The sequence below is a fragment of the Afipia felis ATCC 53690 genome (genome assembly GCF_000314735.2).
GTDB lineage: Bacteria > Pseudomonadota > Alphaproteobacteria > Rhizobiales > Xanthobacteraceae > Afipia > Afipia felis.
Map to the genome: position 1 here is coordinate 834,438 of NZ_KB375270.1, position 230,686 is coordinate 1,065,123.

Sequence of the window (230,686 nt, forward strand, 5' to 3'; positions counted from 1 at the left end):
GCGGATTGGCCGTTCTTCATTCCTGTGGCGATGTCACGTCATCAGATCAACGGCCGGATGATGATGACCGTGCATGGCACGGAGATCAACGAAACCCAGACGCCGCTCAAGCGCCTCGCCATTCGCGGTGCCGGCGTGTTCGGCCCCCGCATGGAAATTGTCGCCAACAGTAGCTTTACCCGCGATCTGTTCTGCGACAGGTTTCCGATCAGCCAGGAACAGATTAATGCCGTGCCACTTGGCGTTTCCGATTTCTGGTTTGGTCCGCGCACGCGTCGCTCCCGCGCACGCTGGCAATATGGAATTGAATCGACGCGCATCGCAATGGTGACGGTTGCCCGGATCACCCGGCGCAAGGGACACCACCTGACCTTGGCGGCGCTCGAACGTCTGCCCGAAACCATCCGAGAATCCATTACATGGCTGGTGGTCGGGCCGCCGGGCGAATCCGATTACGTTCAGGAATTCCGCGAGATGGTCGAGCAGTCGTCTTGCGATGTTCGTCTTCTGGGTGCTTTGCAGGATGAGGAAATCCGTGACCTTTATTCCGGCGCCGACTTCTTCTGCCTGACCGGGGTTCCGGATTCATCTGGCCGTGTCGAGGGATTCGGTCTTGTTTATCTCGAGGCGGCAGCCTGCGGCTTGCCAAGTGTGGCGTCGGCTATCGGCGGCGTTCCCGATGCGGTGATGAATGGTACGACTGGCCTGTTGACTGAAGCTGCGCCGGACGCCGTGGCCGATGCCATCTCGCAAATGGTTGTAAATGCTGATCGGCGGATCACTCTCGCAAACGCGGCAAAAGTTCACGCTCACGAGATGTCATGGCGTCGTTGCGCAGGTGACACCTATGGCATGCCCCATACCTCGCCCTCTCATCCTGTGCCCGGCACCGGACAGATCAGATTGGTTCCCATGTTCGAAGGTGCGACGGACATACGGCATCCTGCGGTACATTGAGCCATGCGGAGGCTACTGTTTGTCTGCGTTGCGTTTTGTATCGGATGTCAATCAGCATTCGCAGCCGACGGCTGCATGAGAAGCCGCGAGTATCTGCTGGGCGGCATGGCGGGCGATCTTGTGATGCCGATTGCGGCTTATAAAGACCTATTCAAGATTTGCTCTGCCACGGCGATCATGCCGAATGTGAAGAATGCTTATATCCTCAAGGATGGCGGCATCGCCGTCACGCCGAAACAGGATACGATTGCGGCAACGGCTGCCACCTTGTCGCAATTCTGCGAATCCAACCCGCGTGCCACGCTGCGCTTTCTCACGAAGCGGGATCTGAAGCTCAGCCGTTCGATCCTCGATATCGTCAGAATGTCCTCGACGTCCTCGACGCCCTGCAAGAAGCTCAAGGGCCTGAACTAGCGGCTGTCCCATTCAGAACCACATTGGAATCTTTGCGTTGACTGGGTCGGTTGCTCTTTGAGGCGCGACCTACGTCGAGATACTGCTTGAGGTTTGATGGTCCACGTCAATCGTCTGTTGTGTTGTCCGCGTTGTCATTCGAAGCTCCATCTCAACGAGACGCCTATTCGTTGTTCCGGAATAGCTTGCGTCTATTCAAAAACAGGATTCCCACGCGCGGCAGGCCAACCCGTCCTCATTGATTTTGAGCGCAGTATTTTTGAACGAACGGCCTATAAAGACGATCGTGGCTCAGTCTTTGAGCGGGATGACAGTGGCCGAGGATACGCGCTCCGCCTGAGGCGGATGCTGACCGGTTCCAACCCCGTCACGCCGGAAAAATCGAAGGAGATGATTCAACTCCTTGGTTGCGAGACACATAGGCCTGTCGTGCTTGTGATCGGCGGCGGAGCGATCGGCGCTGGCGCTGATCCGCTTTATACCGCGCAGGGCATCGAAATCGTCGGTACAGATGTCTATGCATCAACGAACACGGATGTCGTGGCTGATGGGCATTTCCTGCCGTTTCAGAACGAGACGTTCGATGCCGTCTGGATTCAAGCGGTCCTTGAACATGTGCTCGATCCACCCGCCGTCGTCGAGGAAATTCACCGTGTGCTGAAGCCCGGCGGCATCGTCTATGCTGACACACCGTTCATCCAGCAGGTACACGAACAGGCTTATGACTTCACACGGTTCACATTGAGCGGTCATCGCTGGCTGTTCAGGCGTTTTGAGGAAATCGATTCGGGCCCGGTTGGTGGCGCGGGTAAGGCACTGGTCTGGTCGATCCGCTATGTTGCGTTGTCACTCGGGCTGAACACCCGCCTTGCTACGCTCGCCGCGCTACCGTTCTTCTGGCTACGGTTCATCGATTATTTTGCGAAGCCGGGTCCGAAATCCGACGCCGCAAGCGGAGTCTTTTTCTTCGGCCGTCGTTCCGACAGAGCCCTGAGTGCCAAGGATATGCTGCGCTATTACGCAGCCAAGCGTGTCCGCTGAAGCGCCGATATCAAGCAGCCTTGTACTTAGCCCAGCCCGCCGCTCGCAATCGGCACGCCGGGCATTCGCCGCAGCCATATCCCCAGTCGTGAAGCGCACCACGCTCGCCGAGATAGCATGTATGCGAGTGTTGAATGATCAGGTCGACGAGCGCCTCGCCACCAAGTTCATCCGCCAATTCCCATGTCTGTGCTTTGTCGCGCCACATCAGCGGCGTATGCAATTCAAACTCTCGACCCATGCCCTGATTGATCGCGGCGTTGAGCGACTTAATCGTCTCGTCGCGGCAATCGGGGTAGCCGGAGTAATCCGTCTCGCACATCCCACCGACGATATGGCGGATCCCGCGCCGGTAGCCGAGCGCGGCCGCGAAGGTGAGAAATAGAAGGTTGCGTCCAGGCACAAAGGTATTAGGCAGGCCGTCCTCTTTCATCTCGATGGCGATGTCGCGCGTTAGCGCCGTATCCGAAATCTCGGCCAGAGTCGGGATAGCGAGCGTATGCGCTTCGCCGAGCCGCGCCCTCCACTCCGTCTTGATGCTTTTGAAACCGTCAATCAGGGCCGCGCGACACTCCAATTCGATGGCGTGCCGCTGGCCGTAATCGAAGCCGACAGTTTCGACGCGCTCGAAGCGCGACAGTGCCCATGCGAGGCATGTCGCGGAATCCTGACCGCCGGAAAACAGCACCAGCGCGGCATTTTCGGGTGTTTTGTCCATGGCTCGATCTACCATTCGGGATGGGTGCCGCCAACCTGGGAATATCCGGCTTAAGCGGATTTGAGGCTGGGCGAATGCGGGCCGATACGGCATAGAAGAGTATCCCACAATCCTGGTGCTGCATGAAACCGCCGTCGAATCCGACCGACATCTCCGCCCTTCTCCAGATCATGGCCGCTCTGCGAACGCCCGGCAGCGGCTGTCCGTGGGATCTGGAGCAGACGTTCGAGACGATCGTGCCCTACACCATCGAGGAAGCCTACGAGGTGGCAGATGCAATCACGCGACGCGATCTAGGTGATCTGAGGGAGGAATTGGGCGATCTACTGCTGCAGGTCGTTTTTCATGCGCGCATGGCAGAAGAGCAAGGTGCTTTTGCTTTCGGGGACGTGGTTGCTGCCATTGTCGCAAAGATGATCCGCCGGCATCCGCATGTATTCGGCGAGAAGGCCGGACGGATGTCTCCGGCCGAAGTGAAAGATAGCTGGAGCCGCATCAAGGCTGAGGAAAAGGCAGAACGCGCCGCGCATCGTGGTGAAGCGCCCGCCTCGCTGCTTGCCTCGGTGAAATCCGGACAGCCTGTGCTAGCCCATGCGCTTGCACTTCAGGAGAAGGCATCAACCGTTGGATTCGACTGGAACGATCCGCGCGCGGTGCTCGCCAAGATCCGGGAGGAAGCTGACGAGATCGAAGCGGCCCTCGATGGCGGCGACGTGAAGGAAATCGCTGCGGAAGCCGGCGATTTGCTGTTCGCCGTCGTCAACCTTGCGCGTCATGCCAAAGTCGATCCGGACATGGCGCTACGTGCCACTAGCGCGAAATTCGAGCGGCGCTTTGCCTATATCGAACAGACATTGACGAAGCGTGGCCAGGCGCTCGATCAGGCCACACTCGATGAGATGGAAGCGCTCTGGTGCGAAGCCAAAGCGCACGAGAGTAGCGATGCTGGATAAGTCTCAGTCGTCCTGATCGCGCGGCACTGCGCCAAACCGCGCAATGGCAATATCGCGCTTGGTCTCGTCGACGCGGATCACCATGTCGAAACGGTCGCCGTCGAGATGCTTGTCGAGCACTTCGGCATTGCGGTGAATCCAGCTGATGCCCGCGCCATCAGTCGCATCGATGCGAAGGTCAAGCGTGATCCGCGTGGCGGCGAGCCGTTCCTCGATCGCCGCAAGCAGCGCGTCGATGCCCTCGCCGGTTTCCGCCGACACCAGAAAGCACGGACGCTCTGGCGGTCGCCGCGCAGCGATGCGGGCAAGGTTTTCGCGCTCCTCCGGCGAAAAGCGGTCGATCTTGTTCCAGACCTCGATGAGGCGATGGCCGGCATCGGTATCGATGCTCAATTGCCGCAGCACCTGATCGACATCGCGCTCCTGTGCTTCCGCATCCTCGTGAGAGATATCGCGGACGTGCAGGATGACGTCTGCCTCGATCACCTCTTCCAACGTGGCGCGGAACGCTGCCACCAGCATCGTCGGAAGATCCGAGATGAATCCGACGGTATCGGAGATCATTGCCTTGCCGCCGTGCGGCAGCTTGAGCGCGCGCAGGGTCGGATCCAGCGTAGCGAACAGCATGTCGGCCGCCTGCACCTCCGCACGCGTGAGGCGGTTGAACAGCGTCGATTTGCCGGCATTGGTGTAGCCGACGAGAGCGACGACGCGATACGGCACGCGTTGGCGTCCGGCGCGATGCAACCGCCGCGTTGCCTGCACTTTCTTGAGATCGTTCTCGATGCGGGTGATGCGCTCGCCGATCATGCGGCGGTCGGCTTCGATTTGGGTTTCACCCGGGCCGCCCATGAAGCCAAAGCCACCGCGCTGACGCTCAAGATGCGTCCATGAGCGTACCAGACGGCTGCGCTGATAGATCAGATGCGCGAGTTCGACCTGCAGCGTGCCTTCGCGAGTCTTGGCGCGGCGGCCGAAGATTTCGAGAATCAGCCCGGTGCGGTCGAGCACCTTGACGTTCCACTCCTTCTCGAGATTGCGCTGCTGGATCGGTGACAACGCGCAATCCATCACCACGAGCTCGACCTCGTGTGACTTGATGAGACCTAGGATTTCCTCGACCTTGCCCGTGCCGAGATAGGTCGCTGGACGAATCTCGGACAGTGGCGCGATCAGCGCCTCGACGACGACAAGATCGATTGCCCGCGCAAGACCGGCCGCCTCGTCGAGGCGGGCTTCGGGATCGCGCACGGCGTCTGTCTGGGATGCGATATCGGCACTGCCTCGGCGCAAACGCCGATACGGGCCGACAACGAGCACCCGGCCCGCCGTTCGTCCCTGTGCCGGTTGCCCCCCCGGCCGGTCGGCTGCCCCGCCGAAACTATGCGGGTCCAATCAAAACCCTCAAGCTGGTGCGTCCTCGCCGCCCTCGAACAGCGAGATCGGTGCGCCCGGCATAATGGTCGAGATCGCGTGCTTGTAGACAAGCTGCGAATGACCGTCGCGCCGCAGCAGCAGGCAGAAATTGTCGAACCAAGTGACAATGCCCTGCAGTTTGACACCGTTGACGAGGAAGATCGTCAGCGGGGTCTTCGATTTGCGAACGTGATTGAGAAAAGTGTCTTGCAGATTCTGTGCGCGATCGGCTGCCATTGTTATTTTTTCCGCAGTCGTAGCTGTTTCTTGTTATCTCCGCCTGCATTCTTGCTGACGGATGCCACCCCCTGAGATCCCCCTCCGGGTGTTGCGTCGCAATTAAACGGCAGGCCCAAAGGTTAGGCAAGGCCACATCCTAAGCACAACGGATTAAATCGGCCAAAAATCTCAAGAAAAGGTCGAAAAACCATGGAAATGGTCCCGCAGTTTGAGGGTAATCGGCCCAGGAGCGCCCGTCCCGACCGGCTTTCCATCGATTTTGACCACCGGCATCACGATCTGGGTGGAGGCGGTCACGAACGCCTCGGCGGCGTCATGGGCCTCTTCGGGCGTGAAAGGCCGCTCCTCAAGCCGGATCTGAAGGGCCGCCAGCACCTCCATCAGCACCGCACGGGTGATGCCCGGCAGAATGCCGCTCTCAGCCGAGCGCGTGACCACGGTGCCAGATTTGGTGACGATCCAGGCATTGCTGGATGAGCCCTCGGTGACCATGCCGTCGCGGTCGACGAACCACGCCTCGTAAGCACCCCGCTCCTTGGCCTCCTGCTTGGCGAGCACGTTCGGCAGCAGCGACACCGATTTGATATCGACGCGTGGCCAGCGGTTTTCCGGCACGGTGACGACAGCGATGCCCTTCGCTGCCATCGCCTGGTTCTTTGCGAAGTTGAGGCTTTTTGCGGTGACGGTCAGGCTTGGTTTCACCGCCGGTGACGGAAAGGCGTGGTCGCGATGCGCAACGCCGCGCGTGATCTGAAGATAGATCAGCCCGTAGTGAACGCGGTTGCGCCTGACGACTTCATGCAGGACGGCTGCAAGCGCGCCCTCGCCCATCGGCGTCGCGATCCGGATTTCGCTGAGCGAACGCTTCAGCCGCGCCATGTGGCGAGGCCAATCGACCAGCGATCCGTTTCGGATTTCGCAGACCTCGTAGACTCCATCGGAGAACTGATAACCGCGGTCCTCGATATTGACGGCCGCGTCGCGCAGGTCGAGGTAGCGGCCGTTGACGTAAGCAATGCGCGCCATCGGTCAGCCGACTCCCAGCGCCTTGAGCTTGCGGTGAAGCGCAGAGCGCTCCATGCCGACAAACTCCGCAGTCCGCGAAATGTTGCCGGAGAAGCGGCTGATCTGAGCGATCAGATAATCTCGCTCGAATACCTCGCGGGCCTCGCGTAGCGGCAGGCCCATGATGTGCTCGCCGTTCACGCCGGTCGGCATCGCCGGGATCATCGAGCCGACGTCCTGCGGCAGCATATCGGCAGTAATCGTTGCCTCCGGCTCGCCACCCGCCAAGATCATCACGCGTTCGATGTTGTTGCGTAGCTGACGGACGTTGCCCGGCCAGACGTGGGATTGCAGCACCGCCATCGCGTCCTCGCCAATCTTGCGCTTCGGCAAGCCGGTGGTGCTCGAAATCTGGTCCATGAAGTAGTCCACGAGTTCGGGGATGTCCTCACGGCGCTCAGAGAGCGGCGGCACCCGGATGGGTACCACTGAAAGGCGGTGATACAGGTCCTCACGGAAGCGTCCCTCCGAGATCTCAGCTTCGAGATTGCGCGACGTGGACGAAATGATGCGGACGTCAACATTGACCTTGGTCGTGCCACCCGCGCGCTGGAAGGTCTGATCGACCAGCACGCGCAGGATCTTATTCTGCGTCTCGCGCGGCATGTCGGCGATCTCGTCGATGAACAGCGTACCACCGTGCGCTTCCTCAAGTGCGCCCGCCTTGCGCCCGGTCTCGCCGTCGGCAAGCTCGACGCCGAACAGTTCGACCTCCATCCGCTCCGGCGTGATCGCAGCTGCGTTGATGACGACGAACGGCCCCGCTGCGCGGCTCGACAGATTGTGCAGCGTGCGCGCGACCAATTCCTTGCCTGCGCCCGACGGGCCGACGATCATGATGCGGCTGTTGGCTTTGCCAGCGCGGTCGATGGTCTGCCTCAACTGATTCATGCAGGGCGACTTGCCGACCAGCGAACCGGAGGACGGCGCCAGCTGTTTCAGTTCGCGAACCTCACGCTTCAGCCGTGAATTCTCCAGCGCGCGCGTCGCAACCAGCACCAGACGGTCGGCCTTGAAGGGCTTTTCGATAAAGTCATACGCGCCGCGTTTGATCGCGGCGACGGCGGTTTCGATGTTGCCGTGGCCGGAGATCATGACGATCGGAACATCGGCATGATCCTTCTTGATCTGTTCGAGCAGTTGCAGCCCATCGAGCTTGCTGCCCTGCATCCAGATGTCGAGGAAGATCAGGTTGGGACGGCGCGACGCGATTTCCGCAAGCGCCGTATCGCTGTCGCGCGCCGTGCGGGTTTTGTATCCCTCATCGTCGAGAATGCCGGCGACGAGGTCGCGGATATCTGCTTCGTCGTCAACGATCAGAATGTCATTCGCCATGGGTTGCTTCCGCTGTTTCCGTCTTCTGTGGCGTATCGCCGGTCTTCAGGTCGGCGTCTTTCGGGCGGCCTGAGACGGCGAAGCGTAGTCTCACCCACGCCCCTCTCTGCCCCGGCCTGATGTTCGAGGCGTCGTTGAGTTCGATCTTGCCGCCGTGATCCTCGAGCACGCGCCCAACGATGGCGAGGCCGAGACCGGTGCCCTTCTCGCGGGTGGTGACGTAAGGCTCGAGCAGACGCGCGCGGCTCTCTTTGGGCAGGCCGACGCCGTTGTCGACGACGTCGATGATGATGTCGTCGTCCTCCTGCGCAGCCGTCACATCGATCCGCCCCTTGCCGAGTTCGTCCGGCGGCACTGCGCCGATCGCCTCCGTGGCGTTCTTGATGATGTTGGTGAGCGCCTGCGAGATCAGCCGGCGGTCGAAATTGGCCCGCATCGGATCCTGCTTGATGTCGGCTTCGATATCGATGTCCGGATGGCCGACGCGCATCAGGAACACTGCCTGCCGCACGGTGTCCGCAACATCCTCGCCTTCGATCACGGGTTTCGGCATCCGCGCGAACCTGGAGAACTCGTCCACCATGCGGCGGATATCGTCGACCTGTCGCACGATGGTGTCGGTGCACTGGTCGAATATCGCGCGGTCCTCAACGATGGTCTTGCCGAACTTGCGGCGGATACGCTCGGCCGACAACTGGATCGGCGTCAGCGGGTTTTTAATTTCGTGGGCGATACGACGCGCCACATCGGCCCATGCTGATGTGCGCTGCGCGGACACCAGTTCGGTGATGTCGTCGAGCGTGATGATGTAGCCTTCCTGTGCCTGCCCCGACTGCTCGGCCGTGATGCGGACGGAAAGATTGCGCGCGATACCGGCGCGGTTGATTTCGATCTCGCCCTGCAGCAGGCGGTGCGAACCGCTCTTAGCGTTGGCCATCAGTTCGTCGAGTTCGGGGACGACTTCCGAGAGCGGATGGTTCAGCGCCTCGGTTTCCACCAGCCCGATCAGCTTTTCCGCGGAGCGATTGAGAATGCCGATGATGCCGTTGTTATCGATGCCGATGATGCCCGCGCTCGCCGACAGCAGAACAGCCTCGATGAAACGGCGGCGGCTGTCGATCATGTTGCTGGCGCTCACAAGCTCATCGCGCTGGGTGCGCAACTCCTGCGTCATCTTGTTGAATGTCTCGCCGAGGCTTGCGAGGTCGCCCTCGGATTTGATGACCGGCACCTGAACGTGAAGATCTCCGGTGGAAACCAGATTGGCCGCGCTCATCAATCGCCGGATCGGCGCCACCAGACGATTGGAGAAATTCAAACCGATCAGCACCGCCGACATCAGCACCGTCAACGCGATCACTGTAAACATCAGTGCGAAGGCGACCTGGATGCCGAGCCTGCGCGATTCTAGCTGACTGTATTCGGCGACGCTCGCTTGCGTCTGCCGCAACTGTGCGACGACGCGCGGATCGAGCAGCCGCGCCACATACAGGAACGTATCCTGAAACGCACGCAGCCGGATCACCGCCGCGACATAGTTCTGCTGGATGAAGACGCCGATCTGCGGGTCGTCCTCGGTGACGTTCTTGAGAAAATCCGGCGCGGGCGTCGTGAAGCTCTGGGTGATGCCATTGGCGGCGGTCTCGAGGACATTGCTGTCCTTGTCGATGATCATCGCGCCCGGCAGGTCGCGCGCCTTGGCATTTTGAGTCAGCACATCGCGGAAGCTCTGGCGATCCTGGTCCCACAGTGGCCGTGCATTGGCGAGGTCGTTGGCCATGCCGAGCACGTCGCCCCGGATCAACTGGGCGTGTTCGTAAAGGTAGGCGTTGGCGATGGTCAGCGAATTCTCGATCACCGCCTTGGTGGGGCCCGAGAATAGGCGATCCAGTCCGCGATCGAGTGTGACGTTGGCGACAATCGACACCAGCACGGCGGGCAGCACCGCGATCACCGAAAACAACGCGACGATCTGGACGTGCAATCGCGCGGCTGCCCGGCCTCGCCGCCTGGCCTGGATTACCAGCCAGATTTCGCGCCCGATGATCAGCAGCAGCAGGAGAATGGAGGCTGCGTTGATCAGCAGGAAACCGATCACCACCTGGTGGGTCGGCACGATCGGCGTCAGGCCGGTCAGAACCACGAAGGTCAGAAACGCCGAGATCAGCGCCAGCGCGACCGCAACCGGCATGAACAGCCGGCGCAGCCGACGGCCTTGCGGCTCGGCAATGCGAGGTTCGATCGAGGCCGAAGTCTCCGAAGCGGTCATGCCCGAGGGTGCAAGGGTGAGAGAACGGATGCGGCATTACCGCATCAGTGATGCATTCATATCACAATGTTGCCGAATTGCGACAATTCCTAGGCGTGCCTAGAAGCGATTTTGCCCTATCCCACGGCAAAACGCCCCAGCCGCGAACACACCTAGCCTGTGCGGTAAACTTGGATATCGAGGTCGCGGATTTTCTTGCGCAAGGTGTTCCGGTTCAACCCCAGCAGGTCTGCAGCCCTGATCTGGTTGCCACGGGTTGCCACAAGGGCGGCAGTGAGGAGCGGAACCTCCATCTCGCGCAGAATCCGATGGTAGAGACCGGGCGGCGGAAGCGCATTTGGAAAGCCCGCGAAGTGCGCCGCCAGATAGCTCTCGACGGCGGAGCCGAGATTTTCGACCTTCTGCGGCCCGCCTCCGTTCACGGCCCCGGCGGCTGCGGCCGGCGCAAGCTCGCCCTCGATAACCGAGGCGGTCATGACGTCCTGCGGGTAAAGCGCGGCCAGACGGCGCGCGAGATTTTCAAGCTCGCGTACGTTGCCGGGCCAGCGGTGCTGTTTCATCCGCTCCATCGCCTGCGTATCGAGTTTCTTCAGCGGCAGGCCGTCCTTCTCCGCCAGCGCAAAAAAGTGCCGTACCAGATCGGGAAGGTCCTCAATGCGTTCACGCAAAGGTGGAAGTCTGAGTGGCACGACATTGAGACGGAAGAACAAATCTTCACGGAACAAGCCCTGCTGGATCAGGATGCGCAGGTCCTTGTTGGATGCTGCCACGATCCGCACGTCGGTCTTGATCGCGGTACGGCCGCCGACGGTGGTGTACTCGCCCTGCTGCAGCACGCGCAGCAGTCGCGTCTGTGCCTCCATCGGCATGTCGCCGATCTCGTCGAGGAACAACGTGCCACCTTCCGCCTGTTCGAAGCGGCCGGTCGCGCGTGTGTTGGCGCCGGTGAAGGCGCCGCGCTCATGGCCGAACAGTTCGGATTCGATCAGGTCGCGCGGGATCGCCGCCATGTTGATGGCAACGAATGGCCCGTTCCGCCGCTTGCCGTAATCATGCAGCGCGCGCGCGACCAGTTCCTTGCCGGTGCCGGATTCGCCGGTGATCATCACGGTGAGATCGGTCTGCATCAGCCGCGCCAGGACGCGGTAGATTTCCTGCATCGCGGCCGAGCGACCGACCAGAGGAATGGAATCGAACTCACCCTCGTCCGCAGCGCCGGCCGGACGCTCCTTCGGCTCGGCCAGAGCGCGGCCGACGATCGCGATCAATTCCTTCAGGTCGAACGGCTTCGGCAGATATTCGTAAGCGCCCCGCTCGGAGGCGCGGATCGCAGTCATGAACGTGTTCTGCGCACTCATGACGATGACTGGCAGGTTCGGGCGCAGTTTTTTGATCCGTGGCAGCAGATCGAAGGCGTTTTCGTCTGGCATCACCACGTCGGTGATGACGAGGTCACCCTCGCCCTGATTGACCCAACGCCACAGCGTGGCGGCGTTGCTGGTTAATCGTACTTCGTATCCGGCGCGGATCAGCGCCTGATTGAGCACGGTGCGGATCGCGGTATCGTCGTCGGCGACTAGAATGCTACCTGCTGGCATGGATCTTCCTCATGTGGCGCTGTCGCGTCTGGAGGCCGTTCCCGCGGCTTCCCCGTCGCTGTGGGGCTGGGTTGGATTGAACATTGGCAGCAGCACGCGGAAGATCGTCTTTCGCGGCTGAGATTCGCATTCGATGATGCCGCCGTGATCGCCGATGATTTTCGCGACCAGCGCGAGGCCAAGCCCGCTGCCGGTGGGCTTGGTCGTTACGAACGGATCAAACAGGTTGGGCAGCAGATCGTCCGGTACGCCATGGCCGTTGTCCCGGACGCAGAACTCCAGAGGCAGCGACACCCGCGTCGCCTTGCCGGGGATCGACAGGCGCACACCCGGGCGGAAGGCGGTGGTGAGCGCGATTTCCGGCTCGTCGATATCGGCGACCGCTTCGGCAGCATTCTTCACCAGATTGAGAAAGACCTGAATGAGCTGGTCCTGATTGGCGAGCACCGGCGGCAGCGAGGGATCGTAGTCCTCGATGAAGCGGATGTGGCGGGCGAAGCCGGACTGCGCGAGCCGCTTCACATGATCAAGCACCGAATGGATGTTAACTGGCCCGCGCGCGACCGGGCGTTCGTCGCCGAACACTTCCATGCGGTCGACAAGCGTCACGATGCGGTCGGCCTCATCGCAGATCAGCCGCGTCAACGAACGATCCTCGGGTGTTGCAGCCTGCTCCAGAAGTTGCGCCGCGCCACGGATGCCCGAGAGCGGATTCTTGATCTCGTGCGCGAGCATCGCCGCGAGCGCCGTCACCGAACGCGCGGCACTGCGATGGGTCAGTTGACGGTCCATCTTGTCGGCGATGGTGCGCCCCTGCAGCATCACTACGATGTGTCCCGGCCTCTCCGGCAGCGGCGCGACGTGAATGTCGACCTGACGGTCGGAGCCGATGCGCGGCGTCGAGAGGTCGACCTTGTATTCGTTGACGGCGTTACCATCGCGGCGGACCTGCTCGATCAGTCCGAGTAACGGACTGCCGAAGGGGATGAAGTCTTTCAACGACAGTCGCTTGAGATGCTGGATCGATGTCTCGAAGAAGGCTTCCGCCGCCATGTTGGCATCGGCCACCCGTCCGTCAGGCGCGATCAGCATTACCGGATTGGGCAGCGCGTTCAGCATTGCTTCGCTGATACCATTGGCCGCTCGCGTATCCGGTGCGACACTCATGCAGCCGCACTCCCTGCGAATGCATCGAAAGCCGCATTGAGCAAGGCATGAACCTCGTCCGGCCGCTCGCTGGTGAGGATCTTCCCGCGCCATTCCTTCAGGGCTTCAGTGCCTGCGTCAGCGCCCTTCTCCGCAACCTCAAGACCCCAACCGAGATGCTTGCGAGCATGACGCAGCCCGATGCGCGCGCCGTAATGCGAAAGAATATCGTCGTAGAGCGTGCGCAGATAACCGAGTTGCACGTCGAGCGCCGGATCGGATTCCGCCGCACCGCCTGCGAGCCGCCGCGCGATCTGTCCCGGTAGCCAGGGCCGCCCCTGCGCGCCGCGGCCGATCATCACCGCATCTGCGCCCGATGCATCGAGCGCCGCCACGGCGTCGCCATAACTGGTGATATCGCCGTTGACGACGAGCGGAATGGTAAGAGCCTCACGCACGGCCCGGACCGCGTTCCAGTCCGCCTCGCCCTTGTAGAACTGGCAGCGTGTGCGGCCATGCACCGTCACCATTTGTATGCCGGCAGCCTCAGCACGTCGCGCCAGTTCTGGCGCGTTGAGCGAGGCATGATCCCAGCCGAGCCGCATCTTCAGCGTCACGGGAATCTTCACCGCTGCGATGGTCGCATCAATCAGCGTCATCGCATGATCGAGGTCGCGCATCAGCGCTGAGCCGGACTGTCCGCCGGTGACGTGCCGCGCCGGGCAACCCATGTTGATGTCGATAATGTCAGCGCCGCCGCTCTCCGCGATGCGCGCGCCTTCCGCCATCCATTTCGCCTCGCAGCCTGCAAGCTGCACGACGTGCGGTCCGATCCCGGTCGCCTCGCAGCGCAGGACCGACATCGCCCGTCCGCGCGCGAGATCGTCACTCGCCGTCATCTCCGAGACAACAAGACCCGCGCCGAGCCGGGCTGCGACACGGCGCAGCGGCGCATCGGTAATGCCGGACATCGGCGCCAACAGCACCCGATTGGCGATGTCGATACCGCCAATTCGAAGGCCTTCTGCGATGGGGGCCGGATGGACGGGCACCGTGGTCTCTCTATTGGCAAAGGGATCGATGGTCGAGCGCATATTAAATAAGCAAATCACCTTGTTGCCTAGAGATTAGACAAAACCATTCAAAACACAAGTGCGGCGCAGCATTTTCTGCAAACGATTGAAAGGACATAGGTTCAGAAAGGGAACAGAACCCTCCGAATCCGGGCCAGCCTGTGCTAAGGAGCGCCCCAATCCTCATTTCTGTTGTGAGTTCAATGCCATCTTCCAAACGAGCAGCCGCCATTATCGTTGCCGGCGGACGCGGCCTTCGCGCCGGAGCCGGCGGACCCAAGCAATACCGGACTCTGGGTGGCCAGAGCGTGCTGGCTCGCGCCATGAGCCCGTTCTGCAGCCATCCCGGCATTTCTGCTGTCCAACCAGTGCGTCATGCGGATGACGCGGCGCTGTTCGCGGAAGCCGTGCAGGGCCTGACCTATCGACCGGCGGTCGCCGGCGGTGCGACGCGGCAACAATCGGTGCGCGCGGGGCTTGAGGCACTGGCGCAGGACGCACCCGACATCGTCCTGATCCATGACGCCGCACGGGCTTTCGTGACGCGGGATGTGATCTCCCGTGCGATCGACGCAGCGCTTGCAACCGGTGCGGCCATTCCCGTGGTCCCCGTCAACGATACCGTGAAGCGCGTCGGCGACACCGGCCTCGTGGAAGACACGCCGAGCCGTGCAGCATTGCGCATCGCGCAGACGCCGCAGGCTTTCGCGTTCAAGACGATCCTCGAAGCGCACCGCCGCGCCGCTGCCGAGGGTCGAGACGATTTCACTGACGATTCCGCGCTTGCCGAATGGGCAGGATTGACGGTCGCAACCTTTCAAGGCGATGCTGCCAACATGAAACTGACGACACCTGAAGACTTCTCCCGCGAGGAAATCCGCCTCGCCGCGGCGCTCGGCGATGTCCGCACCGGTACCGGTTACGACGTGCATGCCTTCGGCGATGGTGACCACCTCTGGCTGTGCGGCGTGAAGGTGCCGTTTAATCGCGGATTCCTCGCCCATTCCGATGGCGACGTCGGGCTGCACGCGCTTGTCGACGCCATTCTCGGTGCGCTTGCGGACGGCGATATCGGCTCGCACTTCCCGCCGAGCGATCCGAAATGGAAGGGTGCCGCCTCCGACCAGTTCCTGATCTATGCGGTCGATCTTGTGAAGCAGCGCGGTGGGCGTATTGCACATCTCGAAGTCACGCTGATCTGCGAGGCGCCGAAGGTCGGCCCGTTGCGCGAGACCATGCGCGCGAAGATTGCCGAGATCACTGGCCTGCCGGTATCGCGCGTCGCGGTGAAGGCGACGACCAGTGAGCGGCTTGGTTTCACCGGCCGTCAGGAAGGCATTGCCGCAACGGCAGCCGCCACCATCCGCCTGCCTTGGGCGGATGAATCGAATATGGTCGGGAGCAACTGACATGAGCGACAGCGCCACACGGGCGTTGTCCCGCTCCCTCCTCGATCTCTGCCGGATGCGTAAATTCAAGATCGCAACCGCCGAGTCCTGTACTGGCGGTCTTGTCGCCGCCGCGCTGACCGAAGTGCCCGGCTCGTCCGATGTCGTCGATCGTGGCTTCGTCACCTACTCCAATGAAGCCAAGCACGCGATGCTCGGCGTTGAGACGGCGAAGCTCGAGACCTTCGGCGCGGTGAGCAAGGAAGTCGCCATCGCTATGGCGTTCGGCGCACTCGAACATGCCGATGTCGATCTCGCGGTCGCTATCACCGGCATCGCCGGACCGGGTGGCGCGACACCGGGCAAGCCGGTCGGTCTCGTGCATTTCGCCGTCGCCGCACGAGACGGCCGCATCGCCCATCACGAGCAACGCTTCGGCGCGATCGGGCGCAGCAGCGTCCGGCATCAGTCAGTCATCGAAGCTTTGAAGATGTTGATTGAAATGGCACGCGGGCCGAAACCGCCGGTCAAGCGTTCGCGCGCGGCAGCCCATAGACTGCGTCCGCGCGCTTCTCGAACGCCGACGCGAACTTCTGGAAAGCGGCGTCGAACATCGCGCCCATCAACACCGCGAGCATCCGACTCTTAAATTCATAGGCGATGAAGAAATTCACATCGCAGGCAACGTCGCCCTTCGGCTCAAAACTCCAGCGGTTCTGCAGCTTCGAGAACGGTCCTTTCAGGTATTCGACCGTGATTTTTAAATTCGGCCGGTCGAGTGTCACACGGCTGGTGAAGTTTTCACGCACGAGCTGAAACGCTACGCCCATGTCCGCGATGATGGTCTCGGTCCCATCCGGATTCGTCGTCTGCTGGCGCACTTTCAGCGAGTGGCAGAGCGGCACGAATTGCGGATAGCGCTCGACATCCGCGACAAGATCGAACATTTGCGATGCGCTATGTCGGACGCGGCGCTTGTTGGCGAATTGTGGCATCAGCTCGCGGATGACGTCTTCGCTTCGCGCGCGGCTTTCAGCCTGGCGAAATCCTCACCAGCATGGTGCGAGGAGCGTGTCAGCGGACTTGCCGATGCCATGAGGAAGCCCTTGGTGAAGGCGACCTGCTCGTAACCCTTGAACTCATCCGGCGTGACGTAACGCATCACCGCGTGATGCTTCAGCGTCGGCTGCAGATATTGTCCGATGGTAAGGAAGTCGACATCGGCCGAACGCAGGTCATCCATTACCTGCAGCACTTCGTGGCGCTCTTCACCAAGCCCGACCATGATGCCGGATTTGGTGAAGATGGTCGGGTCGATTTCCTTCACGCGCTGCAACAGTCGCACCGAGTGGAAGTAACGCGCGCCGGGCCGCACCGTCTGGTAGCGCGAGGGCACGGTTTCGAGGTTGTGGTTGAACACGTCGGGCTTGGCGGCCACGACGACTTCGAGCGCGCCATCCTTGCGGAGGAAATCCGGTGTCAGGATTTCGATAGTTGTGGTCGGGCAGCTTTCGCGGATCGCACGGATGGTTTGCGCGAAATGCTCGGCTCCGCCGTCAGCGAGATCGTCACGATCGACAGAGGTGATGACGACATGCGCGAGGCCGAGCTTCTTCACCGCGAGTGCGACATGCGCAGGCTCGCCGGCATCGAGCGCGTTCGGCATGCCAGTGCGGACGTTGCAGAATGAGCAGGCGCGCGTACAGGTGTCTCCCATGATCATGAAGGTGGCGTGCTTCTTGTCCCAGCACTCACCGATGTTCGGACAGCCCGCCTCCTCGCAGACGGTGACGAGACCGTTTTCCTTCACGATGTTGCGTGTATTGGCATAGCCACGCGAGGTCGGCGCACGGACGCGGATCCAGTCGGGCTTGGGCGGGGAAACCGAGTCGGGGCGATGAGCCTTTTCCGGGTGGCGCGGCCTGACCTGCCGCTCCGAAATCGTATCGATCAAGGTGACCATCAAAGACCCGTCTGCGCTGTTTTGCGGCGCTTTACGCGCCTTCCTGAAGGTAGGATCACATGCCGATTGCGGCAACCCGCACCGACGATGTAACGTCCTTACCTAGCATATTTCCATACGCCGCGCATGCCCGCCGATTCACAGCTTCGCTGGTCCGATGTCCACAACTGACCGCCGTCCAGCGCTCGGCAAGCAATTAAAGCGCAGTTTCTTTGCCCGCAGCGTTCATGAAATTGCGCCGGAGCTGATCGGCGCGACACTGCTGGTGGACGGCGTCGGCGGACCCATCATCGAGGTCGAGGCCTATCATCACACAGAACCCGCGGCACACTCGTATCGTGGGCCGACGCCGCGCAACATGGTGATGTTTGGCCCGCCGGGCTATCTCTATGTCTACCGTTCATACGGCATCCACTGGTGCATGAATTTTGTCTGCGAGGCGGAAGGCTCGGCGGCGGCGGTACTAATCCGGGCGGTCGAGCCCATCCGCGGCTTGGCCGTGATGCGGCGGCGGCGCGGATTACATGATGAGCGCGCGCTCTGCTCGGGACCGGGCAAGGTCTGCGAGGCACTCGCGGTCAGCATCAAGTACAACGGCTGTGCGCTCGATACCTCGCCGATCGCCATCCACGCTCGCACCGAGGTGCCGGAGATTGCCTCAGGCGTTCGCATCGGCATCACCAAGGCGGCAGAACTGCCGTGGCGTTACGGCGCGAAAGGTTCGCGCTTCCTGAGCAAGCCGTTCCCGAAGGACTAGGTAAAACCCGCCCTAGCCTGCCGCCTTCAGCCGCTCCAGCGCGTCGAGAATCTTGGTGCGACGGCCGTCAGCCTCCTCACGCTTCTCGCGCTGCTCGTCGATCACCTCTTCCGGCGCGTTAGCTACGAACTTCTCGTTGCCAAGCTTGGCGTCGACGCGGGCGATGTCGGCTTCGGCCTTGGCCAGCTCCTTCTCGAGGCGTGTCTTCTCCGCGCCGAGATCGATCACGCCCCTGAGCGGAATCGCGGCCGTCTCGCCACGCACGAGCAACTGCAGTGAGCCCTGCGGCGCGCTCGCGTCGAACGACATCTCGGCCACGCGCGCCATCCGCTTGATGACGTCGCTCCAGCGCGCGGCACGGGCCTGTAGCTCCTTCGACGCGCCGACCAGGATCAGCGGGAACAGGGTCGCAGGCGCAATATTCATTTCCGCACGAACCGAGCGGATCGTGGTGACAAGATCGATCAGCCAGCCGATTTCCGCCTCGGCTTTCGGGTCGGAGAACGTTTCAGCCTTGGTCGCGGATGATGTGATCACCGGAACAGCAAGCGGATCTCCGGCCATCGCGGCCTGCATTGAGGCTTCCAGTGCGATCTCATCGTCGGGATGGATCGGCCAGTCCGCAAGCGCGAGCACGTTGTTGCGCTTGGCCGTCACCGCCCACAATTCCTCGGTGATGTAGGGCATGAACGGATGCAGCAGTTTGAGGATTTCGTCGCGTGCCCATGCGACCGCAGCCTGCGTCTCACGCTTCGCCTCGCTGTCCGGCCCGATCAATACCGGCTTTGCGAGTTCGAGGTACCAGTCGCAATATACGTTCCAGACGAAGCGATAGATCGCGCCTGCCGCGTCATTGAAACGATAGGCGCGGATCGCCTCGGTCACTTCATGGGTTGCGCGAGAGGTCTCATGCGCGATCCAGCGATTGAGCGTCTCCTTGCATTGGGTGGCATCGAAGCCCTTAGGCAGCGCGCAGCCGTTCATTTCCGCGAAGCGCGATGCGTTCCACAGCTTGGTTGCGAAGTTGCGATACCCTTCCACGCGCTGAGTCGAGAGCTTGATGTCGCGGCCCTGCGCCGCCAGCGCCGCCAGCGTGAAGCGCAATGCGTCCGCGCCGTAATCATCCATGATGTGCAGCGGATCGATGACGTTGCCTTTCGACTTCGACATCTTGGCGCCCTTCTCGTCGCGGACGAGCGCGTGCATGTAGACGGTCGGGAACGGCACATCCTTCATGAAGTGCAGCCCCATCATCATCATGCGGGCAACCCAGAAGAAGATGATGTCGAAGCCGGTGACGAGTACGCTGGTCGGATAATAACGTTTCACGTCTTTTTCGTCGTCCGGCCAGCCGAGCGTCGAGAACGGCCACAGCGCCGAAGAGAACCATGTATCGAGCACGTCCTCGTCGCGGGTGATGAACTCCTCGCGCCTGGCGGGATCGCTCGCCATCTCCTCCGCCTGCTCCGCAGTAATCACGCCCTCTTCGGCGTAATAACCGAGCGCCTTGCCGACGGCCTCTTCTTCCGTCTCTGCAACGAACACCTTGCCGTCGGGGCCGTACCACGCCGGAATCTGATGTCCCCACCAGAGCTGGCGCGAGATGCACCAAGGTTGAATGTTCTCCATCCACTCGAAGTAAGTCTTTTCCCAGTTCTTCGGCACGAACGTCGTCGCGCCGCCGCGCACCGCAGCGATGGCGGGCGCCGCCATCGTCTTGGCGTCGACGTACCACTGGTCGGTCAGGTACGGCTCGATCACGACATTGGAGCGGTCGCCGTGCGGCACCATGTGGGTGTGAGGCTCGATCTTCTCGAGATAGCCATGCTGTTCAAGGCGCGCGACGATCTCGCGGCGTGCGGCAAAGCGTTCCATGCCGTGCATCTCGGCAATCAGGTCGAGGCCGTTCTGGGCGATGTTCTTGCGGTAGTCGTCATTGTCCGCGAGCGCGAGACGGCCTTCGATATCGAGGATGTTGATCTGCGGCAGCTTGTGCCGCTTGCCGACTTCGAAGTCGTTGAAGTCATGCGCAGGCGTGATCTTCACCGCGCCCGAGCCCTTCTCGGGATCGGAGTAATCGTCAGCAACAATCGGAATCTTGCGACCGACCAGCGGCAGAACGACATTCTTGCCGACGACGCTGCGATAGCGGTCATCAGCCGGATTCACCGCCACCGCACTGTCGCCGAGCATCGTCTCCGGGCGCGTTGTCGCGACCACGATGAAAGTCGAGGAATCTTCGGGGTTGAAGGTCTTGCCTTCATAAGGGTAGCGCAGGTGCCAAAGGTTGCCCTTGACCTCGACCTGTTGAACTTCGATGTCCGAGATGGCGGTGAGAAGTTTCGGGTCCCAGTTGACGAGGCGCTTGTCCCTGTAGATCAGCCCGTCGCGATGCAACGCGACGAACACCTTCGCGACCGCGCGCGATAGTCCCTCGTCCATCGTGAAGCGTTCGCGCGACCAGTCGCAGGACGCGCCAAGCCGCTTCAATTGGTTGACGATGATCCCGCCGGATTCCGCTTTCCATTCCCAGACGCGTTCGAGAAACTTCTCGCGCCCCATGTCGCGGCGCGACGGCTCCTTGCGCTCGGCGAGCTGGCGTTCGACCACCATCTGCGTGGCGATGCCGGCATGATCGGTGCCCGGCTGCCATAATACGTCGCGTCCGCGCATGCGCTCGAAGCGGCACAGGATGTCCTGCAGCGTGTTGTTGAGCGCGTGGCCCATGTGTAGCGAGCCGGTGACGTTTGGCGGTGGAATGACGATCGTGAAAGGCTCTGCCTCACGCCGCTCGGGGCGACCGGCCTTGAAGGCTCCCGCGGCGTCCCATGCGGCGCGGATGCGCGGTTCGATCTCTGCGGGCTGGTAATTTTTCTCGATCATCACAATGCAATCACGGGGTCGCGGACGCGTCCGCCTGTCGGAAGAAGGGTGAAATGCGATTATAGCGCAGATGAGGCTTTAGCGGCCTGCCTGTGTGCGTCAAGTCCCGGAATGATCGAGGTTTTGGCGCGAAATCAGCGGCCGCGCGCCACGCGTTCGATTTCTGCCTTGACGATGCGCTCGACGAGGGTCGGCAGATTGTCGTCGAGCCAGGCCTTCAGCATCGGCCGCAGCATCTCCTTGACGAGATCTTCCAGCGTGCGCGCGTTGTTGGTGAGAACCGTGGTGGCGAGCGAGTTGAATGCCGACTCCACCGCTTTCGCGGTCGTCCCGCTCAGAACCGGCGGTTCCTCGATCTTGGGCGCCGGCGGAGGGGTTTCGGTGATTTCGAGATCGTCGTGCGGCTCGACCTTCTGGAAGCCATCGGCCGCAGCAGCAGGCATCGCCATCTGTTCGGTCAACTCGAAGACATCCTCGTCCTCGGCCTCCTCCTCGACAGGAAGCACTGCGGGAGCAGCAGCGACGGGTGCCGGCGCATCGAAACTCGCGAGCATCGCGTCGATGTCTTCCTGGCTGTTCTTCGCAGGAGCCGGTGCAGGCGCAGGAGGTGCAGGCGGCGGTGCCGCAGGCTTGGCTGCTGCGGGCTTGGGCGTCGCGGGGGCCGGAGCAGTCTCTGCCGGAGCCGCAGCGGCCGGCTTGGCGTCGTCATCGGAAATGATGCGCCTGATCGACGCAAGAATCTCCTCCATTGAGGGCTCTTGCGCCTTTGCCGGTTGGTTCATTTCCAACTCCACGTCATCGGCTTTCCAGTCCCCGCAAAGCCGCACTCCACTGCCGCGAATCGTCACGCAGCTCCCCGAAAAGGTACGTCAGGGCTGCAAATGATTGCAAGCAAAGGGCCGAGATCCCTCCCGGCACTTCCACAGCGGAGTGTGACGTCAGCGGCCGTCAGGCGTGCGGACGCCGAACCAACTATCGCGGACCTGATGATAATGGACCGACGGATCATAAACCGACGTCTTGAGCTTCAGCGTCACCGGCGACAACCGTCCTACCGCGTTGAGCACGGTGTACGACGCGACGACCCGGTCATGCTGCGCGGTGACGAGCGCAATGCGTGCATTCACAAGCGCCTGCTGCGCGTTCAACACGTCGAGTGTGGTGCGCTGGCCGACGCGGGCTTCTTCCCGCACGCCGTTCAGCGCGATCTCGGAGGCCGTCACCTGAGCCTGCGCGGATGCGACCTGTGACTTGGTTGCGATCAACTGGCCCCAGCCCTGCGCAACGGTCGCACGGGTCTGGTCGCGTACCTGATCGAGATTCAGACGCTGCTGCGCCAGCGATTCCTTCGACTGGCGGATCAAGGCGTATTCCGCGCCACCCTGATAGATAGGGATCGAGATGTTCGCGGTCGCCGAGGCACTGAACGCCTTGTACGTCGACAGGGTCTGCTCGTTGGCCTGCTGTATGTTGCCCTGCAACGTTACCGTGGGAAACAGCGCGCCCTCGTTTACCTTGACCTGAAGGTAGCTCACGTCGATGCCGTACATCGCGGCGGTGACGTTCGGATTCTCCACGAGACCGGTATCGACGGCCTGCGCCAGAGACTTCGGCAGATAGCGGTCAACCGGCGAGCCCGGCTGCGGATTCTGCGGATCACTGCCGATGATGCGGCGGTAGTTCGCGCGCGTGGTGGTGAGGGTCGATTCGGCGGCCAGCAGTTGCGTACGGCCAGCAGCGAGTTGGGCCTGCGATTGCGCCACATCGGTGCGTGTCACTTCGCCAACATTGAAGCGATCCTGGGTTTGCTTCAAGGTCTGCTCAAGCACGTTGACGTTGCTGCGCTGGACCTCGACGATCGCGGAATCGCGGAGGTAGTCCATGTAGATCGTAGAGGCGGCGAGCAGCACGCTCTGCTCGAGCACCCGCAATCCTTCGCGCGCGGCTGAAACCTGACTCTCTGCTGCGCGGGTCCGGTTCGCAGTCCGCCCACCGTTATAGAGGGTTTGCGTGATCGTCGCGCCGGCGCTCCACGGGCCGTTGATGCCATGCTGCTGCTGACGGATCACGCCGCCAAGGCCATCCGGCGTCTTGAGGACCGTATCGGTGTACTGCGATCCGCCACTCGCGGTCACCGCGACCTGTGGACGATAACCTGAAAGCGCCTGCGGCACGTTTTCGTCGGTAGACCGGACGGAGGCGCGCTGGGCGTTGAGCTGCGGATTGTCCTGATAGGCCCGCACAAGTGCGGATTCGATAGTCTCTGCCATCACCGGTGTGGTGGCCAAAAACAACATAGGGGCCGTGCTTGCGGCTAGCGCCAGGCGCCAGGCTTTCCCTGAAAACGGCATTACGATCCTTCCAATATCATCTTACGTAATTGGATTCACGCAAGAAAACCGGAGTACCGACTCACGCCGACTCCAGCTCAATCTGAAACATATTCGTCTCGCGAGCGCTGCGTAAGGACTTGTGAGTGTTTACTAACATTTAGCTCGCCGGATGGGGCTTCTCGGCCACACCCCGAAAGACTAACCCCCGTCAAACATGCCATCCGTTCAGAATGTGAAGGCTGGTAATCGCTTAAGGCCGCGCAGAACCGGCGCGGCCGCATCGAACAGGGTCCGGGCGCCGAAATCGGCCGCCGAGCGCGTCACGATGGTCGCGCGCGACGGCACCGAATGCGCGAACACGCCGACCAGACGGCCGCCGGACTTGAGTTGTTCATAGAGTGTCTGAGGAACCACTTCGGTTGCACCGTCGAGAACGATGACGTCGTAAGGACCCGCCGCGGAGTTTCCTTTCCCCGCCTCGCCCGCCGTCACGGTGACGTTGGACAGGCCGCAATCCGAAAGTGCCGTCCGGCTGGCGGCAGCCACTTTGTCGTTGGCGCAGACCGCAACCACCTCGGCTGCGAGATGGCCTGCGATCGCGGCGGCATAACCCGCGGCCCCTCCGGTCACGAGCACCCGGTCCGTCAGCCCGATTTCAGCGGCCTGCAGGAGCCGCGCCAGCACCACCGGCTTGATGAGATAGACACCGTCCTCGCCGTCGAGGGCGATGTCGCGGTCGAGATAGGCCAGCGCCTTCTGGCTTTCCGGCAGGAAGGCCTCTCGTGGGGTCGCCCGCATGGCATCAATCAGGCGCAGATCCGTCACGTCGGCAGTGCGCACCTGCGAATCGACCATATTGAAACGGGTGGTCAGGGCATCGGGCATCGGCGTCCTCGGAAAATGACGGCGGCCTTGGTCAAGGCCGCATTGTAGCTACTTTGACGCATCTTTGAGGCAAGCAAAAAGGAAACGCAAGCGTCCTCCGCAACACCGTGAAGCTTGCGAAATCGGCCAAAATCCTCAACAACCGCGCCCGGCCCGATTGGGCGGCGGAACAAGGAAAAGGCGATGAACGAGGCTTGGACCAAGGACGAGAAAGGCAACATCGTGGTGTTCCCGCTGGCCGGGTACGAGACGATGGTAGTGGAGAATCGGGCGCTGGCGCTCCGCCTGCCCTTCATGTTTCCGGGCGACCAGCAGACAAGCCCGAGCGGTTCGCTGCAACTCATCATCACCAATGCCGCCGATGTGCGCGATTTCGGCCAGGCCTTGATCGATGCAGCGGACCGAATCGAAAAAGCCGCGAAAAACGCCTGAACACACGACAAATCCGATGGTTGCCCCGCCGCGTGATTGGCTGTAACAGTCGCAGCCCTTGGGGCCACGTGGCGGAGTGGTTACGCAACGGTCTGCAAAACCGTGTACACCAGTTCAATTCTGGTCGTGGCCTCCAAGCGTTCTTTCAGGTCTTTCCTGCGCGTTTACGGGATAAAATCGTTCCCGATGATGGCGTTGGGGCGATTTGGTCGTGCAAGACATTAAGTCTGCACGACTTTTAGCTTGCAGAAGCTGGAGCCTTTGTTATATCGGCCCCCGACTGCATGGCAGCATTCCTCGGTAGCTCAGCGGTAGAGCATTCGACTGTTAATCGAATGGTCGCTGGTTCGAATCCAGCCCGGGGAGCCAACGCTTCGGCGATGGCTTACATACGCGGTCCACTCCCTGAATTTCAGATTGATCCTATCGCCGCAGGCGCGGGCTTACGCCTCTTGTGCCAGTCGCTTTGCTCTTCGCTCTATTGAAAGACCTGACTCAATAAGCCCGCTCTGTGCACAGCGGGTGCGCCCGGCTAAAATGAATGCTTCAAGCAAACAGGAAGTGTTTTTACATGAGCCTTGCAGATGTGTTCGCCAACATTCCGTCACTCGGCATCAACGCCGGAATACGGAAGGGCCGTGTCCCATGCGACGGCTACAAGCGGGGTTGGGGACTGCAATTCGGTGAATTGGCACAGGCTGTTGAGTCAGATCGCCTTTTCCAGAAGTGCATGTCCACGTCGACAATCGGCTCCATCGTCGATCAGCGAAAACGCTACAACCTTCATTTGCTGCTCACCCAGTTTCTTCCCCGCCTGCAACACCGGAACGTCATCGAATTCGGTTCGTTCAAAGGCGGCAACGCCATCTTCATGGCACTTGTGATGCGCGAAATATGCCCGGACGCAAAGGTGTTCGCCCTCGACACCTATGAGGGCATGCCAACGACTGACAAATCAATTGATGCTCACAACACAAATGATTTTTCGGAAGCGCACCTGCCCGCTCTCAAGCGCGAAATAGACCGTTTGAAACTGACCAATCTCGTCCCCCTCAAGGGGCTATTTCAGGACACCTTTCCGACTATCGATATCGGCGTGAAGTTCGGTCTGGCCCATATCGATGCCGACATCTACTCATCCGTGAAGTACGCGCAGGATGCCGTCTGGCCGAGGATGACGGCCGGCGGATATGTCGCCTATGACGATGCGGACGTATCCTCGTGCATCGGTGCGACCGAGGCCGTGGAGGATCTCATCATTGAGCGTCAGGCTCACGCTGAACAGGTTTGGCCCCATTTCGTTTTTCGGGTTGGCCTGTAATTCCCTCCCGGCTTCGAGGTGAACACCCTCGCGATAGGTCGAGCTGGGCTGATTGTAAAAAGAAGCCCCGAAAACTCGGGGCTTCTTGATTGATTGCAGATCAAGTTTGCTCTCAGCGACGATGGCCGCCGCCGTGACCACCACCGCGGCCACCCATGTGGCCTCCGCCACCACGGCCTCCGATCGCGCCGCGATTCATGCCTCCGCCGCGCGGCCCGACACCCATGTTGCCACGAGGACGATTGCCATGTCCGTTCCAATGGCGGCCGCCACCTCCTCGGTGGCCCCAGTGTCCGCCACCGCCGCGATGCCAGCCGTGCCAGCCCGCGCCGCCACCCCAACCGAAACCTCTGCGCCAGCTATATCCGCACCAGTAGAAGCCCGGGCCGTGCCAACCGGCGTCGTACCAGCAGTAATTTCTTCCGCCGAAGAAGAACTGAACCTGCTCGGTCACCGACGGCAAGGGTGCTGAAGGTCCTCCGGTACCGGGAAGCGCCATGGCAGGGGTTGCGAGAAGCGATGCCCCTAAAACGATCGAGGCTGCAATCTTTGGAATTTTCATCGGTATCTCCCTTGCTTGAACAATAAGTCCACTCGGAGCGGTGGGTTCCGCTTATTTTCAGTCGAGGCTCGAACGCTTTTGAAGACAAGGACGCGGATGATGCCTGCATCCAAGCTCATGATCAGAATCTAAAAAGTTATCTCGAGAAGAGAAGCGCGTATTGATCGAGCCTATTGCCGCCGCGATCTCCGTCCCTTGCGCCAGTCGCGCTTCGGTTTCGGCTTCGGCAGCAAGTCCGGATGCGTCTTTATTGCCTCTCGATACTTCGCCAGCATCCGCTCGAACGCACCAAAGAGCGACTCCGCGATCTCCGGTCTTTTTTCCAGCCTCGACAGCAACAGCGCCGTCGCCTCGATGGTCGAGAGGCCATCGCTGCGCGGCTCGCGCCGCAGTTTGCCGTAAAGCGACAATTGCTTCGGCCCGAGGATCACGCGCTGGCATTTCAACATCCACGGGTTGCGCCACCATAGCGCCTTGGCCTGGCTCCACGTGCCATCAAGCACCACCACGCCCTCGATGCCGTTGAGGATCGCATTCTGCGCGTGCTCCAAGCCGCCCTTCCGATCAATCGCGACGACGTCGCGGTCGGTCTCCAGTTCCGCGACCTTGGCAGAGCCGAGATACAGGATCGCCCAGTATGCCGGATCAACCTCGCGGCCGAGCGCCTTGGACAGACTTGACCACGACAGCCCGATTTTCAATGTCGCCTTTGTCAACTGCAACGCGGTGAGCCGCGCGGTGCCGAGGAGTCGGTCCTGCTCCTGCGGATGCTGGAGAATCAGCACCTCGATGCGGTTCCCGACAGGCGCGAGAGAGTCGCAGACGCACAGTGGCTCCGGCTTGCCGCAATCCGGGCATTCAGGAGTTTCTTCGGCGGGGGCTATAGGGGAGATGTCAGACATCATCCCGCTATACGCGTCCCGCCCGCTTCCAGCAACTTGGCTCCGAGGCCCCTATTCCGCCGGCAGCGCTCCCGGCCCGAGTGCGGATCTGCCCTGAACCCACATGCGGGCGCGGTCAATCAGAAGATAGATCACGGGCGTCGTGTACAGAGTCAAAATCTGTGACACGATCAGGCCGCCGATGATGGTGACGCCGAGCGGCCGCCGCAGTTCGGTGCCTGGCCCGGTCGCGACCACAAGCGGCACGGCCGCGAGTAAGGCTGCCATCGTCGTCATCAGGATCGGACGGAAGCGCGCGATACTGGCCGCAAAAATTGCGTCGTGCGAATTCATACCGTGTTGCCGCTCACCCTCGAGCGCGAAGTCCACGATCATGATGCCGTTTTTCTTGACGATACCGATCAGCAGGATGATGCCGACGAAGGCGATCACGGTAAGCGGCAGGCCGGTCACCAGCAGTGCCAACAGCGCGCCAAGCCCTGCGGGTGGCAGCGTCGAGATAATCGTGAGCGGATGCGCAAGGCTCTCGTAGAGCACGCCAAGCACGATGTAGACCGCAATGAGAGCGCCGAGGATCAGCAGCGGCTGGTGGCTCGCGGTCTTCTGGCTATCGGCAGCGTTGCCTTCGAACGTGCCGCGAATGCCTTCCGGCATGTGCAGTTCGGCGACGGCCCGACGGATATTCTCAGTGGCTGTTTCGAGCGGCACGTTGGGCAGTGTGTTGAACGAAATCGTGGTCGAAGGGAACGAACCGGAATGGCGCACGGCGAGCGGCGCAAGTCCACGGCTGTAATGCACGAGTGCTGAGAGCGGAATCTGCGTGTTATTGGCGCCCGCGACATAGATGTGTGCAAGATTGGCGGGGTCTTCCTGGAATTGCGGATCGACCTCCAGCACGATCTGATACTGGTTGCGCTGGGTGTAGATGTAGGAAATCTGGCGTTGGGCGAAGGCATTGTTCAACGCGTTGTCGATGTCCTGAATGTCCGCGCCGACGCTCGCCGCCATCTTGCGGTCGATCGAGAGGTTGAGCTGCAACCCACCCGGATCGGAATCGCTGGAGATGTCGGTGATGCCTTCCACCGTTTCCATCCGTTTGGCAACCAGCGGTCCCCATTTCTGCAGCAGGTCGAGATCGGCGCTGGAGAGCGTGTACTGGAAGTCGGAGTCGCTTTGCCGCCCGCCGGAGCGAATATCCTGCGCGGCTACCATGAACAGGCGGATGCCCGGTATTTTGGAGAGTTCGCGCCGCAGCCTGTCGATCACCAGCGCCGTGCTGAGGCCGCCACGCTCTTCCGGCGATTTCAGTGAGATGAACATCACGCCGCGGTTTGATCCGCCAGCGAACGAACTGCCGCCGAGCGTCGAGCCGATACTGGCGACGGCGGGATCTGCCATCACGGTATCGGCGACGCGTTGCTGCAGGCCGAGCATCGCCTGGAACGAAATATCGGCGGACGCGCGCGTCGAGCCAAAGATAAATCCACTGTCGTCGGTCGGGAAATAGCCCTTCGGCAGTTTCGCGAACAGTACCACCGTCAGCGCGATGGTGGCGAAGAACACCAGAATGGTCACGACCGGCACCCGCAGCACGATCTTCAGTGTGCGCTCATAGAACGACAGCACACGCGACAGCACGCCCTCGACGAGCCTGTCGAAGCGGGTTTCCTTATCCGTGTGCGCATATTTGATGTATTGCGCACAGATCATCGGTGTCACTGTCAGCGACACCACTGTCGAAACGGCAATGGCGAACACCAGCGTGAGCGAAAATTCGCGCAACAACCGCCCGACGATGCCGTCCATGAAAATCAGCGGCGTGAAAGCCGCGACCAGTGAAAGGCTGATCGACAGGACCGTGAACCCGATCTGCTTGGCACCTTCCAGCGCCGCGCGCGGGGGCGACATGCCCTGCTCTAGATTGCGGTACATGTTCTCGATCATCACGATGGCGTCGTCGACCACGAAACCGATCGAAATCGCGAGCGCCATCAGCGACAGGTTGTCGATCGAAAATCCTGCCGCCCACATCCCCGCGCAGGTCCCCGCGAGCGCCAGCGGCACCGAAATCCCCGCCGCGATTGTCGGGACACCGCGTCGCAGGAAGATGAAGACGACCGCCATCACCAGAAGCGCGGTCGCGCCCAGAGTCCACTGCATATCATCGACGCTGGCGCGGATAGTGCCGGTGCGGTCGGTCAGCGTCGAGATTTCGACGCCCGCCGGAATCCATTGCTTGAGTTGCGGCAGCAGCGCCTTGATCCGATCCACCGTCTCGATCACGTTGGCGTCGCTCTGCTTGGTGATCTGCAGCAGCACCGCGGGCTGCTTGTTGAACCATGCGATGGAACGACTGGAGCGCGTCGCATCGATCACGTTGGCAACGTCCGACAGGCGGATAAAATTGCCGTTCGAGGATTTGATGACGATGTTCTTCAGTTCCGCAGCGGTGCGCATCTGCGGATTGAGGCCAAGCGACTCGCCTTGGCGCTGGCCGTTGAACATTCCGATGGGGCCAAACGCATTGGCGTTGACGATGGCGGTGCGCACGTCGTCGGTCGCGATCCCGGCGTTGGCGAGCAGCACCGGATTCATCTGCACCCGGACCGCGGGCTGGTCGGCGCCGCTGACCGTCACCTCGCCGACGCCCTGCACCTGCGCGAGCCGCTGCGCTACCACGGTGTCGGCGACGTCATAGATCGCGCTCGACGACATGGTCTTCGAGGTCAGCGCGATGATGAAGACCGGCGCTGCGGAGGGGTTGGCCTTGCGGAAGTTCGGCAACGACGGCAGATCGGTCGGCAGGTCCGCGAGCGAGGCGTTGATCGCCGCCTGCACATCGCGCGCCGCCTTGTCGATGCTGCGGCCGATGGCGAACTGCATCTGAATGCTGGTGGTGCCGAGCGAACTGGACGACGTGATCTGATCGACGCCCGCGATTTCGCCCAGCCTGCGTTCAAGCGGCGCAGCGACGGTCGACGCCATTACCGACGGATCGGCGCCGGGCCGCGAGGCCGAAACCCGGATCATTGGAAAATCGACGTTCGGCACGCTCGCGACCGGCAGGTTCACATAGGCCACCGCACCGACCAGAAACAATCCGATCGCCAGCAGCGTGGTGGCGACCGGCCTGCGGATGAATGGTTCGGAGAGTGACATTACTGCATGCCCTCCGTCGCGCCCGCGACCGGTGGCGACGGATAATCACCCGCGGGCGGCACCGCGCTCTCGAGACGGCGGTTGATGCGGTCGAGCGCAAGGTAGATCACCGGCGTGGTGTAGAGCGTGAGGATTTGGCTGACGATCAGGCCACCGATGATCGACACGCCGAGCGGAAAGCGCAATTCCGAGCCCGTGCCGGTTTCAAGTGCCAGCGGCAATGCACCGAACAGCGCCGCCAGCGTCGTCATCATGATGGGCCGGAAACGCAGCAGGCAGGCCTGCACGATGGCGTCGTAAGGCGTGCGCCCCTCATGCCGCTCCGCTTCCAGCGCGAAGTCGATCATCATGATCGCGTTCTTCTTGACGATGCCCATCAGGAGGATGATGCCGATCAGGCCGATCACGGACAGATCCTGCCCCGTCAGCATCAGCGCGAGGATGGCGCCGACGCCTGCGGACGGCAGCGTCGAGAGAATGGTGATCGGGTGGATGTAGCTTTCGTACAGCACGCCGAGCACGATATAGATAGTCACGATGGCGGCGAGGATCAGCCACGGCTGGCCCGACAATGAGCGCGCGAATTCGGCAGCGTCACCCGAATAAAGGCCGGTGATGTTGCCCGGCATGCCGATCTGCTTCTCGATCCTGTGCAGGGCATCGACCGCATCACCGAGCGCTTCGCCGGGTGCGAGATTGAAGCTCAGCGACACGGCGGGGAATTGTGCTTGATGCGAGATCGCGAGCGGCGCGGTCGTCCGTGTCAAAGTCGCGATCGCCGAGATCGGCACCTGCGATGTGCCGGCGCCGGTCGTGCTCGCCGCCCCCGGCACATAGAGCTTCGACAGGATGTTCGGATCGCGCTGATCCTCCGGCATCGCCTCCAACACCACGCGATATTGGTTCGCCTGGCCGTAAATGGTGGAAATCTGTCGCTGGCTGAAGGCGTCGTTCAGCGTGTCGTTGACCGCCTGCAGCGAGACGCCGAGTTGTCCCGCGCGCTGGCGGTCCACGTTCAGCGCGGCGCGCAGTCCACCCTCCTGCGCTTCCGACGACACGTCGCGGAAGATCGAATTGCGTCGCATCTCGCGCACCAGGGCGTTGGACCATTTCACCACTTCGTCGCGGTCGGTGCCGGTCAGCGTGTACTGATACTGCGAGCGGCTCGACTTGGTGCTGATCTGGATGTCCTGCACCGGCTGGAAATACACCGAAATGCCCGGCACCGCCGTGATGCGCTGCTTCAGCCGTTCGATGACGCCGCTGACGTCGGCCTTGCGCTCGTCGCGCGGCTTCAGATTGATCGTGATACGGCCGACATTGGGCGTCGGGTTCACCGAGCCCGCGCCGATGGTGGAGACGAGGCCGGTCACGTCCGGATCGGATTCGATAACGCTTGCGACCGCTGTCTGGCGGTTCTGCATCTCGGCGAAGGAGACGTCCTGCCCCGCCTCGGTCACCGCGACGATGGACGCAGTGTCCTGCAGCGGCAGGAAGCCCTTTGGCGCGACGATGTAAAGGACGGTCGTCGCCACCACGGTCAACAGCGTCACGAGCAGCGTCAGCCGCTGATGGCGCAGCACAACCAGCAAGGTGCGATGATAGAACTCCACCGTGCGGTCGATGAAGTCGCTGACCGCGCGCAGCCCCGGAATTTCCCATTCCTCGCCGTGGCGCTTCAATAGCCGCGAACACATCATCGGCGTCAGCGTCAGCGAGACGATGGCCGAGGTCACAACCGCAATTGTCAGCGTTAGCGCGAACTCGCGGAACATGCGTCCGACAAGGCCGGACATGAACAATAACGGAATGAACACCGCGATCAGCGACACCGTCAGCGAGATCACGGTGAAGCCGATCTCTCGCGCACCGCGCAGTGCGGCTTCCATCGCGGTTTCGCCGTCCTCCATGTGACGGACGATATTCTCGATCATGACAATGGCGTCGTCGACCACGAAGCCCGTGCCGATGGTCAGCGCCATCAGTGACAGGTTGTCGAGGCTGAAGCCCGCGAACCACATGATGCCGAAGCTCGTGATCAGTGACAGTGGCAGCGCCACGCCCGCGATGATGGTTGCGCGAATCGAGCGGAGGAACAGCAGCACCACGAGCGTCACCAGAATAACGCTGAGGACCAGCGTGAACTGCACGTCATGAACCGAGGCGCGGATGGTCACGGTGCGGTCGCTGACGATGGTAAGCTTCGCCCCGGCCGGGATCGCCTGCTGCAGTTTCGGAATCTCGGCGCGGATCTGCTGCACCACGTCGATGACGTTGGCGCCAGGCTGGCGCTGGATGTCGATGATGACGGCGGGTTTGCTCTTGTACCAGCCGCCGGTCTTGTCGTTTTCCAGCCCGTCGATGAGTTGCGATACGTCGCCGACCGTTACCGGCGCATTGTTGCGATAGGCGATGACGACGTCGCGGTAGGCTGCCGCAGTGGCCAACTGGTCGTTGGCCGCGATGGTGTAAGATTGCTGCTTGCCGTCGAGCGAGCCTTTCGGACCGGAAACGTTCGCGCCCGCGATGGCGGCGCGTAGATCCTCCATACCGAGACCATAAGCGGCAAGTCGCGCGAGATCAGCCTGCACACGCACGGCTGGCTTCAGACCGCCGAGGATTGAGACGCGGCCGACGCCGGTGATCTGCGCCAGCCGCTGTGCCATCAGCGAATCCGCGAGGTCGCTCATCGCACGAACGGAAATAGTATCGGAGGTCAGCGCGAGCGTCATCACCGGCGCGTCGGCCGGATTGACCTTGGCGTAGGTCGGCGGATACGGCAGGTTTTTAGGCAGCACGCCTGCCGCTGCATTGATCGCCGCCTGAACGTCCTGCGTCGCGCCGTCGATATCGCGGTTGAGATCAAACTGCAGTGAGATCTGGCTGACGCCGAACGAACTCGTCGAGGTCATCGACGACAGCGACGGAATTTGTCCGAGTTGGCGCTCCAGCGGTGCGGTGATCAACGATGCGGCGACGTCGGGGCTTGCGCCCGGCAGTTGCGTGGTCACCTGCACGGTCGGGAAATCGACCTGCGGCAGCGAGGAGACCGGCAGCGACCAGTAACCGAGCGCGCCACCGATCAGGAGCGCGAGCCCGAGCAGCGAGGTCGCAATCGGCCTGCGGATGAATGGTTCGGAAACGCTCATGCGTCCACCCTCAAGGTGGCCCTCGCCGGCCCCGTTGTTGTTTACGCGGCGCAAGATCCTGCGTCGGCGTATTGTCGTTGCTGCCGATCACCACCTTCGAGCCGTCCGAGAGATTGGCGAAGCCGGTCGTGACCACCTTGTCGGTCGGCGACAAGCCGCTGGCGATCACCGCGGTGTTCTCGTCCTGCTGGGTCACGATGACGGCCTTGGCGGTGACGGTGTTGTTCTCACCGATGACATAGCTGAACGTGCCCGACGGGCCGCGCTGTACGGCGGAGGTCGGCACCGTCAGCGCCTGCGGCAGGGTTTCGACCTTGAGACGGACGTTGACGAACTGTCCCGGCCAAAGCTGGTGGTTCGGGTTCGGGAATTCCGCCTTCACCTTGACGGTGCCGGTTGTCGGATCGACCTGATTGTCGATGGTGCGCATCACGCCGGTATCGACGACCGTGCGCCCGTTATTGCCGAACACATCGACGGCGAGCGTGCCCTTGGCAGCGGCCGCGTTGACGCGGTTGATCTCCTGCTGCGGCAGGCTGAACTGAACCGCGATCGGCTGCAACTGTGTGAGTACCACGACCCCCGTCGTGTCTGAGGCATGCACGATGTTGCCCGGGTCGACCTGACGCAGGCCGGTGCGGCCCGCGAGCGGCGCCACGATCTTGGTGTAACCGAGGGTCGCCTGTGCGTTGTCGATGGCCGCCTGATCGGACTGCACCAACGCTTCGAGTTGGGCGACGGTCGCCTTCTGGGTATCTGCCTGCTGCGCCGAACCAGCCTTCGAGGCGGCGAGTTGCTCGTAGCGTTTCAGGTCGATCCGCGCGTTCGCAAGCTGCGCCGAGTCCTGCGCCTTCTTGGCGACGGCCTGATCGTATTGCGCCTGATAGATGACCGGATCGATCTCGGCGAGTATGTCACCTGCCGCGACGTCCTGCCCTTCGATGAAATTGACCTTCAGCAGTTTGCCGTCCACCTGTGCGCGCACGGTCACGGTGTTCAGTGCCCGCACCATGCCGACGCCATTGAGATAAACCGGCACGTCCTCGACCTTGGGAGTAGCGGCGAGCACTGGGACCGCCAGATCCGGCCGCGTACGCGCTACATCCTTCCCGCCGAAGAAATGCGACCAGGCGAGCCAGCCGAGCCCGGCTACGATCACGAGACCGATGAACAGTGACACCGTGCGACGCCGCGCACCGGCAGCGATCCTCGTGACGCCCTCGCCCACCTTACTGTCCTCGCCTGGCTTAAAGAGCATTTGTCGGCCCCGTTGTGGTCAACACTGTCTGTGGCTCCCATCCGCCCCCGAGGGCTGAAAACAGGCTGACATAGGATTGCAGCCACGCCAGTTGCACTTGCTGCAAGGTGTCTTCCGCCTGGAATAAGGTCTGCTGCGTATTTAGCACGGTGACGATGTCGGCGGTGCCCGCCTGCAACTGCTTTTCGGACAGTTCGAACGCCCGCCGGGACGACGCTACCACGATGCGCTGCAGCCGCAGCCGGTCCGCGGTCTGCTTGACGGCATCGAGCGCCGTATCAACATCGGAAAACGCCGAGATCACTGTCTTTCGATAGGTCTGTAACAACTCGTCCTGCTGCGCCTTGGTCAGATCGAAGTTGGCCTGGATACGGCCGGCATCGAAAATCGGCTGTGTCAGGCCTGCAGCCAAGTTGAAGAAGGCCGATTGCGGCATGAACAGGGCCGACAGCGCGGCACTTTGGTAGCCGCCTTGTCCGGTCAACTGGATACTCGGAAAGAATTGCGCCCGTGCACTGCCGACATTCGCCGTCGCAGAAGCAAGCTGCGCTTCCTGGCGGCGGATGTCCGGCCGCTGGATGAGAAGCTCGGACGGCAGTCCGGGCGTGATGCGCGGCGCCGAGATGCGGCTGAGCGATCCACCCTTGACGCGTATCCGCTCAGGCGGCCGCGCCACCAGCGTCGCCAGAATGTTGATGTTCTGCGTCAGCGTCTGGCGCAGTGGCGGCACTGCGGCGCGCTGGTTGGCGAGCAGGCTTTCCTGCTGGGCCAGGTCGAGGTCAGAACTCGTGCCTGCATTCACGCGAGCCTTGATGGCATCGTAAATGCGCTGGGCGCTGGCGATGTTGCGGTGCGCGGTGGCGATACGATCCTGCGCGGCCAGCACCTGGAAATAGGCGTTCGCGACGCTCGCCAGCGACGTCAGCACCACGGTGTCGCGATCGAACCGGTTGGCGTCGGCGGTTTTTTCTGCTGCGAGCAGCGCGTCGCGGTTCTTGCCCCACAGATCGATCTCGTAGCTCGCGCTGAGCGAGGTCGAATAGGTGTTGATTGTTCCGCGAGCGGCGGCGGTGCCGTTGTTGAGAAAACCAGACGACGATTTCGAGCGGGTCGCGGACGCATTCGCATCAAGCGTCGGCAGTAGAGCAGCACCGGCGGTGCGCGCCAGCGCGTCTGCTTGCAGGATACGCGCGGTCGCGGCTGCGATGTCGAGGTTGACCTGTTGAGTCTCCTCCATCAGCACGGTGAGTTCCTGCGAACGAAAGCCCCGCCACCAGTCGAGCGACGGCGGCGCGTCCTGTTTGCGAGGAGTGGCATCTTTCTGATAGGCAGCGGGAATGTCGAATGCAGGATCCGGCAGGTCCTGCTTCAGGATGCAGCCGGGCAGCAGCGCAACCGTCGCGAGGATCGCGCAGGCTCGCACCGCACGCGCCGACAGCGCGTCGCCCCAAGGCTGAAATCTGAGAACTGGCGCCAGTTGTCGCATCCCCTGCACGGCCGTTTCGGCCAACGAATTGCCAGTCCCGATCTGAGCCGGGCTGGGGCACGCTACGTTATGCCCGGAAATGGCATGGAGGTCTGCTCTTGCGGGGTACAGAATCGCCGATTCCCGCAAGATTTCATTGGATTGTGACCGGCAACCCACGCGGAAATCCTCTTTCGCCGCGCAAGATTACGAGCCGGAAAGCTTTCCAGTTTTCACCGCCTCGAAAGCCGCGAACGGGATGGGCGGGACGATACAATTCTACCTGCGGAGCACGCTGATTCGCCCGGAAGGTCTTGCATCCCGTGCTCAAAGAAGCGAGGCTAACATCGCGATGAAGTGATCGCCGGGATCGTCTGCGTGTTCAGATGCTTCGCTCCTGACCGCGGTTCCCGCCACGACGAATCCATTCCCTAAAGATGGAGGCAGCGGGATCGTGAACTGCGCAGTGTCTGAACCGACGGCTCTTACGCCCGCCAATCTCGACACGCTTCTTCAGGACATCCCTCGCATGGCGCGTCTCGCGCTCGGCTTCGCAGCCCGGCTCAGACGCGGCCAACTCGATATCACCCTCCCCGACGGCCGCGTACTGCGCTGCGGCGGGCTCGAGGACGGACCGTCAGCCGCCATGACGATCCATGATTACAAATTCGGCTGGCGCTTCCTGCGCGCCGGCGACATCGGCATCGCCGAAAGTTATCTGCGGCGGGAATGGGACACGCCGAACCTGACTCAGTTTCTCCACGTGTTCTGCGTCAACCACGATCTCAGCGGCATGATGCTGGCAGACAGGCCGATCATGCGTTTTCTCCAGCATGTGCGCCATTGGTTCAACCGCAACACCAGGCGGCAGGCGAAACGCAACATCTTCGCCCATTACGACATCGGCAACGAGTTCTATTCGGCATGGCTCGATCCGACCATGACTTACTCGTCGGCACTGTTCGAGGCCGATACCAAGGACCTCAGCGCCGCCCAGCAGAACAAATATCGCCGGCTGGCCGAAGCCATCGACCTGCGCCCGGGCCATGAGTTGCTTGAAATCGGCTGCGGCTGGGGCGGTTTTGCGGAATATGCCGCCAAGCACTGTGGCGCGAAGGTCGTGGGGCTGACGATCAGCGCCGAACAGCGCGATTTCGCGCGCGCGCGCATTGCCAAGGCCGGGCTCGATGACAGGGTGGAGATCCGCTTTCAGGATTATCGCGACGAACGCGGGTTGTACGATCGCATCGTCTCGATCGAGATGATCGAAGCCGTCGGCGAACAGTTCTGGCCCGAGTATTTCTCGCAACTCCGCGACCGGCTGAAGCCTGGCGGCCTCTGCGGCATTCAGGCGATCACGATTCAGGATCAGTTCTTCCAGACTTATCGCAAGGAAGTAGATTTCATTCAGCGATATGTCTTTCCGGGCGGCATGCTGCCTTCGCCCGGCGTGCTGAAACGGCTCGGCGAGAAATTCGGCGTGCCGGTGATCCGCGAGCGGATTTTCGGGGAAGACTATGCCCGCACGCTCGCCACATGGCGCGACAATTTCCGCGCCGCATGGCCGAAACTGATGCCGCTCGGTTTCGATGAGCGTTTCCGGCGATTATGGGAATACTATCTCGCCTACTGCGAGGCAGGATTCCTGTCCGGCAATATCGACGTGCGGCAGGTCATCCTCGCCAAGGACCAATAGCAAAGATCATTAACCGCGCATGGCGGCATGCCGTCCGCAGGCTTGTCGAGCCGCGCGGCGGCGACTAGGTTGACAGCATCCTTACTCATCCTGTTGCGGTGTCATGCAAATCCGTCAAGACGTCATCGAGGCCATCGGCAACACGCCGCTCATCAAGCTCAAGCATGCATCGGAGCAGACCGGGTGCAACATTCTCGGCAAGGCCGAGTTCATGAATCCCGGCCAGTCGGTGAAGGATCGCGCGGCGCTGTTCATCATCCGCGATGCCATCGCACGTGGCACGTTGAAGCCCGGTGGCGTCATCGTCGAGGGCACGGCGGGTAATACCGGAATCGGGATCGCACTCGTCGCCAACGCACTTGGCTTCCGAACCGTCATCGTCATCCCGGAGACGCAAAGCCAGGAAAAGAAGGACATGCTGCGGTTGTGCGGCGCGGAGCTCGTCGAAGTGCCGGCCGTGCCCTATTCCAATCCGAACAATTATGTCCGCCTCTCCGGCCGCTTGGCCAAACAGATCGCAAAGTCCGAGGCGAACGGCGCGATCTGGGCCAACCAGTTCGACAATGTCGCCAACAGGCTGGCGCATATCGAGACGACAGCGCCCGAAATCTGGGATCAGACGGGCGGAAAGGTCGATGGGTTTGTCTGCTCGGTCGGCAGCGGCGGCACGCTCGCGGGCGTCAGCATGGGCCTGAAGGCCAAGAATCCGCACATCAAAATTGCTCTCGCTGACCCGATGGGATCGGCACTTTACAACTACTATAAAAACGGTGCGCTGAAAGCCGAAGGCTCTTCCATCACCGAGGGCATTGGACAGGGCCGTATCACGGCCAACCTCGAACACGCGATCATCGATACCGCCTATCAAATCCATGATGAGGAAGCCGTGCCCGTCGTGTTCGATCTGCTCGAGCATGAAGGCCTGTGCCTTGGCGGCTCGTCCGGCATCAACGTGGCAGGCGCAATCCGTATGGCAAAGGAAATGGGGCCGGGACACACCGTCGTGACGGTTTTGTGCGATTACGGCACGCGTTATCAGTCGAAGCTGTTCAATCCGGACTTCATGCGCTCGAAGAACCTGCCGGTGCCGGAATGGCTGGAACGCAAGGCTAACATCAGCGTGCCTTACGAGAAGGTGTAACCATCGCTGCCACTGTTAGCGAAGGCCGACGCCCTCACCTCAATATCTGACTCAAAAACAGCTTCGTCCGTTCGTGCTTCGGATGGCCGAAGAATTCCTCCGGCGTGTTGACCTCGATCACCTGCCCCGCATCCATGAACACCACGCGGTTGGCGACCTCGCGCGCGAAACCCATTTCGTGCGTCACCACGATCATTGTCATGCCGTCATTGGCGAGGTCCACAATCGTGTCGAGCACCTCCTTGACCATTTCGGGATCGAGCGCGGAAGTCGGCTCGTCGAACAGCATCACCTTCGGACTCATGGTCAGCGCGCGGGCGATGGCCACGCGCTGTTGCTGACCGCCTGAAATCTGCCCCGGATATTTGGTGGCCAGTTCAGGGATATGCACGCGCTCGAGATATTTCATCGCAAGCGCCTCAGCTTCCTTCTTCGCCATACTGCGGACCCAGATCGGCGCCAGCGTGCAGTTCTCCAGAACCGTGAGATGCGGAAACAGATTGAAGCTCTGGAACACCATGCCTATCTCGCGGCGCACCTCGTCGACTCGCTTGAGATTGGGGCCGAGTTCGATGCCGTCGACGACGATCTTGCCTTCCTGAAATTCCTCCAGCGCATTGATGCAGCGGATCAGCGTCGATTTGCCGGAGCCCGACGGCCCGCAGATCACGATCCGCTCCTGGCGCGCCACGGCAAGATCGACGTCGCGCAGCACATGGAAATCGCCGAACCACTTGTTCAGCGTCTCGATGCGGATGATCGGATCGGCGGTCATACGGTTGTCCATGTCAGGTGCGGCGGTGTGCATTGAGACGGCGTTCGACGAACAGCGAATAGCGCGACATCGCAAAGCAGCCCACCCAGTAGATAATTCCGGTGAAAGCGAACCCTGTGAATAGAGTCGTCGGCGTCGCCCAGGTTGGATCGGCGAAGGCCGCGCGCAACTGGCCGAGCAGATCGAAGATCGCCACGATCAATACCAGCGTGGTGTCTTTGAACAACGCGATGAAACTGTTGACGAGGCTCGGAATGACGTGGCGCAGCGCCTGAGGCAACACGATCAGGCCCGTCGTCTTCCAGTAGGACAGGCCGAGCGCATTCGCCGCCTCGCGCTGTCCCCGCGGGATCGCAAGCAGTCCGCCGCGGATCACCTCGGCGTTGTAGGCACCTGCGAACAACGCGATGCCGACGAGCACGCGCACCAGCGCGTCGATGGTGAAATCGCCCGGCAGGAACAGTGGCAGCATGTAGGTCGCGAAGAACAGCACGGTAATGAGCGGCACGCCGCGCCAGAACTCGATGAAGGCTATCGAGAATATCCGCAGCAGTGGAATGCGCGAGGTGCGCCCCAATGCCAAAGCGATGCCAACCGGCATCGAGGCGACGATACCCGTGATCGAGACAACCAGCGTCACCAGCAAACCGCCCCATTGCCGCGTGTCAACGACCGGCAGCCCGCCGCGGTCGAGTTGCAGCGCTTCGATCACTAAAGCTATTCCGGCAAAGGTGAGCGCCGTCACGATCCCGGCGCGCCGGCCGTTTGGCCACCCGCCCCACAGCCCGACCGCAGCGGCTGTCACCACAGTCGTCGTCAGACTGAAATCGAGCCAGAACCGCGTCAGCGATGGCTTCCACGCGACGCCGATCAGTTCGGCCAGCCAATAGAACGCGAAACCGTCGAGCCCGCCGCCGCGCAGCAGGAAGAATGCAAGGAATGGAAACGCTATGAAGAACAGTCCCGCATTGAGGGTCTTGCCGGGAATTTTCGGCACCAGCAGTGGTGCGAGTAACAAGGCTGCAAGTGCGAACGTCAGGTTGGCGCGCCAGCGCTGGTCCTCGGGATAGAAGCCGTAGATCAGCTGCGTGAACTTGGCCTGGATGAAAGGCCAGCAGGCGCCGACCGGATGCCCCACTTTGTCTGCGAGGCATGCCGTGCGATCGGCACCTTTCCAGACCGCATCGACGAGCAGGAAACGGATCGTCGGCTCCAACACGAACCAAGCGAGCGCCGCGCTTGCAAATGTCAGCACGATGTTGAGCGGCGAGTTGAACAGCCGCGTACGAAGGAATCCGATGATACCCGTGGTGACGACAGGTGCCTTGCGCGCCGGTGCCAGCGTCTCCCGCACGAAGATGGTGTCATCTCCACTCATGCGCGCTGGCTCCGGTCGAGGTGCCAGCCGTAGGCATTCATCAGGGCACTCGTGACCAGCGAGATTGCGAGATAGACCGCCATCGTCATCGCGATGATCTCGACCGCCTGCCCGGTCTGACTCAGCGTTGTTCCGGCAAAGACCGAGAACAGATCGGGATAGCCGATCGCAACCGCGAGCGAAGAATTCTTGGTGAGGTTGAGATACTGATTGGTCAGCGGCGGCAGGATCAGCCGCATCGCCTGCGGAATGATGACGAGACGCAGGATCGCGGGCCGCGACAGGCCGAGCGATGCACCCGCCTCCATCTGTCCTTTCGGCACGGCGAGCAATCCGCCACGCACGATCTCTGCGATGAAGGCGGCGGTGTATGTCGAAAGCGCGATGGTTAGCGCCACCAGCTCCGGCGTCACGCGCGTGCCGCTCGTGAAATTGAAGCCGCGCAGCACCGGCACGTCAAAAAACACCGGTGCGCCGAATAGGACGATCTCGAGCAGCGGTAGGCCAATCAGCAGCGCCAGTGCGAACGGCCACACCCGCAACCGCTCTCCATGTCGATAGAGCCGTCTGCGCGCGTAGGCCATCATAACGAACGACGCGGCAATCGCGGCAAGGATGGCCACCACGAACACGCCCACGCCCTGTTGCGGCTCCATATGCGGTACGACGAAGCCGCGATTGTTCAGGAATGCGACGCCAAAAACCGAGAGGCTCTGGCGAGGATTGGGCAGCGCCGCCAGTACCGCGAGATACCAGAACAGCAACTGGAACAGCAGCGGCAGGTTGCGGATAATCTCGACATAACCACCTGAGAGCCGAGCCAGCAGCCAGTTCGGTGACAACCGTCCAAATGCTACGGCAAAGCCGATCAGCGTGGCGAAGACGATGCCGATGATGGAAACGAGGAGCGTGTTGAGAAGGCCGACTTCGAACACGCGCAGATAAGTGTCGGCTTCCGAATAACGGATCAGCGCCTGATTGACGCTGAAGCCCGCCGTGCCCGACAAGAATCCGAAGCCGGACGCAATGCGCTGCGCCTGCAGATTGGCACGCGCATTGATGACGATGTCCGACGCCAGCCACACCAGCAGCACCGCGAACGCCAACTGCCACGCGATGCCTTTCCAGCCGGTGCCACCTGACAGCACGCGCGACAGGCGCGCGAGAGGATGGAACGGAGGCCGACGCGGCGCTGTTGCCATCGTCCCGCTCGCGATCAGCGGATCGGCGGCGCGTACTGGATACCGCCCTGATTCCAGAGCTTGTTAAGGCCGCGCGAAATGCGCAGCTTGGAGCCGGCTCCGACATTTCGGTCGAACGACTCACCGTAATTGCCGACCGCCTTCACGATCCGCACCACCCAATCGTTGGTAAGGCCGAGCTGTTGACCAAGATTGCCGTCGGTGCCGAGCAGCCTTGCAATCTCCGGCTTGTTCGATTTCAGCATCTCGCCGACGTTCTTCTGCGTGACGTTGAGTTCTTCGGCATTGACCATCGCGAACAAGGTCCACTTCACGATGTCAAACCACTGGTCGTCACCGTGGCGCACTACGGGACCGAGCGGCTCCTTGGAAATGATCTCGGGCAGTACTGCGTGATCGTCTGGCACCGTGAGCTTCAGACGTTCGGCGTAAAGCTGAGACACGTCGGAGGTGAAGACGTCGCAGCGGCCGGATTCGTAGGCCTTGATGGTCTCATCCGCCGTAGCGAACGCCACCACTTCGTACTTCATGTTGTTGGAACGGAAATAGTCGGCGAGGTTCTGTTCGTTGGTCGTGCCGGTCTGCACACAGACAGAGGCGCCGTTCAACTCCAGCGCCGAATTCACCTTCAGCGATTTGCGAACCAAGAAGCCTTGCCCGTCGTAATACATCACTGCCGTGAAGTTCAGGCCGAGCGAGGTATCGCGCGATAGGCTCCACGTGGTATTGCGCGACAGCACGTCGATCTCGCCGGATTGAAGTGCCGTGAAACGGTCCTTGGCGGAGAGCGGAACGAATTTCACCTTGAGCGGATCGTTCAAGGTCACAGCGGCCAACGCGCGACAGAAGTCGACATCGAGGCCGCTCCATTTGCCCGTGTCGTCAGGCGCGGAAAATCCGGGCAGTCCCTGGCTCACGCCGCAACTCAGGACGCCCCGTTCCTGAACGGCCTTGAGCGTGGCTTGCGCGTTCGCGGGCGCAAGGCTGCCGAGGAACACCGAGGTCATCACGATACCGAACCATCCGTATTTCATGAAAAGGCCTCTCCAATTGTGAACGCGCCCGTCCCTGATACACGTCTCCGCACGGCTGGCCAATATCCGGCCCCGGACGGATTGGCTGCGACGTTTTCTCAGGCTCCTGATTGAATAATTCCAGTGCGAGTTGCGGGGGTTGACCTTTGGAGCGGCTGCCTCCTTATTGCATGCAATGAAAACGCCATCCGATCCCCAAAATCCCTCCGCTCCTTCGGCCCGTCACGGCATCGCCACGACGCTTGTGACCGCAGGGCGTAACACCGAGGCGCAGCACGGATTCATCAATCCGCCCGTGGTGCGCGGCTCCACCGTGCTCTATCCGAGCGCCGAAGATCTGCATGCGCACCGCGGAGAATTCCAGTACGGCCGCCACGGTACCCCGACCACCAAAGCGCTGCAGCAAGCCTTGAAGGCGCTCGAAGGCGACAACTGTGCTGGCGTAGGCCTTGCCCCATCTGGCGTCGCCGCGATTACGACCGCCCTCCTCGCGGTCCTGAAATCCGGCGATCACCTGTTGGTGACCGACAACGCCTACCGTCCGACGCGCGGCTTTTGTGACGGCATGCTGGCGCGCTACGGCGTCGAGACCACGTACTTCGATCCCCTGATCGGCGGCGGCATCGCCAAGCTGTTCAAGCCGAACACCCGCGCGGTACTTGTCGAGGCGCCGGGGTCGCAGTCCTTCGAGATGAGCGACATTCCTGCCATCGCAGCCGTCGCCCACGACAGGGGTGCGCTGGTGATCGACGACAATACCTGGGCGACGCCGCTCTATCATCGCTCGCTCGATCAGGGCGTCGATATCAGCATTCAGGCCGCGACCAAATATATCGGCGGCCACTCCGACATCATGTTCGGCACCATCGCGGCCAACGCCAAGACATGGCCCGCGGTGAGGAACGCGATCAACCTCCTCGGCGTTTGCTGCGGACCGGACGACGTATTTCTCGCCTTGCGCGGCCTGCGCACGCTCAAGGTGCGGCTCGCGCATCATCAGGCATCGGCGATTGAGATGGCGCGCTGGTTCGAGGCGCGTCCCGAAGTCGCGCGCGTGCTCTATCCGGCGCTCGAAAGCGATCCAGGCCATGCGATCTGGAAGCGGGACTTCACCGGCGCGAGCGGACTGTTCGGCATCGTACTGAAGCCCGCGCCGCAAAAAGCAGTCGATGCGATGCTCGACACGCTGACGCTGTTCGGCATGGGCTATTCGTGGGGCGGCTTCGAGAGTCTCGTCATTCCGTTCGACTGCAGCGAATATCGCACGGCGACGACATGGGCGCCCGGCGGTCCCACACTGCGTCTGCATATCGGGCTGGAGAACCTCGACGACCTCAAGGCCGATCTGGAAAATGGATTCGCTGCCTTCAACGCCGCGAAGTAACGCTCAGTTTTCCAGCGTCTTCGATCCGCGCCCGTGGTTCTTGATAATCAGCATGATGTTGCGCAGGTAGATCACAGTCGCGAGCGCCTGCCCCAGAATGATGATCGGCTCGCGCTTGGCGATGCCGTAGATGAGCGTCATCACGCCGCCACCCATCGAAAAGAACCAGAACGCCATCGGCACCACGCTCTGTCCGGCGCGTTCGCTGGAAATCCATTGCACCAGGAAGCGCGCAGTGAAGAACAACTGCGCCACGAGACCGAACGCCAGCCAGAAATCGAACTTGGCGACGAAGACATCGTAAATGTAATCGTGAAACGCTTGACCGAACTGGATCAGCATCAACGCACCTCGGTCGCGACCGGCTTCGACTTCTTGCGGCGGATCAGCCACCAGACGCCAGCAAGATCCATCAATCCCACCCACAACCGGTCGAAGAAGCCGTAGTTCGATACGCCAGAACGGCGCGGACGATCGATCACATCCACGTAAACGATCTCGAATCCCTCGCGCCGGACCAGCGCTGGCAGGAAGCGGTGCAGACCGTCGAAGTAAGGCAGAGCCAAAAACACCTCGCGACGGAAACCCTTCAGTCCGCAGCCGGTGTCGCGCGTTCCATCCTTGAGGATTGCATTACGCACGGCATTGGCGATGCGCGACTGCCACTTCTTGAACGCCGTATCCTGTCGTCCAACCCGCTGTCCCGCAGCGAGGCCAACGCGTCCCTCGCCCTGCTCAATCGCAAGAATCAGCGCCGGAAGGAACGCGGGATTATTCTGTCCATCGCCATCCAGCGTCACCACGATGCCGCCGCGTGCCGCGCGCACGCCGGTGCGCACGGCGGCCGACTGGCCGGCGGATTTCTCATGACGGATCTGGCGCAGGTTGCTCTGCGTCTTCATGCGTTCCAGCAAGCGCTCACCGGTCGCATCCGACGAGCCGTCGTTGACGTAGATGATTTCGTAAGACCACTGCTTGCCGAGCGCCGTACTGATCTCGTCGATCAACGGCCCGATATTGTTTTCCTCGTTGCGAACGGGAACGACGACGGACACCGTCGGTTCGACGTTGCTCATGGGAGGCGATGTTTCGATCATTTGGTCCATCGATCTGTGGTCTGACGCTGGGCTTGGCAGGCAGCCCAATGCGTCCCCGGCGCCTTTTATGGGGCGTTCCGCCAGCGGGCAACCCCTTTCAGTCGCCTGCGGAACTGCCCCGCGCCACCCTGATGGCTCCATCCGGGGCAATCGTGAAAATCAGGTGGCGCGCCGCGAACCAGTAACGTACCGCCATTGCGCCGAGAATGCCGACCAGCGCCCCGGCCAGCACATCGCTCGGATGATGCGCAAGCAGGATCAGTCGGGTCATCGCAATGACGGCCGCATAGGCCCAGATCGCGATCCGCCATCTCGGGGCAAGCGACGCTAGCGCGAAGGCGAGCGCGAAGGCTGTGATCGCGTGACCGGAAGGAAAACTCGCATAGGCCTCGGTCCAGGCGAAATGAGAATAATGGAACGCATCCGCCGCGCCGCCAACGAACGGACGTCCTCGTCCGATGACGCCTTTCAGAATTTCTCCGGCTTCGACCGGGATCAGAACCGCGAGAAAGAGGAAGCCCAGCCGGCGGGACAGATCGATCATCCGCGTCCGGACCGTATCCGTCGCGAAGGAGCTCGACAGGAATACGAGCAAAGTGCAGAGGCCGAGCGCCCCCAGCACGTAAATCGATTTGCCGAAATCGGTCATGATCCGGAACGGCCAGAGCGAAGCCGTTCCGCGCGGCGGCATCATGCGAATTTCCGGCGCATCGACGAGATACATCAGCGCGACGATGGCAACGCCGCCGAGCGTTACCGCCCAGAGCCAGTGACGCGCAAGCCTGCGCCGCGCATCGAAGCGGCGCGAGTGCGCGGGCGGCCCGCACAGCCGGGCGGCGCCCTGCCGGGCCAGCATCAAGGTTTGCGAAAGCGCACTCATGCGGGATGACGTGGCTCAGCCACGTCACTCATCATCAATGTCCGACCTGAACACTGCAACCGAGACCTCACGGCCTTGCGAAATGTTGTAGCCCTCGATGCGGGTGACGATGGCATAGCGCAGCCCTATCGCATCGGCACGTTGTGCGAAGGCTTTCTCTTCGCGCCATTCCACCAATGCGAAGCGGCAGCTTCCCTGCTGCAGGAAGTCGGCAGCGCCCGAGCCGTTGGTGAGCAAGGTGCGTGTACCGACCATGAAGACGAGGCTTGGCTCCTGATAACCAGCCGCCGCCGCCAACGGCCCCTTGCATTCGACGCTGCGCAACGCCTTCGCGATTTGCACGCTCGGAAACAACGGGGTCAGCGCGGGCAGCACGACGCCGAACACGCAGACGCTCAGCGCAAGCGACGAAACCACGGAGTTGAGCACCGAGCGTTCCGCATGGGCGTCGTCGTACATCCACCATGCAAACAGCCCGAACACCATGGCGGCGGCTGCAAACGGCCACGCAGCGAACACCGGCTGCTTTAGCACCGAAATGCCGAGCACAATGGCCGCGACCGAGACAATCGCCGGAAACACGAACCACCATGCCGCGCCGCGCACGATCCAGGCCGACCGCGACAGTGCATGGCTTTGCAACGCACCAACGATCAGGATGGCGATCGCCGGATACATCGGCAGCACATAGTGCGGCAACTTGGTGATGATGAGTTCGAACACGATCCAGGACGGCACCAGCCATGCCAGCAGGAACTGCGCGCCGGGTTCACGCCGCGCACGCCAGACCGCAGGCGCAGCGACACCCGCGAGCGTCGAGGCTGGCCAGAACGTCACCCAGAACAGAACGAAGTAAAGTCCGGGCGGCGCGCCGTGCGATTCCTGGGCCGATGCGACCTTGCCCAGCATATCGCCGCCGACCGAGTTGACGAAAAAGCTGTCGCCCGACTTCAAATAGATCGCGATGAACCACGGCAGGATCAGCACCAGCATCCAGATCACGCCGGGCACTGGACGTAGCCGCCGCAGCCATTGCACCGAACGGTCGAGAAAGCCGAGCGCCACGATGGTCAGGCCCGCAATCAGAAAAATTAGCGGACCTTTGACCAGTACGCTCGCGGCCATTGCCGTCCAGAAGATCGCAGGCAGCGCCCAGGCGTCGCGCGCGAACGCTTCCCCGCGCTGCCAGGAGAGGTAGACGCGGGCAAGCGCGCCCATCACCGTCGTCGTCGTCAGCAGCAGCACCGCATCGGTCGTCGCAAGCCGTGCTTCGATGCCAAGCAGCACCGAACTGCACATGATGAGGCCCGCGAGCACCGCGCCGCGCCGCGTCACGAAGGCAAGAGCAGTCCAGTAGGTCAGAAGCACCGCGCCAATCGCGCCGAACAGGGACGGCACGCGATACAGCCAGATCCGGATTTCAGGCCGCGCCAAGCCGAGCTTGCCGGCAGTTTTCACCACCGTGGCCTGCAGCCAGTAAATGCCGACCGGCTTCTTGTACCGGACCTCTTCCTGGAAGCGGATGTCGACCGGATCGCCGGTTTCCACCATCTGCTTGGAGGCCTGCGCGAAGCGGGCCTCGTCGCGATCGATCGGCCCGATATTGAACAGGCCGGGCAGAAAAAACAGAAATCCGCAGACGATGAGGAGCGCCACCGCGCGGATGTGGCTCGTCGATACTGCGTCGAGCAAACGCGTGAGTCCCCGGCCCTCGACTTCCGAAGCCGGAGGCCGGCCAAATCCGCGGCGCTGCACCATATCGATCATGAGTTTCGCATACGATGAAACCACTTAGCCGACAATCGGCCGGGCCGAGCGGCGTTGCACAAATGCCGCAAGTGTTGCCCTACGGTCCCCATTGGGTGGCTTTTGAAGGGTTTGATTGCCCTGTTCCGCAGCAGCCACATCGGGGCGCGGTATCGTTATCCGGCGATCTGGCCGCACCAGCGAACGCCAGCAACACAGACATTCGATTAAAGTTTTAGAAGAGGATCAGCGAATTCAAACTTCAAACTGAAATAACGGAGTTTTTCGTTTCAAACACCAATGGCGATCCCGGCAGGATTCGAACCTGCAACCCGCGGAGTAGAAATCCGCTACTCTATCCAGTTGAGCTACGGGACCGTGCTCGTTTCATATCACCCGAGGGCTGAACCGCCAGTAACCAGCGCCCTGCTTTGAACGATTTTTTGCTGGGCTACGGAGCCAGCCCGACTCCCATCTCGGTCGGCTTCGCCCGTCAACTCCGGGACCGCTCAGCGCCCAATGCTTCAGCGCCAGGTCCGCTTCAGACCGATCCTGCGGAAACGGACACCCGTACCATCCGGCAGACGCGTCGCTTCATATCCACCGTCGCGAATGGCGTTGCGCTGCGGCATCGCATCCTGCGGATTGCGCTCCTTCTCCCACCAGCGCGCACGCTGCGAACTGCGCGACAGGGAAAAGCCGAGAATAGCCTCGATTTCCTCGAAAGACAGAACCAGTTCGGTCTCCGTGCGTGCCTTCAGGTAATCGCGCAGCGCATCATATTTGTCGGCCTGTATCACATCGCTTCCGTTGTTCGAGTCTCGTTCGCGCGTTTCGCGTGCAGGGAGCGCCCGCTTTGGTGCGCTGCCGCGAACATATCGTGCGTTTGCGCAATGCCAACCCCAAGAACCATACCAATGGCTGAATCGAAAGAGCTTCGCGTCGCGCGCCTTCCTGCTAGACTGCATGCAAAATAAGAAAATAGGTTCGACAGCCCAGGGAGAGAGACATGCTTACACGCCATATTCTGGCGTCAGCGACATCCGTGACCGGATGTGCCGCACCGAACGTGCTTCATCATGGGCACCGAATTTTCGCGGATTTGCTCCAGCACGATTAAGCCTGTGGCTGCCCAACCTTGTCTTTGACAAGTGGAACGGGCTGACGTTCCATGACGCCATAAAAATACAAACATACCAGGGAGGAATGTATGAAGTTCTACGCGATTCTCGCGGGCGCGGCCGCTATTGCGATTTCCGGTGCCTGTCATGCCGAAACCGTCCTGAAAGCCTCGCACCAGTTTCCCGGCGGTAAGGGCGACGTGCGCGACGACATGGTTCAGCTCGTCGCGAAGGAAGCGAAGGACGCCAATATCGGCCTCTCCATCCAGGTCTATCCGGGTGCCTCGCTGTTCAAGCCGAACGACCAGTGGAACGCGACGGCGAACGGCCAGCTCGACATCACCCTGCTCCCGCTCGACTACGCGAGCGGCAAGGCGCCGGTGTTCTCGGCGACCCTGATGCCGGGTCTGATCCGCAACCAGGATCGCGCGAAGCGCATCAACGACTCTCAATTCATGAAGGACATGCGCGCCGAGATCGAGAAGCGCGGCGTCATCGTGCTCTCGGACGCCTGGTTCGCGGGTGGCCTCGCTTCCAAGGGCGGCTGCATCCTGAAACCGTCGGAAATGAAGGGCCGCAAGATTCGCGCGGCAGGTCCAACCTTCGCTGCGATGTGGCAGGCCGCGGGCGCGAGCATCGTTTCGCCGCCCTCGAACGAAATCTACAACGCCTTCCAGACCGGCGTCATCGACGGCACCGACACCAGCCTCTCGACCTTCGCCTCGATGCGGCTCTACGAGCAGGCCGACTGCCTGACCGAACCAGGCAAGAACGCGCTGTGGTTCATGTACCAGCCGATGCTGATGTCCAAGAAGAGCTTCAACAAGCTCACCAAGGAACAGCAGGCCGTATTGCTGAAAGCCGGCAAGGACGCACAGAAGCTCTTTGAAGACCGCGCGGACAAGATCAACGACGACGCCGTCAAGGCCTTCAAGGATCACAACGCGAAGGTCGTGACCCTTGACGACGCCGACTATCAGGCGTGGCTCGATATTGCGAAGAAAACCTCGTGGGCCGAATTCGCGAAGCAGGTCCCGAACGGCCAGAAGTTGATCGACGAAGCACTCGCCGTAAAATAAATCCGTGACCGGCGGCCGGCGGTTTCTCCGCCGGCCGCTTTTCCATCTCCTCCTCCATTAACAACGGTCTGCTTATGGACATTTTCATTCGCGCGGTGACATTTCTGTCGCGCGTCACCGGCGTGATCGCGGCATTGATGATCGCGGCGGCCGTGCTCATCATCTGCGACATGGTGATCGAGCGCTATATCTTCAATCTTACGACCATCTGGCAGATCGACGCGGTCACCTACTGCATCGTCGCTGCGACCTTCGTCGGCAGCCCGTATGTGTTGATGACCCGCGGACATGTGAACGTGGACATCCTGCCGCTGCATGTCGGTCCGAAAAAGCGCTTCTGGCTCGCTTTGTTCACGAGCCTCGTCGCATTCGGCTTCTGCGCTGTGATCTTCGTGCTGTGCACGTCCTACTGGTACGACGCCTATAGCGAAGGCTGGTTTTCGAACACGGTCTGGCGCGCACGTCTCTGGATTCCATACCTTTCGATGCCGATCGGCCTCGGACTCCTGACGCTCCAATACGTCGCCGAAATCCTCGCGCTCATCACCGGCCGTACACCGCCCTTCGGCATCGATCCGAAAGCAGACGTGGAAGACGTTGCCCGCGAGCAAGCCAAGGAAGCACTGGAGGGGGCATCGTGAGTCCGGCATTACAGGGCGGGATCGTTCTCGTCGTCACTCTCCTCATGCTCGTTTCGGGCATCCCGGTCGCATTCGGACTGGGCGCGATCGCCCTCACCTTCCTGGTGACCTTCCAGGGTTTCGATGCGCTCCATGTCGTCGCCGAGACCTACTGGTCCGGCCTCGACGAATTCACTCTCGTCGCGATCCCGATGTTCGTGATGATGGGAGCCGCGATCGGCTCCTCGCCCGCAGGTAAGGATCTTTATGAGGCACTCGACCGCTGGCTTTATCGTTTGCCGGGCGGGCTCGTCGTCTCCAACCTTGGGGCTTGCGCGATCTTCGCCGCGCTCACCGGCTCGTCGCCCGCCTGTTGCGCGGCAATCGGCAAAATGGGCATCCCGGAAATGCGCAAGCGCGGTTATCCGGACGAAGTCGCGACCGGGTCGATCTGCGCGGGTGGCACGCTCGGCATTCTGATCCCGCCTTCGGTCACGTTCATTCTGTACGGGATCGCGACGGAAACCTCGATCGGTCGCCTGTTCATCGCCGGTATCGTTCCGGGCCTGATGCTGACCGGATTCTTCATGATCTGGACAGTGTTTGCGATCTCGCGCAGCGGCTTCAAATCGCATGCCGAGGGCTTCCGCTATTCGTGGAAGGAAAAGTTTGAATCCGTCCCGAAGATCGCGCCGTTCCTCCTCATCATCGCGGGCGTGATGTACGCGCTCTATGGCGGCATCGCGACTCCGTCGGAAGCTGCGGGCGTGGGCGCAGCCCTCTGCCTCATCCTCGCGATCGGCATCTATCGGCTGTGGTCGCCCGCACAGATCTGGCACATCCTGCGCGACACGATGCGCGAATCTGTGATGATCCTTACGATCATCGCGGCGGCCGTTCTGTTCGGCTACATGCTGACGTCGCTGTATCTCACACAGACGCTCGCGCAGGGTATCGCCGACCTGCACGTCAACAAGTGGGTGTTGATGTTCCTCATCAACATCTTCCTCCTGGTCTGCGGCTTCTTCATTCCGCCGGCGGCGATCATCCTGATGACAAGCCCGATCCTGCTGCCGATTATCACCGCGGCCGGGTTCGATCCGATCTGGTTCGGCGTCATTCTGACGATCAACATGGAGATCGGCTTGATCCACCCGCCGGTCGGACTCAACATCTACATCGTCAATGCGATCGCGCCGGATGTGCCGCTCGCCAAGGTGATGTGGGGCACGTTGCCTTATGTGCTCTGCATGTTCCTTGCGATCATCGTGCTTTGCTTCTTCCCGGAAATCGCCACGTGGTTGCCGGATCACCTGATGGGCCCGGCAAAGGGCTGAAACAAAAAACGGCCGGGGAAATCCCGGCCGTTTTTTCTGGTTCAAATGAATATCGCTGCGCCGTTCTCAGCGCCTCCGGAGCTTAATGCGTCCAAGGCTCGCTGCGGCGAAACGCAAAATTGTCGGCATAGGCAACCTGGCGCCGGATCGATTCCTTCGGCTCCTGCACCTGATACGGAATGCCATTGGCCTCGCAATACGCCACGGCCTCCTCGCGGGTGTGGAAGTGCAAGGTCAACTGCTGCTTCATGTCGGCGGAGCTCGTCCAGCCCATCAGCGGCTCAACCACGCGCGGCTTTTCCGGTTCGAAGTCGAGCTGCCATTCCTTGGTCTTGGCCTTGCCGGACTGCATGGCGTTCTTGGCGGGTTTGAAGATACGGGCTGTCATGTCGCGGGGCGCCTCGAAAGTCGAAATCACATGAGCTTGTTCATAGGCTTAGTTCCGGGCCTGTTCCGTGAACGACCCGGCATCCTATATAACCGCACTCTTTTCGCGTAACAATCCGCGCTCTGCCACCCCGGCCGTGCGTCTCCCGCCCCTCCTTTTCGCCTCTGTCCGGCTTCGAGACGGAATTTCTGATGAACCTCAAGGCAACCCTTGCCAAAGGCCGCGACCTGCGCCTCGACCTGTTTCGTGGCGTCGCCAACTGGGCGATTTTCCTCGACCATATCCCTAACAATGCCGTGAACTGGATCACCACGCGCAATTACGGGTTCAGCGACGCGGCCGATCTGTTCGTTTTCATCTCGGGCTATACCGCAGCCTTCGTCTACGCGCGGATGATGATCCAGCGCGGCTTCATCATCGGCGTGACGCGGCTGTTCAAGCGGGTCTGGCAACTCTACGTCGCCCACGTCCTCCTGTTCGTGATCTACGTCGCCTCGATCGGATGGGTGGCGTTGCGCTACAGCGACCCCGAGATCATCAACGAGTTCAACATCGCCGGTCTCGTCGACAGCCCGATCCAGACCATTTCCCAAGGGCTGCTGCTGCGCTTCAAGCCGCTCAACCTCGACGTGTTGCCGCTCTACATCGTGCTGATGGCCTGCTTCGGGCCGGTGCTGTGGCTGTTGCTGCGCAAGCCCAATCTCACCATGGCGGGCTCCATCGCGCTCTACCTCGCGGCCCGGCATTTCGGCTGGAATCTGCCAGCCTATCCAAGCGGCGTCTGGTACTTCAATCCATTCTGCTGGCAGGTGCTGTTCGTGCTCGGCGCGTGGGTGGCGGTGGCCGGAATTCGCGAAGTCAGAGTCGCTATCCGCCTTCCGTTTCTGCTGTGGACGGCTGCGCTCTACCTCGTCTTCGCCTTCCTGATGACGCTGGCGGGTCGCTTCCCGGAATTTGGCGCTCTGTTTCCGACCTGGCTCGTGGACACCTTCAATCCGAACGACAAGACCAATCTCGCGCCCTATCGCCTCCTGCATTTTATGGCACTGGCCTTTCTCGTCACGCGCTTCGTGCGCAAGGACTGGCCGGGCCTGCAATGGAAGATCTTCGACCCGCTCATCAAATGCGGCCAACAATCACTGCAGGTGTTCTGTGTCGGCGTATTCCTGTCTTTCGTCGGGCATTTCATCCTGATGATGAGCTACGGTACGCTCTGGAGCCAGATCTGGGTCAGCACGGCCGGGCTCGCGATCATGACCACCGTCGCCTATTACGGAAACTGGTCGAAGCGGCAGGACAAGGCGCCTGCACCGCCGCATCCGAAAAATTGATGGATAGGATGGATCGCGCCGCGCTATAGGAAGCCGGGCTGGAGAGACATCCGATGCGCAAGCAATCGTCGCCGGGGTTGAATGGACTGAGCGGGCGGCCGTGGCTCATGTGCCTCGTCGCTGTCGCGATCGGAGCATGGCTACCGCAGCCAGCCGCCGCACAGACGACGGTTCAGCGCACGGCAAAGGGCGCAAGCGGCAAGGACATCCGGATCGGCGTCTACGTCAACGTTCTGACGAACTGCAGCTCCGGTCCCTTGCCGGCGATCCAGATGATTGTGCCGCCCGAGAACGGCTCCGCAACGGTGAAGCGCGCAAAGGTCTCGCTCACCAATTACAAGAACTGCATGGCGCTCGAAGTACCGGCCTTCATCGGGATCTATCGCTCCAAGCCGAATTTCGCCGGCAGCGACCACCTCACCCTGAGCGTGTCGTATCCGAACGGCCGCACCGAAACGCAGCAGATCACCATCACCGTCGGCACAGGGCAAAATCGCGGCCGGGACATCTAGCTCCGGCTATCCAGACGGCCTTGAGCATGCAGGTTGTGGTATCGGCTCTTACAACCGATTAGTCGGCGGCTGTCACTTCCGAACAACAATTCGCGAGTCCGTTCCGAGATAAATTTTCTCTTATTGAGAGAAATATTCGATATTTAGCGGAAATTATCGAAAATCTTCGAATAATTTTATCCGAAAACGGGAGGACCTAGGTAGCGTCTCACGAAAAAGGTCCGGAACTTGACCTAAGCATTTGATATAAACCATATATTCAAACACGGCGATTTTGCGTCGGCCTTTCACAATAGCGCCATTGTCTGGAAACGGGCCGCAAGTTAATGTCCCGTTACTGGGGACATTTTTTATGAAATTTATTTTATCGGCATCATTGCTTGCGTTGTCACTCGGTGTGTCTCCGAGTCATGCGGAGCCGTTTTCAATCAACGATGCGCTGAAACAGGCGATCCAGACCAACCCCGGCGTTGGCGAGGCATCGGCGAATCGCCGCGCGACCGAAAGCGAGCTGCGTCAGACTCAAGGTACGTTGCTGCCGCAGGTACGCTTGGAGGCCAATGCTGGCCCCGAACGATTTACCCAGAATATCGTCCCCGCTCCTACCGGCAGCGGCACCACGATGCACGGCCGGTACGCGTCCGTCGTTGTGCGCCAGTTGCTGTTCGATGGATTCACGTCGATCAACGAAGTCTGGCGTCAGTCGGCGCGCGTCAACGCTTCCGCCTATCGCGTCCGCGAGCGCACCGAACTGATCGCGCTGGATGCTGCGGAAGCCTATATCGACGTGGTCCGCTATACCCGCCTTGTCGAGCTCGCGCGGCAGAACGTGGCGAACCACGAGGCCATCTTCAGTAACGTCGAGTCCCGCTACAAGGGTGGCCGCTCGGGCGAAGGCGACCTGCAGCAGGCGCTGGAACGTGTCGAAGCGGCGAAGGCAGCGTTGGCCGAATTCGAACGCAGCCTTGAGGACGCACGCGCGAAATATCGTAAGGTCGTCGGTGTCGAGCCCTACAACCTGCGCTTCCCCGGCACGCTAAAGGGCATGCCGACCAGCAAGGACGCTTCGCTTGCTGTCGCCATACACCACAATGCGACGCTTCAGGCATCGCAGGCCGACACAGACGCGGCCCGTCACGCTTTCCATGCAACCGCAGGCTCGTTCGTGCCGACCGTCTCGCTCGAAGGACGAGCCTCACGCGGCATCAATTCGGATACTTATGTCGGCCGCCGTGACGACGTGTCCGGCAAGGTGGTGATGTCGTGGGATATCTTCCGCGGCGGTCAGGACACCTGGCGGCGCACCGAAATGGCGGAGCGTTACAACCAGCAGAATATGGCCCACGCCAGGCTCCAACGGGACGCGCTGGAATCGATCGACAAGGCGTGGTCCGCACGTACGATCACCGTGACCCGCATCGGCGCCCTCACGCGCCAGCTCGCCGCCGACCGCAAGGCGATCGACGCCTACCGCAAGGAATACGAACTCGGCCAGCGCTCCCTGATCGACCTTCTCAACGCCGAGAACCAGTATTTCAATGCCGCCGTTTCACTGACCTCGGCACGCGGCGTCATCGTATTCGCCGACTATCAGTTGCTGGCCGCGATGGGCACGCTCCTCGATTATTTGAAGGCGCCGCCGCCGGTCGAAGCCGCTCCGCTCGATCAGGTCGCATTCGGGCCGTTCCCGACGAAGATTGCGCCGTTCATTTGGAACCTGCCGTCCACCGGCTCGAACCCACTCAACGTCGCGGGCACGCCATCCGCGATTCCGTACACCCCCGCCGCCGGTGCCATCGTGAATTCCGGCGATCGCTGGCAAATCTGGTCTCCGACGCCAACCATCCAGAACGGCCGCAACCCCGCCTGGCTCGAGCAGAGCCGCTCGCCGAAGCCGGTGGACCTGCGCTCTTCGAACCAGAATGCCGGTGACGGCAGTGCGCTGTCCTTTGCGGCGACCGAGTTTACGGACACTCGTTTCTCGGTGCCGTCCTGGTTCAATGCAGCCGCCCAGGGTATTAAGACTAACCCCTGAAAGACTGGTCCGGTTAACCCGCTCGACCTGCTGAAGGGCTAAAAATAGCCTGAATATTGGTGCGGATCGGATCACGGTCTGCATGGCCCCGGGTTTTCGGGTCGAATTTTGAGGCCGAGAAACGATGGCGATCAATTGGGATCGTCAGAAGCTGGCTGGCGGGTCAGCCAAAGGACCAGGACCGTGAATCTTCAGGCGCGTGAAGCGTTTCCGTCGGGGCAGCCGGTCCGCTCGCCATTGCCCGGCCCGAAGCCTGTGCCAGACGAACCCACGCACAAACCTGAATACGATTCCTTTTCCGACGCGCTCCTGTTCGTTGCTGCCCATCACGGCCGGGCAATCACCCGCGATGCGCTGCTGTCCGGCCTTCCGATCGAGAACGACCAGCTGACGCCGAACCTGTTTTCCCGCGCCGCTCTCCGCGCCGGGCTCGAGGTCGAAGCCACCAAGCGCGACCTCGCCGACATTCCCTCGCTGGTTCTGCCTGCCGTCCTGATCTTTCACGACCGCACCACGCGAATTCTGATGGCGACGGACGGCGAAACGATCGAGATCGTCAATCCCTCAACCCGCAAGCGCGAGAGGCTCCTGATCCAGGAAATGGAGCGGGATTATCTCGGCTATGCCTTCCTGTTACGCCCCGTCGCCATGACCACGGACCGCGTCGCGGCCGCGGGCGGCGTGCCCGGCAAGCACTGGTTCTGGTCGGTGGTGCGCCGCTTCGGCGCCAACTATCGGCACGTCGCGGTTGCCGCGCTGATCGTCAACATGCTGGCGCTCGCGGCCCCCCTGTTCGTGATGAACGTCTACGACCGCGTGGTGCCGAACGGCGCCATTCCCTCGCTGGTTGCGCTCGCAATCGGACTCGGCCTTGCGATCGTATTTGATTTCGTTCTGCGCACCGTGCGTGCGCGCATCATCGACGTCACCGGCAAGAAGATCGACGTGGTGCTGGCAGCGGAAATCTTCGAGCACATCCTGTCGATCAAGATGGCGCAACGGCCGCAATCGGTCGGCATCCTCGCCAACCAGATGCGCGACTTCGATTCCGTGCGCGAGTTCTTCACCTCCGGCACGGTGGTGTCCGCGACCGACCTTTTGTTCGCGCTGATCTTCATCGTCGTCCTGTTCATGATAGCAGGCCCACTCGCCTGGATTCCCTTCGCCATGCTGCCGATCATGATTCTGGTCGGCGTGATCCTGCAGCGCCCGCTCAACGATGCGGTCAACCGCCTGCAGGCTGAATCCAGCGCGCGTCACGGCGTGCTGGTCGAAAGCCTGTCCTACATCGAGACCGTCCGCGCCTCCGGCGCCGAGGCCAAGATGCAGAACGCTTGGGAGCGTTCGGTGGCAGCAACCGCGCGTTCCGGCGAGGACGTGCATTTCTGGTCGACGCTGTCGCTGACCGCCGCGAGCACGGCGCAGCAGCTGACCAGCATGATGATGATCGTCGTCGGCGTGTTCCTCATTCTCGATGGCAAGCTGTCGATGGGCGCGCTGATCGCAGCGAACATGCTGGCCGGACGCGTCCTCGCGCCGATCGCCGGCATCGCAGCCGTCATCACCCGCGCGACACAGACCATCGTTTCGATGCGCTCGATCGACAAGCTCATGTCGCTGGAGCGCGAGCGGCCGGTGGGACGCACTTACATCGCTCGCGAGGTGAAGGGCGAGTCCATCACCTTCGACAACGTCCACTTCAAATACCCGAATGCGTCCGTCAACGCGCTGGATGGCGTGTCCTTCAAGATCAATCCGGGCGAGCGCGTCGGAATCATCGGGCGGATTGGTTCGGGCAAGACCACAGTCGGTCGCCTGATTTCCGGTTTCTACCAGCCGGATGAAGGCCGCGTGCTGGTTGACGGCGTCGATCTGCGGCAGTTCGACCCGGCGGACCTGCGCCGCGGCGTCGGTTTCGTATTGCAAGACACCGACCTGTTCTTCGGCAAGCTCCGTGACAACATCGCGCTCGGCTATCCGGCCGCGACCGACGCGGAAATCCTCGAGGCCGCGCGTCTTGCCGGTGTCGAGCAGTTCGCCGCCCACCACCCGCTCGGTTACGACCTGCCGATCGCGGAAGGCGGCCGCAGCCTGTCCGGTGGACAGAAGCAGGCGATCGGTCTTGCGCGCGCGCTGATCCGCAAGCCGCAGGTACTGTTCCTCGACGAACCGACGGCGCATTTCGACACCCGCAGCGAGATGGAATTCCTCGAACGGCTGAAGGCACTGAAGCAGAAGGACATGACGGTCATCGTCTCCACCCATCGGATGTCGCTGCTCGCGCTGGTGGATCGCCTTCTGGTGTTCGAACAGGGCAAGCTCGTTGCCGACGGACCGCGCGACCTCGTGATTGCGCGGCTCCAAAACACGGCAGCCCAGAACACAGCGGCGGCGCAAAATGCCAAGCCTACCGTCAAGCCTCACATTAATCCCACTCCGGCGACCCATGCGAAGCTCTGACTTCTCCTTCGCGAATGACGTGCGGGCTGCTGCCGAACTGAAGACGCCTCGCGCCTCGCTGATCCTGCTTGGAACGACCATCGCGCTTATGGTCGTCGGCATCATCTGGGCGCATTTCGCTGTGCTCGATGAGGTCAAGCGTGGCAACGCCAAGGTCATTCCCTCGCGGCAATTGCAGGTGGTGCAAAGCCTCGAAGGCGGCATCGTGCAGGAAATTCTGGTGCAGGAAGGCGATATCGTCAAACAGGGCCAGGTGTTGATGCGGATCGACGACACCAAGTTTCTCGCCGATCTCGGCGAGGTCCGCGAGCGCCGCTTCGCCAACGCCGCGCGGGTCGCGCGCCTTGAGGCGGAAGTGCAGGGTCTGCCGCACCCTACTTTCTCCGCCGATCTGACGACGCGCGCGCCGCAGGCGGTACAGACCGAACAGAACGTATTCGAAGCGCGAGCCAAGAAACTCGCGCAGGACGTCGATGTTCTCACCCAGCAGGCAACACGACTGTCGGACTCGCTCAAGCTGCTTAGCCGCGAAGTTCAGCTAACGCAGAACCTCTACACCCAGAAAGTGGTCCCCGAGATCGAGATGCTGCGGCTGCAACGGCAAGAGGCCGATATGCGCGGCCAGCTTGCAGAGACGCAATCGCGCATCGCCAACGCCAGGGCCGCGTTCCGCTCGCAGGCAGAAGAAGATCTCGCGAAATCGCGCGCCGACCTCGCCGTGCTGGAGGAAACCACCAAGTCCGCGCAGGACCGCGTGCGGCGCGCCGATCTGAAATCGCCAGTCAACGGCATCATCAACAAGCTCAACGTCACGACAGTCGGCGCCGTGGTGCAACCCGGCGCCAACCTGATGGACATCGTGCCGATGGACGACACATTGCTGGTCGAGGGCCGCATCCGGCCGCAGGATATCGCTTTCATCCGCCCGCAGCAAAACGCGGTGGTGAAGATCACCGCCTACGATTCTTCCGTCTACGGTTCGCTGAAGGGCAAGGTCGAGCGCATCAGTGCCGACTCCATCATCGACGACAAGTCCGAGCAACGCGGCGAGAAGGGCGAGAGCTTCTATCGCGTCATCGTTCGCACTGACAAAAATCATCTTGGGACGACGGAACACCCTCTTCCCATCATTCCCGGCATGGTCGCGACGGTGGAAGTCCAGACCGGCGAGAAGTCCGTGCTTGATTACATGATGAAGCCCGCGCGCATGCTGCGCGACGAAGCGTTGCGTGAGCACTGACGCACGCACCGCGAGCGTATCGTTAATGTTTTATGGATCTGGTTTCCTCAAATCCGAACATTTGCGAAAAGTCCCGATTGACCGCGCTTTCGACAATAGTTCCCGCACTTAAGCGCATTTAACGCTCGCGAAGCGGCCTGCCCCTAACACTGGTCCCGATAACAGACGGGACGTGGCACGGCGCGCAGACGCCGGTTGACGATCCCGCAACACGGGACGTCAACAATGTCGCCTGTCTCAAGGGTGTCCAAACCATTCGCCGCCGGCGTCGCCGCGCTGGGCAGTGTGCTGCTGCTGGCAGGAACGGCCACGGAAGTGGCGGCGCGCGCGCGCGGCAGCGTACACCCCGCCGATCATGTTCTGCGCTTCGACAATGATGCCCCGGCAGCGCCGCAGGCGAAGTTCTTCACCATCAACGGCGTGCTCGCCAAGATCGACGCCGCCAAGCGTAACGCCAATCCGGATGGTACGTCCGGCAATATCGAACTCGCGGCGCTGACGCCCCCCGACGTTGCGACCGACACGCCCGCCATTGAGATCGCGCCGGTGAGCGGGCCTGAGCCGTTCGGCCTGTTCGCGTTCCGCGCACCTGAAGGCGCGCTGTGGCGCAAATGGCGCGGCCTCGAATCCGACATGGCTAAGGACGCAGAAAGCCTGCACCGCTGCCAAAGCGATGCCACCACCTGCTCGTCCGCTGCCGCTCAATTCTCGCGCCTCGTCGCGTCGGCAAAGGCCAAAGGCGGCCGCGCGCAGCTTGAGGATATCAATCAGGGCGTCAATCTTGCCATCCGCTACGTCAGCGACAGCATGCAATACGGCGTCGCCGACCGCTGGAGTTCGGCGCTCTCATCCTTCGCGACCGGTCAGGGCGACTGCGAGGATTATGCCATCGCCAAATACGTCGCGCTGAACGAAATGGGCTTTGCTGCCGAAGACCTGCGTCTCGTGCTGGTGCGCGACCGTGCCGTGCGGGAGGATCACGCGGTGCTCGCCGTGCACCATGAGGGCAAGTGGTTGATCATGGACAACCGCAGCGCGCTGCTGCGGGAAGACAATCAGATCTCGTCCTTTACGCCGCTGTTCGCGATCAACCATCGCGGCGTGCAACTGTTCGCGACGCCTTACGCCAAACGCGATGCGCTTGATGGCGAGACGGATGCCCTGCCCGCTGCCGATGCACTCGGTACTGCCGAATGGACTGGCGCTGACGCCAGCGCATCGCCCGCAGGCGGCGCGATCGGTGAACTTCCGCTGCTGATGTAAGCGGATTCATCCGATAAGAAAAAAAGGCGCCGGATGGCGCCTTTTTGATTCAATATTGAAGCATCACACCTTGTGAATATCGGTAGCCTGGATCGCCGCGTGATTGTCCAGAACGGCAAGCACCACACGGCTTCCACCCGACGCATCGCCGCCGTTGGTGTCGTAGTAAAGCGTGCCGGACGACTGGTCATAGGCAAAGTGCTGCGATGAATCGAGAGTGTGCGTAGCCGCATCATTGCCTGTGTAGATCGCCTCGTTCAGTGAACCGTTGCCCTTCCAGGAAACGCCACCGAACGCAGTCCCCAACAATTCGATAACATCTCCCTGACCGGCGCTTCCGCTAAAGTCGAGGATATGGTCGCCCAATTCGGACAGTGCATTGAACCGGAAGTGATCGCTTCCTGCGCCACCCTGAAGGATGTCGATTCCGTCACCCCCAATCAGCGTATCGTTGCCTCCGCCTCCGCGGAGAATGTCGTTACCGGGGCCTCCATTGAGAGTGTCGTTAGCGCTGGAGCCGATGAGGATGTCGTCGCCGGTGCCTCCCGAGAAATTAACTCCACCATAGCCATCTGCGACAATGAAGAAATCATTCCCTGACGTCGGACTGGTCGAGTTGTCGGTGTGCCTCTCGATCGTGACCTGCTCCTGCACCTGATTTGTGCCGTCGGTCACCGTGTAGGAGAACGTCGTCGTATCGTGATCGTGACCTTTCTCCACGGTGAAGAGAATATTTCCGTTGCCATCGAACGTCGCACCGTTGGTGAGCGAACCAGAAACGATCGATAGCGGATCGTTTTCGGGGTCGTGAAGCGTCGACAGCAGATCGCTGATCGGAATCGATATCTTAAAGTCATGCCCGCCGTCGTGCACGAAATAGTCGATATTTGTATTGTGCACCGCCGGCGGCTGATTGTTGGCGTCGAGGTTGATCGTCAACGTCGAGGATGAAGGATCGCCGTCACCGTCCATTAGCGTATAGGTGAACGTATCCGTGCCCGCGCCGTTGGCGGATGGATCGCGCGTATACGTGTAGTCACCATTCTCGTTGATGACGAGCGTGCCGTACTGACCCGCGACATGGAAATTGTGCGAGCTATCCGTCGTGGTCTCGGTGTCGTTATAGCCGACAACCTGAGCGATCTTGGCGCCATCCGCGCCCAGAACGTCGGCACCATCGGGATGAGTGGTGGAATCGCCGGTGATGACATTGCCCGTGGCCGTTGTGCCGGTTCCGGTCGAGTCAGTATCCAGATGTGCCGTCGGCACGTCGTCGACGATGTCGATCGTCAGCGTGGCTGTGCTGGTTTCGTGATCCGCATCGGTCACGACCACGTTGAAGCTGTCGTGCGTATTGTCGCCCGAGGTATTGGTCGCGAGAGTATAGACGTAGTCGATTTCGGTTGCCGAAATGCTGGTAATTTTCAAAGTACCAAGATGGTCCTGGCTTTCGAAAAGCTGCCCGACCGCAGTGACGGCAACACCGTCAATCGTGACCGTCGTCAGACCATCGCCTGGAGTGATGGCGATGCTGCCTGCATGACTGTTGCTGCCGTCTCCGGCATGAGAGCCCGCAGGCAGACCATCATGAGCCGGCAAGCCAGCCTCACTGACAGAGATTGCTTCTGCCGAAACAGTGGGCAGGTGATCGGTCGAATTGACGTTGATGATAAAGTCGCCATTCGCGAGCGTCAGCGGATCGCCGTCGGAATCCGTCACCGTCACGAACTGGGAGAAGTCGATCGAACGCAGCGTACCACCGTCAATTGGCTTGAACAGGTCGAAGGTCGCATGCCCGTCCGGTGACAGGGTTAGCGTGAATATCAGCTCGCCTCCGGCCATGCCCACGATCGTGTGCCCATCGGGCGATGAAATCGTGATCGGCGTACCGTTATAGGATGCTGGATCGACGGTGATACCTTGGGTGAAATGCACCTCCTGGGTGGCGAACGACGCAATCGACCATGTGCCGGGCGAGTCCGCACCCATGGACACGAGCGGTGTCAGGTCGACAACAGTCTCTACCTCATGCGGCGTGCTGGTGATCGTCGTGGTCGTTTCCGTGACCTGGAGATTGTCGATCACAACCCGCCCGCCAAGAGTCGAAGGCGGAATGATTTCGAGCTTCGAAAGCTGAACACTGCCGAAGTCCGGATCGGCAGCACCGTTGAAGATACTGTTGATGATTGCCGCCGGATTGCCGCCCACATTGTCTGCCGTGAAGGTTGCCGTTGCAATCAAATTTCCGTTCGCATCGTAACCCTTGAGGACAACGTCCGAAGATCCGGAATTGGCTCCGTAGAGTCCCAGAGCAATGCTGTTCAACGTGAACGTCGTGCCGCTGTCTGCGGTGAATACCAAAGTCGTCGCGCCGGGGTTCTGATCCGGACCCTGCAAATTGGAATTACCACCGAACGAGACGACCGCAATGCCCGTGCCGCCACTAGCATGAAGGTGAGATGCGCCCAGTCCCGTCGAACTGAAATCGAGATTCTGGGTCTCGACCGTTTTCAGCACAAACATGTCGGCTTCGTTCACGGACCCTGCCGCGATCTGGCCGGTGAGAACTGGAACGTCGTCATTGACCATCACGCTAAACGTTCCGGCAACATGATCGCCGTCGGAATCGGTCGCGGTGTAGTTGAACGTGAGAATGATGTTGTTCTCGTTGTTGCCGGCTGCCTGGTCGAGTGCGTCATGAAGAATAACGTGGAACGCTCCTGTCCCATCGTCCGACAACGTCACCTCAATCACGGTACGCGGATCGTCCGTGCCGTGCTGCGCGGTGCCGATCAGCTTCGTGCCATCCTGCGACAGCGCAAAGGTAATCGCATCGCCATGCGAGCTCAGAGTCGCGCCGGTCGGATCCGCCGCGCCGAAGATTCCAACGTGATTGTTGGTAAACGTGACACTGCGACCCACGCCATCCTGCGTGAAACCGGACGCGTCGCTGTAACTATCGGCGGTGTCGTAATTGTCGGCACCCCAGTTGATGTTGAGATAACCGGTCGCGGTTGCTTCATTGTGGTCGCCGGTGCCGTCGCGGTGATCGCTGTCCGGCACATTCACATCGCCAGGCTGGCTGTCGTGGTTGCCGGTGACGGCATCGCCAGCCACAACCCTCAGCCCGTCCTCGTCGACGACAGTCATCGGAACCAGGCTGACATTGTCGAGCAATGCCCCCCAGGTGTCCTGCGTACCTTCGCCTTGGAAGGAGAGAGTATCGTGGCCGGTGCCCACCACAAACACAGTGTACTGGTGCCAGACGCCTGCGGTCATTCCCGTCGAGTCGATCTCCTCAACGGGGGCTCCATTCCAGAGAACCTTCATACCGCTGCTGTCGTTGTCCGCAGCACCCGGCCGCACCGCATACCAGAAGGTCAGTTCGTAGGTCTGGCCCGCCTGCGTCGTCACCACCTGTTCGATGGTCGCGTTGGTCGGCGTCTGGCCGTTCACCTGTGCAGCGTCGTTGTAATTGTCGGCGCCATGCACATTCCAGTTGCCTGAGGCATCGGAATCCAGCTCGACCACCGAGTTGCCGTCTTCCGCTGTAATGCCGCTGACATTGCCGGTCTGAATCTCGAACGGAACGGTGCCGTGCGGCTGGCCGGTGCTGGGATCATACGAGGTCCAACCCGGAATCGAATGGTAGATTGACCATTGACCATTGCCGAGATCGTCATGCCCCTGCTCGAAGCTGCCATTGACGATCAGGTTTGCTGGCGTCGGGATAATGGCCGGGCCATCGTCGAGGAAATGGATCTGGCCACCAATCGAGACCGGCGTCGAGGTGACATGATCGCCGTCGCCGTCGGTGAATGTCACCGTGGCCTGCAACGCATCACTGTCCATCGACACGGAATCGTTCGGATCGTTTTTGTCCGGATGATGGATCGCGGTGTATTCTGCGATCGTCACGACGCCCGTGGTGCTGTCGAGCGAAATCGCGAACGCAATCGCGCCGTTGGATTCCGGATTGCCGCTGACACTTTCGCGGCCGATCACAAGGCCGTTTTCTTCATAGAGGAAGATCTTGTTGCCATCGGTCGCGGTGAGACCTGAATCCACGCCGCCGGAAGCGACCAGCAGTGCATAAGCCGGAGGCGTCGATCCCGGACCATCCGCGCCGTAGCTGCCAGACGATGAGACGACAGGCCCGCTGCTGTGGGCAATTTCGATCGGCGTGCCGAGACCCGCGAACGCGGCCGGAAGCGGCGTATTGGCCGCTCCCAGGCTATCGTCGGTGCCGGACTGGTCGCCCGCGCTCTCGTCGATCGTGAGCGTCACGTCCGTGGCCGCGACCACCGGATGCGGAACGTCGTCCTGAACGTCGACGGAGAAGTGGCCAGAGGTCGCGTCGCCGTCGCCATCCTTGGCAGTGAAGTCGAAAGTGAACTTCAAATCGGAGACGCTCGAAGGCAGGTCGTCGAGCGGCTGCTTGAGCGTGAAGTCATATGCGCCGTTCGGATTGTTCGCATCCTGCGACAGTACGACAGAGAACACGACATTTGCGCCATCGACCGCTGTCGGCGCGGTATCGCCGGTGTAGCCGACCAACGTAACCGAATCGAGCAGCGCGTAATGAACCGTCTCGCCATGCGAGGTCAGCGCTGCGGGAGAAACGGTATGTCCGTCGCTGTCCGCAATCGTGACGTTGTTGATCGCAGTCGCGAGATCGGTGAAGGACACATCGCCATGGGTCAGCGGCGCACTGCCGCTGTTCAGAACGATATTGTCAACTGCCACCGAGCCATTCGCGTTGATGTTATTAGGTGTAACGATCTGCAGCGAAGTCAGTTGGACGCCGTCCAGCAATGTTCCGGCAGCGTTGAAGGTGTTAGGCAGTGCCGCTGTGCCACCAAGGTCGGCGTTATTCATCAGGCCGCCGAGCTGCACGACCACCGTAATTTGCTGCCCGTGCGTATCCGTGCCGATCAAGGTCACGTTGTCGAACTGAGGACCGTTCGAGCTGGCATTGAGGCCCAGATCCATGCTGGTCAGCGTGAATGGACCGGCATTGGCAGTGATCGTAACCACCGAGCCGTAGAGTTGCCCGGTGTAGCCGGTCACATTCGCAACACCTTGATTGGACGCGAATGTGAAGTCACCAATGGTGTGCTGGAGCAATCCGTCCTGCTGAACGGTATTAAAATCGAAAGTATGCGGTGTGCCACTGCTTGCCGGAGCCGCGGGAGCTGCCGGTCCGTCGGCACCGAAGTGAATATCCAGCGAGCCATGCGCCGTGGCCGAAGACGAGGCGATGTTCGCTTCGCTCGTCGACTTGTCTTCCGGCGAGAGAATGACCGGGCTGTCGTCGTTGATGCTGACGGTGAAGTTCGCCGTGCCCTGGCTATTGTCGCTATCGGTCACCGTGGCGGTAACGGTAAAGGTCTTGTCGTCCTCATAAGAGGTCAACCCGGAGTTCGACGGATCGTCATGACCCGGGTGCGTGATCGGCTCAAGGAGCGTGACCTTGTAGTCCGCGCCCGTGTGATCCGCGCCCGTGACGGCAATGGTGAACACGACGTCGGTGACGTCGTTGCCACCATACCCGATCAGCATCTGGTGAGTAGAATCCCAGATTGTGTGGATGGCCGTACCGTCGAGCTTGGTGATACCCGAGGTATCAGCGGACAGCACCACCGACTGCAAGGAATCCGGCCCGAGCGTGTAGGAAATATGGCCCGTCGCTACCGTGGTTTCGTCGCCGGGAGCATGATCGTTATTGCCGATCACCGGGATGTCGTCTTCGTCGACGACCGCATTATTGCTGACGGAGACGTTGGTGACACCAACATCGGTCACGCCGAATGTAATTTGCCGGGTCACGGCATCGCCGTCGCCGTCGGTCACCGTATAGCTGAAGGTCTCGGTGACGGTCGTCGCGCTCGTCACATCGGCCGGCGACGTATAGATGAGATGACCGTTGTTATCGATCGATAGCGAACCGCCGTGGTCGCCGGCAGAGAACGTGATGCTCCCCAGACCATCGGCGCCAGCATTGATGTGCAATAAGGTAACCGCGACGCCGACATCGTGCGAACCGCTGCCTTCCGCGAAATTGTCGCCCGTGTAGTTGCTGGCAGACGGGCCGTCATCCTCGAAGCGAATTGCCGTCGAGATATCGGCACCCTTGGTGACATAATCGCCATCGCCATCAACAATGGTGACTTGAGCGGTCAGTGAGCCGCTGTTGAGATAGAGGCCCTCGTCGCTGCTCGTATGATCCGGATGCTGCAGCGAGACATACTGGACTACTGACACCACACCGGTGTGCGGGTCGATGGCGAATGCCACCGCGATGGAATCGAGGCTACCGTTGTTGTCGGAATCATAACGTCCGACTACCACGCCGTTTTCAACCGACAGCGAGATCGCATGGTTGTCCGTGGTGACGAGGCCCGAATTCACGTTACCAACAGTGAGCGAATAGGTCGTCGCTGCTGCAGCCGAGCCGCCCTGCGGGCCGTCGGTGCCGAAATCCGCGACGATATTGACCGCCGAGCCCGTACCCGTTGCGTACTGCGGAGCGCCGAACGCAGCATCGTGACCCGCGTCTGCGAGAGTGCCGCTGAACAGCGCGATCACCGCCGGGTCGGTGGTTTCGTTGGAATCGGAATCGTGCCCTGCCGTCTCGTCGATGACGATGGCATTGCCAACGTGAACGTTGGCAATGTATGTGCCCTGATTATCCGCCGTACCGGTTTCCCGGAATTCGAGAAGATTTGAGTGATCGCCCGATCCACCGATCAGTTCGAGCGAATAGGTCTGCATCGTATTGGTCGGATCGAGGTCGAATATCTTCTGACCGCCGAACCAGACCTCGAGATGCGCACTATCAGGGATCGGCGCGCCTGCCTCGAAAGTGAGCACATAATGGTCGCCCGCTTGCAGGCTGATCGTCTGTGAAATCTTGACGTCGCGCGAGGACGCATCGAGATCCACCATGTATCCGTGGGTCGACGAGTGCATGCCTTGGTAGCCGTCACCGACGCGCTCAAGCTGAACTGTCCCCGAGCCGTCATGACCGGTGCCGCTGGTGGAAACGGTCCAGCTTCCGGCCGTCCCGGACGTGTTGATGCCGCTGCCCGTGCCCCACTCGTTATTGTTCTCGACAAAACCGTCAAAGAAGAAGCTGTTTCCGGCATGATCCGGCGCCGTGACGGTGAGCGTCGGCCCATCATCCTGGAACTGAACCTTCAGCGAGACTCCTGACACGGCGCTGACGGAGTCGCCGTCAGAGTCCGTCAACGTCGCCTTGATGTGAAGATCGGTCGCAACCGTCACGATGTCGTCAAACGCAGCAGCGTCCGAGCCGGCGATCGGATTGTAGATTGGCTGATACTGAGCAATCCAGACATGGCCGTCGTGATCGACGTAGACCTTGAACACTTCGGCGCCATTGGCCGAGCCAACCAACGAGCCGTCAGCGGCGGTCGTCAGCAGGATGTGCGTGTGGTCGAGCGTCGTCAGGCCGGAATCAACGCCGGCGAAAGCCTTGCCGCTCGCGTCGGTGACGGCGAACGACCAGGTGCCGGGCTGGTCGGCACCGGCGTTGCCGGTAAACAGAGCGGTGAAATTCTGGCCGTTATCACTGACGAGAACACTTTCCGTCGACTCGGCATAACCAATCGCGCCAACCTTATAAATGACATTATAAGCGTCGGTGCCCGATGCAGGAGCCGCGACGTCATTCGCGGGATTGGGATCTCCCGCCGTGTTGATTCCGGCGCTCTCGTCCTCACTGATTGTGAAGGTCTCGGGGGTCGTTACGGTGTGTACGACCGGCGCCATGACAGTCGTTTCGACACCGGAGATATGGAATTTGTCGCCCGAGAAACTATTGGTGCCGTCATACTTGACGCCATCATAGTTGCTCACCTGAAGCAGATCGAACGTGTTGCCAGACGTGGCTGCATTCACCGTGATGACAGAGCCGGAATCGACACCGTCCAGAACATAACCGATCGGGTTCCCGCCCTGGAAAACCTCGTGAACATGCGTCGTCGGTTGGCCGTTCACCTCGAAGCTCAGCGCAACGAAGCTGCCGCCGCTCGTCGCATCAATAAAGACAACCGCGTTCTTGTTGCCGTTGACACCAACAGTAAACGAGACTGACGAGTGCGGATCAACGCCGGTGTAGGAGTTGTTGGCCTGCAGACCCGTCACGAAGTTCAGGTTCAGAACCTCAGAACTATTATCGATCCATTGATTGCCAACACCGATGTCATCACTATTCGTGTTGACGGTGTGTCCGGGGGCCGTCAGCAACAGGTTATGACTGTTCTGGTCACCCGTAATGCCGAGTCCAAGCGCGGTGACATTACCGGCCTTGACGTCAAAGTGTTCGGTAACGGACTCAATGGTCGTGGTGGTCGTCGTCGTACTGCCGACGTCGCGCGCCGAGACCACCGGAATGTCGTCCAGAACGCTAACAGTGAAGGTACCCTTGCCAAGGCTCACACTGTCGCCATCGCCATCGGTCGCTGTGATGTAACCGGATAGATCAATACTCAGGCTGTTTTCGCTGTTATCGCCGGGTTTTCCGTCGAGGCTCGGGTGATCCAGCTCCTTCAACAGGGTGAAGGTGTAGGATCCATCTGCACTCAGGGTGAGCGTAAAGACCTGATTTTGCGACGGATCGCTGCCGGTGAAGCCAACCAGAGTGCCGTTCACGACCTCTATGGAAATAGCTTGATGATCGGACGTCAGTCCGGTCGCTTGCGGTGTATCGATGGTTTTGAAACCAAAGCTGCCGAGCCCATCCGCACCGAAATTGATGAGCGTCGCCAGGCTGCCGAAGGCAGCCGAATTTGCGGTCGCCGAACCGGTACCGGTGACTTCGCTCGGAAGCAGAGGGACGTCCTTGTTAGCCCAGGACAGGCCATCCTCGTCGACCGCAGCCGTAATCTTGGCACCAACAATCAGCGTCGGACCGTCATCGTAGAACAGAATATGGCTGCCGATATTGGCCGTATCGGAGGCAACGTCACCGTCGCCATCGGTCACGGTGACAACTGCCTTGATTGCGCCGTCGGCCAGCGAGACTGTTTCGTTGTTGCTGTTGGTGTTGAATTCTTTCAGCGACAGATACTGCGCGATGTCGATATCGCCATTCTGTTCGATCGCGATAGCAAAGGCGATGGTGCCATGATCGTCGGCGCCACCAGCATCGCCAACTCGACCGACGATGAGCCCCGTAGCGGCATCTTCATACAGGTAGATCTTATGCCCGTCGGTGGTCTGGACGCCGGAATATACGCCAGCCGACGCAGCCTGCAACGAATAGACAACGGACGCCACTCCGTCGGCGCCGGCGTTGATCAATGGAATCACAACCGGCAATGAACCATGCGCGTAGGCAATCGCGGGCGAGCCCGCCACCGCATGCGCGATGTCGGTATCATTGCCGAGATCATTCCCGGCATGGGCGGCTTCAAACGCCGCGAAATAACCGCGCACCGTGCTGGAGGTCGTATCGTTCGGCGGCGTGCCGAGGAACCCGTCCTGTGAACCGGCGGACTCGTCGATTCCCACATAGGACAGCGGATTGGCCGACAGCGAGACCTGCGGAACGTCGTCGATGATCGTGACCTTGAACGCGCCATCGAGCGTGACGTGGTCGCCATCGCCGTCGGTGGCCTGAATCAGCGCACCGAAATTGATCGTGTCGTGCGACGAGTTAACGCCGTTATCCTGCAGCGTTGTATTTTCGTCCGCGGTCCCCGTCGGCGGCGTATCGTGATCGATCGCATCGAACAACTGCACGATGTAGTTGCCGTTCGACGACACATGCAGGTCGAGGATCACATGCGTGTTCTGTCCGCTACCGGTCGTCGCGATAAGATCGCCGGCAAATGGGCCACTGGTGGCAATCGCAAAGTGCAGGTCATTTCCGTGCGACGTCAAACCAAGGGCGTTGAGCGACGCCAGCGCGCTCGTAAGCTCGCCACCGGTGACGAACGAGAAACTGCCCTTGCCGTCAGCGCCAAAATTCACCAGGCCCGACAGCGAACCGGTCGTATAGGCCGCGCCCAACAGATCTGTGCCACCTGGAAAATCGGGGCTGGTGCCATGCGTCAGCAGATCGAAAATATTGTCTTCATTGACGGTCGCGGTCTGGGAAGCGTTCACCACCAGCACCGGACCATCGTCGAGGAACGTCACCCTGCTGCCGAGGTCCAGCGTCTGCGAGGTGATGTCGCCGTCGCCATCGGTCACCGAGACCGTCAGCGTCACCAGGTTGCCAGCCAGGTTGATACCTTCGTTGTTGCTGCTGGTATCAAGCTCGTGAACGGCGCGATCCTGCGTAAGCGTCGTGCTGCCGGTGGCAGCATCGACAGACAGCGTGAAGACCAGATAGGTCGAGTCGCCCTCGTGACCGGCTACGTAACCGGACACCGTATTGCCGCTCTGCGTCAGGACAACGGCCGTGTCGGTCGCGCTGTCGATCAGGTTGGATGAACCGGACACAAGGTTCAGCGCATAACTGACAGTCCCGCCATCAGCGCCCTGCACCACCGTGAACGCAGATCCAAAATCCTTCGTGTCGACTGTGTGGCCAAGACCCGGATCCGGCGTGGTGCCATTCGCCAGGAAGCTTTCATCGACCGTCAGCGTCGGCACCGTCTGGTTCACGGTTATCGAGGGCACGTCGTCCTTAATGTCGACAAGGATCGTCGCCGGGTTCGATGCGATATTGCTGTTGTCCGTCACGACAACCGTGAAGGAGTCGCCATTCGCGACTATATCGGCGCCGTTGTTCTGCGCGGGACTTTCAGTCACGGAGGTGTTGAGCGTGTAGGTGTAATGGCCGACGCCGGTGGCGGCGTCATAGTCTGTGATGACCAGCGTGCCGTGGCCGTTGGAGCCGATGATCGGCGACGCAGTTGTCGCCGTGACCAGATCGGCGATCGCGATCACGGTGCCATTGATGGTCAGACTTTTGATGTCGGCAAGTCCATCCACATCCGTCAGCGTGAACGTGCCATGAGCAACAGCGCTGCCATTACCGGCCGAGGTGCCACCCGGCTGCCCGGCATGCGCAACGATGCCCGCCTCATCCACGATATTGTGGCCGTTCAGGTCAACGCCCGCAGGCGTTATCGTGATTTCCGGCGCCGTATCGATGAAGCTGGACTGCGGCCCGAGCGGAAGGTTGACCTGGAAATTACCGAGTTCTTCCGGCCCGAGCAGCGGCAGAGGATTGCCGATCGCCAGCGGATCGACCGTCGGACTGTGGAAGTCGGCGCCGCTCGCCGGGCTGCCGCCTCCGCCTGCCGCCGGAAGCACCGACTGATCCTCTGTGATCGGAAACAGCGAAGCGAACTGATCGCCCGTGACGTCGTGGCCCGCGCCGAGATTGACATCGAGATTGGCGAGTGGCTTGCCCGTTGAATCGAAGAAAGGCTCGATGGTCACCGTCGAGTGGTTGTCGAACAGAACGATCAGTTTGGTGCCGACGTGCACCATCGTCATCTTTTCGTTCGCGACCGAAGAGAGATCGACTTTGGTTTTCTGATCGAAACCGAGATCGATAGTGATCGCCTGTTCACTCCCAGGCTTCACGACCGTTACAACTTTGAGAGGAACAGGGTTTTGAACAGGAGTGGTGTCAGCCTGAGCAATCCAGACGCGCTCGTTCATAAAATCCTCCCGGAAGCCGATGACGGCCCCCCGCAAAAAAATTAAGAAATCATTAAGCTGAATAATCCCTTTCTAATGATCCTGCGTCAAGGAAACGCCCCTTTCCGCCCCACGAATTGTCCAGTTTGGGTTAAGCCGGTCACACAACCTAAGGGCGACCTGGTCGTTAAGGTTCGTTAACTCCAGCTTGTTGTTGGCAGGGACTTCCGTTAGAAATCCCGGCGGGGGATTTCATCATGTTGATTCATCGCCTTTTCATTGCCTCGACCGCATTATTTGCCCTTGTTTTTTCAATCGCTTGCACGACGGCAACACCTGCCAGAGCGAATTGCGCGGACTTCGTCCTGAACTGTGACAATGGTCGCGACTATCCGTTCTGCCCGCGCGCGGTCAGTCCTGAGGGCGATGTCGTCACCGGCACCTTGAGCCTTGCGCCGCACAGCGCGGTCCGGATGCGGCTGATCCCAATGGGTGTCGGCTACCGGTATGCGGGCCGCGGCGTCTGGTTTGACGGCCTTCAGAACGAAGCGTTGCTCTTCCTGCGAAAGAACGCTTCCGTCTCCTGTACAGTGTCGCGCCAGACGCTGGACCCGAGCGCACCGGCCGTGCTCTATACGAAGGGTTGATCCCAGCCTCCGGTTACAGGGCAGGCTTTTCGGCGAGGAAGCGGAGCCAGCCCATCGGATGACGAAGGTTGTAATCGTCAACCCGCGCGCGATGTATTTTGGCGATCGGCACGCAACGTCGATCGACCTCACCGTACGCGACCTGATCCTTCACAGCCGCTTTCGCGACGACGTGACGGTGATTGGCGACCCGATCGACCTTCCCTTTGACGGCATCGCCTATGTCGCGCGGCCGATGGGTCATTCCGACCGCTTCTTTTTCCGCATGCGTCGCCTGCTCGCCACCATTCGCGCCATGGCGCCGGATGTCGTTTCCGTACAGGAGCATCTCGGCACGGCGAGCTACCTCGCCAAACACCTCAAAGCGCCGGTGGTGCTGCATCTGCATAACCCGATACGGCAGCCAAAGAACCCCATCGAGCGACGGTGGCGCGGAAATGCCTTCGTACCGCTTAGCGGGCTGATCTTTGTCAGCCGTGATCATGAGCGATCTTTCCGGGAGACATGGCCACAGGTCGCGGCGCCGCGCCACGTCGTACCCAACGGGCTCGACCTCGAGCAATGGCACCCTGCAGCAAGCCGTCAGAAGGTGGTTCTGGTGGTCGGCCGCGCCGTCCCGGAGAAAGGCATCCTTGAGGCCGCCGAGGCGCTTGCCGCGACCCTGCCCCGGCACCCGGACTGGCGGACCGTGTTCATTCTCAGCGCGGTGACGTCACATCCCGATTACGTGGCAGATATCCGCCGCGTGCTGGCACCGCTCGGGCAACAGGCCGAACTGCTGACCGGCCAGCCTTTCATGGTCGTGAGGGACTGGAGCGAAAAAGCAGCCATCGCCGTGGTCTCGTCCCATATCCGCGAGACCTTTGGGCGCACCGCGCTGGAGGCCCACGCCGGAGGCGCTGCCGTGATCTCGTCGGGCAATGGCGGCCTCCGGGAGGTCAGCGGCGAGCACGCGCTCTATCTGGAGCGCATCGGGGCGCCAGAGATCGCCCGCGCCGTGGAGCGTCTGATCCGCGATGAGGGCGAACGCCAGCACCTCGCAGCGGCAGGACACACCCGCGCGCTGGCTCAGTTCGATATCCGCGCCACAGCGGCGGTTCACGATGCGATGATCAAAAGCCTCATTTCTCAATGAGAAAGGGCGAGATGTTTATATTTGAGATGAACTTTACGGGCTGCTGAGACGTCTTGTTCCCGCATCTTCCGGGGAGGGTACCGAGTCTGTCGCTTCCGCGACGCCCACGGGCTGCGTATCAAGACCAGAGGGCAATGAGGAGTACGCGCCAGAGGGCACAAAAAATCAAAGTATTTTCAATTAGATATATGGTCGGGGCAGGAGGATTCGAACCTCCGACCTGCGGTACCCAAAACCGCCGCGCTACCAGGCTACGCTATACCCCGAGACGCCAGTGGTTACACCGTTCGCATCACCCCAGCAAGGTATCGGACGGGATCTTAATTGCGTCCGAACAGCGGTCCCGCGACCCGGTCGCCTGGCGCGATGCCATCCTTCCGTGCAGTTCCAGCCACCACCTCCAGCACTGCCTTGACCGGCCCCCCAGAGGAGATGATCCGCTCCGACAGCGGCGTGGTGTTTTCCGCGATCCGGAGTATCCGGCCGTCGGCCCGGATGAAGATCATATCGAGAGAGACATAGGTGTTCTTCATCCACATCGAAACGTTTTGCTCCGGCGAAAAGTCGAACAGCATGCCCTGCCCGTCAGGCAGTTCCTTGCGGAACATCAGGCCGCGCTCGCGCTCTTCCGTAGTCTTCGCCACCTCAACGTTGAAAACCTTCACGCCGGACTTAGTGACGATCTCGAACGTCTGCATATCCGCTGCCCGCGCGGAGCCCGCAGCGGCAATGCAGCCAAAAGCGAGCGCCAACAAAGCCACGGCCACCCGCCCCGCTCTCAATCCGGAAATTCCAAACGTCATCGGCCGCCTCGATTTCTACCCCGCGGCCCAATAGCAAATCGCCCGGCGGGCGTCAGCCTTCGCGTCATCACGTTGGCGTGGATGAAGATGCCAGACGGCTGCACAGCGTCTGCTTGCGCGGAGCGCTGGAAATACAATCAACAGGAATGGATGAAGCGGAGGGCCGTTAGTGCGACGACAGTCCGCCCGCGCCGACCTCTGGCTGGATCTCCGCAGCCATCATGCCCTTGGACCCGGGCCCATAGCGTACCAGCACGTATTGGCCGGGACGCAGTTCGGTCATGCCGTAGCGGCGCAGCGTTTCCATATGGACGAAAATGTCCGGCGTTCCCTCGCCACACGACACGAAACCGAAGCCGCGCAGGCGGTTGAACCATTTCACTTGGGCACGCTCCAACCCGCTCGTCGGCGTCACGCTGACATGGGTACGCGGCGGCAGCATCTGCGCCGGATGAATGGCGGTCGATTCATCCATCGAGAGGATGCGGAAAGCCTGATAACCCTTGTGCCGCTGCACGCATTCGCACACCAGGCGCGCGCCTTCATAGGCGGTCTGGAAGCCATCGCGCCGCAAGACGGTGACATGCAGGAGAATATCCGGCCAGCCATTGTCAGGAACGATGAAGCCGTAGCCCTTCGAGGCGTCGAACCATTTGATGACACCGCTCAATTCGACAAGGTTGGCAGCCGCGCCATCCTCCAGTCCCGCGAACGGATCGGCGCTGTTGCGGCCCTGCGGCGCGGCAAACTCCTGCGAGCCAAGCCGCGATGCTGAACCACCTCCGAGCTGTTGCTCGATAAGCCGTTTGGACTCGAAATTGTCCGTCCCCATGACCCCGGGCCCCACGCTGCCAGACCATGTGTTGCAGGCCCGGCTGGATTGCGCTCATCGATGGAAGTTCAACGACGATGCGACGCGATTCGCGTAAGGGAACGATAACATTCCGAGTCAGGCGGAAAAGCCCAAAATCGAATCCGGCAGAAGCTATGAACAGCTTGCCCGCAGCGAATCGATCCGATCTCTCGAAATCCGCCAATCAGGTGCGTCATCGTCGCATTCGTTATCCAATTGACCAACAACGGAATTGGAACCGAAAAACCGCGCGGGCGTTGATGCCGCGGAGGTGGCCATGCCTTATGCACTCTTTACGAACGGCGAGCAGATCAGCAAAGCTTATCGATCGGAGGAAGAAGTCTGGAGGAAAGCCGAGGAAGCAGGCCTTGTCGTCGATCTTCCCTCCGATGAGGAAGAGAAAAAACCCAAGCAGGTGCTCGACGAAGGCTACCACATACAGCCCTGCCAACCCGATCAAGCCGAGGATCAATCGGCCGCCGCACTGGATACGGAGTTCGAGCCGCTCCGGCATAAGCGCTTATCATCCGCCCGGTAACGGCCTGTTGGCGCAGCACACAATTTCATCATTTTAGTTGAACTGGCCTGGAACGAACCTCCAGCACATGCGTTGACTGCATGAAGCTCTCCCCCAAGCTTCATTCCCCAAGCCCTGCCCAGTCCCCGCTGGCAGGGCTTTTTCATGGGGCTCTTCAATTGAAGACTGCCGCGCTATAAAACCGAGCAATCCCTTCAACTGGAATTTTCACATGCGCTATCTCCACACCATGCTTCGGGTCCGTAACCTCGATACCGCGCTCAAATTCTACTGCGATGCGCTGGGATTGAAGGAATCTTACCGCACGGAGAATGAAAAAGGCCGTTTCACTCTGGTGTTTCTCATGGCGCCGGAAGACGAAGCGCTTGTGAAGCAATCGCCGGGGCGTGGTGCACCGTTTGTGGAATTGACCTGGAATTGGGATGAGGAAGCCTACGGCGAAGACCGTTTCTTCGGCCATCTCGCTTATGAGGTCGACGACATCTATGCGACCTGCGAGCGTCTTTCCAAACTCGGCATTGTCATCAACCGCCCGCCACGCGACGGCCAGATGGCCTTCATTCGCTCGCCCGATCTGCACTCGATCGAGCTTCTGCAGAAAGGCAACGCGCTGCCGCCGCAGGAGCCGTGGCTGTCGATGAAGAACACCGGCCACTGGTGAACACCCGCGTTTCAGTTACGGAACTTGCATAACGGCCACCTGTTCTCCTGACATCGAACGATCAATCGAGGAGGACGATAATGGGACGCGGGCTGTTGCTGTGGCTGTTGGGTGTGCCGATTCCGGTAATTATTCTTCTGTGGCTGTTTTTCGGCCGGTAATAAAAAGCCCCGCACACAGGCGGGGCTTTTTTTACATCATAGCTTGCGGCAGTCGGCGGAGCCATCGAGGAATTTCACGAGAGGGCTGGTGTTCGCATGCATCACGCAAAGCTCGGCGTCCTTTCCCGCCGGCACCGGACCGGTGCAGACGATTCGCGGCTTGTCGTCGTAGGTCGCAGTCTCGAACGCACACGTCGCGCGACACGAAGCTTCGCTGTTCAGCGGGTTGGTCACGGAGACGATCGCCGATTTCGCATCGGGCTGGATCAGGCAGCGCACCGTCGCGACTTCCGCCAACGATGGGAGCTGCCCGACAATAAGGAAGGCTGCCGACACGGCCATCACGAGACCGGCGATTTTCAAACGAGGAAGAAACAGCATAGCCCGCTCTATCAAAGCGCGCGCGAGGCCTGCAATCGGCACATCGTGTGGCATTCTGGAAATTTTGGCGCGCCATTCAGAATAAAACTGCGAACTCTTATATTATTGAAATTGCTATATAATTTTTCGCCTCTACCACCCATAGGGAAGTGTTTGTGTCTGCGACGTTCTCCGGTGCACAGGTTGCTGTGGTTGCACTCGCCGGTGCTGCACTTTCCGGGACATCCCGAACATGCCTTGAGCAGCACCGAACATAGTCGGGCGATCGTCCATGAAAGCGCTCATGAACACCATGGCGATAGGCCAGGTATCCCAGGCGCCGGAAAACCAGCATGACGCCATAGCAAGCGCGCCCGCGATGAAGATCGGGGCGCGCTTGTTCATGACCTTGCTCTCGGTCAGTTCGCCGCCGCCGAGTAGCCGGCTTCTTCGAGCACCTGCAAGATCGCCGCCTGTGTCGCGGTCGTTTCGACCTTGACCGCACGCGCGGTGGGGTTGGTCTTGACCTTGGCGTTGGGATCAACCGACTGGATCGCCTTGGTGACCGATCTGACGCAACCGCCGCAGGTATCAGATAGCCTGATCGCTGGTCTTGTATTGGCCCATCATGCCGGCATCCTCGTGCTCAAGCGTGTGACAGTGAAACATGAAGGGCGCGCTTGCGGCCCGCTGCGTAAAGCGCACGAGAATTTCGACAGGCTCCTGTACCAGCACCGTGTCTCGCGGCCCGCTGTCATTTATTGCGGGACGCGAGCCCGCGCGGCTCAGCACCTGAAAATGCACACCATGCATATGGAAGGGATGGATCATCATCTCGCTCGAGACTTGCCAGATCTCGGTGTCGCCGAGACGAACCGTCTGGTCGATTCGATCCATGTCGAAAGCGCGGCCATCAATACCGAACGAACCCATGCCGCCGCCCATCATTCCGCGACCCATGCCGGGACCCATTCCTCCCATCATGCCCCCGCGCCCCATCATGCCGCCCATTCCCATGGTCAGCCGTAGTTCACGGCGGCGAACGGCGCGCGCGGAATCGAGGCGCTCGGGCTCAACGAGGCGCTCGGGAATGGCCCGCTTTGGGGAAGGAGTGCCCGCCTGCGGTTCGAGCCGGACAACCGTAGTCGGGCCATCAAGTGGCTCACCCGCGCCGCCCATCATCCGCATCATGCCTGCGCGCAGGGTCGGATCGAGATCGGTGCGGAGCGCGACCGCGCGCCCATCCGAAAGGTCGACGAGGATCTCGGCCCGCTGTCCCGGTGCAAGCCAGAGCGAGCGCCGCTCGACCGGACGCTCCAGCAGACCACCATCGGTTGCGATCCAGTGAAAGGCGCGGCCATCCGAGAAGGACAGATCATAGACGCGGGCATTGGAGCCGTTGAGAAGGCGCAGCCGCACGAGGCCGGCCGGTACACGCGCAACAGCATTTCTGGTCCCGTTGGCCAGTACGGTGTCGCCGCGCTGGCCGGTCATGATCGTCATCGGAGACTCAGGATAGAGAAGCCGCCCCTCGCTGAAGACCTTGTCCTGCAGGATAACCGGAAGATCGTCGACGCCGTATTCGGAGGGGAGTCCAAGCGCGCGCTCGGCATCATCAGCAAGGATGATCATTCCGGCAAGTCCGCCATAGACCTGCCGCGCCGTCACACCGTGCGGATGCGCGTGATACCAGAGCGTCGCCGCAGGTTGATCGACCGCAAGGCGCGGCCGCCAGGTCGCTCCGGGCTGGATCATCTGATGCGGACCTCCATCGGCTTCCGCCGGGACGAGGAGCCCGTGCCAGTGCACGGCGGTGGCATCGCGCATGTCGTTGGTGACCGAGACTTCGACCTCGTCGCCGCGATGGAGCCGCAACGTCGGGCCAAGATAGCTTCCGTTAAAGCCGCGTGTGGCGGATTCGCGTCCTGTGAAAAAGGGCGTGCGACCCTCCTGGGCTTTCAAGGTAATGCCATTCGCTTGCCGCCGCGCATCGATGATCTCGGGGATGCGGAGTGGATTCGGCTCGGCGGCTTCGAGCCGCTGGAGACGCGAGCCAGCCGCCACAGAAGCGCCGGCGACCGCGCTACCGACGAGGAATGTACGTCGTGTTGTGTTGGCCATTGTTGTCTCCCGCCCGAAAGCCTGCAAGCTCCGAACTGTCGTCACCGCGTCATCTTGACTGCGCTGCTCCTATATCGCCTGAAGCCCGCGCATCACATCGGATACTTACACGCCGAACTGCCCCGTGAGGCGGTGCTCCGCCACGCTACTGCTGCGGCAGCGATCCTCCGGAGCCCTGCATGAAGGACTGCATCTCGTCAAAGGTGAGGCGACCATCCTTGTTGGAGTCCATTGCCTTGAAGATGCGCTCGTGAGCCGCCTGAAACTCTTGCAGTGACACAGTCCCGTCACCATCGGCATCCATCAGAATGAACATGATGCGCATCATGAAAGGGCGGCCCATCATGCCCATCGGCGCCGGCACACCACCTCCTATTCCCCGCTGCCCCATCATGCCCATCATATTGCCTTGCCCCATCATGCCTCGTTGGCCGGCCATGCTCCCCTGACCCGGGACCTGCTGCTGCGTTTGCTCCTGGCTCGGCCGCTGCATCATCGGACTACCGACACTTTGCTGCGCAATTGCGGATGTAGCCGCACCGGCCAGAATAAATGCAGAGGCGGTAAGAACAAGAACATGCGTTCGCATCTCAAATCTCCTTCTGAAACCCCACAGCCTTAATTGCATTTTGGAAGATCAGTTCCGGGCGAGCAAGATTTCTCTCCTGCCCGCTCGCCACGTTCGGACGCCGCTTGCCCTTTCATGGAAAGCTCCTGTTCAGTTGAACTTTGCCTGCGACAGGGGTGATGATCTGCCCGCATCTTTCGGTTCGCTCGGAATGGAGATAACGGATGTGCCGGTCAGCAGCGGCTGGCCGGCGATCCAAAGCGCAACGACGGCTCCGATCAGCGCCAACGGCCCGTTGCCCATGATAATCATAATCAGCGCCAGTGCAGCGGAGCGATACCTGCGCTCATTTTGAGCCTCCTTCCAAGCCTATCGTATTCATCGCCGATCCGCGTCCTGTGAAAAAGGACGTGCGACCCTCCTGGGCTTTCAAGGTAATGCCATTCGCTTGCTGCCGGGCATCGATGAGCTCAGGGATACGAAGCGGGTTCGGTTCGGTGGCTTCGAGCCGCTGGAGACACAAGCCAGCCCCCGCGGCCACGCCGATTGCGGCGGTACCGGCGAGGAAGTCACGTCGTGTCATCTGAGCCATCGTCATCTCCGGTCCAGGAGCTTCTAAGCTCCGAAATGCCGCACCAAGCCGTCGAGATCACACGAGCGCTGCCGATATGTGGCCGATGCCGGCCTCGACGATCAGCGCGGTCACTACATGCCGAGGCCAAAGATGGAGTGCCCAACGAGACTTTTCAGACGTGTTACGTTCGGCTCCGGTGTCCTGGCCCCCGCGATCCCCAGGCCCATGCCTGGCATCATCGCGAAAAAGGGCAGGACGAGCAGCACCAGCACGAGGATCATGGGCGGGGCAAAGCTGGGAGCCTGCAACCAACCAGCGCCCCAGATCGCGACAAGCAGCAGCCCGTACCCGGCGCCGATGACATAGTGAAAGATCCATCCAAGCGCATGTTCGCCAAACACCGGGTCCGCCTGCTTCAGATCGGGCTGGACGAACCGGCCTTCGGGCATATGACCGACCCAGCGGCCCACCATTGCCCAGTTGATCGCCGGCACATCGAAGGCGCGCTGCATGAAGGCGGACCACAGATCCAGAACTACTGTGCCGCCGATACCGACAATCGCTGCCGTCAGAACGATTTCTATTGCCTCAGTCATAAACTCATCCTCTCACAAGAAAAACGGTGTTCCATGGGGGTTCAAATCTCGCGGTCATTGTCGAGACATCGCGCACCCTGTGCTGAAGCAGCCATCACTGCTTAAACCAGATGTGCGCGCCATCGGACCGACTGAGCGCGGAAGTCCTTGCTATGCGGGCGTGTCAGGCCGACTTAACGAGAGACCGGACTAACAGGACGACCAGGGTCAGGATGCCCCCGAAAAACAGGACCATCGCGATCGGCCCGAGCGCCATCAGCCATCCCATTTCAGTCCACATGGCCGTCATGGGATGCGCCCCTTGGAAACCGGAATACATTAGGGACGATTGGGAACCGTAGGTATGGAACGAAATCATTGTCGCGAGGCTGACGAGCAGTGCGACAGTTGCAGCGGTGACGAGTTTTGCGTTCTTGGTCATGGTTTTCTCTTCTCCAAACAGACAGCGGTCATCTCCGCTGTTCGCTGGCCATTTGCTGTGGAGGATGTCACCCAAGTTTGCCGGTGAACGCGCCCAATTGTGACAAAGTGTGCCGGACGCGTCCTTGGACACATTTGGTTTCATCTTTTGCCAGCAAAGGCACCGCGGTTCGGCTATGGCTAATTCATGCAAGGAAACCCGCATATTCTCGTCGTAGACGACCATCGCGAAATCCGCGAACTGGTTTCACGCGCGCTCGTCAGAGAGGGCTTCCGCGTCAGTGTTGCCACCGACGGCAGGGAGATGCGCAAGGTCATGGCCGACGCCCGCATCGACCTCATCATTCTAGACCTGATGCTGCCCGGTGAGGATGGACTCACACTTTGCCGAGCGCTGCGCGCCGAATCGAACATCCCGATCATTATGTTGACCGCGAAGGGGGATGAGATCGATCGGGTTGTCGGTCTCGAGGTGGGAGCCGACGATTATATCCCCAAGCCCTTCGGCAGCCGCGAACTAATCGCCCGGATCAGGGCGGTCCTGCGCCGGACTCGCAACGACGATGCTCCGGATCGCACCAACCGCTCCGCTGGCTATCGTTTCGACCGCTGGTGGCTCGACACCGGGGCGCGTGAATTGCTTCGCGAGGATGGCGTCACGGTGCCTCTCAGCACCGGCGAGTATGATCTTCTCCTAGCGCTGGTCGAGCGTCCTCAGCGTGTCTTGAGTCGCGACCAGCTCCTGGACCTAGCTCGAGGCCGGGCAACGAGCGCATTTGACCGCAGCATCGACACCCAGGTCAGCCGCCTACGCAAGAAGCTGGAGCTAAATCCCAACGAACCGACGATTATCAAAACGGTTTGGGGAGGCGGCTATCTGTTCGCCCCCGAGACAAGCAGACAATGAGGCGCTTCATTCCCCGCGGCCTGTTCGGCCAGACTCTGTTCGTGCTCCTGGCCGGGCTCGTCGTCTCAAACCTGGTCGGCTCGTGGATATACAGCATGGACCGCGGCCAAATCGTGCGTGCGGTCGGCGGGGTCGTGATCACCCAGCGCATCATAAATCTGACTCGCTTGGTGCGGGATGCACCCCACGAATGGCGTGCGCGCATCGTTGCGGCCTCCAGCGATCAGACATTCAATGTTGCACTGGCCACCAAGCCGCCACAGACGTCGGTGACCGAGGCCGATGCGCCGGCGGCCGAGGCGCTAAAGCAGCTTCTGGCCGAGCAATTGTCTGCCGATGGCAGCGTCGCGCCGCTGGTTTCGGTCTCGCAGCCGCGCGGCATGATGGTGGGCCTTGCCCAGCGGATGATGGACCGGAATCCAATGATGCGAGGGGTTGGCGGCCTGGGGCCTCTTGCAGGCTTTCGGGAGTTGCAGGTCGCCGTTCCGATGCAAGATGGACAATGGCTCACCTTTGTGACCGTCCTGCCGGAAAGCGGCAGAGCCTTTTCGCTACGCTTCCTTGTGTCCATGGGGATCATGGCGCTGATCACCCTTCTGGTGACGCTCTGGGTCGTGCGCCGGGTGACGGCGCCGCTGACGGCTCTGGCCCAAGCCGCTCAGCGGCTCGGCGAGGATCTCAATGCACCGCCGATGCCCGAAACAGGGACGGTCGAGACCCAACAGGCGGCACGTGCCTTCAATGTGATGCAGTCGCGCTTGCGCCGCATGATCGACGATCGCACGAAGATGCTGGCTGCCATTTCCCATGATTTCCGTACGCCGCTGACGCTGCTGCGGCTGCGGGTAGAGAGCGTCGAAGATTCGGCCGAACGCGAAAAGATGTTGTCGACCATAGCGGATCTGGACTCCATGGTTGCTGCAACGCTGGAGTTCGCGAGCGGCAGCGCACAACGGGCGCCACGCCGACTTACCGATCTCACAGCCCTCATGGCGAGCATAACGGACGACCTCGCCGATAGCGGCCTCCCGGTGAGCACGGATGCGGCCCAGCCAGTCATCTACGAATGCGATCCAGCGAGCCTCAAGCGCGCGCTAACCAACCTGATCGACAATGCAGTGAAATATGGTGGCAGCGCCACGGCGACGATCCGCGAAACCGCGGAGGGGATCGAGATCACGATCGACGACACCGGCCCTGGAATTCCCGAGGAGGAACTCACGCACGTCTTCGAGCCGCTCTACCGCCTGGAAAGCTCACGCAGCCGGGAAACCGGGGGGATGGGATTGGGGCTTGCGATCGTCCAGTCGATTGTTCGTGCTCATGGGGGTCGGCTCACCCTTTCAAATCGACCCAAAGGGGGGCTCCGCGCCTTGGTAGCTCTCCCCAAGAGGAAAATTGGCACGGGTCACAACAGCCCGGGAAAGTCGTCCGCAGGAACGTGAACTCGCCTTTTGTTGGACCAAACCACCCATTCGAGGGTGGAGTATTCGACGGCCTTGGACGGCACTGTGGGTGAAATATAGACGAGACCTGCTTCCGGCTCTGCCGAAACGAGCCCGCACAATGTTGCCGCAAGTCTGAGAAACGTAAAATGGGGAGCATCGCTCGACCCTCGAAGCCAACCCCTGAGAGGGGTGACGCGCCATTCAGAATAAACCTGCAGAGGGACGCGCCGAACGCAGGTCCTTGGCTGATGTTCTAGAATATTATAGTGGGGTATATTATATTGCGGGCCGAGAGGGAGAACCGCATGTCGCATACGACCCGCGAGAAAACAAAGTTGCTGAACCGCGTGCGCCGCATTCGCGGCCAGATGGAAGCCGTCGAGCGAGCACTCGAAGACGAAACCGGCTGCGCCGAGGTGCTGCAACTGATCGCTGGCGTGCGCGGCGCCATCAACGGCCTGATGGCCGAGGTGGTCGAGGATCACATCCTGCTGCACGTCGCCGACCACGATCTGGACCAGGAGCAACGCAACGAAGGCGCCGCCGAGCTCATCGATGTCGTGCGCGCCTACCTCAAGTAACAACGGAGTTTGTCATCATGGCAGTTCAGGACGCAGCCCATCGTCAGACAGTGAACGATACCATCGAGGCGCGACTGATCGCACCGGCGGCCGGGGCGCATCATCACGATGACCATGATCACCACGACCATGAACATGACCATGATCACGACCATCCCTTCGAATGGCTCGAAGCCCTGCGCATCGCCCTCGTCGCGATTGCAACTGCGGCTGTGTGGTTCAGGGTCTGGGAGCCGTTCTCGGCGGTCAGCATCATCGGCGTCGTTGGCCTGCTGATCGGCGGCTGGCCCATCCTCAAGGAAGCCTTCGAAAACATCGTCGAGCGCCGTATGACAATGGAGCTGTCGATGACGATCGCAATCGCTGCGGCCGCCGCCATCGGCGAGTTCTTCACCGCGCTCGTCATCACCTTGTTCGTTCTGGTCGCTGAGGTTCTGGAGGGCCTGACTGTCGGCCGTGGCCGCAAGGCGATCCGCGATCTTCTCGAGTTCTTGCCACGCGAGGTCTCGGTGCGCCGCGCCGGATCTATCCGGTCAGTCTCGGCGGAGGAATTGTCGGTCGGCGATGCCATCCTAGTCGCGCCCGGCGGCCGCATTCCTGTCGACGGGACCGTGCTCTCAGGTCATTCCTTCGTCGACGAATCCCGCATCACCGGCGAATCCATGCCCGTCGAGAAGACGGCCGGCACTCACGTCTTCGCCGGCTCCATCAACCAGTCAGGTGCGCTGGAGGTTGCCGCCGAACGGATCGGCCGTGACACGAGCTACGGCAAGATCATCGAGGCGGTTGAACGAGCCGAAAAATCCCGCGCCCCGGTCCAGCGTCTCGCGGACCGTCTGGCCGGCTATCTCGTTTATTTTGCGCTCGGCGCCGCTGTCCTGACATTCCTGATCACGCGCGACATCTACTCGACGATCTCGGTCATCATCGTCGCCGGCGCCTGTGGCATCGCCGCCGGCACGCCGCTCGCCATTCTCGGCGGCATCGGCCGCTCAGCCCGGCTTGGCGCTATCATCAAGGGCGGCGCGCATCTGGAGACCCTGGGCCATGTCGATACCGTCGTGCTCGACAAGACCGGTACACTGACCTTCGGGCACCCGGAAGTGCAGCAAGTTGCCCCCGTCGCTGGCACAACTGACGATGAGCTTCTCGACGCTGCAGCCACGGCCGAGCTGCGTTCCGAGCACCCACTCGGCAAGGCGATCGTCGCCTATGCCCGCAGCCAAGGCCGCAACGTGATCGAGCCAACAAGCTTCGCCTACACACTAGGCCGCGGCATCGCGACCAAGGTCGCTGGCGCTACCATCTTGGTCGGTAATCAGATCTGGATGACGGAGAATGGGATCAGCGTGCCCACCGCCCCTGGTCAGGACGTCGCGACGGGCTCCGAGATCCTTGTCGCCCGTGATGGCCGCTTGCTGGGCTCCATAGCGGTCGCTGACACCGTCCGCCCCGAAGCCAAGCGCGCTATCGAGGGCTTGCATCTAATGGGTATCCGGACTGTTTTGCTGACCGGCGATGCGCGCCACGTCGCAATGGCTGTCGGCTCGGCCCTTGGTATTAAGGACATCGAGGCTGAACTGCTGCCCGAGGACAAGCTGGCGCGCGTCAAAGCGCTCGTTGCGCAGAAACGTAAGGTCGCCATGGTCGGCGATGGCGTCAATGACGCGCCTGCGCTCGCCGAAGCCAGCGTCGGCGTTGCCATGGGATCGGGCACCGATGTCGCCCAAGAAAGCGCCGACGTGGTGTTGCTGGGCAACGATCTCGAGCGCTTCGTCGAAACGCTTGCCGTTGCCAGAAGGACAAGGGGCATCATCTGGCAGAACTTCGCCGGCACCATCGGTGTCGACACAATCGGCATTGTGCTCGCCGCCTTCGGCTTCCTCAACCCGCTGCTTGCGGCAGGCATCCATGTCGTCTCGGAGCTGGTGTTCATCCTCAACTCCGCCCGGCTGCTGCCGACGCCCGAGAAGACGGTCGAAGCCCCACCTCGACTCAAGCCTGAAGCCGCAAAGGCTTGAGCTATGGCAATCGAGTCGCCCTGCACCGACGGCTGCAAATTCAACCGCAAGGCCGACATTTCCGAGATTCTTCGCTCGTCGATACGTGCACCAGAAGCTTCGTACCCTATTGTCGATGCATCCTAGAGCACCGTTCGTCGCAGCAGTTGAGCATTGATGGCAACGATGACGGTGCTGACCGACATCAGCACGGCTCCGACAGCGGGCGAAAGTACGATGCCCACTGGTGCCAGCACGCCGGCGGCCAGCGGAATCGCCACGATGTTGTAGCCAGATGCCCACCAAAGATTCTGTACCATCTTCTGGTAGGTCGCCCGGGAGAGAGCAATGATGCGGGGCATGTCACGTGGATCGCTACGAACCAGCACGACATCGCCCGCCTCCACCGCTACTTCAGTCCCTGCGCCGATTGCGATTCCAACGTCAGCCGCCACCAACGCCGGCGCGTCGTTCACGCCGTCGCCGACCATGGCGACGCGTTTATTCTGCTGCTGCAATTCCTGAATCTTGGCGACTTTATCTTGAGGAAGCACTTCGGCGAATACGGTATCGATCCCCAGTTCCCGACCGACAGCATCCGCCACCGCGTGAGCATCGCCGGTCAGCATGACCACCTCGATACCCTGTGCATGCAGCTGGCGTATCGCTTCCGCGGACTCTGGGCGTACTGCATCCGCGACCGCAAAGGCTGCAAGCGCCTGCCTATTCTCAACCAGGTAAACGACGCTCTGCGCGTGTTGGGCTGCCTCGGCGGCGAACGATTCGATCTCGGCGGGCACCGCAATCTGGTCGCGACGTATTAGATTTGGACCACCAACCGTTAGCCGACGCCCGCCAAAGTCCGCCTGCACCCCATGGCCCGGGAGGGCCTCGAAGCCGGTGACGCGCGGGACCGTGAGGCCCCGTTCGGTCGCGCTGGCGACGATGGCTTTGGCGACCGGATGTTCCGCGTCCTGCTCGACGCCAGCGGCGAGGCGCAAAGCTTCATCTTCTTCGAAACCTTTGGCTGCACGCGCCCCGACGACACGGTGTTCCCCAAGTGTGAGCGTGCCCGTCTTGTCGAAAACCACTGTGTCGAGCAAGCGTGCCTCTTCCAGGCCTCGGCGATCTCGAACGAGGAGGCCATTGCGGGCGCCGATCGTCGTGGAGATCGCGATGACCAGCGGGACGGCAAGTCCGAGTGCGTGCGGACAGGCGATGACCAGGACCGTGACGAGTCTCTCCACAGCATATGCCGGCTCGGCCCCGAGAATCAGCCAGACAATGAAAGTCACTGCGCCGACGCCGAGCGCTATGAGAGTGAGCCAGTACGCCGCCCGATCGGCAATAACTTGCGCTCGCGAGCGCGACGTTTGGGCCTGTTCGACCAGCCGCATAATTCCGGCAAGTGTCGTCCGCTCACCGGTGCCGGTCACTACCACGCGTAGCGACCCTTCGCCGTTTACCGTACCGGCAATGACACGATCCCCGGCGGCTTTCAGAACCGGCCGCGACTCGCCGGTGATCATTGACTCGTTGACATTACTGCGGCCTTCGCGCACCTCACCATCAGCGGGAATGCTTGCGCCGGGCCTGACGAGCACCAGATCTCCATCTACTAGCGCCACGAGCGGCACGTCTTCCGTATGCTCCACACCATCCGCACTCCGCGTGATGCGCACGGCATTGCCTGGCAGCAGCTTGGCGAGTTCAGCGAGGGCGCCTTGCGCCTGATTTATTGAGCGCATCTCGATCCAGTGACCGAGGAGCATGATGGTGACGAGCGTCGCCAACTCCTCCCATAGCGGCGTTCCTGGGAAGCCCAACGTCACCGCGATACTGAAGACAAAAGCAACGCTGATCGCCAACGCGATCAGGGTCATCATGCCTGGAAGGCGGGCTCGCAGCTCGCCGATTGCCCCCTGGACGAAGGGCAAGCCGCCGTAGAGAAAGACGGCGGTCCCGAGCGCTGGCGCGATCCAGGGTGAGCCGGGAAATTCGGGCGGAGTATACCCGAATATCCGCGGAAGCATGTGACCCCAGACGAGCGTCGGAATCGTGAGGACGAAAGACAGCCAGAACCTGTCGCGAAACATTGCGATCGAGTGGCCAGCATGCTTGTCGTGTCTGCCACCTCCTTCATGCTCTCCGTGAACGGCGGAACCATTGTGCGCCGCGGGCTCGCGGCTACGCCCTATGTGATGAGCGGAATTGTGTGCATGCTCGTCTTCTGCCACATGGTCCATCTCTCGGCTCCGCTCTCCCTGAGGCGTGGTCGGACGCCCCTATCCCATACCCCAATGCCTCGGTGGTTTAGCCAATCCCAAGAGCGGAAGTGAGGTCTGCAACCCGAACACGGCCAGCATTCGGCTCTTTGGAACACCGCTCCGTCATTACGGCGTAGGTCTCTTCCCAGACTCTTGTGAGGCATGATCAGCGTGAGCATGCCGGCTTCCGTGCCCGTGCCCATGGCCGAACAGGTGAAGCAAGGGGCAGGCAAGCAGTATGACGTACGGCAGTGCGGAAAGCACATGCCCGGTGTGGGACCAGAGAAGATATGCGCCTAGCGCTGCCAGGACCAGGCACACGCCCAAGCCAAGCTTGGAGCCCAGAAATTCACGCAAAGTGCTCATTGAGAAACCTCCTTGTGTCCGGGGATATAGTCCTTCGATCGCTCTCAGCGGGCTGCGATTTGCTGGCCGAACAGCGCTGCAGCGATTGGCGGCCAAAGATTGTAGAAGAAGACGAAAATAATTGCTGCGATCCAACCATAGATCATGCTCGCGATCAGGCCATAGATGAAACTGCCCACCGTCAGCAGGGTGAAGTTCGGAAAAATCGCCGGCAGCATTGCGTGGCCTTTCAAGTCGGGAAACGCAAACCAGAGAAAGACGCACAGCACATAAACGACCTGAAACAACATGCAGGTCGCGAACATCGCTCGTAGATATGGAAGCTTTGTCATGTCAGTGCTCCTTTCGTATTTTTCCTACTCTCAGCAACCTCAGACTTGATGTGGGTCAATAGAATTCCTCCAGGATCGATCAAAGCCAGCAGAGAGCAGCTACTTGCTCCGTGATCGCCTGAGAAAGATCGATACCGTTGGTGTGATGCGGGACCGTGTTCGTGGTGACCACCCGCGCAGCGACTTCAAGTAGCTCCCGCTCGGTGTCAGCTGTGAACAGCCCATGCACTGCGATGCAGACGGGGGCGCCAAATCCTTGTTGTCGCAATTGCCGGGCCGTCTCAATCATGGTGCGGCCGGATGACACGATATCGTCGATGAGGACAGGTGTTTCGTTCCTGAATTCCGTCAGATCGGGGAGTTCTATTTTGACGTTTCGGTCGCCAAAACGCTCCTTGCGCAGGACGCGGTATGGTGAGCGAGCTTGCCCAGCAACGTCACTGACCCACTGTTCGCTTTCGATGTCTGGTCCGATCAGGATCGCAGACTTTTGGTTGTTCAAAAGCCATTCGGCAATTGCCGGCGCCGAATGAACGACGCGCGAGGGAATGGAATAGATTTCGTCCAATGTCCGGTAGCGATGTAGATGCGGGTCTACCGTTACTAAGCCGTCGAAGCTTGACGAGACTCGGCGCGCAAACGAGACCGAAGTAACTGCCTCCCCAGAATGAAAGCGTCGGTCCTGACGCATGTAACAAAGGTACGGCGCCACCAAGACCACCTTTGCAGCACCCAAGTCTCTTGCGGCGTCGGCCGCGAAAACAAGCGGCAGGAATTTTGCGTCCGGCCTATTTAGAGAGCATACGAGGACCACAGTGCGACCGTTCAGCTCATCCTCGAACCGCAGGTACGTCTCCTCATCTGGAAACGATCGCGTTTGCAGGGAGCCCCGCACGACATTGAGGTGTCTGGCGATCGACGTAGCGAGCGCGTCGTTACCCGGCAGCGGTATGACGATTTCCTGGGTCATTCAGCGGTAACCTCGATAATATCAGGATTGGCCGCCGCGTAATCGAGTGCGTAATGGAGCGCCCCAGGCGTTTCTGCATGGAGGATGCAAAGCGGCTCACCCGCGGAAACGCGCGTACCCAGATGGGTTGTGAGGTATACGCCGGCCGCTTTGGATTCCGGGGCGCCTGCGAGTTTCGCCAAGCGGGCAATCTTGCGGTTATCGATGCCCGCCACCAAACCAGAACCCGGGGAAACAAGCGGGTATTGGTGTTTGGCCACAGGCGGCACGCGCATGCCTCCCTGCGCCTCGCATATCCGCTGAAACTTGGCCCAGGCGCGGCCGTCATTCAGCGTAGCCAGCGCGAACGATTGACCGCGCCCCGTCTCGCATACACCGCCGAGTTCGAGGAGCGCGCCGGCCAGAGTGCACGCCCGATCGCGTAACACGAGTGAGGAGTCCGGATTTCCTTGCAGCACCGCGAGGACATCCCGGGCCTCGAGCGCAGGCCCGATGCCCTCTCCAACAGGTTCAGTCCCGTCTGAAACGATTATGCGGGTCTGCACGCCGAATGCGCCGGCTACATCTGAAAGGCGGCTGGCCAATTCCCGCGCGGCGTCCGCGCTCCGGACTTTGGCAGTTGGTCCGACCGGAATATCAAGGACCAAATGAGAGGAACCTGCTGCGATCTTCTTCGAGAGCACTGACGCCACGAGCTGGCCCTCGCTGTCGATGTCGAGTGCGCGCTCGATGCGGATCAGAATATCGTCGGCAGGACTGAGGCGCACCGCGCCGCCCCAGACGATGCAGCCGGCCTCCTTTTCGACGACGCGACGGATGGCCGGCAAGTCGAGGTCGACCGGCGCCAGCGTCTCCATCGTATCGGCTGTCCCGGCAGGGGACGTTATTGCCCGCGACGATGTTTTCGGCATCGTCAACCCATGCGCCGCAACGATCGCAACAACGATCGGAGTGGTGCGATTTCCCGGAAGGCCGCCGACCGAATGCTTGTCGAGAATAGGAGTTTGCGACCAAGTCAGTCTCTCTCCGACATCGACCATGGCTTTCGTGAGCGCAATCGTTTCATCCAGGTCGAGTGGAAACGCGGCACAAGCTGTGATGAACGATGAAAGGTGTACGTCCGAATACGAGCCTTTCACAACGTCGGTTATGATGGCTTGGAGCGACGGCTCGTCGACGCGATTGCCGTAGATGCGGCGACGAACGGCACTCAGAGATTCAACCGGCCTGGGATGGCTGGCATAAACCAAGTCGCCTTCATCCACGCCTAATCGCTCCCAGGCGATCTCCGACAGTCCGGCCTGGTCACTCGCCAGGAGATCTGATTCCACTTGGTGCAGGGTCGCGATGGCCTCGCGCTCACCCGCGCGCAAGAGCACACGCGACTGAGGCGTCAGGCCTTCGGACCGACACACATGACAGTCCGTTCGCATGTAGACCACCGCTTCTTGATGCGTGTGGATGCGGAGCCGGGTGGCCCTGAGTGGGTATGGAGAAGTTCGGTTGACCGAAACCCCTCCTGACAGCGTTTCGATCGCGCTCACAGTTCTGTGCTCTCCAGATGTTTCGGGATGCTGCAAGCCCAGCCCAACTCCTGCTTGATCCTTTGCTTCAGCGCTTCCGCTGCGGTGGGCTCTCCATGGGTGATGAAAGTCATGCGAGGCGCGCGCTCAAATCCTCTGAGCCATCGTACAATTTCGGTCGCATCCGCATGAGCCGAGAACATTGATAGATTTTGCACTTCGGCACGAACTGGAATGTCGCTGCCATGTATGCGGACCGACGATGCGCCGGAAACCATAGCGGCGCCGCGGGTGCCGGCTGCCTGGAACCCCGCGAACAGGATGGTGCTCTTCGGATCGGGCGCGTAGCTCTTGAGGTGATGGAGGACCCTGCCGCCGGTAGCCATCCCGCTTGCTGAAATGATGACCTTCGGAACAGGATTTGCGGTCAGCGCCTTGGAATCTTCCGTGCTGCGGACGTAGGACGCCACATCACAAGAGGTCCGGCATTCGTGCTCGGAAAGCCGATGGTCCTGCAAGTGACGGCAGAGGAGTTCGCTCGCATCCACCGCCATCGGGCTGTCCAGGAACACCGGGACATTCCCCAAGCGCCCGGAATCTTTCAGGCGGCGGAACCAGTACAGAAGGCTCTGAGCGCGGCCGACCGCGAATGCGGGTATGATCACGGTTCCGCCGCGGGTGATCGTGCGCGCCACGATTTCCTCCAAGGCAGCGGCCGGATCGATCCTGTCGTGCAATCTGTCGCCATAGGTGGATTCCACGACGAGGTAATCGGCTCGCCTGACCGGTGTCGGATCGTGGAGGATCGGATCATCGTACCGGCCGAGGTCGCCGGAGAAAACAATCGATAGATCGCTTGAGGCAACCTGAACGGAACAGGCGCCGAGGATGTGGCCGGTACGACGGGGGGTAACCGAGACGTGCGCGCCGAGCGCATGCTCTTCATCAATCGAGAGAGGTTTGAAGTGGCTGAGCGCAGCACGCGCATCACGCTCGGTGTACAGCGGCAACGCAGGCTTGTGCTTCGAATAGCCGTGCCTGTTGGCAAACTCCGCGTCCTTCTCCTGCAGATAACCGGAGTCTGGCAAGAGAATCTCGCACAAATCAGCCGTCGCGGATGAGCAATAGATCGGGCCGCGGAAGCCGTTCCTGACCAGAAGCGGCAAGTAGCCCGAATGATCGATGTGGGCGTGTGTCAGCAGGACCGCGTCGATGGTTTTTGGATCGATCGGGAGGCGTTCCCAGTTGCGGAGCCGCAGCGGCTTTTGTCCTTGAAATAGACCGCAGTCCACGAGCCAGCGCTGCCCTGGGCTCTCCAACAGATACTTGGAGCCGGTGACTGTGCCAGCTGCACCTAAAAAAGTAAGTTTCATGTTCGTACAAGCTCCTCCCCAATTCGTGGGCTGCCCGAAATAAGCCGGGCAGCCCGATTGCGCTTAGCGGGCGTTTTTCTTGAGCCACTCCTGCATCTCGGAGATTTCGCGCTGCTGATCGCGAATGACGTCGCTGGCCCACTTCTTCGTTTGATCGTCTTTCCCGTATTGCAAGACGACCTTGGCCATATCGATCGCGCCCTGGTGATGCGGGATCATCCCGCGGACGAATGCGACATCCGGATCACTCGCCTGCAGACCCTCCGTCATCGGGCCATGCATGCGCTCGGCCGCTTCCATGTAGGCCTTCGTCGCCGCGGACTGAGTGGCAGGCTGCGCTTGCATGCCGGCCATCGCGCCGCCCATATGGCCCCGCATCATCTGCTGCATCATGGACATGCAGTTCTGCCGCATGTTCTGCATCCTGGCCGGATTGAACCATCACCTGACGCCGGCCGATCGATTTCTTTGGACCAACTGCGGTAGTAAGCGACGGCAACCATGATCAAAATCCCGCACGTTCCGACGATGAGCTCGACGATGACCCCGTCGGAGGTTGTGATCAGAACCAGATGTGCGACGAAGGAAAGAAAGATGCCGACGCAAAACACTTCAAGCGACTGCTGACCACACTTGATGAGGGGCCGGAGGAGCGGCCACGTAAGCGCCGGCCAATTGCGAGGAACGAGGTTAACCGCCAGCACCAGTAGCGCCAACAGGTGAACCACACGATAGGGAGCAAGATAAGTCTTCTCGTTGGGCACGAAAAGCACCCTGAGTTCAATCGGAACGAGCGGCTGCAAGGCAGGCAGTGAATCTGACAGGGTCACCAACAAGGCGAAGACGACGAAAGTCACACTGCCTATCATGGCTATTGGCGACGACGCGATTCGCTGAAGCCGCCGACCGCCACTCAGTGCGAGCCATCCCCCCAACATGAACAGAAGCTGCCAGGTGAAGGGATCGAAATACCAGTATCCGCGTGGATACGAAGTGAGATTCCACTGGAAGCGACGTGCGACAAAATAAAGTGCAACAGAACCGAGCATAGTCATGTCCGGCCAGCGCAATAGCAGCCAGAGTGCGAACGGGAAGGCAGACATCAAGACGATGTAGAGAGGGAGAACGTCGAGGTTCAACGGCTTGAATCGAAGCGTCATAGCTTGGACAAGCGTATCGACAGGATCGTCCATCAGGCCTGCGACGTTGAACTGATCCATGAGATGACCGAGATCCCATTGATGGGCGACGTAGTGGATCGTGGCGGTATAGAACAGGAAGAGCAGCATTTGCGCGACATAGAGTTGCCAAGCGCGCTTCCACAGGCGGGTAGCACCAACAACGAACCCGCGTTTGATCATCATTCGGGAATAGACCAGGGTGGCCGTATAGCCCGAGATGAACACAAAAAGATCGGCGCCGTCGCTGAACCCGTAATTCCGACTGGTGAACCACGTCAGCAGGCTGTCCGGAACGTGGCCGAGGAAAATCAGCCAATTCGCCAGCCCTCGGAACAGGTCAAGCCGCAGATCACGCTGCTTTTCACCCAAATCGGAAAATTTCTGCATTGCTTGCCCGGTGCCGTGTGAACCGATGATCACCACCCGCTACTCCTCGGCCGCAACCACGCCCTTGAAACGCATGAACGGCTTGTGGCCCTCCGATCCGAACAGGACCACACTATAAGGCTGCGGATTTGCGGCTTCCATGCCGGGTGATCCAGCCGGCATGCCCAGCACGGCAAGACCTCTCGCTTTCGGACGCTCGGATAGCAGGCGTCGAATCGCCTGTGCCGGCACGTGGCCTTCCAGCAGATATCCGGCAATCTCCGCCGTGTGACACGCCGCCAGCTCCGCGGGGACGCCGAGACGGTTCCTGACCAGCGCGAGCTCCGAGGTCTCTTCCACTCGTATCGAGAACCCCGCGTCGCGAACATGTTGAACCCAGCCCGAGCAGCATCCACAGTTGGGATCCTTATGCACTGTGATGCTGACTTCGTCCGCAACCGCCGCCGCGGGTGCTCCAACCGCAATGGCGAGCATTAGCTTCACAAGTGATCTCCGCGTGATTAAGGGAGCGCCGGGCTTTGCCAGTGTCATGGTCTGTTCTCTTCGGTCCCGATCATTTGTCCTATGCAGCTTTCGAAACATCCTGCGTGTCGCCGACCGATGAGGTCCCTGCGGGCACACTGGCATCGCGGGCAAGCCCACGCCCTTTCACCAGGCCGAAAATTGCCGGGATCACGATGAGCGTGAGCAACGTGGACGAAATCATGCCGCCGATCATCGGCACGGCGATGCGCTGCATGATTTCGGACCCGGTGCCTGTGCTCCACATGATAGGCAACAGGCCCGCCATGATGGCGACCACGGTCATCATCTTGGGACGCACCCGCTCGACGGCGCCTTCCATGATGGCATCGTGGAGGTCCTGCTGTGTGAACGTGCGCCCCTCTCCGGCCCGCTTCGCCTTCATCGCGGTAAGCGCGTGATCCAGGTAGATCAGCATGACGACGCCGGTCTCGGCGGCGACGCCGGCAAGCGCGATGAAACCGACCACGACCGCGACCGACAGGTTGAAGTCGAGCCACCACATCATCCAGAGGCCACCGACCAGTGCGAACGGCAGCGACAGCATCACGATCAGGGTTTCCGTCATCGCCCTGAAATTCAGGTACAGCAGCAGAAAAACGATCGTGAGCGTCACCGGCACGACGGTCCTCAGGCGGGCGGCGGCCCGCTGCAGAGATTCGTACTGGCCGCTCCAGACGACGTAGTAGCCGGCGGGAAACTGGATGCTTTGGCTGACCGCTACTTGCGCGTCGGCGACGTAGCTGCCGATGTCGCGATCCCTGATGTCGACATAGATGTAGGTCGCAAGCTGGCCGTTCTCGGTCCGGATGGAGGTGGGGCCACGCGCCGGCTCGACCTTGGCCACCTCGCCGAGGGGCACGGCACCACCGGCCGGCATCGGCACCAGGATGTCACTGGCGATGGCGTTCGGATTGTCGCGGAGATCCCGCGGGTAGCGCATGTTCACCGTGAACCGCTGCCGCCCCTCCACCGTCGTGGTAACCGTCTGGCCACCGAGGGCAGCGGCGATGGTGTCCTGCACGTCCTGGATCAGGATCCCGTAGCGGGCCAGCGCCTCGCGGTCCGGGACGATCTCAAGATAGTATCCGCCGATGCCGCGTTCGGCGTAGGCCGACGAGGTGCCGGGAACGGTCTTGATCACGCGCTCGATCTGCTTGGCCAACCGGTCGATCTCGGCGAGATCCGTGCCCATCACCTTGACGCCGACCGGGGTACGGATGCCCGTCGACAGCATGTCGGTGCGCGCCTTGATCGGCATGGTCCAGGCATTGGAGACGCCCGGGAATTGAAGCGCCTTGTCCATCTCCGCGATGAGGCTGTCGACGGTGACGCCGGGACGCCACTGCTCCCTAGGCTTCAGGTTCACGACGGTCTCGAACATCTCGGTCGGCGCCGGATCGGTCGCGGTGGCCGCCCGTCCCGCCTTGCCGTAGACGGATGCAACCTCGGGAAAGGACCTGATGATCCTGTCCTGCGTCTGCATCAGTTCGGCAGCCTTGGTGATCGAAATCCCGGGCAGTGTGGTCGGCATGTAGAGCAGCGTCCCCTCGTTCAGTGTCGGCATGAACTCTGTGCCGAGCTGCCGGGCCGGCCAGACGGTGATGGCGAGTACGACCACAGCGGCCAGGATGACGAGTGTCTTGGCGCGCAGCACGCCCTTGATTACCGGGCGGTAGATCCAGATCAGGAAGCGGTTGATGAAGTTCTTGCTCTCCGGGATGATCCTACCGCGGACGAAGATGACCATCAGCGCAGGCACCAGGGTGACGGACAGCAGAGCCGCAGCGGCCATCGAAAAGGTCTTGGTGAACGCCAGCGGACTGAACAATCGGCCCTCCTGCGATTCCAGGGTGAAGATCGGCATGAAGGAAACCGTGATGATCAGCAGACTGAAGAACAGTGCAGGGCCGACTTCCGACGCCGCGTCGATCAGGATCTGGACGCGGGACTGATCCGGCCCAGCCCGCTCGAGATGCTTGTGCGCGTTCTCGATCATGACGATGGCGGCGTCCACCATGGCGCCGATCGCGATCGCGATTCCTCCCAGGCTCATGATGTTCGATCCCAGCCCGAGCAGCTTCATGGCGCCGAACGCCATCAGCACGCCAACCGGCAGCATCAAGATGGCAACGAGGGCGCTGCGGACGTGCAGCAGGAACACGATGCAGACGAGCGCGACCACGACGCTCTCCTCGAGCAGCGTGTGCTTGAGCGTATCGATCGCCGCATAGATCAGATTGGATCGGTCGTAGACGGGGACGATCTCGACCGATTTCGGCACGCTGCTGGCGATCTCCTTGAACCGCTTCTTGACGTTCTCGATGACGTCGAGGGCGTTGACGCCGAAACGCTGGAGCACGATGCCGCTTGCGACTTCGCCCTCGCCGTTCAGCTCGGCGATGCCGCGCCGCTCGTCCGGCCCGAGCTCAACCTTGGCAACGTCCCGCAGCAACACCGGCGTGCCGTTGCTGCTCTTCAGAACGATGTTGCCGAGATCGTTGATGCTCTTGATGTAGCCTTTGCCGCGGATGACGTATTCGAACTCCGAGAGCTCGACGGTCCGTCCACCGACATCGGCATTGCTGGCGCGGATCGCCTCGCGGATCTTCTGCATGCTGATGCCGCGGTCGCGCATCCGTTGCGGGTCGAGGACCACGTTGTACTGCTTGACGAAACCGCCGATGCTGGCGACCTCGGCCACGCCTTCAGCCTTCGCCAACGCGAATTTTAGGTTCCAGTCCTGAAGCGTGCGCGTTTCCGCCAGGTTCAATTCCTTGGACAGGACGGCATACTGGTAGACCCAGCCGACGCCGGTGGCGTCCGGCCCGATTGTCGGGGTAACGCCGGCCGGAAGCCGCGAAGTCGCACTGTTCAGGAACTCCATGACACGCGAGCGGGCCCAGTAGATGTCCGTTCCGTCCTCGAAGATGACGTAAACGAACGACGCGCCGAAGAAGGAGAACCCCCGCACCACCTTCGATTTCGGCACCGTCAGCATCGCCGTCGTCAGCGGATACGTGACCTGGTCCTCGATGACCTGCGGCGCCTGTCCGGGATATTCGGTGTACACGATCACCTGCGTGTCGGAGAGGTCCGGGATAGCATCGAGCGGAAGGTGAACCAGCGCGTAGAGGCCCGCGGCTGTAGCGAAGCCGGTGCCCAACAGCACCAGAAGCAGGTTGCGCGCAGACCAGGCGATGATGCGGGCGATCATTGGTGCTCTCCCATCGCGTGGCCGACATCGGCGGGAGCTTGAGATCCAGCCTCAGCGAAACCCTTCAGCGCCGCCTTCAGATTGCTTTCCGCATCGATCAGGAAGTTCGCGGAGGTGACCACCGCCTCGCCGGCTGCAAGGCCGTCCCGCACCTCGATGTAGCCGCCGCCGCGGCGGCCGAGCTTCACTTCCCGCGGTTCGTAGCGACCGTCGCCTTTGTCGACGAGGACGGCCTGCCGGCTCCCGGTGTCGAGCACCGAACTATCGGCGACCGCCAGAACGGGTGCGGAATCGGCGGTGTCGATCTCGGCGTCAACGTACATGTCCGGCAGAAGCGCGAAGTCCGGGTTGGCCAATTCGACCCGGACGCGCGCCGTGCGCGTGTCCCGATTCACCTGAGGATAGATGACCGCAATCTTTCCGGAAAAGGTGCGGCCGGGGAAGCTTCGCGCACGGATGGTCACCGGCTGACCGACCGAGATGTTGCCGAGATCGCGCTCGGCCACATCGACGAGGGCCCAGACCACCGAGATGTCGGCGATCCGAAACAGCACGTCCCCAGGATTGGCCCTCATGCCTTCGATCGCGTTGCGTTCGAGCACGATGCCGTCGCGTGGTGCCGACCATTGCACCGTGACCGGGGCGACGTGAGACTTTTCTATCGCGGTGATGACCGGTTCCGGAACATCTAGATTCATCAGCCGCTGGCGAGAACCGCGACCGTAAAACTCGATGCCACCCACAATTTTCGAGTTGATGGTGGAAAGATATTCCGCTGCCGCGGAAGCAATTGTGGAACTATAGATCTCCATCAGCGGCTGATCTGCCTTCACGCGGGTGCCGGTGGTCACGTCGGCGACCTTCTGCACGAAGCTCTCGGAACGCATCGCGATCACTGAGACGCGGCGTTCGTCGAGCTGGATCGTACCAGGCGCCTTCACGGCGACGCGGATGCTGTGCCGCTCGACGGGCTCGGATTTCACGCCGGTGCGCTGGATCTTGCCCGGCGAAAGCTTCACCATACCGTCATCGACGTCATCGCCTTCATAGACGGGAACATAGTTCATCCCCATCGGGTCCTTCTTCGGCACCGGCGAGGTGTCGGGCAGGCCCATGGGATTTCGGTAGTAGAGAATCTTGCGCGCGGAATCCGCTTGCTGTTTTGGCTTTGCGGGCTCGGCGGCGGCTTGATCATCCTCGTAGACGGGCAAGTAGTCCCGCCCGTGATCATCCTTCTTCGAGCCTGCGGACCACAGCGGCGCGCCACTCGGATCACGGTAATAGAGCGGAGTCCGGTCCACGGCGACCGCAGCCGTGGTTGCACCGACAAGAGCGGGCCAACGCCCGCCGTTCGAGTACCAATAGGCGCCCAGAGCCAGGCCACCGCCTAGCGCGAGAGTTGTCAGGAGACGCAGCGTTTTCATGGCGTGTATCGCGCGCCGGAGAGCGCGCGTCCTATGAATGGAAAAGGGATATCGGGCACCGTCAGGCGGTGCCCGAACGCTTACTTCGTCGCCTTGACGATCACCCTGCCGGTGACGGTCTCGGACTCGCCCTGCACCTTCGCGGACAGCGTGACCTGGTAGCGGCCAGCCATCGGCAGGTCCGTCTTGAAGGCGTATACGCCCGGCTCCTTCGACGGCAACGGCGCCACCGGCGACTCCATTTCGGCCATCCCGTCAGGGGCCATGTCGACGCGGGTCTTGAAGATCACCGCGTCCGGCACCGGCTTGCCGGTCTGCTTGTTGGTCAACCGAACGCCGAGCGTGACGTCGTCGCCCTTCTTCATCTCCGGATTGACCGTCTCGAACGAATAGTCGCCGGCACCTGCAATGGCTGCGAAAGCGGCAAGCGAAAGGGTGGCGGCTAGAGCCGCGGTACTGAATTTGGAAAACATTGTCCTGTCCTCATGATCTGATCTCGTGGCGCACTGGAGGCGCACGTCGGTTGTCGTCGCGAGCAAGCGTGCTGCGCGTCGGCTGTCGCGAGATCAGACTCGAGGAGGTCGGAAGGGAGGACTGCCGCTGTGGACCGTGACCACCTGGTCGGCGGGAATGGCAATTGTGGTGGCCACGATCGCGAGAGGTTCGAAAGCAACGGCGCGGACGACGCCTAGTGCATTGGTCCCGCCGATGCAGCAGAAGCCCATCCCGCACTTGTAGCCATCCTTGTGTGAGGTCGATCCCTTCACGTCATCCGGACAGCAATCGTCCATCGACATGCCGCCGTGATCCACCATGTGCATGGTGGCCTGCATGTCGTCCGACGACATCCTGCGGCCGGCGGCAGATGCGCCCATCGGCAACAGCGCCAACGAGGCCGCAATGGCGAGTGCCAGGATGGTGCGGAAAAGCCGCATAAGATTTAGCTACCTACCTTGATCTGCACGGCGGCGAAGACGGCCGCCACATAATTGTATTTGATACTATAATTCGCGCCGACGAGGAGTCTTTGACCCAGGTCAAGTATCCGTGACATCACAGCGCGTCGTGCCACAGCGATCGTCGCGGTAGTCACTTTCTTTTGGTTCACGATTGGATCTCCTCTTGAGCGAGTCGCTTAGCTTTTTGCGACGGGTTACGCTAATATCTGGTTTGCTAAGCTACCCATCGGTCATCTGCGCAATCTCACCAACCGCATCGATCCTTCCTATGGAATTTACATTTTCGGCTGGCCAATCACACAAACATTGATGTTGGCGCAACCGAGCATGAATGTCTGGTCGCTGACACTGCTTTCGCCTATATTGGCCATGGCTGTCGCACTTCCATCATGGCTCTCCATCGAGCGACCGGCCATGCGCGCTCGCAAAACCATCTCGATTTTAATCGAATCGCGCATTGACCGTCTTCGTCAGCGACTCAAATCAAAATCCCTGGTGGGGGAGATGGCGCGACATACAAGGTCGATGCAGCCGATTACCGACCAGTAAGCCGGACCAGGTTATTGACTGCGCGTACGCGATCTCTGCCCGTTCGTTCGCTGGTACATTCAACATCAGCGTCATTACGGCGCCCGCGATCACAGAGCATGGCGAGGACGCGCTTGGCGGGCCACGCCTGTGCAGACAGGTTAAAGTTTAAGACAAACGTCCGGCTAAAATCCATACTGCCGAATGCAGGCGAACGGCCATCGAGAACATCGTATTGGCCACTTCAACCGACGGGGCCCATGCCTTCGAATTTCATATAGGTACGTCGACTATTAGGTCCGAAGAGAACCACTGCGTAGCGTTCGGGCTTGCCGCCCTCCATGCCGGGCGACCCCACTGGCATTCCCGGAACCGCCACGCCTGTCGCAACGGGACGCTCCTTCAGCAAGCGCTGAATGGCCGTCGCCGGAACATGTCCCTCGATGACGTATCCGCCCGCTTCGGCCGTATGGCATGCGGCCAGATCGCTCGGGACGCCCCAGCGCTTCCGGATGATCCGGGGGTCGGTGTCTTCCTGAACCGCGACGCCGAACCCCGTAGCTTCCAGATGACGCACCCACCCCGAGCAGCAACCGCAACTCGGATCCTTGTAAACACGGATGATAATGCTCTGTGCCGCCTCAGAAACCGTCGGAGCAATCAAGGCCGCCGCGACAAGTCCGAGCGCGCTCCGTCGCGTTACGTCACCTATATTCATCTTGATCCTCCTTTCAAGCCTATCGCCTTCATCGCAATCATCCCTTTCGTACATCGATCATGACAGTCCTGCAGCCGGCTGCATCGTGCCGAGGATACTTACCGCCAGGAGAACCGCGTATCCCAAAAACTGCTCACCGAGCACGTGACGGCGCAGCCTTGTGGACCAGATGGCCAATTCACCTGCCGTACCCGTTCGGAGCACGCTCATCGACGGCACGAGCCAGAACCGGTTCGCGACCGCGAGCGCGAGCATTCCGCCGAACAGGGCAAGCTTCCCGAGAAGGATTTGGCCGTACGGCGTGTTCAGCAATCCGGACAACGATCCGACCAGAAACCAGCTGTTGACGAGGCCCGACCCGATCAAGGTGGCGACCGCGACATATCCCATGCCGGAGAACCGCATCAGAATTCGATCCATGTCCTTCGGTCCGATGTTCAGGTCCGTCCCGAGATCACGATGCAGGATCAACGCCAACGGAATGAGGCCGCCGAGCCAGGCTCCAGCGGCGAGGAGGTGCGCGGCGTCGGCAACAACGTGCATGACGCCAGCCCACCCGTCCTCGATCTGGGCGTGCCCCGTCCCGGCCAGCGATACAAAAAGAAGCGCGGCGAGGAGTGGCATCATCTAATTCCGGCGATGCGCCGCCGCCTTCGAACGGAGACCCCTTGCCGCGACGCCAACCGTAAGAACCGCGAGAAGCATGCGCAGCGTCCAGACCTGACCGAAAACCGTGTCGTGGACGACCGCCCACACCGCCTCCGCATCGACCAGATCGCTTATGCTGCCGCTCATGTTCGCGGCCGCAAACGCGAACCAGCAAAGGCCGCTGAACAGCGCCGCAACGGCAGTCCACAACAGCCATCTGTGCCGCCAGCGGCCCAAGACGTCCGGTTCGGCTCCCGCGAACGCATAGAGCGGAAACAACGATAGCCCCGCGAGCGTCGTCGTCGCCAGATAATGCAAGAACCGTGCGATGATAAGCCAGGCCTCGATCATCAGCGGGTCACGCTGAACGAATAAGTCCCCCTGACGCGGTGGGTATCGTCCGAGACGGCGTGCCAGTCGACCTTGTACTCGCCGGGAGACAATTCCTCTTTCAGCGGCACCACCAGGCGCTTCTTGTCGGCTGGATCCGTCTGGGATTTACCGGTCGCAATCGCCCGGCCCGCCTTGTCCTTGATCTCGATGCCGGAGAATTTCGGTATCACCACTTCGTTGAAAGTGATCCTGATCTGCTTGGGCGCAGTCGTCGCTGCTCCTACGGCAGGTTCGGAGGTCTCGAGTTGCGGATGAGCAAGGGCAGCTCCGCTTGAAAAGATTGCTGCGAGCAATGCAATGATAGCCGTTGAAGTCTTCGACATTTGTTTTCCTGTTGCGGTGAAGCGGAGGTTCATTTCACGTCGAGAACGAGCATCAGGCCTCCGCCGCCCTGCTGCTCGACATTGTTGTTCGCGGTGTGATGCGGGATGTGGCAATGCACGAACCACTTGCCGGGCTTGCGCGATGACCGGTGGGTGCATCATTCATCCTCCCTTTTCCGGCCGATTGCAGCGCGCGACCGATGCCCTGGGAGAACGCACGTCAAGAGTTCGGGACCACGTCCGATAGAGCGCGACGGCCGTCATCAGTAAAATTCCGCCAATGCTCACTCCAATTTGGGTAAGCAGACGGTCCGAATACATCTCCAGAATGAAATGCCCGACGAACGACAGGAAAATCCCTGTGCAGAATACTTCTAAAGATCTCTGCCCGCACACTATGGCCGGGCGGGCCAATTTCGAATCGAGACCTTTCCAGTTTCGTGGAACGAGGCGAACCACGATCACGGCAAGTGCCAGAAAATGAAGGATTCTATAGGGAGCGAGATTCGTTTTCTCACTGAGAACATCGAACATAGGCAACAACGTCGATAACCCAAGGCGAGCGCCGACCGTCACAACGAACGCGAAGACCACGAAAGCCACGCTCGCGGTCAGGATCATTCGGGAGCGAGCCAACGCCTGTGCCCGAGAGGCGCCGCCCAATGCCGCCCAAGCGCCCATCGTGAACAGAAGCTGCCATGTGAACGGATTGAAGTACCAGCCGCCAGATGGATGCGCAGGGAAATTCCAGCCGAAATGACGCGCCAGCACATAGACCGTGATTGCCGCAGCCAGCGCCGCGTTCGGAGCCCGCATCATCAGCATCAGCAACGGTGCAAATCCAGCCATCAGAACGATGTACAATGGCAGGACGTCCAAGTTGAGTGGCTTGAACCTGAGAAGGAGTCCCTGCGTAAGCGTCGCCACCGGTTGCTCGATCAATCCGGCCACGTTGAATTCATCCAGAAGGTGGGAATGTCCGTAGTCTTGCGCCACATACCCGATGGCCGCGGCGTAGAACACAAACAACAAGATATGCGCCACATAAAGTTGCCAAACGCGGCGGATCAGCAGGGCCGTCCCCGCGAGGTATCCCTGCGCGGCCATCCTGCGTGCATAGATGAACGCGGCGGTATACCCGGAAATGAACACGAAAACGTCCGCCGCATCGCTGAAGCCGTAGTTTCGCGTGGTCACCCAAGCAACCAAGTTGTTCGGAATGTGATCCAGGAAGATCGCCCAGTTCGCCAACCCGCGGAACAGATCCAGCCGGAGGTCACGCTTGGAGGGTGACGTTTCCTTTGCGATCGGTCTCTCCGTTGACATCGATACGGGCGGACGGGGCATGGCAAGGCTCATCGCAATCCTTCCGACCTGTCGCGATCGCGTTCTGTTTCAGTCGTCGCCGCCGCAGAGCGCGCGCCGAACAATGCCGTCTCAATGATCATCGCAGGTTCAATCTGAAAAGGAGGCTTCCGCCGACGTGAGGAAGTTCGGGATGCCACGGTATGTTTGCTCGCCGGACGCTCCGGAACCCGAGCACCCGGTAGAAGGCTATCGCGCGCGTGTTGTCGGCCCAGACGTGAAGCGTGACCGATCGAAAACCTTGCCGCTTCGCCTCCGCGATGACCGCTTCAACTAGACGAACGCCGACGCCTTTCCTGCGCCAAGCCGGATTCACGGCTATGTTGTTGAGCAGATAGCTGCGTGAATCGTTCAATCGGGTCCGCGCCTCCAAATGTTCCTCGCGCGCCGTCAATGTCATGCTTCGGTCATTGTCAATGATACGCGCTGGAAATGCATTCGCGAGTCCGATGACCTTGCCGTTTGATTCAGCTGCGAGGCAGTTTCGGTACGAAAAGAGGCCGGTCTCACTCGCAATCATCTTGCAATAGATCGCCCGGGCATCCGCCGTCGGATCGATCCCCCTTGCAATGAACGCCAGCGTCTCTCCTCCTGCGATATCCGCCAGAACGGCAAGCGCATCACTGTCGGTCGCCATCGCCTTCCGGACTACCAAACTGAAACTGGTAACGTTCCCTGCCCCCCAGGCTCCAACGGTACCGCCTTGGGATGAACCTGCATTCGGTTCGTGCCAGATGTCGCCCTTGGTCATTGGCGACTCCATTGTGCAAACGATCCCGCCATCGTAACTCCTGCTCAACCGCGCCCGACGCCGCCGATCCCGAGGTCGGCGACGTCGAACTGCCGCGGTTTTATTTCTGCTTCTCGATCTTGGTGACGGTGATGCCAGCCGCCGCCCGTTCGGCTTGGAATTGCACTTTGTCGCCGACCTTGACCTGTTTCAGCATCGCTGGGTCCTGGACGCGGAACACCATTGTCATGCCGTCCTCGTCCATATCGAGGTTCTTGATCGGGCCGTGCTTCATGGTGATCTTGCCCGCGGACTCGTCGATCTTTTTGACTTCACCCTTCACCATGTCCGCCTGCGCCATTGCTGCGGTGAACGACAAGGCGAAAGCGATCGCGGCAATTCCCGATATGATGTTGCGTGTTTTCATTTTTTACTCCTCTTCAGTTACTGCACCTTCCCTTGGAAGGCCTTCTTTCACGCTGCCCGCGCTGTACCCTGTTGCGCGCGTCGCGGAGGATGAACAGTTCTCCGACGACCACGCTCTCGGTCACGTTTAGGCAGCAGTGAGCTTTCGGATGGCTCGATCGTTTGTCCTGTTATCCGGAGTCGGAATTTTTCTTTCCTGCATGGCAATCAAGCGGGTTACTTGACGACAACAGTGCCGATCATTCCTGCCTCGCGGTGACCTGGAATCAGGCATGAGTATTCAAACGTGCCACTCTTCGTGAATTTCCAGACGATCTCTCCGGTCTTCTTCGGCGCCAGGCGGATGCCGTTCGGATCATCGTGCTCCATGTCCGGATTCTTCTTCATGGCCTCCGCGTGCTTCAGGTTTTCCGCAGTGGTAGCGAGAATGAACTCGTGCTCCAGCTCGCCATTGTTGCGAAGCATAAACTTGACCTGTTCGCCCTTCTTCACTTCGATCTTGGCTGGGATGAACGTCATCTTGCCGTCGGGTTCACCCATCGTGACCTGAATGATCCGTGCGGGCTTCGTCGTATCTCCGGGTTCACCGGCGGAGTAGGTTTCGTCGTGATGTCCCGCGGGCCCTGGTCCAGCCCATGCCGATGCCGAGAGAAGCATGGTGGCGCACAATACGACGCCGGTTCGATGAAGTGCTTTCATGTCAATCTCCTTTGTTGGTCGCGATTTGTGCTTCGTGCAGTGGCGGTTCACATCCCCTTCATCTTCATGCCTTTCATCTTTGCAGCGCCCGCAGCATCTTTGTCGTTCTGCGGTCGGACCGGCTCCGCAGCCGGAGCATCGACTTCATATGCGACGGTGCCGGGCGGATTCTTGTAGGGGCCGGGATCGCTGTAATCGTCGCGGGCCATGCCTTCGCGGATCTTCATCACCGTAAACATTCCGCCCATCTCGATCGGTCCGAATTGCCCGGAGCCCGTCATCATCGGCAGTGTGTTGTCGGGTGCGGGCATTTCCATCTCGCCCATCGCCATCCCGGTCGAGCCCATCACCATGGCGTCAGGTGCCAGCTTGCCGACCGCCTTGGCCAAATCCTTCTTCGAGACGCCAATCATGTTGCGCATATCGTGTCCCATGGCGTTCATGGTGTGATGCGACTTGTGGCAGTGAAACGCCCAGTCGCCGGGATTGTCGGCGACGACGTCGAACGCGCGAACCGCGCCGACAGGTACGTCGGTCGTCGTCTCCGGCCATTGCGCGCTTTCGGGAACCCAGCCGCCGTCGGTGCAGCTGACGGCAAAGTGGTGTCCGTGGAGATGGATGGGGTGGTTGGTCATCGTGAGATTGCCGATCCGGACACGAACCTTGTCGCCGAGACGGACTGGCAACGGATCGATCCCAGGAAACACGCGGCTATTCCAGGTCCACATGTTGAAATTGGTCATCTCGTTGACCTTCGGCAGATAAGTGCCGGGGTCGATGTCGTAGGTGCTCATGATGAAGACGAAGTCGCGATCGACCGGGCGGAAGGACGGGTCGCGCGGGTGCACGACGAACATCCCCATCATGCCCATCGCCATCTGCACCATTTCGTCGGAGTGCGGGTGATACATGAATGTCCCGCTCTTCTTCAGCTCGAATTCGTAGACGAAGGTTTTGCCCGGTTTGATGTGCGGCTGGGTCAATCCGCCAACGCCATCCATGCCACTCGGCAAAATCATGCCGTGCCAATGGACTGTCGTATGTTCGGGTAGTTTGTTGGTGACGAAGATGCGGACCTTGTCGCCTTCAACCGCTTCGATCGTCGGCCCCGGCGCCTGGCCGTTGTAGCCCCAAAGATACGCCTTCATGCCGTCGGCGAACTCCCGCACCACGGGCTCTGCGACAAGATGGAATTCCTTCCAGTCGCCATTCATCCGCCAAGGCAACGACCAACCGTTGAGGGTGACAACCGGGCGATAGTCCGGACCGCTGGTTGGGTGCAGCGGCGGCTGCATCGTCACCTTGTCCATGTTCGGCGCTTCCGGAATGTTTGCCGCCTGCACGCGGCCACTGACGGCGCTCGCGCTAACCAACGCAGCTGTTCCCAAAAATCCTCTTCGCGATAGCATGTTGATCTCCATCAATGGCTGCCGCCGCCAGCTTGGGCGGTCGTCGTCGAACGGGATTCCGTTGGTGTTTCTCCAGAGCCGCCGCCGTTGACGGCGGTCTGAAGGTCGGACTGTGCGAACCAGAAAGCCCGCTTGGCTTCGATGGCCGCACGTAACGAGGCAATGCGTTGACGCGCTTCCGTCAGCAGCGCGAAAACGTCGACCTGCATACTTGAGAAACGCAGTTGCATCTCTTCCGTGATGATCTTGCGCAGCGGCAGGACCTCGCGCTGATACTGGCTGGCAATTTCAAAGGACGAGCGATAAGTGCGGTACGCATCGCGCGCTTCCGACCGAACATTGACGGCCTTCTCGGTCAGACGGTTGAAAGCCCGGTTGTAGGTCTCCGTGGCCTGCCGGACTCTCACCTCGCCGCCATCGAAGATCGGAATCTGGAACTGGATGTCAAATCCACGCTCACGGAACGGTGCACCTTCCGGATCGCGCGTCTTCCGATCGATACCAGCTATATCCAGCATCGTGACGAATCGGCTGGCTTCGGTGAGGTTCAGGGATTTTGCAAGCGCGCCGAGTTCGATACGGGCGATCTGCAGATCGATCCGGTGTTCAACGGCGTCCACTTCGATGCGCGGTAAGGTCCGCGGGCGCGGCGGCAAAGCCGGTAGGTGGCTCGGCAGTTTGAAATTCAGATCTCCGTCCCACAGGCCCAACAGTCGCGCCAGAACTTCGCGCGAACTGGTTGCCTCCTGACGCAGCGTCGCAAGGTCCGCCGTGGTTTCCGCATAGAAGACCTGCTCGCGTGCCTGATCGAGCTTGTTGAGAGAGCCAGTCTCGCCAAGCTTTTTCGACAGTTGCGCGGTGGCTTCGGCGGTGCTCTTAGCGTCGCTGAGAAGGCCGACCAGTTCGTTTGCGGCAACCGCGCGGTAGTAAGCACGTCTGACATCGGCAGCAAGGCGCAGTGTTTCCAATGCGGCGCGAAGCTGTGCCTGATGGAAACGCTGTTTTGCGATTTCGGATCGGAACGGTAGCGTCGCAAGTGCGAGGATGTCTCCCACGACTTGGCGCTCGATCTCGGTCGCGCCATTGCCCGAAATGCGCGAGACTGAGAACGTCGGATTGGGCGGCAGGCTTTCCTGGACACGATCGGCTTCCGCCAATGCCAATTCATTGTATGCGGCCTGCAAGCCGCGATTGTTGAGCAGCGCGACCTGAACGGCGGTATCAACATTGAGCGTCCGGCGTAGCAAATGCTTGACTCTGTCGCTGGTCTGCTGCGCCTCATCCACCGAGCGGATCGCGATCACATCCTTCTTGATCGTATGATCGGCGACATCGACAACGACGCCCATTCCCCGATCCGGCGAGAAGGTCGCACAACCAGAAAGAAGGAGGGAAACGGCGAGTGCCAACACCGACCGATTGCTTCGGAGGAGGCTCTGATGCGGCAGCACGCCACGGATAATTTTCATGACGCGCTCCTAGTGCTCGTGCCCGGATTTCGGTGACGGGGTGACGCGCTGGTTCTGCTCCGCCCAGCCGGTAGGCGTGGTCGGGCGGAGGCTTGTATAAGGAGCGATGGTCGATCGGTAGCCGACGCCCGCGACTTTTGCCCCAGCATCAGCAGGATCTGCGCCGACGAGCGGCCCAGTCGGTACCGTGCAGCCGCCCAGTGTCATGGCCGCCAAAGCCACGCCTGCGAATGCTCTAAGTGTTCTTCCGAATATTTTGCGCACCACCGAACCAACGGCGGCGACGATCGCCCCAATTTGCGCTGACATAGATGTTTCCTGAACTGACGATGGACCACAGGTGCGCGTACCCCGAACGGGTACGGCGCCGCGTCACGCTGCTGTCAGGTCAGGAATTGGGGGGACGATAAAGCTGTGGGGGCGAATTGTCCGCAAGCTTCCGATGGTTGTCTGAAGCCTGGATGGCCTTCGGCACTGACGGATGTGCCACGGCGAGGAGTGTCGGCGCGGGGAGCGCGGTGACGCAAATTAGGCCACAACACTTTCCATCCGCCGAATGCGGTGCCTTTGTCGAACCGGCATCACTCTTCAATGCGACAAGGCTCGCATTATGATCGGCGGATGAACCCGCGTGGGTCTCGATGCCGGAATGAGGATGAGCATTCCCGCCTTTATGGACGTGAATCGCGCCTTCACTATGCACATGATCGTTGTGCACGTGAACCATGCCCGGCACATGATCCTCGTCGGTCAGACAGTAAGGCGTTGCCTGACTGCCTGGTAAGGCGAAGGACAACGTCGGTGCCAGCGCGCAAAACAGATAAGCCAGGGCGACAAACCACCCTGCTTTCCGCCGTTGCGTCCTGGTAAGTCCGAGCAGCATTAACGCTTAGTACCCTCGATTTGCCGTATCCGAATTTGCAACCATAGTCGCTAAACCTTGTACCGCCAAGATGGAACCTAGAGCTTATCGTTCCGCCCTACCGACCACCGCCATCAACTCCGCAATCTTGCGGCGCTGATCTGCTTTGTCGCCACTCGCGATCGCATGCTCGACGCAATGGGCGACATGATCCTTCAACACCTCTTCCTCAACACGGCGCAGAGCGGCACGAACGGCGGATATCTGCGTTACGATATCGATGCAGTACCGGTTTTCATCCACCATCTTGGCGAGGCCGCGCACCTGCCCTTCAATTCGGCTGAGGCGTTTCTGGCACGAAGTCTTGATGTCTTTGCGCATTCGTCCTATATACCCCCATAGGGTATGAGTTGCAAGTCCCACAGGAGACTTAGATGTCCAATCCGGAAAAGGCTAATTCCAAGGGCGAATGCGGCTGCTCCTCGAAGGCAAGCGCGGCCCCGGGCCCCGACGAAACCAAAGCAGCTTGCTGCGGTGGCGGCCATGATCACGACGCTCATGAGCATCACCACCATCCCGTTTCGGGAGACGGAAAGGTCATGGATCCAGTTTGCGGGATGACCGTCGATCCGACGACGAGCAAGCACCGATTCGATTACCAAGGTCACATTTACCATTTCTGTTCGGCCGGCTGTCGCACGAAGTTCGCCGCCGCCCCCGAAACGTATCTCGATAAGTCCAAGGCCGCACCGAAAGAGCCTGTTCCGGAAGGCACGGTCTACACGTGCCCGATGCATCCCGAGATCCGGCAGATCGGACCCGGCAGCTGCCCGATCTGCGGCATGGCTCTGGAGCCCGAAGTGGCAACTCTGGACGCCGCACCGAATCCCGAGTTAGCGGACATGACCCGGCGGTTCTGGATAGGCTTGGTGTTCGCCCTGCCTGCAGTCATCCTTGAGATGGGCGGGCATTTGGTCGGCGGCCACGGCTGGGTCGACCAAACATTGTCAAACTGGATACAACTCGTCTCGGCGACACCGGTCGTGATCTGGGCGGGTTGGCCGTTCTTCGTGCGCGGCTGGCAGTCACTGCTGACCCGCAACCTCAACATGTTCACCCTGATCGCGATGGGGACTGGGGTCGCTTACGTCTACAGCGTCGTCGCCACGGTCGCCCCGCAGATTTTTCCACTCGCGTTTCGCGGACACGATGGTGCCGTTGCCGTCTATTTCGAAGCGGCGGCAGTGATCACCGTTCTGGTGTTGCTGGGCCAGGTGCTCGAATTGCGTGCCCGCGAGGCAACGTCGGGCGCGATCAAGGCTCTGCTCGACCTCGCCCCGAAGACGGCGCGCCTCGTTGCGGAGGACGGCACCGATCATGAAGTCCCGCTCGACGGCCTGAACGTCGGCGATCGGCTGCGTGTCCGTCCCGGTGAAAAGGTACCGGTCGACGGCATTATTCTTGAGGGGCGCTCATCGCTCGATGAATCCCTGGTGACCGGAGAATCCATGCCCGTCACCAAAGAGACCGACGCTAAGGTCATCGCAGGCACCCTGAATCAATCTGGAAGCTTCGTGATGCGGGCCGAGAAGGTCGGGCGCGATACTATGTTGTCCCAGATCGTGCAGATGGTGGCGCAGGCGCAGCGCTCGCGCGCGCCGATTCAGCGGCTGGCTGATCAAGTTGCCGGATGGTTCGTTCCAACAGTCATCGTCGCAGCGCTTGTCGCCTTCGCCGCCTGGTGGATTTTCGGGCCTGAACCCCGCCTGGCGTTCGGTCTCGTCGCGGCTGTCAGCGTTCTGATCATCGCCTGTCCGTGCGCCCTCGGGCTGGCGACCCCGATGTCGATCATGGTTGGCGTCGGGCGTGGCGCCCATGCTGGCGTGTTGATCAAGAACGCCGAAGCGCTGGAGCGTCTCGAGAAGGTTGACACCCTGGTGGTCGATAAAACGGGCACGCTCACCGAAGGCAAGCCAAAGGTCGTCTCCATCGTTTCCGCCGCGGGATTTCAAGAAGATGAACTCCTGCGATTGGCGGCCAGTGTCGAACGTTCCAGCGAGCATCCGCTGGCCGATGCCGTTGTACGGGCAGCGAAAGAGCGGAATCTGACATTGATCAATGTGGAGGAATTCGACTCGCCGACAGGCAAAGGCGTCACCGGCAGGGTGGATGGCAAATCTGTCTTGCTGGGCAATGCGGCCTATTTGAAATCGTTAGGTATCGAGACACAAACGTTGGAGCCACAAGCCGAAATCCTGCGCGGTGAAGGTGCAACCGTGATCAATATCGCACTCGATGGACAGTTGGCGGGCCTCTTTGCAATCGCCGATCCAGTGAAGCAATCGACGCCCGATGCCTTGAAGGCGCTGGCGGCTGAAGGCATCAAGGTTATTATGCTGACCGGCGACAATAGAACGACGGCAAATGCGGTCGCAAAACGACTCGGCATCCCCGATGTGGAGGCAGAAGTGCTGCCGGATCAGAAGAGTACAGTCGTTAGCAATCTGCAGAAGTCGGGTCGCATTGTCGCAATGGCCGGCGATGGTGTAAATGATGCCCCTGCCCTTGCTGCAGCCGAAGTCGGCATCGCGATGGGCACCGGCACCGACGTCGCGATGGAAAGCGCGGGAGTAACCCTTCTTAAGGGCGACTTGATGGGAATCGTTCGCGCTCGCCGTCTCTCCGAAGCGACGATGAGCAACATCCGGCAGAATCTGTTCTTCGCGTTCATCTACAACGCTGCCGGAATTCCGATCGCAGCCGGCGTCCTCTATCCGACGTTCGGATTGCTGCTGTCCCCCATTATTGCCGCGGCGGCGATGGCGCTATCTTCAGTCAGCGTCGTGGGCAACGCGCTCCGATTGAAGACTGTGAAATTGTGAGTTCTCGGACAAGTCTTCGACGCAGGACCATGGAGACAGTCGATGGGCGCGGAACAATCTACATCCGACCGGGCGACCAACGTGCCGCCGGCCCAGTATCTTGATGCAAGGCACGCCATCGAGGCGATGGCGATGTCTAGCGGACGGCGGATGCTGGATGCACCATTCACTCATGTCTGCGTAATGGCGGCATATGCTGGCGCACTGATCGCCCTGGGAGCGCTGTTCTCGGTGCTTCTCTCCGCAGGGGTGGAGACGCAAGGCCCGCGGCGACTGCTTGAGGGCCTCGGGTTTAGCGCCGGATTCTTTTTCGTGATTCAGTCGCAAGCTGCACTGTTCACGGAAATCAACGTCGTCATGCCCGTGACCTTACTTCACTATTCCAAGGGAGCCCTCCTGGCGAAAGCGGGACGATTCTGGGTATTGGCATTTGTCGCCAATCTGGTCGGCGCGCTGGCAATTGGTTATCTCGTGCCGACAGTGCAGTCCTACCCGCCCGAAATGGCTTCGCGGCTGGCGGAAATTGTCTCGACCAAAATGGCGTATCGCGAAATCGGCGGTATCAATGGATGGATTCAGGCCGTCCTATCCGGGATGCTCGCAAACTGGCTCGTGGGCTTAGCAGCCTTCTTCGCCACCATGGGGCGTACGATCATCGACAAGTTCGTCCCCGTGTTCCTCGCTGTGTCGCTATTCGTCGCTGCGGGATTTCAACACAGCCCGGCAAACATGGCGTATTTTTCGCTCGCTGCCGGGGCGGGAATGGGCCCCGGATGGATCGCGGCATTAGGTTGGAGCATCCTTCCTGCCGCCCTCGGAAATCTCCTCGGCGGAATTGTACTCGTCACCGTGCCGTTATGGATATCCTTCGGCTCCAAGCACAGCTCCATGATCGAAGACGATACATCTGGCGCGGGCCCTTGAGCCGCTGAATTCTCCTTGGCTCGTTGGACTGGGATATCCCGTGTCGGCAGCCAACCCACCGTCAGTCGTACGATGACAACGACTCAGGGCTCCACGTCGGGATCAGCAGTGGTGAAAGTGCCCTAAATCAGGAGGTCGCGATGCCCGAACCAGAACGATACGACGTAGTTGTCATCGGTAGTGGCGAGGGCGGCAAGTACCTCGCATGGCACTTGGCCCAGGCTGGCAAGCGGACGGCGGTGGTCGAACGTCGCTGGATCGGTGGCTCCTGCCCCAACATCAATTGTCTCCCCAGCAAGAACGAAATCTGGAGTGCCGACGTCGCCAAAATCGCCGCCAGCGCAGGAGAGTTCGGCGTCAGAACCGGTCCAATATCGGTCGATATGGCGAAGGTCCTGCAGCGCAAGCGAGCCATGGTCGACGGCCTCGTTGCTTTTCACCTGGAGCGGTATGAAGCAAGCGGCGCTGAGCTCATCATGGGGAGCGCGCGTATCGTTGCACCGAAGACCGTCGAAATTTCTCTAAACGATGGCGGGACGCGGCGGCTTATCGCCGACAAGCTTTTCCTCAACCTCGGAACGCACGCCAGCATTCCAGGAGTGCCTGGCTTGGCCGAGTCTCAACCGCTCACGAACATCGAGGCCCTCGATCTCGACCGAATTCCGGATCGTCTCATCGTTCTCGGCGGCGGATACGTCGGACTCGAGCTCGCGCAGGCATACCGCCGCTTCGGCAGCCGCGTCACTATTGTTGAGCATGGTCCAAGACTGGCGGGCCGCGAAGACCCGGAGGTCTCCGAGGAAATCCGGGGCATCCTGGAGGCGGAAGGAATAGAGGTGCTGCTGTCCACTAAGGTCGAGCAGGTAGAAGGGCAGTCCGGCGAACACGTGCGCGCTCGGGTAGTCGCTTCTGATAGCCAAAGGACTCTCGATGCTTCCGACATCCTGATCGCAGCCGGCCGAACACCCAACACGCGGGGAATCGGTCTTGAAGAGACTGGCATTAAACTGACCGATCGGGGTTACATCCGTGTCAATGAACGCCTTGAGACCACAGCGCCCGATACGTGGGCGATTGGCGAATGCGCCGGGAGTCCGCAGTTCACCCACGTCTCCCTCGACGACTTCCGCGTCATCCGAGATAACTTGGGCGGCGAAAACCGGACGACCGAGGGCAGGCTCGTGCCCTACTGCATGTTCATCGACCCGCCCCTCGCCCGAATAGGGATGAGCGAGCGCGAAGCGCGCGACAATGACGTAAAAGTGCGCGTGGCGAAACTACCAATGCGGGCAGTATTGCGAACCAGGACGACGTCGGAAACGATCGGGTTCATGAAGGCTCTTGTCGATGATGATGACCGCATCGTCGGCTTCGCCATGATCGGCGCGGACGCCGGCGAAGTGATGGCAGCCGTCCAGATCGCGATGATAGCAGACCTTCCCTACACGAGCCTCCGAGACGCCATTCTCACGCATCCGACAATGGCAGAGGGCTTGAACGCATTGTTCGGCAACGTCCCGGACAGATTAATCCAACGAGGCGCAGTGGTCGTTTAAACCTCAAATTCCGAGTCGTGCAGCGCAGATGCATAGGTGTGAAGCCTTCAATCTTCTGCTCTCTTCTGCATTTCTATTCAACAATGGTGCATTATTCTGCAGGGATTTGCAGAAGTCGAAGTGTGTCCCTATATGAAGGACAATGTCACAGGGGTTGTCTGGGTGCTGACAAACAAGCAGATCGAAGCTGGTGCCAAGGCGATTGCCGAGGACATGATGCTGCCCGGCGGCGGTCGAAAGAAGCTGGCGCGGGTTGTTAACGACCATCTTGACTGGTTCGATGCGGTGGAAGCCCGCGGTTTGACGTGGGGCGACATGTCGCGGCTGCTGCTTGCCGCTGGCGCCCACGGCAGTGACGGCCGCGCAATTCCGATCGGGACACTGTCGTCAACCGTATGGCGCAAGCGGTCAGATGCCACGTCGCCGGCCTCCCGGGCGTCCACCAAAACTCACGCAACCGGTTGGGCCTCCCCTCGGATCGGCCAAGCAGAGCGTACCCGCGTCATTCCGAACAAACCGCCGAGCCGCGCCGGCGACCAGAATTCTGTGGCACGAACCAAAAGCAAGTACGCCTCAAAGGCGAAGCAGCCAGCCATTCAACCAACAAAACCGGCATCTCGGACTGCGCCGAGCAATACGACAACCTCGAAAGCTCAGACGCTTGCCTTCATGAAACGAGCCGCATCGATCAGGCGTGGCCGGTCCGATTGAAAACGGTCACTCCGTCGAAGTTCGCCAAATTTAATTTCCGGTAGTCCAGCTGGTGCACGGCGGGGGGCACACATAGCCGGCAATACTGTCAAGGCAGTGTTGTTTAGCGCGCCGTCCGATCAAAGAGGACGGCCAGGTCGACCCCAAGCGCGGATGCCAGGCGGTCCAGCGATTCCAGCGTGGGATTTGCGGTCCCGACCTCGATCGCGCTGATGAGCGCCTGCCGCAAATCCGCCTCGGCCGCGACGTCATCCTGCGATAGCGCCCGTTCGAGCCTCAGCCGCCGCAGATTGCGGGCCAGAATCCGTTTGGCTGATAGAACTTCTCGCTTCGCCATTCATCAGGATGAACCATCCTGATGACAATTTCGCCACACGCTATAGCGTATAATAAACGTTTTGACGTATAGGCGAATGACCGGTTCGGGTTCAAATGGTTTCCGATTGCAAGACATCAGCGCGCTGCTCCATAGCCTATGCGGCCCGAGTCCTCGTCGATCCGTCACGGACGATGGTGAGATCGGGGGTAGATTTGGCGCGTTGACGTGGCTCACCGGAGACCGGTGAGCCAATCGACTGCCTTTTGCGCGAGGGCTGCGGCGGCAAAGATCGCGCGCTTATCTGATTTGAGCACGGTCAGCCAACTGCCAAGGTAGGCCGCGTGGTCGGATCGCGGTTCGAGCGTGATGGAGAGGTCGGCACAGAGAAATGCGGCACCTATCTCGGCGACGAGTTCTTCGCGCGCATATGCGTGGTCGCCAAAGCGCTTGCCAAGATCGCGGTCACAGCGATGCGGTGGCGAGGTCCAGTGGATCAGTTCATGCAGCACCGTCGCGTAATAGCCTTCGGCGGCGCTCGCCGTCGACGTATCGATGAATTGCGCATAGGGCGGCATTTCGATGCGGTCGGCGGACGGAATATAGCAGGCGCGGTTGCCCCTGTGCACGATGGTCGCCCCGGTCGCGGCGATGAAGGCGTCGGCGAGCTCGATCCGAGTGGACACGGATTCTTTGATCGGGGACGGCTGAGCCGGTGTCGGCGCCGGCAGGCCATCGATCTGATCGGTGTTGAAGACAGTGTAGGCACGCAGCATGGGAATGCGCGTCACCGTCGCGTCGCCGGTCACAGCATCATCTTCGGCCCGTTCGATGGTCTTGGCATAGACCACGGTTGCGCCATGCTCGCCTTTGCGAACCTGCGCTCCGAGGGCTTGGGCCTGGCGGTAGGTCATCCATGTCGAGGACGAGTAGCCGTGCTCTATCGCCTCGGACCAGAGAATGAGAACATTGATGCCGCGATAGGGTGTGCCATCGCGGCGAAGCGGTCGGATTGAATCCGAGTCTTTGGACGTTGTGGTCCAGGGTTTGATCCACGAGCGGGTGCCCTGCTCCAGATCACGGATGATGGTGTCGGTGACCCGCTGATAAATGTCGGCGCGCGGGTTCGCACTGAGATGCTTGCTCATCGGTGATGTCTTTCGATGTGAGGTGATGAGGACCGGCGCGGCCGGAAGCGACCGCGCCGGGTGCGGCTCAGTCGGCGCTGCGGCGCGACCAGATCAACTGGTGGCTCGCGTCTTCACCCTCGATCAGGTTGGCAAAGATCGGAGCGGCGAAGCTAGGATCATCAAGACGAACCGAGAGATACTCGCGGCCGTTCTGCGCGGTCTTTTTCCAGGCGGCGCCAAACTCGACGGCTCCGGCGAGGATGCGATAGTCGGGAGCCTTGTCGCTTTCCTTCTCGGTCGGGACGAACTTCGCTTTGACATTGAGGCTGAGCGTCTTGACCGCGCCCGCAAAGCCGTTGTCGCTCTTGGTGAATGTTCCGATGGTCGCCATGATCGTCTCTCCGTTTGCTGTCGGGCTCGCCTGATTGCGGCCTCGATGACGGTCCTTGCGCCGGGCGGCGATCGACCTGCACCGGAGGCCGGAGCGAAGCGGAGGACGGCGAACAGGACGGCTTTTTTGTCTTGCGCGAGGAGACACGCGTAGCGTGGCGGGGAAAAAAGCTGGACTCGCCGTTGCAGGGAAACGATCGGGGCCAAAAGGCCCTTTACCGCTCGGCGATACCGTCCATCGTCAGAGGCCCAACATCTGCGTGACCGCATCAGGCAAACGGACGGCTGATCTCGGCTATCGATTTCACGACAACGGATTCTTTGCAGGCCGGTATTCGAAAGTGGAGACTCTCAAGCAACCCGACCGAGCCGCAAGGGATCAAGGTCATGATGACTTTACCTCGCTGACAATGGCGGTGCGCCGCCGTGATGAACCCATGCAAAATGGACGGCCGGGAATTCAACGTCTGGACGAGCTTGACCGCAACGATGCCACCGCGTCGTGGTGACAGCGCACATCACCCGAGCAGGTGACCCGCGGAATCTTGGCTGTCGCAGCGGCCCGCGGTTGTTTCGCCGTGCGGGACCGTCGTTCACTTTGACATGCACCCATCCGCGGCGATCATGAGCGCAACGCGAGATTCAGCCGGGCAGACGATTGCATCTCAGCTATCGCCAGATCGGGCGGTTCTCGGACACTATCGACCACATTGACAGAAAAGCTTTGGCTGCGACCGCAAGCTGACCACGATCGCGGCGGATCGATAGGTACCGTCATCAAACGGTCGGTACCGTTCTAGCCGCAGAGCGGTCCCGCCGGATGGAGAGACTGCGGAGCGTGGATCATACGTCATAGGCATGGCGGCCTTCCGTTGGCGTATTGAGTCACCCGACGGATTCCGCGCGTGGCATTGTTGCGGATCGGCCAATGTTGCCTGACCGGTGTCCACCTGGGTCTTGCTATCACGCCACGGGCGTGAAGGATGAGCGAAAGTGCATTTCGCTACGGCTCCGTAACGCATGGCGCGGTGGCCGCACCGTCCGACATTCTTTGCGCGATCTCGTTCGCTTGCGGCTGCCGCGCATTGACCGATGCCACACGGCAGGCTCCGGACGGGGCAATTTTGAGGATCATCAATTCTTCAAATTCGTGATCGCGACCGTTCGCGTCGGTCACAAGCCGCCAGATGCGGAGGATCGCCGCATGAGGATGCCCTTCCCTGAGCCGCCACTCGAGCTTCTCACCGAATACCCGCCCAGCACCTCGCCATGACACCGCGTGCGATGACGCGCGCTGTGCATTCGGCCGCCAGATAGCAATGCCGGCGATGTTCCCCTCGTCCATATACTCGGCCACGTAACCAACCGGACCGGGGCAGCGCCATTGATTGAACCCTTCGCGCGATCGATCGTCGCAAGACGGTCCGTGGGTGGGAGCATAGACGTATGTCTCCTGCGCAGCTTGCGCGACAAAGACATACGCTCCCAGCACACCGGCGACCAATCCTGCACGCATAGACTTCAAATACGTACTGCCTGCTGCTGTCGCAAACGCTGGATTTCAGCGGGGTTCGATCCGTAGAATCGCTCTTGCCGGTTCACCCGACCCGACAGAATTGTGATCAGATGGCCAAGACCGGGGAAGAGCCAGAACGACCCGAGGAAGCCAATTGGCATCAACAGCAATCCAAGGATGATATGATGCCACATCACCATTATCCGTACATTGGTGCGATCCATCACGGCCATGTTGTCGGATTTGATGCCCCAGAGCTGGCAATGATACCGCCGCCCATATACGAACATTTTGTCGAAGAAAAACTCACCACTCGTTTCCATCGCCAACAACGCGGCTGTGTCGTTGCAAACCGCCACCTTATCGATCTGAACGCGACGACCAGAAGGCTCGGTAATTTCGATATAGGCGTAAACTGTATGAATGTTATCGAACTGGCTCTGACCGAGAGCCGTCACTGTTCCTGCAATATTGAACAAACCCATCATGGCACCTAATAGTTGTTATCAATGGACGATACACGTTAAAACGTGTCACATACGTTAAAGCGTTTGATCAGATTCTCGGCAACGCTGAGTTCTTCGACCGGCAACGCCACCGAATACGGGACCGGATGCCGCATAACGGCCTCCGGTCCCCCATTCCGCCAGTTCATTCCGCCGCGATCATGCCCTCGGCGTCAGCGGTATGCTCAGCATCAGTCACCCCGTTAGTAGACGCGGGAACGATGGCCGGACCCGCAATGATCCGGGGAAGCCACCCGGTTCCGGCGACAAGCTGTTCGGCGGCTTCCGCCATCGGCGCCTTCTTCATGGCCGCAATGCGATCAGCGGCTTCCGGCCCGACCGCCTCACTAACGGCGGCGATGATGTGGTCCTTGGCGACACGGCCAAAGTAGGATCGCGCCGTCGGCAGCCAATGTTGACTCATATCGAGAGCAAGCACTGTCGCAAGCGTATCCGCTGCCGCCAACGCGCGCTGCCTCTTATCCCATGGCACTCTGACCGCGAACACGGTCAGCGCCGCGCAGTGTGCGAGCAGCGCCATGCGACTGTCGTGATCGAGTTCAACAACGAAGCTCCAGAGATCGGAAGGCGATTCTGGTAGTTGCACTGCCCATCGGTCATGGCGATCCGCCAACGCTGTTGCGGCAACGGTATCCTCAATGCCCTCGGCATGGGTCGCAAGTGCGGCACTTGTGGGCCGGATGTCGAGGCATGACACGGCTTGGTGATAAAACGTCTGCGCGACTATGGCATGGATGACCGCAATCAGCGCCACGTCCGGTTGCTCGCCCAGCGCGATGCGCAGACCAAGCGTGCGGTGCGCGGTCAGATCACGCACCAGCAAATCCGACAATGGCTTGCCGGTTGCTGCCTCATCGTCATGTCCGACCGACAGCCCGCCTTCCTCAAGGCCGTCCATTCCTGAGCGGCCATTGACTTCGTCCGCGCCCGTTGCCGAACTGTCGAAGTGCAGATGCTCGTCCTCACGACGGACAAAGCCGCGCTCGATCCGCAGTATCCCGTCATGATTAAGTATCACGAACGCGCCGCAACGATTGACGACATCGGGAGCATAGGCCTCGCGCTTGGCGTCGATCCGTTCGATCTCGGCCTCAAGCTCGCCAAACCGCTCATCAATGTCGTCGGGCAACTCCTCTACACCCTCGAATTGCACCGTGAGAGCGTCGTAGGCCGCCTGCGCCGCCGCATAGGCCGCCGCGTCCTCCAGCGAGAGGTCAATCGGTGACGGATAGAGCCGCCGCAGGCCATGCGAATGCGGATAATCAAGATGAGCTTCCGTCCATCTCCAACCCTCCCGTTCGCAAAGCTCCGCAGCCGCGCCCTCCAGCTTCTCCTTGGCCAGACGGTGGAGCAATGCGGCGTCCTCCAGGTAGCCACCCTGATCCTCCGAGAACAGATCGCGCAGGATGGTCCCTCCCGCCACCTCATAGGCTTCCAGCCCGACGAAGCGCGCACGGCGATCCCGCGCTGGAACATTAGTCTCGGTCAGCAATCGCCGGATCGCATAAGGCTCGCGGTTGTGGAGTAAACGTTCAAAGGCGTCTTCCTGCCGCACATGATCCTCGGTGAGGGCAAAGGCCATCAACTGATCCAAGGTCAGGTCGCCGTCACGATAGACCTGCATCAGCCTTGGCGAGACCGAACCAAGCCGCAACCGCTGGCGCACGACATGCGCGGTGACGCCGAACCGAGCCGCGATTTCTTCCGCGCCATAACCTTTTTCTTCCGCGAGATACTTGAACACCTCGAATTGATCCGCCGGATGCATGTCGCTCCGCGTGACATTTTCATCGAGAGAGATTTCTTTCGGATCGTTCGCGGTGTCGAGAACGCAGCGGATCGGTTCCGACTTCTTGATCTGCTTGCGCTTGGCACGCAACAATTGCGCCAGCCGCCGTCCTTCGCCGACGGTGACGAGATAAAACCCGGTCTCGGCACCGTCAGTATCGAGCTCGGGCTCGACCACAAGATTTTGCAACATCCCCTTGGCGGCGATGCTGCCCGCCAACGCTTCTATAGCGGCTTCGCCATGCGGCGTCTTGCGGGCGTTCTTCGGGGATTTCTTGAGCTTGCTGAGTGGGACGAAAATTTGCATCCCGCTCTCAACAACGGTTTCTGCTTGCTTGGCCGACATGATTGATCTCCTTTTGGCTTCATGGGCGCAGAGCGCACCTCGCGCCTGCGCCCTGCCGTCGGCGAGACCGGGGTAGCAAGGACAAGGGCGGCGGGGCGGAGGGGGATCACCCGGCCTGCACAAGCGATTTGAAGCGTGAGAATTTTCGCAGCGATCCGCGCGGAAGGTCGGGGAAACCGCGCCGGCCGGTCCCGGATCTTCCGGGACTTCACCCTTGCCCGCGCGAGGGCGGAGCCATTAGCTCTTAAACAGAAAAAATGCCGTCTGTGCCGTAGCGAAGCGAAGGTCAGTCGGCAGTTGCGAGACCGGTCAAAAAGGCACCCGCAGGAAGGTCAGCATAGCGCCGCCGGCGTGCCAACGGCGGCGGGACCCGGGACCGAGTGCCTCCGGCGAGCGGCTCAATGAAGGTTTGTTTCGCCCGCCGCGCGAAGGCCGTATCGCCAACACCTCAGTTGGAGCCTGCTAGACGATGCAGCTTCCGATACTGCGCGAGCATCAGACGTGACGGAGCAATCTTTTCAAGTCACGTTCAGCTTTGCTTTGACGGTTCGGAATAGGCGGGCCCCTTGGAGCCAACTCCGGTTTCTCGCCAACCTTTTTCGTTTCAGGATCAACCTCTACGATTCCAATATTCTGGAGCTCCAGATCTTCGCACATCGTGCGAACGAGCCATATCGGCGACCAAGGCGGCATCAGGATCCAAAAATTTCGAAAGAACGTGGACTCGGTCGCGACGCGGGTCATACGTTTGGCCGTCTCGTCTTGTGCGACATCTCCGTAAATGGAATAACAATCCACCGCATCGACGACGAGTTCATTATTCGAATCTCGAAACGCGATGACGAGATCGGGACTCGCATAGCGAAGACCTCCCGACCACCTGACCACCTTCACCTTCTCGGCTCCGGAAAATTCCGGAAGTATCGCTGCATTCGTTTGAGTGAGCAGTTCAAGGCAAAAACTTTCGAACTGTCGCGCCGCGCGCTGACCAGCAGCGATCGAAGAAGTCTGGGGCGCGCTATCCCGGATCTCGTGGAAGCGTTCTTCTAGTTCACGATAGGTGGGTATTCGGTTTGCCGTCAGACACTGCCGGATCAATTCCACCCCCTTATCCCGATCGACCTTGGAAATGCGCGCCAGTATCTCGATCTGGCTGAACGGCAACGATCGGAGCAGCTTGTCCAAATCAAATGGATAATCGAGGGCCAACTGCTCGATGGCTTTAATCGTTCGCTGCATTTTCCGGAGTTGATTGAGGCCATGACCTGTTTCCGCGGCGACGACCCTGGCCCAGGGGCGACCGTGCTCATCCATGATGCCCGCGGCTTCGAGCGCGGTGAGGGCATGAGTAACGTCGACCCAAGTGACGGCGCTCTGCTTAATGGAACTGAGAATTGAAAAGGCATCTGGCGTACTAACCATTGATTTACCTAGATTTTCTGGAACCGATCCAAACTAGTTGACGAATTGTGTACTTTCCGTATATGAATTATGTACTTTCCGTATATGAAGTCGGAACGAATTCATTTTCTTCTGGTATTCGCCCATCAGCTTCTGCGTACGATAAGTTTATACAGTAAAGGAGTATACAAATGAAGATCAAGGTCGCCGATAAGAGCGTGAAGAAAATCCAGAATGCGCTGGATCACGCTAACGGCGGGGCGCGCAAGCACACGGCGCTCCCCAGCGACATCTTCGCCCTTGCACGTAGGGCGGAAGAGTCGCTCGTCGCGAGCGGCCTGCCCGCCCGCGATCGCTCGGGGTCCGAGGTAGTCTGGCACGCGGAAGGCCCATCGACGAACGCCTACAGCTACAAGATGCTGCGCACGCGCATCACCCTGACGCGCGGCTTCGAGAACTGGTTCTTGACTGGCCTAGAGCGCATCGGTGTGTACCCACGCCAAAGCGAACTCTATCGCATTACGATCTCGTCAGCACAGCGCCACCGCATCGTGGCAGTGGCGCTCGCCATCTTCCAGGTGCGCGACAACATGGACGCCGACACCACGCCGGCCGTGGTGGAGATGGTCTAGCCGGCAACGCATCAGATCCGCGTGCTGCTCAAACTGTAGATCTCAAACTTTGCTGAGCTTCGGAAGGCTGTCATGACATTGCCTACTGCATTTTACGCCCAACCTCGTTTCGACGCATCGAGCCCGGGCTTTGAGAGACTCAAAGCCGCCACCGAACTGGTACCCGGTACGCCAGAGACTTCATTGGCGTTGGCCATCGACTACTATCAGACTGAAGCATTCAGCACGAAGGTTGAGCGGGATGAAGCCTGCGGTCCGACCGGACACGCGGACATTCGATACTTTCCAATCAGCCGCAGCGCACTCCTTCGCGCTGGCGACACTATAAATACCATTGCCTGCGGCCACGGCATCGACCATCCGCGCTTCGAACAAATATTTGCGCCGCTTTTTTCCGCCGCTCTACGCCGTCAAATGAAAGACGTCTCGCAGGCCGGCAGCAAATCGAAGGGTGTCATCGCTACAACTGCGGTGTCGATCGCACGGGTTCGTTACACGATTTCTGTCATTGGCGCCGGCGATTGGCTGAATTTTGATATGAGCGCCCTTTCCGGGTTCGAGGACGCTGAACCAGCCATCATGGACCGCACGATGGAATATCTGGATCACCGATTGAGGCTCGAACTTTCACCATCATTGATCCGCGCAAGACTCAATTGAAGCCGAGATAGCCGAACGGCGACCGATATAGAAGGAGCAGCTCATGTTTACACGGCTAATAAATGTCGCGGGCTTTGGCTTTCAGAACTCCCTCGATCAACGAGAGCTTCAGAGACGATACGATGACATCCTTCGACATCTGGATGTCAGGCGTGCGCGCCTCCAGCTTTCCAGTATCGATAATGCCGGTTTCCAGGAACTGCTGGTGCAGCTTGACGACCTGAGTATTGTCATCGGCGCTGACGCGCTCTTGCCAGTCGACGCTGCCCGAGCTCTTCCGAGATTCGGGCTGACGCTTGTTCTTCCCAAGCGACGACCGCTGATCTGGCTTAACCTATTCAAGCACACGGATGCGATAACGCTTATCGACACCGTCGCGCATGAAGCGATTCACGCAACGGTCAACCTGCTCGGACGCCATCCGCAAACCCCACAGCCGACAAACGAACTCGCCTATCACGCAGAGGAAATCGTGGCCCTGAGCGGCGCGAACTGGATTTTGAACCGGATCGGAGCTCCTGCAAACCACCAGATCGCACAGAACCTTGCCACCATCGATCACCACGCAGAGATATTGATCGGCCTTGGGCGCAGCCCGGCTTTCCTGCAGCAGAAAAGTGCGGAGGGCGTTGCCGCCGCGAAATTTCTGATGGAGCCACATTTGATTGAGGTCGCCGCCCCCACCTTGGCCGACCTAAACGCGTGTCGATAGATCAATCGCCTTCCAGGCTTTTACAGAATTCTTCGTTCCTGAAATTTCAACGGGGAGCTTAGGCCACCATGCGTGGATGAAATGCGAGGCCCTTCATGAACAATTTTCCAACCATCAGACCGGTTACCCTGCAAGCAGCGATCAGGGAGCTTAACTTCCACCCTCGCCCCTTCGTTGTTGTTAACACTGGGTGCCACACGACGGAGCATATCGAGTTCCCATCAGAGATATTTGAAAAACTGCCCGACGGATTTACCGGCGACCTCTTCGTGGCGCCGACGACCCTGGCAGAGCTCAACGGCGCCGGGCTCGCCCTCGGGCGTCGTCGGGAACAGTTTCTCGCAGGCGAATTTGTCCTCATCTTTGTCGACTTGCTGCATGGAATCCTGGAGCGCGCCCACGGCGGCCAGACCGCTGGGGACTTAGAGGAGCGCGCCCGCGATGGCCTGCGGGTAACCATGACGTTGGCGACGGAGAGGATACGGGCATGCGTCGACCTGCGGGAGCATCGCAAACTTAGCACTGAGACGCGTCGTAGTGAGATTTTTACGTGCTTCGAACCGCATCTGGCCGGGTTTAGGGCGATCAACACCTTTCGCGAGGGCCAGGAACTCATCAAGAAATGGTATCCTGGCAAGACGTCGCACCGAACGATGAAATCGGCCTATACGAGTGTTGCAACGTTGCCAGGGGCCAGACTTGGAAAAGTAGATCTTGTCGCCATCGAAAACGAGCAGATGGATCTCGTTCGCACCGCGGGCTCTGTCTATAGCAAAACGCTTGCCTTCCTCGCCGCTCAACATGAAATGTCGGACATGCTGCGCGAACTGAAAGAAAGCGCCGAATTCACGAATGCCACAGACGAAGAGCAACACGCCATGATGGCCGGACTGCTGCGTGAGAAGGGCCCGGCGCAGCACCAGACGCTCGCACATGACGAGCAACACAGCCCCTCACTTGTCCAGTTGATGCGTGCCGCGAATGGCATGAACTTCAATCCGGCATGGGTTTTCCTGAACGTGCGTGCCTACACGACCGAGCTCGATTGCGCCATGTTGCTCGGGCGAGCGGAGCGCGGCATCGGCGCGATGTTCAAGCCGGAGCAGATTGCGAGGCTCAAGCGGTTCATGGCGCTGGGCGAAATCGCCGGTGACGGCGCCAGTGCTAACGAAGAACTTCAAGCGGCAAAGACCTTGCGAGAGCATGCATTACGCGTGAGGTCGCAAGCGGGATGGGACGAGTTCTTTGCGATTGCGTCGGCTGACGGCGGGTCGCTGTGGGTAACAAAAGCGCTGTAACGACGGCCCCGCACGAATAAATCTTCGTTCCTGAAATTTTCAAGGCACCTTCGGCTTATTGAAACGGCTCCGCAGCAATCCCGACACATGCATGGTCGGGATCAAAGGAACCCCGTATGGCAAAATCTGTTCCTCTCGCTTCTGTTTCGCACGCTCCGCTCTTGATGGTGGTCGATGGTGACGTCGGCGGCGTCGGAAAGTCGACCCTCGCCACCCTAATCGCCATGTGCTGCTCGCTGGTCGATGTCGAGCTCGACGTTTTCGAGCTCGATGAGCAGGGTAAGCTTGCGCGCTTCTTAGGGCATGACAATGTTGTCAGTCTTCATGGCGCGATTCTTAATGCCGATGCCGACGGTGAGCGCGACCTGGTGCCGGTCTTTGCACCGCTTCATCGCGCACTTGTTGCCATGCCCGCCACCAAGCGCTCTGCGATCCTCGAAGTCGGAGGCGCTCTGACCGGTGTGTGGAACAGCTTCATTCGCGAGGCAGACCTGGAGGAAGATCTGGTGGCCGTAGCCATCCCCCTCGTCGTCTTTCTGGTGCTGATCGCGGGTGAAGAATCGGCGCGCCAGGTCCTGGGCCAGATCAAAGAGCTGCGCCGCACCTTGCCTTCGGCGAAACTCGTCATCGTCCGTAACGAGCGTGACGGTTGTCCGGTCACCGAGGCCAAGGAGCTGCCGGCGGATTTGCGCAAAGCTCTGGAGCAGACGCTTAAGCTCTATCCGTCGATCCGCATGCCCAGACTGCGCCTGAAATCGCGCCGGATTTATGAAAAGTTGGGATTGCCGCCATCGACTATTATTGCCTGGCACCGCGAGCACTATCGCGAGGCCATCGCCCGGACGGGCCGGCCGCTGCTTGAAGCCAAGCGACTGGTCAAAGACATCGCTGCCTGGTCGGAAAGCGTGCGCTCCGAACTCGTCGGCCTGTTGCCGTTTCTGGGAGGCGGTGACCGTGACGCGTAAGCTCAATGAATTCTTGAAAGACGTGGAAAGCGCGACGGCCAAGGCGAATGCCGCCGATGCCAAGGTGGTCGAGAAGTTGAAGACGCTCTCGGCGGAGGATTTTGCTCGCCTGCCACGGCCACTCCTGAACAATCTCTCCAACCGGCAATATCGGGAGATCGTTCACTCGATCGCGCCTACCGTCACGCTGAAACGAGAGCCGGCGCTGGTCCACTCCAACCGATCAGGCAGGAAACATCATTCGTTCAGCACCTGGTTTCCACGGTCGGCGACCGCGGCGAGCCTTGCAATTGTGGCAGGTCTTCTGGTTCTGATCGTTGGTGTCGGCGCAGGGCCAATGTTGGAATGGTGGTCGTATGGCAAGCCGCTGAACCGCGCTGCCTCAACCGCAGAATGGCCGCGTTGTCCGAGCCTGACGAGATGGACCGACGGCTGCGTCTATCGCGTTGTCAAAGGGCTGGACTGGGCCGAGGCAGCCTACGATCTCGCGCTTCCCGAGAGCTATTTGCGGAAGCTGAACCACCATATTCCATCGCAAGTCATTCCTGCCCAGTCCGACCTGATCGTCTGGCGCGCGCGATTTGCACTGCAAACGGAGCGCGTTCGATGAAGCTGGCAAAATATGAGCGGCGTTCGCCCCTTGAAGCAACACGTATCACGATCGCCGTGAGCATTCTGATCGGAACGATAGCCTGCATAGTCACGATGGAACTCGCTCCTCTTGTGATCTGGGTGGACGATCACACTCAGTTCATGACTGCAACATGGTTGGCGCAGGGGTGGCAGGATTACTTCCGAACCGCCTTCAGCGCGATGTCGAGGTCTGACGACATTGTTGCCACGATGAGCACGACCCTTGTTGCATCTTTAGTCGCCACAGCTCAATGGACCTCAGATAATTTTGTGATGATGGCTTTGGGGCGAGTGCTGGCTGTAGCGCTGACAGCAGTTATCGCTGCTGCATCGATATCGTACGCTATGATGATCTCGAATGCGCCGGTCGTCGATACCAGAGAGCATGTTGACGGTATGCGCCTATTGCGGGGTAAAGAAGGTCTCGGTCATCTGCGTGCTATCACGGGAAACGAATCCGGCAAACAGCCAGCGGGACTTGAGATCGCGCCCGGTGTTTCGTTGGCGAAACTGCGCGAAATCCGTGGCACATTGATCTTGGGTGCGATCGGCAGCGGCAAAACCCGCATCCTCCTTTATATTCTGGATCGTGTCCTCGATGCAATCAAGACCAAACCTCAGCGCCGAATTCGCTTGTTGGTCCACGACACGACAGGCGAGTTGCTGGACGGATTGCCGCTTGAAGACAATCAATTCGCGGCCCTGCATGGCGCACGCCCGGGCGGTTGGGCCTGGGCGATCGGCCGTGATGTTTTGACTGCTTCTGATGCCGAGTCAGTGGCAGATGCGATGGCGCCGAAAACCGGCGACATGTGGGGCGCCGGCGCTTCGATCTTTCTCGCTGCCGCGCAAATCAAATGCCAGCACGAGCACAACACGTCCTGGGGAATAGCGGAGTTCTACGACAATTTGTTGGAAGACCCGATTACGCTGAAACCATTGTACGAAAGGATTTACCCGGTCGCGGCCTCGCTGATCGAAATAGATCCTGTCACCGGCGCACTGTCGAAGACGACGGTATCGTTCTTGCTCACGTTTCGAGCAGCGGTTTTGCGCTACCTGCGGCCACTTGCCGAAAACTGGCGGGACGTTCCAGGCGAAAGACAATTCTCCTTCATTGAATGGCTGGAGGGCTCCAATCCGGCGTATCCCGCAGTGGTCGTGCTACAGCGCGCGGGAAAATATCCGCAAATGTCGGCCGCCTGGATTGGTGCCGTCGTCGACACCATCGCGGGGCACGTCAATGACGCCTCCTTCTCGAACTCACAAGATCGGCGCGTTCTCCTCGCTCTTGAGGAATTGGCGACGCTCGGCAAATTGAAAAATTTCAGCACCCTGCTGGACACCGGCAGGAACAAAGGCATCGGCGTGTTCGCGTCTGTCCAAGAACCCGAGCAGCTCGCGATTCACTACGGTAACGAGGAAGCGAAGACCATTCTTAAACGCTTCCGAACGAAAATCATCTGTCAGCAGGTTCTGGATGCGGACACCGACGATTTTTCGATAGCTCATATCGGCAAGCGAACCGTCATCGAGACGACTGAAACAAAATCCGCCACAACAGTTAAAGGCGTTACGACGACCGCGGTCACGCGCAACGAAACCAATAAGGAAGTTCCGAGCATTCGCGGAGAACGCCTTGCCTACGATCTCGGAGTGCATGGCGACCGGATAAGGGCGATTATCGCAGGCATGGAGGATCCCGTCGAAGCCGAATGGCCGCTGACAATCTGGCCGCGCCGACGCAATCTTCCTGTCGGCAAGCCTGGAAGCGGCTGAACGGGGACGTTCGCAGGGGGATTCTCGCGAAAATCTTCGTTCCTGAAATTTGCAAGCCAGTTCGGACGTAATTGGAAGGCCTCATTATCGAGGTTTTCATGGTCACGCGCCCGAACAAGGTCTTCTCCGCGACGTACTTTACCCAGGAGCTGGAGTCCGCGCGGTATTTTCTCGCGGATTCCAACCTCAGCGCCTTCTGGCTGACGGGCGACGCGCGGTTTGGCGTACAAGCAGGCGCTGCTCTCAATCCCACTCACTTCGAGCGGCTGTTCGAGGGCCGCGACGAGAGCGGTCAGTCGCTGCTGCTGCAAAATACGGGGCTGAGGAAGCGCATCAGCGCCTACGAACTCTCGGTCGGCGTCTCCAAATCGGTTTCAGCCGCGTGGGCATTGGCGTCCCCGCAAGACCGTGCGGCAATCGAGCAGGCCTTTTGCAAATCGCTGAACGCGGTGTCGGATCACGTTTGCCGCAACTCCTTCACGCGGCTTGGCCATAACGGCAAGGTCTTCACGCCGGTGCAGCCGAACATCGCGTGCTTCATTCAACCTGACACGCGCCCGGTTCTGCAAGCCGACGGCGCGGTGGCGATACAGCCTCAGTTGCATGCACATTTAATTTTGCCAAACTTGGTGGCGATCCAGCCCCACGAATTGACTCTATCGGAGCGAAATCGCGCGCCACACGCTCAGGGCGATACGGGCAAGATTCCGTTGCGCTACCTAACTCGCTCGTTGGACGGCCAGCCGCTCTATCACGGCGCCAAGTCATGGGGAGCAATTCAGCACTTGGCCTGCGCGACTGAATTGCAAAAGCTTGGTTACTGCATCGGTGACATCGGGCCCAACGGCACCTTCGAGATCGTGCCACCATCGCACGAACGGGATGCCGACGAGCGCTTACGACACTTCTGGAGTGCACGCCGTAAGGAAATCGAAAACGAGCTCTCCGAAGCAGGTTTGACCACGGCGGAATCGCCTGAGCTCGCCGCAAGGGCCGCCGTTAAAACCCGACGCGCCAAGGTCGCCACCTCGGAAGATACATTCGCTCGCTGGCGTCGCGAAGCGGAAACGCTTGGCGTCAATGTCGAGCGATATACCGAATATCGTCGTGAACTGGAGATGCCGTCACCCACTCTCCATGATTCCGCAATTGCTATCCGAATGGCGGATATCCCACGGCGACTGACGGAATTCGAGGCGACATTCGATCACCACGACCTCATCCGGGAGGTGGCGTCCGCCCTCATCGGCACTGGCGTGGAAGTCTCACGCGTCGACGAAGAAATAGCGAAACTCTCCGAGAGTGGTGCGATTGTTGAGATCGGACGGACCGAACGGGAACGCATCTTCTCCACGCAGGAAATGATCCACTTGGAACGCGAAGTGGTCGAGGCATCCGGCCGCCTTGCGATAAAACCATGGCATCCCATCGATCGCGCTCGGCTGGTGGATTTCTGTTTGTCGGCAAATCTTTCAGACGAGCAGACGGCGGCCGTGCTCGGCGTCGCCAACCGCCGTTCGATCGACTTCATCGAAGGCCGCGCCGGGACCGGCAAGACCACAACCCTGCAGCCACTATGCCGCGCACTTGAGAAAAATTTCCGAATTATCGCAACGGGGGTAAGTTGGCGCACGGCGCGCATGCTTGAAGATGAACTGTCCGGTCCTGACCCACGTTCGCATGTTGAGGCCAGGGCTCTCGATTCCTGGCTGGCGTTAGACAAAGCCGGTGGCCACTTCTGCGATGGACGCACGCTCCTCCTGGTGGACGAAAGTTCGCAGATTGGCGTTCGCGCCATGCACAACCTGCTGACTGAGGTCGAACGCTCGGGAGCTTGCGCTTTATTTTTGGGCGACCGCGCTCAAACATTAGCTGTGTCGGCTGGGTCAGGCATCGAGCTTGTCGCCCGCACCGTTGAGGCTGCGGAAATCTCGAAAGTAGTTCGCCAGAGCGACCCGCAACTGCGCCTGGTAGTCGAACAGCTGGCGAGGGGTGATGTCGTCACCGCGTTGGAAACGATGGCCGACCGCGACTGCATCATCGAGGCAGACGGTCAGGCTGCGACCGTCAAAACAGCGGTCGACAATCTCTTCGCACGGCGCGCCGCCACCCCTGAAAAATCGCACCTGTTAATCTGCAAATCCAACGCCATGCGCCTCGCGCTCGATTCGGAAGTTCGCCGTCGCCTGCGCGCCGAAGGCCTCTTAACCGGAGAAGACGTTAGAATTGATGCCGTAACCCCCTCCGGACGGGCCTACCGCCTGTCGCTGGCCAAAGGTGACCGAATCCGTTTCGGCATCCGTTGCGACATCTCCGATCATCGTGTGATCAACGGCACGATCGGAAAAATCAGCGACATCGTCGCGGAGGAGGACGGCCACGCGCTGATCGCGGCAGACGTCGATGGACACGAATTGCTTTTTTCGTCGCGCGAAGTCGTGGATGACCGCGGGCGGATCCGACTCGCGACCGACTACGCCAGCACCATCTGGTCGTCCCAGGGGCTTACCAGCCATTCCGCGACCATCGTCACCGACGCCGCTTTCGACCGTAGAGACATCTATGTAGCCCTCAGCCGAGCGAAGCAGCAATCGACCCTTTGCGTCGATTCGCGCGCCCTGAATTTTGCCATCCGCGCGGAAACCGGTTTCGATCGGTCTGCAGAGGACATCACGGTCGAAGAACGGCGCGAGCATCTGGTGCGGCAGATGTCACGTTGGCGTACAAAAACGTCGACGCTTGACTTTGTATCAGATCGCTCCGCCTTGGAGAGCAAGGAGCACCTTCGAGACGGACGAGCGGCCACCAGCCGACGCGCACGCGGCCTCCAAGCTGAGGCGGAGGCTGGTCTGTGAGATCCGCTTTACCATCGTCACGGCGCAGCGAGCCAGCTCAACGGAGCTTGGCCGTGGCTAGGGCAGAAAGCGCCCACCAGCTGCGAGGCAAGCCTTGCGCGACCGACCCGGCTCAGCCCGAGTGCGGCCCGATCGCGGGCGGCACAATCGATGAGCCGAGCGTGCTCGACGATCTGCCCGAGGTGATTCCAGTTACCGGGCCGGAGTTGGATGTCATCGAAGCCTACCTCGGCAACCTCATCGACCAGTTTCTTCTGGACGCCGCCTCCGACGCTTCTATCTCCACTGGGGTCCCTGCCCTAGATCGCGACTAGTCACGCCATGTGCCCGCCTGACCGCGCAAACGAAGAACCCGACGAGCGTGACGCCAGCGAAGGATCTGGTAGCAGCACTAACGCTGCCCAAGAGAAGAATAACGTCGTAGGCCCACTGACGGACGAGGAGATGCAGATCGGCGGCATGGATCGCGTCGTAGCCTACATCCGAACGAAACGGTCGAAAGAAGCACTGCGGAAGGAAAAGCAGCGAAAAAAGCAGCACGCCAACGGCACACGCCAAATTAACCTCGACGTTCCTAACAACGACCGTTCGCGCGCCACCATGCGGCGCGCTGCAATCGCGATCAAAGACGAGGTGTCGCACCAGGCTCTCGAAGTGCTGCTGGCAAACGAACGACTCCGCCCGCTGATTGTCGGCCTCGCCGCTCGTCCCGAGCTTCACGAAATAGTCGACCTTATCCAGCAGCGACCGGCAACACCAAATTCGCTGAACGCCGCGAGACTCGTTATCACTGATCCAGCCATTGCCGAACTGGTAGATAGGGCGACTACGACTAGCCGCGTCCGAGAGGCCTTAGAATTGGCCGCCGCCAATCCGGAGTTTGTGTTTTTCGGTCGCAACGCCGCCACTGGGCGTAGCCTCTGCGCACGACTGGCTCGGCTCCTGCTTAGGATTCGCAAAGTTCGCCACGTCGAGAACGCCCCGTAACCCTATGCTGAAACGGTGAAGCCTATTCGGGGCGGAGGCGCGCGCAGCAACGCTCAGGAAGAATCCTCAAGCGACAGCGAAAATCGATTAACCGCCTGGAAAATAAGGCTTTGCGGTGGCGTCCCGAACTGCAAGACTCGTCCCAATTCTTTGAAACTGGAAAGCGTATGAGCAACCGTAAGCGCCAAGCAAAACCTATCCCTGGGGCCAACAGGACCCGCGTCGCTCTGTACCTGCGCGTCTCAACGGATCGACAGCGGCAGCACGACCTGTCGATCCCGGATCAACGCACGCAAATTTTGTCTTGGTGCAAAACCCAGGGCAATGAGGCGGTCGCGGAATTCGTCGAGGCCACGACCGGGACCGACGACAAACGACCGGTATTCCAGCAAATGATCGAACGGGCCTGCGATGGCGACAATGCGTTCGATGTCATCGCCGTGCATAGCTATAGCCGGTTCTTTCGCGACGCGTTCGGCCAGGAGTTTTATCTCCGCAAGCTCGCCAAACAGGGCGTCAAGCTGGTTTCGATTACGCAGCCCCTCGGCGACGAGGATGACCCGGCGCAGGCGATGATGCGGAAGGTCATTGCGCTGTTCGATGAATATCAATCCAAAGAGAACGCAAAACACGTACTGCGCAATATGAAACTCAACGCTCAGCAGGGTTTCTGGAACGGTTCGCCCGTCCCTCTTGGCTATGTCCTCGTCGAGGTCGAGAAGCGCGGCACCAAGATCAAGAAGACCCTGGCCATCGACCCCGTCGATGCCGAAACTATCCAGCTCATTTTCAAGCTCTATCTCCGTGGCGACGGCACGTCGGGCGCGCTTGGCGTCAAAGAAGTCGTGAAATGGCTCAACAGCCGCGGCTATCGCACGCGCAAGAGCAAAACGTTTGGCGTTGGCACCATCTACAAGATCCTCACCAACACGACCTATAAGGGTGAGTGGAAATTCAACCGGATGTCGTCCCGCACCGGCAAATGGAAGCCTGAGGAAGAGGTCGTCACGTCAGCGGTTCCCGCGATCATCGAACCTCATCTGTTTGAGCAGGTCCAACGCCAGCTTCATGCCCGCAGCCCCAAGGTCGCCGCGCCGCGCGCGACAACCGGACCGATCCTGCTCACCGGTCTCGCCGTATGCGCAACCTGCAATGGAGGAATGACGCTGCGGACCGGCACTTCGAAAACCGGTGCCGTCCATCGTTACTATACGTGCTCGACCTGCGCCCGAAAGGGCAAGACGGTCTGCAAAGGCCGGTCGATACCTATGGACAAGCTCGACAATCTCGTCACCACCCACATGACCGAACGACTGTTTCAGCCGGAGCGTCTGGCCGTGATCTTGTCCTCGCTGGCATCACGGCGCTCGGAAAAGGCAGACGCTGTCAATGCCCGTGTCATCGCTTTGCAGCGCGAGGTCGCCGACGCCGACGACAAGCTCAAGCGGCTCTATCGGCTGGTCGAGGACGGCATGACCGAAATGGACGACGTCCTCAAGGATCGCCTGAACACCCTGAAGGCCGATCGGGACCGCGCCAAGGCGGCGCTCGAGCGCGCCAAATCGCATTCGTCGCAAGCCATCCGGATCGACCCCGCATTGCTTGAGCAGTTCGGTCGCACCATGCGGGAGAACATCACCTCCGGATCGATTCCATTCCGCAAGGCCTATCTGCAGTCCCTCATCGACGTGGTCGAGGTCGACGATGCCCAAATCCGGATCAAAGGCAGCAAAGACGTGCTTGAAAGGGCGGTCCTGGCCGGCCGAAATGGGACCGTACCGGGTTCGCAGATGAGTACTGAGTGGCGCTCCCTAGCGGAATCGAACCGCTCTCTCCACCGTGAAAGGGTGGCGTCCTAACCGATAGACGAAGGGAGCGAATCCGGCTGCTTTCGCGCCAGGCGCGCAAGCGGCAGGTGTTCGCGAGGAAATTCGTACAGGATCAACAGGTTAGGAGGTCGATGCCTGCGGCTTTCCCAAGGCCGGAACAGCGCTCCGGCTCAAGGCTGGGAACGTATAATGGCGTTTCGCGGCAGCGGCAAGCACCCATCTCGGTCTTATCGTCAGACCGGTGGATTCCGTCTCAGCAGCCGCGGCAGATGCTCTTGATCTTGCGATCCAGCGCCTTTTCTTCCGGCGTCGCCTGATAGGGCTGCTCGCCAGCCGACAGGTCGCGGCGGGGTTGCAGATGCCCGACCGGCGCTTGCATGGGCGAGCCTGAGCCCAGCGAAGGCGGAACGGTGGGATTGGCGGGGGCGTTGAGGCCGCCCCCTGCTCCGGCACGTCCGCTTTGCGCAAACGCAGCCGGTGCCACCGTCAAAGCCACGGTCATCGCAAGCACCGATATCGATCCGATTGCTTTCACCGATGTCCGCATGACGACTCCTCTTTTGTATGATCCGTACCCAGCGATGCTACGCCAGAGGATAAGAGTGCACATCACCACAATAGTCCACAAGCCGTCTTGGTTGCATCCCCTCGCCGTCACGTTGCTGCGACAGATAGGCTGGTCCCACAGGAATCTTGCCTCAGCCGCCCGGCATATCGGAGGCATTATCCAGGATGCGATGGAAATCGCTATTTCTATTATTGCGCGGCGGATCGTTCGCCACTTTTAGCCGGCATCAACGACCGGATGGGAGGAATGGCCAGATAGGCAAGGCGCTTCATTTCATGACGCCCTGTCGAGCTCATATCGAGAATGAGACCTGAAAAGACGCTCAGCATTCCCATCAGGGCCAATCCCACGATCAAAACGGCCGTAGGCAAACGCGGCACGAATCCTGTTTCAACGTAAGTGTAAAACAGCGGAATACTCAAGACGAAGGCAATGATCTCCAGAACGGCCCCGGCTATTCCAAAAAACATCAACGGCCGTTCGTTGCGTACGAGATTGGCGATGAGACGCAGAATACGCCAGCCGTCCCGATAAGTCCGCAGCTTGCTGAAAGAGCCTACTGGCCGCTCCTGATAAGCGGTCGGCATCTCCGCACACGGCATCCGAAGGCTGAGTGCGTGAACCGTAAGTTCGGTTTCGATTTCGAAACCCCGCGACATCGCAGGAAAGGATTTCACAAACCTTCGAGAAAAGACCTTGTAGCCTGACAGCATGTCGGAAAACTGGCGGCCAAAAAAACACCGTACCAGAGAAGTCAGCATGCGATTGCCAAACCTGTGGCCCGATCGGTAGGCTCCCTGCAATTCGGTAACGCGCGCTCCGTTAAAGAAATCCAGGTTATCAGTGATCATCCGCTCGACCATGGCCGGCGCGGCGCCCGGATCATACGTCGCATCGCCGTCCACCAGGATGTAGACGTCGGCATCGACATCGGCGAACAACCGCCGCATCGCATGCCCTTTCCCCTGCCTGGTTTCCACGATCACGACGGCACCGCTTTCGCTGGCGCATTGGGCCGTCCGATCAGTCGAGTTGTTATCGCAGACATAGAATGCAGCGGCGGGCAATGCTTCCCGGAAACCTGCAACAGTGGAGGCTATCGTCAGTTCTTCATTATAACAGGGAATGATGACTGCGACACGGTACGACGCGCAATGCGACGACTGAATAGCGATGTCCACTGCGCACTCCACGATCGTTCAAGCTCCAGAGCGGTTACTTATGAGCGAGGAGACCTTATCCTCGACAAGACGGCAAGTAATCAACACGCCCATCTTGGTCGGAATCTTCAGGCAATCGTCTGATTCAATCCGTAGGCCAAATTTTTGCAAATGCAAAACAGACCCCTTTGTGTCGTAGTTCAAAGGCGTCAGAGTGCGGATGTCCCCTTTATGCTGCATCAGCTTCGCAGCGATGGCGCGACCAATCCCCGTTGTCGTGGTAATCGGCATATTTCCTTCAATCCTGACAAAAACATCGGATGCAGGAAGATACGGGATGACATAGGCCATCGGATCTCCCGACAGCATCACAAAAAAAGTATTTCCGCCTTTGAGTTCGTCGGCAACGCTGACATCAAACCAGTCGTGCGTGAAGGGCACCCGCCTCCAATTCGCACGAGACGTCGTTAGCGAGATCGCCAGCACCGCCATCGCTGAACAGGCAAGCAATACGCGGCGATTCCGAACGACAAATGACAGCAGCATAATCAAAAGCAGCGGCGCCAGCATCTCCAGCACGACAGCATAACGCTGGATACTGAACGCCCTAAGCCAGACCACAAAGCCGACAAGGCAGAAGACCAGCAGGAAGGCGCGAGGTCGTCGATCGAAAGTCTGCGGTCGTATACTTTCCCCCGAAGCGCGGCGATCCCAAAGCAACATCGCGACCACGGGCAACAGAAACAGGATCAGGGTAAAGCGCAGATCGGCAAACGGCACTTCGGTCGTGGGGTGCAGCCCTAACGGCCATTTCCAGAAATAGCTCAGCGCATCGGCGAATCCATGCGGTTTGAACCGGTCATCGGAAATCGGTTGCAGACCATAGAACGGCGATTTGAAGAGGTGATTGAAAAACGGAAAAACCGGATTGTCATACATGCGGAAAATATAAAAATTCCACACGCCTCCTAACGGGAGGTAGGACAAACAGGCGCCAAGACCTGTCGCAAACATGGCTCGCATCGAGCGCCAACGCTCGACGAACAGCGTTGCGAAGAACCATGCAATCAGGAAGCAGCCATTGGTCAGCTTCAATGCCAGCGCAACACCGATCAGCAAGCCCGATATGAAATAGGCGAGCGTTCCAAAACGACCGAAAAACAGCGTTGCCAGTGCAGCTAAAATAAACGCGGCAATGATCCCGTCCGCCAGCGTGGCCCCAAGTTCGGACAGAAACATCGGGGACATGAAAGCCCCGATAGCTGCAATAGCCGCCATCGCCCAAGCGCTTTTCGTGCTTTGCTCGGAAGACAGAGCCAATCGAGCGATGACAAAAACGAGAACGACGGAAACAGCCGAAAGCGCCGCCAAAATCCCGGAGGCGATTTGGGGCGAAGCCGACGAGATCAATAAATAGACGAGGACCGAGGGGAGCGGGTTGAGCCAGGTTTGAATTTGACTCGCTGCAACGTCGATCGCAAAGCGACCGTGCAGCAGCGCATAACCGCTATAATAGTGGTAATTGAGAAGGTCCCAGTTTGCGTCCTGCCCTTCTTTTAAGCCGACTCCAACGCAAAGTACGACAGCAACAACCGCAACGATCGTAATTTCCAGCCGGCCGACGTGGGTTTTGCTGCGGTTTGTCGTATCGGCGATCACGAAAGCTCTCGTTGGGCGCGTGGGTGCAGTGCAATCATAAAAGATCGAAACGCTATTCCGGCGGATAGACGTGGACTTCACCACAGTAATCCACGAGTCGCCTTCGTTGCATAGGTCCGTCACGCTCGGAGGACAGATAGGTCGGCCCCACAGGAATCTTGCCGTAGCCGCCCGGGATGTCGAGCACGTAGTCAGGCTGACACAAGCCCGAGACGTGCCCGCGCAATCGACGCATCAGTGCCTCGCCCTCCTCCAGAGTGGTCCGCAGATGCGCCGTGCCGGGTGCGAGGTCACCGTGATGCAGGTAATAGGGTTTGATCCGGCATTCGACGAAGGCACGCATCAAGGCCGTCAAGGTCTGCGCATCGTCGTTGACGCCGCGCAACAACACCGACTGGCTGACCATCGGGATGCCGCGATCGATCAGTCGTGCACAGGCTTCCCGCGCAGCAGGCGTCAGTTCGCGCGGATGATTGGCATGCAACGCCACCCATATCGTGACATCGTGGTGACGCAGCGCTTCCGCGACCTCGTCCGTCACCCGCGCCGGATCGGCAACCGGCACGCGGGTGTGGAAGCGTATGATCCTGACATGCGGAATGGCGGCAAGGTCATCCACAATTTCCTTCAGCCGCCGTGCCGATAACATCAAGGGGTCGCCGCCGGTGAGAATGACTTCCCAGATTTCCGGGTGCGCGCGGATGTAATCGATGGCCGTCGCATAGGCCTTTTCCGAAAGCGACGTTTCCTTGCCCGGCCCGACCATCTCGCGGCGGAAACAGAATCGGCAATAGACCGCGCAGACGTGCACGAGCTTGAGCAACACGCGGTCGGGATAGCGATGCACGACCCCCTCGACCGGCGAGCGGGCGTCGTCACCGATCGGATCGGCACGCTCGACGGGCTGCGTTTGCAATTCCTGCGTGCTCGGCACGTACTGCTTCGCAATAGGGTCATTGGGATCGCTGGGGTCGATCAACTCCGCAACGGCGGGGGTGATGGCAATGGCGTAGCGCGCCGCCACAGCTTCCAACGCGGGCACAGCTTCGCGCGAGATCAGATCGTGGTCGGCGAGTTCGGATGGCCGCCGCAGCGTGTTGGCGGGTTTCATGACGGAGCCCATACGACCTGTTCGAGTCGCGTCGCGCCGCTCGCCAGCATCACCAGCCGGTCGAAACCAAGCGCCACGCCGGAGGCAGGCGGCATCTGCGTGAGCGCGGTGAGAAAGTCCTCGTCGAGCGGATAGCGCTCGCCATAACGCCTTTCCTTCTCGTCCATGGCGGACATGAACCGGCGGCGTTGCTCGGCTGCATCGGTCAATTCACCGAAGCCGTTGGCAAGTTCGACCCCGCAGCCGTAAATCTCGAACCGCTCCGCAACGCGCGGGTCGCCAACCTTGGAGCGCGCCAGTGCTGCTTCCGGCGAAGGATACTCGTGCAAAATCGTCAGCGCGCCCTCGCCGAGTCGCGGCTCGACATGCTCGGTCAAGATCTTGCTGAAGATGTCCGACCAGTCGTCATCCGCGCTGATCTGGGTTTTACCGGACGCCTGTGCCGCCAACGCATCGCGATTGCCGTGCGCGCCTTCGATCGTCGCCAGAAGATCGATGCCGGCGAAACGCTCGAACGCCTCCGCAACCGTCAGCCGCTGGGGCGGTTTGAGCGGATCGAGCGTCTTCCCACGGAATGAAAACCGCTTTGTGCCCGCCGCCTCGGCCGCCTGCGCAATGACGGCGATGCAATCCCCCATGACGGCCTCATAAGGCGCGTTCGCCCTGTACCATTCCAGCATGGTGAATTCGGTCAAATGCAGAGAGCTGTCCTCGCGGCCGCGAAACACTTTCGCGAACTCGACGATCTTCGCCTCCCCCGCCGCCAATAGCTTCTTGCAGGCGAATTCCGGTGAGGTGCGCAGATAGCACGCCACATCTCCGTTCCCGCCCGGCAGATCGGCCCGCAGGGCATGTAAATGGGTCTCATTGCCGGGAGAGACCTGTAAAATCCCGGTCTCGACCTCGACAAAGCCCTGTGCCGCGAACCAGCCCCGGACGGCCCGGGTGATTCCCGCGCGCTGGCGCAGGAACGGCTGACGGTCCCTGTGGCGGTCCTTGTCCCACCAGGGCGAGGTTTGAGGGGGAACCGGCATCAGCAAAATCGGCTCTCGGGGCTATCCTTGGGGCTGGCGTCAGCGGGACAAATCAGTATGTTGCGGCCCGAAACCGCCCCAAACGCCGTTTGTGCCCCTTCGCGGGCCCGCAGTCGGCCCCTCAGATTAGGAAATTGATCCGTGAGAGTCATCGCAAGCTCGATCCGCAAAGGCAATATCATCGAACAGGACGGCAAGCTATATGTGGTCCTGAGCGCCGAGAACATCCATCCCGGCAAGGGCACGCCGGTCAGCCAGATCGAAATGCGCCGGATCAGCGACGGGGTAAAGATCTCCGAGCGCTACAAGACCACCGATCAGGTCGAGCGCGCCCATGTTGAGGACCACGATTACAACTTCCTCTACGCGGACGATGACGGCTTCCATTTCATGAACAACGAGAGCTTCGAGCAACTCATGGTGCCGAAGGATGTCGTCGGCTCCTCCGCGCCGTATCTCTCCGAGAACCTCACCGTAAAGCTCGCGATCCATGAAGGCGTCGCGGTGGCGATCACCCTGCCCCAGCGCATCACGCTCGAGGTCGTCGAGACCGAGCCTGTCACCAAGGGACAGACCGCGTCGTCGTCCTATAAGCCCGCCGTGCTGTCGAACGGCGTGCGTTCCGCCGTACCGCCGCACATCGGCATCGGCACCCGCATCGTGGTGATGACGGAAGACGGCTCCTACGTCGAACGCGCGAAGGACTAAACTCGACTTCGACTCGATCCGCTCCGCACGACCTGTGCGGAGCGTGTGGCCTCCCATGACGCCTCAGATTTGCAGGATACTGCCGAAATCGAAATGGACACCGGACGGATTCTCGCCAACCCGGAGCGTGGTGTCATTAACGAAGCGATAAGGCGGGACCGGCAGATTATAGGGCGCAGGTACGCCCCTGAAGACACGGCCCGCCAGATCGTATTTCGATCCATGGCACGGGCAGAAATAGCCTCCCAACCAGCCTTGCACCGGCTCGGATGGATTGGCATCGGGATAGAACAGCGGAATGCATCCCAGATGCGTGCAGATGCCAACGACGACACCATATTCGGGATTGGCCGAACGGTGCCAGTTTTGAGCATAAGGCGGCTGCTGAGCTTCCTCGGACTGCGGATCGGCAAGTTGCGCAATCAGCTTTGGGTCCTGAAGACCCTGCAATAATTTTGGCGGCCGCCGTGTGACGAAAACCGGGTGGTCCTGCCAACGCACCACGACTTGCTGGCCGGGCTCCATCTTGCTGAGATCGAGGTCGACGGGGCCTCCGGCGGCGAGCGTCGATGCGTCCGGATTCATCTGGGACAACATCGGCACGAGAGTAGCAAACCCTCCTACGAGACCAAAAGTCGCGGTGACGACGTAGAGAAAGTCACGCCGCGTCGGCGACGATGCATCTGCGAAATCGATGTGGGAAATCTCGCTGCTCATGACAGGCTCCGGTGACAGTCGCGCTGCCCCTGGCGTCTAATATAACGACCGACGAGCCTACGTTTTGTTCCCACTGCACGCTTGTTCGCTGCGGCAAAGCGTTGTTTGACATTCCAGATAAACTGCATAGCTTTGGCCCACGCAGATGTTCGCGGGGGATTGCGAACCGATGCGCATGGGGCAACGCCGCATCGCTATGTCCGCTTCCCCGAAAACCTACCCGATAGGGCCGATGAGCCCTGCCTTCACAGGCTAGGGTTGAAAAGCAAATGCAGCGCCAGCGCTGCATTGCCATCCTGCGCGGAGGATGCATTGCATCACCTAACTCCGCGCGCCACGCATGGACAGTTGAGGTCCGTTCACCCCTCAAGGAGGTACGAGCCATGTCAGTTCATCCCGGCAAAGATTCTTTGACCGCAAACGCCACCTCGACCGGGAAGGTCCAAAAGGACAACGTCCATCGGTTCGTTCCGCGCGCCTCGCAAACACATCAGACGCCAGCTCCGGCTGCGCCGGAAAGACCGCCGATACGCGGGAGCGAGGATTTCAGTGGCGGCGACGACCCCGGCCCAACCGCTGCCTGACACGGCAAGCTGCTCGCAACCACCGGGGCGAGCAACGACCCCAAGCTGAAATCCCTGCGTTGAAAGACGCGCCCTTTGCGAAGGGCGCGTGCCGTCGCGCGCCCAATTCCTCAAGCTTCTTCGTCGGCGACGCCGCGCTACGCGCGGCGGATCGCCTTATCGCTTATTGCGCCGGCTTGAACCGGCTCTGTTTCTGTCAAACTGGGAGAACTGAATGAAGAAAATCGCCCTGCGCAACTCGGACGCGCGCCGGAACGGCCTCGCTCATGGCCCCCAAGCCCATCCCCGCAACGGATGGACGCACGCGCACGAGTCTCGCGTGGAGCACGAACCCGACGCAGGCAAGAGCGAAGCAAGCGCTGCCGTAAAGACGAGCGTCGCATTCAACGACAATGCGGACTACGACGGCTTCGTCGAGCGCGAGGGTCTGCGCTTTGCAGGTACCCACCTCATTCTCGATCTGTGGCAGGCATCGAACCTCGACAGCCTGGAGATCGTCGAAAGCGCACTGCGTCAAGCAACCGAAGCTGCGGGCGCCACGCTCCTGAGCATCGATCTCCATAGTTTTACCCCGACAGGAGGCATCACCGGCGTTGCGATCCTCGCGGAAAGCCACATCTCGATTCACACCTGGCCTGAGCATTCCTATGCCGCCCTCGATATTTTCATGTGCGGCAAAGCCAGTCCCCATAAGGCTATCGACGTGCTGCGTCTCGCATTCACACCGGGAAAACTGGTTCTGGCCGAGCACAAGCGAGGACTGATGCCATGACCGTTTTTCATGAGACCATGGATCAGGGGCACGCGCAGGCTCTCACTGTCGAAAAGACCTTGTATCAAGGCCGCACTGCCTATCAGGACGTGCTGATTTTCAGGAACGAGACATTCGGCAACGTCATGGCGCTCGATGGCGTCGTGCAATTGACCGATCTCGACAATCACGTCTATCACGAGATGATGGCTCACGTGCCGCTGACCGCGCACGGCATGGTCAAGGACGTGCTGATCGTCGGCGGAGGCGACGGCGGGGTACTGAAGGAGATCCTCAAGCACCCGGTCGATCGCGCCGTGTTGGTCGAAATCGATCCGCAGGTCATCGAGCTTTCGAAGCGCTATTTTCCCACGGTGTCGGCCGGCTCGTTCGAAGATTCGCGCGTGTCGGTACGGCTGGAAGACGGGCTTGAATACGTCGCCAATGCCGATCGTCAGTTCGATGTGGTGATTATCGATTCTACCGATCCGGTGGGGCCCGGCGAGGCGCTGTTTTCGGATGCGTTTTACGCCAGCTGCCGCGCTTTGCTGCGCGCGGGCGGGCTCTTGGTTCTGCAAAGCGGCACGCCATTTTTCAGACCCATCGAACTTGACAGAATCTGTCGACAGCTCGCTACGCATTTCGGCGCGGCCAAACCGTTCCTCGCACCAGTGCCGACCTACGCGCATGGCCAGCTCGCGCTGATCGCCGCAGGTCCATCAGCAATCGCTCTGTACCCGGCGCTCGCGACGCTCGATGAGCGCTTTGCGCCTCTCAGCGACAAGCTGCGATACTATTCGCCACAGATTCATCATGCTGCATTCACTCTTGCGCCGGCGCTCCAGAATAGTGTTGCCGTCGACAACGCCGCACAATGATGAAACCGAGTCCCCCGAACCGAGGAACCAAGGTTCCCGCGCCACATCGTCTCGTCCCAACACGGTTTTGGCTTTGGCGGCGCTCAGCTAGACTGCACCCATGGCTGATGACGATTCCCTGTTGCCCCTTGCATTAACGCGCCGCAGCTTGCTGTTCGGCGTGGGAACGCTAGTACTCGCGTCCACATCGGCTTCTGCCGCCGCTCCGGCGGGTTTCGATGCCTGGCGGGACTCGTTCCGGGCCAAGGCGCTTGCCAAAGGCGTTTCAAACTCAACCTATTCGCGCGTGATGGGCCGGATCGAGCCCGACATGAGCGTGTTCGCGCAGATGGGAAACCAGCCCGAGTTCAAGGAAGAGCTCTGGCAATACATCAACCGCCGTGTCTCCGACTGGCGCATCCGCGCCGGCAAGGACGCGTTGCGCCAGCACGGCGCCCTGTTCACGCGCATCGAGCGCGATTTCGGCGTCGAGCGCGGCACGCTGCTTGCGCTGTGGGGCGTCGAGAGCGCGTTCGGCGATCCGCTGGTCCAGAAGAACCACATGAAGCCAGTGTTTCCCTCGCTCGCCGCTCTGGCGTGGCGTGCGCCGCGCCGCAAGGCCTATTGGGAAACCGAACTCATCAACGCGCTGCGCATTGTCGAGCGCGGCTGGAGCACGCCGGAGGAAATGCGCGGCTCATGGGCAGGCGCGATGGGCCATACCCAATGGATGCCGGAAGTCTGGCTCAATGTAGGCTTTGACTATGACGGCGACGGGCGTGTCTCTCCGTTCGGCAAGCCCGACGACGCATTGGGTTCGACGGCGCGTTATCTCGTCAACCGCGGCAAGTATCACCGCAACGAGCATTGGGGTTACGAAGTCACCGGCAGCAATGGCGGGTCCGGAAAGGAGAACCGAAGCTACGCGCAATGGGCGGCAGCCGGTGTCTCACGCGCGGATGGCAAGGCTTTCCCGCGCCCGCACGACATGGCACGGCTGTGGACCCCGGTCGCCGGCGGTCCCTCGTTCCTGTTGGGACCGAATTTCTTCTCCGTGCGAAGCTACAATCCCTCGATGAACTACGCGCTCGCCATCGTTCATCTTGGCGATCGCATCCTCGGCGATGGACCGTTCAAACATCCCTTCCCCGGCTCGGAGCGCGCGCTGACGCTCGCGGAAATTCAGGAAGTGCAGACACGCCTGACCAGGGCCGGGTTCAACACCGGCGGCACAGATGGGCGCGTCGGCAACGACACCATGAAGGCGGTAAAGAATTTCCAGAGCAAGACGGGATTGCTCGCCGACGGTTACGCCGGTCTTCAGGTTCTGGCGCGATTACGCGCCATGTGATGCGGATCAGCGGATCGAAACCGGCTCACGCTGCGGCACGGCGACGTCGGAAATCCGCAATTGCACCCGCTCCGCGCCCTGCCAGCGATCGATACTCAGTGATCCGGCAACATGCACCATCTGCCCGCGATTATCAGCGAGCGCATTGCCAAGTTTCTGGCCGACCGACCGGAATGCGATGCCGTTGACCATCGCGCCGTCACCGGACTTTAGCCGTACTCGCATATGCGCGCCGCCGACCTCGTCGGCATAAACCAGTTGATGCGAAGGCAGCGCGATCATCGGCTCGGGATTGCCCGTGCCGAACGGTCCGGCGCGATTGAGCGTCCCGACAAAATCGGTGGTGACGGCGCGCGCACTCACCGCACCGTCGATGAACAGTTCATCGACATGCCGCGCCTTGGCGACATCCTGCGCCAGCGTTTGTTCGAGATAGGCGCGAAACTCTGCGAGCCGATCTTTCTTCAGGGTCACGCCTGCCGCCATGGCGTGGCCGCCGCCTTTCATGAGCAAACCTTCCGCGACAGCGCCGCGCACCGCTTTCCCGAGATCGACGCCAGCGATGGAGCGGCCCGAGCCGGTGCCGATCCCACCGGGCTCGAGCGCGACTGCAAACGCCGGTCGCGAGAACTTCTCCTTCAAGCGCGATGCGACGAGACCGACCACGCCCGGGTGCCAGCCCTCGGACGCCGTGACGATCACCGCTCCCTTGTCTTCCAAACCGAGCGAGGCCAGCGCCTCGGCTTCGGCCTGTTGTTCGGCGGCCTGTTCGATCAACCGCCGTTCAACATTGAGACGATCCAGTTCGGCTGCGATCCGCGCCGCTTCGGAGACATCGCCTTCGAGCAACAGCTTGACGCCGAGATCGGCCTGCCCGATGCGGCCGCCCGCATTGATGCGTGGTCCGAGCATGAAGCCGAGATGCCACGCTTCGGGCGGACCATTGAGGCGCGCGACATCCATTAAGGCAGTATGACCGATATGGTCGCGACGCCGCATCGCAATCAGGCCCTTGGCGACGAAGGCGCGATTGAGTCCCAGCAGCGGCGCCACGTCGGCGACCGTGCCGAGCGCCACATGATGCAGCATGTCGAGCAGGTTGGGCTCCGGCCGCTCCGGCGTCCAGAAATTACGCACCCGCAATTCACGGTTCACCGCAACCAGCGTGACGAACACAAGACCGACAGCCGCGAGATGACCAAGTCCCGACAGATCATCCGGCCGGTTGGGATTGACGATGGCGTTGACCACGGGCAACTCGTCACCGCATTGATGATGGTCAATCACCACCACATCCATGCCGAGCTTGCGCGCTTCCGCGAGCGGCTCGATGCTCGTTGTGCCACAATCGACCGTCACCAGCAGCTTTGCGCCACGCGCCGACAGCGAGCGGATCGCCTCGACGTTCGGGCCGTAGCCTTCGAAGATGCGGTCTGGAATGTGGATCAGCGGATCGAGCCCGCAATGGCGCAGATGCCATGCCAACAACGCCGCCGAGGTCGCACCGTCCACGTCGTAATCGCCGAAGATCGCAATTTTCTCGCCGCGCACTGCCGCGTCCGCGATGCGTTTGGCGGCCGCTTCCATCTGCGTCACGGTCGATGGATCGGGCAGCAGTTTGCGGATGGTCGGGTCGAGAAAATCCTCGACGGCATCGATGTCGATGCCGCGGCCCGCTATGATGCGCGCCAACATTTCCGGCAATTGATAGCGCTGCACGATAGCCAGCGCCTGTGCCGCACCCCGTGCATCAAGCCGATCGCGCCACAGTTTGCCCGTGGCCGAGCGCGTCACGCCGAGAAAGGCATGCGGTGTCTCGACAGGCAGTATGGTGACAGGAGGCGTCATGGGATGACCGGAGATAGGGGCCGCGCGCGTAGGTTTCAATGATTCGCGAAAACTGCGCCGTCAGCAACCCAGCCGGGAGGCCAGATCCTCGATATCCGCAACCACGAAGTCCCAGTCACTCGTGGCCTCGAAGTCCTCTTTCTGGTGCGGGCCGTATTCCGCGATGCGCGGCACAAAGCAGGTCTTCAGTCCGCAGGCACGTGCGGCAATGAGATCGTAATTATGCGCCGCGACCAGCATCACCTGCTCCGGTCGCAGCCCGAGCAGTTTGGCCGCACCGAGATAGACCTCGGGGTCCGGCTTGTAGCGCTGGAAGATTTCAGCACACAGGATCACGTCCCACGGCAAACCAGCATATTTGGCCAAATTGGTCATCAGCGCGACATTGCCGTTCGACAGCGGCGAGATGACGAACTTCGTCTTCAGCCGCGTCAGGCCCGGCACGCTGTCCGGCCACGGCTTCAGGCGATGCCAGCCGAGCGTGAGGTGATCGAAATCGTCCCTGCTCAGTCCCGTGATGCCGAGCCGCGCCGCGAGCGGCTCGACTGACTGACGTTGCAATTCATCGAGCGTGAGAAAGCCGCGCTCAGGGTGGCTGCGCACCTCGTCCATCGACGGACGGTACGCACTGCGCCAGGCATCGACCAGCGCGGCCCAGTCGACGGTGAGGCCCCTCGCCTCACCCCATGCAGTGAAATCCGCGATCAGGCTGCCGCGCCAATCCACGATGGTACCGAACGTATCGAACAGCAGAGCCTTGACGTCCGGCATCACCGCAATCCCGCGCCGATCAGTCGAGGTGGAATTTCTCGAGCTGGCGGTGCTCGGCCTTGATGTAGCGCACCGTGCCGGTGACGGAGCGCATTACAACCGTCTCGGTCTCGATGGTGTGCTTGCGGAATTTGACGCCCGACAGCAACGAACCGTCGGTCACGCCAGTGGCCGCGAACAGGCAGTCGCCCTTCACCATGTCCTCGATGCCGTAGATCATGGACGGGTCCTTGATCCCCATCTTGGCAGCGCGTTCGCGCTTCTCATCGGTGTCGAGGATCAGGCGGCACTGCATCTGGCCGCCAATACAACGCAGCGCCGATGCTGCCAGCACGCCTTCCGGCGCGCCGCCAGTGCCGATGTAGATATCGACGCCAGTGTTCTCGGGATCGGCAGTGTGGATCACGCCCGCCACGTCGCCGTCCGTGATTAGGCGCACAGCAGCGCCGGTCGAACGGACGGCGTTGATGATGTCGGCATGACGCGGACGGTCCAGGATCAGTGCCGTGATCGCGGACGGATGCACGTCCTTGGCGCGGGCGAGCCTGCGGATGTTCTCGGCCGGCGGTGCGTCGAGATCAATCACGTTCTTGGCGTAACCGGGACCGACGGCGATCTTCTGCATGTAAACGTCAGGTGCATTGAGAAGCGTGCCGCCTTCCGCCATCGCCATCGTGGCGATCGAGCCCGGCATGTCCTTGGCGCACAAGGTCGTACCTTCCAGCGGATCGACCGCGATGTCGACTTCCGGTCCGACTTCCGCGCCGACCTTCTCGCCGATAAACAGCATCGGCGCTTCGTCGCGCTCGCCCTCGCCGATCACGACCGTGCCCTTGATCGGAATCTTGTTAAGCTCGCGGCGCATTGCGTCAACCGCCGCCTGGTCCGCGCCCTTCTCGTTGCCGTGGCCGCGCAGACGCGCTGCCGACACCGCGGCGCGCTCCGTCACGCGCACGATCTCCAGTGTCAGGATGCGCTCGAGCAAGAGCTGCGGCGGGACGGAAATGGTCGACATCAGTAAAGCTCCTCATCGTATGCCGCGCGAGGCGGCATGTGTCGTGTATTGTCTCAGTTCTTCTCGATCCGGATAACCTGCGGCTTTCCGGTGATGACGCGATCCTGCTGCACGGCATGCAGCGCGCGACGCACGGCATCCTCCGTGGTTGCGTAGGTGATCAGAATCACCGGCACTGGCTGGGACTTGCCGGCTGGCTTATCGACATCAAACGTGCCGTCAGGATGACGCTGCACGATCGACTCGATCGAGATTTTCTGTTCGGCCAGCCGCGTGGCGATGGTCGCCGCCGTGCCAGCGAGGTCACGCGCCATCAGACGAATGTAATAACCACCTTCATGGCGTTTCATTGGCGCTTTCGTCGTCACCTTGAGTTTGGCGACGGGACGACCGAACGGCAGCGCACGCACGCCGCGCGCAATATCGGCGATGTCCGCAACAACGGCCGATGCCGTCGCAGCGCCGCCCGCACCGGGGCCGACCAAGGTGATCGGAGGAATGCCGTCGCCATCAATGGTCACGGCATTGGTCACGTCCATCACCTGCGCGATCGACGAAGTCCGCGGCACCATGGTCGGATGCACGCGCTGCTCGATTCCAGTTTCGGTCTTCACCGCAACGCCGAGCAGCTTGACGCGATAACCAAGCTCCTGCGCCGCGCGCAGGTCTTCGGGCGCAATCGAGGAAATGCCTTCGACGTACACTGCGCTCTGGTTGACCTTGGTGCCGAAAGCGAGGCTCGCAAGGATCGCAAGTTTCTGCGCCGTGTCGTGGCCATCGACGTCGAAGGACGGGTTGGCCTCCGCGTAGCCGAGCCGTTGCGCATCCTTCAGGCATTCTGCGAACGACAGCCCTTCCCGCTCCATCCGCGTCAGGATGTAGTTGCAGGTGCCGTTGAGGATGCCGTAGACGCGATCGATATCAGTCCCGGCAAGACCTTCGCGCAACGTCTTGATGACAGGAATGGCCGCGCCAACGGCGGCCTCGTAGTTGAGCGCACCGCCGTGCTTTTCAGCGAGAGCCGAGAGCCGAGAGCCATGCTTGGCAATCAGCGCCTTGTTCGCGGTCACGACAGACTTGCCGCTGCGCAGCGCCGCCTCAATGGCGGACAGCGCGGGATCGCCCACACCGCCCATCAGTTCAACGAACACATCGATCTTGGGATCGGTCGCAATCGCAAGCGCGTTCTTCGCCCAGGCAATACCTGTGAGATCGACGTTGCGCTTCTTGACCTTGGAGCGGGCCGAGACCGCGACCACGCGTATGCCGCGCCCGCAGCGTAGCGACAACGCTCGCTTCTGTCGTTCTATCAGACCCACGACCTCGGCACCCACGGTGCCGAGCCCCGCAATCCCCACTCTGAGCGGAGCAACCATATTCTATTTAACCTGCCGGATGAGTTAGCGCCGGTTGGCGAGAGGAACCACGTTGTGCAATGTTTCAACGCCCGCTTCAAGGAAACGGCGGATATTTCGGGCAGCCTGACGGATGCGCTGCTCGTTTTCCACCATCGCTATACGAACAAAACCTTCACCGTGCTCGCCGAACCCTGAGCCGGGAGACACCGCAACTCCTGATTTCTCGACCATGAGCGTCGCAAAATCCATGCTGCTGATGTGGCGGAATTTCTCAGGCAACGGCGCCCAGGCGAACATCGAGGCCGCCGGCGGGGGAATGTCCCAGCCCGCCCGGCCAAAGGCCTCCACCATCGCATCGCGGCGCTTGTGATAGGTGTCGCGCATCTCCTGGATGCAGTCCTGCGGACCGTTCAGCGCCGCGACGGCAGCCACCTGAACCGGGGTAAAGGCACCGTAGTCGAGGTAGGACTTCACGCGCGTCAGCGCCGCGATCAGGCGCTCGTTGCCGACCGCAAAACCCATGCGCCAGCCGGCCATGGAATAGGTCTTCGACATCGAGGTGAATTCAACGGCGATATCCATCGCGCCCGGTACCTGCAGCACAGACGGCGGCGGCTCGCCGTTGTAATACAGCTCCGCGTAAGCAAGGTCGGACAGAATGAAGACCTCGTGCTTCTTCGCGAACGCGACGAGATCCTTGTAGAAATCGAGCGACGCGACATAAGAGGTCGGGTTCGACGGATAGCAGACCACCATCGCGATCGGCTTCGGAATCGAATGGATGATCGCGCGCTCCAGGTGAGCAAAGAGCTGCGGCGTCGGCTCCGCCGGGACCGACCGAATCACGCCGCCCGCCATCAGGAAGCCGAATGCATGAATCGGGTAGCTCGGGTTGGGCACCAGCACCACATCGCCCGGCGCGGTGATCGCCTGAGCCATGTTCGCAAAGCCCTCCTTCGAGCCCAGTGTCGCGACGATCTGGGTCTCGGGGTTGAGCTTCACGCCGAAACGGCGCTCGTAATAGGCAGCCTGTGCCCGGCGCAGACCGGGAATGCCTTTGGAGGCCGAATAACGGTCCGTCCGGGGCTTGCCCAGCGTCTCCTTGAGCTTCTCAAGGACGTGTGGCGGGGCAGGCAAATCCGGGTTCCCCATGCCCAGATCGATAATGTCGGCGCCAGCGTTGCGCGCGGCGGCCTTGGCCCGATTCACCTGCTCGAAAACGTAGGGTGGCAAACGGCGAATGCGGTAGAATTCTTCCATGGATTCAAGGCTCCGAGCCCGGCTAAGGGCCCTCAGACGGCAAATCACTGAGGACGCGATAGCATCTTCTAACACGAACCTCGGGCCGCGCCACCAGCCCAAAGGAACGGAATTCAGTTCGCGGGTGGATTTGAGGCCCGGGGCTTCGCGGCCCGCGCCTTCACCCCTTCCTGACGGTCCCGCGCCGCCGTCAGGTCCCGCGTGAGCTGCGCCCGCTGCTCGGGGGTCATGGGGGCTTCGGTGCGCGGTGGCGGGGTATCGTTGACCGGGAGATAAGCCGGCGCGACGGCGGGCCGCTCCGGCGTATTGGCAGGCAGGCCCACCACGGGCATATCGGCGACGTGAGATGCACATGCGCCCAGCATCTGGCCGAGCGTCAGCAAAGCCACTCCCATCCAGACCCGTTTTCCATGGCGACGCAGCGAACGCATCAAGCTCCCGCCCTATTCCATTCCCGTCAAATTCCGCCCCAAGGCGCCCAGCGAACCGATATTCCGGAAAAGCGTTAAATTTCCGACCGCATACGCTGCGGTGGCGCATGCAGGCCGAATATGTCCGAACCAAGACATCTGCTGCAACGCATATAGCTATTGGAAAGGAAGCTCGTTTAACTGAGAAGAGGCAACGTACCCCTTCGGCCCGACACGCGGATATATCGTCTTCATGAGCGCGCTCCCCACCGACCCTCCGACGACAAAACCCTTCGACGCCGATGCGTTCGCACTCAACATCGCCCGCGCCATGGAAAGTGGCGGCAAGGCGCTCTCCGCCTTCCTGCAACCACGCGAGACCGGCGACATCAACAATCGCGCCCCCGGCGAGATGGGCGAGGTCATCAAGACTTTCGCCGAGGTCGCCGAATACTGGCTTGCCGATGCCGATCGTGCCGGCAACGTGCAGACGCGGCTTGGGAAAGCCTACCTTGAATTGTGGGGTCAGTTCTCACGGAAGCTCGCCGGTGCCGAGGACGAGGAACCGACCATCGCACCCGCGCCGAGGGACAAGCGTTTTCTCGACCCCGAGTGGAAATCCAACCACTTCTTCGATTTCATCATGCAGCTCTATCTGCTCACCACGAAATGGGCGCATGAGCTGGTGGAAGAAGCGGAAGGCCTCGATCCGCATACCCGCAAGAAGGCCGAGTTCTACGTTCAGGTACTCACCAACACCTTCGCGCCTTCGAACTTCGTGCTGACCAATCCCGAAGTCCTGCGGGAAACCGTCGCAAGCAGCGGCGACAACCTGTTTCGAGGCATGCAGATGCTGGCCGAGGACATTCAGGCAGGTGGCGGCACGTTGAAGATCAGACAGTCAGGCGGGACGTTCGAGGTCGGCAAGGATCTCGCGCTCACCCCCGGCAAAGTGATCTACCAGAACGACGTCATGCAGCTCATCCAGTATGAGCCGACCACGGAGCATGTGCTGCGCACGCCGCTTTTGATCGTGCCACCTTGGATCAACAAGTACTACATCCTCGACCTCACGCCGCAGAAGTCCTTCATCAAATGGCTGGTGGATCAGGGTCTGACGGTCTTCGTCATTTCGTGGATCAACCCGGACAAAAGCCTCGGGACCAAGACCTTCGAGGATTACATGAAGGAAGGCCCGCTCACGGCGATGGACGTGATCGAGAAGGCGACCGGCGAGATGAAAGTCCACACCATGGGCTATTGCATCGGCGGCACCCTGCTCGCCACGACGCTCGCATGGCTCGCCGACAAGCGCCGCGTGCGCACCACCTCAGCCACCTTCATGGCCGCGCAGGTCGACTTCACCCATGCCGGCGACCTGATGGTCTATATCGACGAGAGCCAGCTCGCAGCGCTCGACCGCGACATGCAGCAGACCGGCGTCCTGCACGGCACGCGCATGGCGATGGCCTTCAACATGCTGCGCTCGAACGACCTGATCTGGCCTTACGTGATCAGCAATTACCTCAAGGGCAAGGAACCTTCGGGCTTCGATCTTCTGTTCTGGAATGCCGATGCCACGCGGATGCCCGGCGCAAACCATTCCTTCTACCTGCGCAACTGCTATCTCGAGAACCGGCTATCGGCGGGCACCATGGTGATCGACAATACCCAACTCGATTTGTCGAAGATCAAGACGCCGATCTACAATCTCGCGACCAAGGACGATCACATCGCTCCTGCGCAGTCGGTGCTGTACGGCTCGCAATTCTTCGGTGGACCAGTCCGTTTCGTGCTGAGCGGTTCGGGCCATATCGCGGGCGTGGTCAACCCTCCTGCCACCGGTAAATACCAGTACTGGACCGGCGGCAATGCTGCAGCTGAGACGGTGCAAGACTGGATGAGCGGCGCGACCGAGCACTCGGGTTCGTGGTGGCCGGACTGGCGGGCCTGGATCGAGGGTCTCGATGCTGAAACCGTTCCAGCTCGTAGCGCCGGCGCGTCCATGACCATTCTGGAGGAAGCGCCGGGCAGCTATGTCCGGATGCGCGCCTGAGCCGTCTTCCTTCCACGTCAAATTCCTGAGAGGCCTGCCGTTCAGTTGGCCTCGTTCCGCAGTTCGACTATGAATGAGAGATCGTCGCCGGTACCCGCCCGGCGAGATTCGATGCAGGCTGCGAGGAAAGGAAAAGGCGATGACGCGAGAATTGTTCTGGCTGACCTTGACCGTGATTTTGACCGGCGTGCTCTGGGTCCCCTACATCCTCAACCGCTGTGCGGTGCGCGGCATCGGCGGCGCAATGGCAAACCCTTCGCGCGGCGACAAGCCACATGCCGAATGGGCGAACCGGATGATGTTCGCGCATGACAACGCGATCGAAAATCTCGCGATCTTCGCACCGCTGGTGCTGATCCTCAACGCCATCGATTATTCGAGCAAATGGACAGTGCTCGCCTGCGCGGTCTATTTCTGGTCGCGGCTTGCTCACGTCATCATCTACGCGCTCGGCGTACCGGTGCTGCGGACGCTCACGTTCGTGATCGGATTCCTCGCGCAGGCCGTGCTGGTGCTCGCGATCTTCCGCCTCTGCTGAGAATAAAAAAGAGCCGCTCCCGCGGCTCTTTTCAGATCACGACGACAGCGCCGGCTGATCGATGCCGAGCGTCTCGGCAAAGCCGAACATGACATTCATGTTCTGCACCGCCTGCCCCGACGCGCCCTTGGTGAGATTATCGAGCGTCGAGACGATGATCGCTCGCCCCGGCTTGCGATCCTCGGCAACACCGATGAACGTCATGTTCGAGCCGCGCACATGGTGCGAGTCCGGCGTCTTGCCGAACGGCAGAACATAGACGAATGCGTCCTTCTCGTACTGCTTGCTCAGGAGCTCGTGCAACTCGCGCGCGGTCTTGCCGCGCCGTCCGCGAACGTAGATCGTCGAATAGATACCCCGATTTGTCGGCAGAAGATGCGGCGTGAACGTCGCCGTCACGTCCTTGCCGGCAGCCTTGGAGAATTCCTGATCGAGTTCGGACATATGCCGATGATGACCTACGCCATAGGCGCGGAATCCTTCGGAGACTTCCGAGAACAGCATTTCCTCTTTCGCCGAGCGCCCCGCTCCGGTCATGCCGGACTTGGCGTCGATCACGATCTCATCACTCTCGATCGCCTTGGCCTTCAGTAGCGGAATGAGTGGCAGTTGCGCGCAGGTGGTGTAGCAGCCGGGATTGGCGACGAGCCGTGCCTTCTTCACATCGCGCCGGTAGATTTCGGTGAGGCCGTACACGGCCTCCTTCTGCAGTTCGAGCGCATGATGCTCGTGCCCGTACCACTTCGCGTAGACGGCGGGATCGGTCAGACGGAAGTCGGCCGACAGATCGACCACCTTCGTCTCCGGTGCTTTCGCCAGCAGATCCTTGAGCACGGTCTGCGTCGTCGCATGCGGGAGCGCGCAGAATACAAGGTCGAGCGCGGCAGCCGCCCAGTCGACGCTCTCGATCGAGACAAGCTGCGGCAGATCGTAAGGCGCGAACTGCGGAAACACGTCGCCGAGCTTCTGCCCGGCGCGACGGTCGGCAGTCAGAAGAACGATCTCGACGCGCGGATGCCGCAGCAACAGGCGTACGAGTTCTGCCCCGGTGTAACCGGAAGCGCCGAGAATGCCGATCTTCTTCTTTTCAGCCATGACAATAGTCCTTATCCGACGGAGCGCGGGACAGGTGATGCGGCGATTTGTTGGAAGAGACAAGGCGCCGCGGACTTATCCTGCGGCATTGGATCGAGCAAACGCGACCTGCCGCTAGATTGCACAGCGGCGGCGACGGAGGGTTCTGTTTGCGGGTTCGATCATGGGGCCGCATATAAAACCCCTCTGGCGCAGGGTCAAGCAGCCCAGCGGCCGCCTCAGCGCCAGTCGGCTGTCAGACCACCGCCCAGAACCAGGTCGCCAGCTTTGAGATCGCGTCGCCGAACAACAGCAGAGTCGCCGACCAGACGAATGCCGACGAGAAATTCGCGATCTGGAAGTGCCAGTACGGCATCTCGAATATACCGGCGACCAACGGCACTGCCGCGCGCAACGGCCCGAAGAAGCGCCCGATGAAAATGCCCGGCACGCCCCATTTGCTAACAAACTTTTCGGCGCGCGGCAGCATTTCGGGGTACCGCGACAGCGGCCACATCCGCGCCACCCGATCCTTGAAGGTGTATCCGAGCCAGTAAGAGAGCCAGTCCCCCAGTGCGGCACCGAGCGCCCCTGCGACCCAGACCGGCCAGAATTTGATATCGCTTGCACCCACCATCGCGCCGATGCCGATCAGCGCGCTCCAGGCCGGGATCAACAGCGAGATGAAGGCAAGCGATTCACCGAATGCGAGAGCGCCGACGATGGGTGCGGCCCAAACCTGATGTTCCCGGACGAATTCGACCACGCCGCGAACCATCTCTTCCAGTGCCATTCACTTCCCTCGTTCTGAGAACCGGCGCGCGATCAGCCGGCCCGGCACTGAAGGCATCCTGCCCTGCAGGCAATGCGACCCTGCCTAGATGAGGGTTGCCCGCCACATTGTCACGTCGTTCATGTCATAGTGAACATCAACGATTCGTGCCCTTTACCAGACCACCAGAACTCAAGTCCATGGCTAAACAACTGAAAGCAAATACAAAATCAACTTCTTCCGCGAAAGCGGCGAACGACCTGTTTGCTTCGGGAGACAAGAAGCCGCGCGGCTCCGCCGCACCCGCCGCCAAGCCTTCGGGCGCGGAGGCCGGCTATACCGCCGCCGACATCGAGGTGCTGGAAGGGCTGGAACCGGTCCGCCGCCGCCCCGGCATGTATATCGGTGGAACCGACGAGAAGGCGCTGCATCATCTGTTCGCCGAGGTTATCGACAACTCGATGGACGAAGCGCTCGCCGGTCACGCGAGTTTCATCGAGGTCGAGCTTGGCGCGGACGGATACCTGACGGTAATCGACAACGGCCGTGGCATCCCGGTCGATCCGCATCCGAAGTTCAAGAACAAGTCGGCGCTCGAAATCATCATGTGTACGCTGCACGCCGGCGGCAAATTCGACTCCAAGGTCTATGAGACCTCGGGTGGTCTGCACGGTGTCGGCGTGTCGGTGGTGAACGCGCTGTCTTCGGAGCTCGTCGTCGAAGTGGCGCGCAACCAGAAGCTCTACCGGATGACGTTCGAGCGCGGCAAACCGAAGGGTAAGCTGGAAGAGCTCGGCAAGGTTCACAACCGCCGCGGCACATTGATCCGTTTCAAGCCGGATGCTGATATCTTCGGCAATAAAGCCGCCTTTAAGCCGCAGCGCCTGTTTCAGATGGCACGCTCGAAAGCGTATCTGTTCGGCGGCGTCGAAATCCGCTGGAAGTGTGCGCCCGAACTCCTGAAGGGCATCGAGAATGTGCCCGCCGAGGACACCTTCCACTTTCCGGGTGGCTTGAAGGATTACTTGGCTGCGGCCATTCATTCCGACACACTGGTGCACCCGGACATCTTCTCCGGCAAAACAGGACGCAACGGCGCGCACGGTGCCTGCGAATGGGCCGTGGCCTGGACCGCCGATGCCGACGGCTTCATGTCCTCCTACACCAACACGGTGCCGACACCTGACGGCGGCACCCATGAAGCCGGCATGCGCAGCGCGTTGCTGCGCGGCATCCGCGATCACGCCGAGCGCACCGGTCAGGGCAAGAAGGCCTCCTCCATCACTTCGGAAGACGTGATGGTCGGCGCGGCCATCATGCTGTCGGTGTTCGTGCGCGAGCCGGAATTCCAGGGACAGACCAAGGACCGTCTCGCGACCGCCGAAGCGCAGCGCATTGTCGAACAAGCCGTAAAGGACCCATTCGACCACTGGCTGTCAGGCAATCCGGCGCAGGCCAACAAGCTTCTCGAATTCATCATTGAGCGTGCCGACGAGCGGTTACGCCGCCGCGCCGAGAAGGAAATCTCGCGCAAGACCGCAGTTAAAAAACTGCGACTGCCCGGCAAGCTCGCGGATTGCACCAACACCGCGACCGAAGGCTCCGAACTGTTCATCGTCGAAGGTGATTCCGCGGGCGGCAGTGCCAAGCAGGCGCGCGATCGCAAGACGCAGGCGATCCTGCCGCTGCGCGGCAAGATCCTCAACGTCGCCTCTGCCACGCGGGACAAGATGGTGGCCAACGCGCAGCTGTCCGATCTCATCCAGGCGATCGGCGCTGGAACCGGGGTCAATTATCGCGAAGACGATCTGCGCTATTCGCGCATCATCATCATGACCGACGCCGACGTGGATGGCGCACACATCGCCTCGCTGCTCATCACCTTCTTCTACCGGCAGATGCCGAAGCTGATCGACGAAGGACATCTCTACCTCGCCGTGCCGCCGCTCTATCGGCTCACTCATGGCAGCAAGACACTGTACGCGCGCAATGAGGCACACCGCGATGAAATGCTGAAAAAGGAATTCCATGCCAACGCCAAGGTCGAGATCGGCCGCTTCAAAGGTCTTGGCGAGATGATGCCCAATCAGCTCAAGGAAACCACGATGGACCCGCGCAAGCGCACGCTGCTGCGTGTCGTGCTGGCAACGGAAGACCGCGACAGCACCGCGACGTCTGTCGAACGGCTGATGGGCAGCAAGGCCGAGGCGCGTTTCGAATTCATCACCGAGAAGGCCGAGTTCGCGCCGGAAGAACTGCTCGACGTTTAATCAGGCCTGTTTCGCCTCCGGCGAATGAACGTGCTCGGGGCGAACCCCGATGCCAATGGTGCGAGCGGTCAAGCCCTGAAGCCAGGGTAAGCTACCGACCAGCCGCATGATAAACGGCGGCGCAAACTGCCGGTCGGTAATTGCGCGATTGATCAAGCGGTTCTGCACGAACACCTGGATGGCCTGCGTCGCCTTTACTGGAAACTCACGCCGCGCCTGCACAAGGCTGAGATCGTCCAGCGATGGAGCGCCTTTTCCGAACTTGTCGCACAACAGGTTCGCCGCCGCGACCGCATCCTGAATCGCCAGATTGACGCCGACGCCGCCGACCGGCGACATCGCGTGCGCCGCGTCGCCGATGCAAAGAAATCCCGGCTTGGCCCATTTCGTCAACCGGTCGATTTGCACCGACAGCAGCTTGACGTCGTCCCAGGTTTTCACATCCGAAATATGGTCGCGCGTGACCGGAGCCAGTTTGACGATGTTGGCGCGGAATTTATCGAGGCCGCCCTCCTTGACTGCCTGATATCCATTCTTGGCGATGACATACGCACACTGCCAATAGTCAGTGCGATCCAGCATCACCATCATTTGCCCAGCCTGGATACGTCCGAAAACACTGTCGGTTGGTCCCTTCGGTTTTCCTACCTTGAACCACAGCACGTCCATCGGCGCGCCGATGTCCTGCACCGCCATTCCGGCTTGCTCACGCATCTGCGAATGACGGCCATCGCAGGCGACAACAAGATCGGCTGAGATATGGAGCTCGCCCTGCTCCGTTTTCGCGACCACACCGGTCACGCGATCATTGGCGCGCAGCAGATCGACTGCCTCAGTCGTCTTGCGAACTTCAAGATGGGGAAACCGTTTGCCTTGGCTGTCGATGAAATTCAGGAAATCCCATTGCGGCATGAAGGCAATAAACGGACACGGCGTATCGAGCCGCGATAGATCCGCGAGGCGGAGCGAGGTATTCCCGATCTCCACATTCAGCCTGCTGATCTCGTCATGCGGCACTTTCAGAAAGTCGTCCAGCAGACCGAGCTCCTGCATCACCTGCATGGTCGAGGGATGTACCGTGTCACCACGAAAATCGCGGAAGAAATCCGCGTGCTTTTCCAACACCACGGTTTTGATGCCGGCCCGGCCGAGCAGATAGCCGAGCATCATTCCGGCAGGACCGCCGCCGACGACACAGCACTGTACCCGAATGGTTTCGGCGGATTGGGATCCCCCCTCCATATCAGCGGTCTCCGGTTCTGGAACCAGGCGCATCTGGTCCCGCAGTGGCCTCAGGATGTCACGAAACCGATAAATATTAAGGGTTTCAGGCAGTTTCCCGCCAAAAATATTGACTTTGGGCGATTCCGTCCTATGTTCCGGGCACGCGGCCAGGGTCGAAACGCGATCATCTGATTAGCCGCTTGCCTGCGATATAATCATCCCCGTGCATGAACTGCATGCCGTTCCGGGGTTGAGCGCGGCAGTATTTCCGAGAAGTCCGAACGGCGATCTCGTGTAGAGGCTCAATGTCCTTTTCCAATCTCGGCTTGTCCGACAAGGTTCTCGCTGCGGTCGCAGCCACCGGTTACACTTCCCCGACGCCCATTCAAGAACAAGCAATTCCCCACGTTCTCGCTCACCGAGACGTGCTCGGCATCGCCCAGACCGGCACCGGCAAAACGGCGGCGTTTGTGCTGCCCATGCTCACGCTGCTGGAAAAGGGCCGCGCGCGAGCCCGGATGCCCCGCACCCTCATCCTTGAGCCGACCCGCGAACTCGCGGCGCAGGTGAAAGAGAACTTCGACCGCTACGGCGTAGGCCAGAAGCTCAATGTCGCCCTTCTGATCGGCGGCGTCTCGTTCGGCGACCAAGATGCCAAACTGATGCGCGGCGTCGATGTCCTGATTGCTACCCCCGGCCGCCTGCTTGACCACACCGAGCGCGGCAAGCTCCTGATGACCGGCGTAGAACTGCTGGTGATCGACGAAGCCGACCGCATGCTGGACATGGGCTTCATTCCCGACATCGAGCGCATCTGCAAGCTGGTGCCGTTCACTCGTCAAACGCTGTTCTTCACCGCAACGATGCCGCCGGAAATCCGCCGCATCACCGAAACATTCCTGCACAATCCAGTGAAGGTCGAAGTCTCAAAACCGGCATCGACCGCCGTCACTGTGACCCAATCCCAGATCAGCACCGGCAAGGAGCCGCACGAGAAGCGCGAACTGCTGCGCCAGCTTCTGCGCAATGCCAAGGATCTGAAGAACGCCATCATCTTCTGCAACCGCAAGCGCGAGGTCGCGATCCTGCACAAATCGCTGCAGAAGCATGGCTTCGGCGCAGCCGCACTGCACGGGGACATGGACCAGAGCGCGCGCATGGCTTCGCTCGAACAGTTCCGCAAAGGCGAGTTGCCGTTGCTGGTCGCCTCCGACGTCGCCGCCCGCGGCCTCGACATCCCTGAAGTGAGCCACGTCTTCAATTTCGACGTGCCGCATCACCCCGATGATTACGTTCATCGCATCGGCCGCACCGGCCGCGCCGGTCGTCTAGGCACCGCGGTCTCGATCGTCTCGCCGGCCGACCAGAAATCCATCATGGCGATCGAGAAGCTGATCGGGCAATCCATCCCACATGCGGAGGGCTATGCGCCGGTGGAAGCCTCCACTGCCGACGCGAACGGTGCCACAGCGGACTCGAGCTCGCGTCCCCGCAAATCCCGCCGCGGCGGTCAGCGGTCGCGAACCCGCGATCATGAAAAGACCACGGCCAAACCAGCCGCCAACAAGGCGGGATCGTTGCCGAAATCGTCAGCCAGAACGCCGCCCGCTCTACCTCCTTCGCTCGGCCGCATCCCGATGGCTGCTGCGGCGCAGGATCATATGGAGCCCGGCGATCATTCACATTTGCCGGCGTTTCTGCTCCGTCCGGTACGCGCCCGCGGATAAGGTGCGTATCTGAACGAAAGTGTTTACCCGTCTTTCACAAACGTCCCCTATCGTCCCGCCATACTTTAGGGATTTGCCGGCGCAGAAGGCTGCCTGGGGACGCCAACGTGATTAATCTTCTTGAAGAGCACGAGCGCACCCTCGCGTTCGCCGAAGTCGCATTGGGTCAGATCAGGTCCCTGCGCCAGAGCGCAATCCCCCGCAATTATGAGATCTGGTACATCTACGCGACTGGATACAACATCGAACTCAACAAGGTCATCAACGAAACGCTGCTGCACAACGGCAAGCTGACCGAAGCAGACCTCGAACAAATTCACGATACATATCTGTCGCAATCGCGCATGACCGATCGGATCGACAAGGTCGGTTCGCGTGTCATCAACGAGATCGACGACGTGATGGGCCTCATCACCGATGCGGTCGGCATGACGAACTCGTTCAGCACCGATCTTGAGGGCGCTACCAATCGACTCCAGAATGCCAAGGACAAGACGCAGATCAATCTCGTGATCCACGCACTGGTTCAGTCCACTCGCGAGATGAACTTGACTAACAAGGCGCTGGAAGCGCGTCTTGCCAGTTCAAAACTCGAAATCGCAAGTCTGCAGGACAGTCTCGAGGCGATCCGCACCGAAAGCCTGACCGATCCGCTGACGTCGCTCGGCAACCGCAAATATTTCGACCGTGCCCTCGATGCCGCCGTCGAATACGCCCAGCAAAACGGCGAGCCGTTGTCGCTCCTGATGATCGACATCGACCATTTCAAGTCGTTCAACGACAATTACGGCCACCTCACCGGCGATCAGGTGCTCCGGCTGGTGGCGCTGGCGATCAAGGCCAACATCAAAGGGCAGGACCTGACGGCACGTTACGGCGGTGAGGAGTTCGCCGTGATCTTACCCAACACCTCAATGCGCCAAGCCCTCGCCGTGGCTGACAATGTCCGCCGCGCCGTGATGTCCAAGCAGTTGAAGAAAAAATCGACAGGCGAAATTCTCGGCCGCGTCACCATCTCCGCCGGAGTTTCTGTTTTCCAGTCCGGCGACGATGCCCCTGCCCTGATCGACCGTGCCGATGCCTGCCTCTACGCCGCCAAGCGGCACGGCCGCAATCGCGTGATTTGCGAAGCGGACCCCGAGTTCACACCCAACGTTCGTATTCAGGTTGCTTGAGAGGCTGCGGCTCTAGCCATCGACCTTCGCAGGCGTCAACTGCACGGACTCGCCGCAGCCGCATGCGCCGGTCTGGTTCGGATTGTTGAAGACGAACTGCGCCGCCATCTTGTCCACCTTGAAATCCATCTCGGTGCCAAGCAGGAACAGAACGGCCTTCGGGTCGACCAAAATCTTCACGCCCTTATCCTCCACGACCTCGTCGGTCGGGCGGATATCGTGCGCGTATTCGACGGTGTATTCCATGCCAGCGCAGCCGCCGTTCTTGATGCCGACGCGCAGGCCCACAATCTCGGAATCCGCGCGCGACGAGAGTTCGCGAACGCGACTGGCAGCAGCATCCGTCAAGCGCATCACTTGAGGACGCGGACGGACCGGCTTGGCGGCAGAGGCAGGAGCGTTAGGGGTCATACCCGTCATTTGGCTACTTCCTTCGGCATTTCAATGCCGGACACAATCACGCCAGAATTCCGCGATTCGTCCAAATCACCACATATTGAGAACAAGACGGGCTTCATCGGACATCCGGTCCGGCGTCCACGGCGGTTCCCAGATTACGTTCACAGTCACCGGGCCAACGCCCGGCACGCTTGCGATGGCGTTCTCGACGAAATTCGGCAGATCGCCGGCGGCGGGACAGTTCGGCGTGGTCAGCGTCATTTGCACGTCCACGGCCCGGTCGTCCTTGATGTCGACCTTATAGATCAAACCGAGTTCGTAGATGTCGGCCGGAATTTCCGGGTCATAGACGGTTTTCAGCGCGGCCACGATGTCCGCCCCAAGCCGTTCGGTTTCCTCCGGCGCCAGCGCCGAGGTGGTGTCCACCCGGTTCGCAGCGTCGGCCGGTTTTTCAGTGGCGGCCTCTGCCGTCTTCTCTGCGGAATCTGCTTCGCTCATGAGAAAAGCTCTCCTGCCTTGACAAGCGCCTGTGCCAGGTGATCGACCTCGGCCCGGGTATTATACATCCCGAACGAGGCCCGGCAGGTCGCCGTCACGTTGAATCGCTCCAGAAGCGGCATCACGCAATGCGTACCTGCCCGCACCGCGATGCCCGCCCGGTCGATGACGGTCGCCACATCGTGCGGATGCGCGCCCTTCATCTCAAACGAAATCACCGGCCCCTTGTTCTTCGCGGTGCCGATCAGCCGCAGCGAATTGATCTCGCGCAGCCGCTCGGTGGCGTAGACGAGCAGATCGTGCTCATGGGCTGCGATGCGCTCCTTGCCGATGGAGTTCACGTAATCGATCGCGGCACCGAGCCCGATCGACTCAACGATCGCCGGCGTGCCCGCCTCGAACTTGTGCGGCGGGTCGCCATAAGTAACCCAGTCCTGCGCTACCTCGCGGATCATCTCGCCGCCGCCGTTGAACGGGCGCATCGCGACCAGATGCTCGTATTTGGCGTACAGCGCGCCGATCCCGGTCGGGCCGTAAATCTTGTGCCCGGTGCAGACGTAGAAGTCGCAATCGATGTCCTGCACATCGATCGTCATATGCACGGCAGCCTGGCTGCCGTCGACCAGCACCGGAATGCCCCGCGCATGCGCGATCCGGACGACCTCCTTCACCGGCACCACGGTGCCGAGTGCGTTCGACATCTGGGTGATGGCAACGAGCTTGGTCTTCGATGTCAGGAGCTTCTCGAATTCCTCGATCAGAAAATTGCCTTCATCGTCCACCGGCGCCCATTTCAGCACCGCACCCTTGCGCTCCCGCAAAAAGTGCCACGGCACGATATTGGAATGATGCTCCATGATCGAGAGAACGATCTCGTCGCCCTCCTTGATATTCGGTTCGCCCCATGACGACGCCACGAGGTTGATCGCCTCGGTCGCGTTGCGGGTGAAAATGATCTCTTCCCTGCGTGCGGCATTGAGGAACGCGGCAACCTTGGTACGGCCGCCCTCATAGGCATCCGTCGCCGCATTGGCGAGATAATGCAAGCCGCGATGTACGTTGGCGTATTCAGAATGATAAGCCTGCGTCATCCGTTCCAGCACAGCGTTCGGCTTCTGCGCCGACGCAGCGTTGTCGAGATACACCAGCGGCTTGCCGTACACCTTCGTCGCCAGCGCGGGAAAATCCGCCCGGATTTTCTCGACGTCATATGAGCCATTGGCGACCGCGGGATGCATCGTCACCCCCGCGCCGCCAGCCATCGCTCGGCTGTCGCAATTGCGATGTCACGCAAATCGTCATCGACGATGGACTCGATCGCTTCGCCGACGAAGGCCGCGATCAGAAGACCCTGCGCTTCCTTCTCCGGCAAACCACGTGCACGGAGATAGAACAGTAACTCCTCGTCGATCGCGCCCGCGGTTGCACCGTGGCCGCAAGCCACGTCGTCCGCGAAAATCTCGAGCTCCGGCTTGTTGTCGGCCTCCGCCTCATCGGACAGAAGAAGCGCGCGCGTCATCATCTTGCCGTCAGTCTTCTGTGCGATCTGACGGACGATGATGCGGCCCTGGAATACCGAGTGGGACTGATCGTCCAGCACCGCGCGGAACACCTCACGGCTGATGCAGTTCGGTACCGTATGGTCGACGATCAGCGTGGTGTCGCCATGACGACGGCTGCCGAGCAGGTTCACGCCGTTAGTCGACAGTTCGCTCCCCTCACCCGCGAAGGTGATGAAGCCCTGATAACGGCTGACCGCAGCACCTTGCGTGAGACCAAACGTATTCAGCTTGACGCGTGCGCCGAGCCGGAACGCTGCCGTAGTGATGTTGGCAGCATCACGCGCGTCTTCCATCAGGCGCACATGCTGCAGCTCGGTGTCATCGCCGACCGACACTTCCACCTGATCGTAAACCTGATAGGCCGACGCGCCCTCGGCACCGACGAAGCTCTCGACCAGCGTCACGCGGGCCTTGTTGCCGATCCGGACATGCGAGCGCGTCACGGCCGAGGCCGACGATGCGGTTGCGATATGCGCGATATGAAGCGGCTGGTTCAGGGTCACACCGTCATCCACGGTCACGACCAAGCCATCGGTCGCCAATGCCGTGTTCAGCGAGATCATCGCGTCAGACGCAACCTTCGTCTTCAGCAGATCGGCGTTGCCCTCGCCCAGCGCATCGCGCAGCGTTTGCACGCGAACACCTTTCTCAAGCGACGACAGATCGGATAACTCGGGCGCGAACACGCCGTCCACCAGCGTCAGGCGGCAGGTATTCTCGATGCCCAGCGCAGCGATGGCCTTTGCGGCCAGTGCCAGCGTTGCCTTTTCCGGTGCCGGAGCAAGCAGATTGACCGTGCGTAAAAGCGCGCGCAGGTCGGTATACTTCCATTCCTCGATCCGCCGATGCGGCAAGCCACGCTCAGCAAAATCATCGAAGGCCGCCTTGCGTGCACTCGCGACCAGGCCATCGCCCGGCAGGCGCGAGCGCGCCTCGGCGAACAAGTCGCCGTATGGCTGCTCCGTCGGTTTGACCAATGCAACGTTCATCGCAATATCCGCCTACGCCGCTTTATCTTCGAACTGCGCATAGCCGGACTTCTCCAGCTCCAGCGCAAGATCCTTGCCACCGCTCTTCACGACGCGCCCCTTCGACATCACGTGGACGAAGTCCGGCACGATGTAGTTGAGCAACCGCTGATAGTGCGTGATGACGATCATCGAACGGCTCGGTGCGCGCAGGGCGTTGACTCCGTCTGCCGCGATGCGCAGCGCGTCGATGTCGAGACCGGAATCCATTTCATCAAGGATGCACAGGCTCGGCTCGAACAGCGCCATCTGCAGCACTTCGTTGCGCTTCTTCTCACCGCCGGAGAACCCGACATTGACGCCGCGCTTGAGCATATCCTGCGGAATGTTCAGCCGGGCCGAAACTTCGCGAACCTTCTTGAGGAAATCCGGCGTCGAGAATTCGCTCTCGCCACGCGCTTTGCGCTGCGCATTCAGCGCAGTGCGCAGGAACGTCATGGTGGCGACGCCCGGAATTTCCATCGGGTACTGGAACGCGAGGAACACACCCTTGGCGGCACGCTCGTCCGGCTCCATCTCCAAAAGGTCTTCACCCTTGAACAGAATTTCGCCGCCGGTGACATCGTAACCGGGCTTGCCCGCGATGACGTGCGACAGCGTCGACTTGCCCGAGCCGTTCGGCCCCATGATCGCGTGAACTTCGCCTTCGTTCACGGTGAGGTCGAGACCATGCAGGATCTCGTTGTCCTCGACTTGAACCTTGAGGCCTTTGACTTCGAGTAACGCGGTCATCATTTTGCCTTTCCAGAATTATCAACACTGCCCCATCGCCAGCGCCAGTCTCCGTCCGTCTTTTGTCGAGTGACGAAAACCATCACACCGGTAGCGACGGCAAGCGCGGCTATCGCAGACAGCCATGAAGTAAACGTTTGATCGTGATGGGTGAGACGTGTCACGACAGCCAGAACCACCGCGACATACACTACGATTAAAGCCCACCCTTCCCAGGTGACAGGCGTCGCGCCGTAGCCATATGCCTTTGGCCTGAACCAGAACCTGCTCACGGCTATCCCACACTTCCTTCCAGCGAAATCGAGATCAGCTTCTGCGCCTCAACTGCGAATTCCATCGGCAGTTGCTGCAGCACGTCACGCACGAACCCGTTGACGACGAGCGCAACCGCCTCCTCCTGCGAAAGACCGCGCTGCACACAATAGAACAGCATGTCTTCGGAAATCTTCGAGGTAGTCGCTTCGTGTTCGAACTGGGTCGATGAGTTCTTGGCCTCAATATACGGCACAGTGTGCGCACCGCATTTGTCACCGATCAAAAGCGAGTCACAGGCGGTAAAGTTGCGCGCGCCGGTCGCCTTGCGGTGCGCGGTGACGAGGCCGCGATAGGTGTTCTGCGACACGCCGGCCGCGATGCCCTTGGAGATGATCCGGCTCGTGGTGTTCTTGCCGAGATGAATCATCTTGGTGCCGGAATCGACCTGCTGGAAGCCGTTCGAGATCGCGATCGAGTAGAACTCGCCGCGCGAGTTGTCGCCGCGCAGGATGCAGCTCGGATATTTCCAGGTGATCGCGGAGCCGGTTTCCACCTGCGTCCACGAAATCTTGGAATTCTTGCCGCGGCAGTCACCACGCTTGGTGACGAAATTATAGATGCCACCCTTGCCTTCCGAATTGCCCGGATACCAGTTCTGCACCGTCGAGTATTTGATCTCGGCGTCGTCGTGAGCAACGAGTTCAACGACGGCGGCGTGCAACTGGTTCTCGTCGCGCTGTGGCGCGGTGCAGCCTTCGAGGTAGCTGACGTAAGCACCCTTGTCGGCGATGATGAGCGTGCGCTCGAACTGGCCGGTGTTGCGCTCGTTGATGCGGAAATAGGTCGACAATTCCATCGGGCAACGCACGCCCGGCGGGATGTAGACGAACGAGCCGTCGGAGAACACGGCCGAGTTCAGCGTGGCGAAGAAGTTGTCCGAAGTCGGCACGACCGAGCCGAGATACTTCTTCACCAGTTCGGGGTGTTCGCGGATCGCTTCCGAGATCGGCATGAAGATCACGCCGGCCTTCTTCAACTCTGCCTGGAATGTAGTGGCGACCGACACGGAATCGAACACGGCGTCGACAGCGACGCGGCGCTCGCTCACATCGTTACCGTCCTCGTCCTTGCGGACGACGCCTTCGAGCACTTCGACTTCGCGCAGCGGGATGCCGAGCTTCTCGTAGGTCTTGAGAATTTCGGGATCGATCTCGTCGAGAGAAGAGATCTCCTTCTTCTTTTTCGGCGCGGCGTAATAGTAGAGATCCTGATAGTCGATCTTCGGATACTCGACGCGCGCCCAGGTCGGCTCCTGCATGGTGAGCCAACGGCGAAACGCCTCCAGACGCCATTCCAGCATCCAGGCGGGCTCGTTCTTCTTGGCGGAAATGAACCGGACGGTGTCTTCAGTCAGGCCGCGGGCGGCCTTTTCCGATTCAATCTGGGTCTCAAACCCATAACGGTATTGATCGACGTCGATCTGGCGAACCCGATCGACCGTCTCCTGGACGGCTGGCATTTGACTTCTCCGCTCGCGGTTTCAAGGACCGCAGTGGGCCAACTTTGGATGTCGGACGTTCTTGTTATCGTCTATTTTTTAGAACGGTTCAAGCGACGGCATCCGACCCTTTAACTAGTACGTTTGAGAGGGATATCCAAGCCTCCAGAAGGTATTGAACCTCCGCCTCTGTGGTGTCCCAGCCCAGACTCAAACGCACGGCTCCCTGAGCCTTAATGGGATCAACTCCCATCGCCGTCAGCACGGGCGAGGCATGGACTTTTCCGGAGGAACAGGCCGAGCCGGATGACACTGCCATCCCTTCCAGATCGAAGGCAATCACGGCGGTTTCCGCCTTCATGCCAGGCGCTGAGAATAAGGTGGTGTTTGGCAGTCGTGGAACATCGCTGGAAAAGATCGTGATTTCAGGCGTTACCGAGCGGAGGCCCGACTCGAGCTTGGCCCGAAGCTTTTGCATTCGCGCTGTTGCAGCCGCACCCGCATCGAGATACGCGGCCACGGCGGCTCCAAACGCAGCAATCCCGGGGAGGTTTTCGGTTCCGCCCCTACGGCCCTTCTCCTGACCTCCGGCGGAGACCAGCGGCTCAAAACCGGCAAGGCGTTCGGTCAGGATCAAAGCACCAGTGCCCTTGGGGCCACCAATCTTGTGCGCAGAAATTGATAGAAGATCAGCGCCCAACAAATTGATATCAATATCAATTTTTCCAAATCCCTGGACTGCATCGACGTGCAGGATGCCGTGGGCGGCATGGACGAGTTCCGCTATTTCCGCGATCGGCTGGATCGCTCCCGTCTCGTTATTGGCGAGCATCACCGAGACCAGTGCCGGTTCACCTTTCTCAAGGAGGGACTGCAACCGCCCAACGTCCACAACGCCGGAGGGTGTCACTGGGGCGGTATGCACATTCTCAACCGGGAAACGGCCGCCGGATCGTACGGAGGAATGCTCGATCGCGGAGACAATCAACCGCGTCGCTACATCGCCGTTACGGCGCAATCCAGGCGTGAGTGCGAGCGCATTGGCCTCGGTTCCACCGGAGGTGAAAACCACATCAGCACTGCGTGCGCCAAGTGCCTTGGCAATGTTGGCGCGGGCATCTTCGATGATTTTCCGCGCGGCCCGGCCTTCCGCGTGAACTGAGGACGGGTTCCCCTGCAGATCCATGGCCTGCAGCATCACCGCCTTGGCCTGCGAGCGCATCGGCGCAGTGGCGTTCCAGTCGAGATAGACACGTGTTTTTGCCATTTGCCGCCCGATCGCACCAACCATCACATCAACTCATTGCACTGTCGTGGTTTTCTGGCCTGTTGCGGTAATTCGCGGCGCAATATGCTTGCTTTTTCACCTGCCACCCATGTTAGAAGTCGGCCTCGTATTCGGGCGCCCTTCCTTGGCGTGGCAGCATTCTGACATTTGGCTGCGACACAGGTTTGGCGGGCACGGCGTTGAACGAGCATATTCTTTAAGGACCACGATGCCTGAAGTTATTTTCACCGGCCCCGCCGGCCGTCTTGAAGGACGCTATCACCCCGCGAAGCAGAAGAACGCCCCGATTGCGATGGTGTTGCATCCGCATCCGCAATTCCAGGGTAACATGAATCACCCGATCGTTTATCAGGTGTATTATTCATTCGTTGCTCGTGGCTTTTCTGTGCTGCGCTTCAATTTTCGCGGCGTCGGCCGCAGCCAGGGCTCGTTCGACCACGGCACCGGGGAATTGTCTGATGCGGCGGCAGCGCTCGACTGGGCACAGACGATCAATCCCGAGGCGCGCGCCTGCTGGGTCGCCGGATTCTCATTCGGCGCATGGATCGGCATGCAGCTTTTGATGCGCCGTCCGGAGGTCGAGGGCTTCATCTCGATTGCGCCGGAGCCGAACCGCTACGACTTCTCCTTCCTCGCGCCCTGCCCGTCATCGGGTCTCATCGTTCACGGCGACAAGGACATCGTCGCGCCCGCGAAGGACGTCAACACGCTGGTCGAGAAGCTCAAGACGCAGAAGGGCATCGTGATCGACCAGCAGGTCATCCCAGGCGCCAATCACTTCTTCCAGGACCGGCTCGAACCGCTGATGGAATCGATCACGTCCTATCTGGATATGCGCCTCGCCAACGTGCGCTGAGACTCACACTTACGGACGCGCCAGCACGCCGCCGCTCAGCGGCGCGCTGACGCCCGTGGTGCCGGGATAAGTCAGCGGCAATCCCTTGAGACTACGCACTGCGAGATAGGCGAACGCCTGCGCCTCGATGGCGTCACCCTGCCAGCCGAGATCGTGGCCCGTCACAACCGGCATCGGCGCCAATCGCTCGGACAGCATCTGCATCAATGTCGGATTGTTGGCACCACCGCCAACCACGATCCAGCTCGCTGGCTGGTTCGGTAACTGATCCACGATCCGCGCGATCGATGCCACAGTAAAAGCGGTGAGCGTCGCGGCACCATCCTCGAGCGTCATGCCGTCGACAGCGAAGGACGCAAAATCGTTGCGGTCGAGCGATTTCGGCGCGGGCCTGTCGAAGAACGGATGGTCGAGCGCTTGTGCTATCCAGTCGGAATCCGGTTCGCCTTGCGCGGCGATCGCGCCGCCGCGGTCCATCGCTTTCCCGATGTGCCGCATCAGATAATCGTCCAGCAGCGCATTGCCGGGTCCGGTGTCGCAGGCGATCAGCGTCTCGCCGTCGATATAGGTAATGTTGGCGACGCCGCCGATATTGACGATGCAGGCGGGCGTCGCGCAATCGGCGAGCCGCACCAGAGCGCGATGATAGACCGGCACCAGCGGCGCGCCCTGCCCGCCAGCGGCGACATCAGCGGCGCGGAGATCGTACACCACAGGCAATCCCAGCGCCTTCGCAAGCCTTTCGCCTTCGCCGATCTGGACCGTCAGCCGGTCGTGCGGCCGATGCAGAACGGTCTGGCCGTGAAAGCCGACGACATCGACCGTGGCGCGATCGATCTGGTTTGCCGCGAGAAACGATTCCACCGCCTCGGCATGTGCGCGCGTGATGAGATTTTCGGCGGCTGCAACCTCGGCCGGGCGCTCCTCGAGCCGCGCGATCTGCGGTGCGGCGTCGAGCGCCTTGTGCAGCAGTACCCGCTCCTCCTCGCTATAGGGCCGGTATCCCGTCGGCCCGAAGGATTCGATCTGCTCGCCGTCGGTCCGCAGCCACGCGATATCCACCCCGTCGAGCGAGGTGCCGCTCATCAGGCCTATCGCGTTACGCATGCCGCCCCTCCGGTTGAATTGGATGCCGGACCTGATACACCACTGAGCCTCTAAAAATCGCTAAACTGCCAAAGAGTCCCGCATGACCGCCTACAAGTCCGATTTCCTCAATGTGCTGGAACAGCGCGGACTGATCCATCAGATTTCCGACCCCGCCGCGCTGGACGATGCCTGCGCCAAGGGGCCTATCACAGCCTATGTCGGCTATGACGCGACGGCGACCAGTCTGCATATCGGCAACCTGATTTCGGTCACGATGCTCTATTGGCTGCAGCAGACCGGGCACCGCCCGATCACACTGATGGGCGGCGGCACCTCCATGGTGGGCGATCCCTCCTTCCGCGACGAGCAGCGCAAGATGCTCGACGAGGCCACAATCGCGTCCAACATCGAAGGCATCAAGAAAATCTTCGGGCGCATCCTGCGCTACGGCGACGGCCCGACCGATGCCCTGATGATCAACAATGCCGAATGGCTGCTGAAGCTGAACTACGTCTCGTTCCTGCGCGACGTCGGACGCTACTTCTCGGTCAACCGCATGCTCTCTTTCGATAGCGTGAAGTTGCGGCTCGACCGCGAACAATCGCTGTCGTTCCTCGAATTCAACTACATGATCATGCAGGGCTACGATTTCGTCGAGATTAACCGCCGCTACGGTTGCATCCTGCAGATGGGCGGCTCCGACCAGTGGGGCAACATCATCAACGGCGTCGATCTCAGCCACCGCATGGGCGGACCGCAGCTTTACGCGCTCACCACGCCGCTGCTCACCACCTCGTCCGGCGCGAAGATGGGTAAGACCGCGAAGGGCGCGGTCTGGCTCAACGGCGACGTGTTCAGCCCGTACGACTTCTGGCAGTACTTCCGCAACACCGAGGACGCCGATGTTGGCCGCTTCCTCAAGGTGTTCACGCGTCTGCCGCTCGACGAGATCGCAAAGCTCGAAGCGCTCGGCGGCGCGGAGATCAACGAAGCGAAGAAAATCCTCGCGACCGAAGCGACCGCCGTGGTGCATGGCCGCGAGGCCGCCGAGGAAGCGGCCGAAACCGCGCGGCGCACATTCGAGGAAGGCACGATCGCCGAGAGCCTGCCGACAATAGAAATGCGAAAAGACGGCCGCGATTTTTTCTTCGGACCAGAAGGCCTGCCCATTCTTATTGCCGTTCAACTAGCCGGACTCGCAAAATCGACTGGCGAAGCTCGAAGACACATTGAAGGGCGGGGTATCAAAGTCAATGACGAGACTGTCACCAGCATCATGATGAAGCTGAATCCTACGCAACATTTAACGCCACAAGGCGTTATCAAACTCTCACTCGGAAAAAAACGACACGTTCTGCTGAAGCCGGTCTGACGGACTTCGTGCCGTTTACTGCATGGACTGGAAATCCGGCGGCAGGCTTTGCTGCTTGCCGGTGTTGAAGTCGAAAATCTTGCGCAGCACGCCCGGCGCCATCGCCGAGATCGGATTGACGCGCAGCACGGGCGCGCCCGGCGTGCCGACGACTTCATAGGTCACGCCGATTAGTCCCTCGTTGCTGCCGCCGCCGAGCACCAGGCCCACAATCGGAATCTGCCCGAACATGTTGTTGAGCCCGTACATCGGCACGAAGGTGCCGCTCATCCGCACCTGATTGGATGTATAATCGATGTCACCCTCAATGGTCGCGCCGACGGCAGGCCCGCGCACCACGCCGTCCTTGATCCGAAGCTGGCCGGTCTGGCGGGTGAATTCGGTGCGCATGCGCGTGAAGGCAATGCCCTTCGGATTGACGTTGCCGCCATTGTTGACCACGCGGTCCAGCGCCGCCTCTCCCTTGACAGTGAAATCGGTGACGTTGAGGAGTCCCTCCTGCGGCGTATCATCAGCCGTCGGCGTATCCATCGCCACCCACATCTCGCCGCCGACCATCTTCGAATAGGTGTCGGTGAAACGGAAGAGCGCTCCCGCATCGTGTGTTTCGACGAACAGCAAATCGCGGCCTCCCCGCCCGCGCGAGCGCAGGCTACCGGTCACCGGCGTGTCCCGCCCCAGTTTTCCGGACAGCGAAAAAGCACGGATCGTGCCGGCACGCCGCGATAGCTTGAGATCGACGCTGCGAAGCGCTTCGCCATAATAACCTGCAATCGCACCAAGCTTGGCATCGACATCAAAATTGTCGAGCTTGACCGCCGACTTGCCGGCGTTGCTCTTCGTGCTGCCGGACAGTGCGCTCTTGATGAACCCGCGTCCGTCGAACACGTCGCCACGCAGCGTGACCTTGAGCGAGCCGTCGCTCGTCCGCTCCGCCCTGAGCGAAGCCTTGTCGCCTTCGGACGGTGAGAACGTCGGAAATACCGCGCTGACCAGATCATTATTCTGATCAACTTCGACGGTCCCCTTGATCGATGTCCCGCTGCCGTCGATGACGACATCCTCGAAGCGCGTGCCTTGCGGCTTGTGAACCACGTTGAAAGTGATACGGCCTGCCTTACCGGCGAGTTTGGTCCAGCCCGGCAGGATGTTGTCGATCTTGGCGGGCGTAAGATCCGCCTCTACGCCGAGCTTGCTGTCGTCGCCACCGATCTTGCCGCTGATCTTCACCGGGATCGCGCCAGAGACACTCGGTCCGAGGTCGACCCCGAGCTTGGCACGCGCGTTGTCGTCCAGCGTCGCCGCGAGACGGATGTCCGCATCGCCGTCGGCATCCTTGTGATAATCGATCGAAGCTGGCTGACCCGCGATCTTCACGTCGCCCTTGACGCGATACCCCTGATTGTCGGCAACGAGCTTGAGCGCATTGGCTTCCAGCTTCTGGTTCATCGCGAGCTTGTCGATCGAGATGGCGCCGAGATCGACGTTGACGGAATATTTGGTGTCTTCCTTGGTCAGCGCGGTCTTCAGCGGCATGTTCAGCGTGATGACCGCCGCGACATTACCCTTGCTGGTGGCGGGATCGATCATGTTCCCGCTCACGTCTTTTAGCCGGTCCGATTGCAGGATTTCGGCGGCAGCCGGCACCGGTCCGTCGATGCGGAATCGCACGCTGGCGGGCGCGGGCTTCGGCACCAGATCAGGAACCTGGAACAGGACATCGGAGATCGTGAGCTTGCGCCCAGCCGGCGTATCGACGCCGCCCTGACCGATTGTGACCTTCACCGTCCTGCCGCTAACATGGCCTTTCATATCAGCGTTGTGGACCACAGGCATTTCGTCCAGCGGGTGCAGTTCTACGCCTGACGCCGAGAAATCGACCGACAGACCCTCATCCGGAATCGGCGGACCGCCACGCGCAAGCGTATGGATCGGCGCATTCACCGCGATATCGAGATGCTGCAGCGTGCCGCTGTTAACGCGATCGATCAACCATTCGCGCACTTCCGGGGCGATCAGGATCGGCCAGATGTTCTTCAGCGTCGACGCAGGCATCGCCGTGGTGGCAAGACCGAGTTGGACCTGTGCCGCCGGTACCGAGTAATCGACCGCGCCTGAGCCCGCAACTCCGACATCCCCGTTGCTGATATCGCACTGGGTCATGACGATCCGGCGATGTTCGGTATCGAACCGCAACCGCACCGCAATGCGATTGAAGATGACCGGATTTTCGCCTTTGGGACCGGCGAGCAGGATCGTTCCGCCAGACAGGCCGAGCTGCCAGTTCGGCGTGCGTCCGTTGGGAGCTTCGAGATGCGCGAGCGATGTCACGCGATTGCTGCCCGATGCAATCTGGAACGGCGCGACCATGACGCGCCTCCCTGCATCCCAATCGAGCCGCGCCTCGATGTGATCGATCGCCATCGGATAGTCCGGCGTGGCGCGATCGATGATGCTGCCCCTGCCGATGGACAGGACGCCGCCGAGATAGGTCGGCAAGCCGTCGCGACCGACCTCGCCCTTGATCTCGCCGCTCAGCAACATGCCATCGGTGGTGTAGGTGAAGTCCTTCAGCCGCGCGGCGAGGATCAAGTTCTTGGTCGGCACCTTGTTGGCGACGAGTTCGACGGGGCGCACGCCGTTCGCTGGCGCGCCGACGCCGACGCGCAGCGACCAGGCGTCAGCGCCTTCCTCGCCCACGGTCATAACGACGCCGCCCGCAGACGGCCGCCTCAGGCTAAGGCTGATATTGTCGAAGGAAAATTTCGTCTTGCTCTGCTGGTCGTCGACCAGCAGCGAGCCGTTGCGCAAACCGATCTCGTTCAGACTCTGACCGTCGAGCCCCCTGGAGCCGAGCGTGTCGAGCCAGTTCATCACGGCAAGCAGGCCGGGCGCGGACGCCGGAACCGCTGACGGCTGTTGTCCCGACGCAACCGGTGTCTGCGGATAGTCTGGCGGCGCGATCACCAACGGTTTCGTCGGCACCTTGCCCGTGGCGAGCGGCTGCGTGGTGCCCGCGGTCGAAACGATCACTTCGCCGTCCGGCGTAATCCGCACCGACAATTCGGCATCGACGAGTCGCAGCGTCTCTGCACGCAGCGTGCCGAACAGAAGCGCCATGCCGGACAGGCGGACTTCCGCTTTCGGCGCGCTCGCGACGATTGCCTTGTTATGGTCGCGCACCACGATGTCACGCAGGCGTACCGCGACTCTGATCCGCCCTGCGCGTTCGATCTGAGTGCCGCCGACCTCGACGGTGTGGTCGCGCCCGAGGTTCTGCTCGATGGCGGAAGCAAGCCACGGGGTGACGACGTCAAGATTGATCGGCCCCGCACCGAGACGCAGCCACAATCCGAAAAAGCCGACACCGAAGATGACGGCGAGAACACCAAAAGTGGCGAGGGTCCGGCGCAGCCAGACGGTATCCAGAATCCGATGCGTGAGCCTTGTGAACGGCGCGGTCAGGCGATGCAGGCCGACGCGGCGGCGCTTCAGCAGACGGCGTGCCTGATGGCAGCGCTCATCCTCCCACTCGGGAGCATCCCAATGGCTGGTCTGAGGTCGCGACGCTTTCTGAGGCTTCGAGTCCTGCATTGCCTCACGTTGGCGTTGAGCGTTGATCGGCAGCGGTGCAGGTTCTGATCGCCGGAAAAAAGGGCTCAGAACGCGGCATGCGACAAATCCCGTCTGTTATATATCCCGTCCAACAGCGGGCGTGGCGAATCCCGCGTCAGTGTATCCCAAGGCCGGTAAATCCCAAGGCTGGCAAATGCCCAGCAGGCGATTCCGGCAGACCCCTCACTGCCGCAGCGTCAGGCAGGGTCAATTGACGGGCTGAAAGCGACGAAAGGAAGGCGTATGGCAAGGAAAACCAACAAGAAAACCTCCAAGAAGGTCTCCGCGAAGGCGTCCAAGAAGTCACCCCGGAAAGCCGTCCCGAAAGCGGGCGGAACGAAGGCTGTTTCGCCGCGGGCCAAGACGCCACTGAACAAGATCCCCCTGAATAAGACGCCAGCGGCGGAGAAAGCTGCCGGCAAGACCCATGCTCTCGCCGAAGGCATGGCAGCACCAACCTTCCGGCTGTCTCGCGACGACGGCAGCAGCGTCTCGCTGAAGGACTTCGCCGGGCGCAACCTCGTCCTGTATTTCTATCCGCGCGCGGATACACCCGGCTGCACGCTGGAGGCCGCCGACTTCACCCGCCTCGCCTCCCGCTTCGAGGCGGCCGACACCGCGATTCTCGGCGTCTCCGCCGATCCGCAGGCCGCCCTGCAGCGCTTCCGCAAGAAGCACGCGCTCAGCATCGCCCTCGCCTCGGACGAGACGCACGCCATGCTCGAGGCTTACGGCGTGTGGGGCGAAAAAACCTTTATGGGAAGGACCTTCGACGGAATTCTTCGCACAACGGTTTGGATCGATCCAAAAGGCAAAATTGTCCGGATCTGGCGGAACGTCAAAGTCGCGGGCCATGCCGAAGCAGTGCTCGACGCCATTCGCGGGGTGTTTTCCTGAATATTAACCATGACGGTGTCAGATCGTCTCCGGCAGCCGCGCCGCTTGTTTGGCCGGCTCAGGAGTTCCGATGTCGCCGCCCTACCGTCAACACGCCTACACGCCCCACCACCATCCGCATGATGACGGGCGCCAAATGCCCCGCCGTCCGCCCTCATCACCGGCCCGAAACACCCCGCAGCCGCGATCCAACCCCCATAGCTACGCCCTCGTCCATCACGGCAAGCAGGTCCGCGTCGGGCCGGTCGTGTTCTGGATCATCACGGGCTCGATCATCCTGATGGGCGCGTGGTCGGCAGCGACCGCAACCTATTTTGCCTTTCGCGACGATGTGCTGACGCGTCTGATCGCCCGGCAAGCCGAGATGCAATACGCCTATGAAGATCGCATCGCAGAGCTTCGCTCCCGCATCGATCGTACGACGAGCCGTCAGTTGCTCGACCAGGAAGACTACGATCAGAAACTTTCACAGATCCTGCGCCGCCAGTCCACGCTCGAATCTCGCACCAATGCGCTGATGGGCCTGCCGGACAATGCGCCGACCGGTTCGATCCGGCCCTCGCATACGCCGCGTGGCGCGCCGAAGCCCTCCCCGATCAACGACATCGCGCCCGTCGAGACCACACCAGCCGATCGCGAAGCACGCCTCGGCGTGCGACCTTCGATTTTCGGCACGTCGCACAGCCGCATGGCGGCCAAACATGAATCAAACAAGGTGCTGGCACGTCTGGAGTCCTCTCTCGACAAGATCGAGAACCGGCAGATCGCAAGCCTGAACGCGGCCGAAAACCGTTACGACACGCGACTGCAGCGCGTGCGCGGCCTGATCTCCGATCTCGGGCTGAACATGGCGAAGCTCGAGGCCGCGACGCCGCGAGGCCATGTCGGCGGCCCCTATGTTCCGGTACGCGCTCCGGCGGCGAGCGCCAGCCCCTTTGACAAACAACTCTACCGCGTCGCATTGAGCCGCGCGCAGGTCGACAAGCTCAACCGCACGCTCGCGATGGTACCCTATCGCAAGCCGGTGGTCGGTGAGATTGAACTGTCCTCCGGCTTCGGCGTCCGCAACGACCCATTCTTGGGACGGCCGGCGATGCACACCGGCCTCGACTTCCGCGCCTCGACCGGCGACCCGGTGCGCGCCACCGCCGACGGCAGGGTCACGTCCGCCGGCTGGGCGGGCGGCTACGGGCGTATGGTCGAAATCGATCACGGCAACGGACTTGCGACCCGTTACGGGCATATGTCGCAAATCGACGTCAAGGTCGGCGATATCGTGAAAACCGGCGCAGTGGTCGGCGAAGTCGGCTCGACCGGCCGCTCAACCGGTCCGCATCTGCACTATGAGACGCGGATCAACGGCGAAGCCGTCGATCCGCAGCGTTTCCTGCGTGCCGGTACACGTTTCGCTCAGGGCTGAGTCTTACTTGCCTGTTCAATCCTTGCGATGAAATCGCAGATGCATCGCACTCGGTGTCGCGACATGCTCGCGGACCGTGTAGCCGAGCACAGAAAGATCAATACCTTCAAAAAGAGCCTCACCGCGCCCCAGGAGAACCGGCGACATCGCGATGTGCAAATCGTCGATCAGCCCTGCGCGAAGATATTCACGGATCGTTGCGACGCCGCCGCCGACCCGAATGTCCTTGCTGCCGGCAGCCTGTCGCGCACGGTCAAGGGCCGCCTCGATCCCGTCCGTTACGAAATGAAAGACAGTGCCGCCCCTCATCGTGATTGGCGCGCGCGCGTGGTGGGTCAGGACAAAAACCGGACAGTGATAAGGCGGCTCCTCGCCCCACCAACCTTTCCAGGACTCATCCGGCCAAGCGCCGCGAACCGGGCCGAACATGTTGCGCCCCATGATCCACGCGCCGAGATTCTCAAAGCCCATCGCGGCCAAATCGTCGTCAGGGCCGGTTGCGCCGCCGTCCTTCCCAAAGACCTTTTTCTGGAATGTGCGCGTGCCCATGGCCCATTGATGCAGGCCAAACCCGCCAACGCCGAGCGGAGTGTCGAGGCTCTGATCGGGGCCAGCACCATAGCCATCGAAGGAAACCGAGAAGCTGCGAACGATTAGTTTGCCTTGTGCATTCATCGCAGCTCCTTACAAAGAAAAATCAGTCCACGTCCTCGATCTGGCCGGGCGCGGTGCCGAAAGCCTTCTGCGCCAATGTCGCGGCCATGAACTCGTCGAGATCGCCGTCGAGCACGCCTGACGTGTCGGATGTCTGCACGCCGGTGCGCAGGTCCTTTACCATCTGATACGGCTGCAGCACGTAAGAGCGGATCTGATGACCCCAGCCGATGTCGGTCTTGGCGGCTTGATCGGCGGCAGCCTGCTCCTCGCGACGCTTCAGCTCGATCTCGTACAACCGCGCGCGCAGCATGTCCCACGCCTGCGCGCGGTTCTTGTGCTGCGAACGCCCGGCCTGACAGACCACTGCGACGCCGGTCGGAATATGCGTGAGGCGCACCGCGGATTCGGTCTTGTTGACGTGCTGGCCGCCCGCACCGCCCGAACGCATGGTGTCAACGCGCACATCGGACTCGTTGATGTCGATCTTGATCGAATTATCGACGACCGGAAAAATCGCGATGCTCGAAAACGACGTGTGCCGCCGCGCGTTCGAATCGTACGGCGAAATGCGCACGAGGCGATGCACCCCGGCTTCGGTCTTGAGCCAGCCATAGGCGTTGTGGCCACTGATCTGGATCGTCGCGGACTTGATGCCCGCTTCTTCGCCCTGGGTTTCTTCGAGATATTCGATCTTGAAACCCTTCCGCTCGGCCCAGCGCGTGTACATGCGTAGCAACATCGAAGCCCAGTCCTGGCTCTCGGTGCCGCCCGCGCCCGCATGAACTTCGAGATAGGTGTCGAACCTGTCGGCCTCGCCGGAGAGCAGCGCTTCAAGCTCCTGACGCGCAACATCCTTCTTCAGCGCCTTGAGCGCGTTCTCGGCCTCGGTCACAACGGTTTCATCGTTCTCGGCTTCGCCGAGTTCGATCATACCGACCTGATCCTCGAGTTCGCGCTCGACCTTGCCGATGCCGGTGAGCTGGCCCTCGAGAGAGGTCCGCTCCTGCATCAGCTTCTGGGCCTTCTGCGGATCGTTCCAGAGATTGGGGTCTTCGGCGAGGTTGTTCAGTTCGGCGAGACGCGCGGTTGCGGCATCGACGTCAAAGATGCCTCCTCAGCAGCCCGACTGACTGCTTAATCTCTTCGACAAGGCGTTCGACTTCAGGACGCATCGTGGTTCTTCGTCTTTCATTCACAACGAAACGCGCACGCGGCGCGCAAATCCGTGCCGCAGGACTTAGCCGCTGCGGCGCGCCGATGCAATCAGGTCAATAAAGGCCGCCGGTGCCCGGACGCATGATCGCGCGATCCGCATCGGGCGACACGGTCAGCACCTGTCCGTTGCCGTCAGCCATACCGATGGCCGCGTAATTGTCGGGCGGCGCGGTGCCCGGCTTGAACGCCTCGAGGATGGTACGGCCGCTATCGCCCGGCCCGGCCCGCATGCCGCTCTTGAGATCGACGCGGACGAGTTTGATGCCAGCAGGCACGCGGAACGGTACCGCCGGCTTGTCAGCCAATGCGACCTTGAGAAAGTCCTTGGCGATCGGCGCCGCGAGATGACCGCCGGTGCCCCCACGGCCCAGCGGTTTCGGCTTGTCGTAGCCGATATACAGGCCGACGACGACATCCGGCGAGAAGCCGACGAACCATGCATCCTTCTCTTCATTGGTGGTGCCAGTCTTGCCCGCGATCGGCTTGCCAACCTCGCGCACGACAGTCGCCGTGCCGCGCTGGACCACCCCCTCCATCATCGAGGTGATTTGGTAGGCCGTCATCGGATCGAGCACCTGCTCGCGCCGGTCGATCAGCGTTGGCTCCGGCTGGTTGTGCCAGCCTTCCGGCGCGTCACAGCCGCGGCATTCGCGCTGGTCATGCTTGTAAATCGTGTGGCCGAAGCGATCCTGAATGCGATCGATCAGCGTCGCCTTCACGCGCTTGCCGCCATTGGCGATCATCGAATACGCCGTGACCATGCGCATCACGGTCGTCTCGCCCGCGCCGAGCGCATAGGACAGATAGTTCGGCAGTTCGTCATAGACGCCGAAGCGCTTGGCGTATTCGCCGATGATCGGCATGCCGATATCCTGCGCGAGCCGCACCGTCATGTTGTTGACGGAGTGTTCGAGGCCGAAGCGCAGCGTCTGCGGTCCGTAATACTTGCCAGTCGAATAGTTTTCCGGTCGCCATACGTTGCCCGAGCCCTGATCGATTTCGATCGGGGCATCGACCACGATGCTCGACGGCGTGTAGCCGTTGTCCAGCGCGGTTGAATAGACAATCGGCTTGAACGACGAACCCGGCTGCCGGTAGGCCTGCGTGGCGCGGTTGAACTGGCTCTGGTCGAACGAAAAGCCACCGGTCATCGCCAGCACGCGGCCGGTGTTCGGGTCCATCACGATCAAACCGCCCGAGACATCGGGAATCTGACGTAACCGATACTGGCCTTCGACGACCTTGCCGTCCTTGCCGAGCAGCGGATCGACATAGACGACATCGCCCGGCGACAGTACCTGCGTGACCTTGGTCGGCGCCTTGTAGCGGGTCGGCCCAGAGGCCGCCTTGGCCCAGCGCACGCCATCCATGGTGATGAGTCCGGTCTCACGGTCCTTGGAGATCGCACCGCCGAGAACCCGCCCCGGCTGGAAGCCAACGCGCGCTGACTGATCGTTAGCCTCGAGCACGACCGCCATGCGCCACGGCGAAATGTCGGACAATGATTTGACCTCAGCGAGTTTCACGCCCCAATCACCGGCGGACAGGTCGATCTTGGTTACCGGCCCGCGCCAGCCAACCGACTCGTCGTAATTGACGAGGCCCTTGACCATCGCCTGCCGCGCCAGCACCTGCAATTTGGGATCGAGCGTGGCGCGCACCGACAGGCCGCCTTCATAGAGCTTCTTCTCGCCGTAGCGCTCAAAAATGTCACGGCGCACTTCCTCGGCGAAGTATTCACCCGCGAAGATATGCGTCGCGTTGCTGCGGCTGGTGACGACGAGCGGCTCCTTGCGGGCAGCCTGCGCATCCGCCTGGCTGATCCAGCCATTTTCGGCGAGACGATCGATCACGTAGTTACGACGCTCGACCGCACGGGCATGATTGCGAACGGGATGAAGCTGCGCAGGCGCCTTCGGCAGCGCGGCAAGATAGGCCGCTTCCGCGACCGTCAGTTCGTTGACCGACTTGTCGAAGTAGACGAGCGAGGCCGCGGCAATGCCGTAAGCGCCGAGACCGAGATAGATTTCATTGAGATAGAGTTCGAGGATCTTTTCCTTGCTGTAGGTGCGCTCAATGCGCATCGCAAGCAGAGCTTCCTTGATCTTGCGGGTGAACGACACTTCGTTCGTCAGCAGAAAGTTCTTTGCAACCTGCTGGGTGATGGTCGACGCACCCTGCGGGCGTCGGTTCGAACCGTAGTTCTGCGCATACAACAGCGCGGCGCGCGCCATGCCGGTGAAGTCGATGCCGCCGTGCTCGTAGAAATTCTTGTCCTCAGCAGCGAGGAACGCGTTGATGACCCGCTTGGGGATCGCCTGGATCGGCAGATAAAGGCGGCGCTCCTTGGCGTATTCGGCGAGTAGCGAGCCATCGGCGGCGTGAACGCGCGTCATCACCGGCGGCTCGTAGTTCTTGAGCTGGGTATAATCCGGCAGATCCTTGGAATAATGCCAGAGCAGGCCGGCGACGGCGCTGACACCGACGAGGAACAGGATCGTTCCGGCGGCAAAAAGGAACCCCAGGAAGCGCACCAGCAACCGCATTCTCAATCCATATTCAGTTAAAACGCTTCTGGCCGGGGCGATTTAGCTCGGCGCGACCGGATCGCGACGGAACCGTAGCACTGAGACAGACGCCTGCGTGCAACCGATTCAGTTTTCCCAATCCTCTATAGAGCGGAGGCTGTGTCCAAACTAGGGCTCTGTCAGGGCTTGGTGCTGGTGGACGGCCCGGCACTCATCCGTGTGGCCGGAGCGCCACCACTGGGACTGAAAAACGCACTGATCGCAGCGGAGACGGAACTGGCGGTTTTCTCCCGCCAGTTATCGGAGACGAGGTTGTGAAGGTCGCCCTTGTTCGAGACGTAACCCAGTTCGACCAGTACCGAGGGCACGTCATGCGCCTTCAGAACCCGGAACCCGGCGGATTTGAGCGGATGCTTGTGCATACGCGCCACCGTCTTCATCTCATGCATTAGGGTTTTGGCAAAACGGCTTGAAAACGCACGCGTTTCCCGCTGCGTGAGATCAATCAAGATGTCCGCCACCTCGGTCGGCTCTTCGGTCAGGTCGATACCGGCGATGGCGTCGGCCTTGTTCTCGGATTCCGCCAGCTTTTCCGCCTCGATGTCGGAGGCGCGGTCGGACAGCGTGTAGATGGTCGCGCCCTGCGCATCACCTTCCGCCCTTGGCAGCGCGTCGGCATGAATCGATACGAACAATGCCGCCGCGTGCTCGCGAGCGAACTTCACGCGCTCGCCGAGCGGAATGAAGGTGTCGTCATCGCGGGTCATCAACACGCGATATTTGCCTGACTTCTCGATCTGCTGGCGCAGCGACTTGGCAAAGGCGAGCACGAGATCCTTCTCGTTCTCGCCGGTCGGAGCCATCGTGCCGTTGTCGATGCCACCATGGCCGGGATCGAGCACGATGACGGGCCGTGAATCCTCGTGCTTCGTATCCTGCGGTGGAATCTTCGCGTTCGGATCGGCGTCGGCGACAACCGTCGGACGCAGTCCCTGTGTCGTATCCTGCCGCGTCTCGCGTTTCACTGTTTCCGCGTCGGACGCCGCGAGTTCAACCACCAGCCTTGCCGGCTGGCCGTTGGCCGCCTCCATCGCATAGGCCTTGTCGATTTTCGCCGGACCAGTCAGATCCATCACGATCCGCGAGGCGCCGGGCATCACCATGCCGTAGCGGAACGCCCGTACCAGTCCCCGGCCCGTCTTGCCACTGCCCTCCGGCAGCCGGAAGGCTATCTGGGGAATGTCGAGCACGACCCGATAAGGGTTCGCCAGCACGAAGGCGTGGACATCCACCTTACGGTCGAGATCGAGAATAAAACGGGATTGCCGTTCGTCGCCCGCGACGCGCGCATCGGATGCGACAGGCAGGCTCGCTGCAACTTCCGGGCGTGCGGGAACCGACTCGACCGCATGCGCAGCCGGGGTACCGGACAACGCCGCCCACGCGAAACCCGCGGTGGCCGCCTGTAGAACCCGGATTTTCGTCCAGCTTTTCAAGGAATCCCCCGCCTCCGGCGCCCCCTTTTATCCCAATAGGACTCCACGGTTAACCGCTCCTTACCCCGGAAATCCCGATTGCAGACTTGTGTTGCAGCCGCGTGACGCTTCCCTTGCCTTAAGGCGCCAATGCCCGTATGTTTTTCCTGCTGACGGTTTGAACTTCCGGTTGTATCGCGTTCAGCTCCCGGACCAGCGTTCGGTCTCGAAATGTCTTGAGGTCCAACGGATTGACCGGCCCTTCCTCCCAGCCAGCGCAGCGCGCGGCCGGACATTGGAAAGCCGGTTGGAGGTTTCGGGAGGCCAGGAAGCCAGACGGCAACCGGCTCGCGCCCGCAAGGACGCGGACTGCCAATCCGGCGCTGACAACGCTGGCTGGCTTTTAATGCACCCAGCTTTTGCTGGTCCCGTTGGCGAGACAAGGCAGCACGTTGCTGCCACACGATTTAGACGGGCCGCTGCTTAGATGCGCCACACTGTTATGCCGATCTGGACTTCCCACGAAGTCCTCCCAGTTCCCTCGACAATCCGACGCGACGAGTTTGCGCGACGGAAGACGCTTGGGCTGGGTTCGGCACGGGGCATCGCCTTGTGGTTTGGCCTTCCCCTCACCCCAGAATCAGGTGGACCGTTCCGCCGCCCGGCCGCGCATGCTGCGCCGGCCGCCGGGCCTGCCGTCCGCCGTCATGAGTTCCAAAATGCCCAACAAAATGTTGATCGACGCCACCCACCCGGAGGAAACCCGGGTCGTCGTGGTCCGCGGCAACCGCGTCGAAGAGTTTGATTTCGAGTCCGCGCAACGCAAGCAGCTTCGCGGCAACATCTATCTCGCCAAGGTCACGCGCGTGGAGCCTTCGCTCCAGGCGGCGTTCATTGAGTATGGTGGCAATCGCCACGGCTTCCTTGCTTTCAGCGAAATCCATCCGGACTACTATCAGATCCCGGTCGCCGACCGTCAGGCGCTGATCGAGGCCGACGAGCGCGCTCACCGCGAAGCCGAGGAAGAGAACGAGAACCGCGCAAGCCGCCGCCGGTCCCGCCATCGCAGTTCGCGCCGTCGCAACCATGGCGAGCGCGTGCAGAGCGCCGTCGTTGAGGACAGCGCCCCGGCCGCTGACGCATTGCCCGCCTTCCCGCACGATTCCACCGAACCGCAGCCTTTCGGCAGCTATGGCTATGACGACGAACCGACCGAAGAAGGCGTGACGCCCGCTTCCGTTGCTCCCTCTGTGGTGCCGAGCGAGGCCGCCCAGCCGCTGCCGACCATCGAAGGCAACGACTACGGCGACCAGGCCGACGAAAGCATCGACGATCCGTACTTCGATGCGCCTGCTACCTCGCACGCCGAGAGCGACGCCACCCATCACGACGACGCGCATTCTCACGATCACCACGATGATGACCACGCCTCTGACGATGAGGCTCATGACGACGCGCATGCCGATCACGAGCATCACGATGCCGAACATGCCGACGGCGAGCATGCCGAGCCATCCGACGAGGACGATGACGATGACGACGAGGAGACCGAAGAAGAACAGGTCGAATCCGTCGGCGGCGATGACGCCCTGGAGGAAGTGCCAGAGCGCGCCTTCCGCCCGCGCCGCCAGTACAAGATTCAGGAAGTCATCAAGCGCCGCCAGGTGATGCTGGTGCAGGTGGTCAAGGAAGAACGCGGCAACAAGGGCGCCGCGCTCACGACCTATCTGTCGCTCGCCGGACGCTATGCCGTGTTGATGCCGAACACCGCGCGCGGCGGCGGCATCAGCCGCAAGATCACCTCGGCGCAGGACCGCAACCGCCTCAAGGATGTGGTGCAGGATCTCGACGTGCCGGAGGGCATGGGCATCATCCTGCGCACGGCCGGTGCCTCACGCACCAAGCCGGAAATCAAGCGCGACTTCGAGTACCTCATCCGCATGTGGGAAACGGTGCGCGACCTCACGCTGAAGTCGCAGGCCCCGACCCTCGTCTACGAGGAAGGCTCCCTCATCAAGCGTTCGCTGCGCGATCTCTACAACAAGGAGATCGACGAGGTTCTGGTGTCCGGCGACGCCGGCTATCAGGAAGCGCGCGACTTCATGAAGATGCTGATGCCGTCCAACGTCCGCTCCGTGAAGCCCTATCGCGACACGCAGCCGCTGTTCTCGCGGATGGGCGTGGAAAGCCAGCTCGATGCGATGTTCTCGCCGACCGTGACGCTGCGCTCCGGCGGCTACATCGTCATCAACCAGACCGAAGCGCTGGTCTCGATCGACGTCAACTCGGGCCGCTCGACGCGCGAGCATCACATCGAGGACACCGCGCTCAAGACCAATCTCGAGGCCGCTGAAGAAGTGGCACGGCAGTTGCGGCTGCGCGACCTCGCGGGCCTGATCGTCATCGATTTCATCGACATGGACGAGAAGCGCAACAATCGCGCGGTCGAACGCAAGCTGAGTGATTGCCTGCGGCAGGACCGCGCCCGCATTCAGGTCGGGCGCATCTCGCATTTCGGCCTGCTGGAGATGTCGCGCCAGCGCATCCGCGCCAGCGTGCTTGAGAGTTCGACCGAACCCTGCCCGACCTGCGGTGGCACCGGCCATGTCCGCTCCGTGTCGTCGGTCGCGCTGCAATTGCTGCGCAGCCTCGAAGAACAACTGATGAAGAGCGGCACCCACAACTACACGGTACGCACCCGCACCGATGTCGCGCTCTACGTTCTCAACCACAAGCGCGGCCACCTGCGCGACCTCGAAGAGGCTTTCCAGGTAACGCTCGCGGTGATCGCTGATCCGACAGTCAGCGGCCAGCAGTCGTTCGTGATCGAACGCGGCGAGCAGGTCCACACCACCGAGGCAGCCAAGGCTCTCCTCGCCGCACGCGTCGCTGCACAGCCGGTCGAGGTGGAAGAGTTCGACGACGAGGACGAGTTCTTCGAAGAAGACATCGAGACTGAAACCGAGAACGCCGAAGCTGCGGACGCCGAGTCGACCGAAGCGCGCGGCGAAGGTGATGAAGGACCGCGCCGCCGTCGTCGCCGCCGCCGTGGTCGCGGTCGTGGCGAAGGTCGCGATGCCGCTCAGGCCTCGCCTGCCAATGGCGAAGGTGCTGCCGGCGAAGAGGCTCAGATCGAATCCGGCGAGGAAGGCGAGGACGAAACCGACGCCGCTCCCGCTCGCGCCGATCAAGAGAACGGCGAGCGTCGTCCGCGTCGCCGTGGCCGTCGTGGCGGACGCCGCCGTCGCGGCAATCAGGACAATGCCAATGGCGATGAGGCAGCCGCTTCCGGTAGCGATGCAGAGACAGCCTCGTCCTTCGAGGCTCATGAAGGATCGCACGATCTCAGCATGCCGTCGTTCGATGCGCCGCAGCCTGAGACGGCCGAAGTGGCAGAGCCGACAACTGAGGAAGTTGCAGAAGCTCTGCTGAGACCTGCTCCGCCCGTCGAACCCACTCCGTCCGCACCTGAGGAAGATAAGGCTCCGCGCCGTTCCACCGTCCGCGAGAAGGTAAGCTTCTTCTTCGGCGAACCGCCCGCAGCGGAGACCCCGCCAGCTCCGGCCGCCGTCGCAACCGACGAGCAAGCTTCATCGCCTGTGCCGGCCGAGGTGGCGCCGAGCGAGCCCACCCCACCCGCCGAGCCTGCACCCACTGCTGCTCCGCGTCGTCTGGGTTGGTGGTCGCGCCGGTCGGAATAACCGCGCACCGCTTCAAGCAAAATAAGAACCCGGCCAAGGAATGCTGCCTTGAGCCGGGTTTTTCTTGTGAGCCATCCATTACTCTCCCCAGCGGGAGAGGTGAAACGAGCTGCCCTAACGCTTCAACCACCGCGTGACCCGCGCGATCGCTTCTTCAGTCTCCTGCCGCGAACCTGCGTAGCAGAAGCGCAGGAACGATTTGCCGTGCACCGGATCGAAATCGATGCCAGGCGTCGCGGCGACATGCGCTTCCTCCAGCATGCGGCGAGCGAAATCGAGACTGTCGTTCGTGAAGCGCGAGACATCGGCATAAAGATAGAACGCGCCGTCCGCAGGCAGAAAATTATCAAGGCCAGCAGCCGGCAGCCCCTCGATCAGCAGGTGGCGATTATCCTGATAGCCGTGCTTGATTGCATCCATTTCGGCCGCACCGTCGAACGCGGCTTCGGCGGCGATCTGCGAGAGCGTCGGCACAGAGATCGCGAGATTCTGCTGCAACCGCTCGATCGGCCGCACCAATGGTTCGGGCACCACCATCCAGCCAACGCGCCAGCCCGTCATGCAGAAATATTTCGAGAACGAATTGATGACGAGCGCATCATTCGACAGCGCCGCCGCCGTGGTCGCGGGAAACGCGTAATCGAGGCCGTGATAGATTTCATCCGAGATGAAACGAATGTTTTCACTGGCGGCGGCGGCCATCAACTCCGCCATCGCCTCGCGGCTCATCATTGTGCCGGTGGGATTCGCGGGGCTTGCGACCAGCACACCTTTCAGCGGCGTTTTGCGGTGTGCGGCGAGCAGCATCTCGCCACTGAGCGCGTGACGTGTGGCCGCCGTGGTCTCGATCGGCACCGGCTCGCAGCCGAGCGCAGTCAGGATGTGGCGATATGGCGGATAGCCCGGCAGCGTCACAGCTACCCGATCGCCCGGCTCAAACAGCGTCAGGAACGCAAGAATGAACGCATTCGACGAACCGGTGGTGACCACAATCCGCTCGAGATCGACGTCATGACCATAGGCCTCGCGATAATGACGCGCGATACGTTGCCGCAGCGACGGCAGACCGAGCGCAGAGGTGTAGTCGAGCCGCCCGACGTCGATCGCGGCCTTTGCCGCCGCCCGTGCCGTCAAAGGCGCAGGCGAAGCAGGCTGGCCGACTTCCATGTGAATCACATGGCCACCCGCAGCTTCGATTCGGGCCGCCGCCGCCATCACATCCATCACCATAAAGGGTGGAACGTCACCGCGGCGCGAGGCCGTCAAAAGCTCCGTGGAGGAGCGAAGTCTCCCATCCCGCATGAAATCTGCTATGCCCATGATTGAAACTGGAACCGGTCGGCCGCGGTCGATACCATCGCCGTGCTCCCGCCGCATTCCATGCCTTGAACGATCTTTACCACGCACCGCCGCCGCACTCCATTGCCGGTGGCCGCACCAAACGGACTACCTGCCGCGCCTATGATGCCACTTGCCGCCCAGACCGCACCGGCCCGAACCGGCTTCGCCCGCCGGGCGATCGCCACGCTGACAGCCGCAGCGCTGGTGCTGACGAGTGCGCCCGCCATGGGTCCTGTTTCGGCGGAGACCAAGGCCAAGGGCCCTCCTCTACTGCGCGACACCGAAACTGAACAACTGCTGCGCGATTATTCGCGGCCGATCCTGCGCGCTGCAGGGCTTGAGAAGCAGAACATCCAGGTCGTCATCATCAACGATCCGAGCTTCAACGCCTTCGTCGCCGACGGCCGGCGCATCTTCGTCAATTACGGCGCGCTTTTGAAATCGGAAACGCCGAACCAGCTGATCGGTGTCCTTGCCCACGAGACGGGCCACCTCGCAGGCGGTCATCTCGCGAAAATGCGCCAGCAAATCGCCAACGCGCAGACCCAGATGATCGTCGCCATGCTGCTCGGCGTCGGCGCGGCCGTCGCGGGTGCACGCGCGGGTGCCGGTGCCGGCGGCGCAGCGGCGATCGCCGCTCCGCAATCCATGATCATGCGCACGCTGCTCTCCTATCAGCGCCAGCAGGAAGAAAGCGCCGACAAGGCCGGCGTGAAATTCCTCAACGCGACCGGCCAGTCGGCCAAGGGCATGTACGAGACGTTCAAGCGCTTCCAAAGCGACAGCCTGTTCTCCGCCTATGGCGCCGACCCCTACATGCAGTCGCACCCGATGCCCGCCGAACGCGTCGAAGCGCTCGCCGGTCTTGCGAAATCAAGTCTCTACTGGGACAAGAAGGACGACGCCGCGCTTCAGCACCGCCACGATATGATGCGCGCTAAGGTCTCGGGTTTCATGGAACGCGCCGAAACGGTGTATCGCCGCTATCCGATCTCCGATAACAGCCTGCCCGCGCGATACGCCCGCGCCATCGCCACCTATCTCCACGGCGATCCGCGCAGCGCCATCACCCAGATCGATGCACTCATCAAGGTCGAGCCCGCCAACCCTTATTTCTACGAATTGAAGGGCCAGGCGCTGCTCGAAGGCGGACGTCCGGTCGAGGCCATCGCGCCCTTGCGCAAGGCTGTCCAATTGTCGAAACAAGCGCCGCTCATTGAGATGTTACTTGGTCAGGCGCTGGTGGCATCGGATAATAAGGCTTACGCGAACGAGGCCATTTCGATTCTCAAGGCTGCGCTGGCGCGCGAACCGGAAGCCCCTCTCGGCTACACCCAGATCGCGATGGCCTATGGCCGCAAAGGCGATCTTGCCGATGCCGATCTCGCCGCTGCGAATGCTGCTTATCTGCGCGGCGACCAGAAGACCGCGCGTGACCTCGCCTCGCGCGCCAAGACCCGTTTTCCGATCGGCTCGCCCGGGTGGGTTCGCGCCGACGACATCGTCAACACGAAACCGATCAAGAACTGACGCCGCACCCGCGGCCCAAAGGAGTCTTCATGTTATCCCTTCGCTCGCTCGCACCATTCGCCCTCGCGCTTGCCGTGAGCCTTCCTGCCGTCCCCGCCTCGGCACAGTCGTTCACCGATGCGCAGCGCAAGGACATTGAGAAAGTGGTCAGAGACTATCTGATCGCGCATCCAGAAGTGCTGGAAGAAGCGTCCGTCGAACTCGGCAAGCGTCAGGCCGCTGCCGAAATGACCAAGCAGAAGGCCGCGGTGGAGAAGCATGCCGACGCGCTGTTCAACTCCCCGCACGGCGTGGTGCTCGGCAATCCGAAGGGCGATGTCAATTTCGTCGAGTTCTTCGATTACAATTGCGGCTACTGCAAGCGCGCGATGGGTGACATGCTGGACCTCATCAAATCCGATCCGAACCTGCGCGTCACGCTGAAGGAATTCCCGGTGCTGAGCCCCGGCTCGGTTGAAGCCGCGCGCGTTGCCATCGCCGTGCACATGCAGGACCCATCGGGCAAGAAATATCTCCAGTTCCACCAGAAGCTGCTCGGCGGTCAGGGACAGGCCGACAAGGCGCGCGCACTTGCGGCAGCCAAGGAGGTGGGTGCCGACATGGCGCGTCTCGACAAGGATCTGACCAGCCCTCAGATCAACGAGACCCTGAAGGAGAACTTCAAGATCGCCGAGGACATGGGCCTCACCGGCACGCCGAGCTATGTGATCGGCAAGGATGTCGTGGTCGGAGCCGTCGGCCTTGCCGATTTGACCAAGAAGGTCGCGCTGGCCCGCTGCGGCAAGGAAAGCTGCTGACCGTTCCAGCATTCAAGAGGCTCGCGCCCGGCGGAATCCGGGCGCGAGCCCTTTTGCGGGGTCCATTGCCAAGCCCAGGAGCCGGACCTTGGCATTTGGTTAATCAAAAGATTTGCACGGTTTTTACAGGGTTTTCCCGCCCTGACTGGAACATCCGAGGCCGCAGAAGGCTTCCCACGTCGGTTAAGATTACCTATAACCCTCGGCAGCGCTTCGCTTTTTGGCGCACCTCGCGGTTTCATGGATCGACATTCGGATGACCAAGACGATTTACGTGCTCAACGGCCCGAACCTGAATCTTCTGGGCACGCGGGAACCGGAAATCTACGGCCATCACACGCTTGCCGACGTCGAGAAGCTTTGCCGTGAGACAGCCAGCCGCTTCGGCGCGGAGGCCGTGTGCCGGCAAACCAACCGCGAAGGGGAACTCGTCGACCTCATTCAGGATGCCGCAGCTAAGAAAGCCGTCGGCATCATCATCAATGCAGGCGGCTATTCACATACCTCAATCGCTATCCACGACGCTCTCGTCGGCGTGCAAATCCCTACGGTTGAAGTTCACGTCTCGAACGTCTATGCACGCGAACGTTTCCGTCACCAATCTTTCATCGCAAAGGCAGCTTTCGCGACGTTGTGCGGGTTTGGTATCGAGGGCTACAGGCTCGCGATCCAGGGCCTCGCCGCCCGGATCGGTCTAGCGGCGAAAGCCTGATCGATCACTGCCCTCGAGCAATCTCTGGAATCCGACATGGCCCGTGAGCCGCAAGACAAAACCAACCCCGGCAAAACCGACGAACGCGACCTGATCCGCGATCTCGCAGCTCTGCTTGACGAATCCAACCTGACCGAAATCGAAGTCGAACGTTCGGGACTTCGCGTGCGTATCGCGCGCAACGTCACCGTCGCCGCCAGCGTCCCGGTTGCGCCTGTTGTCGCTACCGCCCCTGCTGCAGTAAGTGCGCCGGCAGCGACGGCTGCTCCGATCCTCGATGTCGCGAAGCATCCCGGCATGGTGCCCTCACCGATGGTCGGCACTGCGTATCTCGCTTCCGAGCCCGGCGCGAAGCCGTTCGTCGAAGTGGGAACCAAGGTGAAAGCCGGCGACACGCTTCTGATCGTCGAGGCGATGAAGACGATGAACCAGATCCCGTCGCCGCGCACCGGCACGGTCACGCAGGTTCTTGTCGAGGATGGTCAGCCGATCGAATTTGGCGAGCCGCTCGTCATCATTGAATAAATCCACGGCCGCCAAGGGCTGCTCAAGGCAGGCACGATGTTCGACAAGATTCTGATTGCCAATCGCGGCGAGATTGCCCTGCGCGTGCTGCGCGCGTGCAAGGAGCTCGGCATCGCAACCGTCGCCGTGCATTCCACCGCTGACGCCAATGCCATGCATGTGCGCCTCGCCGACGAGAGCGTGTGCATCGGCCCGCCGGCTGCGAAGGACAGCTATCTCAATATTCCCGCGCTGCTCGCCGCCTGCGAGATCACCGGCGCCGAAGCCGTGCATCCCGGCTACGGCTTCCTGTCGGAGAACGCGCGGTTCGCGGAAATTCTCGCCGAGCACGATCTCGGCTTCATCGGCCCGAAAGCCGAGCACATCCGCACCATGGGCGACAAGATCGAGGCGAAGAAGACCGCCAAGCGCCTCGGCATTCCGGTGGTTCCGGGTTCGGACGGCGGTGTCAGCCCTGGCGACGACGCCATGGCGATCGCCAAGGAAATCGGCTTCCCGGTTCTGGTGAAGGCCGCCGCGGGCGGCGGCGGACGCGGCATGAAGGTCGCGCACACCGAAGCCGACCTAATGCTGGCGCTCTCCACGGCAAGCAACGAGGCCAAGGCCGCGTTCGGCGATGGCTCGGTCTATCTCGAAAAATATCTCGGCAAGCCGCGCCACATCGAAATCCAGATCCTGGGCGACGGCCGCGGCGGCGCGATCCATCTCGGCGAACGCGACTGCTCGCTGCAGCGCCGCCACCAGAAGGTCTGGGAGGAAAGCCCCTCGCCGATCATCTCGCCGGAAGCACGCAACCGGATCGGCGAAATCTGCGCCAACGCGATGCGTGAGATGAAATATCTCGGCGTCGGCACCATCGAATTCCTCTACGAGGACGGCGAGTTCTATTTCATCGAAATGAACACCCGCATCCAGGTCGAACATCCGGTCACCGAGATGATTACCGGCATCGACCTCGTGTTGGAGCAAATCCGTGTCGCCGCCGGCGGCGACCTGCCGTGCGCGCAGAAGGACATCGTCATCAACGGCCACGCGATCGAGTGCCGCATCAACGCCGAAAACCCGGTGACCTTCCGTCCTTCGCCCGGCAAGATCACCCAGTTCCATCCGCCTGGCGGCCTCGGCGTGCGCATCGATTCAGCGGTCTATCAAGGTTACGTCATCCCGCCTTATTACGACTCGCTGGTCGGCAAGCTGATCGTTCATGGCAAGACCCGCGGCGAATGCCTGATGCGGTTGCGCCGGGCGCTGGATGAGATCGTCATCGACGGTGTCGAAACCACGCTGCCGTTGTTCCGGGCGCTGGCCCGCGAACCCAGCATCATCGACGGCGACTACCATATTCACTGGCTCGAACAATATCTTGCCAGCGGGGATACGAAGCCCCATTAAAAGATCGGCCTATCCCGCCTCGTCCTGCCAACCAATGGAGCCGCATTGACGAACGTGATCGAGAGGCAGACGTGACAACTGAAGCCACGCGCCTTCGCACGTTGTGGCAGGTTGGTCTTTTGACCGCGGGCTTTCTCATCCTCGTCGCGATCAGCGCCGCTTCATTCTATCTCGGCCATCGCGCACGAACCGACTCGCTATGGGTCACCCACACGATCGAGGTCGAAAGCCAGATCGGCATCGCCCAGCTTCAAATCCAGCGCGCCGAAAGCGCTGTGCGCGGCTTTCTCCTGACCCAGGATCCGAATTATCGCAGCGATTTCGAAAAAGCCGAAGCGCTGATCGATCCCTCAATTTCCCGGCTCCGGGAATTAACACAGGATAATCCCGTCGAGCAGAAAAATGTTGCGGAGCTGGACAATCTGGTAAGGCAGCGGCTCGCGTTTCTCCATCTCGCGATTTCCAAGATCGCAAGTGGCCAGATCGACGAGGTCCGCACATCCCTAATGGATATTGCGCGGAACGACGAGATGGATCGCCTGCTCGACGTCGGCCGCAATATGCGCACGGAAGAAAACCGCCTGTTTGAACTTCGCACAGAGGCTGCCGATCGCAGCCAGTTGCTCAACATGGCGGTGACCCTTGTCGGCAGCGGGTTCATCATCCTGCTGGCGGTCCTGTCCTTTCTGCTGGTCCGGGCCTCCACCCGCGCACGCGACATGGCCGAAGCCAAGCTGCGCGACATCAACCTGAACCTCGAATCGGCAATTGATGACCGCACCGGCGACCTGCGCGAGGCCAATCAGGAAATCCAGCGTTTCGCCTATATCGTCAGCCACGATCTCCGCTCGCCCCTCGTCAACATCATGGGATTCACCAGCGAGCTGGAAGAATTGCGCGGAGATATTTTCAGCCGCATCGCGCGCTATAGCCGCGCTGCCGCCGGCGCGCCGCCTCAGGCTGTTTCCGAAGGAAGCGCCGACGAACTCGTTCTCGCACCCGAAGATCAGCAACTCTCAGCGGATTTTTCCGAGGCGCTCGGCTTCATCAAATCATCGATTGGCAAAATGGATCGCCTCATCAGCGCGATCCTCAAGCTCACGCGCGAAGGGCGACGCGAGTTCAATCCCGTCAGCGTGGACATGCGTCCGCTGGTGCAGGAAATCGCCAACAGCATGGCGCACCAGGCGGCCGAAGCGCAGGCGCAGATCAGCATCGATCCTCTGCCCAATATCGTCAGCGACCGTCTTGCACTCGAGCAGGTTTTCTCCAATCTGATTGAGAACGCGCTGAAATATTTGCGGACTGGCACTCCTGGTGAAATCAGTATCCGCGGACGCACCAAACTCGGGTTTGTGATATACGACGTCAGCGATAATGGGCGGGGTATCGACCCCAACGACCATGACCGCATTTTCGATCTCTTTCGACGTGCGGGCACGCAGGACAAGCCCGGTCAGGGCATCGGACTTGCGCACGTCCGCGCATTGGTCCGCCGTCTCGGCGGTTCCATTACGGTTTCTTCCGAACTCGACAAAGGCAGCACATTTACAATAGCGCTGCCCTCACAATGGAACTTATCAAGGCAAGGCAAGTCTTATGGGTAATCCAGTAAAGATCGTGATGATCGAGGACGACGAAGGACACGCTCGCCTGATCGAGCGAAACATTCGTCGTTCCGGCGTCAACAACGACATCATCCCCTTCCCCAACGGCACCGAGGCCGTCAACTATCTGTTCGGCGCGGACGGCACCGCCGACCAACACAAGGGACAGGCGCTTCTGATCCTGCTCGACCTCAACCTGCCCGACATGACGGGTATCGACATTCTCAAGCGCGTCAAAGACAACGCGACGCTGAAATCCGCGCCTGTCGTCGTGCTCACGACCACCGACGACGCGCAGGAAATCAAGCGCTGCTATGAGCTCGGCTGCAATGTCTACATCACCAAGCCGGTGAACTACGAAAACTTCGCCAATGCGATCCGCCAGCTTGGCCTGTTCTTTTCCGTGATACAGGTGCCGCCGGTCAAAGCATGACGCCGCCGAACCCACGATTGCTCTACATTGACGATGATCCGGGCCTTGCCCGGCTGGTCAAACGCGGCCTCGAACGCCACGGCATCGACGTCGATCACGCGTCCGACGGCCCAAGTGGTATCGCGCGCCTGAAGGACGGCGGCATCGACGTCATCGCACTCGATCAACATATGCCGGGCCTCGACGGCCTCGCAACGCTCGAGCAAATCTATCGGCTGCCGATGGCGACGCCGCCCATTGTCTTTGTGACGGCTTCGGAAGACAGCCAAGTCGCCATTGCGGCACTGAAAGCTGGCGCCATCGATTACATCGTCAAAGACACCAAGGGCGATTTCGTTCCTATGCTCCAGGCCGCGGTCACCGGTGCGCTGGAAACCGCACGCATCCGCAACGCGCGCGAAGAAGCCGAAGCCGAAATCCACGCCGCGCGCGATCACTACGAGGCGCTCGCGGCCGAGCGCGAGATGTTGCTGCGCGAGGTCAACCACCGCGTCGGCAACTCGCTGCAGATCATCGCTTCGCTGCTGCACCTTCAGGCCTCCTCAAGCAACGACGAAGACGTAAAGGCCGCGCTCACCAATGCGATGGGCCGTGTCGCCGCGGTCGCGCAGGTGCATCGCCGCCTCTACACCTCCCATGACCTCAAGAGCGTGATGCTGAACCAGTATCTGGAAGCTCTGCTGGAGGATCTGCGGCGCTCCACCGAAGGCAACCGCATGTCGCGCCTGACGCTGAATGCCGAGCCTATCGAGATCGATCCGGACCGCGCGGTCGGCATCGGTATCATCGTCAACGAACTGGTGATGAACGCCGTCAAATACGCCTATCCCGAAGGTGCCGGCCCGATCCATGTCGATCTGCACAATCGCGCAAAGGACATTCAACTCGTCATTTCCGACGAGGGCGTCGGCTTTCAGGCCAAGCAGGATCCACGCTCCACCGGCATGGGCCAGCGCATCGTCAGCGCGATGGCCACCAAGCTCGACGCAAGCGTGGAACGCGATCCCTCCCATGCGGGCACGCGGATTGTGATCAATTTCAGCCCCTCGGCGAAACCGCCGGCAGCGCACGCCTGACGGAAGCGGCGTATTCCGCTACAATGGAGCTCATGAGCTCGCGCGACACCACCGCCTCCGAAATCACGCCCGAAGTGCTGTTACGCGCTTATGCCTGTGGCATCTTTCCGATGGCCGAAAGCGCCGATGATCCCAGTCTGTTCTGGGTCGAACCGGAGCAGCGTGGTATCTTTCCGCTCGACGGCCTGCGCATTTCCTCACGCCTTGCGCGCACCGTGCGCTCCGACCGTTATCGCGTCACGATCAACACCACGTTCGAGCGTGTCATCAGCGAATGCGCCGCGCCCCAGCCCGGACGCGAGGACACCTGGATCAACCGCCGCATCCGCAAGCTCTACGGTGCGCTTCACGAGATCGGTCATTGCCACAGCGTCGAGGCATGGGACGGCGATGATCTTGTGGGCGGATTATATGGCGTGTCGCTCGGCGGCGCATTTTTTGGCGAGAGTATGTTTCACCGCAGTCGCGACGCGTCGAAAGTGGCGCTGGTCCATCTTGCCGCGCGACTGATCGCGGGCGGCTTCGGCCTCCTCGACACGCAATTCGTGACGGAGCATCTGCGCAGCCTCGGGGCGATCGAGGTTTCGCGCCGGAAATATCGCGCCCTGCTCGATCGCTCGATTCAACTGCCGGGAGATTTCTTCGCGCTGTCGGTGGAACGCCCGATAAGCGGCGCGGATGTACTTGCGATCGTGCGCAGCAAAAGCGATCCGGCGTGAATACGCGTCGATAGAACGACTAGCGGCCCCCGAAAGGCGGTGGCGGCATCGGCTGGCGCTGTTGCACAGGTGGCTGCGGACGCGGCTGGCGCTTCGGCTGCTGCTGCACTGGCTGCGGCGCGGCAGTAGGCTTCACCGGCTCATTCTGCGCCGTCACCGGCTGCTCCGGCCCCTTACAATCCGTCAGCCAGACGTCATAAATCGGATGCTCGACGGCATGCAGGCCCGGGCTCGCGGCAAACATCCAACCCGAGAAAATCCGCTTCACTTCATTCTGCAGCGTGATCTCGTCCACCTCGACGAACGCGTCGGTGTTGGTCGCTTCCGTTGCGGGGCGCGTGTAGCAGGCGTCGGTCTTCACCCGCAGCGCGCCGAACTGAACGGTCTCGCCGATATCCTCGTCGAAGGTGATGATACGGCCGGTGATCTTGTCGAGGCCGGAGAATACGGCCTTCTTGTTCGGAATCTTCACAGCCGGCGGCTCGGTGACGATTTCGTCGCCGGGCTGCAGGGTCGCTGGAGATTGCTGCGGATTGCCACGCGGCTGTTTCTGTCCTGGCGGCAAGCCTGGCAACGGATTGGCGGCCGGCGGGTTCGCCGCGACGCCGGGCTGTTGCTGCTGCGGAGGAACTGCGGCACTGCCGGGCGGCGGAGCCAGCGGCTGCGATTGCACGGCACCCGGCAAAGGCGCGCCCTGCCCGCGCGGCAATTGCCGCGGCTGCTGCGGCGCAGGCAGCAGACGGCCCTGCGGAATTTCGGGCACTTCCTCCTCGTCGGGGTCCTGCGAAGGATCACCGCGCGACATGCCCGCGGGCGGACGAAGCGGCTGGTCGGAAAAGATGTTGCCGATCTGTGCACGCGCGGACGGCAATGCGAGCGGCGGTACCGCGATCAACGTCGCAAACAGGATCGTGGCGGCGGTTCGGGACATTGCGCGCTCTGCTTGGAAAATTTCTGGGCGATTCGGGCCCGCGATAGTCTACGGGAAACCGCGCCGCGCGAGACCACCGGTTAACACGGGCATTACGGCAACGAAAGGGCGCGCCTTCCGCTGGCCGCTCAGCTTCCCGGCGTCCAGGCCTGATAGTCGCCGGTCGCCTGCGGGCGCTGGCCGCTCGCTAGCGTCGAACCCGATGGACGATAGGCTGCCGGCGTACCGGTCAGGTTCGGACGATGCGGCTTTTCCCATTCGCGCGGCGTGTAATGTTCCTCGGTCGGCGGAACATCGACGGTGTGATGCATCCAGCCGTGCCAGTCCGGCGAAATCTTGGTGGCTTCGGCATAACCGTTATAAATCACCCAGCGGCGCTCGATCCCGAGCGTCGGGTCGATCTTGCCGCCTTTGTTGCGGTAGTAGCGATTGCCCATCTCGTCGGTGCCGACCAGTTCGCCGAAACGCCAGGTCCAGAGCTGGGTCCCGAAAGTGAATCCGTTCCACCAGGTAAAAATCCTCAAGAGAAACAGCTTCATGCGGGAATCCGTGACGATCGGGAGCGTTGCGTGCCCTTGATGCCACTCGCCCTTGCCATTGTCCAGATGCAGCTTTGGATACCGCCTTCCGTGCCTACCCATAGGTAGGGCATTTTGTCGTGGAACTTTGCCACAGAAGCGCCGGAAACCATTCCGACACTTTCGGGAACTTTCGGGAACGCGTTCCAATCCCGCGCGTTATAGTGGTCGAACCATCCGACTGGGATTTTGGGAGTTAGAGAATGATGAATTTGACCAAGGGTATTGCAGTGGCCGCCTTGGCTTTGTCGCTGCCGCTGACCGTGGCTTCTAGCGCGGATGCAGCGCCTTTAATGGCGGGCTCGGCCCTTTCGACGGCAAATACCGCAACTGCCTCCTCCGACCTCACCCAGGTACGTTGGCGGGGTGGCTACGGCTATCGTGGCTATCGCGGCGGCGGTGGCTGGGGTTGGGGTGGCGTTGGTGCGGGCCTTGCAGCCGGTGCCCTGATCGGCGGCGCCATTGCGGCGAGCCAGGGGCCTTATTATTACGGCCCGGGCTACGGCTACGCTCCCGGACCAGCCTATGTTGAAGGTGGTGGCGATGCTGTCGCCTACTGCATGCAGCGCTACAAGTCCTATGACCCGCGCAGCGGCACCTACCTGAATTACGACGGCAATCGGTATCCTTGCCCGTAAGTCTTGACATAACGGATCAAGAAAAAGCGGCGTAGCGATACGCCGCTTTTTTGTTGCCGCAGTTATGAGCGTGCTGCGATGGCGACGCCTGCGACCGTCAGCAGCAGCGCGCCGATCTGCGGAACGCCGAGCGGCTCTCCCAGCAAAATCGCCGACGCCACCACGCCCGTCACCGGCACGATCAGCGTCCCTACTGCTGCGATCGAGGCCGGTAGCCGCTCCAGCGCCGCGAACCAGCAGGCGTATCCGATCGCTCCTTGAAAAATGGCGCTGAACCCGAACAACAACCAGCCGAAAGACGACATGCCGCCGAAGTGCGGATGCTCGAACAGGATACCGAACAGCGCCACGGGGAAACAACCGAGGCCGAGTTGCCAGACCGCGCCCGCCAGTGGGCGCATCGCGATGGGCCGCAGTTTGGTGAGCACCGCGCCAAGCGCAAACAGCAGCGCCGCTAACAGCGCACAAAGTATCCCCGGCACTTTTTCCCAGGACACGCCGATACTGTCGCCGCCCATCAACAGCACCACGCCGCCGATGGCCATTGCAATGGCAATGATCCGCAGCAGCGTGAGGCGCTCGCCGAGAATCGGCCACGCGAGACCAGCCGCCCACACCGGAAGCGTCGCACCGAGTATCGCGGTTTCCGATGCGGGAAGATGCACCAGTGAAAGTCCCATCAGCGCCATCCAGGCGCCGACCATCAACATCGCGTAAAGAATGAGCTTGCCCCATTCGCCACGCGGCACACGCAGCGATTGCCCCTTCGCGAGAACCAGCCCGGCCAGCATCATCGCACTGAACACGCCCGGGAGGGTCCGCATGGTCAGCGGCGGCAGTTCATGGAGCAGATATTTCGCGACGGGCCAGTTGATGCCCCAGATGATGGTGGCGATGAGCAGCAGCCCATACCCAACCGCCCGGCTTTCGTGAGGTGGTTGAGTCGAGGGATGCGGTGATGACACCACAATCAGCTCGTGCGGAGTACGCCGGTCCATAGGTTGCTCTTGGAGGATCTGAATCCACATCGGTTGTGGATGACGGGGAGAAACCACGCGTGCACCCCACGGTCCACCCGAAAAGCGTCAGATTAGACGCATGGACGGCCTCTTTTGGTGCATGTCTTTCAGCGGGCTGCAAGCCCGTTCGGGAACCTGCCCGGAAGACGATTTTCGCCTTTGGAATCGAGGGGGACTCACCCATACTTCCCTCACGGGACGCCCTTTCCAGCGAAGCCCAATACCGCTGGCAATCCCCGTTTTCCACCATATTTAGTGTTTGATTCAGATTTTAGTACTAATCCTTGACGGGCGCCGCAGAGTCGTCCTAGCGTTTGACCAGTCTGGAGCCAAGTATCGCGTGTCGCGCCGGGCATCTCTGACAAAGGTCCAAAAGGCACATCCGTATCGCTCTCTCCCGAGACGGCGGAGGCGGATTTGTCCGCAGTTTTTGGACCAGATCCACGCGAGGAACGTGGACGCGAACAGGTCAGGCGTTGGAGGCCAGGCGGGCTGCAAGAACCCGCCCGTGCTTCCCGGAGTTAACAGGCCGGCCCCTCGAGATCCGAGTGGAAACGGTCAAACGGCGGATCGCAAAACATCCGCAAACTGAAATTTTCCGGCGCCACGCCAAGCGGCTGCCGGGGCACATGACGGGGCATACGATGCGAATTCAACGCCGCTACACCAAAGCCGATCAGTCACCCTACGCCGAGATTTCCTTCCGGCTGACGACAAGCGAGATTCGCAATCCCGACGGCTCCGTGGTGTTCAAGCTCGATAACGTCGAGGTGCCCGAGTTCTGGTCGCAGGTCGCCTCCGACGTGCTGGCGCAGAAATATTTCCGCAAGGCTGGCGTCGCCGCACACCTGAAGAAGGTCGAAGAAGAGACCGTCCCGTCCTGGCTGTGGCGCTCGGTGCCCGACACCGCCGCGCTAGCCGCCCTGCCCGAGTCCGAACGCTTCATTGGCGAACTGACCGCCAAGCAGGTGTTCGACCGCCTCGCCGGCTGCTGGACCTATTGGGGCTGGAAAGGCGGCTACTTCACCTCCGAGGAAGATGCCCACGCCTTCCACGACGAGCTGCGCTACATGCTCGCCCAGCAGATGGTCGCGCCGAACTCGCCGCAATGGTTCAACACCGGCCTGCACTGGGCCTACGGCATCGATGGTCCGGGCCAGGGCCACTATTACGTCGACTGGAAGACCGGCAAGCTTACCAAGTCGAAATCCTCCTACGAGCATCCGCAGCCGCACGCCTGCTTCATCCAGGGCGTCGACGACGACCTCGTCAACGAGGGCGGCATCATGGACCTGTGGGTCCGCGAAGCGCGCCTGTTCAAGTACGGCTCCGGCACCGGCTCCAACTTCTCGGCGCTGCGCGGCGAAGGCGAAAAGCTGTCCGGCGGCGGCCGCTCCTCGGGCCTGATGAGCTTCCTCAAGATCGGCGACCGCGCGGCGGGCGCGATCAAGTCCGGCGGCACCACGCGCCGCGCGGCGAAGATGGTGGTCGTCGATGCCGATCACCCGGACATCGAGACCTATATCGACTGGAAGGTGCGCGAGGAGCAGAAGGTTGCGGCGCTGGTCACCGGCTCCAAGATCAACCAGAAGCACCTCAAGGCCATCATGAAGGCCTGCGTGAACTGCGACGGCCCCGGCGATGACTGCTACCTGCCGGAGAAGAACCCGGCGCTGAAGCGCGAAATCAAGCTCGCCCGCCGCGCGCTCGTCACCGACAACATGATCAAGCGCGTGATCCAGTTCGCGCGCCAGGGCTACACCGACATCCAGTTCGACACCTACGACACCGACTGGGATTCGGAGGCCTATCTCACCGTCTCCGGCCAGAACTCCAACAACTCCGTCTCGCTGAAGGACGACTTCCTGCGCGCGGTGGAAACCGATGGTTCGTGGAATCTGATCGGCCGCACCAACGGCAAGGTGACGAAGACACTGCGCGCTCGCGACCTTTGGGAGAAGATCGGCTACGCCGCATGGGCCTCCGCCGATCCCGGCCTGCACTTCAACACCACGATGAACGACTGGCACACCTGCAAGGCGTCCGGCGACATCCGCGCGTCGAACCCGTGCTCGGAGTACATGTTCCTCGACGATACGGCGTGCAACCTCGCCTCCGCCAACCTGCTGACGTTCTACGACGCCCACACGCGCCGCTTCGATTCAGAGGCTTACGAGCATCTGTGCCGGCTGTGGACTGTCGTGCTCGAAATCTCGGTGATGATGGCGCAGTTCCCGTCGAAAGCCATTGCTGAACTCTCCTACGAATTCCGCACGCTCGGCCTCGGCTACGCCAACATCGGCGGCCTCTTGATGACCATGGGCCTGCCCTACGACTCCAAGGAAGGCCGCGCGCTGTGCGGCGCCCTCTCCGCGATCATGACCGGCACCGCCTACGCGACCTCCGCCGAAATGGCCGCCGAGCTCGGCACCTTCCCCGGCTACAAGAAGAACGCGAGCCACATGCTGCGCGTGATCCGCAACCATCGCCGCGCAGCGCATGGCGAAGCGGCTGGCTATGAGGCGCTCGCCGTCAGCCCGGTGCCGCTCGACCACGCCTCCTGCCCGCAGGCCGACATCGTCGACCATGCCAAGGCAGTGTGGGACCGCGCGCTCGAACTGGGCCAGCAGAACGGCTTCCGTAACGCCCAGACCACAGTGGTGGCGCCGACCGGCACCATCGGCCTCGTGATGGATTGCGACACCACCGGCATCGAGCCCGATTTCGCGCTGGTGAAGTTCAAGAAGCTCGCCGGCGGCGGCTACTGGAAGATCATCAACCGCGCCGTGCCGGAAGCGCTGCGCGCGCTCGGCTATCGCGAGAGCGAGATCGCCGAGATCGAGGCCTACGCCGTTGGCCACGGCTCACTGTCGAACGCGCCGGGCATCAACGCCTCCTCGCTGAAGACCAAGGGCTTCACCGACGAGGCGCTGGCGAAGGTCGAGAAGGCGCTGCCGACCGCCTTCGACATCAAGTTCGTGTTCAACAAATGGACGCTGGGCGAGGACTTCATCCGCGACAGCCTGCACATCGCCCCCGAAGTGATGAACGTACCGGGCTTCGATCTGCTCGGAGCCCTCGGCTTCTCCAAGCGCGACATCGAAGCCGCGAACGTCCACATCTGCGGTGCGATGACCGTGGAAGGCGCGCCGCACCTCAAGGACGAGCACTACGCGGTGTTCGACTGCGCCAACCCGTGCGGCAAGGTCGGCAAGCGTTATCTGTCGGTCGAGAGCCACATCCGCATGATGGCGGCGTCGCAGCCCTTCATCTCGGGCGCGATCTCCAAGACCATCAACATGCCGAACGACGCGACGGTGGACGACTGCAAGTCGGCCTACCTGCTGTCATGGAAGCTCGCACTGAAGGCCAACGCGCTCTATCGCGACGGCTCGAAGCTCTCCCAGCCGCTGAACTCGCAGCTCATCGCCGACGAAGACGACGAGGACGATGCGATCGAAGCCTTCCACGACAAGCCGATGGCCGCGCGCGCCACGCAGGTGGTCGAGAAGATCGTCGAGCGCGTGGTCGAGCATGTCTCGCGCGAGCGTGAGAAGATGCCGGACCGCCGCAAGGGCTACACCCAGAAGGCCATCGTCGGCGGGCACAAGGTTTATCTGCGCACCGGCGAATATGACGACGGCCGCCTCGGCGAGATCTTCGTCGACATGCACAAGGAAGGCGCGGCGCTGCGCTCCTTCATCAACAACTTCGCCATCGCCGTCTCGCTCGGCCTGCAATACGGCGTGCCGCTGGATGAATATGTCGATGCGTTCACCTTCACCCGCTTCGAGCCCGCAGGGCCGGTGCAGGGCAACGACTCCATCAAGTACGCGACCTCGATCCTGGACTATGTGTTCCGCGAACTCGCGGTGAGCTACCTGTCGCGTTACGACCTCGCCCATGTCGATCCGAGCGAGACGCAGTTCGACGCGCTCGGCAAGGGCGTGAGCGAAGGCAAGGCGCAGAGCGGTCCGAGCAAGTATCTCTCCAAGGGCCTCACCCGCTCCCGCTCCGACAATCTCGTCGTCATGCAGGGTGGCGCGAGCGCGGCCGTCACCGCGCACAACGACTCCGCCCCGGTTGGCGGGTCGCGTGTGACCACGATGGCGTCGGGTGCCGAAAGCGCCGCCGCACTGAAGACGGCGGAGCCGGAACGCGCGCTCTCCCCGACGGAAAAGCTCGAGCAGCAGAACTGGAGCAAGGCAGGCTCGGCACAGGCCGCATCCGCTGCCGCCGCACCGGCCACGCTCTCGAAGGCCGAGCGCCGCGCGGAAGCCAAGGCCCGCGGCTACGAAGGCGACATGTGCTCGGAGTGCTCCAACTTCACGCTGGTGCGGAATGGGACGTGCATGAAGTGTGATACGTGCGGAAGCACGACGGGGTGTTCGTGAGCGAGGACACCCTACACTATTCTATACGCAGTACGCCTCACTCTCATGTCGAGGCGTACTGCGTGTATGAAAAATCAGGCTCCATGAACTAGCAATCTACATTCCGTGATGAAAAATATTATCGAATCTAACATTGCTTAAAATATAAAATCTATATTTGGAATCGTCGGAATCCTTATGGCAAAAACTAAGATTTCCGCCACCGATGAAGCTGGATCGACGCCCATAGTCGTCAATCGTGCAAAATCCAAAAGTACCCCTCGTGAATATCTTAATCACGCCAGACGAGCTTTAACGGAGGATGAGCTTACTTCCACCGGAGCAATACGCCTTTTGATTTCCGAAAGCGACAGATTGGAAGATCGATGCATCCAGCTCGAAGAAGTGGAAAAAAAATATCATGACCTTCGGGTAGCCAACGCCGCGCTTGAGGCGCGGCTAAAGTTATCAACTTGGCACGAAATTTTATCCGGGCTCTGCTTGGCAATCGGCTCATTTGGAATTGCCCAAGGTGCGCGCTTAATGAATGCGGATATGTCGCACGATATTGGAGTGACCATTGTTGTTGTTTCATCTGCATTGATTGTCGCGGGAATTCTATCAAAGGTTTGGAAATGAAACTCGCTATCTTCAAGGTAGAATCTGCCGGATCGTTTGATCGCGAACGAATTGTCGTGAAAGTTACGGAAAATGCTGATCTTGGCGACTACATGATTTTGATGGCTGATCCAATCAGTCCAGATCTAATCGCGGGCGGCGCCATACCCTATACATTTTGGTTTGATGCTAAGAACGTGAAGAAGGGTGACTTAGTTGTGCTTTATTCGAAAGAAGGCACATCTAGTGAAAAGACAAATCCAAACGGCTCTACGTCATACTTTTTTTATTGGGGGCTAAAACAAGCCAGCTGGCCGAAGTATCGTGCAGTCTTAGCAGAAATCTCTGACTATGATTTCCAAGAATTTCTTTATGATGAGGATATTCCAACCGGCGACTTTTCTCCCTGAAAATTGGAGTTTTCGACACGCTGAAATCTATGCTGACTTCTTCACATCCTGTACCGCGCCCGGCGGAACCGGAAACAACTTCCCACTCGCCAGCAGCCACACCGTCCCGACAAAAATCGCGCGGATGATGACATTGGCGACCACGAATGTGCCGATGGAGAGCCATTCATAGACGCCCTCTCGCCACGCTGGCGAAATTCAGCAAGCCCCAAACAAAAGCCCCGCTTACGCGGGGCTTTTGTTTTTCAGCCGACCTTCGGTTTTGTAAACCGAAGGCCGGCGTCACATCACTCCGCAGGCACGGCGTGCGCGTCATGCGCCAGCGCCGCCGTAGGTTTTTTCAGGCGCTCGGCGATGATTGGTTTCAGCACGAAGAAGCCAAGCAGCGCCGCGACGAAGTTCATGCCGCAGCCCAGCGCATAGACGACGTGCCAGTTACCTGTCTCCTGTGTCAGGAGATTGCCGACCGGCACCAGCAGCGAGGCCGCGCCTTTGGCGGTGTACATGATGCCGTAATTGGCCGTGACGTATTTCGGCCCGAAGGCATCGCCGACCGTGGCAGCGAACAAGCTGAAGATGTCGCCCCAGAACAGGAACACGAGCGCATCCGTGACGATGAACGCGACCGGCGTTGTGCCGAAGAACCCGAACGCGGCGAGACACAGTCCGCCGATGGCGAACGAGATGCCCATCATGTTCGCGCGGCCGATGTGATCCGAGAACCAGCCATTCAGGGGGCGTCCGACACCGTTGGTGATGTTATGCGCGGTGAGCGCGACGACGATCGCAGGCGCACTCATGCCGAAGATCACGACCATCGCATCGGATATGCCGCGTTCCTTCGCGATCGGAGCCAGTTGCGCCGTCGACATCAGGCCGCCTGCCGCGACCAGAAAGAACATCAGATACATGACCCAGAAGATCGGTGAACGCAGCGCCTGCGAAGGTGGAACGCTTTCCGCGGTCTGCTCAACCTTGATCTTGGCCACCGGGAATTTGTCGGTTGCGAGCGGCGCCTTGATGAAGTTCGAGAGTACCACGATGATGACGCCGTAGATGATCGCAAACACCAGAAACGTATGCTGATAACCGCTGCTCTCGATCATCGCGCGGATCGGCGCGATGGTGATCGCCGCACCGGCGCCGAAGCCGGCCGCCGTCAACCCACCGCATAACCCGCGTTTGTCGGGAAACCATTTCAGCGCGTTGCCGACGCAGGTGCCGTAGACCGCGCCGCCCGCGATGCCTGCAATCGCACCGCCGAGATAAAGCATCCCGAGCGATGAAGCTCGCGAGTTGATGAACCATGCGAGGAAGGTGCAAATACCGCCTGCGAGCACCATCCAGCGCGGACCGATGCGATCGACAATGGCGCCTTCGAACGGTACCAGCCAGGTTTCGAGCAGGATGAAGATGGAGAATGCGACCTGAATCTCCGCCTTGCTCCATCCCCATTGATGCTGGATGGGCAGAACGAACAGCGTCCAGCCGTACTGCAGGTTGGCGACGCTGGCCATGCAGATGATGCCGAAGATCAACTGCCACCAGCGGTTGGCGCTCAGACGGGCGCCCGGATTTTCCAGTATCGTTGAAGTTGACATGAGAGCACTCCCCTGCGGGCAAGGCGCTCATGAGGTCAGCTTTCACCGGCTTCTGCGGGGTGCCAGCAGTTATGAATTGAAATCTTGGGGAAGAACCCGTCTTCTGGAACTGAGTTCCAACCCCCTTGATTAATTTTTATACATATCGCATTGCGATATATATTTATCGATATTCAATCTACCGCCGAACAGGAAGGGAGCCGATCTCCCTGAAGAAATCGGCTCCTTCCCTGTTTCTTTATGCCGCCTGCAATTCAGGCTCGTAGGCCGCTTCGTCCTCCGGCAGTTCGCCTGCCAGAGCAGCAGCGAGTTTTGCGTGGTCGAGCTCGTTCTCCCAGCGCGCGACGACGATAGTCGCAACCGCGTTGCCGACGAAGTTCGTCAGCGCGCGGCATTCCGACATGAAGCGGTCGATGCCGAGGATCAGCGCCATGCCCGCAATCGGCACCGATGGCACGACCGACAGCGTCGCCGCGAGCGTGATGAAGCCTGCGCCGGTAATGCCTGCCGCGCCTTTCGAGCTCAGCATCGCAACCAACAGCAGCAGGATCTGGTCCGCGAAGCTCAGATGCGTGTCCGTCGCCTGCGCGATGAACAACGCCGCCAGCGTCATGTAGATGTTGGTACCGTCGAGATTGAAGGAATAACCGGTCGGAATGACGAGACCGACAACGGAACGGTCGCAGCCGGCGCGCTCCATCTTCGTCATCAGCGCAGGCAGCGCCGCCTCCGACGACGAGGTGCCGAGCACCAGGAGCAGCTCTTCCTTGATGTAGCGGATCAGCGCCAGGATCGAGAAGCCGTTGTAGCGGGCGACCGCGCCGAGCACGACCAGCACAAACAGCAGCGAGGTGACGTAGAATGTGCCAATCAGGAAGGCGAGATTGGCGATCGAGCCAATGCCGTATTTGCCGATGGTGAAGGCCATTGCGCCGAACGCGCCGATGGGCGCGGCCTTCATCAGGATCGCGACGAGGCGGAACACCGGATTGGTCAACGCCTGCAGGAAATCCACAACAGGCTTGCCGCGCTCACCGGCCATCGCCAGAGCGACACCGAACAGCACCGAGAAGAACAGCACCTGCAGAATGTCGCCCTTGGCGAACGCGCCGACGATGGTGTTCGGAATGATATCCATCAGGAATCCGACGATCGAGGCGTCATGCGCCTTGGCCGCATAGGCGGCTGCCGCCTTGGCATCCAGCGTGGCGGGATCGATATGCATGCCTGCGCCCGGCTGCACGACATTGGAAATGACGAGGCCGATAATCAAAGCAAGCGTTGAGAAGGTCAGGAAGTAGATCATCGCCTTGCCAGCGACGCGACCGACGCGCTTGAGGTCCGACACACCTGCAATGCCGGTTGCGACCGTAAGAAAGATCACCGGCGTGATGACCATCTTCACCAGCTTGATGAAGGCATCGCCGAACGGCTTCATCGCCGCGCCGACGCCGGGGTCGAAGTGCCCGAGCAGGATGCCGGCGACGATCGCCGCCAGGACCTGAAAATAGAGATGCCGATAGAATGGAACCTTGCCGTGCTTGGCCACGGACTCGAAGGTGGTCTGCATGTTGCCTCCCTGCCCCGATGGCGTCTTCCGCCTCGGGGTCGATTGTTGATCTGTTGCGGCCAACAAGCCGCCGGGGCAGACATCAGCAACCTCCGTGCCAGCAGGCGGCAATCATTTAATATATTGATATTGCTGTTATTTTATACCACGACGCTCACAACCAAGTCGTTTTGCGCGACAATCCGCACTTACGGTATTGAGTGATGTGCAGAAAAATGCACAGATAGAGCATGCAGCCGGCAGCACAGTCAGCGCCTGTCCTCACACCCGAGCAGCTTCAGAAGCGCGCGCGTCGCGTCTGGATCGGCTTTGCGGTGCTGGCTCTTGCACTCGCTTGTGCAACTGTCGTGGTTGCAGGACTCTATGGCCGCACGCGCGAACTCAAGATGCTCGCCGAGCAGGGCCATACCGACGCCAATCTGAAAGTGGCGCTGCTGCGCGCCGTGCTGGAGAGCCCCCGTGCCCTCCCGCTGCTTCTCTCCGAGGACCAGCGGGTTCGTGACGCGCTCGCCATCGGCGATACCTCATCCGTCGCCCGCCTCAACGAAAAACTGGCAAGGCTCGTGGCCGGCACGAAGGCCGCAGTGCTTTACGTAATCGGCACCGACGGCATCACCATCGCTTCCAGCAACTACCGCGACTCCGACAGCTTCGTCGGCAATGACTATTCCTACCGCGAATATTTCGTACATGCGATGAAGGAAGGCACTGCCGAATTTTTCGCCATGGGCAACATCAGCAAGCGGCCGGGCCTTTACATTTCCCGCATCGTCGGCACACCAAGCGCACCGCTCGGCGTGGTCGTCGTCAAGATGGAGTTCGACCAACTCGAAGCGGACTGGCACGAAAGCAACCGTCCCTCCTATGTCGTGGACGACCACAGCGTCGTGCTCATCACCAGCATTCCATCGTGGCGTTTTCTGACCGACGGCAAGCTCACCGAAACGATGTTCGCCACCGTGCGGGGCAGTCTTCAGTTCGACGATGCCCCGTTGCTGCCGCTTCCAATCAATCTGAGGCAGACGATCGATTCCAGCACCTCGCTGGTGCGCGCCACACTGCCGGGACAACCCAAAGCCGAATATCTCAGGTTGACGACACGGGTGCCGTCCACCCCCTGGCGCCTGGATTATCTGGTGCCGGTAGAGGCCACCATTGCCGGCGCCATGCGCGAGGCGCGCCTGCTGGCACTCGGCGTCGTGATCCCCCTGCTCGCACTAGCTGCCTTCCTGCTCTGGCGCCGCCACTCGGCGCAGATGCGCATCGCCACGAGCGAGATGGCACGGATCGAACTGGAGCGGCGCGTCACCGAGCGCACAGAGGATCTGAGCCGCGCACGCGACCGGCTCGAAATCGAAATTGCAGATCATCGCACCACAGAGACGAAACTGCAGATCGTCCAGCAGGAGCTTGTGCAGGCTAACCGCCTCGCCATCCTCGGACAGGTCGCTGCGGGCGTTGCTCACGAGATCAATCAGCCTGTCGCGACCATCCGCGCCTATGCCGACAATGCGCGTATTTTTCTCGACCGCGACCAGCCGACGTCGGCCGCGGATAATCTCGGAAAGATCGCGTCGCTGACCGAGCGTATCGGCTCCATCACCGATGAATTGAAGGCCTTCGCCCGCAAGGGACGGACCGCCGCCGAGTCCGTCGAATTGCGCGATGCCATCGACGGCGCCGTGGTGCTGCTGAGAAGCCGCTTTGCGGGCCATCTCGAGGCGTTGAAGTACGACCTTCCGGCCTCCAGCCTCAAAGTGTCCGGCACCCGCATCCGGCTCGAGCAGGTGCTCATCAATCTCTTCCAGAATGCGCTGGAAGCGCTGGAGGGACGCGACAATCCGCGTGTCGAGATTTCCGTTGCATCGCACGGTGACGAGGTTGCCGTGAAAATCTCCGACAATGGCCCCGGCATTCCCGAAGCCATCCGGCGATCACTGTTCTCGCCGTTCAACACATCGAAAGAAAACGGGCTCGGCCTCGGCCTCGTGATCTCCAAGGACATCGTCTCCGACTATGGCGGCCGCATCGAAGTCGACAGCAGCGAGCACGGCACATGCTTCACGATCTATCTGGTGAGGGCTCCATGACGCAGAGCGCAGCATCACACGATCAACCTTCCGTCATCCTGCTGGATGACGACCGCGATCTCCTCAAGGCAACGCAGCAGACGCTGGAGCTTGCCGGCTTCCAGGTGCAGGCATTTACCGCCGCAGCCGATGCGCTTGCCGTGCTCGATCAGCAATTCAACGGCGTCGTCGTGTCGGACATCCGCATGCCGGGCATCGACGGGCTGCAATTCTTTCAGCGCCTGCAACAGATAGATGCCGATATTCCTGTCATCCTCGTCACCGGCCACGGCGACATTCCGATGGCGGTGAAGGCGATCCAGGACGGCGTCTACGACTTTGTCACCAAGCCCTTCGCAGCCGAGCGGTTGGTGCACAGCGTGCGGCATGCCGCGGAGAAACGCCAACTGGTGATGGAGAACCGTGCGCTACGCGAATCCGCCACCGAGGCCGAGAACGGTCTTCCTTTGATCGGCCAGACGCCCGCGATGGAGCGGCTGCGCCATACGCTGCGCCAGATCGCCGATACCGATGTCGATGTTTTGGTGACGGGCGAAACCGGCTCCGGCAAGGAAGTCGTCGCAACGTTACTGCACCGCTGGAGCCGCCGCGCCGCCCACAATTTCGTCGCGCTCAACTGCGGCGCCCTGCCGGAAAGCGTAATCGAAAGCGAACTGTTCGGCCACGAACAAGGTGCCTTCACCGGCGCCCAGAAACGTCGGCTCGGGCGCATCCAGCACGCCAATGGCGGCACGTTATTTCTGGACGAGATCGAGAGCATGCCGCCGTCGGTGCAGGTTCAGATGCTGCGCGTGCTGGAAATGCGCGAGGTCACGCCGCTCGGCACCAATGAGGTTCGGCCCGTCGATCTGCGCGTCGTCGCCGCAGCGAAGGTCGATCTCGGCGATCCCGCCCAACGCGGCGACTTCCGCGAAGATTTGTATTATCGCCTCAACGTCGTGACGCTCTCGATCCCGCCGCTGCGCGAGCGGCGCGGCGATATTCCGATGCTGTTCGGTTACTTCACCGAACGCGCCGCCACGCGCTTCCAGCGGACCGTGCCTGTCATTTCAGCGCCCGTGCATCGCCATCTGCGCGACCATCACTGGCCGGGAAACGTGCGGGAGCTGTCGCACTTCGCCGAGCGCTTCGTGCTCGGCCTCGACACCGAAACGCAGGAAGACACCAAGGAGCGCTCGACCGACGACATGCTGCCCCTGCCCGAACGGCTGGAGCAGTTCGAGGCGTCGGTTATCCGCGAAGCACTCGAAAACCATGACGGCGACGTCCGCCGCACCATCGAGGCGCTCGGCATCCCGCGCAAGACGTTCTACGACAAGCTGCAGCGTCACGGCATCGTACGCAGCACCTTCTCAAAGGCCAATTGAGAGACGATGCCAAATAAAAGCCCCGCTTGCGCGGGGCTTTTATCATCAGGTCGGCTTATGAATCGCGTTTAGCCAGCCATGCACTTCTTGACGAAGCTGTTCTTGGCTGCGCCCGACAGCGGCTTGCCGTCGGCGCTTTTGGCGTGATCGTTGCAGCACTTCTTCATCGAGCTTGTCTTGGCTGCGCCGGACAACGGCTTGCCGTCCGCGCTCATGGCTTTACAGGCAGAATCCGCGAAAGCGGGCGCGGCAGCGAAGAGGCTCAACAAGATCGCAACAGAGAGGCGTTTCATGTGGGATACTCCCGGTGGAATAAGGCCTCCAGCCTATCCGATCCATTTATTCTGACAACAGCCGGAACGATAGAATTTATGCACTGCCCCGCCCCTGCGGTAAGATCACACGGACTTGTCCATGACCAGCCCGGTCCCTTTGGCGCTGCCGTTCTGCGCCTGCTGCTGGATCATCTCCTGGATCTTCTGCGCGATCTTCTGCTGGTCGGCCGGGCTCATTGCCTTGAACTGATCCTCGCTGATGCCAAGCTGACTCAGCATGGAATTGAACATGCGCTGCTGCGGGGTCTCGCCGGCAATTTTAAGAAATTGGTCTTCCGCCGACGGCTTCTTCTTGGCGGACGCGCTTCCCAAAACCGATGTTGCGGGCAATGGCGACGAGGTGGCACCAAGGGATGAAATCGACATGATGGCTTTCCTGCAAACTTTCCGAGGGAGAAATGCAGGCTATTTCCAGCAAGCCGCATGCCACGGTCTTCGAATGCAAAAGCCGCTATTTTACAGTGATATGTCGGTGGCCATGCCCCCGCTTCCGCAATGCAACTCATGCCCTTCGGACAAATTTGCCGGGAAAATTCTGCTTCTTGATCGGAAACGAATCGAAACCATAGCCCGCGTGCAATGGCGGCCCGCATAGGGCTTGCCTATAGTGGGGTACGAATGAACGCGCAGACCCCGCCGTTCAGCCGGGGCTAGCCGTTGTGACGACGAACACCACAAAGCGAATACCCTCTGTGCGCCCGCCCCACAGGCGTTGGCCGGCGATGATTGCCGTTGCGGCTGCGCTGGTCCTTACAGCGACCAGCAGGAATTCCGCTCTCGCCGGTGATAGCGACGAGGACGATGCCAAGCCAACCAAGGCGGACGCCTCGCCACTGCCGAACATCTATCTCGACATGCGAACCAACTATTTCACCGTGCCCGCTGGGACACTGAATATCGGTTTCGGCAATTCGCTGTCGCTGCCTTCATTGTCGTCCCTGTCCTCGGTGTCGGGCCAGGGCGCTTCGATCGACCTGCCGCTAACGGTCGATCTCAACGAGCGCTTCTCGGTCTTTGGAGGAATCACGGCGAGTACCTCGAAAACCGATCTCACGCCCTGGTCGTCGCTCGCCATCGCAAGCTGGAATGTCGGCATTCAGGCCGACATTCTGCAGCAGAACGGCGGCCCGCTCCCCACCGTGACGGTGCTCTCGACCCTCACCAAATCCGCAACCGAAGGCCCGCTATCGACTACAAACCTCACCACGGTGGCCGAGGCGAGCTACGCGCTCGACACCGACGAGACGCGGGCTCTGCTCGCCGGCGTGCAGTTGACCAATATCCGGGTGGATTCCGGCCTTGCCTCGATCCGGCCAGCGATCATCGGCTATGTCGGGGCGTATTACCAATGGCCCAACAACTGGAAACTGACCGGCCGGGCGGGCGTCCAGTCGTTCGGCGGCGCGAACACCTCGGCGCTCGCCCCCTTCCTGCCGCCCGGCCAGTCGCTGCTGTCGCTCCGCTCATTCACCCAGCCGATCCTGCGGGCCGACCTCGACCGGATGGACGACAACGATAACCGCCTGTTCGGCCTGACCGCCACTTTGTTCTGGACACCCAAACCGGCATTCCAGTTCACCCTGCGCACGCCGCTCTACTTCGTCAGGCATTGAAAGCCGCCCGTGGGGCCTGAACGACCTGTCGTAGCCTCAAATTAAGCTGTGCATGACGCCGCTCCGCCCGCGAAATCCGTATCGCTGCAGGCGTAGAGTTGGGCTGTGTATTTTGGCGAGTCGGCGTCCGTTCTGGGTTCTCCGCTCGCGCGTGCGGAGGACGTCCGATGCTCAGCCAGGTCCAGCTTCGCGATTTCAAACCCGATGTCGTGATCTGCCCCCATTGCACCCAGCATCTGATGGGCGTGAAGGACGTGCAATGGGCGGCCGACTGCGTCTCCTTCACCTATGGCTGCGCCGGCTGTGGCCACGAGATCGACCGCCCCGTGGCCGACGAGGCCATTCCGGCGTCCTGGTCCAACGCCAAGGCGGCACCGACGCCCGGGTCCGAGCCTGCCCCAGCTGCGGACGTGACCCTGATGGGTGACCATCCTTTCCCGTTCCGCAAGTCACAGGAAAGCAGCCGCCCGTTCGCGTTCGAGGCGAACGACGCTGTGGCCGACAGCAAGGCCGCGATGGATGACCTGTCCGCCGATATCGATAATGACGGCGACAGCGAGGATATGACGGACCACCATGCGGAACCCGCGCCGTTCGGCTCCATGCGCTTGCTCCCGCCCAACCCGTCGTGGCTAGATGCGCCGGTATTCGGCCAGAGGTCGACCCTGACGCCCAAGCAGGTGTTCGACACCGGCCGACGCGACAGTGAGCGGCGCGACAGCGAACGCCTCGACGCCCCGGTGCCGGATGCCGCCGTCACCACCCGCGCCAGCGCGCTGCTACGCGACGTCAGCATTTTCAGCCTGTAACGGCGGCCATCAGACGGCCCGCCGAAGCGGAGAGCATCCATGCAGGATAGAGTCGTCGCAATCACCGGCGCCTCCGGCGCGCTGGGACGCGCGGTTGTGGAAGCGGCGGCTGACCACGGCGCACGCCTTGCCCTGATCGATCATGCCGCGGCCCGGGGCACGCCCCGGCCGACCCGCATTGAGATCGGCGGCGTCGACCTCGCCGAACCCAGCGAGGCCAATCGGGCGATCGAAGCTGCGACCGCCCATTACGGACGGCTCGACGTGCTCATCAATATCGCGGGCGCCTTCTCGTTTCAGACAGTGAGCGACGGCGACACCGCGACCTGGGAGCGCCTGTACCGGGTCAACACCTTGACCGCTTTAAATGCCTCCCGTGCCGCGATCCCTCATCTGATCGCATCGGGATCGGGACGCATCATCAACCTCGGCGCGCTCGGCGCCCTGAAGGCAGGCTCGGGCATGGGCCCCTACGCGGCCTCCAAATCAGGCGTCCATCGTCTGACCGAGGCACTCGCGAGCGAACTGAAAGGCAACGTCACGGTCAACGCCGTGCTGCCGTCCACTATCGATACGCCCGCCAACCGCCGCGACATGCCAAAAGCGGATTTTTCCGCGTGGGTTACCCCGCAGGAGCTTGCGAACGTCATCCTGTTCCTCGCAAGCCCCGAGGCCAGCGCGGTCACTGGCGCGCTGATCCCCGTCAACGGACGCGTCTGAGCCTCAGTGCCGCTTGAAGTACTGCACGTCGCGCTCGTGCTTCTCCGCTGCCACGCGTGACTTGAACGTACCGAGATTGCGACGTTTGCCGGTTTTTGGATTGATCTTGCGCGAGTACAACCGGTACTCGCCCGAGGCCAGTTTCCGGATCATGATCCTCTCCCGAGACGGAAACATCCGGTCAACGCAGCCTGCGCACCGGCGTTCCGTCTCCGGCTAGATGTTCGCCCCGACGTCGCGGCTCGGCACCACGACCGAACCCGGGAACAGCTTACGGATCAGCACATAGAAGATCGGCGTGAAAACAAGGCCAAACAGCGTAACACCGATCATTCCGAAGAACACCGCGACGCCGACCGCCTGACGCATCTCAGAGCCTGAGCCGGCCGAGATTACGAGCGGCAGCACGCCGAGGATAAACGCAAACGATGTCATCAGGATCGGCCGGAGCCGTAGACGACAGGCTTCAATCACAGCATGCAGCGTGTCCTTGCCCTCATGCTCGATGTCGCGCGCGAACTCCACGATCAGGATTGCGTTTTTCGCAGCCAAACCAACGAGAACGATGAAGCCGATCTGGGTCAGGATATTGATGTCCTGTCCCATGATGCGAACGCCGATGCTCGCCGCAAGCAGGCACATCGGCACGATCAGAATCACCGAGAGCGGTAGCGTCCAGCTTCCGTACTGCGCAGCCAGCACGAGAAAGACGAAGAGCACGCAGATCGGAAAGACATACAGACCGGCGTTGGCTGACTGGACTTGCTGATACGACAGGTCGGTCCACTCATACGAAAATCCGCTCGGCAATACGTCTGCCGCGAGGGCCTTCATCTTCTCGATAGCCGTTGCCGAACTCGTGCCCGGCAAGGTATCGCCCTGCAATTCGGCAGAAGGATAGAGGTTGTAGCGCGCCACGCGATCCGGGCCTGAAACATCCCGGAAATTCACGACGCTGCCGAGCAGCACCATCTGCCCCGCATTGTTGCGTGTGCGCAGCCTAGCAAGATCTGACGTCTCCTTGCGGAACGGCAGGTCTGCCTGCGCGGTGACGTGATAGGTACGTCCAAAAATGTTGAAGTCGTTGACGTAGGTCGAACCGAAATATGTCTCGATCGCCTCGGTGACGTTCTGCACCGGCACGCCCAGCATCTCGGCTTTCTGCCGATCGATGTCGACGAAGACCTGTGGCGTGTTCGCCGCGAATGGCGAGAACACCGCTGTGAGGCCCGGCACCTTGTTGGCGGCGCCGACAAGTTCGCTGGTGGCAGCCGCCAGCAGGTCGGGACCCCGACCCTGACGATCCTCGATGCGCATGGCGAAACCGCCGCCCGTACCGATGCCGGGAACAGCCGGCGGCGGTACGACGATGATGAACGCCTTCTCGATCTTCGAGAGCCGCTTGCGCAGCTCATTGGTAATTTCAGCCGCAGACTGGCCGGGCTTCTTCGCGCGCACTTCCGGATCGTCGAAAACCGGGAACATGGCCGCGGCATTGCTCGCCTGCGTCCGCGTCGCGCCCGAGAAACCCGCCAGGATCGGCACACGCACGATGCCGGGAATGCCGAGCGCGATGTTTTCGATTTCCTTCACAACCTCTGTCGTACGTGCAAGCGACGCTGCACCGGGCAACTGCACCGAGATAATGACGTAGCCACGGTCCTGCGCGGGAATAAACCCCTTGGGCGTGCTGGTCATGATCCAGACAGCGGAGCCGATCAGCAGCACATAGAGACCGAGCATAATTGCCGACCGGCGAATAATGAAGTCCGCCGCCTCTGCGTAAAAATGCGAGAGCCAGTCAAAGCCGCGATTGAAATAGCCGGTGAAAACGGCCCACCCGCGCGCAATCACGTTCCACTGCGCAGGCGGGCGCTTCTCGTGGTGCGGCTCCAGAATAAGCGAGGCCAGCGCTGGCGATAGCGTCAACGAACAGAAGCATGAGATCGCCGTCGCGACAGCGATGGTGACCGCAAATTGCTGGAAGAACTGCCCGGAAATGCCGCCAAGGAAGGCCGTCGGCACGAACACCGCGCAGAGCACGAGCGCAATCGAGACAAGCGCGCCGCCCACCTCCTGCATCGTGAGCAGCGCGGCATCGCGACGGCTCATTCCGGCCTGCAAATGCCGCTCGACATTCTCCACGACCACGATGGCGTCGTCGACCACGATGCCGACCGCCAGCACCAGCCCGAACAGCGTCAAGTTATTGATCGCGAAGCCAAGCGCCGCCATCACCGCGAAGGTGCCGACCAGAGACACCGGGATCGCCAGAATGGGAATGATCGCGGGCCGCCATCCCTGCAGGAAGACAAGCACGACGACCACGACGAGGATCATCGCCTCGTAGATGGTCTTGATGAGTTCGTGAACCGATTGCGCAATGAACTCGGTCGGATTGTAGCCGATATTGTAATCGAGGCCGTGCGGGAAGCTCGCCTTCAGCTCCGCCATCTTCGCGGATATCTTGTCGGCGGTCGCAAGCGCATTCGATCCGGGACGCTGCGACACGAGGATCGCGACGGTCTCCTTGTGCAACAGGAACGCGTTGGTGTCGTACGACAGCGCCGCGAGTTCGATGCGCGCCACGTCGCGCAGCCTGACCGTTCGCCCGCCTTCGCCCGATTTCAGGATGATGTTGTCGAACTGCTGCGGGTCCTTGAAGCGGCCCGTAAAGGTGAGATTTGGCTGAAACGCGCGGTCCGTGATCGGCGGCTCCGCGATGCGACCTCCGGCGATCTGCAAATTCTGCGCACGAATGGCAGCAAGAACGTCGCCCGCGGTCATGCCGAGATTGGCGATCTTGTCCGGATCGAGCCAGACACGCATCGAGTAATCGCGCGCACCGAAGATCTGGATGTCGCCAACACCATCAAGGCGCAGCAACTGATCGCGCACCTGAAGCAAGGCATAGTTACTGATGTAGAGCTGATTGAACGTGTCGTCCGGCGACAGCATGAACACGACCATCAGAAGGTCGGGGCTGTTTTTGCGCGTGGTCACGCCGTTACGCTGCACTTCCTCCGGAAGCTGCGGCATCGCGATCGCCACCCGGTTCTGAACAAGGACCTGTGCTTTGTCGAGATCGGTGCCGAGCTTGAACGTGATGGTGATGTTCAGCTGGCCGTTCGAGGTTGCCTGGCTGTACATGTACAGCATGTCCTCGACGCCGTTGATCTGCTGTTCGATCGGCGTCGCGACCGTATCTGACACCGTCTGCGCCGACGCGCCCGGATATTGCGTGGTGACGACAACCGTCGGAGGCGCGACCTGCGGATATTCCGCGACAGGCAGCGTCGTATAGGCAATCGCGCCGACAATCAGCAGCACGATCGACAGCACCATCGCAAGGATGGGCTGATGAATGGAAAGACGACCGAGATTCATGGCTTGGCGTTGCCCTTGTCAGACTCTGGTGCATGTGGCGAGACCTTCGCACCGACGCGGGCGCGCTGCAGTCCGTCCACAATGACATTGTCGTCCGCATTCAAACCTTCGCGGACAACCCGCAATCCATCGTCGATGGGCCCGAGCACCACGGGTTTCGCGGCAACCGTGTTGTCGTCCTTCACGATAAAAACGATCTTCCGCGACTGATCGGTCGCAATCGCTGTATCCGGCAGCAGGAGCGCTTCGTAAGGTGCGCTGCCCAATACACGAATGCGCGCGAACTGGCCTGGCAGGATTGACAGGTCGTGATTGTCGACCAGTGCGCGGCCGCGCAGCGTGCCGGTGCCGACATCCAGCCGATTGTCCAGAAAGTCCATCTTGCCCATATGCGAAGGCTTGGTTTCGCCCGCGAGCAGCACCTGTACCGGGTTTGGCGTGTCGCGCGAGCTCGGACGCTTGCCTTCGAACCAAAGCCTCGAATTCTTCAGATAGACCGATTCATCCATATCGAAATAAAGATGGATCGGGTCCATCGAAACGATCGACGTCAGAAGCGTGGCACCGCTTTCGCTGCCCTGCACGAGGTTGCCGACGGTAACGAGATGGCGGCTGATGCGACCGGTGATCGGTGCACGCACCTGACTGAACTCGACATCGAGTTGTGCGCGCTTCAACGCGCCTTCGGCCTGAAGCGCGGAGGCCTGCGCGGTCTGCAATTGCTGGGTGCGCTGATCGACGACGGATTGCGATACCGCATCGGTCTTGATCAGCGACGATGCCCGCTCAAGCTCGCGTTTGGCAAGTTCGACGCGCGCATTGGCATCCTGCAACTGACCCTGCGCCTGTTCGGCGACGGCCTGATACTGCCGGGGGTCGATCGTGTAGAGCAGATCGCCCGCCTTGACGATGGCGCCGTCCTTGAACTCGACTCCGGTGACAAAACCGGTGACACGCGCGCGCACTTGCACCTGTTCAACGGCATCGAAGCGCCCGCTGAATTCATCCCAGTCGGTGACGGTGCGTTTGACTGGATGAGCCACGGTCACCGATGGCGGTGGCGGCGCGGCTTGCTGATTTTGGCTCGGGCCACAGCCTGACAGGCCAAGGGTTATGACCGGCACAGCCAAGGCAGCAAGACGCGCGATGGCAGGCAGGCGAACGGTATGGAAAGGAAAATGCGCGGATCGTTCAATCATGCAAGTCAGCCCCGAAAGAAACAACACACAAAGCCATCTGAAACGATCCAGATATTTCAATCGCGCTCGAGCCGAAGCGATCAGCGATCAGCGATCATGCCATGCGAGACCGGCAGGTGCCGGTCGGTGCAAGATGGTCACGCAGACAAGCCCGCGCAACCGCACCTAGCCAAAAGACGAAGACGGATTCTTTTTTATAAAGAAAATCAAATGTGCAGGAGCACTCTGGCACATAGTTTTTAGGCGACGTTGAACATTTATTGAGCGCTGGAGGTCTTCTCGCCCGCCTGCTTGCCCGCGATCCGGACCTGATCACCCTCCACTACGCCGTCAGCGGGCGTCACAACGATACGATCTCGCGCATCAAGACCCGTTGCGATCTCGATCTCGCGGCCGAGGTCGCGTGCAATCGTCACCTTCTTGAAGCGGAGACGATCGTCATCATCGACAGTAGCAACGCTCAATCCATCGCGGTTGAAAATCAAAGCGCTGGCGGGAATTGTCAGCAAATTGTTCTCTCGCGTCAGGTTAAGTGTGACGTCGGCGTAGGAGCCCGGGCGCAATTCGCCGCTCGTATTGTCCAGCGTCAGCTGCATCCGCGAGGTGCCGGAGCCGACATCGACCGCCTGGGAGGAGGATTCGACGGTCGCCGGGAATGAACGCCCGGTATATTCGGGTACCACAATCGACGCGGTGCCGCCGACCTTGATGGACGACAGATAGCTTTGCGGCACGTTGACATAGACGCGCAGTTTCTTGATGTCAGACACGACGAACATCGCGGCGCCTGAGCCGGTGCCGCCGTTGATCAGCGCACCGACGTCGGTGTTGCGCTCGGTTACGACGCCGTCAAACGGCGCTTCGACACGTTTGTAACCCGTCAGTGCCTGCAGGCGGTCGACGTTCGCCTGCATTGCCTTGACCTGCGCATTCTTGCTCGACAGGTCCGCGGTCCGCTCGTCGATTTCCTGCAACGAGACGAAGTTCGACGCGAGCAGAGTCTGGCGGCGCTTCAAAGTCGCCGCGGATAGCTTGGAGGCCGCTTCAGCGTTGGCAAGATCGGCGCGGGCCTGCAGCAATTGCTGATCGAGATCCGGCGCATCGATCTCGGCGAGCAGTTGGCCTGACTTCACTTTGGCGCCAATATCCACATGCCAGTTCTTTAGATAGCCGCTGACGCGCGCGTAGATCGGGGCACGATAATAGGCTTCGAGGCGGCCCGGCAGCGTCAGCTTCGCACTCGGCGCCTTGATGTTGGGCTTGGAGACGGCGACCGTCGGGATCGCCTGCGCATCGGTCCATTCGCGCAACCGTGCATTGCCGTTTTCCCGCAACACGATTCCCGTGACGACGACCACCACGATCACGGCACCGGCAGCGATCCCGGCAAGGCGCAGCTTGCGCTGTGAAATCTGGACGCTGGACTCAGACGGCATGGGATATCTCCGGAGAAGCCGGCTGCGGCTTCGCATAACGCTTGTGGTGGACCATGCTGAAGACCACCGGGACAAGCATGAGAGTTGCAACGGTTGCGAATATCAGGCCGCCGATCACGGCGCGGCCGAGCGGTGCGTTCTGTTCACCACCCTCGCCCAGGCTGAGCGCCATCGGCGTCATCCCGATGATCATGGCCAGCGCCGTCATGAGCACGGGGCGGCAGCGCACGAAGCCTGCTTCCAGCGCGGCAGCAACCGGATCGCCAAGTCGATCCAGTTCCTCCCGAGCGAACGCAATGACGAGCACGCTGTTGGCGGTGGCGACGCCCATACACATGATCGCGCCAGTGAGGGCCGGCACGGACAACGTCGTTCCTGTCGCGAACAGCATCCAGACGATGCCCGCGAGCGCGGCCGGCAGCGCCGTGACGATCACGAACGGATCGGACCACGACTGGAAGTTTACCACGATCAGAAGATAGATCAGCACAATCGCCCCGATCAGGCCGAACAGGAGTCCCGAGAACGCACTGTTCATGGTCTGCACCTGCCCAAGCAGTACGGCCGAGCTTCCCTTCGGCAGATCCTTCGCCGTCTCATCCAGCACCTTGTGGATGTCGGCAGCCACCGCGCCGAGATCGCGATCCTGCGGAATGGCATAGATCTCCACCATCGACTGGATGTCGTACTGCGTCACCACCGCACTCGACGCCGTCCGCTTGATATCGGCGATGCCGCCGAGGATCGGCAACGTCGCCGCGCCGACGGCATTGATCGGCAGCGTCTCGAGTTTGTTCAGCGAGTCGATCTGGTATTGCGGCGTCTGCATGACGACGGAATACGACACGCCGTTTTGCGGATTGAGGTAATAGGTCGGCGCCACCTGCGACGAGCCCGCCAGATTGACGACGAGGCTGTTGGTTACGTCGCGTTCGGTCACGCCAACATACTGTGCGCGGGTACGATCGACATCGACCTGGAATGTCGGCGCATTCGGCGATTGCTGGATACGCGCGTCCGCCACGCCCGGAATGCGGCGGATACGGCGCAACAGGTCGTTGGCGTACTTGAAATTCGCCTCAACGTTGGCACCGCGGATCTGCAGATCGATCGGCGCGGGCGAGCCGAAATTCAAAATCTGGCTGACGATATCGGCCGGCAGGAAGGCAAACGACACACCGGGGAACGCACGCGGCAACTGCTCGCGCAGCGCCTTGACGTAGATATCCGTCGGCTGGTGATCTTCCTTCAGCTTGATCTGGATGTCGCCGTCCTGCGACCCGATCACGCCGGTGTTGTTGTAGGTCATGTTGATGCCGCTATACGGAATACCGATGTTGTCGGTCATGGTATCCAGTTCGGCCGGCGGGATGATCTGACGGATCGCTTTCTGGATGTCGGCCAGCTGATTGGCCGTCTCTTCCACCCGCGTGCCGACCTGCGTGCGGACGTGGATCAGGATCTGACCTGCATCGACGGACGGAAAGAAGTTCCGGCCGAGAAACGGCACCAGCAGAAACGACAGCGCCACAAACCCAAAAAATCCGGCAACGAAAACGCCGCGATGATGCAGCGCCATTTCCAGAAGCGCGCGATACCCGCCCCTGAAACGCTCGAAACGTTGCTCGAAGCCGCGTTGGAAACGCACCAAAGGATTGTTGCTCGGCGCTGGCGGAATCGGATTTCCGTTCTCGTCGTGGGGATGCGGATGCAGCATATATTTCGCCATCGTCGGCACCAGCGTGCGCGACAGGATGAACGACCAGATCATCGCGAACATCACCGCTTCTGCCATCGGCACGAACAGGAAGCGCGACACGCCGTCAAGGAAGAACATCGGCACGAACACGATGCAGATACACAACAGCGACACGAAAGCAGGCGTCACGATCTGCGCGGCGCCGTCGAGGATCGAAGTCTCGACCTCCTTGCCCTGCTCCAGATGGTAGTTGATGTTCTCGATCGTCACCGTCGCATCATCGACCAGAATGCCGACCGCGAGCGCGAGACCGCCGAGCGTCATGATATTGAGCGTCTCGCCTATCAGCGACAGACAGGCGATGGCGCCCATCACCGACAACGGAATCGATATCGCGATGATAACCGTCGAGCGCCAGCTTCCCAGAAACAGCAGGATCATGATGCTGGTCAGGATCGCCGCGAGGATGCCCTCCTTCGCGACACCAGAGATCGCACCGCGCACGAAGATCGACTGATCACCGATCAGACCGATCTTGAGCGTCTCGGGCAGCGTGTCCTTCACCTCGACGATTTTTTTCTTAATGCCGTCGATGATGTCGAGCGTCGAGGTCGAGCCCGCCTTCAGCACCATCATCAGTACCGAGCGGTTGCCGTCGACATGCACGATGTTGGTCTGCGGCGGGTTACCGTCGCGCACATGGGCGACGTCGCGGATATAGACCATCGCGCCGTTGACCGCCTTGATCGGCAGGTCGCCGAGCTCATTGATCTTCAACGGCGAGTTGTTGAGCTGGATGGTGTATTCGAAGGTGCCGATCTTCTGCGTACCGACCGGCGTGATCAGATTTTGCGCAGCCAGCGCATTGGCGACGTCCTGCGCCGACAGGCCGAGCGCCTGCAATGCCGTCGCATTGAGGTCGATCTGGATCTGTCGCATCTTGCCGCCATAAGGCCATGGGATCGCGGCGCCCGGCACGGTGACGAGCGGCGTGCGCAACTGGTTGGTGGCGAAGTCGGCGAGGTTCTGCTCGGTCAGCCCGTCGCCAGACAACGCGAGCTGCAGGATCGGCACCGTCGAGGCGCTGTAGTTCAGGATCAGCGGCGGCGTCGCACCTGCCGGCAACTGCTTCAGCATGGTCTGCGCGATCGCCGTCACCTGCGCGTTGGCGGTACGGATATCGACGTTGGGCTGAAAGAAGATCTTGATGATGCCGATGCCGGTATAGGAATTGGCAGAAATATGCTCGATGTCGTTGACCGTAGTGGTCAACGCGCGCTGGAACGGCGTGGTGATGCGGCCCGACATCTGGTCCGGCGGCAGACCGGTATAGCTCCAGACGACACCGATCACCGGAATGCGGATGTCCGGGAAGATGTCCGTCGGCGTACGCAGCGCCGCCAGCGGGCCCACGATCATAAGCAGCAACGCAAGAACCACGAACGTATACGGCCGCCGCAGGGCAATACTGACGAGCTGGTTCATGGACAGCGCATTCCGATCAGCGATCTTGTGTGAATCCCCGAAGGGAAAGCAGCCCGCGGCCGCTAGTTACCTATACGGAATTCATCGTGCATGAGGCAACGCCATCAAGGTCACAGTCTGGTGTTCCATCACCGCTAGGTGGTTGTAAGAACGTCTAATTCACCGGTTCTCACAGCGTGCGGCGCAACATTGTACTGCTTCTAGAATCAGCGACGCATCGATACGATACATCATGACGTACCTGTATCTGATTACTGCCATCATCT

General features: G+C 60.9%; 195 protein-coding genes, 5 tRNA genes and 3 pseudogenes (2 of these 203 only partly in view). 80 read left to right on the top strand and 123 right to left on the bottom strand.

Annotated features, from left to right (window positions below):
• The 3 genes from HMPREF9697_RS04100 to HMPREF9697_RS04110 form a co-directional block, all read left to right on the top strand.
• Positions 1-957, top strand: the 3' portion of a protein-coding gene (locus tag HMPREF9697_RS04100; RefSeq protein WP_002715892.1) for a glycosyltransferase family 4 protein. The gene continues 267 nt to the left of window position 1, outside the view; 957 of the gene's 1,224 nt are visible here — the last part of the coding sequence; the start codon falls outside the window, past its left edge; its stop codon occupies positions 955-957.
• Positions 958-1,032: 75 nt separating this feature from the next.
• Positions 1,033-1,371 carry a hypothetical protein gene (locus HMPREF9697_RS04105; protein WP_002715893.1) on the top strand — a complete coding sequence of 113 codons (339 nt, stop codon included), beginning with the start codon at positions 1,033-1,035 and terminating at the stop codon, positions 1,369-1,371.
• A 345-nt stretch (positions 1,372-1,716) separates the two neighbouring features.
• Complete coding sequence (locus HMPREF9697_RS04110) at positions 1,717-2,412, top strand: class I SAM-dependent methyltransferase (protein ID WP_244597865.1); 696 nt, start codon at positions 1,717-1,719, stop codon at positions 2,410-2,412.
• Between the two features lie 10 nt (positions 2,413-2,422).
• On the opposite strand, the gene queC is transcribed toward HMPREF9697_RS04110, so the two are convergent.
• Positions 2,423-3,130, bottom strand: coding sequence for a 7-cyano-7-deazaguanine synthase QueC (gene queC, locus HMPREF9697_RS04115; RefSeq protein ID WP_244597866.1), 708 nt, complete (start codon positions 3,128-3,130; stop codon positions 2,423-2,425).
• 122 nt (positions 3,131-3,252) lie between these two features.
• On the opposite strand from queC, the gene mazG reads away from it, so the two are divergent.
• Positions 3,253-4,083: a nucleoside triphosphate pyrophosphohydrolase gene (gene mazG, locus HMPREF9697_RS04120; protein ID WP_002715896.1), complete on the top strand. Its 831-nt coding sequence runs from the start codon at positions 3,253-3,255 to the stop codon at positions 4,081-4,083.
• A 3-nt stretch (positions 4,084-4,086) separates the two neighbouring features.
• Here mazG and hflX read toward each other — a convergent pair whose 3' ends face one another.
• The 8 genes from hflX to dusB all read right to left on the bottom strand — a co-directional run bounded on the left by hflX (position 4,087) and on the right by dusB (position 14,204).
• On the bottom strand, positions 4,087-5,478 hold the full coding sequence (gene hflX / locus HMPREF9697_RS04125; protein ID WP_002715897.1) for a GTPase HflX: 1,392 nt from the start codon (positions 5,476-5,478) through the stop codon (positions 4,087-4,089).
• A 9-nt stretch (positions 5,479-5,487) separates the two neighbouring features.
• On the bottom strand, positions 5,488-5,736 hold the full coding sequence (gene hfq / locus HMPREF9697_RS04130; protein ID WP_002715898.1) for an RNA chaperone Hfq: 249 nt from the start codon (positions 5,734-5,736) through the stop codon (positions 5,488-5,490).
• A gap of 171 nt (positions 5,737-5,907) precedes the next feature.
• The gene (locus HMPREF9697_RS04135; protein ID WP_002715899.1) at positions 5,908-6,765 is read right to left on the bottom strand and encodes a D-amino-acid transaminase; all 858 of its coding nucleotides are present in this window, start codon (positions 6,763-6,765) and stop codon (positions 5,908-5,910) included.
• Positions 6,766-6,768: 3 nt separating this feature from the next.
• Positions 6,769-8,139, bottom strand: coding sequence for a nitrogen assimilation response regulator NtrX (gene ntrX, locus HMPREF9697_RS04140; RefSeq protein ID WP_002715900.1), 1,371 nt, complete (start codon positions 8,137-8,139; stop codon positions 6,769-6,771).
• A complete protein-coding gene (locus HMPREF9697_RS04145; RefSeq protein WP_002715901.1) occupies positions 8,129-10,408 on the bottom strand; it encodes a sensor histidine kinase NtrY-like in 2,280 nt (759 codons plus the stop codon). Before HMPREF9697_RS04145 ends, ntrX begins: the two co-directional genes overlap by 11 nt.
• 152 nt (positions 10,409-10,560) lie before the next feature.
• Entirely contained in the window at positions 10,561-12,006 is a 1,446-nt protein-coding gene (ntrC, locus tag HMPREF9697_RS04150) for a nitrogen regulation protein NR(I) (protein ID WP_002715902.1), read from the bottom strand.
• Between the two features lie 9 nt (positions 12,007-12,015).
• Positions 12,016-13,173: a two-component system sensor histidine kinase NtrB gene (locus HMPREF9697_RS04155; RefSeq protein WP_002715903.1), complete on the bottom strand. Its 1,158-nt coding sequence runs from the start codon at positions 13,171-13,173 to the stop codon at positions 12,016-12,018.
• A complete protein-coding gene (gene dusB, locus HMPREF9697_RS04160; protein WP_040308114.1) occupies positions 13,170-14,204 on the bottom strand; it encodes a tRNA dihydrouridine synthase DusB in 1,035 nt (344 codons plus the stop codon). Before dusB ends, HMPREF9697_RS04155 begins: the two co-directional genes overlap by 4 nt.
• Before the next feature lie 224 nt (positions 14,205-14,428).
• Between dusB and HMPREF9697_RS04165 the strand changes: the two genes are divergently transcribed.
• Both HMPREF9697_RS04165 and HMPREF9697_RS20290 read left to right on the top strand, forming a co-directional pair.
• Complete coding sequence (locus HMPREF9697_RS04165) at positions 14,429-15,634, top strand: bifunctional 2-C-methyl-D-erythritol 4-phosphate cytidylyltransferase/2-C-methyl-D-erythritol 2,4-cyclodiphosphate synthase (RefSeq protein ID WP_002715905.1); 1,206 nt, start codon at positions 14,429-14,431, stop codon at positions 15,632-15,634.
• Position 15,635: 1 nt separating this feature from the next.
• A pseudogene (locus HMPREF9697_RS20290) lies at positions 15,636-16,106 on the top strand (CinA family protein); the annotation flags it as partial.
• A 34-nt stretch (positions 16,107-16,140) separates the two neighbouring features.
• Here the strand turns inward: HMPREF9697_RS20290 and HMPREF9697_RS04170 are convergent.
• Entirely contained in the window at positions 16,141-16,608 is a 468-nt protein-coding gene (locus HMPREF9697_RS04170; RefSeq protein ID WP_002715907.1) for a type II toxin-antitoxin system RatA family toxin, read from the bottom strand.
• A complete protein-coding gene (lipA, locus tag HMPREF9697_RS04175; RefSeq protein ID WP_002715908.1) occupies positions 16,608-17,576 on the bottom strand; it encodes a lipoyl synthase in 969 nt (322 codons plus the stop codon). Before lipA ends, HMPREF9697_RS04170 begins: the two co-directional genes overlap by 1 nt.
• 157 nt (positions 17,577-17,733) lie before the next feature.
• On the opposite strand from lipA, the gene HMPREF9697_RS04180 reads away from it, so the two are divergent.
• Positions 17,734-18,333 carry a DNA-3-methyladenine glycosylase gene (locus tag HMPREF9697_RS04180; protein ID WP_002715909.1) on the top strand — a complete coding sequence of 200 codons (600 nt, stop codon included), beginning with the start codon at positions 17,734-17,736 and terminating at the stop codon, positions 18,331-18,333.
• Positions 18,334-18,345: 12 nt separating this feature from the next.
• Here HMPREF9697_RS04180 and HMPREF9697_RS04185 read toward each other — a convergent pair whose 3' ends face one another.
• The 4 genes from HMPREF9697_RS04185 to HMPREF9697_RS04200 form a co-directional block, all read right to left on the bottom strand.
• On the bottom strand, positions 18,346-21,216 hold the full coding sequence (locus HMPREF9697_RS04185; protein ID WP_002715910.1) for a valine--tRNA ligase: 2,871 nt from the start codon (positions 21,214-21,216) through the stop codon (positions 18,346-18,348).
• Positions 21,217-21,350: 134 nt separating this feature from the next.
• On the bottom strand, positions 21,351-21,998 hold the full coding sequence (locus HMPREF9697_RS04190; RefSeq protein WP_002715911.1) for a PopZ family protein: 648 nt from the start codon (positions 21,996-21,998) through the stop codon (positions 21,351-21,353).
• 156 nt (positions 21,999-22,154) lie between these two features.
• Positions 22,155-23,567 carry a TolC family outer membrane protein gene (locus HMPREF9697_RS04195; RefSeq protein ID WP_002715912.1) on the bottom strand — a complete coding sequence of 471 codons (1,413 nt, stop codon included), beginning with the start codon at positions 23,565-23,567 and terminating at the stop codon, positions 22,155-22,157.
• A 207-nt stretch (positions 23,568-23,774) separates the two neighbouring features.
• Positions 23,775-24,434 (bottom strand): protein-L-isoaspartate O-methyltransferase family protein, encoded by a 660-nt coding sequence (locus HMPREF9697_RS04200; RefSeq protein WP_002715913.1) that lies wholly within the window; start codon positions 24,432-24,434, stop codon positions 23,775-23,777.
• A 183-nt stretch (positions 24,435-24,617) separates the two neighbouring features.
• On the opposite strand from HMPREF9697_RS04200, the gene HMPREF9697_RS04205 reads away from it, so the two are divergent.
• The 4 genes from HMPREF9697_RS04205 to HMPREF9697_RS04220 all read left to right on the top strand — a co-directional run bounded on the left by HMPREF9697_RS04205 (position 24,618) and on the right by HMPREF9697_RS04220 (position 26,187).
• Positions 24,618-24,866 (top strand): hypothetical protein, encoded by a 249-nt coding sequence (locus HMPREF9697_RS04205; protein WP_002715914.1) that lies wholly within the window; start codon positions 24,618-24,620, stop codon positions 24,864-24,866.
• 62 nt (positions 24,867-24,928) lie between these two features.
• Positions 24,929-25,002, top strand: a tRNA-Cys gene (locus HMPREF9697_RS04210).
• A 158-nt stretch (positions 25,003-25,160) separates the two neighbouring features.
• Positions 25,161-25,235: transfer RNA gene (locus HMPREF9697_RS04215), tRNA-Asn, on the top strand.
• A gap of 319 nt (positions 25,236-25,554) precedes the next feature.
• On the top strand, positions 25,555-26,187 hold the full coding sequence (locus HMPREF9697_RS04220) for a TylF/MycF/NovP-related O-methyltransferase (RefSeq protein WP_157223242.1): 633 nt from the start codon (positions 25,555-25,557) through the stop codon (positions 26,185-26,187).
• A gap of 112 nt (positions 26,188-26,299) precedes the next feature.
• Here the strand turns inward: HMPREF9697_RS04220 and HMPREF9697_RS20295 are convergent, their stop codons facing one another.
• The 6 genes from HMPREF9697_RS20295 to HMPREF9697_RS04245 all read right to left on the bottom strand — a co-directional run bounded on the left by HMPREF9697_RS20295 (position 26,300) and on the right by HMPREF9697_RS04245 (position 36,703).
• On the bottom strand, positions 26,300-26,749 hold the full coding sequence (locus tag HMPREF9697_RS20295; protein WP_002715916.1) for a hypothetical protein: 450 nt from the start codon (positions 26,747-26,749) through the stop codon (positions 26,300-26,302).
• A gap of 170 nt (positions 26,750-26,919) precedes the next feature.
• Positions 26,920-27,654 (bottom strand): tRNA-uridine aminocarboxypropyltransferase, encoded by a 735-nt coding sequence (locus HMPREF9697_RS04225; protein ID WP_002715917.1) that lies wholly within the window; start codon positions 27,652-27,654, stop codon positions 26,920-26,922.
• 48 nt (positions 27,655-27,702) lie between these two features.
• Entirely contained in the window at positions 27,703-30,810 is a 3,108-nt protein-coding gene (locus tag HMPREF9697_RS04230) for an efflux RND transporter permease subunit (RefSeq protein WP_002715918.1), read from the bottom strand.
• The gene (locus HMPREF9697_RS04235; protein ID WP_002715919.1) at positions 30,810-33,959 is read right to left on the bottom strand and encodes an efflux RND transporter permease subunit; all 3,150 of its coding nucleotides are present in this window, start codon (positions 33,957-33,959) and stop codon (positions 30,810-30,812) included. The genes HMPREF9697_RS04230 and HMPREF9697_RS04235 overlap by 1 nt, the downstream gene beginning before the upstream one ends.
• A gap of 10 nt (positions 33,960-33,969) precedes the next feature.
• Complete coding sequence (locus HMPREF9697_RS04240) at positions 33,970-35,217, bottom strand: efflux RND transporter periplasmic adaptor subunit (RefSeq protein WP_002715920.1); 1,248 nt, start codon at positions 35,215-35,217, stop codon at positions 33,970-33,972.
• Positions 35,207-36,703, bottom strand: coding sequence for an efflux transporter outer membrane subunit (locus HMPREF9697_RS04245; protein ID WP_051053963.1), 1,497 nt, complete (start codon positions 36,701-36,703; stop codon positions 35,207-35,209). Before HMPREF9697_RS04245 ends, HMPREF9697_RS04240 begins: the two co-directional genes overlap by 11 nt.
• Before the next feature lie 445 nt (positions 36,704-37,148).
• Here HMPREF9697_RS04245 and HMPREF9697_RS04250 point away from each other — a divergent pair, with 445 nt between their 5' ends.
• The gene (locus tag HMPREF9697_RS04250; RefSeq protein ID WP_040307802.1) at positions 37,149-38,378 is read left to right on the top strand and encodes an SAM-dependent methyltransferase; all 1,230 of its coding nucleotides are present in this window, start codon (positions 37,149-37,151) and stop codon (positions 38,376-38,378) included.
• Positions 38,379-38,481: 103 nt separating this feature from the next.
• Complete coding sequence (locus tag HMPREF9697_RS04255) at positions 38,482-39,519, top strand: cysteine synthase A (RefSeq protein WP_002715923.1); 1,038 nt, start codon at positions 38,482-38,484, stop codon at positions 39,517-39,519.
• A 34-nt stretch (positions 39,520-39,553) separates the two neighbouring features.
• Here the strand turns inward: HMPREF9697_RS04255 and HMPREF9697_RS04260 are convergent, their stop codons facing one another.
• From HMPREF9697_RS04260 to HMPREF9697_RS04275, 4 genes are read right to left on the bottom strand one after another with little or no spacing between them, the layout of a single operon-like run.
• The gene (locus HMPREF9697_RS04260) at positions 39,554-40,294 is read right to left on the bottom strand and encodes an amino acid ABC transporter ATP-binding protein (protein WP_002715924.1); all 741 of its coding nucleotides are present in this window, start codon (positions 40,292-40,294) and stop codon (positions 39,554-39,556) included.
• A 13-nt stretch (positions 40,295-40,307) separates the two neighbouring features.
• Positions 40,308-41,672 carry an amino acid ABC transporter permease gene (locus HMPREF9697_RS04265; RefSeq protein WP_002715925.1) on the bottom strand — a complete coding sequence of 455 codons (1,365 nt, stop codon included), beginning with the start codon at positions 41,670-41,672 and terminating at the stop codon, positions 40,308-40,310.
• Positions 41,669-42,874, bottom strand: coding sequence for an amino acid ABC transporter permease (locus HMPREF9697_RS04270; RefSeq protein WP_002715926.1), 1,206 nt, complete (start codon positions 42,872-42,874; stop codon positions 41,669-41,671). Before HMPREF9697_RS04270 ends, HMPREF9697_RS04265 begins: the two co-directional genes overlap by 4 nt.
• A 14-nt stretch (positions 42,875-42,888) precedes the next feature.
• Entirely contained in the window at positions 42,889-43,908 is a 1,020-nt protein-coding gene (locus HMPREF9697_RS04275) for an amino acid ABC transporter substrate-binding protein (RefSeq protein ID WP_002715927.1), read from the bottom strand.
• 175 nt (positions 43,909-44,083) lie between these two features.
• Here HMPREF9697_RS04275 and metC point away from each other — a divergent pair, with 175 nt between their 5' ends.
• Entirely contained in the window at positions 44,084-45,292 is a 1,209-nt protein-coding gene (gene metC, locus HMPREF9697_RS04280) for a cystathionine beta-lyase (RefSeq protein ID WP_002715928.1), read from the top strand.
• A gap of 3 nt (positions 45,293-45,295) precedes the next feature.
• On the opposite strand, the gene HMPREF9697_RS04285 is transcribed toward metC, so the two are convergent.
• From HMPREF9697_RS04285 to HMPREF9697_RS04310, 6 genes are all read right to left on the bottom strand, one after another.
• The gene (locus HMPREF9697_RS04285) at positions 45,296-45,634 is read right to left on the bottom strand and encodes a lipid-A-disaccharide synthase N-terminal domain-containing protein (protein WP_002715929.1); all 339 of its coding nucleotides are present in this window, start codon (positions 45,632-45,634) and stop codon (positions 45,296-45,298) included.
• Complete coding sequence (locus HMPREF9697_RS04290; RefSeq protein WP_002715930.1) at positions 45,634-46,368, bottom strand: glycosyltransferase family 2 protein; 735 nt, start codon at positions 46,366-46,368, stop codon at positions 45,634-45,636. The genes HMPREF9697_RS04285 and HMPREF9697_RS04290 overlap by 1 nt, the downstream gene beginning before the upstream one ends.
• Positions 46,369-46,486: 118 nt before the next feature.
• Positions 46,487-47,269, bottom strand: coding sequence for a phosphatase PAP2 family protein (locus HMPREF9697_RS04295; RefSeq protein WP_002715931.1), 783 nt, complete (start codon positions 47,267-47,269; stop codon positions 46,487-46,489).
• 24 nt (positions 47,270-47,293) lie between these two features.
• Positions 47,294-49,036: an ArnT family glycosyltransferase gene (locus HMPREF9697_RS04300; RefSeq protein WP_002715932.1), complete on the bottom strand. Its 1,743-nt coding sequence runs from the start codon at positions 49,034-49,036 to the stop codon at positions 47,294-47,296.
• A 280-nt stretch (positions 49,037-49,316) separates the two neighbouring features.
• Positions 49,317-49,393, bottom strand: a tRNA-Arg gene (locus tag HMPREF9697_RS04305).
• Positions 49,394-49,539: 146 nt separating this feature from the next.
• On the bottom strand, positions 49,540-49,815 hold the full coding sequence (locus HMPREF9697_RS04310) for a DUF7662 domain-containing protein (protein WP_002715933.1): 276 nt from the start codon (positions 49,813-49,815) through the stop codon (positions 49,540-49,542).
• Positions 49,816-50,225: 410 nt separating this feature from the next.
• Between HMPREF9697_RS04310 and dctP the strand changes: the two genes are divergently transcribed.
• The 3 genes from dctP (at position 50,226) to HMPREF9697_RS04325 (ending at position 53,172) form a co-directional block, all read left to right on the top strand.
• Positions 50,226-51,215, top strand: coding sequence for a TRAP transporter substrate-binding protein DctP (gene dctP, locus HMPREF9697_RS04315; RefSeq protein WP_002715934.1), 990 nt, complete (start codon positions 50,226-50,228; stop codon positions 51,213-51,215).
• A gap of 74 nt (positions 51,216-51,289) precedes the next feature.
• A complete protein-coding gene (locus HMPREF9697_RS04320; protein ID WP_002715935.1) occupies positions 51,290-51,856 on the top strand; it encodes a TRAP transporter small permease subunit in 567 nt (188 codons plus the stop codon).
• Positions 51,853-53,172, top strand: coding sequence for a TRAP transporter large permease (locus HMPREF9697_RS04325; RefSeq protein WP_002715936.1), 1,320 nt, complete (start codon positions 51,853-51,855; stop codon positions 53,170-53,172). The genes HMPREF9697_RS04320 and HMPREF9697_RS04325 overlap by 4 nt, the downstream gene beginning before the upstream one ends.
• A gap of 82 nt (positions 53,173-53,254) precedes the next feature.
• Here the strand turns inward: HMPREF9697_RS04325 and HMPREF9697_RS04330 are convergent, their stop codons facing one another.
• Positions 53,255-53,560, bottom strand: coding sequence for an ETC complex I subunit (locus HMPREF9697_RS04330; RefSeq protein ID WP_002715937.1), 306 nt, complete (start codon positions 53,558-53,560; stop codon positions 53,255-53,257).
• A gap of 191 nt (positions 53,561-53,751) precedes the next feature.
• Here HMPREF9697_RS04330 and HMPREF9697_RS04335 point away from each other — a divergent pair, with 191 nt between their 5' ends.
• The 6 genes from HMPREF9697_RS04335 (at position 53,752) to HMPREF9697_RS04360 (ending at position 62,401) form a co-directional block, all read left to right on the top strand.
• Positions 53,752-54,891 carry an OpgC domain-containing protein gene (locus HMPREF9697_RS04335; RefSeq protein WP_002715938.1) on the top strand — a complete coding sequence of 380 codons (1,140 nt, stop codon included), beginning with the start codon at positions 53,752-53,754 and terminating at the stop codon, positions 54,889-54,891.
• A 53-nt stretch (positions 54,892-54,944) separates the two neighbouring features.
• Positions 54,945-55,403: a hypothetical protein gene (locus HMPREF9697_RS04340; protein WP_002715939.1), complete on the top strand. Its 459-nt coding sequence runs from the start codon at positions 54,945-54,947 to the stop codon at positions 55,401-55,403.
• 352 nt (positions 55,404-55,755) lie between these two features.
• Positions 55,756-57,438, top strand: coding sequence for a TolC family outer membrane protein (locus tag HMPREF9697_RS04345; protein ID WP_002715940.1), 1,683 nt, complete (start codon positions 55,756-55,758; stop codon positions 57,436-57,438).
• A 183-nt stretch (positions 57,439-57,621) separates the two neighbouring features.
• Positions 57,622-59,898 (top strand): type I secretion system permease/ATPase, encoded by a 2,277-nt coding sequence (locus tag HMPREF9697_RS04350; protein ID WP_002715941.1) that lies wholly within the window; start codon positions 57,622-57,624, stop codon positions 59,896-59,898.
• Entirely contained in the window at positions 59,885-61,138 is a 1,254-nt protein-coding gene (locus HMPREF9697_RS04355; protein WP_002715942.1) for an HlyD family type I secretion periplasmic adaptor subunit, read from the top strand. The genes HMPREF9697_RS04350 and HMPREF9697_RS04355 overlap by 14 nt, the downstream gene beginning before the upstream one ends.
• Positions 61,139-61,363: 225 nt before the next feature.
• Positions 61,364-62,401 carry a transglutaminase-like cysteine peptidase gene (locus HMPREF9697_RS04360; protein WP_002715943.1) on the top strand — a complete coding sequence of 346 codons (1,038 nt, stop codon included), beginning with the start codon at positions 61,364-61,366 and terminating at the stop codon, positions 62,399-62,401.
• A gap of 63 nt (positions 62,402-62,464) precedes the next feature.
• On the opposite strand, the gene HMPREF9697_RS04365 is transcribed toward HMPREF9697_RS04360, so the two are convergent.
• Positions 62,465-74,047 carry a DUF5801 repeats-in-toxin domain-containing protein gene (locus tag HMPREF9697_RS04365; protein WP_002715944.1) on the bottom strand — a complete coding sequence of 3,861 codons (11,583 nt, stop codon included), beginning with the start codon at positions 74,045-74,047 and terminating at the stop codon, positions 62,465-62,467.
• A gap of 236 nt (positions 74,048-74,283) precedes the next feature.
• Here HMPREF9697_RS04365 and HMPREF9697_RS04370 point away from each other — a divergent pair, with 236 nt between their 5' ends.
• Together HMPREF9697_RS04370 and HMPREF9697_RS04375 are read left to right on the top strand one after the other, a co-directional pair.
• Positions 74,284-74,673: a hypothetical protein gene (locus tag HMPREF9697_RS04370; protein ID WP_002715945.1), complete on the top strand. Its 390-nt coding sequence runs from the start codon at positions 74,284-74,286 to the stop codon at positions 74,671-74,673.
• Positions 74,674-74,731: 58 nt separating this feature from the next.
• A complete protein-coding gene (locus HMPREF9697_RS04375; protein WP_002715946.1) occupies positions 74,732-75,808 on the top strand; it encodes a glycosyltransferase family 4 protein in 1,077 nt (358 codons plus the stop codon).
• Between the two features lie 189 nt (positions 75,809-75,997).
• Here HMPREF9697_RS04375 and HMPREF9697_RS04380 read toward each other — a convergent pair.
• From HMPREF9697_RS04380 to HMPREF9697_RS04390, 3 genes are all read right to left on the bottom strand, one after another.
• Positions 75,998-76,074, bottom strand: a tRNA-Pro gene (locus HMPREF9697_RS04380).
• Positions 76,075-76,128: 54 nt separating this feature from the next.
• Positions 76,129-76,611 carry a DUF192 domain-containing protein gene (locus HMPREF9697_RS04385; RefSeq protein ID WP_002715947.1) on the bottom strand — a complete coding sequence of 161 codons (483 nt, stop codon included), beginning with the start codon at positions 76,609-76,611 and terminating at the stop codon, positions 76,129-76,131.
• A gap of 166 nt (positions 76,612-76,777) precedes the next feature.
• Entirely contained in the window at positions 76,778-77,443 is a 666-nt protein-coding gene (locus tag HMPREF9697_RS04390) for a cold-shock protein (RefSeq protein WP_002715948.1), read from the bottom strand.
• 298 nt (positions 77,444-77,741) lie between these two features.
• Between HMPREF9697_RS04390 and HMPREF9697_RS04395 the strand changes: the two genes are divergently transcribed.
• Complete coding sequence (locus HMPREF9697_RS04395) at positions 77,742-78,002, top strand: hypothetical protein (protein WP_002715949.1); 261 nt, start codon at positions 77,742-77,744, stop codon at positions 78,000-78,002.
• A 211-nt stretch (positions 78,003-78,213) separates the two neighbouring features.
• A complete protein-coding gene (locus HMPREF9697_RS04400) occupies positions 78,214-78,663 on the top strand; it encodes a VOC family protein (protein WP_002715950.1) in 450 nt (149 codons plus the stop codon).
• 197 nt (positions 78,664-78,860) lie between these two features.
• Here HMPREF9697_RS04400 and HMPREF9697_RS04405 read toward each other — a convergent pair whose 3' ends face one another.
• The 9 genes from HMPREF9697_RS04405 to HMPREF9697_RS04435 all read right to left on the bottom strand — a co-directional run bounded on the left by HMPREF9697_RS04405 (position 78,861) and on the right by HMPREF9697_RS04435 (position 83,464).
• Positions 78,861-79,205 carry a hypothetical protein gene (locus HMPREF9697_RS04405; protein WP_002715951.1) on the bottom strand — a complete coding sequence of 115 codons (345 nt, stop codon included), beginning with the start codon at positions 79,203-79,205 and terminating at the stop codon, positions 78,861-78,863.
• A gap of 132 nt (positions 79,206-79,337) precedes the next feature.
• The gene (locus HMPREF9697_RS04410; RefSeq protein ID WP_002715952.1) at positions 79,338-79,589 is read right to left on the bottom strand and encodes a hypothetical protein; all 252 of its coding nucleotides are present in this window, start codon (positions 79,587-79,589) and stop codon (positions 79,338-79,340) included.
• A gap of 14 nt (positions 79,590-79,603) precedes the next feature.
• The gene (locus HMPREF9697_RS20300) at positions 79,604-79,789 is read right to left on the bottom strand and encodes a heavy-metal-associated domain-containing protein (protein WP_081602577.1); all 186 of its coding nucleotides are present in this window, start codon (positions 79,787-79,789) and stop codon (positions 79,604-79,606) included.
• On the bottom strand, positions 79,776-81,305 hold the full coding sequence (locus HMPREF9697_RS04415) for a multicopper oxidase family protein (protein WP_002715953.1): 1,530 nt from the start codon (positions 81,303-81,305) through the stop codon (positions 79,776-79,778). The genes HMPREF9697_RS20300 and HMPREF9697_RS04415 overlap by 14 nt, the downstream gene beginning before the upstream one ends.
• Positions 81,306-81,450: 145 nt before the next feature.
• A complete protein-coding gene (locus tag HMPREF9697_RS04420; RefSeq protein ID WP_002715954.1) occupies positions 81,451-81,894 on the bottom strand; it encodes an EF-hand domain-containing protein in 444 nt (147 codons plus the stop codon).
• Positions 81,895-82,023: 129 nt separating this feature from the next.
• Positions 82,024-82,176 (bottom strand): hypothetical protein, encoded by a 153-nt coding sequence (locus HMPREF9697_RS20800; RefSeq protein ID WP_157223243.1) that lies wholly within the window; start codon positions 82,174-82,176, stop codon positions 82,024-82,026.
• Positions 82,177-82,219: 43 nt separating this feature from the next.
• Complete coding sequence (locus HMPREF9697_RS04425) at positions 82,220-82,465, bottom strand: twin-arginine translocation signal domain-containing protein (protein WP_002715956.1); 246 nt, start codon at positions 82,463-82,465, stop codon at positions 82,220-82,222.
• A gap of 113 nt (positions 82,466-82,578) precedes the next feature.
• Complete coding sequence (locus HMPREF9697_RS04430; protein ID WP_002715957.1) at positions 82,579-83,043, bottom strand: DUF2938 family protein; 465 nt, start codon at positions 83,041-83,043, stop codon at positions 82,579-82,581.
• 163 nt (positions 83,044-83,206) lie between these two features.
• Positions 83,207-83,464 carry a hypothetical protein gene (locus tag HMPREF9697_RS04435; protein ID WP_002715958.1) on the bottom strand — a complete coding sequence of 86 codons (258 nt, stop codon included), beginning with the start codon at positions 83,462-83,464 and terminating at the stop codon, positions 83,207-83,209.
• 186 nt (positions 83,465-83,650) lie between these two features.
• Here HMPREF9697_RS04435 and HMPREF9697_RS04440 point away from each other — a divergent pair, with 186 nt between their 5' ends.
• From HMPREF9697_RS04440 to HMPREF9697_RS04455, 4 genes are all read left to right on the top strand, one after another.
• On the top strand, positions 83,651-84,370 hold the full coding sequence (locus HMPREF9697_RS04440) for a response regulator (RefSeq protein WP_002715959.1): 720 nt from the start codon (positions 83,651-83,653) through the stop codon (positions 84,368-84,370).
• Positions 84,367-85,815 (top strand): ATP-binding protein, encoded by a 1,449-nt coding sequence (locus HMPREF9697_RS04445; protein ID WP_002715960.1) that lies wholly within the window; start codon positions 84,367-84,369, stop codon positions 85,813-85,815. Before HMPREF9697_RS04440 ends, HMPREF9697_RS04445 begins: the two co-directional genes overlap by 4 nt.
• 308 nt (positions 85,816-86,123) lie before the next feature.
• Positions 86,124-86,399, top strand: a complete 276-nt coding sequence (locus tag HMPREF9697_RS04450) for a metal/formaldehyde-sensitive transcriptional repressor (protein ID WP_002715961.1) — start codon at positions 86,124-86,126, stop codon at positions 86,397-86,399.
• Between the two features lie 17 nt (positions 86,400-86,416).
• Complete coding sequence (locus tag HMPREF9697_RS04455) at positions 86,417-88,420, top strand: heavy metal translocating P-type ATPase (protein WP_002715962.1); 2,004 nt, start codon at positions 86,417-86,419, stop codon at positions 88,418-88,420.
• Positions 88,421-88,542: 122 nt separating this feature from the next.
• Here the strand turns inward: HMPREF9697_RS04455 and HMPREF9697_RS04460 are convergent, their stop codons facing one another.
• From HMPREF9697_RS04460 to HMPREF9697_RS04570, 28 genes and pseudogenes are all read right to left on the bottom strand, one after another.
• A complete protein-coding gene (locus HMPREF9697_RS04460) occupies positions 88,543-90,645 on the bottom strand; it encodes a heavy metal translocating P-type ATPase (protein WP_002715963.1) in 2,103 nt (700 codons plus the stop codon).
• 147 nt (positions 90,646-90,792) lie between these two features.
• Positions 90,793-91,032, bottom strand: a complete 240-nt coding sequence (locus HMPREF9697_RS20305) for a DUF2933 domain-containing protein (RefSeq protein WP_002715964.1) — start codon at positions 91,030-91,032, stop codon at positions 90,793-90,795.
• 44 nt (positions 91,033-91,076) lie between these two features.
• Positions 91,077-91,364: a hypothetical protein gene (locus HMPREF9697_RS04465; protein WP_002715965.1), complete on the bottom strand. Its 288-nt coding sequence runs from the start codon at positions 91,362-91,364 to the stop codon at positions 91,077-91,079.
• 79 nt (positions 91,365-91,443) lie between these two features.
• Complete coding sequence (locus HMPREF9697_RS04470) at positions 91,444-92,334, bottom strand: ribose-phosphate pyrophosphokinase (protein WP_002715966.1); 891 nt, start codon at positions 92,332-92,334, stop codon at positions 91,444-91,446.
• A complete protein-coding gene (locus HMPREF9697_RS04475) occupies positions 92,331-93,878 on the bottom strand; it encodes a thymidine phosphorylase family protein (RefSeq protein WP_244597870.1) in 1,548 nt (515 codons plus the stop codon). Before HMPREF9697_RS04475 ends, HMPREF9697_RS04470 begins: the two co-directional genes overlap by 4 nt.
• Complete coding sequence (locus HMPREF9697_RS04480) at positions 93,875-95,230, bottom strand: MBL fold metallo-hydrolase RNA specificity domain-containing protein (RefSeq protein ID WP_002715968.1); 1,356 nt, start codon at positions 95,228-95,230, stop codon at positions 93,875-93,877. The genes HMPREF9697_RS04475 and HMPREF9697_RS04480 overlap by 4 nt, the downstream gene beginning before the upstream one ends.
• A gap of 63 nt (positions 95,231-95,293) precedes the next feature.
• Positions 95,294-95,620, bottom strand: a complete 327-nt coding sequence (gene copM, locus HMPREF9697_RS04485; protein ID WP_244597872.1) for a CopM family metallochaperone — start codon at positions 95,618-95,620, stop codon at positions 95,294-95,296.
• The gene (locus HMPREF9697_RS04490) at positions 95,620-96,834 is read right to left on the bottom strand and encodes an OpgC domain-containing protein (RefSeq protein WP_002715970.1); all 1,215 of its coding nucleotides are present in this window, start codon (positions 96,832-96,834) and stop codon (positions 95,620-95,622) included. The genes copM and HMPREF9697_RS04490 overlap by 1 nt, the downstream gene beginning before the upstream one ends.
• A 3-nt stretch (positions 96,835-96,837) precedes the next feature.
• Positions 96,838-97,272 (bottom strand): DUF411 domain-containing protein, encoded by a 435-nt coding sequence (locus HMPREF9697_RS04495; RefSeq protein WP_115622215.1) that lies wholly within the window; start codon positions 97,270-97,272, stop codon positions 96,838-96,840.
• Between the two features lie 88 nt (positions 97,273-97,360).
• Complete coding sequence (locus tag HMPREF9697_RS04500) at positions 97,361-100,537, bottom strand: efflux RND transporter permease subunit (protein WP_002715972.1); 3,177 nt, start codon at positions 100,535-100,537, stop codon at positions 97,361-97,363.
• Positions 100,534-101,961 carry an efflux RND transporter periplasmic adaptor subunit gene (locus HMPREF9697_RS04505; RefSeq protein ID WP_002715973.1) on the bottom strand — a complete coding sequence of 476 codons (1,428 nt, stop codon included), beginning with the start codon at positions 101,959-101,961 and terminating at the stop codon, positions 100,534-100,536. The genes HMPREF9697_RS04500 and HMPREF9697_RS04505 overlap by 4 nt, the downstream gene beginning before the upstream one ends.
• A gap of 80 nt (positions 101,962-102,041) precedes the next feature.
• Positions 102,042-102,434, bottom strand: a complete 393-nt coding sequence (locus tag HMPREF9697_RS04510; RefSeq protein ID WP_002715974.1) for a FixH family protein — start codon at positions 102,432-102,434, stop codon at positions 102,042-102,044.
• A gap of 93 nt (positions 102,435-102,527) precedes the next feature.
• Entirely contained in the window at positions 102,528-102,896 is a 369-nt protein-coding gene (locus tag HMPREF9697_RS04515; protein ID WP_002715975.1) for a hypothetical protein, read from the bottom strand.
• Between the two features lie 299 nt (positions 102,897-103,195).
• The gene (locus HMPREF9697_RS21305; protein ID WP_040307807.1) at positions 103,196-103,378 is read right to left on the bottom strand and encodes a hypothetical protein; all 183 of its coding nucleotides are present in this window, start codon (positions 103,376-103,378) and stop codon (positions 103,196-103,198) included.
• 314 nt (positions 103,379-103,692) lie between these two features.
• Positions 103,693-104,166: a DUF411 domain-containing protein gene (locus tag HMPREF9697_RS04525; protein ID WP_002715978.1), complete on the bottom strand. Its 474-nt coding sequence runs from the start codon at positions 104,164-104,166 to the stop codon at positions 103,693-103,695.
• Between the two features lie 57 nt (positions 104,167-104,223).
• Positions 104,224-104,790 carry a CopD family protein gene (locus tag HMPREF9697_RS21410; protein ID WP_002715979.1) on the bottom strand — a complete coding sequence of 189 codons (567 nt, stop codon included), beginning with the start codon at positions 104,788-104,790 and terminating at the stop codon, positions 104,224-104,226.
• A 3-nt stretch (positions 104,791-104,793) separates the two neighbouring features.
• The gene (locus HMPREF9697_RS21415; protein WP_002715980.1) at positions 104,794-105,165 is read right to left on the bottom strand and encodes a hypothetical protein; all 372 of its coding nucleotides are present in this window, start codon (positions 105,163-105,165) and stop codon (positions 104,794-104,796) included.
• A complete protein-coding gene (gene copC / locus HMPREF9697_RS04535) occupies positions 105,165-105,530 on the bottom strand; it encodes a copper homeostasis periplasmic binding protein CopC (protein WP_002715981.1) in 366 nt (121 codons plus the stop codon). The genes HMPREF9697_RS21415 and copC overlap by 1 nt, the downstream gene beginning before the upstream one ends.
• A gap of 29 nt (positions 105,531-105,559) precedes the next feature.
• Positions 105,560-105,676 (bottom strand): annotated as a pseudogene (locus HMPREF9697_RS20805) (multicopper oxidase domain-containing protein); the annotation flags it as partial.
• Positions 105,677-105,692: 16 nt separating this feature from the next.
• Positions 105,693-106,889 (bottom strand): OpgC family protein, encoded by a 1,197-nt coding sequence (locus HMPREF9697_RS04540; protein WP_002715982.1) that lies wholly within the window; start codon positions 106,887-106,889, stop codon positions 105,693-105,695.
• An 85-nt stretch (positions 106,890-106,974) separates the two neighbouring features.
• Positions 106,975-107,646 carry a GNAT family N-acetyltransferase gene (locus tag HMPREF9697_RS04545; RefSeq protein WP_002715983.1) on the bottom strand — a complete coding sequence of 224 codons (672 nt, stop codon included), beginning with the start codon at positions 107,644-107,646 and terminating at the stop codon, positions 106,975-106,977.
• 100 nt (positions 107,647-107,746) lie between these two features.
• A complete protein-coding gene (locus HMPREF9697_RS04550; protein WP_002715984.1) occupies positions 107,747-108,052 on the bottom strand; it encodes a copper-binding protein in 306 nt (101 codons plus the stop codon).
• Between the two features lie 215 nt (positions 108,053-108,267).
• A complete protein-coding gene (locus tag HMPREF9697_RS04555; protein ID WP_002715985.1) occupies positions 108,268-108,750 on the bottom strand; it encodes a cupredoxin domain-containing protein in 483 nt (160 codons plus the stop codon).
• A 47-nt stretch (positions 108,751-108,797) separates the two neighbouring features.
• Positions 108,798-110,159: a multicopper oxidase family protein gene (locus tag HMPREF9697_RS04560; protein WP_002715986.1), complete on the bottom strand. Its 1,362-nt coding sequence runs from the start codon at positions 110,157-110,159 to the stop codon at positions 108,798-108,800.
• An 11-nt stretch (positions 110,160-110,170) separates the two neighbouring features.
• Complete coding sequence (locus HMPREF9697_RS04565; RefSeq protein WP_002715987.1) at positions 110,171-111,628, bottom strand: TolC family protein; 1,458 nt, start codon at positions 111,626-111,628, stop codon at positions 110,171-110,173.
• 9 nt (positions 111,629-111,637) lie between these two features.
• The gene (locus HMPREF9697_RS20315) at positions 111,638-111,937 is read right to left on the bottom strand and encodes a hypothetical protein (protein ID WP_002715988.1); all 300 of its coding nucleotides are present in this window, start codon (positions 111,935-111,937) and stop codon (positions 111,638-111,640) included.
• 79 nt (positions 111,938-112,016) lie between these two features.
• Positions 112,017-112,511, bottom strand: a complete 495-nt coding sequence (locus HMPREF9697_RS20320) for a hypothetical protein (RefSeq protein ID WP_002715989.1) — start codon at positions 112,509-112,511, stop codon at positions 112,017-112,019.
• 84 nt (positions 112,512-112,595) lie between these two features.
• A complete protein-coding gene (locus HMPREF9697_RS04570) occupies positions 112,596-112,871 on the bottom strand; it encodes a metal-sensitive transcriptional regulator (protein ID WP_002715990.1) in 276 nt (91 codons plus the stop codon).
• Between the two features lie 53 nt (positions 112,872-112,924).
• On the opposite strand from HMPREF9697_RS04570, the gene HMPREF9697_RS04575 reads away from it, so the two are divergent.
• From HMPREF9697_RS04575 to HMPREF9697_RS04590, 4 genes are all read left to right on the top strand, one after another.
• Positions 112,925-115,372 (top strand): heavy metal translocating P-type ATPase, encoded by a 2,448-nt coding sequence (locus HMPREF9697_RS04575; RefSeq protein ID WP_002715991.1) that lies wholly within the window; start codon positions 112,925-112,927, stop codon positions 115,370-115,372.
• A 42-nt stretch (positions 115,373-115,414) separates the two neighbouring features.
• Positions 115,415-116,296 (top strand): formate/nitrite transporter family protein, encoded by an 882-nt coding sequence (locus HMPREF9697_RS04580; RefSeq protein ID WP_002715992.1) that lies wholly within the window; start codon positions 115,415-115,417, stop codon positions 116,294-116,296.
• Positions 116,297-116,436: 140 nt separating this feature from the next.
• On the top strand, positions 116,437-117,852 hold the full coding sequence (locus HMPREF9697_RS04585; protein ID WP_002715993.1) for a dihydrolipoyl dehydrogenase family protein: 1,416 nt from the start codon (positions 116,437-116,439) through the stop codon (positions 117,850-117,852).
• 132 nt (positions 117,853-117,984) lie between these two features.
• On the top strand, positions 117,985-118,563 hold the full coding sequence (locus tag HMPREF9697_RS04590) for a hypothetical protein (protein ID WP_002715994.1): 579 nt from the start codon (positions 117,985-117,987) through the stop codon (positions 118,561-118,563).
• Between the two features lie 103 nt (positions 118,564-118,666).
• Here HMPREF9697_RS04590 and HMPREF9697_RS04595 read toward each other — a convergent pair whose 3' ends face one another.
• The 3 genes from HMPREF9697_RS04595 to HMPREF9697_RS04605 all read right to left on the bottom strand — a co-directional run bounded on the left by HMPREF9697_RS04595 (position 118,667) and on the right by HMPREF9697_RS04605 (position 120,400).
• Positions 118,667-118,900, bottom strand: coding sequence for a helix-turn-helix domain-containing protein (locus HMPREF9697_RS04595; RefSeq protein ID WP_002715995.1), 234 nt, complete (start codon positions 118,898-118,900; stop codon positions 118,667-118,669).
• A gap of 212 nt (positions 118,901-119,112) precedes the next feature.
• Positions 119,113-120,027, bottom strand: coding sequence for an ArdC family protein (locus HMPREF9697_RS04600; protein ID WP_002715996.1), 915 nt, complete (start codon positions 120,025-120,027; stop codon positions 119,113-119,115).
• Positions 120,028-120,094: 67 nt separating this feature from the next.
• A complete protein-coding gene (locus HMPREF9697_RS04605) occupies positions 120,095-120,400 on the bottom strand; it encodes a DUF736 domain-containing protein (protein ID WP_002715997.1) in 306 nt (101 codons plus the stop codon).
• Positions 120,401-120,554: 154 nt separating this feature from the next.
• Here HMPREF9697_RS04605 and HMPREF9697_RS20810 point away from each other — a divergent pair, with 154 nt between their 5' ends.
• Entirely contained in the window at positions 120,555-120,908 is a 354-nt protein-coding gene (locus HMPREF9697_RS20810; protein WP_147293876.1) for a hypothetical protein, read from the top strand.
• Positions 120,909-121,402: 494 nt separating this feature from the next.
• On the opposite strand, the gene HMPREF9697_RS04610 is transcribed toward HMPREF9697_RS20810, so the two are convergent.
• From HMPREF9697_RS04610 to HMPREF9697_RS04625, 4 genes are all read right to left on the bottom strand, one after another.
• The gene (locus HMPREF9697_RS04610) at positions 121,403-121,903 is read right to left on the bottom strand and encodes a hypothetical protein (RefSeq protein WP_147293877.1); all 501 of its coding nucleotides are present in this window, start codon (positions 121,901-121,903) and stop codon (positions 121,403-121,405) included.
• Positions 121,904-121,920: 17 nt separating this feature from the next.
• Complete coding sequence (locus HMPREF9697_RS04615) at positions 121,921-122,400, bottom strand: hypothetical protein (RefSeq protein WP_002715999.1); 480 nt, start codon at positions 122,398-122,400, stop codon at positions 121,921-121,923.
• A 166-nt stretch (positions 122,401-122,566) separates the two neighbouring features.
• Positions 122,567-124,576 carry a ParB/RepB/Spo0J family partition protein gene (locus HMPREF9697_RS04620; RefSeq protein WP_002716001.1) on the bottom strand — a complete coding sequence of 670 codons (2,010 nt, stop codon included), beginning with the start codon at positions 124,574-124,576 and terminating at the stop codon, positions 122,567-122,569.
• Positions 124,577-125,071: 495 nt separating this feature from the next.
• Positions 125,072-125,998 carry a hypothetical protein gene (locus HMPREF9697_RS04625; RefSeq protein WP_002716002.1) on the bottom strand — a complete coding sequence of 309 codons (927 nt, stop codon included), beginning with the start codon at positions 125,996-125,998 and terminating at the stop codon, positions 125,072-125,074.
• 170 nt (positions 125,999-126,168) lie between these two features.
• Here HMPREF9697_RS04625 and HMPREF9697_RS04630 point away from each other — a divergent pair, with 170 nt between their 5' ends.
• The 11 genes and pseudogenes from HMPREF9697_RS04630 to HMPREF9697_RS21425 all read left to right on the top strand — a co-directional run.
• Positions 126,169-126,609: a hypothetical protein gene (locus tag HMPREF9697_RS04630; protein WP_002716003.1), complete on the top strand. Its 441-nt coding sequence runs from the start codon at positions 126,169-126,171 to the stop codon at positions 126,607-126,609.
• Positions 126,610-126,681: 72 nt separating this feature from the next.
• A complete protein-coding gene (locus tag HMPREF9697_RS04635; protein ID WP_002716004.1) occupies positions 126,682-127,269 on the top strand; it encodes a hypothetical protein in 588 nt (195 codons plus the stop codon).
• Between the two features lie 43 nt (positions 127,270-127,312).
• A complete protein-coding gene (locus tag HMPREF9697_RS04640) occupies positions 127,313-127,981 on the top strand; it encodes a hypothetical protein (RefSeq protein ID WP_002716005.1) in 669 nt (222 codons plus the stop codon).
• A gap of 95 nt (positions 127,982-128,076) precedes the next feature.
• Positions 128,077-129,279: a hypothetical protein gene (locus HMPREF9697_RS04645; protein ID WP_002716006.1), complete on the top strand. Its 1,203-nt coding sequence runs from the start codon at positions 128,077-128,079 to the stop codon at positions 129,277-129,279.
• 116 nt (positions 129,280-129,395) lie between these two features.
• Positions 129,396-130,244, top strand: a complete 849-nt coding sequence (locus tag HMPREF9697_RS04650) for a hypothetical protein (protein WP_002716007.1) — start codon at positions 129,396-129,398, stop codon at positions 130,242-130,244.
• On the top strand, positions 130,234-130,854 hold the full coding sequence (locus HMPREF9697_RS04655) for a hypothetical protein (RefSeq protein WP_002716008.1): 621 nt from the start codon (positions 130,234-130,236) through the stop codon (positions 130,852-130,854). The genes HMPREF9697_RS04650 and HMPREF9697_RS04655 overlap by 11 nt, the downstream gene beginning before the upstream one ends.
• The gene (locus HMPREF9697_RS04660) at positions 130,851-132,656 is read left to right on the top strand and encodes a type IV secretion system DNA-binding domain-containing protein (RefSeq protein ID WP_002716009.1); all 1,806 of its coding nucleotides are present in this window, start codon (positions 130,851-130,853) and stop codon (positions 132,654-132,656) included. Before HMPREF9697_RS04655 ends, HMPREF9697_RS04660 begins: the two co-directional genes overlap by 4 nt.
• A 71-nt stretch (positions 132,657-132,727) precedes the next feature.
• Complete coding sequence (gene mobF, locus HMPREF9697_RS04665) at positions 132,728-135,511, top strand: MobF family relaxase (protein WP_115622219.1); 2,784 nt, start codon at positions 132,728-132,730, stop codon at positions 135,509-135,511.
• A 161-nt stretch (positions 135,512-135,672) separates the two neighbouring features.
• On the top strand, positions 135,673-135,825 hold the full coding sequence (locus HMPREF9697_RS21420) for a hypothetical protein (protein WP_244597873.1): 153 nt from the start codon (positions 135,673-135,675) through the stop codon (positions 135,823-135,825).
• A 130-nt stretch (positions 135,826-135,955) separates the two neighbouring features.
• Positions 135,956-136,498 carry a hypothetical protein gene (locus HMPREF9697_RS04675; RefSeq protein WP_244469168.1) on the top strand — a complete coding sequence of 181 codons (543 nt, stop codon included), beginning with the start codon at positions 135,956-135,958 and terminating at the stop codon, positions 136,496-136,498.
• A gap of 167 nt (positions 136,499-136,665) precedes the next feature.
• Positions 136,666-137,787, top strand: a pseudogene (locus HMPREF9697_RS21425) (recombinase family protein); the annotation flags it as partial.
• A 69-nt stretch (positions 137,788-137,856) separates the two neighbouring features.
• On the opposite strand, the gene HMPREF9697_RS21430 reads toward HMPREF9697_RS21425, so the two are convergent.
• The 7 genes from HMPREF9697_RS21430 to epmA all read right to left on the bottom strand — a co-directional run bounded on the left by HMPREF9697_RS21430 (position 137,857) and on the right by epmA (position 143,859).
• Positions 137,857-138,210: a hypothetical protein gene (locus HMPREF9697_RS21430; protein ID WP_244469169.1), complete on the bottom strand. Its 354-nt coding sequence runs from the start codon at positions 138,208-138,210 to the stop codon at positions 137,857-137,859.
• A 90-nt stretch (positions 138,211-138,300) separates the two neighbouring features.
• Positions 138,301-138,375, bottom strand: a tRNA-Glu gene (locus HMPREF9697_RS04695).
• 205 nt (positions 138,376-138,580) lie between these two features.
• A complete protein-coding gene (locus HMPREF9697_RS04700) occupies positions 138,581-138,874 on the bottom strand; it encodes a hypothetical protein (protein WP_002716013.1) in 294 nt (97 codons plus the stop codon).
• Positions 138,875-139,083: 209 nt separating this feature from the next.
• Positions 139,084-140,076 (bottom strand): glycosyltransferase family 2 protein, encoded by a 993-nt coding sequence (locus HMPREF9697_RS04705; RefSeq protein ID WP_002716014.1) that lies wholly within the window; start codon positions 140,074-140,076, stop codon positions 139,084-139,086.
• Positions 140,077-140,094: 18 nt separating this feature from the next.
• Positions 140,095-141,714, bottom strand: a complete 1,620-nt coding sequence (locus tag HMPREF9697_RS04710) for a glycosyltransferase 87 family protein (protein ID WP_002716015.1) — start codon at positions 141,712-141,714, stop codon at positions 140,095-140,097.
• A 52-nt stretch (positions 141,715-141,766) separates the two neighbouring features.
• On the bottom strand, positions 141,767-142,825 hold the full coding sequence (locus tag HMPREF9697_RS04715; RefSeq protein WP_002716016.1) for a lysine-2,3-aminomutase-like protein: 1,059 nt from the start codon (positions 142,823-142,825) through the stop codon (positions 141,767-141,769).
• A complete protein-coding gene (gene epmA, locus HMPREF9697_RS04720) occupies positions 142,822-143,859 on the bottom strand; it encodes an EF-P lysine aminoacylase EpmA (protein WP_002716017.1) in 1,038 nt (345 codons plus the stop codon). Before epmA ends, HMPREF9697_RS04715 begins: the two co-directional genes overlap by 4 nt.
• Before the next feature lie 141 nt (positions 143,860-144,000).
• On the opposite strand from epmA, the gene efp reads away from it, so the two are divergent.
• A complete protein-coding gene (gene efp / locus HMPREF9697_RS04725; RefSeq protein ID WP_002716018.1) occupies positions 144,001-144,567 on the top strand; it encodes an elongation factor P in 567 nt (188 codons plus the stop codon).
• 63 nt (positions 144,568-144,630) lie between these two features.
• On the opposite strand, the gene petA is transcribed toward efp, so the two are convergent.
• Positions 144,631-145,284, bottom strand: coding sequence for a ubiquinol-cytochrome c reductase iron-sulfur subunit (petA, locus tag HMPREF9697_RS04730; protein WP_002716019.1), 654 nt, complete (start codon positions 145,282-145,284; stop codon positions 144,631-144,633).
• A gap of 798 nt (positions 145,285-146,082) precedes the next feature.
• Here petA and speD point away from each other — a divergent pair.
• The 3 genes from speD to HMPREF9697_RS04745 all read left to right on the top strand — a co-directional run bounded on the left by speD (position 146,083) and on the right by HMPREF9697_RS04745 (position 148,827).
• Positions 146,083-146,640 (top strand): adenosylmethionine decarboxylase, encoded by a 558-nt coding sequence (gene speD, locus HMPREF9697_RS04735; protein WP_002716021.1) that lies wholly within the window; start codon positions 146,083-146,085, stop codon positions 146,638-146,640.
• Entirely contained in the window at positions 146,637-147,497 is an 861-nt protein-coding gene (gene speE, locus HMPREF9697_RS04740; RefSeq protein WP_002716022.1) for a polyamine aminopropyltransferase, read from the top strand. Before speD ends, speE begins: the two co-directional genes overlap by 4 nt.
• A 100-nt stretch (positions 147,498-147,597) precedes the next feature.
• Positions 147,598-148,827: a lytic murein transglycosylase gene (locus tag HMPREF9697_RS04745; protein WP_002716023.1), complete on the top strand. Its 1,230-nt coding sequence runs from the start codon at positions 147,598-147,600 to the stop codon at positions 148,825-148,827.
• Positions 148,828-148,833: 6 nt separating this feature from the next.
• Here HMPREF9697_RS04745 and recJ read toward each other — a convergent pair whose 3' ends face one another.
• The 6 genes from recJ to HMPREF9697_RS04775 all read right to left on the bottom strand — a co-directional run bounded on the left by recJ (position 148,834) and on the right by HMPREF9697_RS04775 (position 155,510).
• Complete coding sequence (gene recJ, locus HMPREF9697_RS04750; protein ID WP_002716024.1) at positions 148,834-150,675, bottom strand: single-stranded-DNA-specific exonuclease RecJ; 1,842 nt, start codon at positions 150,673-150,675, stop codon at positions 148,834-148,836.
• 60 nt (positions 150,676-150,735) lie between these two features.
• Complete coding sequence (locus HMPREF9697_RS04755) at positions 150,736-151,446, bottom strand: haloacid dehalogenase type II (RefSeq protein ID WP_002716025.1); 711 nt, start codon at positions 151,444-151,446, stop codon at positions 150,736-150,738.
• 19 nt (positions 151,447-151,465) lie between these two features.
• Positions 151,466-152,461 carry a class II fructose-bisphosphatase gene (gene glpX, locus HMPREF9697_RS04760; RefSeq protein WP_002716026.1) on the bottom strand — a complete coding sequence of 332 codons (996 nt, stop codon included), beginning with the start codon at positions 152,459-152,461 and terminating at the stop codon, positions 151,466-151,468.
• A gap of 53 nt (positions 152,462-152,514) precedes the next feature.
• Entirely contained in the window at positions 152,515-153,837 is a 1,323-nt protein-coding gene (locus HMPREF9697_RS04765; RefSeq protein ID WP_002716027.1) for a homoserine dehydrogenase, read from the bottom strand.
• Between the two features lie 24 nt (positions 153,838-153,861).
• The gene (locus HMPREF9697_RS04770) at positions 153,862-155,079 is read right to left on the bottom strand and encodes an LL-diaminopimelate aminotransferase (protein WP_002716028.1); all 1,218 of its coding nucleotides are present in this window, start codon (positions 155,077-155,079) and stop codon (positions 153,862-153,864) included.
• A 113-nt stretch (positions 155,080-155,192) separates the two neighbouring features.
• Entirely contained in the window at positions 155,193-155,510 is a 318-nt protein-coding gene (locus tag HMPREF9697_RS04775; RefSeq protein WP_002716029.1) for a hypothetical protein, read from the bottom strand.
• Positions 155,511-155,742: 232 nt separating this feature from the next.
• Here HMPREF9697_RS04775 and HMPREF9697_RS04780 point away from each other — a divergent pair, with 232 nt between their 5' ends.
• Complete coding sequence (locus HMPREF9697_RS04780) at positions 155,743-157,545, top strand: PHA/PHB synthase family protein (RefSeq protein WP_002716030.1); 1,803 nt, start codon at positions 155,743-155,745, stop codon at positions 157,543-157,545.
• Between the two features lie 139 nt (positions 157,546-157,684).
• Positions 157,685-158,083, top strand: coding sequence for an MAPEG family protein (locus HMPREF9697_RS04785; protein WP_002716031.1), 399 nt, complete (start codon positions 157,685-157,687; stop codon positions 158,081-158,083).
• Between the two features lie 36 nt (positions 158,084-158,119).
• Here the strand turns inward: HMPREF9697_RS04785 and argC are convergent, their stop codons facing one another.
• A complete protein-coding gene (argC, locus tag HMPREF9697_RS04790; protein WP_002716032.1) occupies positions 158,120-159,178 on the bottom strand; it encodes an N-acetyl-gamma-glutamyl-phosphate reductase in 1,059 nt (352 codons plus the stop codon).
• A gap of 235 nt (positions 159,179-159,413) precedes the next feature.
• A complete protein-coding gene (locus tag HMPREF9697_RS04795) occupies positions 159,414-159,950 on the bottom strand; it encodes a DedA family protein (protein WP_002716033.1) in 537 nt (178 codons plus the stop codon).
• 179 nt (positions 159,951-160,129) lie between these two features.
• Between HMPREF9697_RS04795 and parE the strand changes: the two genes are divergently transcribed.
• Complete coding sequence (gene parE, locus HMPREF9697_RS04800) at positions 160,130-162,199, top strand: DNA topoisomerase IV subunit B (RefSeq protein ID WP_002716034.1); 2,070 nt, start codon at positions 160,130-160,132, stop codon at positions 162,197-162,199.
• On the opposite strand, the gene HMPREF9697_RS04805 is transcribed toward parE, so the two are convergent.
• Positions 162,200-163,441: an FAD-dependent oxidoreductase gene (locus HMPREF9697_RS04805; protein WP_002716035.1), complete on the bottom strand. Its 1,242-nt coding sequence runs from the start codon at positions 163,439-163,441 to the stop codon at positions 162,200-162,202.
• A 287-nt stretch (positions 163,442-163,728) separates the two neighbouring features.
• Here HMPREF9697_RS04805 and HMPREF9697_RS04810 point away from each other — a divergent pair, with 287 nt between their 5' ends.
• Together HMPREF9697_RS04810 and HMPREF9697_RS04815 are read left to right on the top strand one after the other, a co-directional pair.
• Positions 163,729-165,150: a DEAD/DEAH box helicase gene (locus HMPREF9697_RS04810; protein WP_002716036.1), complete on the top strand. Its 1,422-nt coding sequence runs from the start codon at positions 163,729-163,731 to the stop codon at positions 165,148-165,150.
• 107 nt (positions 165,151-165,257) lie between these two features.
• Positions 165,258-166,325, top strand: coding sequence for a GGDEF domain-containing protein (locus HMPREF9697_RS04815; protein ID WP_002716037.1), 1,068 nt, complete (start codon positions 165,258-165,260; stop codon positions 166,323-166,325).
• A gap of 12 nt (positions 166,326-166,337) precedes the next feature.
• Here HMPREF9697_RS04815 and HMPREF9697_RS04820 read toward each other — a convergent pair whose 3' ends face one another.
• The 7 genes from HMPREF9697_RS04820 to HMPREF9697_RS04850 form a co-directional block, all read right to left on the bottom strand.
• Positions 166,338-166,745 carry a HesB/IscA family protein gene (locus tag HMPREF9697_RS04820; protein WP_002716038.1) on the bottom strand — a complete coding sequence of 136 codons (408 nt, stop codon included), beginning with the start codon at positions 166,743-166,745 and terminating at the stop codon, positions 166,338-166,340.
• Positions 166,746-166,811: 66 nt separating this feature from the next.
• The gene (locus HMPREF9697_RS04825) at positions 166,812-167,222 is read right to left on the bottom strand and encodes an SUF system Fe-S cluster assembly protein (RefSeq protein ID WP_002716039.1); all 411 of its coding nucleotides are present in this window, start codon (positions 167,220-167,222) and stop codon (positions 166,812-166,814) included.
• On the bottom strand, positions 167,219-168,484 hold the full coding sequence (locus HMPREF9697_RS04830) for a cysteine desulfurase (RefSeq protein WP_040307813.1): 1,266 nt from the start codon (positions 168,482-168,484) through the stop codon (positions 167,219-167,221). Before HMPREF9697_RS04830 ends, HMPREF9697_RS04825 begins: the two co-directional genes overlap by 4 nt.
• Positions 168,463-169,773, bottom strand: a complete 1,311-nt coding sequence (gene sufD, locus HMPREF9697_RS04835; protein WP_002716041.1) for a Fe-S cluster assembly protein SufD — start codon at positions 169,771-169,773, stop codon at positions 168,463-168,465. Before sufD ends, HMPREF9697_RS04830 begins: the two co-directional genes overlap by 22 nt.
• 12 nt (positions 169,774-169,785) lie before the next feature.
• Complete coding sequence (sufC, locus tag HMPREF9697_RS04840; RefSeq protein WP_040308129.1) at positions 169,786-170,544, bottom strand: Fe-S cluster assembly ATPase SufC; 759 nt, start codon at positions 170,542-170,544, stop codon at positions 169,786-169,788.
• 274 nt (positions 170,545-170,818) lie between these two features.
• Positions 170,819-172,318 carry a Fe-S cluster assembly protein SufB gene (sufB, locus tag HMPREF9697_RS04845; protein WP_002716043.1) on the bottom strand — a complete coding sequence of 500 codons (1,500 nt, stop codon included), beginning with the start codon at positions 172,316-172,318 and terminating at the stop codon, positions 170,819-170,821.
• Between the two features lie 88 nt (positions 172,319-172,406).
• Positions 172,407-173,588, bottom strand: a complete 1,182-nt coding sequence (locus tag HMPREF9697_RS04850; protein WP_002716044.1) for a cysteine desulfurase family protein — start codon at positions 173,586-173,588, stop codon at positions 172,407-172,409.
• A 205-nt stretch (positions 173,589-173,793) separates the two neighbouring features.
• Between HMPREF9697_RS04850 and HMPREF9697_RS04855 the strand changes: the two genes are divergently transcribed.
• A complete protein-coding gene (locus HMPREF9697_RS04855) occupies positions 173,794-174,441 on the top strand; it encodes an alpha/beta hydrolase (protein WP_002716045.1) in 648 nt (215 codons plus the stop codon).
• A gap of 9 nt (positions 174,442-174,450) precedes the next feature.
• Here the strand turns inward: HMPREF9697_RS04855 and HMPREF9697_RS04860 are convergent, their stop codons facing one another.
• Positions 174,451-175,548, bottom strand: a complete 1,098-nt coding sequence (locus HMPREF9697_RS04860) for an anhydro-N-acetylmuramic acid kinase (protein ID WP_002716046.1) — start codon at positions 175,546-175,548, stop codon at positions 174,451-174,453.
• Between the two features lie 82 nt (positions 175,549-175,630).
• Here HMPREF9697_RS04860 and tyrS point away from each other — a divergent pair, with 82 nt between their 5' ends.
• Complete coding sequence (tyrS, locus tag HMPREF9697_RS04865) at positions 175,631-176,902, top strand: tyrosine--tRNA ligase (RefSeq protein WP_002716047.1); 1,272 nt, start codon at positions 175,631-175,633, stop codon at positions 176,900-176,902.
• A gap of 15 nt (positions 176,903-176,917) precedes the next feature.
• Here tyrS and HMPREF9697_RS04870 read toward each other — a convergent pair whose 3' ends face one another.
• The gene (locus HMPREF9697_RS04870) at positions 176,918-180,496 is read right to left on the bottom strand and encodes a YhdP family protein (protein ID WP_002716048.1); all 3,579 of its coding nucleotides are present in this window, start codon (positions 180,494-180,496) and stop codon (positions 176,918-176,920) included.
• A 264-nt stretch (positions 180,497-180,760) separates the two neighbouring features.
• Between HMPREF9697_RS04870 and bcp the strand changes: the two genes are divergently transcribed.
• Positions 180,761-181,414 (top strand): thioredoxin-dependent thiol peroxidase, encoded by a 654-nt coding sequence (bcp, locus tag HMPREF9697_RS04875; protein WP_002716049.1) that lies wholly within the window; start codon positions 180,761-180,763, stop codon positions 181,412-181,414.
• 70 nt (positions 181,415-181,484) lie between these two features.
• A complete protein-coding gene (locus HMPREF9697_RS04880) occupies positions 181,485-182,834 on the top strand; it encodes a M23 family metallopeptidase (protein WP_002716050.1) in 1,350 nt (449 codons plus the stop codon).
• Positions 182,835-182,849: 15 nt separating this feature from the next.
• Here the strand turns inward: HMPREF9697_RS04880 and HMPREF9697_RS04885 are convergent, their stop codons facing one another.
• From HMPREF9697_RS04885 to HMPREF9697_RS04900, 4 genes are all read right to left on the bottom strand, one after another.
• Positions 182,850-183,509 carry a dihydrofolate reductase family protein gene (locus HMPREF9697_RS04885; protein ID WP_002716051.1) on the bottom strand — a complete coding sequence of 220 codons (660 nt, stop codon included), beginning with the start codon at positions 183,507-183,509 and terminating at the stop codon, positions 182,850-182,852.
• A gap of 22 nt (positions 183,510-183,531) precedes the next feature.
• A protein-coding gene (gene prfB, locus HMPREF9697_RS04890; protein ID WP_115622221.1) for a peptide chain release factor 2 occupies positions 183,532-184,663 on the bottom strand; the annotation gives its coding sequence in 2 pieces (ribosomal slippage) (positions 183,532-184,593 and positions 184,595-184,663; 1,131 coding nt in all).
• Between the two features lie 96 nt (positions 184,664-184,759).
• Positions 184,760-187,252, bottom strand: coding sequence for a penicillin-binding protein 1A (locus tag HMPREF9697_RS04895; RefSeq protein ID WP_002716053.1), 2,493 nt, complete (start codon positions 187,250-187,252; stop codon positions 184,760-184,762).
• A 161-nt stretch (positions 187,253-187,413) separates the two neighbouring features.
• A complete protein-coding gene (locus tag HMPREF9697_RS04900; protein WP_002716054.1) occupies positions 187,414-188,730 on the bottom strand; it encodes an N-acetylmuramoyl-L-alanine amidase in 1,317 nt (438 codons plus the stop codon).
• A gap of 698 nt (positions 188,731-189,428) precedes the next feature.
• Between HMPREF9697_RS04900 and HMPREF9697_RS04910 the strand changes: the two genes are divergently transcribed.
• Complete coding sequence (locus tag HMPREF9697_RS04910) at positions 189,429-192,410, top strand: Rne/Rng family ribonuclease (RefSeq protein ID WP_040308132.1); 2,982 nt, start codon at positions 189,429-189,431, stop codon at positions 192,408-192,410.
• Positions 192,411-192,524: 114 nt separating this feature from the next.
• Here HMPREF9697_RS04910 and HMPREF9697_RS04915 read toward each other — a convergent pair whose 3' ends face one another.
• Positions 192,525-193,712: a pyridoxal phosphate-dependent aminotransferase gene (locus HMPREF9697_RS04915; protein WP_040308133.1), complete on the bottom strand. Its 1,188-nt coding sequence runs from the start codon at positions 193,710-193,712 to the stop codon at positions 192,525-192,527.
• Positions 193,713-193,871: 159 nt separating this feature from the next.
• Between HMPREF9697_RS04915 and HMPREF9697_RS04920 the strand changes: the two genes are divergently transcribed.
• The 9 genes from HMPREF9697_RS04920 to aat all read left to right on the top strand — a co-directional run bounded on the left by HMPREF9697_RS04920 (position 193,872) and on the right by aat (position 202,542).
• Complete coding sequence (locus HMPREF9697_RS04920; RefSeq protein WP_002716057.1) at positions 193,872-195,281, top strand: M48 family metalloprotease; 1,410 nt, start codon at positions 193,872-193,874, stop codon at positions 195,279-195,281.
• Positions 195,282-195,310: 29 nt separating this feature from the next.
• Complete coding sequence (locus tag HMPREF9697_RS04925; RefSeq protein ID WP_002716058.1) at positions 195,311-196,078, top strand: DsbA family protein; 768 nt, start codon at positions 195,311-195,313, stop codon at positions 196,076-196,078.
• Positions 196,079-196,334: 256 nt separating this feature from the next.
• Positions 196,335-196,790, top strand: a complete 456-nt coding sequence (gene aroQ, locus HMPREF9697_RS04930; RefSeq protein ID WP_002716059.1) for a type II 3-dehydroquinate dehydratase — start codon at positions 196,335-196,337, stop codon at positions 196,788-196,790.
• Positions 196,791-196,826: 36 nt separating this feature from the next.
• Positions 196,827-197,315, top strand: a complete 489-nt coding sequence (accB, locus tag HMPREF9697_RS04935) for an acetyl-CoA carboxylase biotin carboxyl carrier protein (protein ID WP_002716060.1) — start codon at positions 196,827-196,829, stop codon at positions 197,313-197,315.
• Between the two features lie 36 nt (positions 197,316-197,351).
• Positions 197,352-198,707, top strand: coding sequence for an acetyl-CoA carboxylase biotin carboxylase subunit (gene accC / locus HMPREF9697_RS04940; protein ID WP_002716061.1), 1,356 nt, complete (start codon positions 197,352-197,354; stop codon positions 198,705-198,707).
• A 71-nt stretch (positions 198,708-198,778) separates the two neighbouring features.
• Entirely contained in the window at positions 198,779-200,314 is a 1,536-nt protein-coding gene (locus tag HMPREF9697_RS04945) for a sensor histidine kinase (RefSeq protein WP_002716062.1), read from the top strand.
• A complete protein-coding gene (locus HMPREF9697_RS04950; protein WP_002716063.1) occupies positions 200,307-200,747 on the top strand; it encodes a response regulator in 441 nt (146 codons plus the stop codon). Before HMPREF9697_RS04945 ends, HMPREF9697_RS04950 begins: the two co-directional genes overlap by 8 nt.
• A complete protein-coding gene (locus HMPREF9697_RS04955) occupies positions 200,744-201,823 on the top strand; it encodes a sensor histidine kinase (RefSeq protein WP_002716064.1) in 1,080 nt (359 codons plus the stop codon). Before HMPREF9697_RS04950 ends, HMPREF9697_RS04955 begins: the two co-directional genes overlap by 4 nt.
• Before the next feature lie 32 nt (positions 201,824-201,855).
• Complete coding sequence (aat, locus tag HMPREF9697_RS04960) at positions 201,856-202,542, top strand: leucyl/phenylalanyl-tRNA--protein transferase (RefSeq protein WP_002716065.1); 687 nt, start codon at positions 201,856-201,858, stop codon at positions 202,540-202,542.
• A 19-nt stretch (positions 202,543-202,561) separates the two neighbouring features.
• On the opposite strand, the gene HMPREF9697_RS04965 is transcribed toward aat, so the two are convergent.
• Together HMPREF9697_RS04965 and HMPREF9697_RS04970 are read right to left on the bottom strand one after the other, a co-directional pair.
• The gene (locus tag HMPREF9697_RS04965; RefSeq protein ID WP_002716066.1) at positions 202,562-203,473 is read right to left on the bottom strand and encodes a DUF2155 domain-containing protein; all 912 of its coding nucleotides are present in this window, start codon (positions 203,471-203,473) and stop codon (positions 202,562-202,564) included.
• Between the two features lie 128 nt (positions 203,474-203,601).
• Entirely contained in the window at positions 203,602-204,012 is a 411-nt protein-coding gene (locus HMPREF9697_RS04970; protein ID WP_002716067.1) for an NADH:ubiquinone oxidoreductase subunit NDUFA12, read from the bottom strand.
• A gap of 242 nt (positions 204,013-204,254) precedes the next feature.
• Between HMPREF9697_RS04970 and HMPREF9697_RS04975 the strand changes: the two genes are divergently transcribed.
• Positions 204,255-204,689, top strand: coding sequence for a BA14K family protein (locus HMPREF9697_RS04975; RefSeq protein ID WP_002716068.1), 435 nt, complete (start codon positions 204,255-204,257; stop codon positions 204,687-204,689).
• Positions 204,690-204,751: 62 nt separating this feature from the next.
• On the opposite strand, the gene HMPREF9697_RS04980 is transcribed toward HMPREF9697_RS04975, so the two are convergent.
• The gene (locus HMPREF9697_RS04980) at positions 204,752-205,687 is read right to left on the bottom strand and encodes a DMT family transporter (RefSeq protein WP_002716069.1); all 936 of its coding nucleotides are present in this window, start codon (positions 205,685-205,687) and stop codon (positions 204,752-204,754) included.
• A 665-nt stretch (positions 205,688-206,352) separates the two neighbouring features.
• Here HMPREF9697_RS04980 and HMPREF9697_RS04985 point away from each other — a divergent pair.
• From HMPREF9697_RS04985 to HMPREF9697_RS04990, 3 genes are all read left to right on the top strand, one after another.
• Complete coding sequence (locus tag HMPREF9697_RS04985) at positions 206,353-210,102, top strand: vitamin B12-dependent ribonucleotide reductase (RefSeq protein ID WP_040308134.1); 3,750 nt, start codon at positions 206,353-206,355, stop codon at positions 210,100-210,102.
• Between the two features lie 177 nt (positions 210,103-210,279).
• Positions 210,280-210,720 (top strand): hypothetical protein, encoded by a 441-nt coding sequence (locus HMPREF9697_RS20815; protein ID WP_147293878.1) that lies wholly within the window; start codon positions 210,280-210,282, stop codon positions 210,718-210,720.
• Positions 210,717-211,109 (top strand): hypothetical protein, encoded by a 393-nt coding sequence (locus HMPREF9697_RS04990; protein WP_002716071.1) that lies wholly within the window; start codon positions 210,717-210,719, stop codon positions 211,107-211,109. Before HMPREF9697_RS20815 ends, HMPREF9697_RS04990 begins: the two co-directional genes overlap by 4 nt.
• 287 nt (positions 211,110-211,396) lie before the next feature.
• Here the strand turns inward: HMPREF9697_RS04990 and oxlT are convergent, their stop codons facing one another.
• Together oxlT and HMPREF9697_RS05000 are read right to left on the bottom strand one after the other, a co-directional pair.
• Positions 211,397-212,710 carry an oxalate/formate MFS antiporter gene (gene oxlT, locus HMPREF9697_RS04995; protein WP_002716072.1) on the bottom strand — a complete coding sequence of 438 codons (1,314 nt, stop codon included), beginning with the start codon at positions 212,708-212,710 and terminating at the stop codon, positions 211,397-211,399.
• Positions 212,711-212,948: 238 nt separating this feature from the next.
• Complete coding sequence (locus tag HMPREF9697_RS05000) at positions 212,949-214,280, bottom strand: dicarboxylate/amino acid:cation symporter (RefSeq protein WP_002716073.1); 1,332 nt, start codon at positions 214,278-214,280, stop codon at positions 212,949-212,951.
• A gap of 230 nt (positions 214,281-214,510) precedes the next feature.
• On the opposite strand from HMPREF9697_RS05000, the gene HMPREF9697_RS05005 reads away from it, so the two are divergent.
• Together HMPREF9697_RS05005 and HMPREF9697_RS05010 are read left to right on the top strand one after the other, a co-directional pair.
• On the top strand, positions 214,511-216,370 hold the full coding sequence (locus HMPREF9697_RS05005; protein WP_002716074.1) for a sensor histidine kinase: 1,860 nt from the start codon (positions 214,511-214,513) through the stop codon (positions 216,368-216,370).
• Positions 216,367-217,737 carry a sigma-54-dependent transcriptional regulator gene (locus HMPREF9697_RS05010; protein WP_002716075.1) on the top strand — a complete coding sequence of 457 codons (1,371 nt, stop codon included), beginning with the start codon at positions 216,367-216,369 and terminating at the stop codon, positions 217,735-217,737. Before HMPREF9697_RS05005 ends, HMPREF9697_RS05010 begins: the two co-directional genes overlap by 4 nt.
• 68 nt (positions 217,738-217,805) lie before the next feature.
• On the opposite strand, the gene HMPREF9697_RS05015 is transcribed toward HMPREF9697_RS05010, so the two are convergent.
• Together HMPREF9697_RS05015 and HMPREF9697_RS05020 are read right to left on the bottom strand one after the other, a co-directional pair.
• On the bottom strand, positions 217,806-218,030 hold the full coding sequence (locus HMPREF9697_RS05015; RefSeq protein WP_002716076.1) for a hypothetical protein: 225 nt from the start codon (positions 218,028-218,030) through the stop codon (positions 217,806-217,808).
• A gap of 105 nt (positions 218,031-218,135) precedes the next feature.
• The gene (locus tag HMPREF9697_RS05020; RefSeq protein WP_002716077.1) at positions 218,136-218,438 is read right to left on the bottom strand and encodes a hypothetical protein; all 303 of its coding nucleotides are present in this window, start codon (positions 218,436-218,438) and stop codon (positions 218,136-218,138) included.
• 356 nt (positions 218,439-218,794) lie between these two features.
• On the opposite strand from HMPREF9697_RS05020, the gene HMPREF9697_RS05025 reads away from it, so the two are divergent.
• The 3 genes from HMPREF9697_RS05025 (at position 218,795) to fabG (ending at position 221,214) form a co-directional block, all read left to right on the top strand.
• Complete coding sequence (locus HMPREF9697_RS05025) at positions 218,795-219,685, top strand: hypothetical protein (protein ID WP_002716078.1); 891 nt, start codon at positions 218,795-218,797, stop codon at positions 219,683-219,685.
• A 167-nt stretch (positions 219,686-219,852) separates the two neighbouring features.
• A complete protein-coding gene (locus HMPREF9697_RS05030) occupies positions 219,853-220,494 on the top strand; it encodes a hypothetical protein (RefSeq protein WP_002716079.1) in 642 nt (213 codons plus the stop codon).
• A 39-nt stretch (positions 220,495-220,533) separates the two neighbouring features.
• Positions 220,534-221,214: a 3-oxoacyl-ACP reductase FabG gene (gene fabG, locus HMPREF9697_RS05035; protein ID WP_002716080.1), complete on the top strand. Its 681-nt coding sequence runs from the start codon at positions 220,534-220,536 to the stop codon at positions 221,212-221,214.
• A 3-nt stretch (positions 221,215-221,217) separates the two neighbouring features.
• Here fabG and HMPREF9697_RS20715 read toward each other — a convergent pair whose 3' ends face one another.
• The 5 genes from HMPREF9697_RS20715 to HMPREF9697_RS05055 form a co-directional block, all read right to left on the bottom strand.
• Positions 221,218-221,367 carry a hypothetical protein gene (locus HMPREF9697_RS20715; protein ID WP_002716081.1) on the bottom strand — a complete coding sequence of 50 codons (150 nt, stop codon included), beginning with the start codon at positions 221,365-221,367 and terminating at the stop codon, positions 221,218-221,220.
• Between the two features lie 63 nt (positions 221,368-221,430).
• Positions 221,431-224,601, bottom strand: a complete 3,171-nt coding sequence (locus HMPREF9697_RS05040; RefSeq protein ID WP_002716082.1) for an efflux RND transporter permease subunit — start codon at positions 224,599-224,601, stop codon at positions 221,431-221,433.
• The gene (locus HMPREF9697_RS05045; protein WP_002716083.1) at positions 224,598-225,800 is read right to left on the bottom strand and encodes an efflux RND transporter periplasmic adaptor subunit; all 1,203 of its coding nucleotides are present in this window, start codon (positions 225,798-225,800) and stop codon (positions 224,598-224,600) included. The genes HMPREF9697_RS05040 and HMPREF9697_RS05045 overlap by 4 nt, the downstream gene beginning before the upstream one ends.
• A gap of 257 nt (positions 225,801-226,057) precedes the next feature.
• The gene (locus tag HMPREF9697_RS05050) at positions 226,058-227,236 is read right to left on the bottom strand and encodes an efflux RND transporter periplasmic adaptor subunit (protein ID WP_002716084.1); all 1,179 of its coding nucleotides are present in this window, start codon (positions 227,234-227,236) and stop codon (positions 226,058-226,060) included.
• Positions 227,226-230,420, bottom strand: coding sequence for an efflux RND transporter permease subunit (locus HMPREF9697_RS05055; protein ID WP_002716085.1), 3,195 nt, complete (start codon positions 230,418-230,420; stop codon positions 227,226-227,228). The genes HMPREF9697_RS05050 and HMPREF9697_RS05055 overlap by 11 nt, the downstream gene beginning before the upstream one ends.
• Positions 230,421-230,649: 229 nt before the next feature.
• On the opposite strand from HMPREF9697_RS05055, the gene HMPREF9697_RS05060 reads away from it, so the two are divergent.
• A protein-coding gene (locus HMPREF9697_RS05060; protein WP_172583915.1) for a DMT family transporter crosses the window boundary here: on the top strand, positions 230,650-230,686 show its 5' end (the start). It continues 296 nt past the right edge of the window; only the first 37 of its 333 coding nucleotides appear in the window; its start codon is at positions 230,650-230,652; the stop codon falls past the right edge of the window.

What these genes read in the sequence shown, in the direction of transcription:
- HMPREF9697_RS04255 (WP_002715923.1), top strand. Translation starts at nt 38,482, where the DNA reads ATGCAAATCCGTCAAGACGTCATCGAGGCCATCGGCAACACGCCGCTC.
- fabG (WP_002716080.1), top strand. Translation starts at nt 220,534, where the DNA reads ATGCAGGATAGAGTCGTCGCAATCACCGGCGCCTCCGGCGCGCTGGGA.
- HMPREF9697_RS04510 (WP_002715974.1), bottom strand. Translation starts at nt 102,434, where the DNA reads ATGTTTTCCAAATTCAGTACCGCGGCTCTAGCCGCCACCCTTTCGCTT.
- HMPREF9697_RS04320 (WP_002715935.1), top strand. Translation starts at nt 51,290, where the DNA reads ATGGACATTTTCATTCGCGCGGTGACATTTCTGTCGCGCGTCACCGGC.
- HMPREF9697_RS04430 (WP_002715957.1), bottom strand. Translation starts at nt 83,043, where the DNA reads ATGACTGAGGCAATAGAAATCGTTCTGACGGCAGCGATTGTCGGTATC.
- HMPREF9697_RS04910 (WP_040308132.1), top strand. Translation starts at nt 189,429, where the DNA reads ATGCCCAACAAAATGTTGATCGACGCCACCCACCCGGAGGAAACCCGG.
- HMPREF9697_RS04585 (WP_002715993.1), top strand. Translation starts at nt 116,437, where the DNA reads ATGCCCGAACCAGAACGATACGACGTAGTTGTCATCGGTAGTGGCGAG.
- HMPREF9697_RS21415 (WP_002715980.1), bottom strand. Translation starts at nt 105,165, where the DNA reads ATGATCGAGGCCTGGCTTATCATCGCACGGTTCTTGCATTATCTGGCG.
- sufD (WP_002716041.1), bottom strand. Translation starts at nt 169,773, where the DNA reads ATGAACGTTGCATTGGTCAAACCGACGGAGCAGCCATACGGCGACTTG.
- HMPREF9697_RS04395 (WP_002715949.1), top strand. Translation starts at nt 77,742, where the DNA reads ATGCCTTATGCACTCTTTACGAACGGCGAGCAGATCAGCAAAGCTTAT.
- lipA (WP_002715908.1), bottom strand. Translation starts at nt 17,576, where the DNA reads ATGGTCACCTTGATCGATACGATTTCGGAGCGGCAGGTCAGGCCGCGC.
- HMPREF9697_RS04625 (WP_002716002.1), bottom strand. Translation starts at nt 125,998, where the DNA reads ATGGTTAGTACGCCAGATGCCTTTTCAATTCTCAGTTCCATTAAGCAG.
- HMPREF9697_RS05030 (WP_002716079.1), top strand. Translation starts at nt 219,853, where the DNA reads ATGCTCAGCCAGGTCCAGCTTCGCGATTTCAAACCCGATGTCGTGATC.
- HMPREF9697_RS04620 (WP_002716001.1), bottom strand. Translation starts at nt 124,576, where the DNA reads ATGTCGGCCAAGCAAGCAGAAACCGTTGTTGAGAGCGGGATGCAAATT.
- HMPREF9697_RS04580 (WP_002715992.1), top strand. Translation starts at nt 115,415, where the DNA reads ATGGGCGCGGAACAATCTACATCCGACCGGGCGACCAACGTGCCGCCG.
- accB (WP_002716060.1), top strand. Translation starts at nt 196,827, where the DNA reads ATGGCCCGTGAGCCGCAAGACAAAACCAACCCCGGCAAAACCGACGAA.
- HMPREF9697_RS04230 (WP_002715918.1), bottom strand. Translation starts at nt 30,810, where the DNA reads ATGTCACTCTCCGAACCATTCATCCGCAGGCCGGTCGCCACCACGCTG.
- sufB (WP_002716043.1), bottom strand. Translation starts at nt 172,318, where the DNA reads ATGCCAGCCGTCCAGGAGACGGTCGATCGGGTTCGCCAGATCGACGTC.
- HMPREF9697_RS20295 (WP_002715916.1), bottom strand. Translation starts at nt 26,749, where the DNA reads ATGAAAATTCCAAAGATTGCAGCCTCGATCGTTTTAGGGGCATCGCTT.
- HMPREF9697_RS04820 (WP_002716038.1), bottom strand. Translation starts at nt 166,745, where the DNA reads ATGACGGGTATGACCCCTAACGCTCCTGCCTCTGCCGCCAAGCCGGTC.
- HMPREF9697_RS04805 (WP_002716035.1), bottom strand. Translation starts at nt 163,441, where the DNA reads ATGGAGGGGGGATCCCAATCCGCCGAAACCATTCGGGTACAGTGCTGT.
- HMPREF9697_RS20800 (WP_157223243.1), bottom strand. Translation starts at nt 82,176, where the DNA reads ATGGGCAACGGGCCGTTGGCGCTGATCGGAGCCGTCGTTGCGCTTTGG.
- HMPREF9697_RS04295 (WP_002715931.1), bottom strand. Translation starts at nt 47,269, where the DNA reads ATGAGTGCGCTTTCGCAAACCTTGATGCTGGCCCGGCAGGGCGCCGCC.
- HMPREF9697_RS04400 (WP_002715950.1), top strand. Translation starts at nt 78,214, where the DNA reads ATGCGCTATCTCCACACCATGCTTCGGGTCCGTAACCTCGATACCGCG.
- HMPREF9697_RS20320 (WP_002715989.1), bottom strand. Translation starts at nt 112,511, where the DNA reads ATGCTGCTCGGACTTACCAGGACGCAACGGCGGAAAGCAGGGTGGTTT.
- HMPREF9697_RS04985 (WP_040308134.1), top strand. Translation starts at nt 206,353, where the DNA reads ATGCGAATTCAACGCCGCTACACCAAAGCCGATCAGTCACCCTACGCC.
- HMPREF9697_RS04360 (WP_002715943.1), top strand. Translation starts at nt 61,364, where the DNA reads ATGTCGCCTGTCTCAAGGGTGTCCAAACCATTCGCCGCCGGCGTCGCC.
- HMPREF9697_RS04265 (WP_002715925.1), bottom strand. Translation starts at nt 41,672, where the DNA reads ATGAGTGGAGATGACACCATCTTCGTGCGGGAGACGCTGGCACCGGCG.
- HMPREF9697_RS04270 (WP_002715926.1), bottom strand. Translation starts at nt 42,874, where the DNA reads ATGGCAACAGCGCCGCGTCGGCCTCCGTTCCATCCTCTCGCGCGCCTG.
- HMPREF9697_RS04700 (WP_002716013.1), bottom strand. Translation starts at nt 138,874, where the DNA reads ATGCGGACATCGGTGAAAGCAATCGGATCGATATCGGTGCTTGCGATG.
- HMPREF9697_RS04855 (WP_002716045.1), top strand. Translation starts at nt 173,794, where the DNA reads ATGCCTGAAGTTATTTTCACCGGCCCCGCCGGCCGTCTTGAAGGACGC.
- HMPREF9697_RS04775 (WP_002716029.1), bottom strand. Translation starts at nt 155,510, where the DNA reads ATGCGTTCGCTGCGTCGCCATGGAAAACGGGTCTGGATGGGAGTGGCT.
- HMPREF9697_RS04340 (WP_002715939.1), top strand. Translation starts at nt 54,945, where the DNA reads ATGCGCAAGCAATCGTCGCCGGGGTTGAATGGACTGAGCGGGCGGCCG.
- HMPREF9697_RS04645 (WP_002716006.1), top strand. Translation starts at nt 128,077, where the DNA reads ATGAACAATTTTCCAACCATCAGACCGGTTACCCTGCAAGCAGCGATC.
- HMPREF9697_RS04410 (WP_002715952.1), bottom strand. Translation starts at nt 79,589, where the DNA reads ATGAACAAGCGCGCCCCGATCTTCATCGCGGGCGCGCTTGCTATGGCG.
- HMPREF9697_RS04390 (WP_002715948.1), bottom strand. Translation starts at nt 77,443, where the DNA reads ATGGGGACGGACAATTTCGAGTCCAAACGGCTTATCGAGCAACAGCTC.
- HMPREF9697_RS04660 (WP_002716009.1), top strand. Translation starts at nt 130,851, where the DNA reads ATGAAGCTGGCAAAATATGAGCGGCGTTCGCCCCTTGAAGCAACACGT.
- HMPREF9697_RS04355 (WP_002715942.1), top strand. Translation starts at nt 59,885, where the DNA reads ATGCGAAGCTCTGACTTCTCCTTCGCGAATGACGTGCGGGCTGCTGCC.
- HMPREF9697_RS04590 (WP_002715994.1), top strand. Translation starts at nt 117,985, where the DNA reads ATGAAGGACAATGTCACAGGGGTTGTCTGGGTGCTGACAAACAAGCAG.
- HMPREF9697_RS04460 (WP_002715963.1), bottom strand. Translation starts at nt 90,645, where the DNA reads ATGGACCATGTGGCAGAAGACGAGCATGCACACAATTCCGCTCATCAC.
- HMPREF9697_RS04600 (WP_002715996.1), bottom strand. Translation starts at nt 120,027, where the DNA reads ATGAGCAAGCATCTCAGTGCGAACCCGCGCGCCGACATTTATCAGCGG.
- HMPREF9697_RS04605 (WP_002715997.1), bottom strand. Translation starts at nt 120,400, where the DNA reads ATGGCGACCATCGGAACATTCACCAAGAGCGACAACGGCTTTGCGGGC.
- queC (WP_244597866.1), bottom strand. Translation starts at nt 3,130, where the DNA reads ATGGACAAAACACCCGAAAATGCCGCGCTGGTGCTGTTTTCCGGCGGT.
- HMPREF9697_RS04550 (WP_002715984.1), bottom strand. Translation starts at nt 108,052, where the DNA reads ATGAAAACACGCAACATCATATCGGGAATTGCCGCGATCGCTTTCGCC.
- HMPREF9697_RS04915 (WP_040308133.1), bottom strand. Translation starts at nt 193,712, where the DNA reads ATGCGGGATGGGAGACTTCGCTCCTCCACGGAGCTTTTGACGGCCTCG.
- HMPREF9697_RS04145 (WP_002715901.1), bottom strand. Translation starts at nt 10,408, where the DNA reads ATGACCGCTTCGGAGACTTCGGCCTCGATCGAACCTCGCATTGCCGAG.
- HMPREF9697_RS04445 (WP_002715960.1), top strand. Translation starts at nt 84,367, where the DNA reads ATGAGGCGCTTCATTCCCCGCGGCCTGTTCGGCCAGACTCTGTTCGTG.
- HMPREF9697_RS05040 (WP_002716082.1), bottom strand. Translation starts at nt 224,601, where the DNA reads ATGAATCTCGGTCGTCTTTCCATTCATCAGCCCATCCTTGCGATGGTG.
- HMPREF9697_RS05000 (WP_002716073.1), bottom strand. Translation starts at nt 214,280, where the DNA reads ATGCAGACCACCTTCGAGTCCGTGGCCAAGCACGGCAAGGTTCCATTC.
- hfq (WP_002715898.1), bottom strand. Translation starts at nt 5,736, where the DNA reads ATGGCAGCCGATCGCGCACAGAATCTGCAAGACACTTTTCTCAATCAC.
- HMPREF9697_RS04470 (WP_002715966.1), bottom strand. Translation starts at nt 92,334, where the DNA reads ATGACCCAGGAAATCGTCATACCGCTGCCGGGTAACGACGCGCTCGCT.
- HMPREF9697_RS04190 (WP_002715911.1), bottom strand. Translation starts at nt 21,998, where the DNA reads ATGAACCAACCGGCAAAGGCGCAAGAGCCCTCAATGGAGGAGATTCTT.
- HMPREF9697_RS04555 (WP_002715985.1), bottom strand. Translation starts at nt 108,750, where the DNA reads ATGAAAGCACTTCATCGAACCGGCGTCGTATTGTGCGCCACCATGCTT.
- HMPREF9697_RS04920 (WP_002716057.1), top strand. Translation starts at nt 193,872, where the DNA reads ATGATGCCACTTGCCGCCCAGACCGCACCGGCCCGAACCGGCTTCGCC.
- HMPREF9697_RS04745 (WP_002716023.1), top strand. Translation starts at nt 147,598, where the DNA reads ATGGCTGATGACGATTCCCTGTTGCCCCTTGCATTAACGCGCCGCAGC.
- HMPREF9697_RS04435 (WP_002715958.1), bottom strand. Translation starts at nt 83,464, where the DNA reads ATGACCAAGAACGCAAAACTCGTCACCGCTGCAACTGTCGCACTGCTC.
- ntrC (WP_002715902.1), bottom strand. Translation starts at nt 12,006, where the DNA reads ATGCCAGCAGGTAGCATTCTAGTCGCCGACGACGATACCGCGATCCGC.
- HMPREF9697_RS04975 (WP_002716068.1), top strand. Translation starts at nt 204,255, where the DNA reads ATGATGAATTTGACCAAGGGTATTGCAGTGGCCGCCTTGGCTTTGTCG.
- HMPREF9697_RS04525 (WP_002715978.1), bottom strand. Translation starts at nt 104,166, where the DNA reads ATGAATATAGGTGACGTAACGCGACGGAGCGCGCTCGGACTTGTCGCG.
- HMPREF9697_RS04565 (WP_002715987.1), bottom strand. Translation starts at nt 111,628, where the DNA reads ATGAAAATTATCCGTGGCGTGCTGCCGCATCAGAGCCTCCTCCGAAGC.
- HMPREF9697_RS04615 (WP_002715999.1), bottom strand. Translation starts at nt 122,400, where the DNA reads ATGGGTTTGTTCAATATTGCAGGAACAGTGACGGCTCTCGGTCAGAGC.
- HMPREF9697_RS04650 (WP_002716007.1), top strand. Translation starts at nt 129,396, where the DNA reads ATGGCAAAATCTGTTCCTCTCGCTTCTGTTTCGCACGCTCCGCTCTTG.
- HMPREF9697_RS05050 (WP_002716084.1), bottom strand. Translation starts at nt 227,236, where the DNA reads ATGCCGTCTGAGTCCAGCGTCCAGATTTCACAGCGCAAGCTGCGCCTT.
- HMPREF9697_RS04870 (WP_002716048.1), bottom strand. Translation starts at nt 180,496, where the DNA reads ATGCAGGACTCGAAGCCTCAGAAAGCGTCGCGACCTCAGACCAGCCAT.
- HMPREF9697_RS04375 (WP_002715946.1), top strand. Translation starts at nt 74,732, where the DNA reads ATGACGAAGGTTGTAATCGTCAACCCGCGCGCGATGTATTTTGGCGAT.
- HMPREF9697_RS20715 (WP_002716081.1), bottom strand. Translation starts at nt 221,367, where the DNA reads ATGATCCGGAAACTGGCCTCGGGCGAGTACCGGTTGTACTCGCGCAAG.
- HMPREF9697_RS04240 (WP_002715920.1), bottom strand. Translation starts at nt 35,217, where the DNA reads ATGCTCTTTAAGCCAGGCGAGGACAGTAAGGTGGGCGAGGGCGTCACG.
- HMPREF9697_RS04135 (WP_002715899.1), bottom strand. Translation starts at nt 6,765, where the DNA reads ATGGCGCGCATTGCTTACGTCAACGGCCGCTACCTCGACCTGCGCGAC.
- HMPREF9697_RS05025 (WP_002716078.1), top strand. Translation starts at nt 218,795, where the DNA reads ATGATTGCCGTTGCGGCTGCGCTGGTCCTTACAGCGACCAGCAGGAAT.
- parE (WP_002716034.1), top strand. Translation starts at nt 160,130, where the DNA reads ATGGCTAAACAACTGAAAGCAAATACAAAATCAACTTCTTCCGCGAAA.
- HMPREF9697_RS04275 (WP_002715927.1), bottom strand. Translation starts at nt 43,908, where the DNA reads ATGAAATACGGATGGTTCGGTATCGTGATGACCTCGGTGTTCCTCGGC.
- HMPREF9697_RS04950 (WP_002716063.1), top strand. Translation starts at nt 200,307, where the DNA reads ATGGGTAATCCAGTAAAGATCGTGATGATCGAGGACGACGAAGGACAC.
- petA (WP_002716019.1), bottom strand. Translation starts at nt 145,284, where the DNA reads ATGAGCAGCGAGATTTCCCACATCGATTTCGCAGATGCATCGTCGCCG.
- HMPREF9697_RS04440 (WP_002715959.1), top strand. Translation starts at nt 83,651, where the DNA reads ATGCAAGGAAACCCGCATATTCTCGTCGTAGACGACCATCGCGAAATC.
- HMPREF9697_RS04570 (WP_002715990.1), bottom strand. Translation starts at nt 112,871, where the DNA reads ATGCGCAAAGACATCAAGACTTCGTGCCAGAAACGCCTCAGCCGAATT.
- HMPREF9697_RS04290 (WP_002715930.1), bottom strand. Translation starts at nt 46,368, where the DNA reads ATGAGCAACGTCGAACCGACGGTGTCCGTCGTCGTTCCCGTTCGCAAC.
- HMPREF9697_RS05020 (WP_002716077.1), bottom strand. Translation starts at nt 218,438, where the DNA reads ATGTCGATTTCATCCCTTGGTGCCACCTCGTCGCCATTGCCCGCAACA.
- HMPREF9697_RS04810 (WP_002716036.1), top strand. Translation starts at nt 163,729, where the DNA reads ATGTCCTTTTCCAATCTCGGCTTGTCCGACAAGGTTCTCGCTGCGGTC.
- HMPREF9697_RS05010 (WP_002716075.1), top strand. Translation starts at nt 216,367, where the DNA reads ATGACGCAGAGCGCAGCATCACACGATCAACCTTCCGTCATCCTGCTG.
- HMPREF9697_RS04170 (WP_002715907.1), bottom strand. Translation starts at nt 16,608, where the DNA reads ATGCCACAATTCGCCAACAAGCGCCGCGTCCGACATAGCGCATCGCAA.
- accC (WP_002716061.1), top strand. Translation starts at nt 197,352, where the DNA reads ATGTTCGACAAGATTCTGATTGCCAATCGCGGCGAGATTGCCCTGCGC.
- HMPREF9697_RS04675 (WP_244469168.1), top strand. Translation starts at nt 135,956, where the DNA reads ATGCAGATCGGCGGCATGGATCGCGTCGTAGCCTACATCCGAACGAAA.
- HMPREF9697_RS04860 (WP_002716046.1), bottom strand. Translation starts at nt 175,548, where the DNA reads ATGCGTAACGCGATAGGCCTGATGAGCGGCACCTCGCTCGACGGGGTG.
- HMPREF9697_RS04540 (WP_002715982.1), bottom strand. Translation starts at nt 106,889, where the DNA reads ATGAGCCTTGCCATGCCCCGTCCGCCCGTATCGATGTCAACGGAGAGA.
- HMPREF9697_RS04110 (WP_244597865.1), top strand. Translation starts at nt 1,717, where the DNA reads ATGCTGACCGGTTCCAACCCCGTCACGCCGGAAAAATCGAAGGAGATG.
- metC (WP_002715928.1), top strand. Translation starts at nt 44,084, where the DNA reads ATGAAAACGCCATCCGATCCCCAAAATCCCTCCGCTCCTTCGGCCCGT.
- HMPREF9697_RS04595 (WP_002715995.1), bottom strand. Translation starts at nt 118,900, where the DNA reads ATGGCGAAGCGAGAAGTTCTATCAGCCAAACGGATTCTGGCCCGCAAT.
- HMPREF9697_RS20815 (WP_147293878.1), top strand. Translation starts at nt 210,280, where the DNA reads ATGGCAAAAACTAAGATTTCCGCCACCGATGAAGCTGGATCGACGCCC.
- HMPREF9697_RS04780 (WP_002716030.1), top strand. Translation starts at nt 155,743, where the DNA reads ATGAGCGCGCTCCCCACCGACCCTCCGACGACAAAACCCTTCGACGCC.
- HMPREF9697_RS20305 (WP_002715964.1), bottom strand. Translation starts at nt 91,032, where the DNA reads ATGAGCACTTTGCGTGAATTTCTGGGCTCCAAGCTTGGCTTGGGCGTG.
- HMPREF9697_RS04755 (WP_002716025.1), bottom strand. Translation starts at nt 151,446, where the DNA reads ATGCCGGACGTCAAGGCTCTGCTGTTCGATACGTTCGGTACCATCGTG.
- HMPREF9697_RS04965 (WP_002716066.1), bottom strand. Translation starts at nt 203,473, where the DNA reads ATGTCCCGAACCGCCGCCACGATCCTGTTTGCGACGTTGATCGCGGTA.
- HMPREF9697_RS04155 (WP_002715903.1), bottom strand. Translation starts at nt 13,173, where the DNA reads ATGAGTGTCGCACCGGATACGCGAGCGGCCAATGGTATCAGCGAAGCA.
- HMPREF9697_RS04850 (WP_002716044.1), bottom strand. Translation starts at nt 173,588, where the DNA reads ATGGTTGGTGCGATCGGGCGGCAAATGGCAAAAACACGTGTCTATCTC.
- HMPREF9697_RS04545 (WP_002715983.1), bottom strand. Translation starts at nt 107,646, where the DNA reads ATGACCAAGGGCGACATCTGGCACGAACCGAATGCAGGTTCATCCCAA.
- HMPREF9697_RS04405 (WP_002715951.1), bottom strand. Translation starts at nt 79,205, where the DNA reads ATGCTGTTTCTTCCTCGTTTGAAAATCGCCGGTCTCGTGATGGCCGTG.
- copM (WP_244597872.1), bottom strand. Translation starts at nt 95,620, where the DNA reads ATGCAGCAGATGATGCGGGGCCATATGGGCGGCGCGATGGCCGGCATG.
- HMPREF9697_RS04335 (WP_002715938.1), top strand. Translation starts at nt 53,752, where the DNA reads ATGAACCTCAAGGCAACCCTTGCCAAAGGCCGCGACCTGCGCCTCGAC.
- HMPREF9697_RS04785 (WP_002716031.1), top strand. Translation starts at nt 157,685, where the DNA reads ATGACGCGAGAATTGTTCTGGCTGACCTTGACCGTGATTTTGACCGGC.
- HMPREF9697_RS04195 (WP_002715912.1), bottom strand. Translation starts at nt 23,567, where the DNA reads ATGCCGTTTTCAGGGAAAGCCTGGCGCCTGGCGCTAGCCGCAAGCACG.
- HMPREF9697_RS04795 (WP_002716033.1), bottom strand. Translation starts at nt 159,950, where the DNA reads ATGGCACTGGAAGAGATGGTTCGCGGCGTGGTCGAATTCGTCCGGGAA.
- HMPREF9697_RS04260 (WP_002715924.1), bottom strand. Translation starts at nt 40,294, where the DNA reads ATGACCGCCGATCCGATCATCCGCATCGAGACGCTGAACAAGTGGTTC.
- HMPREF9697_RS04770 (WP_002716028.1), bottom strand. Translation starts at nt 155,079, where the DNA reads ATGGAAGAATTCTACCGCATTCGCCGTTTGCCACCCTACGTTTTCGAG.
- HMPREF9697_RS04765 (WP_002716027.1), bottom strand. Translation starts at nt 153,837, where the DNA reads ATGGTTGCTCCGCTCAGAGTGGGGATTGCGGGGCTCGGCACCGTGGGT.
- HMPREF9697_RS04345 (WP_002715940.1), top strand. Translation starts at nt 55,756, where the DNA reads ATGAAATTTATTTTATCGGCATCATTGCTTGCGTTGTCACTCGGTGTG.
- HMPREF9697_RS04955 (WP_002716064.1), top strand. Translation starts at nt 200,744, where the DNA reads ATGACGCCGCCGAACCCACGATTGCTCTACATTGACGATGATCCGGGC.
- HMPREF9697_RS04330 (WP_002715937.1), bottom strand. Translation starts at nt 53,560, where the DNA reads ATGACAGCCCGTATCTTCAAACCCGCCAAGAACGCCATGCAGTCCGGC.
- HMPREF9697_RS04180 (WP_002715909.1), top strand. Translation starts at nt 17,734, where the DNA reads ATGTCCACAACTGACCGCCGTCCAGCGCTCGGCAAGCAATTAAAGCGC.
- HMPREF9697_RS04575 (WP_002715991.1), top strand. Translation starts at nt 112,925, where the DNA reads ATGTCCAATCCGGAAAAGGCTAATTCCAAGGGCGAATGCGGCTGCTCC.
- mazG (WP_002715896.1), top strand. Translation starts at nt 3,253, where the DNA reads ATGAAACCGCCGTCGAATCCGACCGACATCTCCGCCCTTCTCCAGATC.
- HMPREF9697_RS04450 (WP_002715961.1), top strand. Translation starts at nt 86,124, where the DNA reads ATGTCGCATACGACCCGCGAGAAAACAAAGTTGCTGAACCGCGTGCGC.
- speD (WP_002716021.1), top strand. Translation starts at nt 146,083, where the DNA reads ATGAAGAAAATCGCCCTGCGCAACTCGGACGCGCGCCGGAACGGCCTC.
- argC (WP_002716032.1), bottom strand. Translation starts at nt 159,178, where the DNA reads ATGGCTGAAAAGAAGAAGATCGGCATTCTCGGCGCTTCCGGTTACACC.
- HMPREF9697_RS21305 (WP_040307807.1), bottom strand. Translation starts at nt 103,378, where the DNA reads ATGCGCGATTCGATTAAAATCGAGATGGTTTTGCGAGCGCGCATGGCC.
- HMPREF9697_RS04455 (WP_002715962.1), top strand. Translation starts at nt 86,417, where the DNA reads ATGGCAGTTCAGGACGCAGCCCATCGTCAGACAGTGAACGATACCATC.
- HMPREF9697_RS04640 (WP_002716005.1), top strand. Translation starts at nt 127,313, where the DNA reads ATGTTTACACGGCTAATAAATGTCGCGGGCTTTGGCTTTCAGAACTCC.
- bcp (WP_002716049.1), top strand. Translation starts at nt 180,761, where the DNA reads ATGGCAAGGAAAACCAACAAGAAAACCTCCAAGAAGGTCTCCGCGAAG.
- ntrX (WP_002715900.1), bottom strand. Translation starts at nt 8,139, where the DNA reads ATGGCGAATGACATTCTGATCGTTGACGACGAAGCAGATATCCGCGAC.
- HMPREF9697_RS05045 (WP_002716083.1), bottom strand. Translation starts at nt 225,800, where the DNA reads ATGATTGAACGATCCGCGCATTTTCCTTTCCATACCGTTCGCCTGCCT.
- HMPREF9697_RS04925 (WP_002716058.1), top strand. Translation starts at nt 195,311, where the DNA reads ATGTTATCCCTTCGCTCGCTCGCACCATTCGCCCTCGCGCTTGCCGTG.
- tyrS (WP_002716047.1), top strand. Translation starts at nt 175,631, where the DNA reads ATGACCGCCTACAAGTCCGATTTCCTCAATGTGCTGGAACAGCGCGGA.
- HMPREF9697_RS04480 (WP_002715968.1), bottom strand. Translation starts at nt 95,230, where the DNA reads ATGAAACTTACTTTTTTAGGTGCAGCTGGCACAGTCACCGGCTCCAAG.
- HMPREF9697_RS04185 (WP_002715910.1), bottom strand. Translation starts at nt 21,216, where the DNA reads ATGATCGAGAAAAATTACCAGCCCGCAGAGATCGAACCGCGCATCCGC.
- HMPREF9697_RS04505 (WP_002715973.1), bottom strand. Translation starts at nt 101,961, where the DNA reads ATGAAAACGCTGCGTCTCCTGACAACTCTCGCGCTAGGCGGTGGCCTG.
- HMPREF9697_RS04830 (WP_040307813.1), bottom strand. Translation starts at nt 168,484, where the DNA reads ATGGCTGGCGGCGCGGGGGTGACGATGCATCCCGCGGTCGCCAATGGC.
- HMPREF9697_RS04285 (WP_002715929.1), bottom strand. Translation starts at nt 45,634, where the DNA reads ATGCTGATCCAGTTCGGTCAAGCGTTTCACGATTACATTTACGATGTC.
- HMPREF9697_RS04385 (WP_002715947.1), bottom strand. Translation starts at nt 76,611, where the DNA reads ATGACGTTTGGAATTTCCGGATTGAGAGCGGGGCGGGTGGCCGTGGCT.
- aroQ (WP_002716059.1), top strand. Translation starts at nt 196,335, where the DNA reads ATGACCAAGACGATTTACGTGCTCAACGGCCCGAACCTGAATCTTCTG.
- HMPREF9697_RS21410 (WP_002715979.1), bottom strand. Translation starts at nt 104,790, where the DNA reads ATGCCACTCCTCGCCGCGCTTCTTTTTGTATCGCTGGCCGGGACGGGG.
- HMPREF9697_RS04425 (WP_002715956.1), bottom strand. Translation starts at nt 82,465, where the DNA reads ATGGCTCAGATGACACGACGTGACTTCCTCGCCGGTACCGCCGCAATC.
- HMPREF9697_RS04880 (WP_002716050.1), top strand. Translation starts at nt 181,485, where the DNA reads ATGTCGCCGCCCTACCGTCAACACGCCTACACGCCCCACCACCATCCG.
- HMPREF9697_RS04635 (WP_002716004.1), top strand. Translation starts at nt 126,682, where the DNA reads ATGACATTGCCTACTGCATTTTACGCCCAACCTCGTTTCGACGCATCG.
- HMPREF9697_RS04165 (WP_002715905.1), top strand. Translation starts at nt 14,429, where the DNA reads ATGCCATCTTCCAAACGAGCAGCCGCCATTATCGTTGCCGGCGGACGC.
- HMPREF9697_RS04225 (WP_002715917.1), bottom strand. Translation starts at nt 27,654, where the DNA reads ATGATGTCTGACATCTCCCCTATAGCCCCCGCCGAAGAAACTCCTGAA.
- aat (WP_002716065.1), top strand. Translation starts at nt 201,856, where the DNA reads ATGAGCTCGCGCGACACCACCGCCTCCGAAATCACGCCCGAAGTGCTG.
- epmA (WP_002716017.1), bottom strand. Translation starts at nt 143,859, where the DNA reads ATGCCGGTTCCCCCTCAAACCTCGCCCTGGTGGGACAAGGACCGCCAC.
- recJ (WP_002716024.1), bottom strand. Translation starts at nt 150,675, where the DNA reads ATGACGCCTCCTGTCACCATACTGCCTGTCGAGACACCGCATGCCTTT.
- HMPREF9697_RS05005 (WP_002716074.1), top strand. Translation starts at nt 214,511, where the DNA reads ATGCAGCCGGCAGCACAGTCAGCGCCTGTCCTCACACCCGAGCAGCTT.
- dctP (WP_002715934.1), top strand. Translation starts at nt 50,226, where the DNA reads ATGAAGTTCTACGCGATTCTCGCGGGCGCGGCCGCTATTGCGATTTCC.
- HMPREF9697_RS04825 (WP_002716039.1), bottom strand. Translation starts at nt 167,222, where the DNA reads ATGAGCGAAGCAGATTCCGCAGAGAAGACGGCAGAGGCCGCCACTGAA.
- HMPREF9697_RS04715 (WP_002716016.1), bottom strand. Translation starts at nt 142,825, where the DNA reads ATGAAACCCGCCAACACGCTGCGGCGGCCATCCGAACTCGCCGACCAC.
- HMPREF9697_RS04245 (WP_051053963.1), bottom strand. Translation starts at nt 36,703, where the DNA reads ATGCGACAACTGGCGCCAGTTCTCAGATTTCAGCCTTGGGGCGACGCG.
- HMPREF9697_RS04980 (WP_002716069.1), bottom strand. Translation starts at nt 205,687, where the DNA reads ATGGACCGGCGTACTCCGCACGAGCTGATTGTGGTGTCATCACCGCAT.
- HMPREF9697_RS04105 (WP_002715893.1), top strand. Translation starts at nt 1,033, where the DNA reads ATGAGAAGCCGCGAGTATCTGCTGGGCGGCATGGCGGGCGATCTTGTG.
- HMPREF9697_RS04895 (WP_002716053.1), bottom strand. Translation starts at nt 187,252, where the DNA reads ATGCGGTTGCTGGTGCGCTTCCTGGGGTTCCTTTTTGCCGCCGGAACG.
- speE (WP_002716022.1), top strand. Translation starts at nt 146,637, where the DNA reads ATGACCGTTTTTCATGAGACCATGGATCAGGGGCACGCGCAGGCTCTC.
- HMPREF9697_RS04500 (WP_002715972.1), bottom strand. Translation starts at nt 100,537, where the DNA reads ATGATCGCCCGCATCATCGCCTGGTCTGCGCGCAACCTGCTTCTGGTG.
- HMPREF9697_RS04420 (WP_002715954.1), bottom strand. Translation starts at nt 81,894, where the DNA reads ATGCGAACGCATGTTCTTGTTCTTACCGCCTCTGCATTTATTCTGGCC.
- copC (WP_002715981.1), bottom strand. Translation starts at nt 105,530, where the DNA reads ATGTCGAAGACTTCAACGGCTATCATTGCATTGCTCGCAGCAATCTTT.
- HMPREF9697_RS04465 (WP_002715965.1), bottom strand. Translation starts at nt 91,364, where the DNA reads ATGACAAAGCTTCCATATCTACGAGCGATGTTCGCGACCTGCATGTTG.
- HMPREF9697_RS04205 (WP_002715914.1), top strand. Translation starts at nt 24,618, where the DNA reads ATGAACGAGGCTTGGACCAAGGACGAGAAAGGCAACATCGTGGTGTTC.
- HMPREF9697_RS20315 (WP_002715988.1), bottom strand. Translation starts at nt 111,937, where the DNA reads ATGTCAGCGCAAATTGGGGCGATCGTCGCCGCCGTTGGTTCGGTGGTG.
- sufC (WP_040308129.1), bottom strand. Translation starts at nt 170,544, where the DNA reads ATGACCGCGTTACTCGAAGTCAAAGGCCTCAAGGTTCAAGTCGAGGAC.
- HMPREF9697_RS04885 (WP_002716051.1), bottom strand. Translation starts at nt 183,509, where the DNA reads ATGAATGCACAAGGCAAACTAATCGTTCGCAGCTTCTCGGTTTCCTTC.
- HMPREF9697_RS04630 (WP_002716003.1), top strand. Translation starts at nt 126,169, where the DNA reads ATGAAGATCAAGGTCGCCGATAAGAGCGTGAAGAAAATCCAGAATGCG.
- HMPREF9697_RS04365 (WP_002715944.1), bottom strand. Translation starts at nt 74,047, where the DNA reads ATGAACGAGCGCGTCTGGATTGCTCAGGCTGACACCACTCCTGTTCAA.
- HMPREF9697_RS05055 (WP_002716085.1), bottom strand. Translation starts at nt 230,420, where the DNA reads ATGAACCAGCTCGTCAGTATTGCCCTGCGGCGGCCGTATACGTTCGTG.
- oxlT (WP_002716072.1), bottom strand. Translation starts at nt 212,710, where the DNA reads ATGTCAACTTCAACGATACTGGAAAATCCGGGCGCCCGTCTGAGCGCC.
- glpX (WP_002716026.1), bottom strand. Translation starts at nt 152,461, where the DNA reads ATGTCGACCATTTCCGTCCCGCCGCAGCTCTTGCTCGAGCGCATCCTG.
- HMPREF9697_RS04370 (WP_002715945.1), top strand. Translation starts at nt 74,284, where the DNA reads ATGTTGATTCATCGCCTTTTCATTGCCTCGACCGCATTATTTGCCCTT.
- HMPREF9697_RS04495 (WP_115622215.1), bottom strand. Translation starts at nt 97,272, where the DNA reads ATGCTCGCCATTGCGGTTGGAGCACCCGCGGCGGCGGTTGCGGACGAA.
- HMPREF9697_RS04990 (WP_002716071.1), top strand. Translation starts at nt 210,717, where the DNA reads ATGAAACTCGCTATCTTCAAGGTAGAATCTGCCGGATCGTTTGATCGC.
- HMPREF9697_RS04515 (WP_002715975.1), bottom strand. Translation starts at nt 102,896, where the DNA reads ATGCGGCTTTTCCGCACCATCCTGGCACTCGCCATTGCGGCCTCGTTG.
- HMPREF9697_RS05015 (WP_002716076.1), bottom strand. Translation starts at nt 218,030, where the DNA reads ATGAAACGCCTCTCTGTTGCGATCTTGTTGAGCCTCTTCGCTGCCGCG.
- HMPREF9697_RS04415 (WP_002715953.1), bottom strand. Translation starts at nt 81,305, where the DNA reads ATGGCCAACACAACACGACGTACATTCCTCGTCGGTAGCGCGGTCGCC.
- HMPREF9697_RS04300 (WP_002715932.1), bottom strand. Translation starts at nt 49,036, where the DNA reads ATGATCGATATGGTGCAGCGCCGCGGATTTGGCCGGCCTCCGGCTTCG.
- HMPREF9697_RS04235 (WP_002715919.1), bottom strand. Translation starts at nt 33,959, where the DNA reads ATGAGCGTTTCCGAACCATTCATCCGCAGGCCGATTGCGACCTCGCTG.
- HMPREF9697_RS04970 (WP_002716067.1), bottom strand. Translation starts at nt 204,012, where the DNA reads ATGAAGCTGTTTCTCTTGAGGATTTTTACCTGGTGGAACGGATTCACT.
- HMPREF9697_RS04200 (WP_002715913.1), bottom strand. Translation starts at nt 24,434, where the DNA reads ATGCCCGATGCCCTGACCACCCGTTTCAATATGGTCGATTCGCAGGTG.
- HMPREF9697_RS04560 (WP_002715986.1), bottom strand. Translation starts at nt 110,159, where the DNA reads ATGCTATCGCGAAGAGGATTTTTGGGAACAGCTGCGTTGGTTAGCGCG.